The organism is Nitrospira sp. Ecomares 2.1, from assembly GCF_965152585.1.
In genome coordinates, this window is the sequence record NZ_OZ224219.1 from 690375 (window position 1) to 921060 (window position 230686).

Annotated in this window: 188 protein-coding genes, 4 tRNA genes, 1 other RNA gene, 1 pseudogene and 1 riboswitch (2 of these 195 only partly in view); of the genes and pseudogenes, 122 read left to right on the top strand and 72 right to left on the bottom strand. The window is 49.5% G+C overall.

Annotation, left to right across the window (positions count from 1 at the left end; genetic code table 11):
• The 18 genes from prmC to ACWHYD_RS03325 form a co-directional block, all read left to right on the top strand.
• Nucleotides 1-322, top strand: the end of a protein-coding gene (gene prmC / locus ACWHYD_RS03240; RefSeq protein WP_447964487.1) for a peptide chain release factor N(5)-glutamine methyltransferase. 557 nt of this gene lie to the left of the window's left edge; only the last 322 of its 879 coding nucleotides appear in the window; the start codon falls outside the window, past its left edge; it ends in the stop codon at nucleotides 320-322.
• Between the two features lie 16 nt (nucleotides 323-338).
• Nucleotides 339-1598: a UDP-N-acetylglucosamine 1-carboxyvinyltransferase gene (gene murA / locus ACWHYD_RS03245; RefSeq protein ID WP_447964488.1), complete on the top strand. Its 1260-nt coding sequence runs from the start codon at nucleotides 339-341 to the stop codon at nucleotides 1596-1598.
• Complete coding sequence (gene hisG, locus ACWHYD_RS03250) at nucleotides 1595-2257, top strand: ATP phosphoribosyltransferase (RefSeq protein ID WP_447964489.1); 663 nt, start codon at nucleotides 1595-1597, stop codon at nucleotides 2255-2257. The genes murA and hisG overlap by 4 nt, the downstream gene beginning before the upstream one ends.
• Nucleotides 2254-3537, top strand: coding sequence for a histidinol dehydrogenase (gene hisD, locus ACWHYD_RS03255; protein ID WP_447964490.1), 1284 nt, complete (start codon nucleotides 2254-2256; stop codon nucleotides 3535-3537). The genes hisG and hisD overlap by 4 nt, the downstream gene beginning before the upstream one ends.
• Nucleotides 3534-4136: an imidazoleglycerol-phosphate dehydratase HisB gene (hisB, locus tag ACWHYD_RS03260; RefSeq protein ID WP_447964491.1), complete on the top strand. Its 603-nt coding sequence runs from the start codon at nucleotides 3534-3536 to the stop codon at nucleotides 4134-4136. Before hisD ends, hisB begins: the two co-directional genes overlap by 4 nt.
• A 44-nt stretch (nucleotides 4137-4180) precedes the next feature.
• Nucleotides 4181-4804, top strand: coding sequence for an imidazole glycerol phosphate synthase subunit HisH (gene hisH / locus ACWHYD_RS03265; RefSeq protein WP_447964492.1), 624 nt, complete (start codon nucleotides 4181-4183; stop codon nucleotides 4802-4804).
• Nucleotides 4801-5607 (top strand): hypothetical protein, encoded by an 807-nt coding sequence (locus ACWHYD_RS03270; protein WP_447964493.1) that lies wholly within the window; start codon nucleotides 4801-4803, stop codon nucleotides 5605-5607. Before hisH ends, ACWHYD_RS03270 begins: the two co-directional genes overlap by 4 nt.
• On the top strand, nucleotides 5607-6353 hold the full coding sequence (gene hisA / locus ACWHYD_RS03275) for a 1-(5-phosphoribosyl)-5-[(5-phosphoribosylamino)methylideneamino]imidazole-4-carboxamide isomerase (protein ID WP_447964494.1): 747 nt from the start codon (nucleotides 5607-5609) through the stop codon (nucleotides 6351-6353). The genes ACWHYD_RS03270 and hisA overlap by 1 nt, the downstream gene beginning before the upstream one ends.
• Nucleotides 6347-7144: an imidazole glycerol phosphate synthase subunit HisF gene (gene hisF, locus ACWHYD_RS03280; RefSeq protein ID WP_447964495.1), complete on the top strand. Its 798-nt coding sequence runs from the start codon at nucleotides 6347-6349 to the stop codon at nucleotides 7142-7144. The genes hisA and hisF overlap by 7 nt, the downstream gene beginning before the upstream one ends.
• Before the next feature lie 24 nt (nucleotides 7145-7168).
• A complete protein-coding gene (gene hisIE, locus ACWHYD_RS03285; protein WP_447964496.1) occupies nucleotides 7169-7846 on the top strand; it encodes a bifunctional phosphoribosyl-AMP cyclohydrolase/phosphoribosyl-ATP diphosphatase HisIE in 678 nt (225 codons plus the stop codon).
• A complete protein-coding gene (locus tag ACWHYD_RS03290; RefSeq protein WP_447964497.1) occupies nucleotides 7839-8183 on the top strand; it encodes a histidine triad nucleotide-binding protein in 345 nt (114 codons plus the stop codon). The genes hisIE and ACWHYD_RS03290 overlap by 8 nt, the downstream gene beginning before the upstream one ends.
• A gap of 99 nt (nucleotides 8184-8282) precedes the next feature.
• Complete coding sequence (dnaG, locus tag ACWHYD_RS03295; RefSeq protein ID WP_447964498.1) at nucleotides 8283-10109, top strand: DNA primase; 1827 nt, start codon at nucleotides 8283-8285, stop codon at nucleotides 10107-10109.
• 90 nt (nucleotides 10110-10199) lie between these two features.
• Nucleotides 10200-10276 (top strand) — tRNA-Ile (locus ACWHYD_RS03300).
• A 62-nt stretch (nucleotides 10277-10338) separates the two neighbouring features.
• A complete protein-coding gene (locus ACWHYD_RS03305; RefSeq protein WP_447964499.1) occupies nucleotides 10339-11067 on the top strand; it encodes a zinc ribbon domain-containing protein in 729 nt (242 codons plus the stop codon).
• 71 nt (nucleotides 11068-11138) lie between these two features.
• An RNA gene (gene rnpB, locus ACWHYD_RS03310) (RNase P RNA component class A) lies at nucleotides 11139-11563 on the top strand.
• A 257-nt stretch (nucleotides 11564-11820) separates the two neighbouring features.
• A tRNA-Glu gene (locus tag ACWHYD_RS03315) sits at nucleotides 11821-11898 on the top strand.
• A gap of 433 nt (nucleotides 11899-12331) precedes the next feature.
• Nucleotides 12332-12901 carry a carbonic anhydrase gene (locus ACWHYD_RS03320; RefSeq protein ID WP_447964500.1) on the top strand — a complete coding sequence of 190 codons (570 nt, stop codon included), beginning with the start codon at nucleotides 12332-12334 and terminating at the stop codon, nucleotides 12899-12901.
• 743 nt (nucleotides 12902-13644) lie between these two features.
• Nucleotides 13645-14499 carry a formylglycine-generating enzyme family protein gene (locus ACWHYD_RS03325; protein ID WP_447964501.1) on the top strand — a complete coding sequence of 285 codons (855 nt, stop codon included), beginning with the start codon at nucleotides 13645-13647 and terminating at the stop codon, nucleotides 14497-14499.
• Between the two features lie 41 nt (nucleotides 14500-14540).
• Here the strand turns inward: ACWHYD_RS03325 and ACWHYD_RS03330 are convergent, their stop codons facing one another.
• The gene (locus ACWHYD_RS03330) at nucleotides 14541-14888 is read right to left on the bottom strand and encodes a cupin domain-containing protein (protein WP_447964502.1); all 348 of its coding nucleotides are present in this window, start codon (nucleotides 14886-14888) and stop codon (nucleotides 14541-14543) included.
• A gap of 620 nt (nucleotides 14889-15508) precedes the next feature.
• Between ACWHYD_RS03330 and ACWHYD_RS03335 the strand changes: the two genes are divergently transcribed.
• On the top strand, nucleotides 15509-16414 hold the full coding sequence (locus ACWHYD_RS03335) for a J domain-containing protein (RefSeq protein ID WP_447964503.1): 906 nt from the start codon (nucleotides 15509-15511) through the stop codon (nucleotides 16412-16414).
• 393 nt (nucleotides 16415-16807) lie between these two features.
• Here the strand turns inward: ACWHYD_RS03335 and ACWHYD_RS03340 are convergent, their stop codons facing one another.
• The gene (locus ACWHYD_RS03340) at nucleotides 16808-20341 is read right to left on the bottom strand and encodes a vitamin B12-dependent ribonucleotide reductase (protein WP_447964504.1); all 3534 of its coding nucleotides are present in this window, start codon (nucleotides 20339-20341) and stop codon (nucleotides 16808-16810) included.
• A gap of 756 nt (nucleotides 20342-21097) precedes the next feature.
• On the opposite strand from ACWHYD_RS03340, the gene ACWHYD_RS03345 reads away from it, so the two are divergent.
• Complete coding sequence (locus tag ACWHYD_RS03345) at nucleotides 21098-21388, top strand: hypothetical protein (protein WP_447964505.1); 291 nt, start codon at nucleotides 21098-21100, stop codon at nucleotides 21386-21388.
• Nucleotides 21389-21394: 6 nt separating this feature from the next.
• Here the strand turns inward: ACWHYD_RS03345 and ACWHYD_RS03350 are convergent, their stop codons facing one another.
• Nucleotides 21395-22774, bottom strand: coding sequence for a TrkH family potassium uptake protein (locus ACWHYD_RS03350; protein WP_447964506.1), 1380 nt, complete (start codon nucleotides 22772-22774; stop codon nucleotides 21395-21397).
• A gap of 291 nt (nucleotides 22775-23065) precedes the next feature.
• On the opposite strand from ACWHYD_RS03350, the gene mtaB reads away from it, so the two are divergent.
• The 3 genes from mtaB (at nucleotide 23066) to ACWHYD_RS03365 (ending at nucleotide 27198) form a co-directional block, all read left to right on the top strand.
• A complete protein-coding gene (gene mtaB / locus ACWHYD_RS03355; RefSeq protein WP_447964507.1) occupies nucleotides 23066-24457 on the top strand; it encodes a tRNA (N(6)-L-threonylcarbamoyladenosine(37)-C(2))-methylthiotransferase MtaB in 1392 nt (463 codons plus the stop codon).
• A gap of 13 nt (nucleotides 24458-24470) precedes the next feature.
• Nucleotides 24471-25844 (top strand): tRNA (N6-isopentenyl adenosine(37)-C2)-methylthiotransferase MiaB, encoded by a 1374-nt coding sequence (gene miaB, locus ACWHYD_RS03360; RefSeq protein ID WP_447964508.1) that lies wholly within the window; start codon nucleotides 24471-24473, stop codon nucleotides 25842-25844.
• A 394-nt stretch (nucleotides 25845-26238) separates the two neighbouring features.
• Nucleotides 26239-27198, top strand: a complete 960-nt coding sequence (locus ACWHYD_RS03365; protein WP_447964509.1) for an HDOD domain-containing protein — start codon at nucleotides 26239-26241, stop codon at nucleotides 27196-27198.
• A gap of 213 nt (nucleotides 27199-27411) precedes the next feature.
• On the opposite strand, the gene ACWHYD_RS03370 is transcribed toward ACWHYD_RS03365, so the two are convergent.
• The 5 genes from ACWHYD_RS03370 to ACWHYD_RS03390 form a co-directional block, all read right to left on the bottom strand.
• The gene (locus ACWHYD_RS03370; RefSeq protein WP_447964510.1) at nucleotides 27412-27924 is read right to left on the bottom strand and encodes a hypothetical protein; all 513 of its coding nucleotides are present in this window, start codon (nucleotides 27922-27924) and stop codon (nucleotides 27412-27414) included.
• 64 nt (nucleotides 27925-27988) lie between these two features.
• Entirely contained in the window at nucleotides 27989-28735 is a 747-nt protein-coding gene (locus ACWHYD_RS03375) for a hypothetical protein (protein ID WP_447964511.1), read from the bottom strand.
• A 943-nt stretch (nucleotides 28736-29678) separates the two neighbouring features.
• Complete coding sequence (locus ACWHYD_RS03380; protein ID WP_447964512.1) at nucleotides 29679-31004, bottom strand: FG-GAP repeat domain-containing protein; 1326 nt, start codon at nucleotides 31002-31004, stop codon at nucleotides 29679-29681.
• 461 nt (nucleotides 31005-31465) lie between these two features.
• The gene (locus tag ACWHYD_RS03385; protein WP_447964513.1) at nucleotides 31466-31852 is read right to left on the bottom strand and encodes a response regulator; all 387 of its coding nucleotides are present in this window, start codon (nucleotides 31850-31852) and stop codon (nucleotides 31466-31468) included.
• Between the two features lie 411 nt (nucleotides 31853-32263).
• Nucleotides 32264-32617 (bottom strand): STAS domain-containing protein, encoded by a 354-nt coding sequence (locus tag ACWHYD_RS03390; RefSeq protein WP_447964514.1) that lies wholly within the window; start codon nucleotides 32615-32617, stop codon nucleotides 32264-32266.
• Between the two features lie 1063 nt (nucleotides 32618-33680).
• Between ACWHYD_RS03390 and ACWHYD_RS03395 the strand changes: the two genes are divergently transcribed.
• The 4 genes from ACWHYD_RS03395 to ACWHYD_RS03410 all read left to right on the top strand — a co-directional run bounded on the left by ACWHYD_RS03395 (nucleotide 33681) and on the right by ACWHYD_RS03410 (nucleotide 35854).
• Nucleotides 33681-33756: transfer RNA gene (locus tag ACWHYD_RS03395), tRNA-Arg, on the top strand.
• Nucleotides 33757-34282: 526 nt separating this feature from the next.
• A complete protein-coding gene (locus ACWHYD_RS03400; protein WP_447964515.1) occupies nucleotides 34283-34957 on the top strand; it encodes a hypothetical protein in 675 nt (224 codons plus the stop codon).
• A gap of 118 nt (nucleotides 34958-35075) precedes the next feature.
• Complete coding sequence (locus ACWHYD_RS03405; protein ID WP_447964516.1) at nucleotides 35076-35441, top strand: STAS domain-containing protein; 366 nt, start codon at nucleotides 35076-35078, stop codon at nucleotides 35439-35441.
• Nucleotides 35442-35443: 2 nt separating this feature from the next.
• Nucleotides 35444-35854: a PilZ domain-containing protein gene (locus ACWHYD_RS03410; protein WP_447964517.1), complete on the top strand. Its 411-nt coding sequence runs from the start codon at nucleotides 35444-35446 to the stop codon at nucleotides 35852-35854.
• A gap of 237 nt (nucleotides 35855-36091) precedes the next feature.
• On the opposite strand, the gene ACWHYD_RS03415 is transcribed toward ACWHYD_RS03410, so the two are convergent.
• The 4 genes from ACWHYD_RS03415 to ACWHYD_RS03430 all read right to left on the bottom strand — a co-directional run bounded on the left by ACWHYD_RS03415 (nucleotide 36092) and on the right by ACWHYD_RS03430 (nucleotide 38673).
• The gene (locus tag ACWHYD_RS03415) at nucleotides 36092-36586 is read right to left on the bottom strand and encodes a RusA family crossover junction endodeoxyribonuclease (RefSeq protein WP_447964518.1); all 495 of its coding nucleotides are present in this window, start codon (nucleotides 36584-36586) and stop codon (nucleotides 36092-36094) included.
• 165 nt (nucleotides 36587-36751) lie between these two features.
• Nucleotides 36752-37192 carry a division/cell wall cluster transcriptional repressor MraZ gene (locus tag ACWHYD_RS03420; protein ID WP_342347227.1) on the bottom strand — a complete coding sequence of 147 codons (441 nt, stop codon included), beginning with the start codon at nucleotides 37190-37192 and terminating at the stop codon, nucleotides 36752-36754.
• A 95-nt stretch (nucleotides 37193-37287) separates the two neighbouring features.
• Nucleotides 37288-37635, bottom strand: a complete 348-nt coding sequence (locus tag ACWHYD_RS03425) for an FmdB family zinc ribbon protein (RefSeq protein ID WP_447964519.1) — start codon at nucleotides 37633-37635, stop codon at nucleotides 37288-37290.
• A gap of 297 nt (nucleotides 37636-37932) precedes the next feature.
• Nucleotides 37933-38673, bottom strand: coding sequence for a double zinc ribbon domain-containing protein (locus ACWHYD_RS03430; RefSeq protein ID WP_447964520.1), 741 nt, complete (start codon nucleotides 38671-38673; stop codon nucleotides 37933-37935).
• 154 nt (nucleotides 38674-38827) lie between these two features.
• On the opposite strand from ACWHYD_RS03430, the gene ACWHYD_RS03435 reads away from it, so the two are divergent.
• Nucleotides 38828-39490, top strand: coding sequence for an ABC transporter ATP-binding protein (locus ACWHYD_RS03435; RefSeq protein WP_447964521.1), 663 nt, complete (start codon nucleotides 38828-38830; stop codon nucleotides 39488-39490).
• A 6-nt stretch (nucleotides 39491-39496) separates the two neighbouring features.
• Complete coding sequence (locus tag ACWHYD_RS03440; RefSeq protein ID WP_447964522.1) at nucleotides 39497-40426, top strand: dihydroorotate oxidase; 930 nt, start codon at nucleotides 39497-39499, stop codon at nucleotides 40424-40426.
• Nucleotides 40427-40529: 103 nt separating this feature from the next.
• Here the strand turns inward: ACWHYD_RS03440 and ACWHYD_RS03445 are convergent, their stop codons facing one another.
• Nucleotides 40530-40820, bottom strand: coding sequence for a response regulator transcription factor (locus tag ACWHYD_RS03445; protein ID WP_447964523.1), 291 nt, complete (start codon nucleotides 40818-40820; stop codon nucleotides 40530-40532).
• 72 nt (nucleotides 40821-40892) lie between these two features.
• Between ACWHYD_RS03445 and ACWHYD_RS03450 the strand changes: the two genes are divergently transcribed.
• Nucleotides 40893-43472, top strand: coding sequence for an FtsX-like permease family protein (locus ACWHYD_RS03450; protein WP_447964524.1), 2580 nt, complete (start codon nucleotides 40893-40895; stop codon nucleotides 43470-43472).
• A 52-nt stretch (nucleotides 43473-43524) separates the two neighbouring features.
• Here the strand turns inward: ACWHYD_RS03450 and bioB are convergent, their stop codons facing one another.
• The 7 genes from bioB to rplU form a co-directional block, all read right to left on the bottom strand.
• Entirely contained in the window at nucleotides 43525-44541 is a 1017-nt protein-coding gene (gene bioB, locus ACWHYD_RS03455; RefSeq protein WP_447964525.1) for a biotin synthase BioB, read from the bottom strand.
• Between the two features lie 74 nt (nucleotides 44542-44615).
• On the bottom strand, nucleotides 44616-45053 hold the full coding sequence (gene rsfS, locus ACWHYD_RS03460) for a ribosome silencing factor (RefSeq protein ID WP_447964526.1): 438 nt from the start codon (nucleotides 45051-45053) through the stop codon (nucleotides 44616-44618).
• Nucleotides 45041-45712 (bottom strand): nicotinate-nucleotide adenylyltransferase, encoded by a 672-nt coding sequence (gene nadD / locus ACWHYD_RS03465; RefSeq protein WP_447964527.1) that lies wholly within the window; start codon nucleotides 45710-45712, stop codon nucleotides 45041-45043. Before nadD ends, rsfS begins: the two co-directional genes overlap by 13 nt.
• Before the next feature lie 95 nt (nucleotides 45713-45807).
• Complete coding sequence (gene proB / locus ACWHYD_RS03470; protein ID WP_447964528.1) at nucleotides 45808-46944, bottom strand: glutamate 5-kinase; 1137 nt, start codon at nucleotides 46942-46944, stop codon at nucleotides 45808-45810.
• A complete protein-coding gene (gene obgE, locus ACWHYD_RS03475) occupies nucleotides 46926-47945 on the bottom strand; it encodes a GTPase ObgE (protein ID WP_447964529.1) in 1020 nt (339 codons plus the stop codon). Before obgE ends, proB begins: the two co-directional genes overlap by 19 nt.
• 80 nt (nucleotides 47946-48025) lie before the next feature.
• Nucleotides 48026-48280, bottom strand: a complete 255-nt coding sequence (gene rpmA, locus ACWHYD_RS03480; RefSeq protein ID WP_447964530.1) for a 50S ribosomal protein L27 — start codon at nucleotides 48278-48280, stop codon at nucleotides 48026-48028.
• A gap of 34 nt (nucleotides 48281-48314) precedes the next feature.
• Nucleotides 48315-48632: a 50S ribosomal protein L21 gene (gene rplU / locus ACWHYD_RS03485; protein ID WP_447964531.1), complete on the bottom strand. Its 318-nt coding sequence runs from the start codon at nucleotides 48630-48632 to the stop codon at nucleotides 48315-48317.
• Between the two features lie 164 nt (nucleotides 48633-48796).
• Between rplU and ACWHYD_RS03490 the strand changes: the two genes are divergently transcribed.
• Complete coding sequence (locus tag ACWHYD_RS03490; RefSeq protein ID WP_447964532.1) at nucleotides 48797-49711, top strand: branched-chain amino acid transaminase; 915 nt, start codon at nucleotides 48797-48799, stop codon at nucleotides 49709-49711.
• 101 nt (nucleotides 49712-49812) lie between these two features.
• Here ACWHYD_RS03490 and secG read toward each other — a convergent pair whose 3' ends face one another.
• The 7 genes from secG to ACWHYD_RS03525 form a co-directional block, all read right to left on the bottom strand.
• A complete protein-coding gene (secG, locus tag ACWHYD_RS03495; protein WP_447964533.1) occupies nucleotides 49813-50184 on the bottom strand; it encodes a preprotein translocase subunit SecG in 372 nt (123 codons plus the stop codon).
• Nucleotides 50185-50215: 31 nt separating this feature from the next.
• The gene (gene tpiA, locus ACWHYD_RS03500; protein ID WP_447964534.1) at nucleotides 50216-50974 is read right to left on the bottom strand and encodes a triose-phosphate isomerase; all 759 of its coding nucleotides are present in this window, start codon (nucleotides 50972-50974) and stop codon (nucleotides 50216-50218) included.
• Between the two features lie 45 nt (nucleotides 50975-51019).
• Nucleotides 51020-52219: a phosphoglycerate kinase gene (locus ACWHYD_RS03505; RefSeq protein ID WP_447964535.1), complete on the bottom strand. Its 1200-nt coding sequence runs from the start codon at nucleotides 52217-52219 to the stop codon at nucleotides 51020-51022.
• A 75-nt stretch (nucleotides 52220-52294) separates the two neighbouring features.
• A complete protein-coding gene (gene gap / locus ACWHYD_RS03510) occupies nucleotides 52295-53296 on the bottom strand; it encodes a type I glyceraldehyde-3-phosphate dehydrogenase (protein WP_447964536.1) in 1002 nt (333 codons plus the stop codon).
• A gap of 205 nt (nucleotides 53297-53501) precedes the next feature.
• A complete protein-coding gene (gene trpS, locus ACWHYD_RS03515) occupies nucleotides 53502-54485 on the bottom strand; it encodes a tryptophan--tRNA ligase (RefSeq protein ID WP_447964537.1) in 984 nt (327 codons plus the stop codon).
• Between the two features lie 20 nt (nucleotides 54486-54505).
• A complete protein-coding gene (locus ACWHYD_RS03520; RefSeq protein ID WP_447964538.1) occupies nucleotides 54506-55189 on the bottom strand; it encodes a site-2 protease family protein in 684 nt (227 codons plus the stop codon).
• A 44-nt stretch (nucleotides 55190-55233) separates the two neighbouring features.
• Nucleotides 55234-57174: a penicillin-binding protein activator gene (locus ACWHYD_RS03525; protein WP_447964539.1), complete on the bottom strand. Its 1941-nt coding sequence runs from the start codon at nucleotides 57172-57174 to the stop codon at nucleotides 55234-55236.
• Between the two features lie 259 nt (nucleotides 57175-57433).
• Between ACWHYD_RS03525 and xerD the strand changes: the two genes are divergently transcribed.
• The 5 genes from xerD to ACWHYD_RS03550 all read left to right on the top strand — a co-directional run bounded on the left by xerD (nucleotide 57434) and on the right by ACWHYD_RS03550 (nucleotide 61156).
• Complete coding sequence (gene xerD / locus ACWHYD_RS03530; RefSeq protein ID WP_447964540.1) at nucleotides 57434-58363, top strand: site-specific tyrosine recombinase XerD; 930 nt, start codon at nucleotides 57434-57436, stop codon at nucleotides 58361-58363.
• 205 nt (nucleotides 58364-58568) lie between these two features.
• Nucleotides 58569-58754, top strand: coding sequence for a hypothetical protein (locus tag ACWHYD_RS03535; protein WP_312744377.1), 186 nt, complete (start codon nucleotides 58569-58571; stop codon nucleotides 58752-58754).
• Between the two features lie 75 nt (nucleotides 58755-58829).
• Nucleotides 58830-59477, top strand: a complete 648-nt coding sequence (locus ACWHYD_RS03540) for a flavodoxin family protein (RefSeq protein WP_447964541.1) — start codon at nucleotides 58830-58832, stop codon at nucleotides 59475-59477.
• Between the two features lie 10 nt (nucleotides 59478-59487).
• Nucleotides 59488-60171 carry a hypothetical protein gene (locus ACWHYD_RS03545; protein WP_447964542.1) on the top strand — a complete coding sequence of 228 codons (684 nt, stop codon included), beginning with the start codon at nucleotides 59488-59490 and terminating at the stop codon, nucleotides 60169-60171.
• Nucleotides 60172-60385: 214 nt separating this feature from the next.
• A complete protein-coding gene (locus tag ACWHYD_RS03550) occupies nucleotides 60386-61156 on the top strand; it encodes a hypothetical protein (protein WP_447964543.1) in 771 nt (256 codons plus the stop codon).
• A 39-nt stretch (nucleotides 61157-61195) separates the two neighbouring features.
• On the opposite strand, the gene ACWHYD_RS03555 is transcribed toward ACWHYD_RS03550, so the two are convergent.
• Nucleotides 61196-61516: a tetratricopeptide repeat protein gene (locus tag ACWHYD_RS03555; RefSeq protein ID WP_447964544.1), complete on the bottom strand. Its 321-nt coding sequence runs from the start codon at nucleotides 61514-61516 to the stop codon at nucleotides 61196-61198.
• A 214-nt stretch (nucleotides 61517-61730) separates the two neighbouring features.
• Between ACWHYD_RS03555 and ACWHYD_RS03560 the strand changes: the two genes are divergently transcribed.
• The 6 genes from ACWHYD_RS03560 to ACWHYD_RS03585 all read left to right on the top strand — a co-directional run bounded on the left by ACWHYD_RS03560 (nucleotide 61731) and on the right by ACWHYD_RS03585 (nucleotide 67111).
• The gene (locus ACWHYD_RS03560; protein ID WP_447964545.1) at nucleotides 61731-62675 is read left to right on the top strand and encodes a histone deacetylase family protein; all 945 of its coding nucleotides are present in this window, start codon (nucleotides 61731-61733) and stop codon (nucleotides 62673-62675) included.
• A gap of 1 nt (nucleotide 62676) precedes the next feature.
• Nucleotides 62677-64002: a hypothetical protein gene (locus ACWHYD_RS03565; RefSeq protein WP_447964546.1), complete on the top strand. Its 1326-nt coding sequence runs from the start codon at nucleotides 62677-62679 to the stop codon at nucleotides 64000-64002.
• A gap of 12 nt (nucleotides 64003-64014) precedes the next feature.
• Nucleotides 64015-64884, top strand: coding sequence for a sulfurtransferase (locus tag ACWHYD_RS03570; protein ID WP_447964547.1), 870 nt, complete (start codon nucleotides 64015-64017; stop codon nucleotides 64882-64884).
• A gap of 75 nt (nucleotides 64885-64959) precedes the next feature.
• The gene (gene smbP / locus ACWHYD_RS03575; protein WP_447964548.1) at nucleotides 64960-65316 is read left to right on the top strand and encodes a small metal-binding protein SmbP; all 357 of its coding nucleotides are present in this window, start codon (nucleotides 64960-64962) and stop codon (nucleotides 65314-65316) included.
• A gap of 69 nt (nucleotides 65317-65385) precedes the next feature.
• Nucleotides 65386-66186 (top strand): nitrilase-related carbon-nitrogen hydrolase, encoded by an 801-nt coding sequence (locus tag ACWHYD_RS03580; RefSeq protein WP_447964549.1) that lies wholly within the window; start codon nucleotides 65386-65388, stop codon nucleotides 66184-66186.
• 166 nt (nucleotides 66187-66352) lie between these two features.
• Nucleotides 66353-67111 (top strand): helix-hairpin-helix domain-containing protein, encoded by a 759-nt coding sequence (locus ACWHYD_RS03585; protein WP_447964550.1) that lies wholly within the window; start codon nucleotides 66353-66355, stop codon nucleotides 67109-67111.
• Between the two features lie 170 nt (nucleotides 67112-67281).
• Here ACWHYD_RS03585 and ACWHYD_RS03590 read toward each other — a convergent pair whose 3' ends face one another.
• The 6 genes from ACWHYD_RS03590 to rpmB all read right to left on the bottom strand — a co-directional run bounded on the left by ACWHYD_RS03590 (nucleotide 67282) and on the right by rpmB (nucleotide 74172).
• A complete protein-coding gene (locus ACWHYD_RS03590) occupies nucleotides 67282-68031 on the bottom strand; it encodes an ABC transporter ATP-binding protein (RefSeq protein WP_447964551.1) in 750 nt (249 codons plus the stop codon).
• Nucleotides 68024-69310, bottom strand: a complete 1287-nt coding sequence (locus tag ACWHYD_RS03595; RefSeq protein WP_447964552.1) for an FtsX-like permease family protein — start codon at nucleotides 69308-69310, stop codon at nucleotides 68024-68026. The genes ACWHYD_RS03590 and ACWHYD_RS03595 overlap by 8 nt, the downstream gene beginning before the upstream one ends.
• Nucleotides 69307-70794: a lysine--tRNA ligase gene (lysS, locus tag ACWHYD_RS03600; protein ID WP_447964553.1), complete on the bottom strand. Its 1488-nt coding sequence runs from the start codon at nucleotides 70792-70794 to the stop codon at nucleotides 69307-69309. Before lysS ends, ACWHYD_RS03595 begins: the two co-directional genes overlap by 4 nt.
• 197 nt (nucleotides 70795-70991) lie before the next feature.
• A protein-coding gene (gene prfB, locus ACWHYD_RS03605; protein WP_447964554.1) for a peptide chain release factor 2 occupies nucleotides 70992-72114 on the bottom strand; the annotation gives its coding sequence in 2 pieces (ribosomal slippage) (nucleotides 70992-72044 and nucleotides 72046-72114; 1122 coding nt in all).
• A 20-nt stretch (nucleotides 72115-72134) separates the two neighbouring features.
• Complete coding sequence (gene lnt, locus ACWHYD_RS03610) at nucleotides 72135-73763, bottom strand: apolipoprotein N-acyltransferase (RefSeq protein ID WP_447964555.1); 1629 nt, start codon at nucleotides 73761-73763, stop codon at nucleotides 72135-72137.
• A gap of 217 nt (nucleotides 73764-73980) precedes the next feature.
• On the bottom strand, nucleotides 73981-74172 hold the full coding sequence (rpmB, locus tag ACWHYD_RS03615) for a 50S ribosomal protein L28 (protein ID WP_312646448.1): 192 nt from the start codon (nucleotides 74170-74172) through the stop codon (nucleotides 73981-73983).
• Between the two features lie 187 nt (nucleotides 74173-74359).
• Here rpmB and ACWHYD_RS03620 point away from each other — a divergent pair, with 187 nt between their 5' ends.
• On the top strand, nucleotides 74360-74710 hold the full coding sequence (locus ACWHYD_RS03620; RefSeq protein ID WP_447964556.1) for a hypothetical protein: 351 nt from the start codon (nucleotides 74360-74362) through the stop codon (nucleotides 74708-74710).
• A 119-nt stretch (nucleotides 74711-74829) separates the two neighbouring features.
• Here the strand turns inward: ACWHYD_RS03620 and ACWHYD_RS03625 are convergent, their stop codons facing one another.
• Entirely contained in the window at nucleotides 74830-76944 is a 2115-nt protein-coding gene (locus ACWHYD_RS03625; protein WP_447964557.1) for an FG-GAP repeat domain-containing protein, read from the bottom strand.
• A 356-nt stretch (nucleotides 76945-77300) separates the two neighbouring features.
• Between ACWHYD_RS03625 and ACWHYD_RS03630 the strand changes: the two genes are divergently transcribed.
• From ACWHYD_RS03630 to ACWHYD_RS03660, 7 genes are all read left to right on the top strand, one after another.
• Nucleotides 77301-77810, top strand: coding sequence for a hypothetical protein (locus ACWHYD_RS03630; RefSeq protein ID WP_447964558.1), 510 nt, complete (start codon nucleotides 77301-77303; stop codon nucleotides 77808-77810).
• Between the two features lie 80 nt (nucleotides 77811-77890).
• Nucleotides 77891-78604, top strand: a complete 714-nt coding sequence (locus ACWHYD_RS03635) for a hypothetical protein (protein WP_447964559.1) — start codon at nucleotides 77891-77893, stop codon at nucleotides 78602-78604.
• 225 nt (nucleotides 78605-78829) lie between these two features.
• The gene (locus ACWHYD_RS03640) at nucleotides 78830-79309 is read left to right on the top strand and encodes a hypothetical protein (protein ID WP_447964560.1); all 480 of its coding nucleotides are present in this window, start codon (nucleotides 78830-78832) and stop codon (nucleotides 79307-79309) included.
• Nucleotides 79310-79853: 544 nt separating this feature from the next.
• Nucleotides 79854-82070, top strand: a complete 2217-nt coding sequence (recG, locus tag ACWHYD_RS03645) for an ATP-dependent DNA helicase RecG (RefSeq protein WP_447964561.1) — start codon at nucleotides 79854-79856, stop codon at nucleotides 82068-82070.
• A 153-nt stretch (nucleotides 82071-82223) separates the two neighbouring features.
• Nucleotides 82224-82310, top strand: a tRNA-Leu gene (locus ACWHYD_RS03650).
• 247 nt (nucleotides 82311-82557) lie between these two features.
• Complete coding sequence (locus ACWHYD_RS03655; protein WP_447964562.1) at nucleotides 82558-83313, top strand: hypothetical protein; 756 nt, start codon at nucleotides 82558-82560, stop codon at nucleotides 83311-83313.
• A gap of 139 nt (nucleotides 83314-83452) precedes the next feature.
• A complete protein-coding gene (locus ACWHYD_RS03660) occupies nucleotides 83453-83677 on the top strand; it encodes a sulfurtransferase TusA family protein (RefSeq protein WP_447965819.1) in 225 nt (74 codons plus the stop codon).
• Here ACWHYD_RS03660 and rsmI read toward each other — a convergent pair.
• Nucleotides 83659-84405, bottom strand: coding sequence for a 16S rRNA (cytidine(1402)-2'-O)-methyltransferase (rsmI, locus tag ACWHYD_RS03665; RefSeq protein WP_447964563.1), 747 nt, complete (start codon nucleotides 84403-84405; stop codon nucleotides 83659-83661). The genes ACWHYD_RS03660 and rsmI overlap by 19 nt on opposite strands.
• A 428-nt stretch (nucleotides 84406-84833) precedes the next feature.
• Between rsmI and ACWHYD_RS03670 the strand changes: the two genes are divergently transcribed.
• From ACWHYD_RS03670 to ACWHYD_RS03740, 15 genes are all read left to right on the top strand, one after another.
• Nucleotides 84834-84965, top strand: a complete 132-nt coding sequence (locus tag ACWHYD_RS03670) for a hypothetical protein (RefSeq protein WP_447964564.1) — start codon at nucleotides 84834-84836, stop codon at nucleotides 84963-84965.
• A 203-nt stretch (nucleotides 84966-85168) separates the two neighbouring features.
• Complete coding sequence (locus tag ACWHYD_RS03675; protein ID WP_447964565.1) at nucleotides 85169-85978, top strand: cytochrome C assembly family protein; 810 nt, start codon at nucleotides 85169-85171, stop codon at nucleotides 85976-85978.
• Nucleotides 85975-87333: a glutamyl-tRNA reductase gene (gene hemA / locus ACWHYD_RS03680; protein WP_447964566.1), complete on the top strand. Its 1359-nt coding sequence runs from the start codon at nucleotides 85975-85977 to the stop codon at nucleotides 87331-87333. Before ACWHYD_RS03675 ends, hemA begins: the two co-directional genes overlap by 4 nt.
• Nucleotides 87330-88280: a hydroxymethylbilane synthase gene (gene hemC / locus ACWHYD_RS03685; RefSeq protein WP_447964567.1), complete on the top strand. Its 951-nt coding sequence runs from the start codon at nucleotides 87330-87332 to the stop codon at nucleotides 88278-88280. Before hemA ends, hemC begins: the two co-directional genes overlap by 4 nt.
• Nucleotides 88277-89848 carry a uroporphyrinogen-III C-methyltransferase gene (gene cobA / locus ACWHYD_RS03690; RefSeq protein ID WP_447964568.1) on the top strand — a complete coding sequence of 524 codons (1572 nt, stop codon included), beginning with the start codon at nucleotides 88277-88279 and terminating at the stop codon, nucleotides 89846-89848. Before hemC ends, cobA begins: the two co-directional genes overlap by 4 nt.
• A gap of 67 nt (nucleotides 89849-89915) precedes the next feature.
• Nucleotides 89916-90308 (top strand): CBS domain-containing protein, encoded by a 393-nt coding sequence (locus ACWHYD_RS03695; protein WP_447964569.1) that lies wholly within the window; start codon nucleotides 89916-89918, stop codon nucleotides 90306-90308.
• A gap of 8 nt (nucleotides 90309-90316) precedes the next feature.
• Nucleotides 90317-91300, top strand: coding sequence for a porphobilinogen synthase (gene hemB / locus ACWHYD_RS03700; RefSeq protein ID WP_447964570.1), 984 nt, complete (start codon nucleotides 90317-90319; stop codon nucleotides 91298-91300).
• Complete coding sequence (locus ACWHYD_RS03705) at nucleotides 91297-92268, top strand: bifunctional riboflavin kinase/FAD synthetase (protein ID WP_447964571.1); 972 nt, start codon at nucleotides 91297-91299, stop codon at nucleotides 92266-92268. Before hemB ends, ACWHYD_RS03705 begins: the two co-directional genes overlap by 4 nt.
• Complete coding sequence (gene tilS / locus ACWHYD_RS03710; RefSeq protein ID WP_447964572.1) at nucleotides 92269-93696, top strand: tRNA lysidine(34) synthetase TilS; 1428 nt, start codon at nucleotides 92269-92271, stop codon at nucleotides 93694-93696. It abuts the gene before it with no gap.
• A 13-nt stretch (nucleotides 93697-93709) separates the two neighbouring features.
• The gene (hpt, locus tag ACWHYD_RS03715) at nucleotides 93710-94261 is read left to right on the top strand and encodes a hypoxanthine phosphoribosyltransferase (protein ID WP_447964573.1); all 552 of its coding nucleotides are present in this window, start codon (nucleotides 93710-93712) and stop codon (nucleotides 94259-94261) included.
• Nucleotides 94262-94369: 108 nt separating this feature from the next.
• Complete coding sequence (gene ftsH, locus ACWHYD_RS03720; protein WP_447964574.1) at nucleotides 94370-96187, top strand: ATP-dependent zinc metalloprotease FtsH; 1818 nt, start codon at nucleotides 94370-94372, stop codon at nucleotides 96185-96187.
• A 439-nt stretch (nucleotides 96188-96626) separates the two neighbouring features.
• Nucleotides 96627-97415 carry a dihydropteroate synthase gene (gene folP / locus ACWHYD_RS03725; protein WP_447964575.1) on the top strand — a complete coding sequence of 263 codons (789 nt, stop codon included), beginning with the start codon at nucleotides 96627-96629 and terminating at the stop codon, nucleotides 97413-97415.
• 254 nt (nucleotides 97416-97669) lie between these two features.
• Nucleotides 97670-99019, top strand: coding sequence for a phosphoglucosamine mutase (gene glmM, locus ACWHYD_RS03730; RefSeq protein ID WP_447964576.1), 1350 nt, complete (start codon nucleotides 97670-97672; stop codon nucleotides 99017-99019).
• A 261-nt stretch (nucleotides 99020-99280) separates the two neighbouring features.
• Nucleotides 99281-101842, top strand: coding sequence for a DNA internalization-related competence protein ComEC/Rec2 (locus ACWHYD_RS03735; RefSeq protein WP_447964577.1), 2562 nt, complete (start codon nucleotides 99281-99283; stop codon nucleotides 101840-101842).
• Between the two features lie 269 nt (nucleotides 101843-102111).
• Nucleotides 102112-102840, top strand: coding sequence for a pentapeptide repeat-containing protein (locus ACWHYD_RS03740; RefSeq protein WP_447964578.1), 729 nt, complete (start codon nucleotides 102112-102114; stop codon nucleotides 102838-102840).
• Between the two features lie 244 nt (nucleotides 102841-103084).
• Here the strand turns inward: ACWHYD_RS03740 and ACWHYD_RS03745 are convergent, their stop codons facing one another.
• The 3 genes from ACWHYD_RS03745 to ACWHYD_RS03755 form a co-directional block, all read right to left on the bottom strand.
• Complete coding sequence (locus tag ACWHYD_RS03745; protein ID WP_447964579.1) at nucleotides 103085-103846, bottom strand: ZIP family metal transporter; 762 nt, start codon at nucleotides 103844-103846, stop codon at nucleotides 103085-103087.
• An 86-nt stretch (nucleotides 103847-103932) separates the two neighbouring features.
• Entirely contained in the window at nucleotides 103933-107649 is a 3717-nt protein-coding gene (locus tag ACWHYD_RS03750; protein ID WP_447964580.1) for an aldo/keto reductase, read from the bottom strand.
• Nucleotides 107650-107731: 82 nt separating this feature from the next.
• Nucleotides 107732-108238: a c-type cytochrome gene (locus ACWHYD_RS03755; protein WP_447964581.1), complete on the bottom strand. Its 507-nt coding sequence runs from the start codon at nucleotides 108236-108238 to the stop codon at nucleotides 107732-107734.
• A 267-nt stretch (nucleotides 108239-108505) separates the two neighbouring features.
• Between ACWHYD_RS03755 and ACWHYD_RS03760 the strand changes: the two genes are divergently transcribed.
• On the top strand, nucleotides 108506-109126 hold the full coding sequence (locus ACWHYD_RS03760) for a J domain-containing protein (protein ID WP_447964582.1): 621 nt from the start codon (nucleotides 108506-108508) through the stop codon (nucleotides 109124-109126).
• A 35-nt stretch (nucleotides 109127-109161) separates the two neighbouring features.
• Here ACWHYD_RS03760 and arsC read toward each other — a convergent pair whose 3' ends face one another.
• Nucleotides 109162-109512 carry an arsenate reductase (glutaredoxin) gene (gene arsC / locus ACWHYD_RS03765; protein ID WP_447964583.1) on the bottom strand — a complete coding sequence of 117 codons (351 nt, stop codon included), beginning with the start codon at nucleotides 109510-109512 and terminating at the stop codon, nucleotides 109162-109164.
• Between the two features lie 137 nt (nucleotides 109513-109649).
• Here arsC and ACWHYD_RS03770 point away from each other — a divergent pair, with 137 nt between their 5' ends.
• Nucleotides 109650-110012, top strand: a complete 363-nt coding sequence (locus ACWHYD_RS03770) for a hypothetical protein (protein ID WP_447964584.1) — start codon at nucleotides 109650-109652, stop codon at nucleotides 110010-110012.
• 102 nt (nucleotides 110013-110114) lie between these two features.
• On the opposite strand, the gene ACWHYD_RS03775 is transcribed toward ACWHYD_RS03770, so the two are convergent.
• A complete protein-coding gene (locus ACWHYD_RS03775; RefSeq protein WP_447964585.1) occupies nucleotides 110115-110969 on the bottom strand; it encodes an NAD(+)/NADH kinase in 855 nt (284 codons plus the stop codon).
• 314 nt (nucleotides 110970-111283) lie between these two features.
• On the opposite strand from ACWHYD_RS03775, the gene ACWHYD_RS03780 reads away from it, so the two are divergent.
• From ACWHYD_RS03780 to coaBC, 8 genes are all read left to right on the top strand, one after another.
• The gene (locus tag ACWHYD_RS03780) at nucleotides 111284-113713 is read left to right on the top strand and encodes an ATP-dependent Clp protease ATP-binding subunit (protein WP_447964586.1); all 2430 of its coding nucleotides are present in this window, start codon (nucleotides 111284-111286) and stop codon (nucleotides 113711-113713) included.
• 108 nt (nucleotides 113714-113821) lie between these two features.
• Nucleotides 113822-114862, top strand: a complete 1041-nt coding sequence (tsaD, locus tag ACWHYD_RS03785) for a tRNA (adenosine(37)-N6)-threonylcarbamoyltransferase complex transferase subunit TsaD (RefSeq protein ID WP_447964587.1) — start codon at nucleotides 113822-113824, stop codon at nucleotides 114860-114862.
• A gap of 84 nt (nucleotides 114863-114946) precedes the next feature.
• A complete protein-coding gene (hflX, locus tag ACWHYD_RS03790) occupies nucleotides 114947-116596 on the top strand; it encodes a GTPase HflX (RefSeq protein ID WP_447964588.1) in 1650 nt (549 codons plus the stop codon).
• 14 nt (nucleotides 116597-116610) lie between these two features.
• The gene (nth, locus tag ACWHYD_RS03795) at nucleotides 116611-117294 is read left to right on the top strand and encodes an endonuclease III (RefSeq protein ID WP_447964589.1); all 684 of its coding nucleotides are present in this window, start codon (nucleotides 116611-116613) and stop codon (nucleotides 117292-117294) included.
• On the top strand, nucleotides 117291-118169 hold the full coding sequence (locus ACWHYD_RS03800) for a YicC/YloC family endoribonuclease (RefSeq protein ID WP_447964590.1): 879 nt from the start codon (nucleotides 117291-117293) through the stop codon (nucleotides 118167-118169). Before nth ends, ACWHYD_RS03800 begins: the two co-directional genes overlap by 4 nt.
• A gap of 54 nt (nucleotides 118170-118223) precedes the next feature.
• Nucleotides 118224-118808, top strand: a complete 585-nt coding sequence (gmk, locus tag ACWHYD_RS03805; protein WP_447964591.1) for a guanylate kinase — start codon at nucleotides 118224-118226, stop codon at nucleotides 118806-118808.
• A 79-nt stretch (nucleotides 118809-118887) separates the two neighbouring features.
• Nucleotides 118888-119259: a DNA-directed RNA polymerase subunit omega gene (gene rpoZ, locus ACWHYD_RS03810; protein WP_447964592.1), complete on the top strand. Its 372-nt coding sequence runs from the start codon at nucleotides 118888-118890 to the stop codon at nucleotides 119257-119259.
• A 27-nt stretch (nucleotides 119260-119286) separates the two neighbouring features.
• Complete coding sequence (gene coaBC, locus ACWHYD_RS03815; protein ID WP_447964593.1) at nucleotides 119287-120528, top strand: bifunctional phosphopantothenoylcysteine decarboxylase/phosphopantothenate--cysteine ligase CoaBC; 1242 nt, start codon at nucleotides 119287-119289, stop codon at nucleotides 120526-120528.
• Nucleotides 120529-120963: 435 nt separating this feature from the next.
• Here the strand turns inward: coaBC and pyk are convergent, their stop codons facing one another.
• Nucleotides 120964-122364 (bottom strand): pyruvate kinase, encoded by a 1401-nt coding sequence (gene pyk, locus ACWHYD_RS03820; RefSeq protein WP_447964594.1) that lies wholly within the window; start codon nucleotides 122362-122364, stop codon nucleotides 120964-120966.
• A 458-nt stretch (nucleotides 122365-122822) separates the two neighbouring features.
• On the opposite strand from pyk, the gene ACWHYD_RS03825 reads away from it, so the two are divergent.
• The 7 genes from ACWHYD_RS03825 to ACWHYD_RS03855 all read left to right on the top strand — a co-directional run bounded on the left by ACWHYD_RS03825 (nucleotide 122823) and on the right by ACWHYD_RS03855 (nucleotide 130645).
• Nucleotides 122823-125138 carry a 6-phosphofructokinase gene (locus tag ACWHYD_RS03825; RefSeq protein ID WP_447964595.1) on the top strand — a complete coding sequence of 772 codons (2316 nt, stop codon included), beginning with the start codon at nucleotides 122823-122825 and terminating at the stop codon, nucleotides 125136-125138.
• A gap of 263 nt (nucleotides 125139-125401) precedes the next feature.
• A complete protein-coding gene (locus tag ACWHYD_RS03830) occupies nucleotides 125402-126481 on the top strand; it encodes a cyclopropane-fatty-acyl-phospholipid synthase (protein WP_447964596.1) in 1080 nt (359 codons plus the stop codon).
• 189 nt (nucleotides 126482-126670) lie between these two features.
• Complete coding sequence (locus ACWHYD_RS03835) at nucleotides 126671-127576, top strand: serine aminopeptidase domain-containing protein (RefSeq protein WP_447964597.1); 906 nt, start codon at nucleotides 126671-126673, stop codon at nucleotides 127574-127576.
• A gap of 49 nt (nucleotides 127577-127625) precedes the next feature.
• Nucleotides 127626-128519, top strand: coding sequence for an alpha/beta hydrolase (locus ACWHYD_RS03840; protein WP_447964598.1), 894 nt, complete (start codon nucleotides 127626-127628; stop codon nucleotides 128517-128519).
• 221 nt (nucleotides 128520-128740) lie between these two features.
• The gene (locus ACWHYD_RS03845; protein ID WP_447964599.1) at nucleotides 128741-129367 is read left to right on the top strand and encodes a hypothetical protein; all 627 of its coding nucleotides are present in this window, start codon (nucleotides 128741-128743) and stop codon (nucleotides 129365-129367) included.
• Nucleotides 129368-129842: 475 nt separating this feature from the next.
• The gene (locus tag ACWHYD_RS03850; RefSeq protein WP_447964600.1) at nucleotides 129843-130217 is read left to right on the top strand and encodes a hypothetical protein; all 375 of its coding nucleotides are present in this window, start codon (nucleotides 129843-129845) and stop codon (nucleotides 130215-130217) included.
• A gap of 44 nt (nucleotides 130218-130261) precedes the next feature.
• Entirely contained in the window at nucleotides 130262-130645 is a 384-nt protein-coding gene (locus ACWHYD_RS03855; protein ID WP_447964601.1) for a hypothetical protein, read from the top strand.
• A 73-nt stretch (nucleotides 130646-130718) separates the two neighbouring features.
• Here ACWHYD_RS03855 and ACWHYD_RS03860 read toward each other — a convergent pair whose 3' ends face one another.
• Complete coding sequence (locus ACWHYD_RS03860) at nucleotides 130719-130865, bottom strand: hypothetical protein (RefSeq protein WP_447964602.1); 147 nt, start codon at nucleotides 130863-130865, stop codon at nucleotides 130719-130721.
• A gap of 214 nt (nucleotides 130866-131079) precedes the next feature.
• Here ACWHYD_RS03860 and ACWHYD_RS03865 point away from each other — a divergent pair, with 214 nt between their 5' ends.
• The 3 genes from ACWHYD_RS03865 (at nucleotide 131080) to ACWHYD_RS03875 (ending at nucleotide 136684) form a co-directional block, all read left to right on the top strand.
• Nucleotides 131080-132828 (top strand): PKD domain-containing protein, encoded by a 1749-nt coding sequence (locus ACWHYD_RS03865; protein ID WP_447964603.1) that lies wholly within the window; start codon nucleotides 131080-131082, stop codon nucleotides 132826-132828.
• A 335-nt stretch (nucleotides 132829-133163) separates the two neighbouring features.
• Nucleotides 133164-134320 (top strand): IS3 family transposase gene (locus tag ACWHYD_RS03870; protein ID WP_447963071.1). Its coding sequence is split into 2 segments (ribosomal slippage): nucleotides 133164-133431 and nucleotides 133431-134320, totalling 1158 coding nucleotides; the frame shifts between segments, so codons are not numbered across the junction.
• A gap of 255 nt (nucleotides 134321-134575) precedes the next feature.
• Complete coding sequence (locus ACWHYD_RS03875) at nucleotides 134576-136684, top strand: FG-GAP-like repeat-containing protein (RefSeq protein WP_447964604.1); 2109 nt, start codon at nucleotides 134576-134578, stop codon at nucleotides 136682-136684.
• Between the two features lie 47 nt (nucleotides 136685-136731).
• On the opposite strand, the gene ACWHYD_RS03880 is transcribed toward ACWHYD_RS03875, so the two are convergent.
• The gene (locus ACWHYD_RS03880) at nucleotides 136732-137283 is read right to left on the bottom strand and encodes an OsmC family protein (RefSeq protein ID WP_447964605.1); all 552 of its coding nucleotides are present in this window, start codon (nucleotides 137281-137283) and stop codon (nucleotides 136732-136734) included.
• Between the two features lie 212 nt (nucleotides 137284-137495).
• Here ACWHYD_RS03880 and ACWHYD_RS03885 point away from each other — a divergent pair, with 212 nt between their 5' ends.
• Nucleotides 137496-137786 (top strand): hypothetical protein, encoded by a 291-nt coding sequence (locus ACWHYD_RS03885; RefSeq protein ID WP_447964606.1) that lies wholly within the window; start codon nucleotides 137496-137498, stop codon nucleotides 137784-137786.
• Between the two features lie 427 nt (nucleotides 137787-138213).
• Here ACWHYD_RS03885 and ACWHYD_RS03890 read toward each other — a convergent pair whose 3' ends face one another.
• Nucleotides 138214-140205 carry a DUF4365 domain-containing protein gene (locus ACWHYD_RS03890; protein ID WP_447964607.1) on the bottom strand — a complete coding sequence of 664 codons (1992 nt, stop codon included), beginning with the start codon at nucleotides 140203-140205 and terminating at the stop codon, nucleotides 138214-138216.
• A gap of 466 nt (nucleotides 140206-140671) precedes the next feature.
• On the opposite strand from ACWHYD_RS03890, the gene ACWHYD_RS03895 reads away from it, so the two are divergent.
• From ACWHYD_RS03895 to ACWHYD_RS03995, 21 genes and pseudogenes are all read left to right on the top strand, one after another.
• Complete coding sequence (locus tag ACWHYD_RS03895; RefSeq protein ID WP_447964608.1) at nucleotides 140672-141991, top strand: sugar ABC transporter substrate-binding protein; 1320 nt, start codon at nucleotides 140672-140674, stop codon at nucleotides 141989-141991.
• Nucleotides 141992-142388: 397 nt separating this feature from the next.
• Nucleotides 142389-142664 (top strand): BrnT family toxin, encoded by a 276-nt coding sequence (locus tag ACWHYD_RS03900; protein ID WP_447964609.1) that lies wholly within the window; start codon nucleotides 142389-142391, stop codon nucleotides 142662-142664.
• Nucleotides 142648-142857: a hypothetical protein gene (locus ACWHYD_RS03905; RefSeq protein ID WP_447964610.1), complete on the top strand. Its 210-nt coding sequence runs from the start codon at nucleotides 142648-142650 to the stop codon at nucleotides 142855-142857. The genes ACWHYD_RS03900 and ACWHYD_RS03905 overlap by 17 nt, the downstream gene beginning before the upstream one ends.
• A 208-nt stretch (nucleotides 142858-143065) precedes the next feature.
• Nucleotides 143066-143212, top strand: coding sequence for a hypothetical protein (locus ACWHYD_RS03910; RefSeq protein ID WP_447964611.1), 147 nt, complete (start codon nucleotides 143066-143068; stop codon nucleotides 143210-143212).
• 20 nt (nucleotides 143213-143232) lie between these two features.
• Nucleotides 143233-144090, top strand: a complete 858-nt coding sequence (locus ACWHYD_RS03915; protein WP_447965820.1) for a carbohydrate ABC transporter permease — start codon at nucleotides 143233-143235, stop codon at nucleotides 144088-144090.
• 382 nt (nucleotides 144091-144472) lie between these two features.
• Nucleotides 144473-145294: a carbohydrate ABC transporter permease gene (locus ACWHYD_RS03920; protein WP_447964612.1), complete on the top strand. Its 822-nt coding sequence runs from the start codon at nucleotides 144473-144475 to the stop codon at nucleotides 145292-145294.
• The gene (locus ACWHYD_RS03925; protein ID WP_447964613.1) at nucleotides 145291-148431 is read left to right on the top strand and encodes a discoidin domain-containing protein; all 3141 of its coding nucleotides are present in this window, start codon (nucleotides 145291-145293) and stop codon (nucleotides 148429-148431) included. Before ACWHYD_RS03920 ends, ACWHYD_RS03925 begins: the two co-directional genes overlap by 4 nt.
• Before the next feature lie 271 nt (nucleotides 148432-148702).
• Entirely contained in the window at nucleotides 148703-150091 is a 1389-nt protein-coding gene (locus ACWHYD_RS03930) for a GH1 family beta-glucosidase (RefSeq protein ID WP_447964614.1), read from the top strand.
• Nucleotides 150084-150263, top strand: a pseudogene (locus ACWHYD_RS03935) (ATP-binding cassette domain-containing protein); the annotation flags it as partial. The gene ACWHYD_RS03930 and the pseudogene ACWHYD_RS03935, both read left to right, overlap by 8 nt.
• Before the next feature lie 416 nt (nucleotides 150264-150679).
• On the top strand, nucleotides 150680-160153 hold the full coding sequence (locus ACWHYD_RS03940; RefSeq protein WP_447964615.1) for a Tc toxin subunit A-related protein: 9474 nt from the start codon (nucleotides 150680-150682) through the stop codon (nucleotides 160151-160153).
• Nucleotides 160154-160213: 60 nt separating this feature from the next.
• A complete protein-coding gene (locus ACWHYD_RS03945; RefSeq protein WP_447964616.1) occupies nucleotides 160214-168364 on the top strand; it encodes a SpvB/TcaC N-terminal domain-containing protein in 8151 nt (2716 codons plus the stop codon).
• A gap of 77 nt (nucleotides 168365-168441) precedes the next feature.
• Nucleotides 168442-169598, top strand: a protein-coding gene (locus ACWHYD_RS03950; protein ID WP_447964617.1) for an IS3 family transposase whose coding sequence is annotated in 2 segments (ribosomal slippage) — nucleotides 168442-168694 and nucleotides 168694-169598 — 1158 coding nt in all. Because the reading frame shifts where the segments join, the coding sequence is not laid out codon by codon here.
• A gap of 331 nt (nucleotides 169599-169929) precedes the next feature.
• A complete protein-coding gene (locus ACWHYD_RS03955; RefSeq protein WP_447964618.1) occupies nucleotides 169930-170781 on the top strand; it encodes a 5'-nucleotidase, lipoprotein e(P4) family in 852 nt (283 codons plus the stop codon).
• Nucleotides 170782-170796: 15 nt separating this feature from the next.
• Nucleotides 170797-171354, top strand: a complete 558-nt coding sequence (locus ACWHYD_RS03960) for a cupin domain-containing protein (protein ID WP_447964619.1) — start codon at nucleotides 170797-170799, stop codon at nucleotides 171352-171354.
• 599 nt (nucleotides 171355-171953) lie between these two features.
• Nucleotides 171954-173072: an alpha/beta hydrolase gene (locus ACWHYD_RS03965; protein ID WP_447964620.1), complete on the top strand. Its 1119-nt coding sequence runs from the start codon at nucleotides 171954-171956 to the stop codon at nucleotides 173070-173072.
• 258 nt (nucleotides 173073-173330) lie between these two features.
• Nucleotides 173331-173522: a family 1 glycosylhydrolase gene (locus ACWHYD_RS03970; RefSeq protein ID WP_447964621.1), complete on the top strand. Its 192-nt coding sequence runs from the start codon at nucleotides 173331-173333 to the stop codon at nucleotides 173520-173522.
• Nucleotides 173515-174639: an ABC transporter ATP-binding protein gene (locus tag ACWHYD_RS03975; protein WP_447964622.1), complete on the top strand. Its 1125-nt coding sequence runs from the start codon at nucleotides 173515-173517 to the stop codon at nucleotides 174637-174639. The genes ACWHYD_RS03970 and ACWHYD_RS03975 overlap by 8 nt, the downstream gene beginning before the upstream one ends.
• Nucleotides 174639-177758, top strand: coding sequence for a discoidin domain-containing protein (locus ACWHYD_RS03980; protein WP_447964623.1), 3120 nt, complete (start codon nucleotides 174639-174641; stop codon nucleotides 177756-177758). The genes ACWHYD_RS03975 and ACWHYD_RS03980 overlap by 1 nt, the downstream gene beginning before the upstream one ends.
• Before the next feature lie 379 nt (nucleotides 177759-178137).
• Nucleotides 178138-180639 (top strand): sialidase family protein, encoded by a 2502-nt coding sequence (locus tag ACWHYD_RS03985; protein WP_447964624.1) that lies wholly within the window; start codon nucleotides 178138-178140, stop codon nucleotides 180637-180639.
• A 641-nt stretch (nucleotides 180640-181280) separates the two neighbouring features.
• Nucleotides 181281-183764, top strand: a complete 2484-nt coding sequence (locus tag ACWHYD_RS03990) for a VIT domain-containing protein (RefSeq protein WP_447964625.1) — start codon at nucleotides 181281-181283, stop codon at nucleotides 183762-183764.
• 817 nt (nucleotides 183765-184581) lie between these two features.
• Nucleotides 184582-184974: a hypothetical protein gene (locus ACWHYD_RS03995; protein WP_447964626.1), complete on the top strand. Its 393-nt coding sequence runs from the start codon at nucleotides 184582-184584 to the stop codon at nucleotides 184972-184974.
• A 57-nt stretch (nucleotides 184975-185031) separates the two neighbouring features.
• Here ACWHYD_RS03995 and ACWHYD_RS04000 read toward each other — a convergent pair whose 3' ends face one another.
• The 10 genes from ACWHYD_RS04000 to ccmA all read right to left on the bottom strand — a co-directional run bounded on the left by ACWHYD_RS04000 (nucleotide 185032) and on the right by ccmA (nucleotide 192572).
• On the bottom strand, nucleotides 185032-185187 hold the full coding sequence (locus ACWHYD_RS04000) for a hypothetical protein (protein WP_447964627.1): 156 nt from the start codon (nucleotides 185185-185187) through the stop codon (nucleotides 185032-185034).
• Nucleotides 185188-185553: 366 nt separating this feature from the next.
• Nucleotides 185554-186477, bottom strand: a complete 924-nt coding sequence (locus tag ACWHYD_RS04005; RefSeq protein WP_447964628.1) for a tetratricopeptide repeat protein — start codon at nucleotides 186475-186477, stop codon at nucleotides 185554-185556.
• Between the two features lie 16 nt (nucleotides 186478-186493).
• Nucleotides 186494-186958, bottom strand: coding sequence for a cytochrome c-type biogenesis protein (locus ACWHYD_RS04010; protein ID WP_447964629.1), 465 nt, complete (start codon nucleotides 186956-186958; stop codon nucleotides 186494-186496).
• A complete protein-coding gene (locus ACWHYD_RS04015; RefSeq protein ID WP_447964630.1) occupies nucleotides 186958-187521 on the bottom strand; it encodes a redoxin domain-containing protein in 564 nt (187 codons plus the stop codon). The genes ACWHYD_RS04010 and ACWHYD_RS04015 overlap by 1 nt, the downstream gene beginning before the upstream one ends.
• Complete coding sequence (locus tag ACWHYD_RS04020; RefSeq protein ID WP_447964631.1) at nucleotides 187518-189467, bottom strand: heme lyase CcmF/NrfE family subunit; 1950 nt, start codon at nucleotides 189465-189467, stop codon at nucleotides 187518-187520. Before ACWHYD_RS04020 ends, ACWHYD_RS04015 begins: the two co-directional genes overlap by 4 nt.
• An 18-nt stretch (nucleotides 189468-189485) precedes the next feature.
• On the bottom strand, nucleotides 189486-189941 hold the full coding sequence (ccmE, locus tag ACWHYD_RS04025) for a cytochrome c maturation protein CcmE (protein ID WP_447964632.1): 456 nt from the start codon (nucleotides 189939-189941) through the stop codon (nucleotides 189486-189488).
• Nucleotides 189925-190437, bottom strand: coding sequence for a cytochrome c maturation protein CcmE domain-containing protein (locus ACWHYD_RS04030; protein ID WP_447964633.1), 513 nt, complete (start codon nucleotides 190435-190437; stop codon nucleotides 189925-189927). The genes ccmE and ACWHYD_RS04030 overlap by 17 nt, the downstream gene beginning before the upstream one ends.
• A complete protein-coding gene (ccmC, locus tag ACWHYD_RS04035) occupies nucleotides 190434-191159 on the bottom strand; it encodes a heme ABC transporter permease CcmC (protein WP_447964634.1) in 726 nt (241 codons plus the stop codon). The genes ACWHYD_RS04030 and ccmC overlap by 4 nt, the downstream gene beginning before the upstream one ends.
• A 74-nt stretch (nucleotides 191160-191233) precedes the next feature.
• Entirely contained in the window at nucleotides 191234-191911 is a 678-nt protein-coding gene (locus ACWHYD_RS04040; RefSeq protein WP_447964635.1) for a heme exporter protein CcmB, read from the bottom strand.
• Complete coding sequence (ccmA, locus tag ACWHYD_RS04045) at nucleotides 191898-192572, bottom strand: heme ABC exporter ATP-binding protein CcmA (protein ID WP_447964636.1); 675 nt, start codon at nucleotides 192570-192572, stop codon at nucleotides 191898-191900. The genes ACWHYD_RS04040 and ccmA overlap by 14 nt, the downstream gene beginning before the upstream one ends.
• Before the next feature lie 425 nt (nucleotides 192573-192997).
• Between ccmA and ACWHYD_RS04050 the strand changes: the two genes are divergently transcribed.
• The 3 genes from ACWHYD_RS04050 to galE all read left to right on the top strand — a co-directional run bounded on the left by ACWHYD_RS04050 (nucleotide 192998) and on the right by galE (nucleotide 195854).
• Entirely contained in the window at nucleotides 192998-193618 is a 621-nt protein-coding gene (locus tag ACWHYD_RS04050; protein WP_447964637.1) for a peroxiredoxin family protein, read from the top strand.
• Between the two features lie 7 nt (nucleotides 193619-193625).
• Nucleotides 193626-194375, top strand: a complete 750-nt coding sequence (locus ACWHYD_RS04055; protein WP_447964638.1) for a cytochrome c biogenesis CcdA family protein — start codon at nucleotides 193626-193628, stop codon at nucleotides 194373-194375.
• Between the two features lie 459 nt (nucleotides 194376-194834).
• Complete coding sequence (galE, locus tag ACWHYD_RS04060; RefSeq protein ID WP_447964639.1) at nucleotides 194835-195854, top strand: UDP-glucose 4-epimerase GalE; 1020 nt, start codon at nucleotides 194835-194837, stop codon at nucleotides 195852-195854.
• Nucleotides 195855-196321: 467 nt separating this feature from the next.
• Here the strand turns inward: galE and ACWHYD_RS04065 are convergent, their stop codons facing one another.
• The gene (locus tag ACWHYD_RS04065) at nucleotides 196322-197374 is read right to left on the bottom strand and encodes an outer membrane protein assembly factor BamD (RefSeq protein WP_447964640.1); all 1053 of its coding nucleotides are present in this window, start codon (nucleotides 197372-197374) and stop codon (nucleotides 196322-196324) included.
• Nucleotides 197375-197609: 235 nt separating this feature from the next.
• On the opposite strand from ACWHYD_RS04065, the gene ACWHYD_RS04070 reads away from it, so the two are divergent.
• From ACWHYD_RS04070 to smc, 3 genes are all read left to right on the top strand, one after another.
• On the top strand, nucleotides 197610-198602 hold the full coding sequence (locus ACWHYD_RS04070; protein WP_447964641.1) for a 3-oxoacyl-ACP synthase III family protein: 993 nt from the start codon (nucleotides 197610-197612) through the stop codon (nucleotides 198600-198602).
• A gap of 157 nt (nucleotides 198603-198759) precedes the next feature.
• Nucleotides 198760-199698, top strand: a complete 939-nt coding sequence (gene ispH / locus ACWHYD_RS04075) for a 4-hydroxy-3-methylbut-2-enyl diphosphate reductase (RefSeq protein WP_447964642.1) — start codon at nucleotides 198760-198762, stop codon at nucleotides 199696-199698.
• Nucleotides 199699-200022: 324 nt separating this feature from the next.
• Complete coding sequence (gene smc / locus ACWHYD_RS04080) at nucleotides 200023-203700, top strand: chromosome segregation protein SMC (RefSeq protein WP_447964643.1); 3678 nt, start codon at nucleotides 200023-200025, stop codon at nucleotides 203698-203700.
• A gap of 103 nt (nucleotides 203701-203803) precedes the next feature.
• On the opposite strand, the gene ACWHYD_RS04085 is transcribed toward smc, so the two are convergent.
• Nucleotides 203804-204151 (bottom strand): YfhL family 4Fe-4S dicluster ferredoxin, encoded by a 348-nt coding sequence (locus ACWHYD_RS04085; RefSeq protein ID WP_447964644.1) that lies wholly within the window; start codon nucleotides 204149-204151, stop codon nucleotides 203804-203806.
• 580 nt (nucleotides 204152-204731) lie between these two features.
• Between ACWHYD_RS04085 and ACWHYD_RS04090 the strand changes: the two genes are divergently transcribed.
• Nucleotides 204732-205628: a DMT family transporter gene (locus ACWHYD_RS04090; protein WP_447964645.1), complete on the top strand. Its 897-nt coding sequence runs from the start codon at nucleotides 204732-204734 to the stop codon at nucleotides 205626-205628.
• 37 nt (nucleotides 205629-205665) lie between these two features.
• On the top strand, nucleotides 205666-206058 hold the full coding sequence (locus ACWHYD_RS04095) for a nuclear transport factor 2 family protein (protein WP_312643846.1): 393 nt from the start codon (nucleotides 205666-205668) through the stop codon (nucleotides 206056-206058).
• A 146-nt stretch (nucleotides 206059-206204) separates the two neighbouring features.
• Here the strand turns inward: ACWHYD_RS04095 and ACWHYD_RS04100 are convergent, their stop codons facing one another.
• On the bottom strand, nucleotides 206205-206426 hold the full coding sequence (locus ACWHYD_RS04100; protein ID WP_447964646.1) for a hypothetical protein: 222 nt from the start codon (nucleotides 206424-206426) through the stop codon (nucleotides 206205-206207).
• Between the two features lie 238 nt (nucleotides 206427-206664).
• Between ACWHYD_RS04100 and ACWHYD_RS04105 the strand changes: the two genes are divergently transcribed.
• Nucleotides 206665-207141 (top strand): hypothetical protein, encoded by a 477-nt coding sequence (locus ACWHYD_RS04105; RefSeq protein WP_447964647.1) that lies wholly within the window; start codon nucleotides 206665-206667, stop codon nucleotides 207139-207141.
• A gap of 47 nt (nucleotides 207142-207188) precedes the next feature.
• On the opposite strand, the gene ygfZ is transcribed toward ACWHYD_RS04105, so the two are convergent.
• The 10 genes from ygfZ to rffA form a co-directional block, all read right to left on the bottom strand.
• Nucleotides 207189-208283 (bottom strand): CAF17-like 4Fe-4S cluster assembly/insertion protein YgfZ, encoded by a 1095-nt coding sequence (ygfZ, locus tag ACWHYD_RS04110; protein WP_447964648.1) that lies wholly within the window; start codon nucleotides 208281-208283, stop codon nucleotides 207189-207191.
• Nucleotides 208280-208663, bottom strand: coding sequence for a response regulator (locus tag ACWHYD_RS04115; RefSeq protein ID WP_447964649.1), 384 nt, complete (start codon nucleotides 208661-208663; stop codon nucleotides 208280-208282). The genes ygfZ and ACWHYD_RS04115 overlap by 4 nt, the downstream gene beginning before the upstream one ends.
• Before the next feature lie 21 nt (nucleotides 208664-208684).
• Nucleotides 208685-209200 carry a tetratricopeptide repeat protein gene (locus tag ACWHYD_RS04120; protein ID WP_447964650.1) on the bottom strand — a complete coding sequence of 172 codons (516 nt, stop codon included), beginning with the start codon at nucleotides 209198-209200 and terminating at the stop codon, nucleotides 208685-208687.
• A 52-nt stretch (nucleotides 209201-209252) separates the two neighbouring features.
• On the bottom strand, nucleotides 209253-210053 hold the full coding sequence (locus tag ACWHYD_RS04125; protein WP_447964651.1) for a sulfide-dependent adenosine diphosphate thiazole synthase: 801 nt from the start codon (nucleotides 210051-210053) through the stop codon (nucleotides 209253-209255).
• A 119-nt stretch (nucleotides 210054-210172) separates the two neighbouring features.
• Entirely contained in the window at nucleotides 210173-212107 is a 1935-nt protein-coding gene (thiC, locus tag ACWHYD_RS04130) for a phosphomethylpyrimidine synthase ThiC (RefSeq protein ID WP_447964652.1), read from the bottom strand.
• 102 nt (nucleotides 212108-212209) lie between these two features.
• Nucleotides 212210-212312: riboswitch (TPP riboswitch) on the bottom strand.
• Between the two features lie 70 nt (nucleotides 212313-212382).
• On the bottom strand, nucleotides 212383-213705 hold the full coding sequence (locus ACWHYD_RS04135; RefSeq protein ID WP_447964653.1) for a glycosyltransferase family 4 protein: 1323 nt from the start codon (nucleotides 213703-213705) through the stop codon (nucleotides 212383-212385).
• A gap of 130 nt (nucleotides 213706-213835) precedes the next feature.
• The gene (locus tag ACWHYD_RS04140) at nucleotides 213836-214225 is read right to left on the bottom strand and encodes a hypothetical protein (RefSeq protein ID WP_447964654.1); all 390 of its coding nucleotides are present in this window, start codon (nucleotides 214223-214225) and stop codon (nucleotides 213836-213838) included.
• A gap of 38 nt (nucleotides 214226-214263) precedes the next feature.
• Nucleotides 214264-214977, bottom strand: coding sequence for a hypothetical protein (locus tag ACWHYD_RS04145; protein WP_447964655.1), 714 nt, complete (start codon nucleotides 214975-214977; stop codon nucleotides 214264-214266).
• A gap of 267 nt (nucleotides 214978-215244) precedes the next feature.
• Nucleotides 215245-215982: a GNAT family N-acetyltransferase gene (locus tag ACWHYD_RS04150; protein WP_447964656.1), complete on the bottom strand. Its 738-nt coding sequence runs from the start codon at nucleotides 215980-215982 to the stop codon at nucleotides 215245-215247.
• Between the two features lie 79 nt (nucleotides 215983-216061).
• Nucleotides 216062-217258: a dTDP-4-amino-4,6-dideoxygalactose transaminase gene (gene rffA / locus ACWHYD_RS04155; RefSeq protein ID WP_447964657.1), complete on the bottom strand. Its 1197-nt coding sequence runs from the start codon at nucleotides 217256-217258 to the stop codon at nucleotides 216062-216064.
• Between the two features lie 1695 nt (nucleotides 217259-218953).
• On the opposite strand from rffA, the gene nadA reads away from it, so the two are divergent.
• The 4 genes from nadA (at nucleotide 218954) to ACWHYD_RS04175 (ending at nucleotide 224195) form a co-directional block, all read left to right on the top strand.
• Nucleotides 218954-220051, top strand: coding sequence for a quinolinate synthase NadA (nadA, locus tag ACWHYD_RS04160; protein WP_447964658.1), 1098 nt, complete (start codon nucleotides 218954-218956; stop codon nucleotides 220049-220051).
• A gap of 176 nt (nucleotides 220052-220227) precedes the next feature.
• A complete protein-coding gene (ileS, locus tag ACWHYD_RS04165; RefSeq protein ID WP_447964659.1) occupies nucleotides 220228-223086 on the top strand; it encodes an isoleucine--tRNA ligase in 2859 nt (952 codons plus the stop codon).
• The gene (gene lspA / locus ACWHYD_RS04170; RefSeq protein ID WP_447964660.1) at nucleotides 223083-223601 is read left to right on the top strand and encodes a signal peptidase II; all 519 of its coding nucleotides are present in this window, start codon (nucleotides 223083-223085) and stop codon (nucleotides 223599-223601) included. Before ileS ends, lspA begins: the two co-directional genes overlap by 4 nt.
• Before the next feature lie 93 nt (nucleotides 223602-223694).
• Entirely contained in the window at nucleotides 223695-224195 is a 501-nt protein-coding gene (locus ACWHYD_RS04175; RefSeq protein ID WP_447964661.1) for a DUF2141 domain-containing protein, read from the top strand.
• Nucleotides 224196-224609: 414 nt separating this feature from the next.
• On the opposite strand, the gene ACWHYD_RS04180 is transcribed toward ACWHYD_RS04175, so the two are convergent.
• Both ACWHYD_RS04180 and ACWHYD_RS04185 read right to left on the bottom strand, forming a co-directional pair.
• Complete coding sequence (locus tag ACWHYD_RS04180) at nucleotides 224610-225875, bottom strand: glycosyltransferase (protein WP_447964662.1); 1266 nt, start codon at nucleotides 225873-225875, stop codon at nucleotides 224610-224612.
• Nucleotides 225876-225921: 46 nt separating this feature from the next.
• Complete coding sequence (locus ACWHYD_RS04185; protein WP_447964663.1) at nucleotides 225922-226926, bottom strand: glycosyltransferase family 2 protein; 1005 nt, start codon at nucleotides 226924-226926, stop codon at nucleotides 225922-225924.
• A 362-nt stretch (nucleotides 226927-227288) separates the two neighbouring features.
• Here ACWHYD_RS04185 and ACWHYD_RS04190 point away from each other — a divergent pair, with 362 nt between their 5' ends.
• The gene (locus tag ACWHYD_RS04190; RefSeq protein ID WP_447964664.1) at nucleotides 227289-228017 is read left to right on the top strand and encodes a hypothetical protein; all 729 of its coding nucleotides are present in this window, start codon (nucleotides 227289-227291) and stop codon (nucleotides 228015-228017) included.
• Nucleotides 228018-228055: 38 nt separating this feature from the next.
• Here the strand turns inward: ACWHYD_RS04190 and ACWHYD_RS04195 are convergent, their stop codons facing one another.
• The gene (locus ACWHYD_RS04195; RefSeq protein ID WP_447964665.1) at nucleotides 228056-228769 is read right to left on the bottom strand and encodes a 2OG-Fe(II) oxygenase; all 714 of its coding nucleotides are present in this window, start codon (nucleotides 228767-228769) and stop codon (nucleotides 228056-228058) included.
• A gap of 23 nt (nucleotides 228770-228792) precedes the next feature.
• Nucleotides 228793-229536 carry a 2,3-bisphosphoglycerate-dependent phosphoglycerate mutase gene (locus tag ACWHYD_RS04200; protein WP_447964666.1) on the bottom strand — a complete coding sequence of 248 codons (744 nt, stop codon included), beginning with the start codon at nucleotides 229534-229536 and terminating at the stop codon, nucleotides 228793-228795.
• 329 nt (nucleotides 229537-229865) lie between these two features.
• Between ACWHYD_RS04200 and ACWHYD_RS04205 the strand changes: the two genes are divergently transcribed.
• Nucleotides 229866-230686: the 5' portion of a hypothetical protein gene (locus ACWHYD_RS04205; protein WP_447964667.1), read on the top strand. Its footprint extends 118 nt past the window's final position; the window shows 821 of its 939 coding nt (coding positions 1-821); the start codon lies at nucleotides 229866-229868; its stop codon lies off the right edge, out of view.

Below are 230686 nucleotides of genomic sequence, written 5' to 3' on the forward strand. Positions count from 1 at the left end.
AGGTAAAGTGACCGCCATTATTGCTAACCTGCCGTATATCTCCCATGCGGAATGGGAACACCTTTCTCCGGATGTCAAAGATTTTGAACCACGGCTGGCGTTGGATGGAGGGCCGGATGGGCTCGATGTGTACCGGCGGCTATTGGATGAATCGCCGGGACTTGTCTCCTCAAAGGGGTTTATCCTCATGGAAGTGGGAGTCGGCCAGGCTGACCTTCTGTGCCGGGATCCTTCACTCACGAATGCGTTTAAGACGGTAAAGGTCCGGCCGGATTCCCAAGGCATTCCACGAGTGGTGTGCGTGCAACAGCGTCTTGTGTAGACACGGAATATTGTAAATGGATCAAATTCGAATCACGGGAGGATTGCCATTAAAGGGGGCCGTCGAAATCGGCGGAGCCAAGAATGCCGCCTTGCCCATTTTAGCAGCGACGTTGTTAGGGGGTGGGGAATGCGTGATCGACCATGTTCCACGCGTTCGTGATGTGATGACGATGGGGAAATTACTGGCCTTGTTGGGAGTGACGGTTCAAGAGGAAGGCGCCAGGATCAGACTGGATGCGGCTCAGGTGCAATCGATTGAAGCGCCGTATGATTTGGTCAAAACGATGCGAGCCTCGATTTTAGCCCTAGGCCCTTTACTCGCGCGGCTGGGAGAAGCCAAGGTTTCTCTGCCTGGCGGATGTGCGATCGGCACCAGACCGGTCAATCTTCACCTTAAAGGATTAGAGATGATGGGGGCTGAAATTCAGGTGGAGCATGGATATATCCATGCGAAAGCCTGTCGTCTCAAAGGGGCAAGAATTGACCTGGATTTCCCGACTGTCACGGGCACGGAAAACCTGATCATGGCGGCTTGTCTGGCGGAAGGGACCACGAGTTTGCATAATGTCGCGCGGGAACCGGAAATCACGGATCTCTGCGCATTCCTTACCAAGCGGGGCGCCAAAATTCATGGGACGGGCACGGACACCATTACGATTGAAGGGGTAAAAGAACTTCATGGGGCAGGGCATTGGGTGATCCCCGATCGAGTTGAAGCCGGCACCTATTTGATGGCCGGAGCCATTACCGGAGGTAATGTCATGGTGAAGGGGTGTATGACGGATCACTTAGGCAGCGTCCTGAAAAAAATACAGGAAATGGGTGCTGAATTAACCGAATGCCATGACGGCGTACGAATCTGCCGTTCCGGTCCGCTCAAAGCGGTGGAGATGAAAACTCTCCCCTATCCCGGCTTCCCGACCGATCTCCAGGCCCAAATGATGGCGCTGATGTCGGTGGCAGAGGGAGTGAGCGTAATTTCTGAAACCATTTTTGAAGGGCGATTTCTGCATGTCCCGGAACTTCACCGGATGGGCGCGTCGATTGAGATTGATGGGCCACATGCCGTGGTTAAAGGTGTGCCGTTGCTCACCGGTGCACCCGTCATGGCCTCGGATTTGCGCGCCAGCGCAGGTTTGGTGTTGGCTGGATTGGCCGCTGATGGCGAAACGACTGTGTCTCGAGTCTATCATTTAGACCGTGGCTATGAGCGGCTGGAAGAAAAATTTCAGGCCCTGGGTGCGAAGATTGAGCGGGTTCGCGAGGTGGCATGAGTGACGTGATTACCATTGCCCTTTCCAAGGGTAAACTTCTTGATCCGACTCTTGAATTGTTCCGGCAGGCAGGCTATACGGGATATCATGTGCGAGCGGATGACCGTCGATTAATTTTGGAATTCTCTGAGCACGGGCACCGGGTCTTAATTGTTCGCCCCAGCGATGTGCCGACTTATGTTGAATATGGCGCCGCCGATTTAGGAGTGGTTGGAAAAGATGTCTTGTTGGAGCAGAGCCCGGATGTCTATGAACCGGTTGACTTGAACTTGGGTGTCTGTCGGCTGGTGGTCGCCAGGCCGAACGGGCCACAGCTTGGACAACGGATGTCTTCCAAGCTTCGGGTAGCCACAAAATATCCCACGATCACCGAACGTTATTTTAACCAACAAGGGTTGCCTGTGGAATTGATTAAGCTCTATGGGTCGATCGAGTTGGCCCCATTGGTCGGGTTGGCTGATCGGATTGTGGACCTTGTGGAGACCGGAAGCACCTTGAAAGCCAATAATCTGGTAGAGGAAGAGGTCATCGCCTGGTCATCCGCCCGATTGATTGTGAACCGGGCGAGCTTGAAAATGAAACATGCCGTGATTACAGAACTGATTGCTCGGGTGAAGAAAATTCTTTCCCGTTCTCGCTCCAAAAAGGTCCACGTATGAAAATTGTTTCCCACAAGGACCAAGGGTTTTCGCAGGCGGTGGATCGCGTATGTCAGCGGGGAGCTCAACAAAATACCAAAGTTGAAAAAGTCGTCAGGACAATTTTGGAGGCTGTTCGGCAAGAGGGCGACCAGGCCCTCCAGCGATTGACCTACAAATTCGATCACGTCCGAATTAGTCCTGACGGTCTTCGTGTGACGCCGAAAGACGTCGAACGTGCGTATGCCGAACTTCCGTCTTCAGATACTAAAGCCTTGAAATATGCTGCGAATCGTATTCGGACCTTTCATCGTCGACAACGAAGGGCATCCTGGGTCTATCGTAAAGAGGGAATTCAACTAGGGCAACGGATCACGTCGTTAGATGCCGTCGGTGTGTATGTTCCAGGCGGAAAAGCACTGTATCCATCATCGGTGCTGATGAATGCCATTCCCGCCAAAGTGGCTGGTGTGAAGCGAGTCGTCATGTGTACGCCGACCCCGACCGGCATTATCCATCCCGCCTTATTGGTGGCGGCGGATGTGGCAGGAGTGGATGAAATCTATCGGGTCGGTGGAGCCCAAGCCATTGGGGCCTTGGCCTTTGGTACCTCGACAATCCGGCCCGTGGATAAAATTGTGGGTCCAGGGAATTTGTATGTGGCCACGGCAAAACGTCTAGTCTATGGCCAAGTCGACATTGATATGATTGCGGGGCCGAGTGAGTTGCTGGTCATTGCCGATTCCGCCAGTAATCCGCTTCATGTTGCGGCCGATCTTCTTTGTGAGGCTGAGCATGATGAGGAAGCCTGTGTCTATCTGGTGACGACTTCTCTGACTCTGGCCAGACGGGTTGTGACGGAAGTGACCAGCCAACTCGCACAGTTGGGACGCCAGGCGATTGCGACCCGATCAATTCAAAACCATGCCCTGGCTTTTGTTGTGCGAACATTTGATGATGCCTTTGAATTAGCTAACCGGATTGCGCCTGAGCATTTATCATTAAATGTGGATCGGGCGGGAGACTATGTGTCCCGTATTCGTCATGCGGGTGCCATTTTTGTTGGGCGCTATACCCCTCCTGCAGTGGCGGATTATGTGGCAGGGCCAAATCATGTCCTTCCAACCGGGGGCAGTGCCAGATTTTTTTCGTGTTTGGGTGTGGATGAGTACATGAAAACCAGTAACGTGGTGACCTATTCGCAAGCCGCGTTGCGCAAAGCCAATGCTTCAGTGATGCGGCTGTCTAAGCTGGAAGGCCTGGATGCACATGGGCGATCAATGGAGAGTCGATGGACATGAACCAACATCTTGTTCCCAGAACGGCTTCTCAGGAACGAAAAACCGCAGAAACGGCTATTCGAGTCCAATGGGGCCTCGACGGAAGTGGCAATAATCAGATTAAGACCTCAATTCCCTTTTTAGATCACATGTTGAATTTATTCGGTAAACATGGATTTTTTGATCTGATGGTGGAAGCGAAAGGGGATATCGAGATTGATGACCATCACACGATTGAAGATGTGGGCATTGTCATGGGGCAAGTCCTCACCAAGGCTCTTGGCACGAAAGAGGGTATTGCAAGGTTCGGGTGGGCAGCGGTGCCGTTGGATGAAACGTTGGCTCAGGTGACGGTCGATCTGAGTGGCCGGCCGTACCTTGTGTACAATGTGGCGCTTCCTGCGAGGTATATTAAGACGTTTGATTTGGGGCTGTTTGAAGATTTTTTTCAGGCTTTTGTGAGTCAGGGAGGGTTAAATCTTCATGTGAATGTCCCTTACGGAAGAAATCCTCATCACATAATGGAGGCAATTTTTAAAGCCTTTGCCAAAGCCTTGGACCAGGCCGTAAAACGAGAAGAAAGGCTCCAGGGAGTCCTCTCCACTAAAGGATCGTTATAAATGGCGACAATGAGTGGATCGGCAGAGAAGGAAGCGACCGAAAGATGATTGCCATTATTGATTATGGGATGGGAAACCTCCGGAGCGTGCAGAAAGGGTTTGAATGTGTGGGGCATGAAGCGGTCGTAACTCGAGACCCTCGCGTAATTGATCAGGCCAGTCATGTGGTGTTACCGGGTGTGGGCGCGTTTGGGGATTGCATGGACAACCTGGTTCGCTTTGAACTGACGGACGTCATTCATCGTTCTATTTCCTCGGGAAAACCATTTCTCGGCATTTGTTTAGGCTATCAATTATTGTTTTCGGAAAGTGAAGAATTTGGGTGTCATAAAGGACTTGGGATCCTTGCAGGAAAGGTGAAAGCGATTCCCCGTCCGTCCGATGGTGAGGAAGTGTCGTTCAAGATTCCTCATATGGGCTGGAATACGGTTCAGGTCAACAGGGCCGCTCCGCCCTTACGTGGCATTCCCTCGGACTCCTATGTGTACTTTGTGCATTCCTACTATGTTGAACCGGCTGATGGTGCCCTCGTCAGTACCGAAACCGAATATGGAATTCCCTTTGCAAGTAGTGTCTGGAAAGACAATATCTTTGCGACCCAATGGCATCCCGAAAAAAGTCAGGCCGTTGGACTGCAGGTTCTGAAGAATTTCGGGGATTGGCAATGAGGGGAGTGTGTCTTGCGATCAATGGACGGTCAACACCGTTGCCTGCCAGGTTTCTAGTCATCAGCCTGATCGGGTGGTGGTGTTTCGGTGTGGGCTGTGTTCCCTCAAAAGTTCAGGTTCAGGCTTCTCCTGAATTTGATCCCTCCCGTATAACCAGTCTCGCCATCCTTCCTTTTCAGACGATCAAAACGCCTCAATTGGGGAGTAGCTCGATACGTGGAGGCGTGAGGGATCCGGAAGAAATCCGTACACAATTTCGGTTGCCGGGAACTGATCAAGGGAATGGAGCAGATTCCAGAAAAGTTCGTTTTGTGGTGCCTGCCACGGCTGCACATCGAATTACGACACAGGTAGTTTCTGTGTTGGCCAACCGGCCTTCTTTACGGGTGATTGGCCCAGAGGAGTCCTCCGCCGTGTTAGGCAGGGGAAGCCAGGAAGGTGAGCGGTCATTTTCGGTCATGGCCCAGGAGGTTGGGACGCAATTAAAGGTTGATGGAGTCCTGACGGGGCTCGTTAGCACATACCGGGAACGCGAAGGGAGTAGCCTTGGGGCTAACCCTGCGGCGGTGGGCTTTGAAGTGTATCTCGTGAGGCCTTCGGATGGAACCATCTTGTGGACAGGGGAATATTTTGAAGAACAAAAACCTCTTAACCAGGATGTGGTAGGGTTTTTTGAAAAAGGTGGAGGGTTTGTGACTGCCGAGAAACTTTCCGAATTGGGGGTACAAAAAGTGATGAAGGCCTTTCCGGTCGGTTTGGCCGATCCTGGCCCTGCTCGGTCTTTGAGAGAGGGCTCTGACTAATGCTACTGATTCCTGCAATTGATCTGAAGGACGGGAAATGTGTCCGGTTGCGACAGGGCGAGATGGATCAGGTGACCAGGTATTCCGATGACCCCGTGGCGATGGCGGAACATTGGCAGAGTCTTGGTGCCCGCTACCTTCATGTGGTGGATTTAGACGGGGCGGTGACCGGAACACCTCAGCATCTGTCTCACATCGAAGCCATCACCAAACGGTTGGCGATCCCCCTGCAGGTCGGTGGGGGCATCAGAAACACGTCAACGATTCGTGCCTACTTGTCCTGTGGGGTTGACCGGGTGGTGATTGGAACAGCGGCCTTACAGGATGCTGAGTTCTTGGCGGCAGCCGCGAAAGAGTTTCCTTCTAAAGTGTTAATCGGGATTGACGTCAAGCAGGGTTTAGTCGCGGTGCATGGATGGAAAACCGTGTCCAGCCTGACCCCACAACAGGTCTTTGAGTCGGTAAAGGATTTACCTTTGGGAGGCATGGTCTTTACGGATATTTCTCGGGACGGCATGTTGGCAGGGCCAAATATTTCAGCTCTACGGGATGCAGTGGCTATCTCGCCGTTTCCTGTTATTGCCTCTGGTGGAGTGACGGTACTGAAGGATGTACAGACCATTCAGGACCTTGGAAGCAAGATTTCCGGAATCATTATTGGAAAGGCCTTGTATGAAGGGACCTTGGATTTGAAAGCGGCTCTTGAAATGGTGGCCTCTGCAGAAGCGTCTCGAACATCATGCTGACGAAGAGAATTATTCCCTGCCTGGATGTCAAAGACGGGCGAGTCGTGAAAGGGGTCTCGTTTGTGAATTTGCGTGATGCGGGAGATCCGGTTCACGTGGCGCAGGTGTATGATCGTGAAGGTGCGGACGAGCTGTGTTTTTTGGATATTACCGCTTCACATGAAAAGCGGGATACGATTTTAGATGTGGTGATTCGGACGGCGGAGCAGGTGTTTATGCCTCTCACGGTTGGGGGAGGGATCCGGACAATTGAGGATATTCGCCGATTATTAGAGGCGGGTGCGGACAAAGTCAGCATTAATACGGCTGCTGTGGAGCACCCGGAATTCGTGAAAGCTGCTGCCAATCGTTTTGGATCGCAATGTATCGTCGTGGCGATTGATGCGAAACGGGCGACCACGTGTGAAGGAGGTGAACCCGGTTGGGAAGTCTTTACCCACGGAGGGCGGAACTCGACCGGCCTGGATGTCATTGAGTGGGGGAAGCGGATGAGGGACTATGGAGCCGGGGAAATTCTTCTGACCAGCATGGATCGGGATGGACAACAGGACGGCTATGATTTAGCTTTAACTGAGGCTATTTCCGAGTCCGTCTCCATTCCCGTCATTGCTTCTGGAGGGGCTGGCACCCTTCAGCACCTGTATGAGGCGTTCCATGTGGGGAAGGCCGATGCGGTGCTGGCGGCATCGATTTTTCATTATCAAACGTATTCAATCGGGCAAGCCAAATCCTATTTGGCTCAACAGGGTATCCCTGTTCGCTTGGGAACCGTCCCTGTTTCAATTTTATAACCACCCATGAGCGAAGTCTCTTCGATGAGCCCATTGCAGTTTGATGAACAAGGATTGCTCCCCTGTGTGGTGCAGGACTGGTTGGATGGGACGGTGTTGATGGTGGGGTTCATGAACCAACAAGCATGGGAAGCGACGTGTGGATCCCAACGAGTTCATTTCTGGAGTCGATCCCGAAAACGGTTATGGAAAAAAGGCGAGACGTCCGGCCATGAGTTACTCGTGAAGGAAATGTTTGTGGATTGTGATCGGGATACGATCTTGGTGAAAGCCCAACCCCTTGGACCGACGTGTCATACCGGAAACCGTTCATGTTTTTTTTCTCCCATGCCTTCTTCGACTTCTGAAGAGAAAGCCGCCATCCTGTCCGGGACGGCCTGGGGCGGAATTACCCGACGCCTGTATGAAATGGTCGACGATCGGAAAACCAACCCGAGTCCTGATTCCTATGTGTCGAAATTAATGGGAGGAGGCCTCGATCGTATTTTGAAAAAGGTGGTGGAAGAAGCCGGCGAAGTCCTGCTGGCCGGAAAAAATGGCGATCGGGAAGAAATTATATATGAAATGGCTGATTTGTGGTTTCATACCCTCATCATGCTCGGGCATTTTTCCATTCCTCCTGAAGAGATTTATCAAGAGCTTGGCAAGCGATTTGGCAAATCAGGAATTCGACAGCCAGAAGGAGACCCTACTCATGGGTGATTGTCTTTTTTGTCAAATCGTGAAGGGGGCCATTCCCGCTGACACCCTGTATGAGGATGAGCACACGTTCGTGTTTAACGATATCAATCCTCAAGCGCAGGTGCATATGTTGGTGATTCCCAAGCGGCACGTCGTGTCTTTGGATGATACGAAAGAGACGGATGCTGCCTTATTGGGCCAATTAATGGTCGTCTGTGCCAAGATGGCCAGACAGCGGGAAATTTCCGGTAGCGGATATCGGGTCGTTGCGAATACCGGACCTGGAGCCGGGCAGAGTGTCTTTCATTTGCACTTTCACGTCATGGGTGGGCGGACATTTTCGTGGCCTCCGGGTTAATGCCGGCTTGCCGGGGAAAAAGCGCTTCGATAATATTTGGTATCCCAAGGGAATGAAATTCGTGATGTGTCCCTAACACAGTTTGTGGTGAGAAGTGAGATGACTGGCGAAAAACGAGGGGTCCCTTCAGAGATTCTTCAGCAAATTCGAGATCGCATTGATATTATTGATCTCATTTCCACCTACGTGAGTCTTTCCAAGGCGGGGCAAAACTTTAAAGGGCTGTGCCCCTTTCATTCAGAAAAAACCCCCTCATTTTCGGTCAACCCCGTTCGACAAATGTTTTATTGTTTTGGCTGCAGTGTCGGAGGAGATGCCTTTACCTTTTTGATGAAACAAGAAGGCATGGATTTCATGGAGGCTCTGCGTGAGTTAAGCCAACGGACAGGAGTGGCTCTGCCTGAGCGTCGGGAAACAGGGGCGAAGCCCTCTTCAGGCTTATCTCGTGAGCGGTATTTTCATGTGTATCAATTGGCAGCATCCTGGTATCACCGCAATCTTCTGGAAACTCCTGAAGGGAAGGTGGCTCGAGATTATTTGGATCGACGGGGGATTGCCAGGGAAACCTGGAGCACATTCCAGTTGGGATTCGTTCCGGAAGGATGGAATGGCCTTTCCAAATGGCTGGAACAGCAATCCGTTAAGCCTGAAGAACTGGTTCAGGCTGGATTGCTGGCGCGGAAAGAGTCTGAGGACGGCACCAGGGTATCCACGTATGATCGATTTCGTGGCCGGGTGATGTTTCCCATTACTGATCCGCGTGGACAAGTATTGGGATTTGGTGGGCGGATCCTGGAAGATGGGGCCTCTCCCAAGTATCTGAATTCACCCGAAACCGACTTGTTCTTTAAGGGGCGATCCCTCTATGGAATGGACAAGGCCAGACAATCAGCCACCGCTTCCGGAAGGTTTTATTTGGTAGAAGGGTATTTTGATGTCATCGTTCTTCACCAAAACGGGATTGAAAATGCCGTGGCACCATTAGGGACGGCGTTAACCGCTGATCATGTCCAGATTTTACGCCGCTTGGCCCCGTCGGTCATGCTTGTTTTTGATGGAGATGCCGCAGGCATGGGCGCGGCGTTACGGACGCTTGATTTGTTCATGAATTCCGGCATTGAAGTCCGGGTGCTGCTGCTTCCGGCTGGCGAAGACCCTGACACATTTATTCGGAAAAACGGGGTGTCGGCGTTTCGTGAGTTGGAGGGGAAGGCCGCAACGTTGTTGGATTTTGCCATCATGTCGGTCTTGAACAAAGCCAAAATGCATTCCATTCAAGATCGAGTCAAGCGGGCGGATGAAATTCTTGCGATTCTTCAAAAGACCAAAAATCCCATAGAAAAAGAAGAATATCTGAAAGTGGTCTCGGAACGATTGGGTATTCGACCGGACTTACTCAGTAAACGCCTTCCGACGCTTTCCCGGCCGATGAATGCCGCCCCGTCTGTTAAGCGCCAGGAACAAGCTGTCACGAATCTGGCCATTCCTCAAGGCAAGCCGGAGGAACGGGATCTTATTGTGTTATTACTTCAAGGAAGACTGGAATCGAATCAGATTCGTCAACTCGATGAGGATGCGTTTACTGTCCCACTGTATCGCCATATTCTTCACAAGGCTTTTCAGCATACGGATGAAGAAGGGAATGTAAACCTTGATGCACTGCATGCGGAATTCAGTGGGGATCCGGCTTATGAGCCGGTCATTTCCCGGTTGAGTGTGGCGGAATATTATTGTGAGGAAGTGTTTGTTCATGTCGTCGGATGTCTCCGTGTTTTAAAGGAAAAACAGATCCAACGTCTAATGGATGAGGTGATTAGTCAACTCAAGGTTGCGCAACGGGAAGGACGCCAGGACTTGGTCGATGCTTTGGTCGCGGAGTCCAATGTACTTCGCCAGAAAAAGTCCCTATTAACAGCTTCTCCATGAATTTGGACCCTCTCATGGAATAAAATTCGTAGGGGTAGTTTTTCCTGAGCACCATTTATGGTAAAAGAGTGTGTGCGGCTTTATGATCTCGGGCCCATAGCTCAGTTGGTTAGAGCGGCTGACTCATAATCAGTTGGTCCCAGGTTCAAGTCCTGGTGGGCCCACCATGAGCGAGGGCCGGACTTGAATGACCGGGTGGGTAAACGTGATTTAGGATATTGAGGACTCTGTGAATTTGCAGTTGCAATACCTGATTAATCTTCAAAAATTTGATCTTCGAATTTTTCAGATTCAAGACCAATTGCGGAAGGCACCAGAGCTTCTCAAGTTCGCTGAATCTCCGCTTCAAGATATTCTCACTCGACTGCAAGTCCTTAAAAATACCGGTGAATCTCTCGTCAAACAACGACGAAGTTCGGAACGGGAACTCGCTACTCAAGAAGAGCAACTTCAGAAAATCAGAAATCGGCTTTCTGAATTAAAAACGAACAAAGAATACCAGGCGCATCTCTTCGAAATAGAGTTAGCTCGAAAGAAAAAAGATTCGATTGAGGAGAATGTGCTGGAAATGATGGAGCGGGTGGAACAGAACGAGCAGGCCATCAAGGAGCTTGAAGAGCAAAGCACCGAAGCCCAGAAAGTTTTTGATACCGAAAAGGCCAGACTGGAAACGCATTTTGCCAATTTGGAGAATGAGTTAACCGATTTAAACCGTCAGCAAACAACACTCTCCGTACTGGTGGACAAGCCACTGCTGGTTCGATACAACCGATTAAAAACATTGAGAAAAGGGTATGCTGTTGCCCAGCTTCGTGAAGGAGCCTGTGGGGGGTGTCAGCTTCAGCTTCCTCCTCAACTGGTCGCGGAGGTGAAGCGTGGTGATGAACTCATGGATTGTTCCTATTGCCACCGCATTCTCTATCTGGCTCGGCATCTTGATGAAGAAACGACTGAATAGCTATTTCTATATGCGCCACGTCTCTTGCTTTCATCCTTTTCTCAACCTACGATAACTAGCTATAGATGGTGCGAGTGGGCCGGGTGGCCGCTCACGGAATTTTCCGTGAGAGGAAAGTCCGGACTCCAAAGGGCAAGGTGCTGGGTAACGCCCAGGCGGAGCGATCCGACACCAGCGCCACAGAAAATATACCGCCAATGGCAAATTCTTCGGTTTTTGCCAGGTAAGGGTGAAATGGTGGGGTAAGAGCCCACCGCGCCTGTGGTGACACAGGTGGCAGGGTAAGCGTCACCTGGAGCAAAACCAAATAGGGGGACGATTCCCGGTTTGCCGAAGGAAGCGATTCCTTCCCGGATCGGGAGAGAGACTGGCCCGGTCGAGGTTCTCGGGTAGGTTGCTTGAAGCCTAGGGTAACCTAGGTTCCAGAGAAATGGTCACCATTGGATGAAACTCGTTTCATCCAGTACAGAATCCGGCTTACAGGCCCACTCCCTCACCATCTTTACGGTTTAAGTGGTTGTCAAATATTGTGGTGGTTTTTTTTACCGATTGATGAGCCATGGTCTGAAAGGTTTCACGAATGCGAGGAGACAATAGTACCGACTAAGCCACGTATTGTTCTGTTAGCTGATGGCATCTAAATGGTTGAGAATAACTTCTTGGTTTGACTCGTGTTTTCCTCATTGATAGAATGCCGGGTCCATCGCTTCAGTATTGTTCATAAAAGGCCAAATACCTATCCTGAAATATTGCGTCCCCATCGTCTAGCCTGGCCTAGGACGCCGGCCTTTCAAGCCGGCAACACGGGTTCGAATCCCGTTGGGGACGCCACTTCCTATTTTTTCAGTAGTTAGTCCCACGAGGATGTTGGCAGGATTCAGATTTTGCTAAATCGTCTGGTTTCTTTCGTATTTCAAGCATATTAAGCTCATACTTGTGTTGAGGCCTTCGTTCTTAAGGCTTTAAAGACCGTGACGACGATTGGCACGGTACGTAGCAAGTCCCCTCATGTATTTTCCGCTCTTTGCCCTGACCTTTTAGAAACGCGTCACCCGTTTTCAGAAATTAATGTGGTATCTTCCCAATTCGTTCATAGGACGCTTCTCCTATGGATAATCATTTATAGGCTCTTAGGAATCGAAAATTCTAAGTATGGGGTATGTCGTGTGTGCATGGAGAATGTTGTTCTGAGTCGAATCGTCACAGATATTCTGTTCTACACAATACCTCACCAATATCCGTTTCGCCCTATCCATATGTAAATTTGAGGAAGGCATCAAGAAATGCCAGATCATTCCGGTGCTCACTCCGATCAGGCCCGAGACAATTTCTTCAAAGGGTTATTTCACGTGCTGTCGTTGGGGTTGCGGCGCAAGCTGGAATCAATTTCGTTTCTCCTCAAGATCTTCGCGCCCAGACCAATCTTAATCCCGATGGAGCTTTACAGAAATTACTCGCAGGCAATCGGCGGTTCGCTGCAGATCAACTCACATCGATTGAGCCCGATCTGGCCATCTTGAAAGCGCATACCGTTGATAAACAAGAGCCATTTGCGGCCATACTTGCCTGTGCCGATTCTCGCATACCTGTGGAACTCGTCTTTGACCAGACGATCGGTCACATCTTCGTCACACGTGTTGCCGGGAATGTGGTGACACCGGAGATTATCGCCAGCCTGGAATATGGAGTGGCTGTCCTAGGGGTCAAAGTTCTCCTTGTGGTCGGTCATAGTGGCTGCGGGGCAGTAAGAGCTGCGATGAAACCCGACACGGTACCAGAACAAATCAGCGTGTTGTATCAATATCTTCTGCCAAATGGGACAGTCTGGCGATAATCTCGATAAAGCCATCGAGGCCAATGCAAGGTTTCAGGCCGAATTGCTACGCACGTCCTCTACAGTCATACGGGATGCTGCTAAGGCCGGAAAACGGTTGAAGCTGGAGTTTATGATCTTGCCACAGGCATAGTCGGTTTGAGCTAACCGCCTCAACCCTGATATTTTCAACTGAATCGGATTTTTGCAGATTGGGGTGATGGGAATCCGTGTGGTTACGAAAATCGAACTCGCTATTTCTTTGGGAGTCACTTTAAAAGGATAGTTTTTTGGTCTCTCTTGTCTGGCTCTCCTAGGATCACCGATACTTCAGTAGGGAATTGTAATGGTGAGTACTCGGAATGTCATGATTCTGTGCCAAGTCATGTATGGAATATTGATTCCTGAGCCTACCACTCCCAATTTTTCCACATTCTGAACAGGCCGCTTTATGGCTAGCATAAGTAATCGTCAAGATATTTGGAAAATACCGCTCCTCATTGAATCCCGTTGGGGACGCAAGGTTCAACCCGTTGAAGATTTGTTGAGAGGTATGGGTTTGTTATGCGGTATATTAGGTTTCCTAAGAATGTGGGTTTGCCCCCTTCACTCAGCCACTCAAGTTCGATATGGTAAAACACAAGACCAGAGCTTAATTCTTAAGTGAGTATGCCACTAATGGTGCGAAATTCTTTCTGTCCTGGCGGATGGTCCCTGACAGATTCTCGTACTCTTAATCATTCCTAATCTTTGGCGAGGATTGTATGACGCGTACATGGTTTTGGGGAATTGTTGGAATCCTTTTCATCATAAATGGTCTGAGCCAGCCTGCCTGGTCTCAAGAGTCCAAACCAGGAGATGCTCCAGAGCAGGATGATGGCCCGCCGGGTTCAATGGTGCTTATTCCTGAAGGGGATTTTCTCATGGGAGATAATGACGGTTCTCGAAATGAGCGACCGGAACATACGGTTTGGCTGGATGCCTATTTTATCGATCGGTACGAAGTGAGCATGGCGGAATACCAGAAATTATTGGATACCGATTATAGTATTGAACCTCCGCCGCTGTGGGATGATGGCATTGCCACGGGAGAATTTGGGATCAGACCGGCTGTGGGAATATCCTGGAACGATGCCAAACGGTACTGTGAATGGGTGGAAAAACGTTTGCCGACAGAAGCCGAATGGGAAAAAGCGGCCCGTGGCACGGATGGGCGAAGGTATCCATGGGGTCACATGCAGCCCTTTGTGGATATTGCTAACTATAACCAGGGGACGACGGGGTGGGTGAGTTATAAACTGACCCTTTCGCCGGTTACGAGCGGGACCAAGGGCATGAGTATTCGTCACGGCTTAAAACAGGGCGGAAAAAGCGCCTATGGTTTGTATAATATGGCAGGGAATGCTGCCGAATGGGTCAATGATTGGTATGACCGTTTTTATTATGAAGAGAGTCCCAAGAAGAATCCTCAAGGGCCGGAGGAAGGCGATTATAAAGTATTACGCGGGGGCTCGTGGGAGGACCAACCTGTAAACTTACGGGTAACCGCCCGCTCAAAAGGGGAAGTTGATTTTCAGGACCTGACAACCGGATTTCGTTGTGCCAAGGATGCGAAGTGACGGTGCGACTACTCGTAACAGTGGCCGCACCCGGTAAACTTTTACCTTGGGGTTTGGATGAGATCGCGAAGTGACTCAAGCGGTTGAATGGGAGTGGAAGGGCCTCGTTTTTGCCCATAGAGCCAACGAGCGGTTGTTCCTCCAATATTCCGAATGGTATAGGGTGCACCGCCTGGAATATGAATTTCTTCTCCCACGGATGGGTGTACTCGCTCTCCCGCTATCTCCAATTCCAATTCTCCTGACATTGCCATAAAAATTTCTTCCATATCCTGCGTGACGGCTCTCCATTCTCGTCCGGAATGATCAATCCACACCCCACAGGAAAATCCACGAGCATGCCAATTCTTCGAAACGGTTGAGCGATCAATGATGGGGTGGCTTTTCATGATAGGCCTCTTAGAGGATAAAAGACTTATAAAAAATTCCGATGAATAAGCTGGCGATCGCCGCAATGGAGCCATTGATTCCTGCCGAAGAAGAAGGGCGGAGATGGATGCAAGTGACAAGGACATGCGCCAGTCACTTGTATTGAAGGAAATCCATGGAAAAGCACCGGCAGTGCATTCATGGGGGTAGAAAGAAGGGAATGAAAGAGAGTGAAATTTTCTATGAATGCGTCCACTTATATAGAGGGGACATACCCCTGTCAATGTCACAAATTGTGGAAAAGGTGTGAACGATGGTGGATAAATTCACCGTGAAATCACGAACTCCTTTGTGAAAAGGGAATTCACTATGTGGATTATGGGGATAAATATTTTTTTGACGGCTTTGTCCAATAAAAGAGTGCGAAGCCAAATAAAATCCATCATTGATGTATAAGGTTTGTGGTGTCACGGTCCATGGGGCAACACTATTGCGGCATCTAAAGTAATTGGGGAAAATGGCTGATTTCCTATTCTGGGCACTGTCATCTCTGGTGTGGGGCCCTGTCCTTCGCGTATATTTTTACACGAATATGGTCCGTGGTCCGTATCGAACTTTAATCTACCCTTAGAACAAGATCATGATTGACGGATTGAACTATTACCAAATTCTGGGGATTCCTGAAGATGCACTCCTGAAGGAAGTGCAGAGCGCATGGCGGAAATTTGTCAAAGAAAATCATGAGGATGTCGTCCCACAAGCGGAACGACAGGCCGCCAAGGAAAGGATGTTCAGGATCAACGAAGCCTATGCCGTGCTCAGTCACGAAGAAAAGCGGGCTGATTACGATAATGGGTATATGCTGAATGGCGGGTCAAAAAATGAACTCGTGAGAAGTCGGGTCAGAAGAGCCAAAGAGATCCTTCTCAGGGATCGATCGCTCATTACCAGAGAAGAGATGAAACTCATCGAATCTATCATTGATTATCTTGATAAAAACACCCAGGAAGCGTGTTTTGTCTGGATGACCGATATCTTATGTGAACGTCCTGAAATGGCTAGACATGTAGTAACGTCCGCGTTTGATGAGCAACTGTTAGGAGCCAACAGCCAATTACTCAATACGCTTCTAGAAAAAGCGCCGTACGCAATGACCTGGGAAAAGATCTATCTCTATGGGGAAGAAATCCTTGGGGTTGCCGGGAAGGAGAACAAAGAAAGAAATTACAACCAACTCGCGCGCATCTTGTGTCACCGGCTTGATTTAGCCAAACATTTTGTATACCCCTCATTCCAGGAGCAAGCTTCCGGTTGTGAAAGCTGCCTGCTGCCAACCTTATTAAAAGTGGCCCCAAAAGAAATTACCCAGGACCATTTTAATGATTACATTGATACCGTTCACAGCATGCGGTGGATCGTGTACGGCCAGCTCAGAAACTATAACGAGCAGGCGGTTGCCTGGATACTGAAGGCCAGACCGGATCTGGTCAGAAAGCCTGAAGAGAAACCCGCACCGAAAGAGCTGCCACTTCCCTTGCGGTCATGACTTTAGAGATTAAATGCATCTATGGAATTTTTGACCATCCGGCGTCCTTTGAATTCAAAGGACGCCGGATAGAGTTCATCTTTTGACTATGAGTTTGTTTTTTATTTAGGGATTAGGTGTGACTTAAGAGAAATGAACTCACCCTCATGTTTCCCAATAGGTCTTATTTTTCAAGGCTTAATGGATTAAATCCTTGAATATTTAATGAAAGCTTTTTCCTGCACTTAGGGCAATTGGTGCTATCCAAATCATTATTTTTGGAATCCTTAACCAATAAACCAAAAAACGAAGCTGATCTATGATGATCGATAGTAAAATCAAAACCACAAGGGCATTGACATTTTCTTTTGGGCGGCATTTCATTATTTCCTTTAATCATTTTCCCAATGATGACTAGGAACACCCGTTGGTTGATCCGCAGTTATCGCACTTTAAACAGGTCCCGTTCCTCACCATTTTGAATTGTTTACATTCCGGGCATGGATCGCCTTCATAGCCTTTTTGCCGGGCCTCTTGTACTTCCGTGATGGTCAGGGTCTCGCGCTTCATTTCCACTTTTCTGGCGACTTTCCCATGTTCTCCGTTTTTCCCAACTCCGTTGCCCACCGATTTTCGAGAAGGGAATACTTCGGGACTAATTGAAGTCGAACTGAGTGAGCGTGGGTCCACTAAACCCTCTTCGCCTTCATCCGGCATATCCGTTTCTTTTTTGAGGGCATCCACTCGAAGATCTTCGGGAGCCACTTGTTCCAGGTCGTGACGGTCCAGATAGGTGATCGCCAGTTCACGGAAAATGTAGTCGATGATCGAGGTCGACATTTTGATGTGGTCGTTGAGCTTGACCGGCCCGTTTGGCTCAAATCGAGTGAACACAAATGCGTCCACATATTCTTCAAGAGGGACGCCATGTTGGAATCCAAGAGAAATCGCAATAGCGAAACAGTTCATCAAGCTTCGAAAGGCGGCTCCCTCTTTATGCATATCCAGGAAAATTTCGCCCAGGGTGCCGTCTTCATATTCGCCGGTTCGGAGATAGATTTTGTGGCCCCCGACAATGGCCTTTTGGGTATAACCGCCTCGACGGGTTGGGAGGGGACGGCGTTTCGCCAGGTAACGGACCAATACGCGGGAAGCGGCCTGTTTCGCCACGGAGGCAATTTGCTCATTTGAGGCAGATAAATCGCCCCATTCGCTGACGGTATTCAGCGGTTGGCTGAGTTTCGACCCGTCCCGATACAGGGCTACGGCTTTGACCATGGAAGTCCAGGACAGCATATAAGCCTCCTTAACCGATTCCACGGACGCCTCGGCCGGCATATTGATGGTTTTGCTAATGGCCCCGCTGATGAATGGCTGAGCGGCTGCCATCATCCGGATATGGGCCGGTGGAGAAATAAATCGTTGTCCTATGCGCCCGCACCGGTTGGCACAATCAAAAATTGGCAGATGTTCCGGTTTGAGATGTGGAGCGCCTTCAACGGTCATGGTGCCACAGCAAAAGTCCGTTGCCGCAAGAATTTCTTCCTGAGTGAATCCGAGAATTTTGAGAATATTTAATTGAGGACTCTGAAGTTGAGATTCAGTCAGACCTAATTTTTCACGACAGAATTCCTCGGTGAGGGTCCATTTGTTAAACGCGAAGTGAATATCAAAGGCTCCGTCCAGCGTGGCCTCCATGCGTTCCAGCACCTCGCGGTCGAATCCCTTGGCCAGCAACGTGTCATGGTTGATAAATGGAGCTTGTTTAAGAGTTCGGGTCCCCGTCGCATAGGTGATGATATCTTGAATCTGGCTTGAGCTGTATCCCAGATGCCGTAAAGCCGGAGGAAGGCTTTGATTGATGATTTTAAAGTAGCCACCCCCGGCCAGTTTCTTGAATTTGACCAGGGCGAAATCGGGTTCGATTCCGGTGGTATCGCAATCCATGACTAAGCCAATTGTGCCGGTTGGCGCGATGACGGTGGCTTGTGCGTTTCGATACCCGTACTGTTCACCCAGTTCCAATGCCCGGTCCCAGGATGTTTGCGCGGCTTGTAAGAGGGGTTGGGGACATTGGTCCGGTTGAATGCCCATTGGGGGAATTGTGAGCTCTTCATATTCATCCGCCGAGGCATTGTAGGTCGCTCGGCGATGATTTCTCATCACTCGAAGCATGGCTTCGGCATTACGTGGATAGGCGTTAAAGTGACCTAATTCTTTAGCCATTTCTGCGGATGTGGCATAGGATTCCCCGGTCATCAGTGACGTAATGGCCCCGCTCCAGGCTAAGGCCTGTGGCGAATCGTAGGGAATCCCAATTTTCATCAGAATGGAACCCAAGTTGGCATAGCCAAGGCCGAGCGTTCTATAGGCAAAGCTTTTTTCAGCAATTGCGCGGCCCGGGAATCCTGCCATCAGCACGCTAATTTCCAGGACAATTGTCCACAACCGGACGGCATGTCGAAATCCGTCTATGTCAAACTGTCCTTCCGATGTCAGAAATCGCCCTAAATTGATGGAGGCCAGATTGCACGCGGTATCATCCAAAAACATGTATTCGCTGCAAGGATTCGAGGCATTAATCCGACCATCCTGGGGACAGGTGTGCCATTCGTTAATGGTTGTGTCGTATTGCACGCCGGGATCGGCGCAGATCCAGGCTGCCCAGGCGATTCGATCCCATAATTCTTTTGCCGGCATGGTCTTGCAGACCGCACCGTCGGTGCGTCTGGTCAACTTCCAATCCCCGCCTGCCTGAAGGGTCTCAAAAAATTCATTCGGAATTCGGATGCTATTATTCGAGTTTTGCCCGGAGACCGTCTGATAGGCTTTGCTATCCCAATTGGTGTCATATTCATGGAACACAAAATGAGTAAACCCTTCCTGGGCATAGCTGAACATCCGGTGAATATAGGGTTCCGGCACGGCGGCTTCCCGTGCGGCTTGGATTGCCTCACGTAAGGAATGGTTATCCCGGGGATTGGTATCGACTTGCGTGGTCCCGTCCTGACGTGGGACGTGACAGGCCTTTAAAATGGCATTCAAATGACGTGCGCAGACTTTCGATCCGGTGACCATGGCCGCGACTTTTTGTTCTTCTATGACTTTCCAGTCAATAAATTCTTCAATGTCGGGATGATCCAAATCCAGGCACACCATTTTCGCGGCGCGGCGAGTGGTGCCTCCCGATTTAATGGCACCGGCGGCCCGATCGCCGATTTTGAGAAAGGACATGAGTCCTGACGAGCGACCGCCTCCTGATAAGGATTCTCCATCGGCCCGTAACTTGGAGAAATTGGTACCGGTTCCAGACCCGTATTTGAACAGGCGAGCTTCCCGAACCCACAGATCCATAATCCCGCCTTCATTGACCAAATCGTCAGAAATCGATTGGATGAAGCAGGCATGGACTTGAGGGCGCTCATACGCGTTGCGGGCCTGTTTGACCCGGTGGGTATTCGGGTCAACATAGAAATGTCCTTGTGAAGGTCCAGACAGGCCGTAGGCAAAGTGGAGTCCGGTGTTAAACCATTGGGGAGAGTTGGGCGCGGCCATTTGCCAGGCCAACATGTAACTCAGTTCGTCTTTAAAGGTTTCGGCATCTTCCGGGGTATCAAAGTAGTGATGAGTTTTGCCCCATTCCGTCCAACAACCGGCGAGTCGATGGAACACTTGCCTGGCATCACGTTCCCCTCCCAGCAGTGGGCCGCCTTTCTCATTGAGGAGTGGATGTCCCTGGTCGTCAAATTGGGGAACCCCGGCTTTACGAAAATATTTTTGGGCCAAAATGTCCACTGCCAGTTGGGACCAATGTTCCGGGGCCAGAATATTGTCTTGATGGAACACGGCTGAGCCATCCGGGTTTCGGATTTCTGAGGATCGGGTTGAGAATGGGATGGCCTGATAAGGGCTTTCACCCGTTTTTGTGAATCGACGGTCAATTTTCATGTAGGACTCCTTTGGAAGAGACTGCAAACCTGAGGGGTAATTCTTCGGTCATTTTTTCCGCCTCATCTGGCATTCCTGTCTTCCAAAGAGGGCGCACTAGAATTGTGCCTCTTTACTGCCAAGTATGGTCTCACGGAACGTGAAGTTCATACAATAAGCAGTGCAACCAGAAGCCATCAATGCAGTATATCGGCGAATGACTGGCCTCTAGCAGGGAAGAATTGGCTTATGCCAAATGCCTGCACACATCAAGGAAAATAGGAAAAATAAAACCGGAAGAAATAATTGGTATAAACCAATGCCCCACAATCTATAGCGGATAGAATAAAATGTCAATACTAAATGTTGTGACTGGTGCCTACTTGATGGGGATTTCTGTGCAGAACATGTGAGTTCAAAAAACCTAATATTTCGTGCGGAGTTCCGAATGAATTTTCATGGTTATCAACAGCCTGAAATTCTAGCCCAACAAGTTATGCACACGAAGATTATTCAAGACGAAAAAGATTAATAAAAATTTTCAGATGGCCTTTTATGGTTCTCACGACCATTCGTAAAACATGAATAATCAGGAAAGTGATAGAGGAAAAAATGTGTTCAGATTGAAAGCAGTCACGACGGGATCGGCAGTAAGTCTCTGTGCGAACATTTTGATTTGCTGCGGTATCCTATGTCACCTTATGGGTTTGTGGCAGGTGGATCAGATATGGTCCATGGGAGATTGGGAGGCCTATTTTTTGAAGAAGGAGCCGAATCATGTATGTGTGGAGTAAACCCTTGGTTCTTGGGTTGGTGTTGGCGTTGGTCTTGTTGGAGGGAATGTTTTTCCTCATGATCGGGGAGGGAGGGGAAAGCCAGTTGCATGTTCGAACCACTCAGTGGATTACGGCCAACTATGTCTTATTAATGATTTGGATCTTTGTCTGGATGTATGATCAAGCAAGGGTGAGGGGAAAAAATGTGTGGTTGTGGATCTTGCCCTTTGCTTTGTTCCCACTGCCGACACTGGCCTTTTTTATTTTCAGGCTTCAGCGGCGGATTGCCTGAGCAGATTTACCCGATAATCACTCGGGCCTTAGCATATCGATAGGGCTTACTGACGATGGTCTTGATGGCAAATAATCCGATCATCAATGGGCCGAACCGGCCCAAGAGCATGGATAGCATAATCATGACTTTCCCAAAATCGGTAAAGAGTGCCGATAAGCTGAGTGCTTCGCCGTTTCCTAAAGACATGCCCACAATGCCCATGGCCGAGGTGACCTCAAACATCAGGAATAAAAACGGTTGCGACTCGGTAGAATCCAGCAGAAGGGTCATGCCAGTAATCATGACAAAAGCAAGGATGGTGAAGCAAAGAGCCCGAGTAATGAGATCCTGGGGGATTCGCCGGTTAAAGATTTCGACGTCTTTATCTCGACGCAGCATGCTTAAGATGGTCAGAAAGACGATGGCGGCAGTGGTTGTTTTGAGGCCTCCTGCCATACTGCCGGGTGATCCTCCGATGGCCATCAGTAATAACAGAAAATAGAGGGTGGCATCCCGCATGTCGATGATGTCCATCGATGTAAATCCTGCAGTACGGGAAACTGAGTGAAAGTAGGAAATCGTCAGCTTTTTTCCGATGGAGGCGGATTGGAATGTGGAGGGATTGTTCCACTCCAATATGGTAATGCCTATTGTTCCACCCACGATAAGCAGGGCGGTGGTTACCAATACCAATTTGGTGTGTGTCTGTAAACGAAAACGTTGCCCACGAATATTGCCGAGAATATCTTCAAAGACAAAAAACCCGATGCTTCCAAAGATCACCAAAATGGTGATGATTCCATTGATGGTCCAGTCTGTTTGAAACGTTTTAAAGCTATCAGAAAAAAGGGCAAACCCTGCATTGTTAAATGCCGAAATGGCATGGAATATTCCGTAATAGGCGGCTGTCCACCACGGAAAGTCGACGGCAAAGCGAAGCGTGAGCAACACCGCACCTAGGCTCTCCAATCCAAAGGTAATAATGGCTACCAGTTTCACGAACCGGACTAATCCCTGTAAATCCATGGTATTCATCGATTCGCTGAGCATCATCCTGTCTCGTAACCCAAGGCGACGCCCCAATATGAGTAAAATCATTGTGGCCATCAACGCGTACCCTAATCCTCCAATCTGAATCAACCCGAGAATTACTCCTTGCCCGAACAGGGTGAAATCCTGTGGGGTATCCATGACGATGAGACCCGTGACGCAGACGGCGGAGGTTGCGGTAAAGAGCGCATCAAGGAAGGAGATGTGAACTCCTGGATGAGTGGCGATAGGAAGCATGAGCAGGCAGGCACCGAAGAGAATGAGTCCGAGGGCAGCAGATGCCACAATCTGGCCAGGTAGTAACCGAAAGCCGACACAACGGGCTATCAGGAGTTTTCCGAAACCGTCACTCATTGGGTAAAGGAAGGGGGTTCGTTTGAATGTGAATCAGGATGGGCGGATAGGGGCATCTGGTTCGAACCATCAGGAATGCCAGGCTTGGTTCATGTCCAAGCGCAGCCCTTTTGTTAGAAACAATAGGAATGAGGTGGGAGACAAAATTGAAAGACGATAGATGACTCTCGGGTAATCCCCGACTGGGCCAGACTGCATGATGATAATCGAAAAATACTAGCATGTTCGCCCGGCAATGGAAACCTGGGTTCCTGTTGTCTTGTTGTGCGGAAAGGCCTTCTTTATAATGGCATGCCTATGAATTCTGAGGATTTCCAACAACCCCAACCACGTGTGACGTTCTATACGTTAGGGTGTCGACTCAATCAGGCTGAAACGGCTGTCCTTAAGGACGGGTTTCAGCACAGCGGGTATCTCCCGGTTGAATTTGGTCAGGAAACGGATGTTTTTGTGATCAATACCTGCACCGTCACGGAAGGGGCCGAGGTCGATTGCCGACGAATCGTTCGCCAGGTCCTCCGTCATTCGCCCCACGCCTTTGTGGCGGTCACCGGGTGTTATGCTCAGACCGGACTTGAAGTGCTCCGCCGCATGGCCGATATTGACCTCATTATCGGCAATCAATTCAAAATGCAGCTGCCTGAGATCATTCCACCATTTTCTCAGCTTAAAAAACAGCCTGTGCCACTGGTGCATCATGGGCGGATTGATCCTGAGAATTTTTTGATAGAAGGCGTAGGAGCCTATACCACGACTCGCGCAAATGTGAAAATCCAGGACGGGTGTCAATTTATGTGTTCGTTTTGCCTGATTCCCTTTGCCAGAGGCCGGGAGCGGAGTCGGTTTCTGGAGGATGCGGTTCGTGAGGCCGAGGAATTGGTGGAAAGAGGGCATCGTGAGTTAGTGCTGACGGGAGTGAACATCGGACAATATCGGGATGGAGCTGCCGACCTCTTGGTGCTCCTTCATCGATTTGAGGCCATTAAAGGCCTGGAGCGGATCCGTATTTCCTCAATTGAACCCACGACAGTTCCTGAGAGTCTTCTGGACTATATGAGCAGTTCCACCAAGCTGTGCCGGTATTTGCATGTGCCCTTACAGAGCGGAGATGATCGTATACTGGAGGCCATGAATCGGCGATATTCGGTGCGAGAGTATTCGGAAGCAATGGAATCTGCTCTGAAGCGGATTCCAGATCTGTGCTTTGGAACGGATGTGCTGGTGGGGTTTCCTGGGGAGGGCTCACGAGAATTTTCGAATACGGAAGCGGTGATCCGGGATCTTCCTTTTGCGTATTTGCATGTGTTTAGCTACTCGCCCAGGCCAGGGACCGCCTCGACCAAGTTGCCACATGCCGTGTCTCCAATAACGACAAAAGAGCGGAGTCGGAGATTGCGGGAATTATCCGATCACAAGCGAATGGCTTTCCAACAGCGGTTTATAGGGCGACGAGTCTCGGTGTTATTTGAAGCAGCCGAAGCCGAGGGCTATTGGCCGGGGCTGACGGATAATTATATTCGAGTGGCCGTTCGTTCTCCACATCCGCTACGTAATACCATTCAACCGGTTGTCGTAACCGGCATCATGTCGGGTACGACGTTGGGATTGCTGGAGCCATCCTCTGAGGCCTCTCCCACGGCAAAGGATCTGTATTCTGTTTCTTCACTCGTGAGCGTTTCATAGAAAGGCGATGGTTGTGAGCGGACCCTCTTTACTGATCCCTACCAGCTTGAAGGCTCGGACCCATTTGCCTGATAAAGGGCGCTATCAGGTGTATATGGAGACCTTCGGGTGTCAGATGAATGAATATGATTCGGAAATCGTTCGTTCTCTGTTAAAAACCCGGGGATTTCAATTTACTCCGTATGATGATGAAGCCGATGTTATTTTGTTTAACACCTGTGCCATTCGAGAGAATGCCCATAATCGCGTGTATGGCCATTTGGCCCGGTATACCAATAAAAAACAGGAACGAGGCTTAGTTATCGGGGTATTAGGCTGTATGGCTCAGAATCTGAAACAAGAGCTGATGGATACGCGCTCATTCATTGATGTGCTCGTCGGGCCAGATGGATACCGGCGACTGCCCGATCTTCTCATGGATGCGTTGGAGCATCGCAAAAGAGGGTTGGCCGTTGATCTGTCTGAATACGAAACGTATGCCCATATCGTTCCGGATCGGCCGGTTGGAATTAATGGGTGGATTGCGGTCATGCGGGGCTGTGATAATTTTTGCTCTTTTTGCGTGGTGCCGTATACGCGAGGACGAGAACGTTCCCGAGATCCGGAGGGGATTATTCAGGAAGCCCATCAATTGGTCAGTCAGGGAGTTCGGCAAATCACCTTATTGGGACAAAATGTCAATTCCTACCGGTCAGGAGAGTGGGATTTTGCCCGATTGTTAATAGCGGTTGGGGATGTTCCTGGGATTCAGCGGGTGCGGTTTATGTCTCCCCATCCCAAAGATTTTCCGCCAGCCCTGCTTGAAGCCGTTGCGGAACATCCCGCCATCTGTAAAACAATCCATTTGCCCCTGCAATCGGCCAATGATCGAATTCTGGAACGCATGGGTCGGGGATACACTCAAAGAGAGTACCGTAAGCTGGTTGAGGCCATACGAAAGAAAGGCCCTCTTGTTTTGACCACCGATCTCATTTGTGGATTTTGTGGAGAAACCGATGAGGAGTTTCAGGAGACCTATCGTCTTATCCAAGAGGTGGGATATCAGGCGGCATTCGTATTTAAATATTCTGAACGAAAGCACACGATTGCGGCCAGAAAATTTGTGGATGATGTCCCTGAGCAGGTGAAGGGGGCTCGGACGAATCAGATCGTCGAATTGCAAAAAGAAATTTCCCTTTCAAAAAACAAAGCACTCATCGGCACCACGGTAGAGGTCATGTTGGAAGGGCATTCCAAAAAATCCGATTTGCAATGGATGGGGCATAGCGACCACAATGTGACGGTGGTCTGGCCCAAGGATAACGAAGTCCGTCAACCAGGAGATCTGGTGCCTGTTTTGGTCAGTGATGCTTCGCCTTCCACCCTTTATGGACATGTCCAATCCTGATGGATTTTGTGTGTTTCTGGTAACCCAAGATTCTTTATCCCATCCTCATTCCCTAAATCGCTGATTTTTCTGCGATTCCTTTTGTGTGAATCCTCCCAAACAGAAATTTTACTGAGTTTGCCGTCGTGTTTAGTTGGGAGAATCCGGCCCAATCGTACGCTGGTTTCTACCTCAAGTCAGTTGCTCATTGTCCGATAAAACCTTTGATTACTTGTAGATTTCCGGTCGCATGGCGGAACGGAATGTCTTTCAACTTCCTGGTGCTCATTTAAAAAAACTCCCCATACAAACGAGCTATGGAGGCCAGCCTATATCGTGTTACGTCTGGATGATTGGCTTTCGAAGGAATGTTGTTGTGATGGATGGCGATAAAAGGCCTGAGGTGTAGCGAACAATGGATGCCCAGATTCTGCAGCGTATAAAAAATTGCAAGACCCTTCCGGCGATTCCCGCGCTGCCTCTGCAAGTACTTCAACTGTGTCGGGATGAGAGGACTACCGCTCAACGTATTGGTGACGTCATTAGTAAAGATCCATCCTTTGTCGCCAAACTGTTGAATGTGGCAAATTCCAGTTTTTACGGGGGCAGTCGCCATAAAGTGACGACGGTCACCCATGCGGTGACGTTATTGGGCATGAATTCTATTGCCACGTTAGCCTTTTGTTTTTCGTTATATCGGGATTTACGAAAAAAAGGTGGCGGAGCGTTTGATCATACCCATTTTTGGCATCGATGTATTTTGGCGAGTTTGGCCTCGAAAGTATTGGCCAAGCGCGTCCGGGTGACGAACGAAGAAGAAATTTTCCTTGCCGGATTATTGCAGGACTTGGGCGTGTTGGTGATGAGCGAGGCTTTAGGCATGGAGTATGGGTTGATATATAAAAAAGCTGCTCAGGATCATCAGGTATTGGAGACGTTAGAACAGGATCGATGGAAAACGGATCATTGCGAGATCGGGGCATGGTTGGCTGAGACCTGGGAATTGCCAGAATTATTGCGAGAATCCGTCAAAGGGAGTCATGATCCCTCCTTGGCATCCAGTAGCGATGAAGTTTCCCGGTTAACTATCCAATGTGTAGCCCTTTCGGGGCGTTTAGCTGATATGTGGTGCCACCAACAGCCGGAGATGGCTATTCAAGCAGCTATCCAATCATCAAAGGAACTTTTGGATATTGAACCTGAGGGACTTGTGGAAGTCGCCAAACAAATTGCTGATGGAATTCCTGATATGTCCAGCTTTTTCCAAATCAGCTTGGGGAACTCCGATGACATTCAAAAAGTGTTGGATAATCTTGAGCAAATCGTCACGGGTATCTCTCCATCCGAAATGTCAGAACCAATCCCTGCCTTATAAGGCCGGGATTCCTCCAAGGTTTCTCCGCAGTCTACCTCAGCATTCAATCAGTTTAGCTCCAGTTTTATGCGAATGTATTTGCCCGTGACTTCCAATGTCAGGTGGATGGCGGGATAAGTCCGTCGAATTACCAGGAAATGCCGAAGACCTGACCTAGGAGGTCTTGAGACATAAGGCGACATTTACTCGGGATCGTGTAGAGGGAAAGAGAATTTATCCGCTCAAGGGGACTGTCAGAATTGAGGTCCAGTCAACGGGATGTTCGCTTTTGGAGCGGATAAGATGGATCATGTCGGATGTAAAGTTGATGCGCAAATTTTGAGATAAAGTTGACGTGATTCTATCTTTCAGTTCAAGGGAATAATGACCATACAACAGGCTGAGATGGGGCATATAGGGGCTGGGATCCTTGACGAACGTTTTTCTTGCCAGTTCATGCGCATTCATGAGTGCTGTTGTTTCCTGGGTCTTTAAGAACACACATTGAAAATACTGATCAGCAAGGCCTGGTTCGGTCAGAAGAATATCGATAGGTGAAAGCGATTCACCAAGTTCCAAGCACCGAACGGATATATCCTCTACTGTGCTTGGAAGAGAACCCAAGAGCGTCACATGCGGCTCGAAGACTGGAGCGTGATACGCTCTGCTCAAATCGGTAATGGCCTCCATGAGAATGTCGTAGGCCGGACCAGTAGGTGCCAACCAGAGGTGATAGGTGTTTGCCACATACACCTTTCAGATTTGTTGAGAAGCGTCGGAATAACGCATTTTTATGGCCCAAAGGAGTATTTTAAGTAGGGATTTTTTCTTTTGGTTTTGAAGGTTTAATTCCGGTCCAGATGAGCAGGCCTCCACTCATGATCAATGCCAATGGAACGAGCATCAATACAAAGAGGTTCCCCTTGGCTTGCCAGGCTGCTGTGCCCATTGTCCCGCCGACAAAAGCCAACGCGGTGCCGAGTAAGATCAGGATAATCCTTAGGATGAAGAATGCGAACTGCTTGAACTTGCTTCGATACGCTTTTGGAGGTTCTGCCTCTCTACCGAACAAAAGTATTGGTCTCGTGGCCTGGGTGTTCCGTCGGTCCCCCTTTTTGCCCGGTCCACTAAGTGTTTTCTCGTCACCGGTTGTGTTCCTGATGGGCCCAAGGATTTGAAACCGGATGGCAATGAACCCTTGATTTGCGACAGAGATGTAATCCAGCCTGAGTTGCAAAAATGGCCAGATCCCCCCAGTCACAATCTGTTTGGCTACATCACCCGGAACATACCCCAACATATCCCGTTTTGTAGAAAAGATTTGCTCCGATACCCCAAATATTTTGATGGCATGAGGGTCCTGGGGATTGCTGGGTTCTTGTTCCCAGTCCAACAGATGATTGGAACCTTGGATAAACTGCCAGACAATGGTCTGCCGATCTTGAATTCCCTGAATCTCAAGGTTTTCATAGTAGACTTCATACCCGACTGGGATTGGTGGCAAGAAAGAAATGCCATCAGGCATGACGATGTTCTGCCGGTCTTTTCGTTCCGACATGCTTCAGTCGTACCTTTTTCGTTGATTTAAGGGGGAGAAATGGTGACTTCTCTCTCGAAACAATGTCCTTTGGTCTATTTCTTTCAACAGGGTCCTCTCTTGGGTGTGCTGCATAGAGCTTGAACCAACTCCGATCAAGCAACGGTCCATACACCATACAAAAATTCGAGGGTAAAGGAAATGCATGGAAAGATTTGTAGCTAATTGACATGTTGTCTTGGTGCGGTGTTGTTGCTTGCCCCAACAGAAGAGCGGGGGATGACCTCCAAAATATTGGTCAACTAGGAGATGTAGAGGTGATCAAACAGGAGGTCTCTTTCCTATTCCGTTTCATAAGGAAAAGGAGAAGGGTGCCATGTTGAATTTGAAAGGAGAGCTATGAATATGAGGAGAGACTATTGAGTCAAAGAGGAAAGAATTGGTTGTAGGTCCGATCTTTTTACTTTCATTATTGGGATTGGAAAAGAGTTGCTCACATGAAAAAGACTCATCATGTAAAAATGAAGGTAAACTATGAAGCCTTTAGCAATACGCCGGGAGTTTAATGGCGTCAAGAAAGATAGGATTTTCATTGACCGTGAGGATTATTTTACAATCCACACAAGAATCGCGGCAAAGAGAATGAGCCACCACCGAACACTCAACGAGAACTTTTCTCCCTCGCTTTGGTAGTAAAATCGTCTGTTCATCTCACATCTCCTCAGTTGATGATTTTCAAAATACAGGGGTATGTTGATGCTGACCATTACACATCTGACCTACATTCGAGGCCGGGTCTGTTGGGGGATGGGCCTTTCCCAATGAGCAATTGGGTCAAACAAAAAAGAGCCTGCCCGATGCGGGGCAGGCTCTGGGAAAAGTACCTGAAGTTAACTTTGTTTTTTTTGCCTGAGATTTCTTCTCTTATCCTTCCTCAATGTTTCAGTGAAGGGTTTTCACCACTTTAGGGTTGAATGTCCCAGTCGGTGGAGACTGTGTCAGGGGAGCTGATTCCAATCAGGGTTACCCCATTCATCAGCCAGACTTTCACCTCCCCTGTCGTTGTATTCTTCAAGACCACGTCCGCTTTCCCATCTCCACTCATATCCCCCACCTGCTCAATCTCCCACGCCGAGGCGATGCCGCCTAAAACTTTAGACGACGCAATAGAGGTCCCATTCATCAGCCAGATGGACACGATGTCGCTTGTGTCATTCTTCCAGATAAGGTCGGCCTTCCCATCGCCATTGAAATCGCCCATACCGGCAATCTTCCAATCCGTGGAGGTGCTGCCGGGAAAGCCCGTGTTGGTCACTATGGTTCCATTCATCACCCACACTGCCACGGCTCCATTGCTGCCGTTACGCCATATGACATCGGCCTTGCCATCCCCAGTCACATCTCCGACCCACTTGATTTGCCAGTTGAGCGGCACCCCGCCCGGGAAGCCGACGGCGGTCCGGAGAGTCCCATTCATCAGCCAGATGGCCGTGTTACCGTCACTGCTGTTACGCCATATCAAATCGGCTTTGCCATCGCCGTTGACGTCCCCGACGGCCTGAATGACCCAGGTGGTCGGCGCACTGCCGGGAAAACCCGTGGACGTGACGGTCGCGCCGTTCATCAGCCAGATCGCCACCGTGCCGTTGGTGCTATTGCGCCAGATGACATCGGCCTTGCCATCCCCTGTTACATCGCCGATTCCCGCGATCTGCCAGTTGAGCGGCACCCCACCCGGGAAGCCGACCGAGGTCCGGACGGTCCCATTCATCAGCCAGATGGCCGTGCTCCCGGTAATCGCGTTACGCCATAATAAATCGGCTTTCCCGTCCCCATTGAGATCATATGGGGAATTCGTGGGCAACATGATTGGAGGAGGGACTGGTCCACTCCTGGTATCTGTTCCCGTCTGAGTCCACTGACAGGTATCACCAACGAGATCCCGACCAGCAAACGAGTAGGTCAAGGTATTGCCCGCAAGGGAACCCGTTAAAGTGGATGTGCCGCTAAACCAAAACCCGCCGTTGAGGGTAACCACATAGGGGCATGAGGCGCTCACCGTCCCATCAGGTGAAACGGAGCCTGAGCAGGTCACTGTTTGTACAGCTGAAAATCCGTTATCAACCACGGTATCCACCTGTGTGAGGCTCCAATTGGCGCCAGTTTGATTGGTAATAGTGTAAGTATCCCCTCCAGGATCGTTGTCGGGACCGTTATCATCTGGATCCTGACATCCCGTTGTTGAGCTGCTACTGGGGCCATCTGTCCAGGTGCCTCGAATATCCGGCACTGTCCCCGCATGCAGGCTCTCTATGGCCAAAGGCAGAAAAAGTAATCATTTGCTAAACCCAGGATCACCTGTAAATATGTCCAATTTTTGCGCTTCATGTGAAATGCCTCCTGTTGAATCCCTGACAGTTGCTTTCCACCGTTGAGTCTGAAATAAGCAAAAAATAAACCTTTTGTAGGACACAATTCTCATGGGCGTTAATCTCTTGTAGAAATGCACCCTTGTAGAATGGGGCGCATGAAAAGACCACCTGTGGCACAGGGAGCCTTTGTAGAAAAAATGTCCAAACCATCATGCCACTTTGTCCAACTACTGCCCCCTATCTGCTACGACAGTTGGCGTTAACATCTTCCTGGTTGAATACGGTCCATTAATTTCTTGCTATCCCCATTAAGAGGGTCGTACTCGATTTTTCTGTCATGATCATTAAGGCAAACAACAAAATCATTCCTACCTGGGTTTTATCCGGTATGAAAGGGTTGAAGGAAAGAACCGGACATTCCATCATTTTTGAAAATCTGATGACAGGATTGTTTGAGGGATTGCAGATTACACGGCTTAAGAAAGAAGCCCTGAGCTCCTTCCGATAGAAGCTGACGAAGGGCTGGGAGATCTAACGCATCGGACATTGCCAGCACAGGAATTTGGTACTCTAACCATCGTAATTCATCTAGCATGGTTCGCCCGTTCATCACGGGCATATGCATATCCAACAAAATTCCATCGACCCTATAATTCACCACCACGTCCAGGCCTTCCCGTCCATTTCCTGCCACATACACGTGATATTCCGAATCTTCAAGGACAGTTTTTAGTAACCCTGCCACTGAAGGATCATCTTCAACCACCAAAATATACGGCTGGTTTTAGGTGATATTTAAGGTGCAATGTGCTGGGTCTGGTGTCTCAAGTTCTGGAATTTCCCATACATCCGTCCAATGGGAAGAGGAATGCAGGTGCATCATGAATGTCCTTTCTTTCCGATTGATCATACCTATTGAAATCGAGAATTCTATTAGCGGGTTTTAAACCTTTTCCCTGGAATATCTGTAACAAAGCCGTTCAGTGAATTTGTCCGGGGGGTCGCTGGATAACAACCGGGAAAGTGGATGGCTCACTTCTGCTGGCCGCATGAAATGTCCTCAAGTTTCTTGATCAGTAAAATCAAGTGGAGGGGAAATACCTATACCAAAAAAGTGGGGCGCGTAACTCAAGGGAAGTTCCGCCCCCCCTTTCTGAGAGCCTGAATATGGTGTTGTTCATGTAAGAGAAGTCTGCGGTTGGGCCTCCACGGCTTCTTTTTCAGATTGATAGATAGGAACAATCTCTGAGAGGTGGGTCGATTCTAAGAGATATTTGACCGTCGGTTGCGGGCTAACGATGCTGAGGTTAACGTGATTGGGCCTCATCTTGTGATACCAAAGGAACAATTGTCCTAATCCCATCGAATCAATCCAGGTAATCTCAGCAAAATTCAGGATGATATGTTGACAGCCCATTTCTTTTGCTCCGAGGATGGCGACTTCAAGGCCTAACTTGGAACTGGCATCAAAACTTCCTGAGAGGTCCAGTATTTTTGTGTTCTGCTGACAATGCTCTCTAACGGCAAGCATGGGTTCCTCCTCCCTCTTTTTCGATTCCCTTAGGTCTAGCGAAAATTAGTTGACCGATTTTGCTGATTTCTAGGCTGCTGATGGTGAAGAGATCTTGATTACCTTTTCTTGAACAGTTGACGCTCCGGGGAGAGGGGCATCAATCCCCCAGACAGGTTAAAGTGAAATACGTATATGTCATGGGAAGCTTCTGCAATGAAAAGCTATGGAATTCGGCTAAGTTTAAAAATGGCATTCCGTCCGCTCGCTAAACTACATGGGAATTTTCCTGTCTCCCTAATCTGGTTAGAGATGGAAGGACTAACCCATGTGCCAATTTAATGGGAAATTGCCCGTTTGTTAGGTTGGAGCTCAGCGTCCTGGTTGAAAAGACCCGTCACAACGCAAAATCTCCCGTTGAACGAAGCATCCGGAAAGCTGGTTTTTCGTAGAGGTTCCGGTTGCCCCTTAGGGGATTTGGCAGATAACCTGAGGCCATCAGATGGTAAGAAGGGACTCATTATGTGCGGCGAGTCTAAATTTTTTGAGCAGGATTTTTGCGTTTCCAGCCTCGAGGCATGAAGGTCAGGCGGTGGCGGCGGGGGATGAGGCGGATTAACCGCGAAACAAGCGAAGAATCATCTCAGGCGAAAAATTAATCATTCACACCATAATGAACCTCCAGACAAGAAGATCCGACAACCTTCATTTATTAAATTGTGGCCCCTCACACAAGAATTCTCCTATCCGAGCCTTCTTGCTATTCACGACCATCTTAATACCAACCGGATGTTTAAAGCATAAGAGTTTACAAGGGACGGTTGGTCTTATTCCTACCCACCGAATTGACGCGTTTAGGAAAGAACCGGTATAAGGCTGGTTGTTACAGGATGGAAAGAGATTGCCCACCTAACGGATTTAAAAATTATCGCACCAAAATTTAAGACATGAAAAGATAATAAATGGTAAAGTGCATTTCATTAAGACCATGAGCGTGATAGTTTTGCTGGGGTAGCATTTATTTCATGCCAGGCAGATGGTACTGCTTGACGAACCCACCTAACTCATTGAAAATACAGTAAAAGCGCCCGTAGCTCAATGGATAGAGCACTTGACTACGGATCAAGAGGTTGCCGGTTCGACTCCTGCCGGGCGCACCATCTTCGGTTGTTCATTTTTAGAACCCCTCACATATTTTTCCAAATCCCCCATGTGCAGATTTGCTGGGGGGCCAGTTTGAGAGACTGGCTCCGCTTTTTCACTTTAGACTTGAGTCATATGGATATTTTTATCCGTATTAGCTTCCGATAAGTCTCTCTTAATCCCGAGACCTTTCGTAATCAACCTCACGAGTTGCCTGATTCCGGGTTGGTCAATTGGGAATATTATTAAAATCCCTATTCGTCCCCTCAGATAGAAAATTCTACAGACTATTTGCCAAAGACGAACAGAGGTGTGAACAAGGTGCTCGTATTGTACGGCCTTTGATATTCGGGTGACTCAAAAAATGAAATGTGTCGGGCACGAATCCATTCTTCTCGTGAAATCATCGCAAGGACCGAAGCAAAAGGGTTCTAAGTGGGGAATTTGTGGTCTGGAGAGAGACTCATACGAAGAATCCTGGGATTGACTAACCATTTTTCATTTTCACCTATACTGGACAGGCATTCGAGTCTGAAAAAAAATATGGAAGATGAAAAGGGGCAGATCATGGAAGAAAATATTGCGGTATTCTCAAAAATGGAATGGTGGTTACACTGTGCTCAACGATGGGGTTTCGCTTTTCTCATTGGCATGTTGTCGATTGGAAATTACCCTGTTTCGGCCGAAGTCCTTTTGGCCACGGATTTTGAATCTGGGAACCTTTCTGGCTGGACCGTGTTTTCTACCTCCAATGGAACTTTAGGGGGAAAGGGATTTCCTACGGTCGACTTGTGTAATCATGGGACCCGGGTCTCTCCGTCTTATTGTCTTCAGATCCAAGTGGGACAGCTCCATTACGATCCTACCGGTGAGTTGCAGCAAGGTGGAGGGATTGGGCTCACCACAATGACTAATTCCGGCCTCATGCAGCTCTCAGCCCATGTGGGGGTGACCTACCATTCTCCAGATTATAAAAGGAATCTGAACGGGGGATTGTTTGAATGGGTTGTTGATGATCAAGTCATAGCGGATCTCGATGTCGGTCCGGTGGATGATGGTGACACGGCTCAGCAGCTATTCAGTGGAAAAGTCCCTGTGGCGGCAGGTCGTCATTCCATCCAGCTTCGCGTGACCCGCCCCTTTCAGAGCGGTGCCGGCAAGCCGGCGCCGGTTCAGTTTGTCGATGATGTCATGGTGGAACTCCTTCCCCAACCATAAGGGGTCCTTTGATTTTTTGAAAAAAAGGATTTCCATTGTCTGCCTCCCGGGTTAAGAGTGGAGCGAGGAAAACCGATAAAAGAAGACACTAACGGATATCATACCGAAAGAGTCTTCTATGGTTATTTCCGAACGTAGTCTCAATCACGATACCCTCGTGGAAACTTTTGCAGGTCGGTTTGATCAACATGCCAGACAGGATTTTAAATGGCGGATTGATCATGCCATTCTGCAAGGTTATCGGTTTGTCATGTTAAATATGGTGGCCGTGTCATTTATTGACAGTGCCGCACTCGGGTGGTTGGTTCTTGCTCAACGGCGTTTTCAGCGAATTGGGGGCAAGCTTGCCATCATTTCTCCGATAGGATTTGTTCGCGATGTCCTGGAGATCACTGAAATTGGGGAATGGATCCCTATCTTTCCCAGCGAAGATGAAGCCTTGAAGACCTTTGAATCTAGTAAAGAGCATTCATCGGAGCCGTGACGATGGGAACATCGACCGCACTAAAACAAGATGTCTGTCGGCCGTTATCAATCCCCCAAAAAAATCGACGATCATTTCGACGGATGTTCGTCAAACCCTACCAGGTGCTACCGGTAGCTATTCGTTGTGGACCAGACACGGTGTGTCAGGGTCGTGTGCTCAATCTCAGTCATCAAGGCATGCTCGTTGAATTTCCCGACGATCAAATTCCTCCAGTGCTGAGAGGGACCCAGGTGTCCGTCAAGTTGCATTACCTCGGTGACAGTATTTGGTTGCCTGGGCTTGTCCGGCATTGCAAGGGCCAAAAGATTGGATTTTTGTTCCCCGCCCTGACCAATCATCCAACAAGAGGGGCCAAGCACCCACTCACCATAGTTCTACATTCTCTCTCCCGCGCAGTCACCTCTCGATAACATCCTTTTCTTTCCACTTCAGCCATATTCCTAATCGTGCGCGAGTATTCATCTGAATACCGAGCAGAACGACAAAATGAGTCTTACTTGTCCACCATGCCATCCCTAAGGCACCTAACCTTAGGTCCTTGAGGAGGCGAGGTCGTAGAAAAGGAAGGATGAAGAGAAACTGCTTATGGAATCCCCGAGGATAGAGAATACCAGCATGGCTCGCTTTGGGCGTATGTTGCGGTCTGCTTAGGATTGAGGGGAATTGCGGTGACTTGTCTTGGGCACCATCGAGAGAGATCTAGAAGCACGCGTGGAACGGGTAATGGGTTCCTGAATGGCTAAGAGACATTCCAGGCGTGGCCGAACCGCATCGAGGTCCTTGTGCAGATGAATTTCGGTAATGCGGTTGTCATTTAAATCGATGGATTGGCAAATGGCATCCTGCGCAATTTTGAGACCGCCATCGAGATCCCGCCGCAGAGCCGTTTTGAAGTAGAACCGGAGAGAAAGGCTGAGGGCGTGACTCTCCAATTTCGATAAAAATTCGGTTCGATGAGAAGATTGCCGCAACACCGTGAGTAAGTGGCTAGCCACGGCCTTTTTGTAAAGTCGACCGGTGGAGGCCAGAACTCTTCGCCCGTTGACGGTGGCATATTGATGATTAACGCTGGGTGGCAGGGGTAAGACAACCAAGAGTTCGCAAGGTAACAGAGTATCGCCCCCAAGATATTCCCAATGCATTTGGGATCCTGCGGTCTTAGCTTTTCGTTTACTATGGCCGGAGAGGAGTACAAGGCCACCCCTCACTTCTGACTGCAAAAGCTTGGGAAGGGAAGGGATACGAATAGTTCTCAATGGGACTCTAAGGGGGTGTGGGGTTGGTCCTGGAACGAGTAGGATGGCCAGTTAAAGGAGGCTCTGAATTTTGCTCATGCTGTGTTCAAATGTGTCTTCGTTTATATGAACAAAACGTCGCCATTCTGATGGATTCCACACTTCAAGGCGATGAAACATGCCGACTAACACCACTTCCTGATCCTCATCGACTGGGACCAGTTTGCGAAATCGGCCTGGGATTAAGATGCGACCGGCTTTATCCATTTCTGAAGCTGAGGCTTCCGAGACCATGTGATACATGAAAAGGCGTCGCTGGTCTTCATCGAGAGATTGTTTGGCGTTTTCCAGGATCTTGGCCCATTCCGGGTTGGTATAAGCGGAAACTGGCATATCCTGCCCCTTGAGGAACATCAGGCTATTCCCGTGAGTTTCGATTTCTTCACGAATAGGACTCGGGACAACAAATCGTCCTTTTTCGTCAATTTTACAGTAATATTGCCCAGCAAACATGCAATATGTTCCTTGGATCTCTTGAACATTTTATCTGTGAGTGTAGCTTAACGAATGTTTAAGAAAAGTCAAGTAGTTTTGCTTGAGTAGTCGAGCTAGTCGTCTTCGGTGGCAGGTATCCCCATATTCATATCGTCGGTATCCATCCCCTCCATGGCCTCGTCCATGTCATCTCCCAGGTCTTCCCCCATCTCCTTTCCCATTTTTTTCATGAAGCGGGCCATGCTTTGTGGATCGTTTTCGTCCAGGTCCCCGAAGTTACTGGGATCGGCCAAGGCTTCCATTCTGGCTTCTTCCGATTTGGGTGCAGCAAAGCGGGACATGATGCGTTCCAGATTGGCACTCAGGCAATACTTGCAGGATGGGACTGGAGCATTTGAGGTGAGGATTAAAAAGGAATTACGTTTCCGGCAATCCTGACAACGGTATTCATAAATGGGCATCGAGTCGTTCTCCTTCTGATCGCAATGTACGGGCTGTATATATCGCAAACCCGGCCATTTGGGAAGAGAGGGGTTTTGGTTTTTGAGAATTGAAAGATCTCATATGATTTTATAGAGCGAATCCCTCTCCCTCATTCTGGGAAGTCTCACGATAAGAAGATGGTCAAAAGGGCTGTTCAGAAAGGTCAGGGAAAGGGAGAAGAAAAGGGTCTGCAGATTTATTTAGATAAAACAACCAGCAGAAGAACCTTACTGGAAATCTCTTCGCCTTGATGCAGGTATTGGCAATTAATTCCCCTACACCATTCTAGCGAGTGTCAGCCCATACACCGGGCCTGATCCGGCACGCCGAAGCGTCTTCGCGCATTCATGCAAGGTTGTGCCGGTGGTAAAGACATCGTCCACCAATAAAATTCGTTTGCCTTGAATGTGGGCAGGCTTGGCCACGGAAAAGGCTCGACGCAGATTCGTGAGTCGCTCTTTTCTTGATAATGAAGTTTGGGGGACCGTGGGTCGGATCCTGAGCAGGCATCCCAGTAACAGAGGAATCCCAGTGGCGTGATGGAGTTCGTTGGCTAGCAGCAGGGATTGATTGTACTCACGTTCCCGTAATCGTTGCGGATGAAGGGGGACGGAGATGATGGCATCTAAGGGTGGTAAAGCTGGCAGCGCCTCAATCATGGCTTGGGCGAGTGGGTGAATCAACGACAGTTTTCCACGGTATTTGAATAGGGTAATGGCTTCTTTGAGTGGGGATTGGTAGGGAAAGAGACTCCAGACTTGCGTGAGGGCCAATGGTCGTGCGCGGCAGGCTCCGCACTGGTGGGCGGGGCTATGAAGGAGGGCAATGGAAGAAGCAAAAGGGCGTCCACATCGCGGGCAAACGGGGTCTGGAATAGGTTTGAGCCCATCCCAACACCGACGGCAAAAAAATGGAACGGGATCTTCCCACAAGGGATTCTGACAGCCGGCACAGGCGGTGGGAAAAATGACATGAAGGAGCGATCGGAGAAGGCGAGTCGAGAAAAGCGGAGTCATGGAGGCGAACTTTCAGAGCTGAGGTCGACAGGGATGTAAACCTAATATTCGTGGGGCGCCTTGGTCCATTTACCTTCGGTATGATATAGGAGGGATAGCAAATAAACCATGATTCAAGTGCGTTTCTGACTGCCGCATTTCCGGATGGGTGCCCGTGATTCAGTTTCAACATGTCTATAAGGAATACCGGCGCGGATCCACTCCGGTCGTAGCGTTGCGGGATGTCTGTGTGGACATTCAGCAAGGAGAGTTTTGTGCGCTCATGGGACCCAGCGGGAGCGGAAAAAGCACGCTATTGCATTTGGTGGCGGGGCTGGACTGGGTGACATCCGGCGACATCCTGCTTGACGGGCGATCCTGCCTGGCGTTTGGTGATCAGGAATGGACCCGATGGCGTCGGGAACAGGTTGGGGTCGTGTTTCAGGCATTTCATCTGATCCCGGGATTGACGATTGAAGAAAATGTAGCGCTTCCCTTGCGTTTACGAGGTGAGGTATCCGGGTCGGTGCGAACCCGGACAGCCGACATATTGGAGAGGGTGGGGATGAGTCATCGGCTGGGTCACCGGTCGCATGAATTATCAGGAGGAGAGCAGCAGCGGGTGGCGCTTGCCCGTGCCTTTGTGCATCGCCCTCGACTGATCGTGGCCGATGAACCCACCGGCAATTTAGATGGTGAAACCGGGGCGAGCATTGTGTCGTTGCTGCGTCAATGTGCGAAGGAATTCGGCCAGACGGTGCTCTTGGCCACCCATTCATTACACGCCGCTCAGGCGGCGGATCGGATCGTCGCGATTCGAGACGGACAATTGGAGTAAAACGCAATGGATCTTTCAACAGAAATTGCCGGTGTATCGTTTCCATGTGGAGTAATGAACGCGTCAGGGGCCTTGTGCGTGACGCCGGAAGAGCTGGAGGCACTTGGCAGGTCACATGCCGGCGCGATTGTGACCAAATCCATGACACCTCATGCCCGTGAGGGCAATCCCCAACCACGGTATGTGGCGTTTGATGGTGGCTCGATCAACTCGATGGGCCTTCCCAATTTAGGATTTCCCGTTTATGCGAAACTGATTCCAGAGTTGAAGCGGTTTGGGAAACCCGTCATCGCCAGTCTGGCCGGCCTTCATCCTGACGATTTTCTCGAAGGCGCGAAGGCCTTGGAGACCGCTCAACCGGATTTGGTGGAGGTGAATTTATCGTGTCCCAACATTCCCGGTAAGCCACAAATCGGGTATGACTTTGAGGAAACGGAACGGTTATTGACTGAGATCCGTGCGCTGCTGACCGTGCCGTTCGGCGTGAAACTCCCGCCCTACTTTGATCCGATCCATCATCAGAAAATTGCCGAGGTGCTTCAGCGAAGTGGCGTGGCCTTTGTGACGGTCATTAATTCAGTGGGGAATACCCTGGTCGTTGATCCGGAACGGGAAATGGTGGTGATTAAGCCCAAAGGGGGATTTGGCGGATTGGGTGGTAGGATGATTAAGCCCGTAGCCTTGGCCAATGTTCGCGCGTTTTGGAAGATCTGGGGTGATCGGATTCCTATTATTGGTACAGGGGGGGTGGAGAATGGAGTGGATGTGTTCGAGCATGTGTTGTGTGGGGCCTCAGCAGTTCAGATAGGCACGGTGCTGGTTGAGGAAGGCTGCGAGGTGTTTGCAAGGCTCGAACGGGAAATTGCTGACTGCTTGCAACGGAAATGCTATCCGTCGTTAATGGCATGTCGAGGGAAATTACGGGAGATGGATTGAAAAAGTACGAATTTTGATCTGCCTGAATAGGTAAAGTCAAAATGAGCTACAGCTACTGCGCTCTTGACATTTTTATGGCAGGCTAGGTCGAGAGAGACGTCATCTAGACCGTTGTGGTCGGGGTTGGTGGGCCTTTGGGAATGATTCGAAGCGCAATGGCTTGACGGAGTAACTGAGCTACGTTTCTGACCCGTAGACGCCGCATCAAGTTGAAGCGGTGGACTTCGACTGTTCGCACGCTAATGTCTAGCTGTTCGCCAATTTCACGATTAGTAAAGCCTTGAGCCACCAGGCTCAGGATTTCCTTTTGTCGGGCGGTGAGAGATTGGCCCTCGGAATTGGGTTCCAAGAGTTCTTCTGTTGATTCGGATTCAGTCACTTTCCCTTTTGGCATATTGAGTCACAACCCCACGCATATTTTTCTAGTAAATTTAACATACGCCCCTTACTTCCGACAACCGCTCTCATGATACGAATCCTTCTCCTATTGGTCCTTGACCATGTTCGCCATCGGCCTTTTCGAGCCTTTCTCACGGTGGTCGGGGTAGCAATTGGTGTCTCGGCCTGGTTGGCCATTCGTCTGGCCAATGGCGAAGTCTATCAATCCTTTGAACAGTCGGTGGACTCCGTCGTGGGAAAGGCGTCTATCACCCTGTCCCGAGGCACAGAAGGGATGGATGAAGCAATCATCGAGCTGATTCAACGTCATCCTGGGGTCAAATCGGCTCATCCTATTCTTAAAATTGAGGTCACAATCCAACAAGAAGGCCTCTCCACGGGTCAGACGCTTGTGATTTGGGGGGTAGATCTTCTGAATTATGAGGAAGTCAGGCCATCAGAGGATTCGACCCCATCGATTCCGGATAATCGGTGGAAACAGCTGTTTTCTCCGCAGACGGTCTTTTTAGGGAAAGAATTTGCCAAAGAATTAGGGCTGAGTGAAGGGAAGACGCTGACCGTGACGGGTCAGGGCGTCTCCCATGATCTGGTCGTGGGAGGCCTGTTGGGATCGTCTGATGATCTTCTGCAAGGAACCGAACGACAGGCGATCATGGATATTGCTGCAGCCCAATGGTTGTTCAGTCGGTTGGGACGTCTGCATTCTATTGCCGTAGTTCCTGAACCTGCAGTGGCGGGGGCCAGGCTCATCCAAGCGCTGCAAGCCTGGGTGCCTCCGGATATTCGAATCAGTCAGTCCTCGCGACGGACGGGGCAAGTGGAATCGATGTTGAAAGCCTTCCAGTTTAATCTCACCATGCTTAGTGGAATAGCGCTATTAGTGGGGGTGTTTCTGGTCTATAACACGATGGCATTTTCGGTGGCACATCATCGTCGGGAGATTGGGATTCTCCGGTCACTCGGCATGGAACGGCGAGCCATCACGGGCCTGTTTCTCTTGGAGGCGGGTCTGCTCGGTCTTGTGGGCGGGGTCATGGGCTGTTGGTTCGGGGTCTTCCTGGCTGGCGGATTGACGACGCTCATCGGGCAGAGTGTCGGCGAGTTATATGGGGTGACATCTTTGGCGGTGTCGGAGGTTCATCCCTGGCTTTTGGTGGAAGCGGTAGTGATTGGGTCTGGGGTTTCCCTCCTCGGAGCGCTCCGCCCTTCCTGGGATGCCAGCACGATAGCTCCGGTTCAAGCCTTAACGGTAGGTCAATCCGAAGATGAAGAAACTGGTTCGTACAGGACGTCAGGGTGGATTGCGATGATCGCATTTGGTGGAAGCGCTTTCCTGAGTACCCTTGCTCCTGTAGATGGTATTCCGGTCGGAGGGTATGCCGCGGCGTTTTGTCTTCTGGTGGGCGGAACCGCACTGGGGCCTGTGCTCTGCGGGTTGATTCATGAGTGGAGGAGAACATGGCAAAGCGGTCGATGGGGCCTCTTGCCGTCCCTTGCGGCAGAACAGATCAGCCGCAATCCCGGTCGGACCAGTGTGACCATGGCAGCGATTGTCGTCGGGCTGGCCATCATGGTTGGAGTAGGCATCATGATCCAGAGTTTCCGGCATACGGTAGACATCTGGATTGAGCAAACGATGCTGGCGGATATCATCGTGGCTCCGGTGTCATGGTTGGGGGAACAAGAGGTCGAGAATGATAAGCCGGATCTGCCATTGACTCTAGTAAAGACGGTTATGTTGGTCCCAGGGGTCGAGGCGGTTGATCCATATCTGGAAACGGTGGGGGAGGTTTCAGGGCAAACGGTGTCGCTGGTCGCACGCGACATGGCCCTTCATGCCGGGCGTAGCCGATATCTGTTTGTGACAGGTGATTCCACTCTCATTTTACAAGAAACGATCGAAGGTGAAGGCGTGATTGTGTCTGAGGTGTTAGCCGGGCGGCTGGGATTGGCGGTAGGAAACCACATAAATGTGAAGACGCCTTCAGGAAACCACGCCTTTCCCGTGAAGGGCATTTTTTATGATTATGCCACCGATGGGGGAAAAGTGGTCATGGACGACCACCTCTTTCGTCGGCATTGGGGAGAGACCGACGCGACCATCTTTGCGGTGTATCTCAAGGCCGGTCAGGCCCTCCCGGTTGTGCGACGTGAAATCGAACAGGTGTTAAAAAATGGCATCCCCATCGTCACAATCAGTAACGGAGAACTGAAAACTGAGATTCTGGAAATTTTTGATCGGACGTTTCGCGTCACTTATGTACTGGAGTTGATTGCTCTAAGCGTGGCCGTGCTGGGGATTATCAATACCCTCATGACCGCCATCACGGAACGCAGGCGGGAGCTGGCTACGCTACGAGCGTTGGGTGTGAGTCGCCCACAGATCCAAGGACTCATCTTCTGGGAATCCTGCTATGTGGCCGGACTGGGTGCCGGCTTGGGCATCCTGGTGGGATTGGCGCTGTCAGTGTTGTTGATCAACGTGATTAATAAGCAATCATTTGGATGGACCATTCAATTCGTCTTGCCATGGGAAACCTTGGGGATGGCTGTGCTCGTGGCGTTGTTGGCGGCGTTTCTAGGCGCGTGGGGGCCAGCCAGATGGGCCAGCCGTCAATCGATCGCCGAGGATTTACGGTATGAATGAAATGTGTGAATGGTCGTGCTGAAAAAAGTCTTAAGACAATGTGACAAGAGGTTCAGTGTGAGCAGATTTCGGCTTTTTCCGTTTCGGCTCCTTCGTATTTCACTTCCACCGTAAAGCCCAGGTCTTCAATCATCTTCCAGACTTCCTGGTGGGCAAGGCCTGGTGTCGTCAAGTAGCCATCAACGAAGAGTGAATCCGCGACGTAGAGCGCCAAGGGTTGGAGCGAACGAAGATTTCTTTCTCGTCCTCCGGCCGCCCGGATTTCCGTTTTGGGGTGGAAGAACCGGAAGAGACAGAGAATCTTTAAACAGCGTGCAGGTGTAAGATTGTTCATTTTGTCAAAGGGCGTACCTTCGACCGGGTACAACATATTTAAGGGGATAGAATCAGGTTGAACGTCCTGTAACGCCAAGGCCAGATCTACCAGATCTTCATTCCCTTCCCCCATTCCGACAATCCCGCCGCTGCAGAGTTCCAATCCCGCCGCGCGGGCATGTTTTAATGTATCGATTCGATCTTTATAGGTGTGGGTGGTACAAATAGAGGGGTGATAGGCTTCACTGGTATTGAGGTTATGGTTAATGCGATCAACCCCTGATTCTTTTAGAAGGCTGGCTTGTTCGCTGTTTAATAAGCCGAGTGAACAACATATTTGAATTGGCAGCTCTTTTTTAATCTGTTTGACGGCGCTGGTGATGTGTGTGAGTTCTGATTGTAATGGGGAGCGGCCGCTGATCACGATGCAATACCGCTGCGCTTTGGCTTGTGCGGCGCGTCTGGCACCTTCCAGCATTTTTTCGGGAGAGAGGAGAGAGTACCGCTCGATGGGGGCGGTGGAAATGGTTGATTGGGAGCAATAGTGACAATCCTCCTGGCAGGCCCCACTTTTGGCATTCAGCAACATTTGCAGGCGGACGGTGTTGCCAAAATATCGTGACCGAATCCGATAGGCCGCATTCACCAGATCGAGAAGCTCGTCCTGCGGGGTGTCCAGAATGGCTAAGCCTTCCTGTCGACTTGGGATGGCTCCCTCCAGCACTCGGTCTGCCATTTCATAATATGGGGTCATGGGTTGTTCTCCCTTACTTTTTCTTAATATTTTCGATTACGAACCTGGGGTCCAGGGGTGAAATTCTATATAACTTAGGAAAGCCTGGCGACTTTGGCGGGTGCTTTTGGCGCTCGTGCTACCTGCGGAAAGGGTGTGCGGCTTTCAGGAATAGAAATTTGTGGAGCGTCCGACCACATGCTTTCCAAGGCATAATACTTCCGGATATCTGACTTAAATATATGGACGATGATGTCTCCATAGTCGAGTAATATCCAATTGGCCGTTTCTTTTCCCTCGATCTCGGGGCTTATTTCATAGCGTGTGGACATGACCTTTTCAATAAACGAGGTAATTCCACGTACTTGAGGTACTGAATCGCCAGATGCAAAGACGAAATAGTCTGCTATTGACGTCATCGATCCCACGTCAAGCACCAACACCTCTCCTGCTTGCTTTTCTTGAGCCGCTTGAGCGATGAAGACCGCTTGTTCGAGGGTAGGAGATGATTTCGGTGGTGTTAGACGGGCCATTGGTACAATCGTTGCTGAATTATATAGGACTCCACGGTGGGCGGCAACCAATGGCTTACGGAAGAGCCAAGGGCCAGGTGCTCCCTAATCGTCGAGGCCGATATCTCACATGGCGGGATGGATAGGAGATAAATGGTCTTGCCGGAAGGAAGAATGATGTCCAGACGCGTTGTGTCCTGTTCATCAAGGTTTTGAAATGCTTGAGGCTTTGTCGCAGGAATGAACGGCAGGGATTGAAGTTGTGTGAAGGAAACCCCTGGTCTTGAGCAGACGATAAAATGACAGAGGGTGAGCAAATGGTCCACGTTCCTCCAACTGCAGAAATCGAGAAAAGCATCCAGCCCCAGAATAAACCCCAATTCCGTTCCTTCCGGGAATTCTTTTTTGAAATGTGTGACGGTGTCGACACTGTAGGACACTGCCGTTGATTGGATTTCGTGATCGGATACCGTGCAGTAGGGAAACGGGGCAATCGCCTGCTTCACCATTTCTAATCGATGTTGGGCTGGCGCAAGTGAGTCTGATGGTTTGTGTGGAGGATCCCCTGTCGGGACGAAAATGATCCGATCAAGGTGGATCTTGTTGTGGACATATTGGGCAATATGCAAATGCCCATTATGGATGGGATTGAATGAGCCGCCTAAGAGGCCGATAAACATCAGTCTAGAATGTTCTCATGTGTCATTTTAGAAAGAAAAACTGCGATCTATCCCTATACCAGGGAAGATTTTTGTATAGCTGAGAGTCATGTCGCTTATGAAGCCTGCGGCTCAGTCAGGACCAGATTGTCCCGGTGAATGACTTCCTCATACTCCAATGTGCCCAGGAGTTGCCTGATGTCTGATGTTTTTTTCCCCTTGATGCGGTGGAGGGTTTCGGCAGAATAATTTGTGAGTCCCTGCGCGAAGGTCATTCCCTCCCGGGTAGCGCATGTGATGGGGTCTCCTGTCAGAAAGATGCCTGTGATGTCCAGAATGCCTGAGGGTAATAAACTTTTTCCTCGAAGGGTGAGTGCGGCCACGGCCCCTTCGTCCAAACGGAGTTCCCCTTTTGGTCGAAGCGTATAGGCAATCCACTGCTTTCGACTGGTCAGGGGTGATTGGTCTGACGCAAAAAACGTTCCTCCAGGCTTTCCGTTCAAGGCCTCTCCTAGGGCATTGGGAGTTTCTCCATTTAATAGGAGGGTAGGGACCCCAAACCGTCCTGCCTGCTTGGCGGCTTTAATCTTGGTGACCATGCCTCCACGGCTGGCTTGTGTTCGAGAAGATCCCGCAAGGTCTTCAATGTCCTTGGTGACGTTGGCAACCAGAGGGATTAATTCCGCCGAAGGATTGAGGTGAGGATCCTGGCTATAGAGCCCATCAACATCGGATAGAATCACCAGGAGATCTGCGTCGACTAGGTGGGCCACTTCTCCAGCGAGTGTATCGTTGTCCCCAAATCTGATTTCGTCGATCGCCACAGTGTCATTTTCATTGATAATCGGAATGACTCCTAGCTGAATAAGGGTATTCAAGGTATGACGCGCATTCAAAAATCGTCGACGGTTGGATAAATCCTGGTGAGTTAAGAGAACCTGGGCAATCTTGTTTTTCGTGTCTTCAAACGCCATCTCATAGGCTTGCATGAGGCGGCTTTGTCCGACGGCAGCGGCGGCCTGCTGAAGGGGTAATTCAGTGGGATAAGAAGAAATGCCGAGGTGTGCGATGCCGGCAACGATGGCCCCGGAGGAAACCACGACAATCTGTCGATTCTGAGTCTGCAGGGTGCCCAATTCCTGGGTTAAACGGTTTATACGGTCGAGACGTAAACCGCCCTGCGAAGAAGCCACCAGGCTGCTTCCAACTTTGACGACGATCTTCTTACACGCCGCTAGCACTTGCTCGCGCATGAAGTCTTTGCTTCCAGAACGGCGCTCCCTAAATAGGTCACAAGTGATGGGAGGCCTTCCCTGGTCACGGCCGAAATGGGAAAGAATGGATAGTGGTGTGTGGCACAATACTCCCGTAGAGCTTCCAAGTGCTGCCCGTTTCCCTGTGAATCAATTTTTGTGGCCACGATGGCAAACGGTCGTTCAAGGAGTTCGGGGTCAAAGGCCTGGAGTTCTCTTTGTAGCGTTTCCACGATCACAATGGGATCTTCTGAAATCCATTCGGTGATATCGACCAGATATAACAAAAAGGCGGTTCGCTGGATATGTCGCAGGAATTTAATTCCTAACCCTTTCCCCTCATGAGCGCCTTCAATCAATCCTGGAATGTCGGCGACGACAAATGACGAATGCTCCATCCATTCCACCACTCCCAAATGAGGTCGAAGGGTCGTGAACGGGTAACTGGCAATTTCTGGATGGGCAGAAGAGATCGCTGAAATCAAAGTGGATTTGCCGGCGTTTGGAAAGCCCACCAAACCGACATCGGCCAACAGTTTTAACTCCAGATTCACCCATCGCTCTTCGCCCGGGGTCCCTGGTTCGAATTGACGTGGCGCTCGATTTGTTGACGTGGCAAAACGTGCATTGCCCTTTCCGCCTTTGCCTCCTTTGGCCACAATGGCGGTTTGTCCTTCTTCAATAAGATCGGCAATGATGTCGCCGTCCTCGGTTTTCACGAGAGTCCCGACAGGAAGGGCAATCAGGATATCTGAGCCATTGGCTCCGTGGCAGTTCGTCTTGAGGCCTCTGACGCCGGACGTGGCCTCGTAGTGTTTTTGATATCGCAAGTCGAGCAAGGTTGAGACTCTATTGGAGGCCACAAACACCACGTCTCCTCCATCACCACCATCGCCACCATTGGGACCACCAAATTCAGCAAATTTTTCTCGTCGAAAGCTGCAGTGTCCGGTGCCACCGTCACCCGCTTTGATGAATATCCGTGCTTGATCAATAAACATACTGATCCTTAAATCCTAGCGGACTTACAAGAGACAAATGAAGAAGATGAATTGAAAAAAGCAGGAAACGGGAAGGGAAGCTAGACGGGAGGATACACGCTCACCTTGCGGCGGGCGATTCCTCCTTCAAACTTAACGATCCCGTCTACTTTGGCAAAGAGTGTGTAGTCGCTTCCAAGTCCGACATTTGTCCCAGGAAAGAATTTCGTTCCGCGTTGACGAACGATAATACTTCCGCCAGTTACCTTTTCACCGGCATAAGCTTTGACGCCTAAATATTGTGGATTGCTATCGCGACCGTTGCGGGATGATCCGCCGCCTTTTTTATGTGCCATGAGTCAAACCTCCAAAGAATTTCAAAGACCAATGTTAAGCAGATGCCACAATTTCAGTGATTCGAACCTGCGTGAATCCCTGACGATGGCCCTTGGTCCTTCGATAGTTCTTACGCCGTTTCTTTTTGAAAATGGTAATGGACCGGGTTCGCGCATGTCGGATAATCTCCCCTTTGACCACTGCATCTGAAATCATGGGAGAGCCGACAATCGGTGCCTGGTCCGTTTGGACAAATCGCACTGAGTCAAATTGGATGATAGATCCAACATCCCCTTCAAGGGACTCGATTTGTAGTATACCGTTCGGTTCAGCCCGGTATTGTTTTCCACCTGTTTCGATAATTGCATACATATGTTTAGCTCCTTAACAAACACGCATTTTGCCAGTATGTTTACATTTATGTCAAGATTTTAGTATATCATCACGCGTTCTTGGTGTCTGGAAAAAAATCCGTGATGCCCTTGGCACCCACGCCTTGTTTTTTTAAAGCTTATGTCAATCGGAGAAGTATTTCTATGGGGACTGTGTCAAAAAAAATCTGGATGGATGGAGCTCTTGTCGACTGGGATGAGGCCTCGGTCCATGTTCTTACTCATTCTCTCCATTATGGTCTCGCAGCATTTGAGGGGATCCGTTGTTATGAAGGCGTGACCGGATCAAGCATCTTTCGGTTAGAGGAGCATGTCGACCGGCTGTTTGAGTCTGCCCATATCACCATGATGCCCATGCCTTTTACCAAAAAAGAAGTGTCGGATGCTATTGTTGAGACGGTTCGAGTTAATCAATTAGTTTCGTGCTATATCCGCCCCATCGCGTATGTGGGCTATGGCGCGATGGGAGTGTACCCTGGTGACAACCCGATTCGTTTGGCTATTGCGGCTTGGCCATGGGGGTCGTATTTAGGGGAGGATGCGCTGGCGCAAGGCATCAGGGCAAAAATTTCATCCTTCACCCGGCATCATGTGAATGTATCCATGACTCGGGCAAAAATATCCGGATATTACGTTAATTCGATTTTAGCCAAATGGGAAGCAAAGAAGTCTGGATATGCCGAATGTATTCTCCTTGATCCTGATGGTTATGTCGCTGAGGGGACAGGAGAAAACGTGTTTATTGTGAAAAGGGGGGTCTTAAAAACGACTCCCTTGACCTCTATCCTTGACGGGATTACCCGGAATTCGATTCTTGAATTGGCGAGAGCCCAAAAAATCCCGGTGATTGAGGAACGGTTTACCAGGGATGCGATGTACGTAGCAGACGAAATATTTCTCACCGGAACAGCTGCCGAGGTTACACCCGTTCGCGAATTGGATGATCGAAAAATCGGCGAAGGTAAGCCAGGGCCTCTCACAAAATCGCTGCAGGATGATTTCTTTAGAATTGTGCGTGGCGAAAATGCGGCTTATGCCAATTGGCTGACTCCTATTTAGGAGTTTCGCTTCTAACAGGTGGCCTCATGCCTCATGACCATGGGCCATTCCACCAGTTTTCCAGCTGTTAAAGTAGTTGCCGACTCACCAAAGGAAATAGTTTATGGCGTTGTCTGGGGGGCAGTCGTCTCTGCTGCTGGATCAACTGCGTCGGTTTCCGTTGGAGGAGTTGCCGCAGGAGTCGACGGAGAAGACGATTCATGATGGGAGGTTGGGTGAAGATCTATCACTGTGGACGAAGTGTTGGCCTGTTTAGAAAGTAGAGCCAGGCTTAGGGATGTCAGCATAAACACAATAGCCGCTCCCACGGTGATTTTACTCAAAAACGTACCGGGGCCTCGACTTCCAAACACCGTTTGAGAAGATCCCCCAAACGATGCGCCGATCTCAGCGCCTTTTCCTGCTTGGAGCAAGATTGCGGCAATCATGAGAAAACAAACTATGATATGAAGAATGACAGTCAAAGTATACATAATGTGTGCGCGTTTATTGCCGTGTTTATGATTAATTGTCAGTAGCTAATTCGGCTATCTTAACAAAGGATTCTGAATCCAAACAAGCTTTTCCCACGAGAGCCCCATTTATTTGTGGAGATTGAAAGAGGCTTTTGGCATTTTCCTTGGTCACGCTCCCCCCGTAAATGATTCTGGTTTGATCGGGTTTGATGCCCCATTGCGTGGCAAGAAAGGACCTGATTTCTCCATGGACTTCGGTCGCCTGGTCGACAGTAGCCGCCTGGCCGGTTCCAATGGCCCAGACCGGTTCGTAGGCGATGGTGATCTCTGCTAGATCGTTTGATTCGAGACCCTTGAGGCCGTTTTGTAATTGATGTTGAATGACTGCCTGCGTTTTATTGGATTGGCGTTCTTCCAGACGTTCCCCGACACATAATATTGGTAACAGGGCATGGTGGAGGACGGCGTGGACTTTTTTGTTAATATCCTGGTCGGTTTCTCCGAAAATATGGCGTCGTTCGGAATGCCCAATAATGACATAGTGACAACCGACGTCCCGTAACATGGGTGGCGAAATTTCTCCGGTAAAGGCGCCTTCGTCATTTGCACAGGTATTTTGTGCGGCCAATTTGATTGGTGTGGAATTCAGCAGGCGTGAAGCTGCTGGCAACGAAATGAATGGGGGAGCGATTGCCAATTCTACCGAGGCCTGTGGTTGATGCATCCGGAGAATATCCTTCACCAGCGACTCGGCCTGGGAAATGGTCTTGTGCATTTTCCAATTGCCGACAATGAATCGACGCAACATGGAGACCTCTTAATTTTTGGAAGTAAAAAAAACGTGTCGCTGAGATCAAAAACGATCGGGTAAGGCTGCAAGCCCCGGCATATGCTTGCCTTCCAAAAGTTGGAGTGCGGCACCACCACCGGTGGAAATGAAGGACATACTTTCCGATTCTCCTGCTCGATACACGGCGAGAGCCGTATCCCCTCCTCCTACTATCGTCTTGGCATAGGCATTGGCCACAGAATGGGCCATTGCATAGGTCCCGCGGGAAAATGCATCCCGCTCAAAGACTCCCATGGGGCCATTCCACAAAATCGTTTTGGCGTTTTCGACCGCTTCGCTGAAAAGGCGTACTGAGGCCGGCCCGATGTCCATGCCATACCAGCCAGCGGGGATTTCCTGTACCGGGACAATTTTTGTTTCCGCTTCAGGATCGAGGCTTGCGGCCACGACACAATCCACGGGGAGATAAAATTTAATTTTTTGAGCCATCGCCTGTTCGTGAATGCGTTTGGCAAAATCCAGCATATCTTTTTCGACGAGAGATTGGCCGATCTCCAATCCCATGGCCTTGATAAAGGTAAAGGCCATGCCGCCACCGATGATGACTTTATCAACCACCTTGCCAAGATTTTCAATGACCCCGATTTTCCCAGAAACTTTTGCTCCTCCCAAAATGGCTACAAACGGACGAACGGGGTTCTCCACCGTGCCTTCCAAGGCTTCGACTTCCCGTTTCATCAGAAATCCTGCTGCGGATACTTTGACATATTTGGTGATGCCAACGGTTGAGGCATGAGACCGGTGGGCGGTTCCAAATGCGTCATTGATGTACACATCTGCCAATGAGGCCAATTGTGCTGAGAATTGGTCGTCGTTTTTTTCTTCTTCCGGATGAAAGCGCAGGTTTTCTAATACAACCACATCGCCGGGTTTGGCTTTATTGACGACCGCCTCAACTGCCGGCCCGATGCAATCGCCAACAAATTCGACCGGTTTATTCAACAGTCGCTGGAGCCGCTTGGCGACGGGAGCCAGGCTGAGCGACTGGTCGATGGTTCCCTTTGGGCGTCCTAAATGAGAGCAAAGAATGACGACAGCGTTTTCATCCACTGCACGGTTGATGGTTGGAAGGGCCGCCCGAATCCTGGAATCGTCAGTGATTTGGCAGGCTTCATCAAGTGGAACATTAAAATCCACGCGTATGAGTACGCGTTTGTTCCGAAGGTCAACCTGATCAATCGTTTGTTTTTTAAGGTGCTTCATGCCTTCCTTTCCCTTCCGGTGTTGATGGCTGCTTGTCGGGGGAAAGCCGGATGTTCCTTAATGAATGCGAATGTATCAATGTTGAGCAAGAACCTTGATCAGGTCGTGCAAGCGGCATGAATACCCCCATTCATTGTCATACCAGGCAAACACTTTGACGAGCCGTTTATCAATGACTGAAGTGAGAGGTGTGTCCACGGTGGCTGAGTATGAACACCCATTGAGATCACTTGAAACAATGGGAGCTTCAGAGACCTGCAAGTACCCTTTTAGCGAACTCTGAGCAGCTTGTTGAAAGGCCGCGTTCACCGTTTCCGCATCACAATCTCGTTCGACTTCAACAGAAAGATCAATGAGCGACACATTTGGAGTTGGCACTCGAATGGCTACGCCGTCAATTTTCCCTTTTAATTCCGGGATGACCAGGTACAAAGCTTTTGCCGCTCCGGTGGATGTGGGAATCATGGATAAATTGGCGGCCCGGGCTCGTCGTAAATCCTTATGAGGCAAATCAAGCAATTGTTGATCGTTGGTATAAGAATGGATGGTGGTCATGAACCCATGCCGGATGCCGAATTCCTGCAAAAGAACCTTCGAAACAGGAGCAAGACAATTCGTTGTACAAGAGGCGTTGGATATGATGGTATGTTGCTGAGAGTTGTAGTTGGAGTCATTCACTCCTAATACAATTGTGATATCCGGGTCTTTGGCGGGTGCTGAGATAATGACCCGTTTAGCTCCGGCGGATATGTGCAGTCCCGCTCCCTTTCGGTCGGTAAATCGACCGGTGGATTCAATGACGAAATCAATCTGGTGTTCTTTCCATGGCAAGGCCTGAGGGTCTTTGATGGCCAGGATCTGAATCTGTTTCCCATTGACTGTCAGAAAGTCCGGTCCACATTGGACATCGGCTTGAAATTTTCCATGAATCGAGTCATAGGTCAAAAGATGGGCCAAGGTTTTTGAGTCAGTCAGGTCATTGATGGCCACAATTTCGATGGCAGGATCATTGAAACAGGTCCGGAAAAAATTTCTTCCGATGCGACCAAACCCATTAATGGCAACGCGGATACTCATATTTTGATACACCTAACTAAATGAAAATAAGGGAATCTTCCATAGGCATAGGATCGTAATTTCACAATAGCATGAAGTCAAGAAAATATCACAAGGCTGGCTCAAGAAAATTCCCCGTTTTCCCTGGTTGTGAGGGCCATTATCCTTTGTGTAGTAGAGGAATTTTTCTTCGGAAGGTGCTCGCGGATTGGGCGATTTGAGATTGCTAGAGAATTTTCATGGCGGTTTTCACTTCCTGCATCGTCTCGTGCGCCACGTGAGAGGCGCGTTTTCGTCCTTCTTCGACCATTTCCTGCGTCTGTTCAGGATGTTGAAGGATGGTGGCCCGTTTGTCCCACATAGGTCCGTAGCGTTCCACCATGGCGTCGGCAACTTGTTGCTTACAATCGATGCATCCAATGGCGGCGGTGCGGCAATCCCGGTCAACCTGTTTGATGACGTCGGCAGATGAATAAATTTTGTGGAAGTCGAATACCGGACAGACATCGGGATTGCCCTTGTCGGTCCGGCGAACGCGTGCCGGATCCGTCACCATGGTTTTGAGCTTTTTTCGAACGACCGGCTCGGTATCGGAAAGATTGATCGTATTGCCGTAACTTTTGCTCATTTTTCGTCCGTCAGTACCCATGACTTTGGGAAACTGTGTGAGATGTTCCTTGGGTTCGGGAAACACGGGTGAATAGAGATTGTTGAATCGGCGTCCTATTTCCCGCGTGAGTTCTAAATGGGGAAGCTGATCCTTCCCGACCGGGACGATATCGGGTTTGTATAACAAAATGTCTGCGGCCTGTAGCACGGGATAGCCTAAAAACCCATAGGTGGAGAGATCTTTTTCTTTAATTTCGTCCTGTTTTTCCTTATAGGTAGGATTTCGCTCCAACCAGGGAACTGGCACAATCATAGAGAAAAGCAAGTGGAGAATAGCATGTTCGGGAATGCCGGATTGGACAAACACCGTCGCCCGATCCGGATCAATACCGGCTGCCAGCCAATCAATCAGTAATTCCTGTGTGAATTCTTTAATCCGGCTGGTGTCGGCATAATTCGTCGACATAGCATGCCAATCGGCCACAAAAAAATAACATTCGTATTGGGTTTGTAGGGATTTCCAATTTTCCAGCGCCCCAAGAAGATTGCCTAAATGCATGAGCCCGCTTGGTTGCATGCCGCTGAGCACTCGTGTGGTCATAGTCAGTATTCCGGTTCGAGTTAAGTGATAAATGTAGGTAAAAAGAGTCGCTGAAATATCTGAAACACCATTCCGATAAAGCTGCTTATTATGGGGATATACGAATTCAGCATCAGGAGCCCCAAAATAAGAAACATCCCATAGGGTTCCAAGTGGTTTAAGACTTCCGCAGATTTGACCGGGAGAAGACTTCGGAGAACCCGGCTCCCATCCAAGGGGGGAACCGGCAGAAGATTGAAGGAAAATAACACGATATTAATAATCATGGAAGACAAGGCCATGGCCGTGAGGGGCACCAGGATCATTCCGAGAAGATCCCTTCGTGGTTCAACTCCTGGCTGGGGAGGCCAATTGGCCTGGATCGTAGGGTCCAGATAGAGGAACAGGGAGAGCAGCAGGCTGCTGACAATGGCCAAGAATAAATTCATGAGTGGTCCGGCAGCGGCCACAAACGCCATGTCCCGTCTGGGGTTATGGAGTTGTGCGGGATTGACCGGAACGGGTTTGGCCCAACCAAAGACGAACCCTCCCGGAATCAGGGATAACATCAGTGGCACAATGATGCTTCCATAGAGGTCGATGTGCGGTAGGGGGTTGACGGTGAGTCGTCCCAGGTTTTTGGCAGTCTGGTCTCCAAAGAAATTTGCGACCCACCCATGGGCGCATTCGTGTAAGACCACCGCGGCCATGAGTGGTACCAGCATGAAAGAGAGGTTATAGAGAAAAGAGGAAAGGGAATCCATGTCGCTTAGTTGAGTTGGGTAAACGCCTTATTGTTGACCTGGAGTAGATAGAGCCTCCGGTTCAGAATACCAGCCGAACTAAAAGAGGCAAATCCGCTCAACGCCGGCAAGTCAGAGCGTCGCACAAGTTGGTCCCAGATCCCCTGTCCGGATTGAGCGCCATGGCGGATCGTTTCCATAATCATGGTTGCCGCATCATAGGCTTGAAAGGCAAAGAGGGATGGTTCTTTTTGGAACTGACTGCGATACCGCTGAACAAACATCTGAATGTTGGGATCAGGGCTGTTTGGGAAAAACCCATCGACAAAAATATGGCCGTCCAGGTCATGTTTGGCCCACCGAAACAACTCAGGATTATGCCAGCTATTTCCGCCTAAAATCGGCACATTCATGTCATAGAAAGCCAGTTGTGCGGCAATAAGGGCTAAGTGCACGGGCTGTCCTGGGACAAAGACGGCGTCAAAACCTGGGACATAGACTGCCCGATCCTCCCCGGTTCGGGTTTTTTCATTTTCCGTCGTGCCGTATGTGGCCAGATCTTTTTCCTTCAAGTGGCGTAATTGTTCACCAATATCGGTCTGGTCGTCGGCATACCCTTCAGAGGCAATAATTTCCCCGCCGGAGTGCAACACTTCCTTAGCGAACATATCAGCCATTTCACGTCCATACGCTGTTTTGGGATAAATAATGCCAAAGCGATGATATCCAAGCTTGAGAATGGCATATTCTACCAGGCGTTTGGCTTGGACGGATGAGGTCATGGCGGTACTAAACCAAAATGATCCAAACTGACGCACGTTCAAGAGTGTGGAAGAAGGGGTGACAAATGGGATGGCATTTTCATCAGGGAGTCGGCCGAGTTCCTGTATCTCACGGGATAACAAGGGGCCCACAACGGCAACCGGCTGAAATTCTTCAAGCATTTGTTGTATCTCGACGCGTAACGGGGCGGTGAGGGTCGTGGTGTCTTTGACGACCAGTCCAACCGAGGTCAGGCCCCATTGTTCCTTGGCGATTTCGAGGGCGAGACGAATGCCGTTTAACGAATCTGTGCCATAGTTTTTCATTGGACCGGAAAAAGGCAAGGCGGCGGCTACAATATGAGAGTGGAATTTGATTTTGCTGATAAATGATTGCAGGAGGGCCATCGCAGTTTGAGCATACGGGTGGGTGGGAAAGCGTTTGAGAAATCCCCGGATATCCCGTTCGGCCAGGACCTCATCTCCGTGGGCGGTATGCAGCTCAATCAATCTGATGGTCGCGATATCACCTGGATAGCGGGAGGCATAACTTTCTACCAGTTCCTGGAGGGCGGGTTCATCTAACTGTTGCAAAATCAGGGATTGAGCGAGGCCTTCTAATTCGAGCCGTTCTGTTTGATCGGCCAGACTCATTTCATTTAATAAAGCTTTTACGGCGCCCAGCGGATTGTGATTGGCTAACTCGGTTTGACGGATCAATTGAAATATTGACCGGCGTAGGTCGAGCTCAGTGGCATAGTCCAGTGCCTGATACAATTGATCCAGGGCAGGGCGATAGTCTTCTAACTCAATATAGAGCTCGGCCATCAAAACACGAGCGGGGTTCGTGGAACGCGAAAAGGGAAATTCTTCCAGAAGTTGCTTTAAAACTGTAAGGGCATCAGTCGGCTGATGATCATGTTTCAGTGCGGTTGCTTGTAAAAGATAGGCCTCTTCCAGGATTTCTGGAGGAGGGAAGGAATCAATCAGCTGTTCGAGAGTCGTGATGGCGGCTGCAGGATTATCTGCTTCCAGCTCCAATCTTGCCTGATCCAGAAGAGGGGAAATGGATGCTTGTTGGGCAAATGCCAGGTTGGTGCCTCCGCCCATGAAGGGCCACCATCCCTGGTCTAACAAGGATCCCAAGCTCCCCAGTACGAGAGACAATAGGATTCGTGGCAGATATTTGAATAAGACAGTCGTCAAAGGGAATTTACCTAAACGTTTTGGCAATGGACGGGAATGTCCGTATGGAAACAGGCCTGCACCCGGATAAATTTGTGAGTGGATTATTCAAGAGCAGAATACGGTGACGACAACACTTTTCTTGTTTAGTATATCAGGAAATTCTCTTACCAAAATAGAAGAACATGAGAAAATCTCCCGACCGGGACCAGGACCGGCGAGATCATCAAAAAATTTGAAGTTCTTCCATAATCATAGATGAGGGTGACATCAAGGGCTGATGAGGGAATTCGTCGATCGCTATCTCACCATGTTGCAAGTAGAGCAGGGCTATGCCGTGAATACGGTTGAGAGTTATCGACGGGACCTCAGAAAGCTGGAGGGTTTTTTTCGAACACACGATATTGCCGATCCTACACATCTTTCCAAGCCGTTGTGGTTTCAATTCTTAAGCAGTTTGAAAGGCGAAGGCCTCTCCTCCTCCTCAATTGCCAGGTGCCTGGCTTCTGTCCGGGGATTTTATAAATCAATTGAGCGGGGAAAGGACGATCCGACTTTTGACGGCATGTTGAAAGGGACCCCAAAGCAATGGAGTCAATTGCCGAAATTGTTGTCCGAGGCGGAGGTGACCAGATTGCTCAATTTGCCTATCATGGCTACCAGGGAGGATTCTCGTGATGCCGCCATGGTGGAATTATTGTATGCCACGGGTCTTCGGGTGTCTGAACTCATCAATCTGGAAATGGCGCATCTCAATCTGGATGTCGGATTTTTACAGGCGACCGGCAAGCGGGACAAACAGCGAATCGTTCCGATCGGAGATAAGGCACGCCAATTGGTCTCGGCCTATTTGCAGTCTTCCCGCCCTGCCTTTGTCAAAAAGCGAACATCTTCGGCGTTATTTCTCACCAGGCTGGGTCGGGCCATGAGCCGGCAATGTTTTTGGAAAATCCTCAAGGATCGCACGGCTCGCGCAGGCATCACCAAGCCCATTTCGCCTCATATGCTCCGTCACTCGTTTGCCACGCATTTATTGGATCATGGGGCCGATCTTCGTTCGGTCCAAATGATGCTCGGCCATGCCAGCATTGCCACGACCCAAATCTATACCCATGTTGAGCAGGCCCGTCTCAAAAAGGTTCACGACCAATATTTTCCCCGAAAACAACGTACCAGGGTCATTGATGCTCCCAACGGCTCTGAGTCTTGAGCAGGGTTAACCTCCATGCAGTTTTTTCGTTATTATGCCAAGGCACGTAAGCTTTCCTCTATCCAAAAAGAATAGAGGGAACCTTTGAGTTTGTATTCCATAGGTTGGCATATAGATGGATCGTAGGTATCCAAATTTGCAATTGGAAAAAGGCCTGTGGCAGGCTAGCATCGAGTTTAATTTATAAAATTTGGAGGGGTTGGTTATGAAGTATCGGAAGCAGGTGCATTATGTGAAAGGGGTATTTGCCTGCCCCAAATGTCATCAACATTTTGTGCAAGAGAAGTGGTTGGAGGAGTTTCGGGTGCGGTGTCATAAGTGTGATTATCGAGGGGCATTAACCCATGTATCGGTGGAAGAGCAAATAGACGAGGAAATTGAACGACGATAGACAAGATTGAATTCCTGGTAGATAGGTTCTTTAGGTGAATATAGTCGGTGCCATTCTTGCCATTCAATGCTCCTCATGAAGGTGTTTCGGGAAAATATCCTTTGGGTGTCTGTGTTTGCCGTTGTTTGGTGGTGTGGGTGTGTGCAAGTTTTCGCTCAACCTTCATCTCCCCATACACCTCCGCAAGCTAGCCATGGGCTTCAGGTTTTAGTGACCTATCATTCCCTTTCCGGTCATACAGCCGAGATGGCCAAGGCCGTGAAAAAAGGTGCTGAATCGGTTAAGGGAACCACCGTACTCCTGAAAACCGTAGGACAGGTAACAGCCGATGAATTGTTTGGCAGCGATGCGGTCATAGTAGGTTCGCCTGTCTATTGGTCCAACATGTCGGGTGAAGTCAAATCTTTTTTTGACCGGTGGCAGTTTGAATTTGGCGTGTTTCCTGAATGGAAAATGCGCGATAAAGTGGGAGCGGCGTTTGCCACGGGTGGACAGGTATCCAGCGGGAAAGAGGTGACGATGTTGACCATCCTGGCAGCCATGCTCGGGAACAAAATGATTGTGGTGAGCGACGGAGGAGCGTTTGGCGCTTCAGCGACGACGGAAGGCGACAGCCCTGGGATTAATGATGTGGAGCGGGCCGATGCCTGGGCCTTGGGGAAGCGTGTGGCTGAAGTGGCGGGGATGATCAAGCGAGGACAGTCGCTTCCAGGTCAACCATGAAAGACATTCAATGAGTACGTTGCCGGGAAGCACAGATGAAAAATGGGTCATTTATTGGGAGCGGGAGTATTCCACCGCCTTTGCCCCTGAACGACTTAAGCTTGATTTTCATCCCCATCGTCCGTTGATGACCAACATGCCCTTGTCTGAGCAGCGGGAGGTTGCGGCCAGCGGATATAAGGTCATCCCGGATGATTGTGGGCCGGTTCGCTTCGCAGGGCAATATGGGTGGTTGATTCGTTCGCCGACGGATTGTCGTATTCGAAAAAAAGGGAGTGGATTTGAATGGCAGTCTCCGCCTATTCGACCGGAGGAGCAGCTTTTGGGCTACAAATCGTTTTCAGGAATGTATATTGATACGATTTTGAATAGTGGATTCCCCAAGCTCTATTGCGGGATTCGTTTTTATTACCCCATGGAACTTGGCATGATGATGAAGGATCTTCCTAATCATTTTTATTATTTCCCAAAGCGAACCTTTTCCATCTGGGAAGGGATTAAAACGCAGGAATATAAAGTGACACCGGATGATTTTCTTCCTGGCTACGCAGCCTTTGTCACGAATTTTCTGATCCAATTGGATTCATCTACCGAGGAGCCTACCACGATATTGCGTGGGGATCCCATTGGTCTTGTCGTACCGGTTTTGCTCCCCAAGCATTTTACCTTACAAGAGTTGAAGCGCACCCCCTGATAGAACCTCAACGCTTAATGCACGCCCAATCTCCGGTCTGAGAACACCACTTTCCTTGTCCAGAAGATAGCCTAAATTCGAATAAAGATGTGGCGTGAATCATCTTGTATTCCGGTTTCAATTCTGTGCCGGGAACCCGCTTTGAGTGAAAGACACATGGGAGTCGTAATGTGGGAGATTGCAGAAGCCTGTCCACCGTTAATGAAATAATAGGATGGATGTGAACCTTGGTCACCCTCAGAAGGATTTGATTATTCGCCAATGGCAGGAACTTGCTCAAGCCTGTCCAGATGGAGAAAGTCAGGCTCGCCTGGCGATGCTGTGGGACCACATCAGTCGATTCCCGGTCAGGCAGGCGGCGTCCGCCTATGCCGAGATTGAGACAGCATATTTTCTCGCACAAGCGGGTTTTTCAGTGGCATTTTTAGAGGCGTCTGGTGGGCGAACGGCGGACTTGGAGTGTTATGAAGGCACACATCGTTTTTTTGTGGAAGTCACGGTCATTCAATCGACCCAAGGGGCCACTCGGAAATCACCTGCCGTGCGTCTACAGCCTCATCAGATTTTAGAATCTTCTGATGAGTTTTTTGAACAGGCTTTAGTCAAGCGGTTGTTGTCGCGTATGGCCGAAAAAGCCAGACAATTAGAACGGTATTGTGCCCCGGTGTTGCTAGCAGTCAGTGTGCCCGATTTACCATGGGGGAAAGGGCGTCCCCAGGACATCCCTCCCTTGGATCTTCAGCGATTAGCCGCGATGTTAGTTGGCGTGGTCGTGGATGTCCCTCAGTTCAGTGCTATCCTCCTGACCTTATGGAAGGCACCGGCGCAGGAATTACGCAATCCCATTCGTATTCGCCAGGTCACGTGGGTCACCCGACCACCAGGGAATCCACGCGATCCTCGAATTCGATTGTTGGCCGTGAACCCGGTTGCTCGATATCGCCTTAGTGCTCGAGAACTGAAGAGTATTCAGGAAGAGATGTGAACCCGAGTTGGGTAAAAGGATTGGGACAGGTGGGAGCGGTTAGGATGAAGGGAGTGACGCTTTGAGTGCTTCGAGGTTTTTAATGACGAGGAGATCGCCATTCTTGGTTGCCACGGTGATGCCTTCGGTGCATATGGTCTGGCACTTCTCAAATTCGCGTGTCTGGTGAAGTGATTGAGCCAGCGCATAATAGGCAGCTGAATACTCGGGTTTCACCAGTATACATTGCTCCAGGGCGGGAATGGCCTCTTTCCAATTTTCGTCGCTCATGTAGGCTTTCCCCAGGCCGAACCACATGGTTTCGTCCTTCGGGTCCATTTGGAGTACTTTCTTAAATTGTTCGATCTTAGGATTGGCCATGGCGTAAATTCCAAGGAGATAAGATAATGACAGACAGTGAACGAAAACCAGCCTATCATGCGGGTGTATTCGTTGTCTAAGCCATTCCCCTATGCTAGGATCTTTTTTGTTTTTCCCTCCTGCCTGTCACTAGGCGCAGGGTTTATTGCCGGTATCGGCAATCAAGTTTTTCCCCTTTGCATGATTTCCTTTTCACGTTTGGGAGTTCTGTAGCATGGGACGTGTTGGATACGTTTCTCATCCGGCCTATGAGCTCCATGAAATGGGCAGAAGCCATCCGGAGTCCCCTGAGCGGCTTCGTGCGATACGCGCGCAATTAGAGCATTCGGGAACGTGGTCCCGGCTGCATCAGGTCGCACCACGACAGGCGGAGCGGAAATGGATTGAACTCGTCCATGATTCGTACTATGTGGAGAGTCTTGAACGACGTTCTCCCTCAGATGGCTATGCCTCCCTAGATCCTGATACGTCGATGTGTCCGGGTACGATGGAGGCTGCCTATCTGGCAGTTGGCGCGGGGTTGGCGGCGGTGGATGCGATTATGAATGACGACATTGACCAGGCGTTTTGCGCCGTGCGGCCTCCTGGGCATCATGCCGAGGCGGATCGAGCGATGGGGTTTTGTTTCCTGAATACCATCGCGATTACCGCCCGTTATCTTCAGCAACAGTATGGCCTACAGAAGATCATGATTGTGGATTGGGATGTGCATCATGGCAACGGCACCCAACAGGCCTTCTATGATGATCCTACCGTCCTGTTTTTTAGTACGCACCAGTCCCCGTTTTATCCCGGAACGGGTCAGGCGACGGAAACGGGAGAAGGTCAAGGAAAAGGTCTGACCATCAATGTTCCCCTCTCAGGAGGCCAGGGAGATGAGGAGTATCGGGAAATATTCCAGGAAATCCTGATTCCAGCCGCTGACCACTTTCAACCTGAATGCATTCTGATTTCTGCGGGGTTTGACGCTCATCGTGATGATCCGTTGGCGAGTATGAGCGTAACGGAGCAAGGCTATGCCGACATGACCACGATTGTCTCGAAGATTGCTAGGAAATTTGCCGGTGGACGAATCGTGGCATGTTTAGAGGGCGGTTATCAGCTCAAGGCATTGGCGCAATCGGTAGACCGCCATCTTCAATCTCTGTTGGATAATTGACGTGCTGAAATCAAAACGATCATGGAAAGCAAAAGCCTGGCTGTTGCTCCTGTTGGTGCTGGGGGCAGGGATCTATATCTTTTATACGGAAATTCGTCCCGTCGTTATTTTCGGATTACGGGAGGATTACGCGAAACCCATTCCCTATCAGCAGATTCCAGTGGGATTGCAGAGCTTAAAGGCGGAGGAATGTGGAAGTTGTCATGTCGAAATCTACGAAGAGTGGAAATCCAGTATTCATGCCCAAGCCTTTCATGATCCGTTTTTTCAAGCCTATTGGAAAAAAGATGACAATGTTTGGGTCTGTTTGAATTGCCATACGCCATTGGAGAATCAGCAACCGACTCTTATTCAAGACCTGCCCCGTGAACGAGTCGAAAAAGCCGTGCAAATTCCGAATTACCGGTACGATGCGGAATATCAACAAGAAGGTGTGACGTGCGCGGCCTGCCATGTTCGGGATGGGATGATTCTCGGGCCGTATGACGATTCGGCGGCGCCTCATCCCACAAAATTTGATCCATCCTTCAGAACGACCCAAGTCTGCTATCGCTGCCATAATGTCGTTTCGGGTCCCATGCAATTTTACAATGCGGGGCCTTGTGGCACCTATCCCGAGTATGAAGGCAAGTTTTTTATGAAGGAAAAGGGACTGATTTGTCAGAGTTGTCATATGCCTGAAGTCGAGCGGCCGGTTGCCAAGGATAGCCCTATTCGTTTCGGTCGCCGGCATCTCTGGCGAGGAGGCCATGATCCGGACATGGTCAAGCGAGCGGTCGCTGTCCAAGTTCAGGCAGAACCTCCCACCCCCCGACCTGGTGACGATGTCAAATTGACGCTGACGCTCATTAATGCAGGAGCTGGACACAAAATCCCGACCGGGGACCCTGATCGGTTCTTTACTGTTGAATTTACCGTGCGTGATCCGAACGGCACGGTGGTGCATGAGCAATCTGATACCATGGGCCGTTGGATCCTCTGGCAGCCGGTGATTGTGGAAGTCTTAGATAACCGACTATTACCGCTGGCCAGCCGGGATTATTCCTTTGAATATGAAATCCCGGAAAATGAAAAAGGGTGGATGGTTCAGGCGCGGATTCGGTATCATATTCAGACCGATAGTCAGAATCAGATGTTGAGAAATAAATATGGGCTGACGGGTGAAGATCCATATGTTTTTACGATCTATGAACGGGAGTTCCCATTGGATGCGACCCTGTCTGCGGCTTTACAGGATCAAGAACCCGATCCTCAGGTAGGGTGCATGGCACCATCCGATAGCCTTGTTCCTCATCATCCGGCAAATACCTCTTCACTTCATTCATAAAGGGAAAGCACTGTGGCTGAAAATTTTTTCATTGATACCGAATCATTAGCACAAAACCTGGGGCGTGAAGGCTTAGTCATTATTGATGTGCGTGGACGCGGAGCGTATACCTCTCATATCCCCGGTGCGGTTCATAGCACCTGGCATGAGTACAGCGATCCATCGGCCGTGGCAAAGGGGGTCTTAGATCCCGACCTAGGGAGGATTGAACAGCGCCTTCGATCGCTGGGTATCAACCAGTCCAGCGACGTGGTCATTTATTGTAACCCCTTTGATAATTGGGGTGATGAGGGGCGCATGTTTTGGATGTTGACCTATTTGGGACATGCCAGCGTTCGAATTCTGGACGGTGGGTGGGTTAAGTGGACGGCAGAGCAGCGTCCCATTGACCATGAAGCGGTTAGACCAACGCTTGGTGATTTTACTGTCACTGCCAATCCGGAACTCATTGTGAATAAAGATGGGTTAAAAAAACTGCTCAAAACACCTCACCCGGATACCATAATTCTTGATGCCAGAAGCGTCGAGGAATATGCGGGGAAGGAAATCGATGGGTTGCCTCGGGCCGGTCATATTCCTTCTGCCATCAATATCCCGTGGAATCGGTTTTTACAGCCGGATGCCACGGTGAAACCTCCCGAGCAGGTCAGGGAAATATTTGAAGATCACGGGCTACGGGACAATCAGGAAATCATGACGTATTGCCTGGGTGGCGTTCGGGCGGCTTGGGTGTTTTGTTTGCTTCGATACGTCGGGTTTCCACGGGTGAAAGTCTATCCAGGATCGTGGTGGGAATGGTCCCGGGATTTCGCGGCACCGGCGGAAAAAGACGTGAAGTTATTATTTCGGGTCACCAATCAGGATCAAATGAAATCATCTTGATCTTGTGTATGAGGAATGAGAGGATAACTTAATCTCTCAGTTCAATTTCTATTTACTTTTTCAAGGAGGTCAGGGATGAGAAAGCAAGTGGTTAAGAAGGCAATTGGCATCATCGCCATACTCGGGATTCTGGTTGCAGGGGCGTGGGGGTCTGTCGCGCTTGCAGGAGCCAACCCACATGTAGCTGAAGCGATTGCTCATGCCGAGGGTGCCGTGAAACATGGCGAGCAGGGACATGCTGATGCGTTGGTTGAGCATGCTCAAGAAGCTTTGACCCACGCCCAGGGTGCTCAAAAAGACGTGAAGAATCCTCATTTAGATGAAGGTGTTCACGAACTCATGGAAGCGGTGGAGCATGGCAAAGCTGGACATGCCGATGTCGGGACCAAGCATGCGAAAAGTGCAGTGATGCATTTGAAAGAGGTTAAGTAATCATAAAGGCTTAATCTGATAAAAAAGCGGGTAGAGTCCACCTCTGCCCGCTTTTTTTGTGGGGTGGTGATGTCAACGATCAGTGGAGGGTTTTTCCAATTTTCTCCTGTGTTTGCAGAAGTGCAACGCAATTTGGAGACAATCCTGAATGCCATCCATACCTTTGAGGGACAGCTTCTTGTGTTTCCCGAACTTGCCCTCTCGGGATATCAATTCATTTCCAAGGACGAAGTCCGGGAGCTGTCAGAAGATATTCCTTCTGGTCCCTCCATCAAAGCCTTGGAAGAGGCCATTCGAGGACGAGATCTGCATGTGGTGGTCGGATTGGCTGAACGAGACCATGACCGGTTATTTAATTCGGCAGTACTGATTGGGCCCAAGGGGTATATCGGGACCTATCGGAAAACCCATTTGTTTTTTGAGGAAACTCTCTGGTTTGCTCCTGGAGATACGGGATTTCTTGTCTGGGATATTGGAAGGGCCAAGGTTGGTCTTCTCGTCTGTTTTGATTGGTTTTTTCCAGAAGCCGCAAGAAGTCTGGCCATCAAGGGCGCCGATATTCTTTGCCACCCCAGCAATTTGGTGTTGCCCTATTGCCCGGATGCCATGGTGACAAGATGTTTAGAAAACAGGGTGTTTGCCATAACAGCCAATCGAGTCGGCAGGGAACAGCGTGGGGAAAAACCGGCATTGCCATTTATTGGCATGAGTGAGATTGTGGCCCCCAATGGAAGAATTTTATGTCGATCTTCCCAAAAGAACGAGGAGCTTGGTCTGTATGAGATGGATGTGGCGGAAGCTCGGGACAAACGAATCAATCCCTATAATGATTTGCTCAAAGACCGACGTCCTGAATGGTATGTCTTATAAGCCGCAAGTTGCGGAATTTAAAGGCCAGGGCGGTGGCCTGGCTTGACATAACCGCGAGGATGACATAAATCCTGAAATAGGGGTGTAAACCCAAGAACCAGATTATGGTCAGGAAGAGCTTTAATCAAGAATGAATCGTTCTATTGGTAGGGATGAGGAGGATATTATGAACAGGTGGGTGGTCATTTCGATTGTGCTTCTGATGGGATTGTCCGGGTGTATGGTTTCGAAGTCGAAATATGAGGCTTCGGTGGCAGATATGGAGTCGGCCAAAGCGGAGTTGGAAAAAAGCCGGATGCATCAGGAAGCCCTTGAAGAACAAATACGCAATTTAAAGGGATTGAACGAGAAAGTTTCTACGGATTTAGAGACCATGACCACCGAGGTGCAACGGATTAAAGAAGGGCGAAAGAATGAGCACACCTTATTGGAAACACGTGAACGGGAGTTAGATCAGGAGAAAGAGCAACTCACCTCAAAATTGCGGGTGGTCGTGGACCAATATCAAAAAGTGAAAGCGCAAAATAAAGCTCTCAAAGAGACTGTGTTGCGCTATCAGAAGGAATTAAAAGATACCCGTGAGTCTTCCATCGGGATGGCTGCTGGCGCGATGAAGCCCTCGGAAAACCCAGATATGTCCAAAAGCGGAATTTCCCCGTCAGGGGCTAGTCCGATCGTTTCGTCCAAGCCACCCTCGGCCAAAATTGTGTCTTCTCCAACACTTCCCAAAATGGGAGGGGATTTAGTCAATATTAATAAGGCTCCCGTGAGTGACCTGGTGTTGACGCTAGGGTTAACCCGTGAAGTAGCCGAGGAAGTAGTTTCAAACCGGCCTTATCGGCTTCGTGGCGAACTTGTGGCGAAAAATATTATTCCCAAGGCCACATTTGACGGAATCAAGGACCGTATCACGGCTTCTCCGTAATAGGCCCAATTGGCGTGGTTGGTAAGCTCATAAACCCCACAAGATTGGCTTCAAGCTACGATGGGAGGGATTGTGGAATAAGTAGATACTGACTGGAGTCAGCATAGCATTCCTCAACAAGGGGAACTTCATCAACAGAGATGGAGTTCCCCATTTTTATGTGCCTGGTCTTATGACATTTTCGCAGTAGTGGAGCCATCCGTCAGGCAGCGATCTTCGATGATCTGGCCATCCTGCAGTTGAATCAGCCGGTCAGTTTGAAGGGAGAGTTTTTCGTTGTGGGTCACAATCACGAAGGCAGTCCCATGCGTGTGATTGAGTTTTCGTAAAAGCGCAAATAACTCATCACCGGTATGTGTATCGAGATTGCCTGTCGGTTCATCAGCCAACACCAGGTCAGGGTGCCGGATCAAGGCTCTAGCTACAGCGACACGTTGCTGCTCTCCTCCGGATAATTCCCCTGGTTTATGATGCAGGCGGTGAGAGAGTCCCACTTCAGATAGGAGAGATTTTGCCGCGTCCATGGCCTGCTGTTTGGGAATTTTTTGAATGAGCGCTGGAAGGTAGGTGTTTTCCAACGCGGTAAATTCCGGCAGAAGGTGATGAAATTGAAAGACAAATCCTATGGATCGATTCCGGAATCCCGCTAACGCCGTTTCGCTGACCCGGAACATATTCTTGCCTTCAAACAGGACCTCTCCGCTGGTCGGGCGATCCAATGTCCCCATAATATGGAGCAACGTACTTTTCCCTGCTCCTGATGCTCCGACAATCGACACCATTTCCTTTCGCGCTAAGGTCATGGTAATGCCGTTGAGGACATGCACCGTTTGCTTGCCCATCTGAAATGAGCGACAAAGATTGTCAATGGAGACCAATGGCACTTGGGGAGTGAACTCTGGGGCGATGGGGTTATTCATAACGTAGTGCGCTGACTGGATCTAGCTTCGCCGCTTGCCATGAGGGATAGAACGTGGCGGCAAAACTGATGAGGATGGCCGAAGTGGCGACCAACAGCACATCCAAGGGCAGGATATGAACGGGAATTCGGGATATGTAATAGACGGAAGCGTCGAAGGTCCAATAATTCTGAATGAGCCACAAAAAGGTATAGCCGAGAGGGACCCCGATGCCTGTTCCCACGATACCGATCACCAAGCCGTTTAGCATGAAAATCCGCATGATGGCTCCTGGCGTGGCGCCCATGGCTTTGAGGATGGCAATTTCACGTTGTTTCTCGTTGACGATCATCGTCAAGGTTCCCACGATATTGAACGACGCGACCAGGGTGATTAAGACGAGCAGAAGAAACATCATGGTCTTTTCGAGTTTCAATGCCGAAAACAAATTGCGATTTAATTGCATCCAATCACGGGCAATGAAGGTGGAACCGAGTGTGGCTTCCAGGCGTTGGGCAATCTGCTGCGCCAAAAATACATCGTTGACTTTGACTTGAATCCCTGTCACCGTTTCACCGAGATTGAAAAATTTCTGGGCTTCTTCCAGGCTGATATACGATAACGACGAATCATATTCGAACATGCCGGATTCGAACACACCGACAACGGCATAGGGTCGAATCTTCGGTGTCATGGTTAACGAAGTCATGGGGCCGACAGGGGACACGACGTTGATGGTATCGCCGATAAACACGCCAAGCCGAAAGGCCAGCTCCTTGCCCAAAATAATTCCGGGAGGATTGGAGGGCGCAGGAGTGGGATTGTCCTGGTCAGAATTGGGAGATGTCGATGTGAGTGGAGTAACTGGGCGAGTCAGGTCAGCCAAATCCCCGAATTTCATGTTCGTTTGTAAATCGGTCACGAGTGTTTCCTGCGAGGGCTGAATGCCTCGAAGGATGATCCCCTGCACGGCTGTTTTGGAGGTGACGAGCACTTGTTTGAAAATAAACGGGGCAGCCGCTACTACATCGGGGACAGCTTCAATCTGACCGACCAGGTCCGCATAGCCTTTCATGTCATTGCTGCCACGTTCCTGGACGATCACATGCGCGGTCGTGCCAAGAATTTTCGATTGGAGATCCTCCTTAAAGCCGGTCATGATGCCAAGCGTGCCAATGAGTGCTGCGACACCAAGAGTGATCCCGGTGATGGAGATAAACGTGTTCAGCGAAATCGTTCGTTGCCGACGCTTGGCCCGAAGATACCGCAGCCCGACTAATATCTCATACGGGAGAGTCACAAAGGCCGATCCGGTCGAAGTTGCGGAAAGAGAATGACATCGCGGATCGAGGCCTGATTGGTGAGGAGCATGACGAGTCGATCAATCCCGATACCTTCCCCTGCGGTGGGAGGCATGCCATATTCGAGGGCCCGAATAAAATCCTCATCCAGATAATGGGCTTCGTCGTCTCCCGCATCCCGCAAGGCCACCTGGGCTTCAAAGCGTTGTCGCTGGTCTAACGGATCGTTTAACTCCGAAAATCCATTCGCTAATTCCCGTCCACCGATAAAGAGTTCAAAGCGGTCTGTCAGGGCCGGGTTGGATTCCTTTTTTCTGGCCAAGGGGGAAATTTCGATAGGGAAATCGGTAATGAATGTTGGTTGAATCAATGTTGGCTCGACAGTGGCTTCAAAGAGGTTGACGAGAATGTCGACGTGGCTGGCTTGCGGAGCACAATCAACACCTAACCGTTTTGCCGCGTCCACGGCTTTCTTGTGGTCGGACAAGACCTCAAGGTCTAACTGGTTGACCTCTACGATCGAGTCCAAATAGGGGAGGCGACGCCAGGGGGGCGCCAGGTAAATGCTTTGCCCCTGGTAATCTACCGTCGGACCTCCGCATACTTCCAGACTCAAGGTGTGAAACAACTGTTCGGTCAGGTCCATCAGATCATGATAATCCGCATAGGCCTGATAAAATTCCAACATGGTAAATTCCGGATTGTGTATGGTGGAAATGCCTTCATTGCGGAAATTTCGGTTAATTTCAAAGACGCGCCGGAATCCCCCGACAATGAGGCGCTTGAGGTATAACTCGGGTGCCACACGCAAATATAAGTCCACGTCGAGGGTATTATGATGAGTCACAAACGGGCGTGCTGTGGCTCCGCCAGGGATGGAATGCATCATCGGCGTTTCCACCTCGAGGTATTCTCGTTCCGTGAGAAACGAACGAATGGTATTGATGATTCGACTGCGCGTGCGGAATACCTGGTGCACCGATGGATTGGCAATCAAATCCACATAGCGTTGCCGATACCGGGTTTCGATGTCGGTGAGTCCATGCCATTTTTCCGGAAGGGGCCGCAGTCCTTTCGTGAGAAAGGTGAGAGTATGGACTTCCACCGTGAGTTCGTCGGTTTTGGTGCGGAATAACTTGCCTTCCACTCCGATCCAATCCCCTAAATCAAACGACTGGGAAAGTTCGTAGGACTGATCCCCAAGCAGATCTTTCTTAAGATAGACCTGGAGACGATGGCCTTCTTCCTGTAAGGCCGCGAAGGCGGCTTTGCCAAAACGGCGCATGGCCACAATGCGTCCGGCCACTGTGCACGAAATCGGGGTGCCTTCGAGCTCTTCTTTGGTCGAGTTCGTATAGGATTGAAGAATGGTTTCAAGCGTGTGGGTGGTGGGAAAACGTGTACCAAAGGGACGGAGGCCACCATCCTGAAGCGCGTGGAGTTTTTCCAGCCGTTGTTGTCGTTGTTCGTTTAATTCTTCCATAACTTACATGGCTCTACTGATTCATGAAGGTGAACATTCTCTTATATTCCTCTGGTGAGGTTCGACCACTCATATGTTGAGGAAAGGCCAAATGATTGAAATATTTAACAACCCCTCGATGGTTGTCTAGCCAGCCTATGGAGCGCGAATATGTTCGGTGGTGAATCATGAAGGCGGAGTATCGGATGTGGATGCTGTTAATTGGCCGGCATGTGTGAAGCTTTCGAGGCCTTCATCGTTAAGTACGCTTCAATGAAAGAGTCCAGCGCTCCATCCATGACCGCAGCGACATTTCCTGACTCATGGTTGGTCCGGTGGTCCTTAACCATTTGATACGGTTGGAACACATAGGAGCGAATTTGGCTACCCCAGGCAATATCTTTCTTTTCCCCGACAATATTTTGAAATTCAGCGTCCTTCTTTTGTTGTTCCAGCTCATACAGCTTGGCTTTTAACACCCGCATGGCGCCGATCCGGTTTTGCAATTGCGACCGTTCATTTTGGCATTGCACCACGGTTCCTGTGGGAAGATGGGTCATGCGAATAGCCGTTTCCACCTTGTTCACATTTTGCCCGCCGGCGCCGCCCGCGCGGAAGGTATCGATTTTCAGATCCTTATCGTCAATTTCAATTTCAATATCGTCGTCCAATTCCGGAAAAACCCCCACTGCGGCGAATGAGGTATGTCGACGCTTGTTGGCGTCAAAGGGGGAGATCCGAACCAGCCGGTGCACTCCAGCCTCTGAATGCAGATATCCATAGGCCAATGGACCGCCAATGGCCAAGGTTACGCTTTTGATCCCGGCTTCATCGCCTGGTTGCAGATCGATGGTTTCCACTTTGTATCCGCGTTCCTGTGCCCATCGAAGATACATGCGCATGAGCATCTGTGCCCAGTCCTGGGATTCGGTTCCCCCTGCTCCGGGATTAATGCTGAGAATGGCATTATTCTGGTCATGTTCGTCCGATAACAGTTGTTCCAAGCGCCAGGCTTCCAGCGTGGCCTCAATGTCCTTCATGCCCTTGCTCCACTCGACTTCCAGTTCCGGATCGCCCTGTTGGCCAATCAGATCAAGAATGGCGAGAAGGTCATCCCGTTGCTGGTCGAGTTGGTGAAGGCGTGCGAGTTGGCGTTCGATCTCGGATTGACGTCGTCCGGCCTTGGCGGCCTGACGGGGGTTGTTCCAAAAATCCGGTTGGGAGGTCTCCCGCTCGAGTTCTTCCAGTTCAGTTATTAGCCGGGGAACGTCAAAGATACCTCCGGAATTCCAGAATGGTGTCGTTGATTTTTTCCATTCGAATGCGAATATCTTCAAGCATGGGCAGCACTCCTCTCGTGGTTATATCGGTGAAGACCGTGGTTTGCGCGTGGAAAGCGGTGTGGTAAACCGACACCAAGTAAACAAAATACCAGCCATTATAACACAACCCCAACTAAAGACATCCCCAAATTGCGTATAAAAGGTGGGTGATGAGGAACGGAGTGGCACTAATCCCATCACCGCCTGTTCTGAGAAAATTGATGTCTGGGAAAGGATGAGTCCGTCCGGGGCAATGAAGCCGGAAATGCCGGTATTGGCTGATCTGGCAAAGGCCAAATGATTTTCCACGGCACGAAAGACGACCATGCCGAAATGTTGATACGGCGCAGCAGAATCCCCGAACCAGGCATCATTGGTAATCGTGACGAGGAAATTGGCACCCTCCTGGGCCATCCGGCGAACCAGATCAGGAAAAATCACCTCGAAACAAATAGCCACTCCGAATCTCGGACCACTATCGGGGGGCACCGTTGGGACTTGCATGGTCATGACTCCCTGGCCGGATTTGAAGTCGCCGATCCCCACCACGAGTTTATCCAGAAAAAAGAGAATTGACCGCAAGGGAATGTATTCCCCAAAGGGCACCAGATGCCGCTTATCATACCGGTCTGAGACCCGACCTTCAGCCGTCACCAGAAAGGCACTGTTATACAAATACGGCCGGCCGTCTTGTTGAAATCGAAGCGTGGGGCTGCCAAATAGCAATGAGCTGTGCGTATCTTTTGCAATATCAAGGACCTGGCTCTGATAGGCGGGTTCCCGCTCGAAGAGAAACGGTGTGGCCGCTTCCGGCCAAATGAGCAGATCGGTATTCTTTCCGGCTTGTTGGCTGAGTAAGGTGTAGCGTCGGAGTGTCTCATCCCGGTAGGCCTCGTTCCATTTGACGGCTTGATCAATATTGGCTTGGACCAACCCAATCGACAGCGTGCGTGCCGAGGCGTCAAGGTTGGCTTGTTCCTGCATCCGCCAGGCTCCATAGGCCAAAACGAGACTCAGCGCGCAGCCAAAGCCTGCTACGGACACCCATGGTCCGGGAAGGGGCAAGCCACGTGTTTTGGCGTAAATCCACAAGAGGAGGGAGGTTAGCGCAACATTTCCCATGACGAGTAAAAATGACACGCCATAGACTCCCGTCACGTCGGCAAATTGAATAACCGCAAGCCATTGGTATTGGGAATAGCCCAAGAGCGCCCAGGGAAACCCGCTTAACGCATAGGTTCGCACAAATTCCAAGGCGACCCACAAGGCGGGGGCTCCCAGCCACAAGAGGTTGGGACACGTGCGTTGGAACTTGGCATATCCCCAGCCATAGATGCCCATGTATAGGCCAAGATAAGCAGCCAAAAGGAGCATCAACAGGGCACTTACGATGAACGGCACTTGACCAAATTGATGCATGGCCGTGATGACCCATGTCACGGTTCCCGCAAAGGCGATGGTTCCCGCCAGCCATCCGTAAAACAACGCCCGTCTTGGCGGGAGGTCATGAATGATCATGTGGAGGGGAATCAACACCAACCAGGCCAGCCAACCGAGATCAAAGGGCGGGAAGCTCAGAGGATGAAGGATACCGATGAAGGCGAGAGCGAAAAAAAGGGCCCCTGCCCTGCGAGACGGAAAGGAAAAAGGTGGAATGGTCTGCCCCACGTCAAAAGGAACCCACGGTGGTTTTCAGGGGCGAGCCCTGCTGTCGTATCAGGTGCGGGCGTATGGTCAATCCGGAATGGTACCCAGGAATCAGTTGAGATTTCGGTTGGAAAGGAAAGAAGTAATGATGACAGTCGAATTGGTGAATACGAGTCAGGGCTACAAGAACACCAAATGGGACATACCGTTCACCTCGCATGAACGGCCCTAGGACCGACTAGACGGCTTTTTGGACCAATCCGGACCGCAGGCAACGGGTACAGACTTTGATTCGTTGGGCGGCACCTTTCACCAGCGCACGTACCGTTCGAAGATTTGGGCGAAAAATTCGTTTTGTGCGATTATTCGCGTGGCTGACATTGTTTCCCACTAAGCGGTTTTTTCCGCACACGTCACATGAAAAAGCCATGGTCTTCTCCCTGGATATTTAAAATGACCGAATTGTCGATTAGAGTCTGTTTGTTACCACAGGTGCCATTGTACACACAAGTACCCGAATATCAAAAACAGTTCTGTAGATGCAGACCAGATTACCTTTCACGATCTTTTTTGCAGAAACCAATAATATTTGACACCCATGCCTTTAGGTGACTTGAGTGAAGCCAATACAAATTCCCGTGATTTTCCACTCACCATCTATCGCCTATTCGGAGAGGAAAAAGGTTACCAAATTCCGTATAGACTCCGCTGTTGCTGGTCATCGGGATCGGGCACTTGGCGACGACCATTGGAATCGCCATGGCAAGCCCCACACATTCGCCAAAAATGTTCATCTAGCCTGCATAAGGGTTCAATCCCTGTGCCAGGCAGTAGGCATGGGTGGGAGCCACGCAGAGCATGTTGCGGCGATGGATACTCCCTCAAGTGCCGAAAAAGTTGGTATGACGATCCTGTCTTTTGTGTGCTTACCGATCGGTGTCGCCTTGGCGTTCAGCTTGCGGGGCTAACGGCCTGATCAAAACTTCAGTGTGCTGCTGCGGTCTTTTAAAAAAAGTACGCTCCTTTTCTTAGACCGCCGCGCAACTCCCCCGTCGTATCAACGGCACCGGAACGAGTAGGCAACCTACTACTGACATACCGCTGAGTCCGGTATGTTCCACCCATTACAGACTTCCTTCATGGATAAGCCCATAGAACAAGAGCCATCAAATTTCGTCAGGCAGTTGCTGGGAGTTGGCTGGAACAGAAGATCCAGTTGCTCCTTCGGGACGCATTCCAGTTCTGCGTTTAGAACCAGACCCGTACCATTGTATGTATAGCCGTGACAGCCAAACCCTCTCCATTGCCATGCGACCGGAGTTAAAGTCCTCCACAGAAACACTGAGTATTGCTTGCTAGCAGCTGCAAAAGCTGGCTTGTAAGTTGAAGACCCCTCCTTGGGAAAGTGCCATTTCCCTGACTCAAAAAGCTGGCCGAGAGTTACGAGTAACCCGTAGTTCGTAGCGATGGTCGTCTGATTGTTGCCGTTCCCATTTACGGCATCTTGGAAGTTACCCTGAAGGTCCCCGGCGAGTTTGACATAATCTTCTGACAGGCTCCCATCCATGCCCAATTCTGTACCCGCATCTATCGCCGATGCCAAAAACTTGGTAATGATTTCAGCGGCAGCCCTTTCGGTGCCAATACCTATAGCATCGACAACCGCGGAAAACATGTCGGAAAAAACAGCCGTGATCTTATCCGAACTATCCTGGTCAATTTCCAACTGTGTTGCGACACTCCCTAAAGTGATGGCGTTGTTTGTAAATGCATTATTCAGGAACGTGTCGATATTACTGAAATTCACGGCGACCCACCCCGCCAATCTTAGCTCTTTCACGATTTGTCTTGTGACCGCCCTCCAGGCATGCTTCTTCACGCCTTTGGGTCGATTCTTCGGTTTTTGGAGATGATCAGCATAATCGTCGAGACTTTCCTGCGAATATCGGCTGTAGAAGTACCTGATTGGGTGTGCCAGTGGTGTAGCCCAGGCCTCGGGGATTTTATTGTAGGCCGTCAGTTCATCACCCGTGAACTGCGGAAATGGCGCAACGGTTGGTGCCCACTTCCCGGCAGTATACTTATACGTATCAATACCTCTTACACCACGTCCGATCAGGACTGCCTGGTCGTTCCCAATCGCATTCCCTGTGTGGATAGTGGCGTAATATTCGGCCGCGTCCCAGCCATTACTATTAGCCCAAGACGGCCCGTCGGGTAACCGACTCCACATCTCCACCGGCCAGCCATTATAGCTATAGGCGACCAAGCCCTCCGCGCCCCGGGCGAGTAGTTCCGCTTTACCATCACCATCCAGATCTCCCGTTTGGATGGTCAGGTAAGAGGATGCCGCATCCCAGCCATTACTGTTCGTCCAAGACGGCCCGTCGAGTAACCGACTCCACGTCTCCGCCAGCCCGCCACTATAGCTATAGGCGACCATGCCCTCCGCGCCCCGGGCGAGCAGTTCCACTCTACCATCACCATCCAGGTCTCCCGTTTGGATGGTCAGGTAAGAGGATGCCGCATCCCAGCCATTACTGTTCGTCCAAGACGGCCCGTCAGGTAACCGACTCCACGTCCCCGCCGGCCCGCCACTATAGCTATAGGCGACCATGCCCTCCACGCCCCGGGCGAGCAGTTCCGCCTTGCCATCACCATCCAGATCTCCCGTTTGGATGGTCAGGTAAGAGGATGCCGCATCCCAGCCATTACTGTTCGTCCAAGACGGCCCGTCGGGTAACCGACTCCACGTCCCCGCCGGCCCGCCACTATAGCTATAGGCGACCATGCCCTCCGCGCCCCGGGCGAGCAGTTCCGCCTTGCCATCACCATCCAGGTCTCCCGTTTGGATGGTCAGGTAAGAGGATGCCGCGTCCCAGCCATTACTGTTCGTCCAAGACGGCCCGTCGGGTAACGGACTCCATACACCTAAGTCCTTGCTGAACGCATACGCCACGATCCCTGATGAACATCGGCCCAGCAGCTCGGCCTGGCCATCGCCGTCAAGGTCTGCCATTTGAATCGTGGAATAGCATGACGGGTCATCCCAGCCCAGGGTGTTCGACCACACCGGCAACGTAAATGCCGCCTTGCTTTCACCAGCTGCTAGAGATATCACCCCAATAATTATTCCGCTAACCAACCACCTGGGTAGGAACTCCAACCTTGATCCCTTAAATTTTCCACAGGGAGATTTCATGGTTCCTTCTCCTTCATTACATATATGATAAATACACCATGCGGATCTCTTGAGTATTCTCATCAAATGATTACCGATGAATCCACGCCCGATCCGCCTGGATGGCATTCTGATCCATTAAAATTGTCGGGGGACCTTAGGCTATCCCTAAAACAAAAAAGATTCAAGTCATTTCTCACGAGGACATTTTTGGGTTTCATCTTCGGCATGGGATCGCTGGGGAGCGGACGAGATTGGGAGGATCGACTTATACTGCTTGAACGTCGTGGGACACATCCTTATTTACTTGATTCTGTTTCAACCTCAGCCTATCCTAGGTTTTTCTAGTTTTTGATTTCTAATACGTGAGGTGGATCATGAACAGGCTCGCACGAGTTTTATCCTTGTTCTTTCTTTTTGCCTATACCCCTTTGGCTTTTGGCGGTGACGATGACGAAGTCTTATTTTATGTGCACAATAAAACCTCAACTCCAGTGTATGCGACGCTTTGGGAAGAAACGGGCATACATGTGAATGACCAGGAAATTCAGCCTGGTGCAGAGCCGAAAGTTTTTACTCACAAACAAGTGGTGCCGCCTTTCGGCAGAGATACCAAGGATTTTCATTTATTGATAACCCTGCGAAAAGGGCAAACCATGCCGGATAGTCACAATGCGTGCTTTGGCCATGTCGATGTGATCACCGAAGTCGCCGCGTTCGGATCTGAAAAGCATAATTTAACCGCGAAGGTTGAGTCTGTGAAAAATTGTTTCAAGACGGTGTCTAACACCTGTTCGGTCATCACGGAATACTACGATGATTACGATGTGTCGCATGTGGTGACGATCATTGAACCCGGCGAGTCAAAATTGGAATGCCCCAAATGACATGTCTGTGGAGAGGGAACGGTTGATGGCTCATTCATCCTTACTGATCATGATCCATACGTAATCCGGAGGGCCGTCCCATGATCTTGCATTCACCGACCATCTACTATCCGAAGAAGAGCGCGATCACACGTACTTTACGAAATCTGACTGGTGGGTTCGTCATTCTCGTATCCGTCATTCTTGTGTGCCTAATTATGACTGATGGCAATGCGAGGGCAGATCTCACTGAATACATCTATTTTAGAGAATTCAGTTTCGGAGGGGATCTCGGTATGGTGACCACGACCCTCACGTTCTTTGCCGACCCAGACAAGGAGACATCCCCTATCCCGGATTTCACCGACAGTCGTTTGAATTTTTCCTGGAACATTCGTCGGAATCAAGCCATGCCGGGAATTGATATCACGCCTGCTCCATGTTCATCGGGCTGTCAGTTCGATCTCACCGACCCCACATCGGATGCTAATTTAAATTTCAGCCTTGGCTCCGGTACTATCTACACGATAGGCGCGCAAAAAATAATCCTTACGGAACTAAGAATAGGTCCAACAGAAGGGAATAGGCCGCTCCTGTTTCTGGGGAATCCTGACCTGCGCCCACCTCTACAGACCTCAGCCCTCGGTACCAAAGGGCGTTGGACAGCGATACCTGCTGGTTCGTTGCCAGGATCAAGTTCGCAGCCCATTCCTGAACCTGATACGGCGTGGTTGATGCTCACGGGACTCTTTGGCTTTGGAACCTATGTCTACTGGAGCCGATCTATCCGTCGCCTTTTCAAGAAAACATGGTGAAAAACCTGCAAGTTACTTAGAAGTTCTAGCTGGTTCCGGGACTTTCATCTTTAAAAGAAATGCAGAATGCCTTCATTTTTGCATCCGCTTTTTGCGGAAGTCGTTCGCTTCGATTGAGGAAGAACCCTTCATTCATCTCTGTCGTGGTTGCCATCCAACGTGCCTCAACTCATAATGTTGATCTTCGAACGTATGCTTCTAACCTATCTTGACAAAGGAGGATTCATGATGAATCTGAAATTTCCTGCAAGGGGTCGACGTTATTCGTTTATGATGGGCCTTGCGTTGGTCAGCATGCTGACCATGCTCTTCGGATGTCAGCAGCAGCACAGAGTCGATTCGGTTGTCATTAAACCCAATACCTGCCCGCTTCCGGAAGACTTGTCGACAGAGGATCAACATAAGGTCAAGAAATTTGGTGCGGAAATATCAGGTCTCATGTCTAGCTTGGCTGGAGGCAAGCTTGATACTGATTTACAAAGCGCCCTCCAAAAAAATTATCCGGACGCCGGAGATGTAAATCGTATTTATGCCATGAGTTATGCCGCGTGTGTCTCTTGCCGGGTCGACCCGAATGATGTGAAGGGGTGTGCGCAACGTTTCGATGACATTATTGATAATTTCACGGCGAAAGACACAGCTCCGACCCATCCGGCGAAGGGGTATCGTTCCAAACTCCTGGAGCCTTTGCGAGGCACGAAGTAGTCTCTTCCCATCCATAGGATTGGGTCTTCCGAAATCTTTTCTTTGATGTCCTCACCACTTTTTTCAGAAGGTGGGGCATCCAGTATTTTCTTGATGTGAAAACTACCGGGTATGCAATGTGTCCATTGCATCAAGGTACGGATATTCTTGAACTGACTTGCGAATAGTGATTTGAAGAGGACAAGCTCACCAATTCCTTGCAAGTTTGGCTGTTGCCGGTCACCGGAATCGGGTTCCGGAATAAGACCAGCGGAATCGCAAAGACAATCCACACACAAGACGGCTATTTTAAATTGTCGGCTAACTCGCCTGTATCGCGGGACTACACGGCTGGCAAAAAATGACGCATGTCAATCTTCTCTTGACACCAATCCATTCTCTTCGTACGTTTCACAGGCAATCTGTGATATCTGGATTAATCGTTTTCCACCCTCAAATTTCTCATAAGCCCTTTTATGGAGATTGGGCTGGTTCGAGCACATTCCCGCAGGGTCGTTCGGTCTAAGACTTCCGGTTCTGGTGCAATAGGCTTTTTGTAATCATCATGCCGACTCCATCCTCCCTCTCTGAGATTCCCATTCAATTTGCCAAAGGGGTGGGGCCCAGAAGGGCTCGCTTGCTGGAAAAATTGGGAGTACTGACATTAGAGGATGCTTTCTGGTTTTTACCCTGGCGATACGAAAACCGCTTGGAAGTGTTGCCCATCGGGAACCTTCTCCCAGGCATGAAGGCCACCATTAAAGGCAGAGTACAGAAAGTGTTGGTGAAAACCACCTCTCGAAGAGGTCTGGTCGTCGTCACAGTTACGGTGAGGGATGAGACGGGTCTTATCGAATGCGTGTTTTTTAACCAGCCCTACCTGGAGAAAACTTTTGCGCCAGGTGTCTCCTTGCTATTGACCGGTTCAGTCTTGCCCAATTCTTCCGGAAGCCTACCGATGACGATGCGCGGGCCGGAGTATGAATTGTTGGATGAGGACGAATTGCCGGACATGTCGGGGGGACGGATTGTTCCGGTCTATCATGAGACGAATGGGTTGAGCTCCAAGCAGATTCGACGAATTATTCGATTAATTTTTGACCATTATGCCGACCAGCTGCAAGAGATGTTGCCGACGGCGATGCGCATGCAACTGGGGGTCCCAACCCTTCCAGAGGCGTTACCTGTCTTACATTTTCCCAATCAGGAGCGTTCTGTGGAGGCCCTGAATCAACAGGCAACTCCCGAGCATAGGCGGTTGGCGTTTGAAGAAATGTTTCTCCTGCAATTAGCACTCGCCATGCGGCGCCAGGGGCAGACTCAGGACATTGAAGGCATCGCCTTTGCTGTTCGCAATCCGTTGGTCGAACAGCTGAAAACTGTGTTGCCTTTCTCGCTCACTTCCGCACAGGAGCGTGTGATCCAGGAAATTAGCCAGGATATGGGACGGCCAACCTGTATGAATCGCCTCCTGCAAGGAGATGTCGGGTGTGGGAAAACGGTGGTGGCTCTTCATGCCATCGTGATGGCCTGTGGGTCTGGGTATCAAGCCGCGCTGATGGCACCGACAGAAGTGTTGAGTGAGCAGCATTATTTATCGTTGTTTCCGTTGTTTGAGGCCCTAGGTATCCGTTGTCTCCTGTTGAAAGGCGGGCAAACAGGCCGCGAGCGAGGCAAAATTCTCGCAGGAATCCAGTCAGGTCATGTGCAGGTGGTGGTGGGTACACATGCGTTATTACAGCCTGATGTGAATTTTGCCAAGCTTGGGTTGGTGATTGTGGATGAGCAACACAAATTCGGCGTGCTGCAGCGCGCACAGCTTCGTGGAAAAGCGGCCTGGCATCCCGATGTGTTGGTGATGACCGCCACGCCTATTCCCAGGACCTTAGCGATGACGCTTTATGGCGATTTGGACGTGTCGGTGATTGATCAGTTTCCTCCAGGGAAAAAACCTGTAAAGACGATGTTGTTCCCGACCGGTCAACGGAAAGAAGCACATCGTGTGATGCGAAAGGAATTAGAAGCGGGGCGGCAGGCCTATGTGGTGTATCCGCTCGTTGAACCATCAGAAAAAATAGATTTGCAAGCAGCCGTTGAGGCTGCCGATCAATTACGCGAAGAATTTTCTCCCTTTCGTCTCGGTTTGTTGCATGGTCGCTTGCCTTCCCGCGAAAAGCAGATGGTCATGGCCCAATTTAAAAAGAAAGAGATTGATGTGTTGGTGGCCACCACTGTGGTCGAGGTGGGTTTGGACGTTCATAATGCGACGGTCATGCTTATTGAGCATGCGGAACGTTTCGGGCTGGCGCAACTTCACCAATTGCGTGGTCGGGTCGGGCGAGGTCTTCATCAAGGATATTGCCTTCTGATTCATGCCTTGGGAAAAATTCCGCCCTACTCTCAGCAAATGCCCATGAAACTTGAGGCGGGTCAAAAGTTTGCCAATGAGATCCTCGATAGCTCGGAAGCGAAAGCGTTCTCTCGATCAACGGCCCGTCGACGACTCGGCGTATTTGCGCAATGTGAAGATGGGTTTGCCTTGGCGGAAGAAGATTTGAAAATTCGGGGGCCTGGGCATGTTCTTGGAGTAAAGCAATGGGGAGATATCGATTTTCGTGTGGCAGATTTGGCTCGAGATACCGGGTTATTAATAAAAGCCAAGCAGATGGCAGTGGAATTATTGGAACGTGATCCTGCGTTGATCCTTCCTGAACATCACACCCTCAAGGAAACCCTTTGTCGCAAGTGGAGTGAAAAGTTGGCGTTGGGGGCTATTGGGTAAAACGAAGAGGCATGATTATTTCTGCAGTAATCCAATGAAATGAGATGAGATGAGATGATAGTGAAAGGGTTAATCCTACGTAGAAGATAGGAATCCTATCTGGATTGACCTGTCAGGAGGTTCATGGTAGATATCTCATGCCAAACTATCATTGCCCGGATGGCGGAACTGGCAGACGCGCCGGACTCAAAATCCGGTTCTTTCACGAGAGTGGGAGTTCGACCCTCCCTCCGGGCACCAGCATAACTTCTGTAAGATATTTTTGTGACATGGATAAAGTAAAATTCATCATAGGTTACATATCGGATTCGGGTGATATTCATCAGGGGTAATTCGAGTATGGAGACCGGAGAATTGGTGTCAAATATTGACTTGACAGGGGCTACCGCCTTGACTATAGTTGGTGCCCTTGATCCTGAAATAAAATCGTATATTTGTATTAGTTCGTTTTTTTGATTATTAACTCACACTTCCAAGGAGGAGCCACATGCGGAAGGTAGGGTATTTTGGATTAGCAATGATTTTTGCAGGCTCGGTCAGCGTGGCGGTGGCGCAAGAGCGTCAACCACAGCATGTAGGGTATGGTACAGGTGTCGGGGAATCCCAGGGTGTAGGTGACAGGTCACGGGTGATGGACCAAGACGATATGTTACGGTATCTCTCGGCGAATGAGACCATTCAGGGAGAAGTTATGGCCATTGATCTGTCAAGCCACAAGTTGTACCTCATTAAAGGAGGGAGTTCGCAGGATGAACGGCAGACCCTCAGAGGGTCTTTGAACATCATGACCCTGTATTTAGACGACAAGACGAATTATGAGAATTTGAAGGCAATTGGTAAGGGCGACTATGTAACCGTTCAAGCGGAGAACGAGACAACAGAGACCCAAAAATATGGAACGGGTCGAAAGTTAGTTCGTGATGTGTATGTATTAGACGGGAGTCAATTGCTAGGAGGGATCGACAACCCCAACTTTAAGGGCGGGTTTGGTCAAGGGCCTGATCCTAACATGGCACAGGGTCAAAATATTATGAATGACAGCATGACTGGTGTTCCTGCTGGGGCCGTTCAGCCAGGATCAGTAGCTTCTGGCATCGTGAGTGAGCTTGGTGTGATGACCGGTGCTGCTCCTTGCTGGCAATGTGCCCCTCAACCTACAACTGTCAATGAAAAGACGGACAAAACCGTTGCGACGGACTACGGAGATGATCGCAAGAACTATAACAAGGGGACTGTTCAATAGGTTCCTGGTTATAAAATTGTTTTGTGCTTGAAAAGAGCGTGCCGGGCAATATCCGGCACGCTCTTTTATTATTTAGGTAATCATTCGAAGAAAGTACGATTCTGTTAATAAGCTGACGGCGGGAGAAGATTGAGTGAACATGGAAGAATTGGATCTTCGAGGTGTGATTTGTCCGTACAATTTCGTGAAGACGAAGCTTAAGCTGGAATCTTTAGAAGTCGGGTCCCAATTGAGAGTGTTGTTGGATGAAGGCGAACCAATTCGAAATGTCCCTCAAAGTATTACCAATGAGGGTCACCAGATCCTTAAACAGGAAAAAGTTGAACACTATTACCTTGTGGTTATTCAGAAGGTAGGTGTGTGATGGGCGCTCGAGCTAGTACTTTCGGGTTCTGGTTCAAATTGCCTTTTACTTCGTTGAGGTACCCCTTGAATTAAAAGCGTTATTTCTCCTTTTATTGATTTTGCTTTTAACTGTTGAGTCACTTCTTCTATTTCCCCTCGCAGTATTTCTTCGTTGATTTTTGTCAGTTCTCGTGTCAATACGATGTTTCTGTTTCCCATGACAGTAGTGATGACCTGTAATGTTTTAAGAATCCGATGCTGGGTTTCAAAGACAATAATGGTTCCTTTCTCTTCTTTAAGATTTTGAAAAAATTTTTCCCTTGCCCCTGGTTTTCTTGGAACAAATCCCTCAAAGATAAATCGATCCGTTGGTAGGCCTGACACACATAATGCCGTAAGAACAGAGGAAGGTCCTGGAATTGGAATAAGTGGAATGTTTGCCTTGATGGCCTGACGAACCAGATAAAAACCTGGATCAGAAATAAGAGGAGTTCCGGCATCGCACACCAATGCAACCGAACTTCCTTCCTGGAGACGATGGAGGAGAATTTCGGTTTTCTCCTCCTTATTGAAATCGTGGTAACTGGTGAGTGGTGTGCCGATATGATAATAGGTGCAGAGTTTTTGTGTACGCCGAGTGTCCTCAGCTGCAATAATGGCCACTTCTTTTAGAATGCGGATAGCCCGAAAGGTCATATCTTCCAGATTACCGATAGGAGTGCTGACAATATAGAGTGTTCCGGTCATGGTGTAGGGAATATGATGTAAGGCAAGGTTGAGATGGTACTGGGTGAGTCTGCCATTGTCCAGAAAGGTTCAGTCCTACTTGCCTCGTCCCTTTGTTTCAATATGAAATGGCATGAATGGATGGATAACTGACGACCATAGATTGCAGGACAGGTAGCTTTGGGTTCGGGATGTGGATGATTTGAAATATCAGGATATTCTTCGGGTGATTTCAACCTCCTTATTATCAAATTTCGTTGTTACCCATATGCTCATTCACGACCATGGACTATCGTCATTGAATCATCGGTCTTTGGGCGGCTTGGTGTCACAGATTATTGGCGTATTGTATCCCCAAACATGGCTTTTTAGGGTTTAAGTCCTGGCGTTAGAAGTCGCCTCCTTAACATTACGATGAACGCTAATTGCCACCGTGATAGGGTATCTTCATGGTCAGGCAGGGAATCGAAGAAGCTGCCGCCAGCCTTTTGGTTTTCCCTAATGAATTTCGTGAAATCGTGATTAGTGCGATTCCTATAAATAGAATGGCGGAAGACGAGAATATTGCAGCGTTGTCATAAATTTTTGATAGGAGGCTAGTGTGATCGGGCAAGCTTAAAACCTTTGTGGTGGATCTTCCCCCAGCACTGCATAAGTTATGTTGGGGGAATTCTGGTTTTCCTTATATAGATGAATGGTAACTCGTTGATTTTCTTGACCTTCTATAGAGCCAGATCTATACTCGACATGGGTTTCTCTGCATGCTTCTTTACTAGGATATTCAATGCCTGAATTGCTGCCATTTCTCACCATGGGCTTTTATTTTGGAGGCACGCTCCTTTTCCTTTTATATCTCTGGCATCGTTCTGATGTCATCGCCAAAATTTCACTTGTGGCCACGGGATTAGGGTTTTTCTCTCATACTTCGGCGCTTATTATGGCTCTGGTATCGACGGGGCATATCCCTATTATGACCTTTAAGGATGCGATGTCATTTTTTGCCTGGGGGTTAGTGCTGGTTTTTTTGGTGGTTGGCCTAAAAAGGGGTTTAGCGGTGTTGGGCGCATTTATCCTTCCCTTGGCATTTCTGTCTCTCGTTTCGGCAACTCTTGCGCCTCAGTCATCTGGCACTCTTGCCCCGGTTTTTCAGACGGTCTGGGTGCATGTGACCCTGAGTATTTTGGGTACCATCGGATTTGCTGTGGCCTTCGTGGCTGGGTTGATGTATGTGATGCAGGAGCGCCTTTTGAAGTCCAAGCAATTTAATGTGTTATCTTTCAAGCTCCCGCCGCTGGATTTTTTGGATTCATTAAATCAACGATCTATCCTTTTTGGGTTTCCCCTATTAACCTTGGGAATCCTGACAGGGGCAGTTTCCGCTCAATTGACGATTGGTTCATATTTAAGTTGGAACTCTGAGCAAATTTGGGCGCTTATTACCTGGTTTTTTTATTTCGCGGTCTTGATGGGAAGAGTGACGGCCGGATGGAGGGCGAAAAAGGCCGCCTATCTAACCATTGTGGGATTTGCCGGAGTAATTTTAACTTTTGTTGGCATCCTTATCAAAAGTCCGCAACCGATGTCACCGCTATGAATATTATCGTGTTAGGCCTCAATCATCGGACGGCTTCTGTTGAACTTCGTGAACTTTTGGCTATCCAGGATAGCCGGATGGGAGAGGCGTTAGGACGGCTCATGGCTTATTCAGGTATTAAAGAAGCCATGTATCTGGGGACCTGTAACCGGGTTGAAGTGTATGCCGTCGTGGAAAATGGTGAATGGGGCTTTCGTCAATTAGAAGATTTTTTGGTCTCAACCCATTTCTCCTTATCCTCCGAGGATTTACTCCCTCACCTGTATCGATACAGTGAGGATGAAGCTATCGCGCATTTGTTTCGTGTGTCGGCGAGTTTAGATTCCATGGTCGTGGGAGAACCCCAGGTTCTAGGGCAGGTCAAGGAAGCCTATGAGTTGGCTTTGACTCATCGTTCCTCCGGAGTCATTCTTAATAAGGTCGTCAAGAAGGCGATTTCGGTTGGCAAAAGTGTTCGGACGAATACGCGGATTGGGGAATATGCGGTTTCCGTCAGCTATGCCGCTGTGGAATTAGCCAAAAAAGTTTTTTCGAATCTGAAGCAACGAGTCGTATTATTAGTGGGGGCAGGGGAGATGGGAAAATTGGCGGCCCAACACCTGGTGAATCAGGGTGTGAAGGAGGTCCTCATTACGAATCGGAATCATCATCGTGCTTTTGCACTGGCCGAACGCTTCCATGGACAGGCGGTTCCGTATGAACAGCTTCGAAGCACGCTTCCCAAAGTGGATATTGTGATTTGCGCCACCGGTGCTCCCCACTATGTCATTACCAAAGATGATATCGAGATGGCAGTGTATCATCGAATGAACCGACCAATGTTTTTGATTGATATCACCGTTCCTCGAAATATTGATCCGGCGGTCAAGGATGTTGATAACGCCTATGTGTTTGACATTGATGATCTCAAGGCCCATGTGGGGCATAATCAGGAAGAACGACTGAAAGAAGCTGAAACCGCCGAGTCCATGGTGAGAGAAGAAGTCGGCAGCATGGTGGCCTGGGTTCGCGGACTGGAGGCAACCCCCACTATAGTGGCCCTGAGAAAAAAAGCGGAAGAGATCAAGCGGGGGGAGTTGGAGAAAGTCTTCGGTCGTTTGGGGGAATTGTCGCCGAAGGAGCGGGCTGCCATTGAAGGGCTGGCCTCCGCAATTGTGAATAAATTACTGCATGGTCCGGTCGTGACCTTAAAAACCGAAGCGCAATCTCAAAATGGATTTGCGTTTATTGAAGCCGCTCGCCGGTTTTTTGAACTGCGGGAACGGGAGATTCACTCTGAAGAGGTCCAGCTTCTAGAAGATGAGACGGGTGATGGCGTCAGTGGGGAGCCCCTGCCGCAAAAGGATGGCATGTGAATCAGACGGATAGTCGAGCACGATCGACGCTCATCGTGGGAACACGAGGAAGCCAATTAGCCATATGGCAAGCTGAATGGGTGCAACGCCAGCTCAAAGCCCTTGCTCCGGATATTTCTGTCATTCTGAAGCGCATCCAAACCAGTGGGGATAAAATTCAAGATGTACCTTTGGCCAAAATTGGAGGAAAGGGGCTGTTTGTTAAAGAAATAGAAGAAGCTTTGCTGAGACAAGATATTGATCTAGCGGTGCATAGCATGAAAGACGTGCCTTCAGAGTTACCTGAAGGACTGGAGATTGTTTGTGTTCCCGAGCGAGAGGATCCCAGGGATGCGTTGATTGCGCATGAAGGCCATATTTTAGCCACATTGCCGGTTGGTGCACGAGTCGGAACCAGTAGTTTGCGAAGACAGGCGCAGTTGTTACATGCGCGTCCGGATCTTGAGATTGCGATGTTGCGTGGGAATGTTGATACCCGACTTCGCAAGGTTCGCGAAGGTCATTATGATGCCATTATTCTTGCCGCCTCAGGCCTCAAGCGCTTGGGTTGGGATCAAGAGGTGACGGAGTATTTGTCCGTGGATGTGAGTGTGCCGGCAATTGGGCAAGGTTCGTTAGGTCTGGAAGGACGAAAAGATGATATCTGGGTTCGAGATCTGGTTGGGCAGTTTGAACATCGGTCCACCAGGATTGCGGTTACTGCTGAACGAGCATTGCTTGCAGGTCTTGAAGGCGGATGTCAGGTTCCAATTGCAGGTTATGCGACTATCCACGGGGACACGTTGACTCTTGTGGGGTTGGTTGCCAGTCTTGATGGGAAACGATATATCCGTCAGGTGCTATCGGGGCCAAATGGGGAGGCTGCTTCAATTGGCACGAGGGTGGCTGAACAACTGTTGGATGGGGGGGCGAAGCCCATTCTCCAGGAAATTTATGGGATGGCATGACCAAATCAGTTCCAAATCATGGTCGGGTTTTTTTAGTAGGAGCTGGGCCCGGAGATGCCAAGTTGCTGACCTTACGGGGGAGGGAATGTTTAGAGCAGGCGGATGTGGTGCTCTACGATCACCTGGCTAATCCGGAGTTGTTGAAATTTGCCCCTTCTCATGCCGAGTGTATTTATGTCGGGCGAAAAGGGCGTGGGGTTTACCGAGATCAGGCAGAGATTCATGTCTTGTTGGTGAGGAAGGCTCAAGAAGGTAAGTGTGTTGTGCGACTCAAGGGTGGGGATCCTTTTGTGTTTGGCCGTGGAGGTGAAGAAGCCGAAGTGGTTGCTGACGCAGGGATCCCATTCGAAGTTGTGCCTGGAGTGACCGCTGCCGTGGCTGTGCCGGCTTATGCTGGTATTCCCGTGACGCACCGGACTCTCGCCTCGACGGTCGCATTTGTGACCGGCCATGAAGATCCGACGAAACCATCGAGTGCGATGGAATGGCCGCGTCTCGCTTCGGCTGAAGGGACCCTGGTATTTTTAATGGGCATGAAAAATCTTCCGCAGATTGTGGCCCGGCTCATTCAAGAAGGCAAGCCTGCGACGACTCCCGTGGCGGTGATCAGGTGGGGGACCTATGCTCGTCAACGAACAGTGGTGGGTACCTTATCCGACATTGTGGGATTAGCCTCTCGGGCAGATATGAGTCCGCCATCCGTGATTGTTGTGGGTGAAGTCGTTCGGTTGCGTGAACGACTGAACTGGCATGAATCAAGGCCTCTGTTTGGACAAGGTGTCTTAGTGACCAGACCTCGTGCCCAGGCCCCGGCTCTTTCAAACTTGTTGGCGGGGCAGGGGGCGGAACCGGTGGAATGTCCAACGTTGGAGATTCATCCTCCTGATAGTTGGTCTCCTGTGGATGAGGCGATTGCTGCCATTTCGACATACGATTGGGTGATCTTTACGAGTGTGAATGGTGTGCAATCATTTATAAAACGTCTCTGGTTTCATCATAAAGATGTAAGGAGTTTGGCTGGAATCCGTGTGTGTTGTATTGGTCCTCGGACGCGGGAAGAGGCTGCTCGTTGGGGGATTGCATCGGATCTGGTTCCTCAGGATTTTCAGGCAGAAGGAATTTTGCAGGCGCTCGGCGGGTTGGGGGTCTCCGGTCAACGGGTTTTGATTCCTCGAGCCAAAGTGGCACGCGAGATTCTCCCTGACCAGTTGGAAGCCATGGGTGCCACGGTTCATGTGGTTCATGCCTATCAAGCGCTCCCTCCTTCGGTCGATATTGGCCTTCTTCGCGATCGCCTTCGCAATAGGGAAATTCAATATGTGACCTTTACCAGTTCTTCCACGGTGAGGAATTTTTGTCAGTTGTTTGAGAATCGCCAAGAATTGCAGGAATTAACCCGGCATTTGATCGTGGCGGTCATTGGCCCGATCACAGCTCAAACCGTTCAGGAAGAAGGGTTGTCGGTGGATGTCATGGCGTTGGAGAGTACGGTTCCGGCGTTGGTCGATGCCATAATCATTCATGCCCAGCAAGCTCCGAAGGATACGCGATTGGTCTCGTCTTCATAATTATTCTATGGTGGAGGAAGTTTCAGACACCACGTTTTGTTAACCGATTGATGGGAGGAGTAGCGTCATGGTTCCTGTAAAATCTTGTATGGTCCCTGTAGATAAAATTGTCAAAGTTGACCGGGACATTTTGGTCAAGACCGCTGCAGAAATGATGCGGGATAATGGAATCGGGAGTGTGATTGTGACCAGTGGAGAGGAAATCATCGGCATTTTAACCGATACGGATTTGGTTCGACGTGTGGTTGCTGCGGGTGCGGACCCGATGCGGACGACGGTTGAAAAAATTATGTCTGCTCCGATTGTCAGTATCGAGGGAGATCGAACCCTGTTGGATGCAAATGATCTCATGGCTAAAGAACATATTCGGCACCTGGGAGTGACCCAGGCTGGGAATATGGTGGGGATGATCTCCGTGCGGGATCTCGTGGTCTTTTTAACGAATCTTCCTCGAAAGTAAGGACGAGTATGGGATTTCCCGTTCATCGTTTACGTCGTTTGCGGCAACATGAATCTCTTCGCCGAATGGTCCGTGAGACCCAGCTGAGTCCCGCAGATTTCATCTATCCTTTGTTTGTGACCTTTGGCGAGAATAAGCAAGAACCGATCGTCTCGATGCCTGGTCAATGGCGGTGGTCTGTGGATCAGGTAATTCAGGAAGCCAAGGATGCCTGGGAATTAGGGATTCCTGCCGTTATCCTGTTTGGAATTCCTGAACACAAAGACGAGCGTGGATCTTCCGCCTATGAGAAGGAAGGGGTTGTTCAACGTGCGGTACGGGCGATTAAAGATCATGTCCCCGATTTAATGGTGATCACCGATGTGTGCATTGATGAATATACTTCCCATGGCCATTGCGGAATTGTTCGAGACGGCCGGATTCTGAATGATGAAACGCTAGAATGTCTTCAGGCAATGGCACTGAGTCATGCGGAGGCGGGAGTGGATATGGTTGCTCCTTCCGATATGATGGATGGCCGGGTCGCCGCGATTCGACAGGCATTGGACCAACAGGGACTCTCTGAGATGCCCATCATGGCCTATTCGGCTAAGTATGCTTCCGCGTTATATGCCCCGTTTCGCGATGCGGCCTTCTCTAGCCCATCTTTTGGTGACCGACGGTCCTACCAAATGGATGCAGCCAATGCGAGAGAAGCGTTGCGTGAGGTGGAACTGGACATCCAAGAGGGTGCCGATATCGTGATGGTGAAGCCAGCCTTATTTTATTTGGATATTATTCGACGGGTTCGTGAACTTGTGGCCGCTCCCGTGGCGGCGTATCAAGTAAGTGGCGAATACAGCATGATTAAGGCTGGGGCACAACTAGGCTGGATAAATGAAGCTTCGGTGATGATGGAAAGTTTACTCGCGATTAAACGCGCAGGGGCGGACCTGATTCTCACGTATTTTGCCAAAGAGGCTGCATGTCTCATGAACCGTGATGGTTTATGAAGATTACTCGAGGATTACCTACGGTTCGTCCCGCCTCCTGCCCTGTTCTGACCATTGGCAATTTTGATGGGCAGCATTTGGGACACCGTGCTCTTGTCCAGGCTGTTGTGAATTGCGCTCGGCAGGTCAACGGATTTCCTGTGGTGTTGTCCTTTGCTCCCCATCCTGTCGAGGTGTTGCGTCCAGGATCCGTCCATAAATTTTTATCTGAGGATTATGAAAAAATAGCATTCTTTGAACGTCTGGGAGTCGGGGAACTGGTGATTCTCCCTTTTACGATGGAGTTGGCCAGTCTGGGGCCGGATGAGTTTGTCCAGCAGGTTCTTCGTGACGGGCTTGGGATCCGAAAGCTATTCGTGGGAGAAAATTTTGTATTCGGTAGGGGACGAAGTGGTGGAGTGAAGGATCTGATTGAACTGGGGGCCACAGCAGGTTTTTCTGTTGAGCCGATTGCTCCCTTGATTGTGGGGCAGGAGGTGGTAAGTTCGACACGCATTCGCAAATGCCTGACAGCTGGAGATGTGGGTCAAGGTGCCCAATGTTTGGGGCGCCCCTATATGTTAGAGGGGATTGTGATTCCCGGTGAGAAACGTGGGAAACAGTTTGGATGGCCGACGGCCAATCTTCGACTTCCAGTGCACCGAGTTCTTCCTGCGGATGGTGTGTATGCCACGCTGACAGTGTTTAAGGGGGAATGTCTGGATTCCATTGCCTATATTGGCACGCGGCCGACGTTTTCTGAAGAGGAACGTTTATTGGAAGTACATATATTTGATAAGACTCTTCAGCTATATGGAGAAGATATTTCAGTGCATTTTATTGAAAGTGTGCGAGGGGATATGGTGTTTGCCAATCCCCGGGACCTCGTGAGTCAAATGGACCACGATGGTCAGCGAGCCAGGGAGATTTTGCGGAACTATTCAGGGCGACCCCGAATCCCTGCGGTTGTTCAGGGGGGAAGTGGATAGATGAATCGTTTAGTCCCCCTTCTTGGAATGGAATACAAAATTGACCAGGCCATTCGGGCAAAGGGCTTATTGGCGTCTGGAGATCGGATCGTGGTAGCGGTTTCTGGCGGTCCGGATTCTGTGGCCCTTTTTAGGTGCTTAGTGGAGCTGCGAACTCGGTGGCATTGGGACATCTGTATCGGTCATGTGGACCATGGATTTCGGGGACCTGAAAGTGAGGGGGATGCGAAGTTCGTGGAGGCTTTAGGCGAGAGATTTGGAGTGACCGTTATGGTGCGCCGGCTTTATCTGAATAAATACGATGCAAAATTGAAGAAGAAATCACTTCAGGAATATGCCAGAACTGCGAGATATCAGGCATTAGAACAAATGGTTCTTGACCGAAGGGCGACAAAGTTGGCGCTCGGGCATACGGCAGATGATCAAGCAGAGACGGTTCTGATGTGGATGCTGCGCGGGTCTGGAACCGGTGGATTGGGAGGGATTCCTCCAAAACGAGGAATGCATGTCGTTCGTCCCTTACTTGATATTCATCGGAGTGAAATTGTGGCGTATCTGGAGGAGAAGCAGGAGGATTCCAGAGTGGATTCCTCTAATATTCAACCTGTGTACCGCCGGAATCGCATTCGTCAGCACCTGATTCCTCAATTGAAACAGTATTCGCCGGGGATTGTGAATGTGTTGACCCGGCAGGCACATATACTTCGTGATGAGCATGCATATCTGGAGACATTAGCGGATGAAGCCTTTCAGCGCACATGTGTGTCAAATCGCATGGGAGAACGTCATTTTGACCGTATGGCGCTCTTAACCGTACCTTTACCTCTTCGTCGAAGAGTGGTCCGCCAGAGCCTTCAGATCCTTGCAGGACACCATCGGGGTCCGAGATTCGATCTTGTAGAAAGGGTATTAGACCGTATAGAGCATGGTCAGTCAGGTTGGACGATTACATGTCATGGAGTGCGGATTGCTCAGGAGTATGACCGTTTGGTGATGGCCTCCTGTGAGGAAGTGAATCAACCTGGAACGGATTATTCCAGCATGATGGTGACGCCTTTATCCATCCCTGGTGAGGTGGTTTGGCCTCTCACAGGAGAGCGTTTTTCGATTTCAAGAATATCCTCTCCCGTAACGGATGGCCATGCGAACCAATCAGAAGTTTATCTTGACCCTGCGAGATTTACTCCTGATTTGATGTTACGAAGGTGGGCGCCTGGGGATACTTTTTGCCCCAAGGGGCTTGGTGGGAAACAAAAAAAGCTGCAGGATTTTTTTTCGGATCTTAAAGTACCCCGTTCAAAACGGACCAAGGTGCCTTTATTGGTTGCGCCTGAGGGAATTGTCTGGATTGGTGGGTTACGAGCAGATGAACGGTTCAAGGTTTCATCATCCACAACTTCGGTCATTATGGCCAAGATGATCATGTAAGATGGAAGTCTCTATGAATCAAATATTTGGGAAACCCCTCGTGACGCAAGAAGCCATGAGAGCTCGCATTAAGGAATTGGGAAAGCAAATTTCTCTGGATTATCAAGGCAAGGACCTCCTCGTTGTTGGGGTCCTCAAGGGAGCCTATGTGTTTTTTGCCGACCTGGTTCGGGTTATTCGATTGCCGATTCAGATTGATTTTCTAATTGCCAAAAGTCACAAAGCAATAGGGAGTTCGGCAAAAAATGTGAAAGTGTGGTCAGAGTTGACCGAAAAGATCAATAACCGCCATGTGTTGCTGGTAGAAGATATCGTTGATTCTGGAGTCACCGCTCAGTTTTTAGTCAAAAATTTAATGAAGAAGAAACCAGCCTCCGTGGCTGTCTGCGCGTTGATTAGTAAGCCTGCCAATCGTAAGGTGGAGGTTGATTTGCGGTATGTGGGGTTTGAAGTGCCTCCGACCTATCTTGTGGGATATGGGCTAGATTTTAAGCAAAAATATCGAAATCTTCCCTACCTGGCTAAACTCGATCCGAATTTGGTTCAAGAAGACCCGCAGTCTTGATGCGGTTGTCAGCTATAAAAAGTGCGTGATAGAATCAATTGGTTAAGCTATTGTTTCGATAGTGTGGCTCATTATGACATTTGAATTGCTAAGGGGGTTACCCTCGGTATGAATTCTCGGGTGAAAAACTTACTGTTTTGGGTCTTTGTGTGTTTATTCATGATTTTGTTATTCAACCTCTTTACGGTGCCAAATCAGCACCCGGAAGATCCGGTGATCTTTAGTGATTTTATGGCTCACCTGGAAAAAGGGGATGTTGAACGAGTCATCATCAAGAACAATAATATCAGCGCGATTTTGAAAGATGGTACCAGGATCCAAACGTATTCTGTCGAGTATCCAGATTTAGTTAAGGTCTTACAGGAAAAATCCGTACAAATTGAAGCCAAACCACCTGAAGATAATCCATGGTATATCACCTTCCTGCTCTCTTGGGGGCCATTTGTTCTATTTTTGGGCTTGTGGTTTTTCCTGATGCGTCAAATGCAGATGGGCGGTAATCGGGCTCTGTCATTTGGAAAAAGCCGTGCGCGCCTCCTGACAGAAGAGAAGAAAAAAATCACATTTGCAGATGTGGCGGGGGTAGATGAAGCTAAAGAAGAAGTCGTGGAAATCATTGATTTCCTGAAGGATCCCGCAAAATTCCAAAAATTAGGCGGGCGTATTCCTAAGGGCGTTCTGATTGTGGGACCTCCAGGGACCGGAAAAACCTTGTTGGCCAAAGCGATTGCCGGTGAGGCAGGGGTGCCATTTTTCAGTATCAGTGGATCGGACTTTGTAGAAATGTTTGTCGGGGTTGGGGCTTCCCGGGTTCGAGATCTCTTTGAACAGGGGAAAAAACATGCGCCCTGTATCATCTTTATTGATGAAATTGACGCGGTAGGACGACTACGGGGCGCAGGTCTTGGCGGAGGTCATGATGAACGGGAACAAACACTGAATCAATTGTTAGTGGAAATGGATGGGTTTGACACGACGGAAGGTGTGATCCTGATTGCGGCCACCAACAGACCGGATGTGCTCGATCCTGCCTTGTTGCGACCAGGCCGGTTTGATCGGCAAGTTGTGGTGAATCGTCCTGATGTTCGTGGGAGAGGGGAAATTCTCAAGGTTCATACTAAAAAAGTTCCTGTCTCCTCAGATGTGGATCTGGAACAAATTGCCAGAGGGACTCCAGGGTTTTCAGGGGCTGACTTGGAAAATCTGGTCAACGAGGCGGCTCTGTGGGCAGCTCGCCTTGACAAAAAGTCTGTTGACCAGATTGATTTTGAAAACGCCAAAGATAAGGTGTTAATGGGTGTAGAACGTAAGAGCATGGTTCTGACTGAGGAAGAAAAGCGTACGACAGCGTTTCATGAGGCTGGCCACGCATTGATGGCGAAACTCTTGCCAGGAACGGATCCTGTTCATAAGGTCACCATTATTCCTCGTGGACGGGCTCTTGGCATGACGATGCAATTACCCATCGATGATCGACATAGTTACTCGAAGGACTTTTTGTACAATACGCTCTCCATTTTATTTGGTGGGCGCGTTGCAGAAGAATTGATCTTTAAAAGTGTGACGACTGGGGCGGGGAACGATATTGAGCGGGCCACTGAATTGGCCAGGAAAATGGTCTGCGAATGGGGTATGAGTGACAAATTAGGTCCATTGACATTTGGAAAAAAAGACGAAGAAGTTTTCTTGGGTCGTGATTTTGGTTCACGCCGAGATTTTAGTGATCAAGTTGCGTTAGAAATCGACAAAGAAGTCAAACGCCTGGTGATTGAATCTTATGAGCGAACGACCAGGATGCTGACCGAGCACATTCATACATTACGGGCCATTGCAGAAGCGTTGTTGGAGAAAGAGGTGTTAGACGGTATAGAAATTGAAAAAATCGTTCAACAGTCATCTTCCCTTGAGCAGGCTGCCGCAGTATAACGGATTTTCTGATGTGCTTTTCATTCAGAATAGCGATGTAATTCTATTTCAAAACTGAGCAGATTTGTTTTTCTGCTCGTTCCCCTTTTTTATGAATAATAGGTTGAAACGCCTGCTTCCATTCAGATCAAACTTCCCTATCCCTCGTGGATGAAGAGCATTTTAACACGGGCCCCACCAGCATTGTGGTGGATTTGCCTAGCGAACTTAACCGCCAAACTTTATCCCCCACGTATTTTTGTTGAATTTCTCGATTTCCTAGCCATTCAAATCATTGTGCTTTATAAGATGGAGAGCCTTATATGATTATTAGAGCCAATCATGGAAATGATTTTGTCAGCAGCCAGGGGCTTTGAAGCCCATGTCTGTTCCAAAGTCCATATTTCCTGAAATTCGCTGTCGGGAGAAAAGAATGCCCATTGGGTCAAAGGTGTTAATAATGGGTATATTGAACGTGACCCCAGATTCATTTTCTGAGGATGGGCGGAACCTCAAAATTGGGGCAGCCATTGAGCGGGCACAACAGATGATTGCCGAGGGGGTGGATTTGATTGATATCGGTGGGGAATCGACGAGGCCTGGAGCGTCATATGTGGACGAGGATGTGGAAATAAAAAGAATCTTTCCCATTCTGACGGTTTTGAGGAAACTTACCAATATCCCACTTTCTATTGATACACGGAAAGCTGCCGTGGCTCGGAAGGCGTTGGATCTCGGGGCCGATATCATCAATGATGTGAGCGCTCTTCAGGATGATCCTCGGATGGCTCAATTAATTCAAGAATACGGAGCGGGGGTTGTCCTCATGCATCGGCAGGGCCATAGCGTAAATATGCAGCATGCACCACAATATAATGATGTCGTGGGTGAGATAAAGAACTTTTTATCTGAACGGGTCTCCATGGCCCAATCGATGGGGATTCCGGCAGATCATATTTTAGTTGATCCGGGAATCGGGTTTGGGAAAACCCTCAGTCATAATTTAGAAATTCTCCGTAACATTGGGGAGTTGCTTCCATTGGGACAACCTATTTTAATTGGGGTGTCACGGAAGGCATTCCTTGGCACGTTAACTGGAAGGCCGGTTGGTGAACGAGAATTCGGGAATGCTGTTGCGGTGGCCGCTGCTGTTTGGCAGGGAGCACATATGGTACGAGTCCATGAGGTGGGAGCCATGCATGATGCCATTTTGGTGGCTCAAGCTTTACAAAATTCGTGCGACAAGTAGTATAGGAGTATATTCTCCAAGCGGCGTTTCCACCCGTTTGTTCTGCTTATAACCGTCGTGATGAGCCATATGCCCAATATTGGTCGCCCCCTGGGCGATGCCGCAAAGAATGACTGTCCTTGATTAAAGTGGAAATTTTTGAATTTTCTTTCCAATCCCTTGATTTGCTAATGGGTGGAGAGACAGAGAAAATACTCCACTACTCAAATTGTTTTTTGGCCTGCGAAAATTACTAGGAAAGAAAAGGGAGCCACATGGGGAAACTATTCGGTACGGATGGGGTGCGTGGGGTCGCGAACCTGGATCCGATGACCAGCGAAATGGCGATGAAATTAGGACGGGCGGCGGCCCATGTTTTCCGAAAACGAGATGGACGACATAAAATCATCATTGGTAAAGATACTCGTGTGTCCGGGTATATGTTGGAGTCGGCCTTAACTGCCGGCCTGTGCTCCATGGGTGTGGATGTCTTATTAGTCGGACCCTTACCGACCCCAGCAATCGCGTTCATGACCCGTAGCCTGAGAGCTGATGCCGGGGTGATGATTTCTGCTTCTCACAATCCCTATCAGGATAATGGCATCAAATTCTTTTCGAATGACGGGATGAAGCTGCCGGATGAACTGGAACATCGAATGGAAGACCTTATTCTTTCGAATGAAATTGAGCATATTCGACCGACGGCCGAGGCCATTGGGAAAGCTTATCGCATTGATGATGCCGAAGGACGATATATTGAGTTCGTCAAGCGCTCGCTTCCGCGTGAAATGGATTTTCAGAATATGCGAATCGTCTTGGATTGTGCCCATGGAGCGGCTTATCACGTTTTTCCAAAGGTCATTCGTGAACTGGGAGCGAAGGTTTGGGTGATGGGTAATGATCCTGATGGTCTCAATATTAACGACGGGTGCGGTGCAGTGCACCCGGAAAGATTGCAGCAAATGGTTCGAGACAGGAAGGCCGACCTCGGTATTGCCCTGGACGGAGATGCGGATCGGGCGTTGTTTGTCTGTGAGCAAGGACAGGTGGTCGATGGAGATCATGCTCTCGCGGCTTTTGCTCTTGACCTCAAAAGACTAGGCCGATTACGACACAATACGGTGGTGGGAACCGTGATGAGTAATTTTGGGTTTGAGGTCTGCATGCGAGAAGCTGGTATCAATCTGATACGAACAGCAGTGGGGGACCGATACATTTTAGAGCGGATGGTGGCTGAAGATTATAATCTGGGTGGAGAACAATCCGGCCATATGATCTTTTTGGATTATCATACGAGCGGTGATGGGATGATCTCCGGCTTGCAAATGCTGAAGCTGATGCAGCGGGCTCAAAAGCCACTGTCGGAAATTGCCACGTGTATGCATTCCACGCCTCAGGTGTTGGTGGGGGTCACCGTTCCCCGTAAACCGGACCTGCAGACCCTTCCACAGTTACAGCAGGCGATTCAAGACAAAGAGCGCCTGCTGAATGGAACCGGACGGATCCTTGTACGCTATTCCGGTACGGAACCGTTGCTGCGAGTGATGGTCGAAGGGCAGGATAGCATGGTTATCAAGGAGATTGCGGAAGATTTAATCACGGTGGTGAAGTCCTGCATTCAGTAAGGATTAGAGGGTCTCTCGCCATTATTTCAGTCGTTTGCTCCAATGAAAGATTTGGCATTTAGGAAGAAATAGACGCAATAATCCATATGGCCTGCTTTCCTCCAGCCTCAACCATTTGAGTTAAGTCCCTTGCTTCTTTTATGGGCATGGTCTCCTGGAGACGGTGGAAGGCCATACTCTGCGCTTAATTATGGGGTCTTTGAGTAAGGAAACCTTAGTAGGCCTTGAGATGAGCTTCATTAACCATATGCGCTGTCCTATGTGATACTTCTTGGAGTGGTGTCCTACCTCACCGGGCTTTGGCTTGGTCCGTTTCTTACCTTGTTTCCCCTGTCACTTCTAGGGGCTCTTCTTAGTTTTGGGTGTATCCTTACCTGGTTTGAACAACAGAAACGTGTAACACGACAGACAGGATTTATCCTATTTGCGCTTGTGGTAGGAGGAATCGGTCATGCGCATTGGGCATCGATTGCTCAGTTGGATTCGAATCTAGTTGCTGTGGTCGAGGAGCAGTCAATTTTTCTTGAAGGAAGGATTGTGGCCCCCGTCCGGCAAACTCCAGATGGGCTCATTTTGCTGGTGGAGGCGACTCGATTGGTGAGGCAGGGAAAGGAGCAGGTGGCTCAGGGCCGAATCCGTCTCACCTGGCGGGACCCCGGTGAGTATTCATTGGTCTATGGGGATCACGTTGACTTTATGGCCCGAGTACGCGAACCCTATGGCACAATGAACCCTGGCGGGTTTCATTTTGGGCAATACCTTAAACGGCAGGGGATCCATGCTGTCGCGACTGTGCAAGGCCCGGAAGCCATCAGGGTTCAGGATGCCCAAAAGCGGACTACCCGTGAGTTGATCTTAGGTGTTGTGGATCGTTGGCGCCAAACGATTCATCACGCGGCAGTGTCCAGTCTCAGAAATCCTGCTTTGGGATTATTCCTGGGGATGGTATTAGGAGAACAGAGTTATATTGATTCGGACATTCGAGACGCATTTATGGCCAGCGGAACCGTGCATATCCTCTCGATCTCTGGATCTCATTTAGGCCTATTGGCTTTGTTGATTTTTGCCGGGGCACGATGGACCTTCCGCCATTTACCAATATTCTGGCTTGAGCGACTATCCTTACGACTTACCGCCACCCGCTTTGCGGTCCTCATCACATTGCCCGCCGTTTCCTTTTATACCTTGCTGGCTGGTGCGGAAATGGCGACGGTCCGTTCCTGGATCATGATCGTGGTGTGTTGTGTCGGCATATGGTTGGGAAGGGAGCGCAATTTGGTGACAGCCTTAGCCGTCGCCGCCCTCCTGATGGTATTGCCGCATCCGGAGGCCATTCAGGATATTTCATTCCAGTTATCATATCTCTCAGTTGCGGCGATTGCCCTCGTGGTTCTGGTGCGAAAACAGAAGGAATCCAACCTATCGGGATTAGATGAAGCCTTCCCACCGGCACAACCGACCTGGGTCGTGGGTCTCTGGCATAAGGTTGTGCTAGCCTGGCTGATCACTCTCGCAGTCAGTTTGGCCACCTTGCCTTTGGTTGCCCATGACTTTCATCAAATACCCTGGCTGGGGTTATTTGCCAATATGGTGATTGTGCCCTTGGTTGGCGCGTTGATGATTCCTCTAGGTCTGTTGTCAGGAATGCTCGTCTTAATGGGGGGGGGAGGCACTCTTCCCTTGGCTAGTGTCAATCAATGGGTCTTTGACTGGCTCGCGCAGGTCGTATTGATGCTCTCACATATTCCGGGAGCGACTTGGTATGTCGCATCGCCGAGCCTGAGTTCGATAATCGTCTTCTGGGGAATGCTGGCTGGGGTTGTGGCCCTGTGGCATCGGCATCTGTTCCGATGGGGGTGTGGGACAATCCTGCTCGCGATTCTGCTGTGGTGGGGATGGTCGCCACGCACCGGGTGGGATCCGGGAACCGTACGAGTTACGTTCCTGGATGTGGGGCAGGGTGATGCCACCCTCATTGAATTACCCGACGGTCAAACCGTGTTGATCGATGGCGGACCATCCTATCGACGATTGGATATGGGACGTGCGGTCATCGGGCCGTATCTCTGGAATCAGGGTATCCGGCGGCTGGATCATGTGATCGCGACGCATCCGCAATGGGATCATGTCGGCGGATTACCATGGGTGTTGGACACCTTTAAAGTAGGACAGTATTGGGATAATGGCGTCTCTCGGCCGGAACAATTTTTTTCTCGGCTCCACTTGGCGGTAAAATCCGCCGGGCTTCGGGAACAGATACTTTCGGCAGGAACTGTCATTGTCAGCTCAGGACCTTGTACTCTGATTGTGCTGAGTCCTTCCCGCAGCGAACGGGCGGAGAGGTATAGTTCCTGGACAGTGTCTAGTGGAAAGGATCTCAATAATCGATCGCTCGTTACCAGACTCGAGTGCGGGAACCATTCCTTTTTGCTCACGGCCGATGTGGAACAGCAATCTCTTGATGATTTGCTGCACGTTTCCAATGGTTTTTCTGCTCGCATCGTGAAAGTGCCGCATCATGGAGCGAAAAGTTCTCTGAACCGTGAGTGGGTGAATCGACTTCAAGCTGAAGCGATGGTTGTTTCGGTTGGAGCCCACAACCGGTATGGCCATCCGGCTCCCGAGGTTTTGGATGCGTATAAAAAGCGAGGCCTTCCTTTATACCGGACTGATCGGGATGGGGCAGTCTGGTTCACCGCGACTCCCGGTTTGGACGACATGACGGTGAGAACAGCAATGGAGGAAAGCCTGCTCCAGGTTCAAGCTGGTCCGGGTATGTGGAGAGAGGAATGGGCCAATTGGACTCGGATAAGAAACCGATAAACAGGGTTTTCCCATAACACCCTATGTGGGCTTCAGGGTCATTTTCATGCTTGACCTTCTACCCACTTTTGATTCCATCTGGGATGTTTTACGATAGAATTCTCGAATCCGTCAATTGCTGAGGGGTTGGATCTTTTCCCGCATATTGGGAAGAGACGTGTGTTGAATTTGTATTAATTGTTTTAAGCCACCATAGAATAGAGGATATACGGTTAAGCCTCGGATACAATATTGTATCAAGACGGGTTGTCGGCATTAAAAGGAGTCTCATGGCAAATCAAGAGCAATTGAAGCTCATCAAGGTGGGTGTGGACCCCTGGAATGCCTGGAGAAAGGCGAATCCTTCCAATCGCGTAGATTTGAGTGGTGGGAATTTTTCCAAAATGGAATTGTCCGGTGTCGATTTGGCGGGTGCCAACTTGCAAGATGTCAATTTCAATCACGCGGATCTTTCAGGTGCCATATTGTCCGGGGCTAATTTGACTGAGTCCAGCTTGTTGGAAACGAATTTAACCGGCGCGAACTTGGAAAATGCGAATGTGAGTGACGCGGACCTTCTCCGGGCCATACTCATACAGGCGAATCTTGAGCGGGCACATCTCGCCAAGACGGATTTAACAGGGGCAAATCTGACTAAAGCGAATCTGACTGAAGCGAATCTTCACCTGGCCAATTTGCAGGGTGCAAAACTCACCGAGGCTAATTTGGAAGGATGTAAACTTCGAGAGGCAAATCTGGACCAGGCAGATCTCGCCGGTGCCAATCTTGGTCGTGCTGATCTGGCGCAGGCCAATCTCAAGCAAGCCAATCTACTGGGTGCGAATGTTGAAAAGGCTTCAGTAATTCAAGTGGATTTTCAGGAGGCTAATCTTCAGACTCTTGCCAACATGACGCTCCTCCAATTGTCAAAAGCCAAATCGTTGCGGCAGGCTCAACTTGACCCGCTCATCTATGAACAGTTGGTAAGGGAGTATCCCCATATAGGTGAACAGGATTAGGTAAGAGGCATTGGTAGGTATCAAGAAATTTCTACAAGTGAGGGAAAAATATGATGGGGTCTCGAAAGGTCATGCCAACGTTGGATAATGTGAGTTTTGATGGGGACCTCGCTAATCTGAGAGGAAAAGACTGACCATTTTTTATGGTGTAAGTAGAACGAGGGTGGTCGTTCAGAAGGTCCGCAATGAACAACAGGTTGGCTGCGGAATTTCAAGGAGTGCTGGGTTTGAGCTAGTCGCCTTCTTACGTGCGGATGCCGCTGACTATCTGCAGAACCATGGCGGTGAGGAACATGAGACTGATACCGGTGAAGACCCCATAGGCCGATTGGACCCGGCGTGTGGCAGTGTAGAAAATCGTGGTTAATGAAAAGATGACGTATAACAGTGAACCTGCAGCTAAGGCAAAAAACATGATAGTAAAATAGTAGGATACTGCGAATCCGCTGATCAAAGTCCCAAGACACGTTGGTAGGCCTGCTATCAATCCCATCAAAATGATATCTTTGAAACTTGGTCTTGATTTTCCAGCCGAGCCAATAATGGCAAATCCTTCTGTCCCATTGTGTAAAGCAAAACCCATGATGAGGACACCACTTAAGACCCATTCACCTTGCATATAGGCGGCGCCGATCGCTAGGCCTTCGCCCAGGTTATGGAGGCCCATTCCTAAGGCGATCATATAGGGTAAGAACAGCTTTGATGGCTCCGTTCTGTTCCGACCCTGTTGGCGTTGCTCAATGAGCACCAGACCAACAAACCCGATCAATAAACTTCCGAGAAAGGCAACCCAGGATAGCGGATCCGTCGCGCCGGTGAATTCTACGGCTTCGTGCATGAGGTCAAAAAAGAGATAGACAAGCACACCGGTGGCGATTCCGGTTAAATAGCCTTCCCAGGCTCTGCTCATGGCCTTTGCGATGACCAAGGCCAGGATGATGCCAAGGTAAATCGGGAAAAGTCCCGCAATTGCGCCAAGCCCGATTAATGGTCCAATTGTTTCCATGAAACAAACCTATCAAATATTAGAGTTTGTTGGCAATAATGAAACTTGGTTTCATTTTCATATTATAAATAACATGGGATCAAGGATCAGGGAATCTCGGATGTATGAATGGCTTCAAATAGTGCTCGGGTTTGAGAGAGCGGTTCCCATTTCATGATGCCCAGCGAGTCATCGACATAGACAGGATGTCGCATGCCATTGAGCACAGAGGTTACACCTGGGGTACTGGCTACTGCCCAGATGGCTTTACGGGCAAAAGGTTCTTCCCGTTTGGAATCCGGTATGAGGGGGTCTATGAGCTTACGAATTTCAGAGAGTTTCTTCGCACTTTTATGCGCGGCCTCCATGCGCATGACCTTGAGGAGGGATACGAGTTCAGGGACATAGCGATCCCGCCACGATTCCCATATTTGTTCTTCTTCCTGTTTGCCGGCGAAATGTCTGGTGAGTAGTTGGAAGACCTGATTGGCATGAGGGGCAATCGTTTGTGATTCGATTTGGTCCCAGTGCTCAAGATTGTGGATGGACGGACGAATTCGTTTCAGTTCTTCGGCCCAGTTGAAATAGTCCAGTGGAGCAGCTCCTTTTTCCGGTTTGGGGACCTGGGGTGCTAGCACCTGCTTGTAATCGTGTTCCAGCGCGGCGACTTTTGGGTGCTGGGCATCAAAGTTCGTATTGGAAATTTCCGCTTGGGGATCTGCGAGACGTATCATGCCTCCGCCTTTTCCCGGAATGGCATTCAGAGGCCGGTTCACCAGAACAGCAATGTCGGCTTCTTGGGCAAATGCCAGGACCGTTTGCGACTGTTCAGGTCCGGTATTGGGGGTGAGCAGGGCTCCCGATTCAAATATATTCATTGGGAGTTGCAGAACACGAAAATGATGGTGAGGGAGGCCGGCATGTTTCGCGGCAGCCTCAGCGGCCTTGAGCATACGAGAAAGTGATGTGGCTTCGGGATTATCGGGTTTGGCCGTGCAGGTATTGGAGGAGATCCCATAGTATTGCAAACGGCCGGCGGCGATTTGTGTCTCCAGATAGGTAAAAGCTTCTTGCAGACGCCGATAAAACTCCTGCCGGAGATCCTCAAGTCTGAGTGGATCAATTGATAAGTTCCGGTTCTTGGCATCAGACAAAAAATATTCTGGATTGTGCAGGAGACAGACATCCAGGGTTTCCAGCCCCAGTCGGTCAAGAGACAGAATGAGTTGTTCCTCTAGAAATGAAGGATGGAGACAATGCCAGATGCCCTCGCCATATTTGACCATTTCGGGAAACGGTTTCCCGGCCTGTTCCCTGGCCTCGGCGCGTGTAATATTATTTCCCTGCACATAGCCGATTTTTGAGACCACAATGATTTCATCGCGGGAGATCCTCTGCTTAGCAACAAGATCCTTGAGCACCACACCGACCAACCGTTCGCTTCCACCGTCGGCATAATTGGTGGACGTATCGATAAGGTTGCACCCGCCTTGTAAAGATTTTTCAAGAGCCCTTCGGTGGTCTTCCACTCCAACGTCGATCCGGTAACCACCAAAGCCTATGCGAGAAGTCGTCAATCCGGTGGAACCCAAAGACGTATATCCATGAGGAGAAGGGCGAGAATCCTGTGGGCTGGCAAGGATTCTGGCTACGTATTGCCCCGTTCCTTGAGGAGTGGCATGTCCGGAAAGGCCCTGGGTGGTCAGTGCTTGCAGGGGTGGTTCTTTCGTGTGTGAAGTGGTGGTTCCCTGAGGATGGCTCAATGCGTCAACGACCTCTTGAGGATCGGTGATCGGAGCCTGACAGGCAAAGTTTTTACAGACATACAGCGCGGATTTCCCATTCGCCAGATTTTTTCCGGCCAAAAGGGGATGAGTCGGTTCACCATTCAGCTCCTGCTTGTAGGCCAAAATGCGGTAAGGCACAAAACACGCATTCACTGCTGAACGGAGTTGGTCGTATAGCTTATCGCCGGGAATTCCTACAAGGGCCAACTCGATAGGGCCTCGTAATAAGAGGTCTACGACCATGAGACTTTTGGGAAACCCTCTGGGCACCTGCCCGATTTGTTGTCCATAGGCACGAATAGCATTGGTCGCGGCTTTCCGAAAGTCTTCACGATCACCGTGAAATGATAGGCGGGCCAAAGCCGAAGCGGCCACCGCATTTCCACTGGGAGTTGCACCATCGGCGCCTTCCCGTCCCCGGATAATTAAGGCTTCATGATCAGTGGGGGTGGTAAAAAATCCACCGTTGTCCCGATCTTCAAAATCTTCCAGGATACGTTCAGCTAACGAGACCGCCTCATAAAGGTACCGTTCCTGGCCAGAGGCTTCATAGACGTCGATCATGGCTTCGGCCGCATAGGCATAATCTTCCAAACAGGCATTGAGATGGGCATGCCCTGACCGATAGGTGCGCCACAGCCGGCTCTCCGGACGTGAAAGTGTGGTCAGAAGAAAATCGGCGGCACGGATGGCACCATCTAGATAGGGTTGGTGGTTAAATACTCGACCGGCTTCGGCCATTGTCCCGATCATCATGCCATTCCAGGCGGTGATGATTTTATCATCAAGTCCAGGTGGGATTCGTTTCAGACGTGCCTGGTAGACTTCCGGGCGCACACGGCTTATCGTGTCTCGTAGATCCTCGGTGGAACAGCCTAATTCCTCTGCGACCGTTTCTAGTGATTTCGTTGTGCGCGGGATGTTGGTGTGTTCCCAATTGCCTTCCTCGGTGATGTCGTAATAGGCGCAGAAGCGGGTGGCGTCTTGTTCATTTGTTATGAGTTCACGTATCTGTTCCGGCGTCCACACGAAAAACTTCCCTTCTACTCCTTCGCTGTCCGCATCAGTTGCTGAATAAAACCCGCCTTCCGGTGCGGTCATTTCTCGCAAAATGTAATCTAAGGTCTCCGTGGCGACCTGGCGGTATCGATTTTCCCCTGTGACTTGAAAGGCTTCAACGTAGGTCCGGGCGAGGAGGGCATTGTCATACAGCATTTTTTCAAAGTGGGGGGCTAACCATTCATCATCAGTGGAATAGCGCGCAAATCCGCCGCCGATATGATCGTACAGTCCTCCTGCGGCCATGCCATCCAAAGTTTTGGTGACCATGGCGAGTATTTTTTTCTCCAGACTGCAGTGGTACTGACGTAAGAGAAATGAGAGTCCGGTGGCGGGCGGAAACTTGGGCGCTCGTCCAAATCCCCCATAACGTGCATCAAAATCACGGGCAAATTGCTTGACGGCATTTTCAATCTCGGCTGCACCAACGGCAAGCGGAGATGCAGGTTGTAGAGCGGTTCTCAGACGCGTGGTGAATCGACTGGCTTGTTGGGTGATGTTGGATTGATCTTTCTTCCACCCTTCCCCAATGTTTGTCAGAATTGATCCGAATCCCGGACGACCATAGCGGTCCGTAGGAGGGAAATAAGTTCCTGCAAAAATCGGATCCTGATCGGGGGTGAGGAATACGGTCATGGGCCACCCACCGTGACCCTGGTTCATGGCAGTGGTGGCCTGCATATAGATTTCATCCAAATCCGGCCGTTCTTCCCTGTCCACTTTGATATTCACGAAATACCGGTTCATCAGTTCCGCGATGGTCTGATTCTCAAACGATTCCCGCTCCATGACGTGGCACCAATGGCAGGCTGAATAGCCAATGGAGAGCAAAATTGGTTTATTCTCTTTCTTTGCCATATTCAGCGCTTCCTCGCCCCAGGGGAACCAATCTACTGGATTGTAGGCATGCTGAAGGAGGTAAGGGCTGGTTTCGTGACTCAGTCGATTGGGTTTGTGCTCTGTCGTGGATTCAGACATAAAGGTTTTTCACTCAACGTGATCAGGATAATAAAAATTGGAGACGTAGTACTATCTAGCAATACATAATTTAGGAGAAATACTATTTTTGTTGGTTTCCGAGGCTTCGTTCATACAGCAAAACCTTCCAGCCATCCTTTTCCGAAATGAATCCTTTGGGTTGAACAACAGGAAGCATCCCGGTTCCGGGGACCCGGCCGGTCTGTCCCATGCTTCCGTTTTTGAGGACCCACATCATTTCACCAGGTGTTCGATAGGTGTTAAACTTAGGGTTGGTGAAATTTCTCGGTTGAATGGGAAGGTTTTTTGCCGCCGGCCCATCCCCCATTCCTTCCGCCCCATGACAACTAATACAACCCCCACGTCCCAGAAAGATTTCTTTTCCTTCCGCCAGGATTTCCGGAGTGGGCTCAATGGGAGGTTTCGCCGATTTGGCTTTGGCGATCTCATTCGAAGGGACCCGGGAGATTTTGATGTTGAATTCACCGCCTGCGGTACCATACCCAGCAGGGTTGGCAGACCAGGCAGGTGGCGCAAGCATGGTGGCGAGGATAAAGCTACTTCCCAAAATAAGCCGGTAGTGATTCATGCAAATCTCCTTCAATGCAAATTTTGGATAGGCAGAAAGAAATTTAATATTGTGGAAATCACTTGCGTTCTTCACCATGTATGATCTTCTAAGGTTATGCGCTCAAGGGTAAATAGGATACCAATCATCAAGGTGAGGGGCAAACCCCGCCTTTAATCACTTGTTTTAATTAAGTCGGCATTCTCTCTTTTCGAGTAATAACAGTTCTCTTGCTTAGTGGACAGTTGTGTTACAATTGGCCAAAAATTTTCCTTGAGCTTTGGCATTATGGCATTAAACGAGCACAATCGACGGAAATTTGTGGCTGGCATGAGTCGGCGGATTTCGAAGCTACGCGACCAATCTGAGCAAAGCTTGGACTTTGCTATTGAAACAATGTTTCAAGAGCGAACTGAGGCCTATCTGCATGTTGAGCAGGGGTTGATGGAGGTTGATCGGATGTTGGGGCTGGTTGAGGGGGAGTTGGAGGATATTACCGAACTGACTACCGCCCAGCGCTTGGAATCCCGGTTAGAATTTATTGAAGACCGTTTTGAAGAGTTTGAGAGCGAAATAAGGCAGCGTCCCCGCCGTCGACGGCACAAGATCAATCTCTTTAATTTCTTTAAGGCTGCCGGAGGTGGAGGAGGGGAGGGAGAGCCCACTTCTGTTCGTGGAGAAATTCGTTCGTCCGTCCACGCCTATGAAGTGCTAGGGGTTGAGTTTGGAAGTCCTTTGCCAGTGGTAACTCGAGCCTTTCGTGAGCGGGCGAAGAAGATACATCCTGATATCCGACAAGGCGACCGCAGTTCCGAGCCGGAACTGCGGCGAATTATCGAAGCCTACCAATTCCTCAAAACCGACTATTTCGGCGGTACGGCATCAGATTCTGTCCAGCGGCCATTCTGACTGTTGGCCAGGCTTTTTCCCCCGCGAGGATTTCGTTAAAGAATTTTGCTGACTGTTTCCGGAGGGCGGGCGAGGATTGCCTGGTCCCCTTTTTGAACCAGAGGACGCTGGATGAGATCCGGGTGTTTGATAAGAATGTCTAATAATTCATCATCAGTGAATTGTGAGTCTTGTAAGTTCAGATTTTTGTAAATCGCTTCCTTTTTTCGAATAATTTCTGACGATTTGATCCCCGCCTTTTTGAGTAGCCCTTTGAGTGTGGATTTGGAAAATGTTTTTTCGTAGTAGTTAATGGTCGTAAAGGGTTGTCCGCTTTCCTCCACTAATTTGATAACCTGTCGGCAAGTGGAGCAAGTGGGTTTGTGATAAATGAGGATGTCAGCCATGGATACGCCTCCTTTGTAAATGGTGTGTCAATTCTTTCACCGCCTTGACCTCCTTTTGAGGCCATGCTACAAGCTGGTCCAGCTGTAGGCGGAAGGAACAGTCTGATGAATTTAAACGACCGAGGGATTTTGCCAGTATGAGCGACCTAAACCCAGCTCAAGATTTTTTTTGTGCATCTGAGACGGAGCGAACCTTAAAGGATCTTCGGCTTAAACGTAAAGGCCAGCCCGTGTATGTGATGGGTCATGAAGATCGGTATAAAGGCAAGGAAGGGGTATTTGAATTTTTTAACGTTCGCCTTGCCGTGGTAAAGTTCCCCGATGAAAAAACGCTAGGATTTGATCCCATAGATTTATTATTACCTTGTGAGATCAACGAGGACGGCGTACCTTTTTTTGAAATTCGCTATTGCGAAACGTGCGATCAAGTTTTTCCTCTCACTTCATCGGAGTTTCATGCTCCGGTTGAGCGGAAAGAATGTCCTGAGTGCGCCCCATAAGTCCCTTTTGAAACAGGGACTTTCCGGCAGGTTGCCAGGCTGGCAAATGGGATAGACATGAATGTGGTTGTGTCGGTTTTAGGGGAATCTTGAAGGCAGGATTTACCCATCCCCCCACTTTAATTTTGTGCGTAACACTTCAAAGTAGCTTCGCTCTGGAAAACGAATGAGGTGTGTACGGTGGTCTGATGCTCGAACCTGCACAAGATCACCCGTCAGGATTTCCATTCCCACTTGGCCATCAATGGTGGCCATGGCTGGTTCCTGACTTGTCAGTTCAATGGTGATTGGCACATCGCCAGGGGCGAGGAAGGGGCGGTGGGAAAAGGTATGCGGGCAAATTGGGTTTATTAGTAATACTTCCAGCTGTGGATCTAAAATCGGACCCTTTGCCGAAAGGGAATAAGCTGTCGATCCCGTCGGGGTAGCGACGATCAGTCCATCCCCACGCAAGTTTGTCATAAATGCATGATTCACCCATATTTTGGTGGAGATCATTCTCGCTAAATGTCCTTTACTTATTACCACGTCGTTTAAGGCTGAATAGGTGTAGAGGATTTGGTCACCCCGTTGTAGCTGGACTTTTAGCATCAAGCGTTTATCCAGTTGACATTCTCCTGCGAACACTTTTTCTAAGGCTGTGGGGAGATCATCAAAGTTGATTTCAGTGAGGAAACCCAGACCTCCCATATTGACTCCCAGTATGGGAATTCCTCGTTGTTCAACGAGCCGTGCTCCGCTTAACATTGTGCCATCGCCACCCAATACAATGAGAAGGTCGGCTTCCTTGGCAATCTGAATACGGGTGGGATTATCAGAAGTAGGGAACCCTTGAGTGGAATCAAGAATGACAGTTTTGTGATGTGAAACCAACCAATCACGGAGATGGGAGATTTCCTGCAGAATGTTAGGGGCGTTAGGCTTGGTGATGATTCCGATAGTCTGGAAGGTAGACATGAGCTTCGATAAGAAATGGTGTTGCCAGGCGTCAGGATGGTAGTGTCTTCATTGAACTGATAGCAAGCGCGGATTTTTTGGAAATGGTATAGGCAATAATATCCGTGTGTGGCAGGAGGCTTTTCTTAGCGTATTTTGATTGGTAGAGTAAATCATCATTACCGTTGCTGGGTCCTCTCAATCCGGCTTCTGACTTGACAGTTTTGAGGGATCACGGATAGACTGAAATTGTGAATTTTTATCGAATTTATGTGTGGATATTAGACGAATGTGTGAGCGAAAAGTTTCGCGAATAATCGGCTAGAGGAGGTCCAATGTTCGAACGATTCACGGATCGTGGTAGAAAAATTATAATCCTTGCCAGAGAAGAAGCGGAACGGCACCAAAACGATTATCTGGGGACCGAGCATTTGGTGCTCGCCATTCTTCGAGAGTCGGACGGCATAGCCTTGATGATCATCAAAAAGATGGGTCTCTCGCCGGAACAAATCCGTCTTGAAATCGAACGGAATCTGCCAGGGGGTGGAACAACCGTGACATTCGGCGAAATCCCATTTAGCCCCAGAGTGAAAAAAGTGATTGAATATGGTGTTGAGGAAGCCAGGCTTCTTGGCCACAACCATATAGGCAGTGAACATCTGCTCCTTGGCCTTCTTCGTGAGGAAGAAGGAATAGGGGGGAAGGTGCTTCGTAGTTTAGGAGCCAATCTTTTAACGGCTCGCCAATTAACCGTCACGTTCCTTAGGAAATCAGGAACCAGGGAGCGAGATAAAAAGAGTAGCACACCTGCATTAGATGAATTTGGTAGGGACTTGACGCAGTTGGCTCAGGAAGGAACGCTAGACCCTGTTATCGGACGTTCAGATGAAATTCAAAGGGTTCTTCAAATTCTCAGCAGGCGAACGAAAAATAACCCGGCGTTAATTGGTGAATCCGGAGTGGGGAAAACAGCTATTGTGGAAGGGCTGGCCCAGCGAATCATTGGTCTGGATGTTCCGGACAATTTATTGAATCGAAGGGTTATTGCTTTGGATCTAGGTTCCTTAGTAGCAGGGACCAAATATCGAGGGCAATTTGAAGAGCGTCTTAAGGTGGTGATGAAAGAAATTTCCCAAGCGGGGAATATCATTCTCTTTATTGATGAACTTCACACCTTAGTCGGTGCAGGCGCTGCTGAAGGGTCAATTGACGCCGCAAACATGTTAAAGCCGGCTTTATCTCGTGGTGAAATTCAATGTATTGGCGCCACGACCCTGGATGAATATAGAAAGCATATTGAAAAAGATGGGGCACTCAAGCGGCGGTTTCAGCCTATTTATGTTCAGCCCCCTTCCGTAGAAGAAACCGTGCAGATCATTCAAGGGCTACGTGATCGATACGAGGAACACCATGGTGTTGAAATTACGGATGAGGCGGTTGAAGAGGCTGTGAAATTGAGTGAACGGTATATCACCGACCGGTTTTTGCCGGACAAAGCCATTGATCTTATTGATGAGACCGGTTCGCGAGCAAAATTGCTAACGTATGCCCTTCCTCCTGAGTTGAAATCCCTTGAACAGGAACTCAAAAGGGTCGCTCGTGAAAAGGAAGTGGCAATCGGGCTTCAGAATTTTGAAGAAGCCGTAAAATTTCGCGAAGAGGAAGAGCGGTTCAGAAAATTGTTAGATGATTCAAAGCGTGACTGGAAGAAAAAACAAGAAAAGAATAAACCGGTTATTTCCGGTGAGGACGTAGCCTACGTCATTTCGAAAATGACGGGGATTCCTCTCTTTAAACTTGAAGAAGAAGAAACTGAAAAGCTGCTGCATATGGAAGATTATCTTCACAAGCGTATCATAGGGCAGGAAGAGGCTATTTCTGCGGTTTGTCGGTCTATTCGTCGATCGCGAGCTGGATTAAAAGATGCCAAAAAACCCATTGGGTCGTTTATTTTCCTTGGACCGACCGGTGTAGGGAAGACGGAGTTGGCTCGCGCATTAGCAGAATTCTTGTTCAATACTGATGATGCGTTAATTCGGGTAGACATGTCGGAATACCAGGAGAAATTTACCAGTTCACGCCTGTTTGGCGCCCCTCCGGGGTATGTAGGCTATGAGGAAGGTGGACAATTAACGGAGAAAGTAAGACGTCGACCCTATTCAGTTGTGTTATTTGATGAAATTGAAAAAGCCCATCCGGATATATTTAATGTGTTGCTGCAGGTCCTTGATGATGGGGTATTGACGGACAGTTTAGGCCGAAAGGTGGACTTCAAGAATACCATTCTGGTGATGACGTCAAACTTGGGTACCCGATTCATTCAAAAAGGTGTATCGCTCGGGTTCCAGCGTGATGTTGAAGAAGAGCATACTTCACGTATGCGAGGTGAAGTCCTGGCGGAGTTGAAGCGTCATTTCAGTCCTGAATTCTTAAATCGTATTGATGAATTAGTGGTCTTCCACCAACTCACGAAGGAACATTTGGTGAGTATCGTTGACATTCTCATTGGGGAACTCAATGCCCGTCTTGTGGAAAGAGGAGTATATTTAGATGTCACCGACGAGGTGAAGCAGTGGTTGATTGAGGAAGGCTTTGAACAACAATATGGTGCACGTCCTCTACGCCGAACTATTCAACGCCGCCTGGGAGATCCTCTATCTGAAGAACTGATTAAGGGGCGGTTTAAAGATGCCAAAAAGATTAAGGTTGTCCTGACCGACCAAACTCCAAATTTCATTGAAGAAGAGGTGTTAGCGAGTGTTTGATTGGAAATAGGGATGGTCAAATCCTAGATGAAACCCTCAGGACCATCAGTCCTGAGGGTTTTGTTGTTTTTTACCCAATGAATCTTGGTGCTGAAAAGGACTCTATCCGTGATTTTAGGAATTGAAACATCGTGTGATGAGACGGCTGTGGCCGTGTTGGATGGGGATGGTCACATCCTCTCAAATATATTGGATTCGCAGGTTGAGGTGCATGCCCGTTACGGGGGAGTGGTCCCGGAATTGGCTTCGCGTCGTCATATGGAATGCCTGGAACTTTTGACAAGGGAAGCATTGGATCTGGCCAAGGTTTCTCTTTCCCAATTAACGGGAATAGCGGTCACCAATCGTCCTGGATTGGTAGGGGCCTTACTTGTTGGAGTAAATTTTGCCAAAGCTCTGGCCTATGCCACCAATATACCCTGGGTGACGGTTAATCATTTGGAGGGGCATTTGGCGTCGGCATGGTTGTCCGATCCGAATCTGCCCACCCCAACCATGGTTTTGATTGCGTCTGGTGGGCACACCCATTTGGCATTGGTGCCTCATCGTGGAGAATATCAGTTCATTGGATGGACGATGGATGATGCTGCGGGTGAGGCGTTCGATAAAGGCGCCAAAATGCTTGGGCTTCCTTATCCTGGTGGTCCGGCAATTGACCGGCTTGCCAAACAGGGGAATGCTCAATATGTATCCTTCCCTCGCCCAACACTCCGAAGCCAAAATTTCAATTTTAGTTTCAGTGGGCTGAAAACCGCGCTTCGATATTTTGTGCGGGATGAACAACAAAAGGGGAGCTCTCCCTTGCCCGTAGCGGATATAGCGGCCAGTTACCAGGAAGCGATTGTGGATGTATTGGTGGAAAAACTTTGCCGCGCCGCTCGTCAATATGATGTGAAAGGGGTCTCAGTTGTGGGAGGAGTAGCGGCAAACTCCTGCCTTCGTCTGAGGCTTGAAGAGCGTGCTCGCACATTAGGGCTGCATGTAACTCTACCTCACCGTGCGCTCTGCACGGACAATGGTGCCATGATTGCGGCTGCGGGGCTTGAAAAACTCAAGCGCAAGGAGAGGGCAGCATGGGATGTGGATGCGATTTCTACGTTGCAATGTAAATATGATGAATCCGCAATGGCTGGAGTCCTGTCTCAATGACTCCGATGATACGGCAAAAGGAGAAGAGTTATTCCTGTTGTCCTAGGTAATCTACATGGGTTAAAGGCTAATCATATTAGCCGAATGGAGCGTCTTTACCGTCGACGAATCCCTCCAGAAAAAGTCGTAACTCCAGAGGTGGCTCGGGAATGTGCTGAACTGACCTATGAGACGAGACGGCAAATCGGGCTTTTGGTCAATCGACAAGGCCAAGTTGAATCGGTCTTAATCGGTGACCACCACGAATTGGTCATCCCTCACCTTTCGAGGAGCCGTTCGGGCCTTCGATTATTACGAGGGGTTCGGTTAGTCCATACACACCTCAATAATCAACCGCTGACCCAGGATGATCTGACCGACCTCGCTCTTCTTCGGCTGGATTTAATCATGGCTCTTGGTGTGGGAAAAGATGGCAGCCTTCGTGATGCCTATGTGGCGCACATTCTTTCGAATCCCATCCAGGGGCGAACTACGTTGGAATTACCGCCTTGTGCCTTTCACTCGTTTCAATTGGATTGCCAGCAATTTATTCAATCATTGGAGCAAGAAATTGTTCGGTCGAACCCGGGCTTACGAGAAGGTGTTCGGGAGGGGAGAGCCCTCCTGGTCAGTGTCAGCACAGGGAATGCCGCTTCTGAAGAAGGGCGCCTCCAGGAATTACAAGAATTGGTGCGTGCCCAGGACGTTGAGGTCTTAGGGTGTATCACTCAACGGTTGGGAGCGATTCATCCAAAGTTTGTGGTTGGTTCGGGGAAGATGAAAGAATTGGCGATTCGTGCGCTGCAATCCGGTGCCGATACCTTGATATTTGATCAGGATTTGACTCCAGCCCAGGTTCGGGGTATTTCGGAAATCACGGATCTGCGGGTCTTGGACCGATCACAAGTCATTCTCGATATTTTCGCACAACGGGCGCATTCCTCCATTGGGAAAATTCAAGTTGAGCTGGCACAATTGCGGTATCTGCTCCCACGACTTGCCCAATCCAGTACGGCTCTTTCCCGGTTAGCGGGAGGAATTGGGACCCGAGGACCTGGAGAAACCAAGCTGGAGACGGATCGCCGTCGAGCCCGTGAGCGAATTCAGCGCTTGGAGCGGGATTTGGAGTCTATGGCGCATGGTCGTCAGGAACAACGGAAAATGCGTATGAAGCGAGGGCTTCCCATCATTTCCATCATTGGCTATACCAATGTGGGGAAGTCGACTCTATTAAATGCGTTGACGAAAAGCCAAGTCTCTGTAAAAGATCGCGTCTTTGAAACCCTTGATACGGTCAATCGGCGATGGTATCTACCTGGATTAGGCGACGTCATTCTGACGGATACCGTAGGATTCATCCGAGATTTGCCAAAAGACCTTATGGCGGCATTTCAGACCACCTTGCTGGAATTGCAGGAAGCCGATGTGTTACTCCACGTGATAGATGCCCATGTGCCGGATCCTGGGCAGCATATCATCGCAGTTGACAATGTGTTGAAGGAATTGGGCCTTGAAAACATTCCCAGCCTGCGTTTTTTTAATAAGGCGGATCTGATGGTCGAAGAAGACGTCCAACTCCTTTGTCAGCGATATGGCGGAATGGGGGGATCGGCGTTACAAGACGCGTCATTGCTCATGATTCAGCAGGAACTCACGACTCTTCTTCGTGGCCTTCAGGCGGAAGGTGGCAGGAAGGGAAATTCTCATGAAATGCCTCTCTATCCTCTTCCGGCTACGGCCGAGACCTTTCCATGAGGGGTCTTGCTTCGATGAGCCGGCTCAGAACAGCACGACATCCGATTGAATCGCCGGTGGAGGCGAAAAAGCGGGTAGGCCGGATTCTTGCGGCATTGGCTAAATCCGTTCCCGACGTCAGGGTAGAGTTAGATTCATCCAACCGGCTTGAGCTGTTAGTGGCCACGATTCTTTCGGCGCAATGTACAGACCAGAGAGTCAACCAGGTCACGCCGAACCTCTTTGCCCGCTATCGCACGGCACAGGATTATGCCAATGCGGATCCAGCGGAATTAGAAGCTCTCATTCGGACAACGGGGTTTTATAAAAATAAGGGGCGTCATCTTATTGGGTGTGGCCAGGCACTGGTGCAACGTTTTCACGGAATGGTGCCAGGGACGATGGAGGACTTGACTACCCTGCCTGGCGTTGGGCGAAAAACGGCCAATGTTATTTTAGGGAGTTCGGTGGGAGAGCCTGCCATTGTGGTAGATACCCATGTGAAACGGGTAGCCAATCGGCTCGGCTTGACGAAAAGCCAGGATCCGACAAAAATTGAAGAGGATCTTCAACGGCTTTTGCCAAAAGCGCAATGGACGGTTGGAGCCCAGCGCCTCCTGCTTCACGGGCGGTATGTGTGTCTGGCCAGAACGCCCAAGTGTGCTCATTGTGTGATCGCTTCAGACTGTGGATGGGAAGGAAAACAAAAGCTATTATGAAAAGTATGACCGGTTTTGGAAAACGAGAATCCCTCTGTCAGGGAACCATGGTTGGGGTTGAAGTTCGATCCGTCAATCATCGGTTTTGCGAGATGATGGTGCGTCTGCCTAAGTCTCTTTCTCATATGGAGTTGGAACTCAAGGAGCAAGTCAAACGTTCGTGTGAGCGGGGTCGAATTGAATTGACCGTGACCATGAATGGGGGAGGGTCTGGAGCCAATAAAACTGTTCAACTGGATCGCTCCATGGCGAGGCGGTATGTTCAAGGGTTGCGCGAACTACAACGGGAATTCAAGCTGGGTGGAACGGTGGATGTAAATGTGGTGGCAGGGTTTCGGGACCTTTTTTCCACCAGTGAGGAGCCCACGGTGATCAAGGATGTGCCGAAGGTTGTTGAAGGACTAGTCCAGCGTGCCTTGACCGATTTGGAAAAAATGCGCAAGAAAGAAGGCACTGCCTTACAAAAAGATCTCTTACAGCGAGTCCAGATAGTCGAGGAACGGCTTCATGTAGTTCAGCAACGCATTCCTTCTGCCCTGCAGGTGGCCGCTGATCGTCTGAAAGCCAGAGTCGCCAAGTTACTAGAAGGCGAACGGGTGAATGACGATCGAATTGCTCAAGAAATAGCCATGTTGGCGGAACGGTCAGACGTGACGGAAGAATTAACACGGTTGGAGAGTCATGTGGCACAATTTCGCTCCACACTCAAATCCAAGGGTGCCGTTGGAAAACGGCTTGATTTTCTCCTCCAGGAAATGGGGAGGGAAGTGAATACCATAGGATCAAAGGCCAGCGATTCCGAAATTTCCGGACAAGTTGTGGATTTGAAGAGTGAATTAGAAAAAATTCGGGAACAGGTTCAAAATATTGAATAATCGGTCCAGCCATGTCATAACGTGGGAGAAACGTTGTCAATAAAGGGGAAGAAATTGTTATTTGTCGTATCAGGTCCTTCCGGGGTAGGGAAGTCGACGCTTTGCCGGCATATATTGAAGACCATTCCCGACATTCGCCTTTCGGTGTCGTATACCACGCGGAAGCCACGGTCCGGCGAAACGGATGGCAAGGAGTACAGGTTTATTTCGGAAACTGAGTTTCACGCAAAAATTTCCGAGCACGCGTTTGCTGAATATGCGGAAGTCTATGGACGATTATACGGAACACCATGGAAGGAGTTGGAGCAGGAGTCCGGTTCGAACACGGATATCTTGTTGGACATCGATGTGCAGGGCGCGCGGCAGGTCATGGAAAATCTTCAAAAAGCTGTAACCGTATTCATTCTGCCTCCTTCTTTGGAGGTCCTTCGAACCCGTCTGGTTGAACGGGCGACGGATACATCGGACGAGCAGGAGCGTCGGTTTCAGAAATCCCAAGAGGAGATGCGGAGTTACTCGGAATACCAATATACAATTCGCAATGAAACTCTGGAGCAGGCCATCGAGGAACTTCAAGCCGTCATTATGGCTGAACGCGTTCGAACCACCCATGTCGATGCCACACATGTGTTCCGATAAATGCTGCATTGATGGGATTGATTTGTGTAGACTATTCATCTGATCAGGTGTTTTTCACAGAAAGGAAAGAGGATATCCAATGGATGCATTATCGTTATTACCCGAACATCACCAAAAAGAATTTGATTCACGGTATCGGATCGTATTGATTGCTGCCCAGCGGGCCAAGCAATTGGTTCGGGGTGGAGAGCCCTACGGAGCCAGCAAATTTTCAAAAGACACTTCGAGGGCTTTGGAAGAAGTACTGAACAAACAGGTCCCGTATTTAATAGGCCAGGAAGCCAAAGAAGCCATTAAAAATGCCAAACGAGCAAATGAACGTCCCATTGATCCGGCTCTCTATGCACAGCCGGATGAAAATGCCCAAGAAATCAAAAAAGAATTAAGTGTGTATATCGATGACACGGCTCAACATCTTGGCACCGTGGTTGAACCTGAAGAACAGAGCTGAATTGACTTGGCGGGAGATTCCATCAAGATGAGCCCCGGATTAATAGGGAAGCGGATTGTCCTTGGAGTCACGGGAAGTATTGCTGCCTATAAGGCAGTGGGGCTTGTACGGTTGTTGACGCAAGCCGGTGCCGGAGTTCATGTGGTCATGACGGATTCAGCGACCCGGTTCATCGCCCCCCTGACGTTTGAAGTGTTGTCAGGAAATCCGGTGGCGAGTGATGTCTTTGCCGGCCATCAGGACATGAAGCACTTGTCCTTAACGGAACATGCCGATTTGTTGGTCGTGGCTCCCTGCACCGCGAACACGTTAGCCAAAATGGCCCTCGGGTTAGCCGACAATTTACTCGGAACCATTTCGCTCACCGTTCAATGTCCGGTGATGATCTGTCCGGCGATGGATGGTGAAATGTGGGCCCATCCGGCGGTCCAAGCCCATGCACAGACCCTGCGCCATCGAGGGGTGGTCCTGGTCGAGCCGGAAGTTGGGGCGTTGGCCTCCGGAGAATGGGGACAGGGGCGTTTGGCTGCCGAGGAAGTCATCATGTCGACGGTGGTTGACCTCCTGCATCGCCGAACAGATTGGCAAGAGGAGCGTGTCCTGATATCGGCGGGTCCCACGCAGGAACCCATTGATCCTGTGCGATTTATCAGTAACGGGTCCTCAGGTAAAATGGGATTTGCCTTGGCCGAGGCCGCCGCCGCACGCGGGGCCGAGGTCGTCTTGGTCACGGGTCCCACGCAGTTAAAAGCTCCGAAGAATGTGACGGTGATCCCGGTGGTCACCGCAGAAGACATGTTGCAGGCGCTCACGGCACGATTTGAATGGGCGACCACGCTCTGCATGACGGCTGCGGTAGGAGATTTTCGCCCCAAACAGGCGCATGCGCAGAAAATCAAAAAAGACCAATGGCATGGCGAAGGGTTGGATTTGGAACGGACGCCGGATATATTAATGGCACTCTCCGCCCAGCGGACACACCAACGCCTGATTGGCTTTGCGGCTGAAACTGACCATCTTATTGAGCATGGACAGGCCAAGCTCGCCAGCAAACATCTGGATATGCTGATTGTGAATCACATCGGCGGAGAGCAGTCTGCCTTTGGAAATGATACCAATGAGGTGTATGTTCTTACGCCGGGTGCTGCCCCGCATCACATCCCACGCATGCCGAAACGACAGCTTGCCGATATGCTCTTAGAGCGTATTGTGTCCCTTCCAGTTCAGCCTTCCAGGCAGCAGAAGACCCTGTCTTCACCGACGCCGTAATTTGTGCTCACCTGATGGGGGTGTCTTCCCATCCTTTTCCATTCTGAATGAACGAAATCGCCAAAGCCGGGGGCATTGGTTGTGTGGTGAATGGCCAAGGGTCGTCATGGATTGTGCGGCAGGATATCGATAACGAGTGAAAAATGAAGCAAGAATCTCAAAGAACAAGAAAAAACTTAACTTTAGGAACTCATAGGCCGATAAGAATAGTATGGAAGGATTTTTCATTAATATTGTCTTTTTTGCCTGGCTCATTTCCATGGTTCTTCTGGCTATCCGAAGAATCTAACTGCTCTCCCCCATCCCCGTTCAATAGAAGGACTTGGTTCTTCTTTGAAGCCTTCAGAACAGGGACGTGTCAGGGAATGGGGCCACAAGACCGATTGCTGTCCAGGGTTCGGAGGCGTGTGGACCAAATGGTCTGTCCAGGGAATCTTAGGGAATGGCTCGGATTTGAATTCCATCGACCCGCTCTTGAGCCAACACGTCTGAGATAATCACGACCTTATCTCCAGTTTGGAAATGTTCCCGGGCTTTTAAAATTCGAAATGCGGTTTGGAGTGTTTTCTCCGGGTCTGAACTAAAGTCGATCCGAAAAGGATAGACGCCTCGATTCAGCGTCATCGTTCGACGGGATTGACTCCCGTTCGTGAAAGCATAAATGTTTGTGGAAAATGGCCGACAATTTGAGACCAAGTCCGCCATGATGCCTCGACGGGTGATCACGACAATCCCTTTCGCGTGCAATCCTTCCGCGAGCTGGACGGCGGCAGTGGCCAATTGCTGTTTGTCTGTCGTCAGCTTTAACTGTTTCGCAAACTGCAATCCTGGAATGGCTTCGGTTTTAATGGAGATTTTTCGCAGATACTCGATGCATTTCAGCGGATATTTTCCGACCGTGGTTTCCCCGGATAACATTACCCCATCGACTTCCTCATAGATGGCATTGGCCACGTCAGTGACTTCAGCGCGCGTGGGGATGGGATTATGGATCATCGATTCCAGGAGATGGGTGGCCACGATCACGCGTTTGCCGGATTCCGCACAGAGCCGCACGATTCTGCGCTGCACATTCGGCAAATCCTCCAGGTTGATTTCTGCTCCCAAATCTCCGCGAGCCACCATAATGCCATCCGATTCCTGAATAATCTCTTCCAGATTCCGGACGCCTTCCTGATCTTCAATCTTGGCAATAATTTTCACTCTCCCCACTTTGTGGCCCATAAGCTGTCGTAATTGTCGGATATCTTTTGCTTCTCGAACAAAGGAAAGAGCAATGAAATCCACATCGGCGGCTAAACCAAAGGCAATGTCTTTTTCGTCCTTTTGGGTAATGGCAGGGAGATTGACGCGGATTCCAGGTAAATTGACATGGCGTTTACTTTTCAATACCCCCCCATCAAGGACCCGGCACTGCATGAGACGATCCTGTTTTTCCAGAACCTCAAAATTAATCAACCCGTTATCCACGGTAATCTTATCGCCGACATTCACAGATTCCATTAAATCGGCGTAGTTGATGTGAATAGAGCTTTCTTCCACATCCATCGGACCACGCGCAGAAATAGAAACGATCGTGCCTTCCTGAAGATTGAGGTCAATCGATAAATCCCCTGTCCGGATTTCAGGGCCTTGGGTATCTAAAAGAATCGGAATAGGAAATGGGACCTTGGTATTGAGCGTCTTAATATGTTTGATCACTTTGGCATGGGATTCGTGGGTTCCATGGGACATGTTCAACCGCACGATGTTCATGCCGGCATCATACATTTTGCGCAACATTTCATAAGATTCGGTGACTGGTCCGATCGTGCAGATGATTTTTGTCTTTTGCATGAATGGGTCCCTATCAGTTTTTCATGATCGTGAATGGTGGAAACGATCTCATCATCCTAAACACGGGTGTCAAAAAGGGATTGGGTGCCCCAGTTTCCGGTTGAGGTTCATCGGATTGTCGGTATTCGTGTCGCTGGAGTGCTGCTTGGCGTGGAAGATATCCCACCTCCCTGTGGGTACTTATGAAGTGTAGCCCACTACAGCGTTAAACTCTAGCATGGTGGATCACCGGTCCGGACTCCATTGTGTTGGCGTGGTATCACCCACCGGGTGAGTGAAAGAAGGGCGTCTTTTCCACAAGCCGGGAGAACCGGGTGCACAGGATAATTGTATCGACAGGAGATGACTTAAATGTTTATGGAGGAGGATGTGCGTTGTCGATAAGGTCGAATCATATTATGATGATGCAAGATGAGTATGAAACCAATAATAGCTGAAGGATTTGGTGAGGTGAATAGATGAAAGCAGAAGCAGAAAATCTGGAATTTGTCACGATTAACGGGCTGTTAACCTATGGGGAGGCTATTGCCAGACGTCCGCCCGTAGAGGGTGCGGAGCCTCATTCCCCTTTAACTTCATTGGAAGATCGTCCGCAACGGACATTGGAGGCCATGGCCGCCATACGACTGTTTGTGCAGGAGGCTCAAAAAGGGTTTGCCAATGCCGCAGCTTACAGAGAGGCAAGGCAGGCGTTGATCCGGCAAGCCTGCGGAGGAGATGAGTTGGTGTTTTTCGCTGCCTGGAATCAGCTTCTCGCTCAGGGCGAGCTTGCTCCCTTGTTTCGAGCACCAATCGGGGCCACGAATAAACCTATACGACGTCGACCCGTGGCGATCGTTCCGCGCGAGCATATGACGCCCAATCTGGCGGAGGGTCGGATCGTCCTGGATATTGGCGATGACCGCTTCTGGTTGATGCCAAGGGATTTAAGTGCCCGCACGCTGTTTTTCACCATGCGGCACGGTGTCTCCCGGATGGATAGTAAGAAGTTTCGGGTGGGGCGCCGGTTGAGAAACGTCCTGGATGCCGAGCGGGGAATTCCTAAGGCTGACGCCATCGGAACCGCCCTTGTCCGGACCTTAGGCTTGGTGGGAAAACAACTGGACTACCTTCAGTTGGATAACTACCTGGATTCGAAATCCTTTGTGCATATGGTGAGTCAGAGTCCCAATACCCGGCAGCTTTTTGAACGGGTCGTCTCTATCCTGTCTCCCGAGACAGCCGAGGCCACTCAGCCCATCACGGAATGGGCGTTAGAATCGCAAGACTTCGGATGGGCCACCGGTATTGAGAAAACAATTGAGATCGAAGAAGCCGCCAGGGCCTTTGGGGTCGATACGAAGACGGCGCAACGTCTGATTAAACACCCCCTGTACAGTTATCCCGGCGGTCACTCTTTCTTTGAACTCTATGTGGAATTGGTTGACGGGTTCCATCAGTTGGGTCAAAGCCACCAGGGAAAAGTGTTGTGTTTATATACGCACAGCTCAACCTTGCGTGCGCTCTTAATTTTTCTGGATCCTCGTCCATTCAGTGAAGCCTTCTCAGAATTTGGCGCCTATAAGGAAGGACAGGACAACGTCGTTCTCCTCACCTATGAACATGGGCAATTGTCAGGCTATTCCACAGCCGTGGGCCTTTCAGAGCGGGAACGTGCCGTCCGCGAGGCCTTGATGACTGCGGAGCAAGGCCGTCGGGGAAAGGTCATCTTGAAACCACGTCAGATTCGGCGGATCGTGGCCCTGGTCTCCGGTGGGGATTTTGCGGGAGCCGGAGCGGCATTGAAGGAGCTCCGCGTGACGGGGAACCGGTTAGGCCTCGAAGTCTATTTCGTGCAACACGGATTTCTGGGGTTGGCCAATAATTGGATTGAGTTGGTGACGGAACAGGACACACGTGGCATGAGCAATCATGCCAGCAGCCCGATTGGCAGTAGCCGTTTTGAAGATTTCAAGGATGAGGAGGCTCAACTGGCCGCCATTCAGCATCTCAAACCGTACCTGGAGGATGGGGCGCTCATTGTGATGGGCGGTGACGGCAGTATGCGTGGGGCCCGTGCCATTTATGAACGGTTCGGCATTCAGGTTGTGGGGATTCCCGGTTCGATCGACGACAATATCGCCGGAACCACCTCACTCGGGCTCCAATCGGCGGTCGCCCTGGCTAATCAATCCATCGAGTCGCTGAAGGCAACCAGTGCCGCCATGGGCAGTGTGTTTTTTGTGGAGGTCATGGGGGCAGGATCCGGGCATCTGGCGCTTATGTGTGCCTACCAGGCACGAGCCGAGGGACTGTTAGTGAATGAACATCCGGATCCGGATGCCTACATTGAGGAAGTCATTCTGGGGACATTGAAACAAACGTTGGGGGTCCGGAATAAAAGCCATATAATAATTGTGGCCGAACGCACGCCTCACCAACATCATCCGGAGGGCGGGGTCCATGGCTTGGTGGATTATGTCGGCAGTCGGATTTCCCAGTGGACCCACCTGCAACCGCGATCCGGACATTACCCTCTGTCTGTGGCAACCAAGGCCACCATTCTTGGCCATACCCTCCGAGGCGCCTTCCCCACCCCGGTGGACAAAACCATGGCGCAACTCTTTGCCTACGAAGCCATCCGGCGGTTGATCGAACAACCGGAACAGATCATCGGCTGCATGTTAGCCTACCGTGATCCTGGAACCATTCAGCCCATTCCTCTGCATGCCGTGGCACCAAAACCCTTTGATTGGGAACTCTTCGCGCGCATGCACGGAACCGAGTTGGTTTAGCAAAAAAAGGGTTTGTCTTTTTGCTACGTGACAGGCTTGAATTTTTGAGTGTGTCACACACAGGAGGTCGGATGAGTGTGTTGACCACACGGGATTGATTCCTCAACAAGGTCTTTGGTAGTTTCCGGTCCAGGCAAACTGGCCTTTTACCATTCGTATTGCTCTGCGCAAACAGGGCTTTTAAAGCGATCATCAGCGCCCGAGTATTGATGTCACGACATGAGATCCGCCGCCTCCCACGCGACGGGCCTGGAGATCTAAACATGGCGAGTACGACCGGTATGAGAGGGGGAGGCTTCTACGATGCGCATTCCTCCGGGCAGCGCGCCGCGATGGACGAGTTTCTTCCCTGGATGGTAGAGGCCATGGCCGATTTGCCCTTGCCGGCGCGCGGCTCGCCGATCGCGCTGCTCGACCTCGGTTCGTCCGAAGGCGCTAACGCGATTCATGCCGTGGGCGCGATCATCAAGGCACTGCGCGAACGCACATCGGCCGACATCTGGACCTTCTTCGATGATCTGCCCACGAACGACTTCAATCAACTCTTCGCCAACCTCTTTCCCGACCAGACACCGACAAGTCGCACAGCCGGTATCTATCCCGCTGCCGTCGGCGGGTCACTCTTCGAGCGTGTTGCTCCGGCTTCGAGCCTTGACATCGCGACGACCTTCAATGCGGTGGGCTGGATGTCTGCGTTGCCCGCGACGCCCCTTCGGCAGTTCATCTCGCCCTCGCCGCCAGCGCAGCGGGCCTTTCGCGAGGGCGTCTCGGTGACCCCGGAAGAAAGAGCCGCCTTCACCCAGCACGCCCGTGAAGACATCCTGAGTTTCTACCGGTCCCGTGCCGCCGAGCTGAAGCCCGGCGGGAAGCTGCTCGTTCAAGTCTTCGGACGAAACGACGAGCACAACACCGCAAACGGAATAATCGACGGGCTGAGCGATGCGATGCTGGACATGGTGGAGGACGGCCGCCTGACGCGCGACGTCTACGAGAATTTCGTCTTCCCCGTTTTCTATCGTTCGCTTCCGGAATTGTTGCCCCCGTCCGGAGAGAGCGGGGAGCCCACGGCTTTCCGCGTTGACAAGGCGGAGGCCCGCGAATGCCGGGTACCCTTCAACGAAGAGTTTGCCCGGAGTGGGGACTCGCGCGCCTGGGCCGGGAGCTACGCCGGATTCATCCGCGCGTTCTCAGAACCTGTCTTTACGTCCGGCCTGCCGAACACCCCCGATCGGCCACAGCTGATCGACGAGCTGTACGCCCGGATGGCAAATCGATTCGAGGCCGATCCTGAGCGCTACGAGTTCCATTTTATTTCGTTGGGTGCATTACTGACGCGTGTGTGAGTGGGGTTGCCTGCCGGCCTGTGCACTATGACGTTCATCGAGTCCGTATTGTCACACAACTCATCCAGCCTCTTGGGCATTCCCTGAAAAGTCCCATTCGTTTTTTGATGGGAGTCATGGACGGGGCCTTCAGATTTTGATCACGTGAAATAACATAGACACGGCCATCGCGGTATTAAAGGGTGCAATATGAAGGTTGATAGTTGGTCTGGAACCATCATTTCCATTCCTTTTCAAAATCACCAAATTGATGGGCTGTTTTATCATCTTGTCACAGACGTTGAGCATCTCCGGAACAAACCTGTCTTATTGAGGCTCCATGGACTCTTAGGGAATCTCCTGGATGAAACCGAGCATGACCTTCCGTACATTCTGGCGAAGCATGGGTATTCCTCCATGACCATCAATACGATCATGGCCAACCTGGGCCTATTTTTTGGATTTGGTATTTTCGACGAGGCGATGCCTCAAATCCATGCGGCTTGTATGTATCTTCGACAGATGGGTTTTCAGAAAATTATTCTTGTAGGACATGGTTTGGGAGGAGCCATGGCGATTCGTTATGGCGCGTTGCAACAGCAACAATTCCCATCTCCTGCCATTCAAGGAATTATTGCCATTGCCACAGCGTATTCTTTGCCCGACACGATCCGGAAACGATGGACACGATTTGGCAGTCAACCTTCCTACCAGGAAGTCTATGAAAAGGCCAAAACACTGTATCCTTCAAAGCCCGGGCATGATCTGCCGGATGATGAAACCATTGTCGTCAAACGGGCGCATGGTCCAACCGTCCGACCGGAGCATTCGGAAATCTATACGTTAAAAACCTGGTGGGCCTTAGCAGGACCTGAAGCCGATGGTCCCAAAGCCTATCAACATATAGGCGGTATCAAGGTGCCGGTCCTGTTAGTTCACGGACAATATGATGAGATGATCGATCCACAGGAGTGTGCCGCACTGGGAAATGTGGCCACAACGGCAGGCAACCCCGATGTGACCCTGCTTCATCTTGAAGCCGGGCACGATCTTTCTGGAAAGCACGAAGAACTCGGACAAGAGGTAGTGAAATGGATTCAGGAACGATTTGAATAATGACGGTCTTTTACGGAACTGTCCAAAAATCTCTCCACCAAAGATTCCGATGATCCACCCCCACCAACAACTGTTCCGGCTTCGAACACGCGATGGTGTGATGATGAATGGGCATCTGGTCATCAAAGAAAATGATCTTGATACGAACATCCTCAAGACACCAATTGTCATAGAGGTGCATGGTCTGTTAGGGAACTTCCTGGCACGGGGAACTCCTCGCCTTCTTCCTCAGGCGCTCCGGGAGCGAAATATTTCGTCGTTTTCCATTAACACCAGACTGGCATTCGCCGGGCAAATAAACGGAAGAGGAATTTTCGATGAGACGATCCATGATATAGACGCAGCCGTGCATTTCCTGACTCAAGAGGGATTTTCTAATATTTTCATCTTAGGCTATAGCCTCGGTGCCAGTATGGTCTTGCACTGGGCCGGGCATCGCCAGGTTCCCACTGTCAAAGGGCTCATTCTTGAAGGGACGCATTATGCCATCCCCGATACACAGAGAAAGCGATTGGCCAAATGGGAAAGTACTCCGAGCTATGAGGAATTGTATGCCCAGGCTAAGTCTATTCTCGGCGAGAATCCCTCTCAGAGTGATCATGACGAAATGGTGGTGATCTACCAAGCCCGAGGACCAAGCCGGAGCCCATTGCACGATGAAATCTTTACCTATAAAACGTGGTGGCACATGATGGGACCGGAGGCATACTCTGCCATGGCCTATAAACAGATAAGCCGGGTCACATTGCCCATGCTGCTGATGCGGGGAGAAAATGACCCGCTTATCGGGGCATGGGAAGCCGAAGCTTTACAACGCATTGCACAAAAGGCAGGGAATCCCTTCGTGTCTATCAAGGACATTCCTCGCGCGGGTCATGATTGCATGGAAAACCCGGAGGCGATGCTCCAAGAAATCCTTAACTTGCTCAGACCCTTCCGTTGACTGACCTCCTTCCCGTATGGGCAAGTGACGTGCATCTTCACAAATAGTCAGCCATACAAGATTCAGCACTCCTGCTTCTTCAACTGTTCGTGAGCATCTCACACACGATTGCTCTCCTTGGCGGGGTAGTTGATTTTTAAGACGGAAGGAGTAGAGTAGCGAAATCTCCCGTTCCGAAAACGGGAGGCGAATGGACTTCACCCACCACAAAGAGAGTCATCATGACAACAAAAAAACCATCCAAGAGACCTGCAAAGCCGACCGAGCCTGAACCAATCAACAAGCGCAAGGTGAATCCCGCCAAATTTCCATCAGACCTGCCATTAAAGGATCTCAAAGAAATGTTCGAACCGGTCAGCGGCTGGCGTAATGTCGGCTTTTTTGTTTTTTCGATAGAGACCTTGAGCCCCGCCAAGACCGTCGGTCGTGGCCGAACAAATCTGACTCTCATCAGGCCGACCATTGTTCAGGTGGATGTGAATACTTCGAGTGGAGCCAAGCCGTATGCCGGATTCGATCGTCGGGAGTCGCCCACCCGAAACCCTGCCGTTTCCATGCACTTTGAGCCGAAAGCCTACGGGATTACAGCCGTTTCGACTTACGTCATGGTGTTCGCGATCGAGGTTTTTGAACGGGCATCGACGTTCGACCTATCCGGGTACGCCGGAGGCGGCACGGTGGCAAACAGCGGCCCGCGGACGCTCAGTGGCCAGACGACGGTGTCGCTGGTGCTCAGGAACGTGCCGCCATCGGCAGAGGTCTGGGGAGCCATCACGCAGACGGCGGGTGGACCATGGAACTGGTACACCGTGCAGGCTCGCTATCCCGCACTGGTCGTGAAGGCGTAGACACTCGCTGTACCGGGATCAAGTATAGGCTTGACGAGTTGAGTGCGGCGCTCAACGGAATTTCCTGGGCCGTATGGCTGAAGGGATGGGTATTGCCTGGCTGTGAAATGAATCAGCATGCCGGGGGTCTGTCAATCACCATGAGGCGGTGAGGATGACGAGCCATGTGTTGAAATGACCGTTTGGGCTGATGCTGCGTCAGACACTCCTCGCAACCCGGATAAATCCGGACCTCTTTCTCTCCCCCCAATTGCCTGCCCGCTCGGCATTCGACTCAGGGTCGTTAATTGATTTTTGGGTTCTTGAAGAAAAGATCTATAATGGGTAGGTGCCATTCCATAATGCCAGGTAGTCGTCCTACCGGTTCTACTAGCCACTGCTACTAGCGATCTCCTTTCTACTCAGTGATTGTCCTCGCCGGCCAAAGGAGTGATAATATAAGGCTTCTTCGAGTTGTCCTTAACCGGAACTGAAGATGAAACATTTTTCTTCTCTCGCCATCCTCGGCCTTGCGGTTGTGTTTACTACTCCGACATTCGCCGAATCCTCTTCTCCATCCTGTGAGATCATGTTAGAAAAGATTGATACGGCTAGGAAGGCGCTTGTTCCATTCCGTCGTACCATGGAAATGTTAAGAGCCCATCAATCCGGCGCATATGGCGAAGCGGAGGCCTGTGTTGCCGGCAGCCGTGGTAGTGGGAATCAAACGGTCATTTGTTCCAAGTCGCAATGGCACAGCCCAAAACCCGACAAGTTTGCTTTGGCTGAAATAGACCAATACCGGCAGGAAAGGCGAGCGTTTGAAGAAATGTTTCAACAGGCAAAGCAGATCTGTCTACTTGAGCCTTAACCAGGCGCGATGATTGTAAACGTTCTATTCGGTATCAATCGGTGATGATCAAAATTTTACCTGGTATAGCTCTCCCTCTTCTGCTTCTCGTGGCCTGGGCTTGGCCTGCCGGCAGCGAACCGTATGCTCCCTCCTGTGGCATCGCAGTAGAAAAGGTGATCAAAGCTCGGAAAAATCTAACCGGGTATCAACAAACGTTACAATCGTCCAGGAACCGGGAGCGTATAGCATATGCGGACCTAAAGGTGTTGTGTGCACGAGGCGGAGTCTTTAACCTAGGAAAAGCCGTAGCCTGCAACCAGGCCTCGTGGAAAGCCCCAACCCGAACAAAGGAAGTGATTGAAGCAGAAGAAGACTATCGACATGCAAGAAATGAATTCGAGAAGTCTTTTGAATATGCCGGGCAGTCTTGCCTCTTGACCCCCTAATTCCTCCCCGTTCTCTCATCCAAAATTTGTCCTGACTTTCCTAATGGTTGGGATTGAAGTGTGAAATCCCGACTTACAGTGATTGGTTTTGTTCACACGTACTCCGGGGATATTTGATGTGAAGCTTGCATTCACCCAGGTTGGGATCACTTCCCACGTATTTCACCAGCTCGTCCACGGCTCCAACATTGACACCATTAAGGATTTTCGCGTCGTCCATGGCCATTCACTTCCATGAATGGGATCGTTCCAGAACCCCCTCCTTTGTAAGGAGGCATCCTACCTACATTCGTTATTCCCCCAAAGTCAGTGGGTCTCCACCCTCCACCCAGTAAGAGTTGCCAATAAGGCGGAATAGAGTACATTAAAGATACACTTCCTTGGTCAAAAAACGGTGAGAGTTGTTTTTACACAGAAAGGTAAAAGCAATAAACATGAACAGAACCGTTGTACCCATTTTAGTAGTGTTTGGTCTTACCATTGTTGGCAGTGTGCTCAATTCGGCAGAGATAACGGAAGCCCGGATCGCTCACCTTGATCCTTCCAATCAGGCTCCTGTGGTGGATGCCGGACCCAATCAAACCATTGGCGTATTTCACAGCACGGCCCCTTTAGATGGGACCGTGACCGATGACGGGCTGCCAGGTGGAACAGTGACTAGCACTTGGATCAAAGTGAGCGGGCCGGGCACCGTGACGTTTGGCAATGCTGCGGCCGTGGATACCACAGCCAGTTTCAGTCTCGGGGGAACATATGTCTTACGTCTCACGGCTGACGATGGCGCCCTCAGCACGAATGCCCAAGTTACCATCACGTATAATGATATATCTTTAGTCCGAGTCCCCGATTCACGAGGGACCTGGACCGGGTTGCTCACCCGAACTCTATCAAACTGTCCCAATCCTGCGAACAATAGATCGAAATCTGGCAGCGTTCCAATTATCTTAGCCATGCAAACCCAGGAGGGAGCAGCCTTTACGAGTGAGGGGGCTTTCCAATTAGATCTGGTGGAGGGGGCTTTTGTGGTTAACCTGTTGCTTCGAAATTCCGTGAATGCGGATGGCATGTTTGCAGGCAGAGGGATTTTTGAACTTAAACGAATCAGCGATAATGCTGCTGGTGGAAGTGGAATGGTTAATTTGACGGGCACCCTGTCCGGGAATCATCTCACGTTCACCCGGTTTGAAGGACCTATTGGGGGAGATGGCTGTCGTTTCACCGCCACCGCTACTTTAAACCGCAGCAGGGCGGCTATTCCTTACCCCATTGGCCTTACCATCCCCAATCCTCAGGATTTTGATAGAGATAGCAAAGCAGACCTTCTTTGGCAAAACCTATTGACTGGGACTGTGGTCATCTGGGCGATGAATGACAGCGCGGTTAAAGATTTTGGATACCCAGGGAAGGTCCCAGCGCCATGGAAAATTATGGGCATTGGGGATGTGAATGGGGATGGCAAAGCGGATGTGGTATGGCAAAATCAGAATTCCCAAACTGTGGCTATTTGGTTTATGGAAGGGGTTATGCTCATGTCTGTGGGATTTCCTGGTTCGGTATCACCTGAATGGAAATTGAAGGCTGTCGGGGATCTCAATGGTGATACCAAAGCGGATCTGATTTGGGTGAATACGAATACCGGTCAAGTAGGCATCTGGTTAATGAATGGTCAGGCCATTTCCGATTCGCGCGTACTGAACCCAGTAGCCGGAGACTGGACAAGTTGGCAGTTGAAGGGTGTTGGAGATGTGGATGCCAATGGGAAGGGAGATGTGATCTGGCACAATTCGAGCACGGGCCAAGTCGCCGTTTGGCTAATGGATGGCACCACCATCGTCTCAATGGGATTGTCTGGAGTTGCTCCTACGGATTGGGAGATAGCCGGTTTCGGGGATTTCGATGGGCATGGGACCACAGACATAGTTTGGCGCAATATCGTCAATGGAGCGGTGGCGGTCTGGTTCATGAATGGCAGCACCATTGGTTCAGTTGGCTCTCTGGGCGGAGTGCCGTTAGCGTGGCACATTGCTCAGGTGTCTGATGAAAATGCTGACGAGAAAGTCGATGTGGTCTGGCAGCATGACAATGGGACGGTTGCCGTTTGGCTGATGAATGGCACAGTAATCGAATCCGTCGGATTTCCTGGCGGGGTGGGGTCAGGATGGAAGATTCAACCTCACAATTGAAGCTCACGCATTTACCCTGTGCGAGCATCAGTCCGGTAAGTGGCACAATGAACCTGACTTCCCTCATCTCATTGTATATGGAATGGAGTCTTTTCCAGTCGAAGGAATTGAAGCCGAGGAAGACTATCTAAAGGCATGAAATGAATCCGAAAGGTCCTTTTTATACGCTGGGCAATCCCGCCTTTTGTCCCCGTAATTCCTCCCGGTTCTCCCCCCATGTTTCTCCCCCCGCCGGTTTCACCGTTCCGCGCTTTTCTCCACCAGAATGGATGTGATCTTCCCCCGGTTTTGTGGACACGTCCATAAGTATGGATAATGTTCTGAAGGAGGTGTCGATGGGACGATCACGGAGGAGTTTTACCAAAGAGTTCAAAGTTGAAGCCGTTCGGCTTCTGACGGAGGGTGGAAGGAGCCTGGCTCAAGTGGCTCGGGATCTGGGCATCCGGGATACCGTGTTAGGCCGGTGGAAACAGGAGTTAGTCGAAAGCCCGGAGGGCGCGTTTCCCGGCCATGGACCAGGCAGCCCGGAAGCCGAGGAACTCCGGCGGCTGCGGCGCGAGAATGCACGATTACAGATGGAACGAGATATCTTAAAAAAAGCAGCAGCCATCTTCTCGAAGGATTCGCTATGAGATATGCGTTTATCCGAAATTATCGAGAAGTCTTTCCAGTCGGCCTGATGTGTCAAGTACTGGGAGTGGGCAGAAGCGGGTTCTATGCATGGCTGCAACGTGCTGAAAGCCCACGAAGCCGAGCGAACCGCCGTTTACTGGTGGAGATCAAAGCCATCCATCAACGCAGTCGGCAGACCTACGGCAGTCCCCGTATTCATGCGGATTTGCAAGCCACTGGTCAGGCCTGCGGAAAACACCGGGTTGCCCAGTTGATGCGCACGCACGGGATTGTCTCCCGGCACAAACGGAAGTTCAAGGCCACGACAAATTCTTGTCATACCCATCCGGTCGCGGAAAACGTATTGGCACGGCAGTTTGCGGTGGCCACGCCCAACTGCTGGTGGGTGTCCGACATCACGTATATCCCCACTCGCGAAGGATGGTTGTATCTGGCGATCACGCTCGATCTCTACCATCGGAAAGTGGTCGGCTGGGCCATGGATCGGTGGATGACTCAACAATTAGTGATTGACGCGCTCACGATGGCGCTTAAGAATGGGAAGCCGGGGCCTGGCCTCAGCCACCATTCTGATCAGGGCGTGCAGTATGCCAGCAATGCGTTTCAGGCTGTCTTAACAGCCTCGAGGATTCAGTGCAGTATGAGTCGGAAGGGGAATTGTTGGGATAACGCGGTCGCGGAAAGTTTCTTCCACACACTGAAGGTGGAACTCATTCATGCTCGACAGTATCACACACGTCAGGAGGCCAGAGCGGAGATTTTTAACTATATCGAAGTCTTTTACAACCGGCAGCGACGCCATTCTGTTCTTGGCTATCGGACGCCAGCTGAGTTTGAAGAAATGGCTCTCGCGGCTTAACTAGGTGTCCACGAAACTAGGGGAAGATCAATGTGACCCCATTGAAACAGATCCCCCATGTGTAAGCCCCAAAGTTTAATTGCCATCTAACGCATGGTTTAGAGGCCCTTTTCCGTCTTCCTTAAACCTGGACTTAACAATCCGACGCTGATGAATTCGCGTTATACCGGGGCTGGTCTCTCTGCTTCAGTATCATCAAGGAATACCAGGATTTTACCGATATTCGGATGGCAACCTCTGAGGCTTCTAACCATAATGCACCTTTTCTTTGGAACAATATTTATTGTTCTTCTCGCCTTTCCTCAATCTGCAATGGGAGCCACTGCCTATTTACCCGGTTCCGGTTGGCAATCGCTCACATGGACGCATCCTTTCGGAAATAATAGATTTAACAATGAGGATGGCTTCACATTTTCAGTCACCGAGGGTCAAAAGTTATACCTGATTGTTACAGATGCAGGTTGGAATGGGGGATTTATAGATGTCTTTAATCAGGGGGTCTTTACCGGACTTTACACGCCTTTTGTGAGCCCCGGTTGTGCGGCCTGGACCGACCAATTCGATGACGCAGCTTTGTCCAATTTCTGGGGCACTGGAGCACTAGAACTCGCTCCAGGTAACTATGACCTCACTTTTCAATTGAAGGGTTGGTGTAGCACGGCGGATATTCAACCCGATACTTGGATAGCGGCTTTTAAAGTGGGACCAAATGTCGCCCCTACGGTCAATGCCGGTTCGCCCCAAACCGTTATCCTTCCTGGTGCCGCAGCTCTTGATGGGACTGTGACGGATGATGGCGCCCCTTACAACTTCACGTGGTCACAATGGTCAACAATCAGTGGCCCCGGCACCGTGACCTTTTTGAATGAGTTCGAAGTTAATACCACCGCCAGATTCAGTGCTCCGGGAACATATGTCCTACGACTGACCGCAACTGATGGAGAGCTGGCGAATAGCGCAGACCTGACTATCACCGTCCATCCCACTCCGTCCCATCTCGATTCCGAGCACCTCTTTGAATATGAGTTGTGGATACAGGCACAAACCCGTCTGACGGCTGGACCGGTCGCCATTAAAGGGCGAATCGTAAATACTGGCACTCTTGCCTTAAACTTTCCTCCCCAAAATACTGTTCTAAATTTATCCGGAATTTTTCTGGATAAATCGTTTGACGGTCTTTGGGGTAACGGTCTGCTAGAACCGGGGGCAGCTCTGTCTTTTAATTGGTTAACAGGGACTATTCCGGAAAATTGGAATCCCGGGTCCGATGAGATATTTCCGTCCTACCTGACGTTGCTTCCTGCGGATTCAGCTTTGAGATGGAACATTTCTCATGCTTACCCGGAGGACCTGGAAGATTTATACATGCAGCACAAATGGGTGGCCGGCCCCACGGATACCAGTCTTCCGTATAACAAGAAAAAATACAACCGGGACAACTATGGACACTACATAAATTTTCCACCCCAACAGGAGGTCGATTTCAATGATAATGAAAACGCCGATCTTCTCTGGCGAAATTCTCAGACTGGAAACGTCGCTCTCTGGCTCATGAATTGGCACAGTGTGGTCTCGATGGGCTTACTTGGACGGGTGCCAGCTGAGTGGGAGATTAAGGGTATTGGCGATGTGAATAATGATGGCAAAGCGGATGTCATCTGGCGGCATACGAGTACGGGCACCGTCGCCGTCTGGCTAATGAATGGCCTGAATATCACCAGTGTAGGCTTCCCCGGGAGCACCTCCCTGTCTTGGAACATTGAAAAAGTGGGGGATGTGAGTGGTGATGGGAAAGCAGATCTGGTATGGCGAAATAAAAAAACGGGCCAGGTCGCGGTGTGGTTGATGAATGGAGGTACTATTGTCAATTCGGCATTTTTATCCAACGTTTCATTGAAATGGGAGATTGCGGGCTTGGGCGATCTGAATGGGGATGACAAATCAGATATTATTTGGCGCAATGACACCAGCGGGGTGGTCGCGGTGTGGTTGATGAATGGCCTTGGGGTTAGTTCTATTGAATTTCCTGGTGCGACCTCTGTGAATTGGAAAATTCAGGGAGTGGGTGATTTTGATGGCGATGGCAAAGCTGACCTCTTGTGGAAAAATGAAACCAATCATCTCGTTACAATCTGGCGGATGAACGGTGGTTCTGTGATCTCAACTGGAAATCTTGGTTTCGTTTCACCGGAGTGGAAGGTGAAACAAGTGGCTGATGCCGATGGCAGTCCTGAGGCTGACGTGATCTGGCAGCATACCAATGGTGCTGTGGCGGTGTGGATGATGAACGGTGCGATTGTTTCATCGGTTGGATTTCCCGGTGGGGTATCTCCAGAGTGGAAGATTCAACCGTCGCAACCTTAAACTCTCACCCATTAGCTCGCCAGCCCACCTGTTTCAATTTATTTTCCCTACTTTCTCTCGATATCCACCTGAACATTGGTGCCATGGGAGGTCATATCAAACAACGGTGAGAGTGTACTCAACGTCTTGAGTTTCTCGATGTTCTCCGCATCGGTTTTGATTTTACAGTTGACCCGAATATTCTCGAACCCGCTCCTGACCTTATTCGAGAGGCCAAGGAATCCCCTGCTATCCAGGTCGCCCTCGAGTTCCGATTCCAATGCCTCAATTTTAATGCCCCGCACGGCAGTATGGTACACCAAGGTGGTCGTCAGGCAGCTCGCCAACGCATGTAACAGGTGCTCCACGGGATTCGCCCCGGTATCATGCCCGGCCAGAATGGCGGGTTCATCAGCATTCAGGGTGAATGGATCGTCGTGAGGGATTTCCTGCTTTGCCGCATAAAAGCTTGAGACCTTCGATTGGTTTTGCCCACACGTACTCCAGGTGTTTTCGATGTGAAACCTGCATTCACCCAGTTTGGGATCACTCTCGACGTTTTTCACCAGCTCGTTCACCGCTGCGACATCGACACCATTGATGACTTGCGCGTCAGCCATGCCCATTCACCTCCATGAATTAATTAACTCTATGATGAATAATTGAAATATGTGACACCTTTAGAGAGCCCCCCCACATGCCGGGATATCTTCTCTCAATATTGTTCGGGGGATTCTATTCTTTCCTATTTAAAAAGGGTATGGCCCAATAAAAACCTTCCCACCCGTTTCTGGGCAAGGAGGTTTCGGTAGAGGAGTAAAGGTTTGCAGAGTTGGGCCAAGCGAATCACAGCCGTGCCGATAGAGCCCACAAGGCGTCAGCATTACAACTCCGCACCGTGAAGAAAACATCATGGATCATTTCCCTAAAAAAAGTCTTTCGAAGGAGTAACCCACAAAAGACTTTTCAGGTCGGCATTCACATTCAAATGCCGATGTCTGGATTGGTAGTGAATTTCGGGAGAGACGATACCCCTCAGAAAAAGAAGTCAAGCAGTACTTCATCGGTTGCCGGGCAGGGCGAAGAAAATGGTTACGGTTTCGGTCACCTCGGGAAATTTTAAGGTAAGTATCTTCCCCACTGGTTTGGTTCGCAGGTTAGACGTTGCTTGAATGTCTCGGCTCTTGTGTATGGAATACCCCGATAAGATCTATCCTGTCATGAACGGTGGTTTGGCTTGTCAGGCTAGCATTCACCCTCCCACTGATTATGAAAAATTTTACAAGTGTTTGGACTAAATTAAAAAATATTTAACCCCTATAATGTTCCCCAGCTCTGTTATTGTATCTTGCAGCCAACGGCGGCTATTTTGGGTTAATCGGTTACGGCATGGTTCGCTCGCCTGGCGCCAAAATTCGACTAAAGCGGGAGGGGGAAGTCTTTGCGGAGTAAACTTGAGCGAATGGAAAATCAAATTTTGCAACAACAGACTTGCCCCCTAATCCACTTGAAATCACACTATGGAAAAGCCCACATGATTGATTTCATTTTCATTGAAATAACATACGGGACTGGGAACCTGATATTGGGATTTTCAATTCCTCCAAGCGGGAATTTTTAAAGCAAAAGACAATAGGATTATTTCCTTCAAAAAAGCACCGAAATTCGTTCACGTGATTTCTTTCGAGGAGATCGCTCACCGCTATGTAGGCGTCTCCAACGAATTTATCTAGAGGAAAGTTACTGTCAAGTTTCAATATTTCAATAAGGGCTTGAAAGAAATCTTCACCGTGTGTCTGGTATGCTACTCGTATGGCATCTGTTAGAAATGATTTGCTTTTTGAACCCAGTGCCGCTGAAATATAAAACACCCATGATGATAAATGATGCTTGTTTATTACGGCAGATATAAGCCACGCTAAAGAAGCACCTTCCAAATCTCCAGCCGCCAGTTTCTGATCCCCTAGGATACGCCATGCAGCCGGACAAAGCCCATCTAATGATAGGGCCTCTAGACATTTTTCAAGATTTTTTTCAAGAGAATGTGATTTAGATCCTTGAATTGCGTTTATGGCGCCTGCAGTTTCGCGTTTTTGCTGATCCATTCCCAGGGTAGGGCGAAGTCCATCCAACAGCCATTTTTTTAATTTCCATTCACTTTTTGGTTCGGGGGTCTGTGCTAAATAGATTTCGAGAGATTCTTGAGCGTCTTTATATTGACCCGCAAATAACAGTGCGTCGGCGAATAGTGCGTGACATTCGGCCTCTTCGCCTAACTTTACAGCCTCTCCATAAAATCTTGCAGCAAGACGATAGCGTCCAGCTCCGAACAGAATCCCACCCATCTCACTTAAATAATAACTTCGTCCACAATAAAGAGGGTCATGCCGGGCAGCTTCCCTATAATGAAAAAGGGCAAGACGTGGTTTGATATATCGAAGATAGTTACCGAGATTGTAATGAGCTACTGCGATATTCTGAGCATTTTGATGTTTCTTGGCCTTCTCCACGCGACGCTCCAAAAAGTTTCGATAAAATTCACCTTCCTTGGATGAAAGAGAATTTTTTCTAAGAATTGTCGGTATCATGAGAATTTGTCCCATGTCTTGGGTCTCTTCCTTATCGAAAATCCATTCTGCTATCTGAAGAGCTTCTGCTACTCGATTGGCGACAAGCAAACAGCGCGTAATAACGCCTAGAGTTTGGGGAAAATCAATGATTGAACTTCGGGTTGCATATTCCTCAATCAAGCGTGCTGCCACATTGGAATGTCCGGCTTCATTTATGGCGATTCCTGCGCCTAGAAGCACATCAAAAGGAAATTTCTTGAGAGCTGTTTCAGGCGATATGCCTTCATTAGTATGGAACGAGAAGAATATTTTTCCCGCCAGCTTTATAACTGTTTCTTCATTGCTTATTCGTATAAATGTATGAACCTGTTTATATTGAATTGGATTTATTTCTATAAAGTCAGGAAGTCTGGCAATTAATTTTCGAATTTCAGAAGTTAGGAGGCTTGCTTGAATTCCATGAATAGTTTGCCCCTCAATAATTAATGCGAAGGAAAATGGAAGGTTTGGTTGTGGGGAAGATAAATTCCTTATCGCTTTTAATTCTTCTACCAGTCGCTCTGGTGTTTCTGAAATCCATTCATCTTCCGAAGAAAACGGAAATGAAATAGTCTTGGAATCCCTCTTTTCGAAATATGAGTCATATGTATGCGCCCACTTCGCGTGAAACTTGTTGGTGTGTGAGTGATAATGAACAATCAAAACGGGTATCTTAAATTCGAGGAAATATTGCAAAGTTTCACGCTTGAAGGTAAGAGCGAAATTCTTCTTTAAATTGAGTTTGTCCGTGGCTTTGAGCTGGACTTTAAATATTAGACCGGTGCTTGAATCCATTTCGAAAATCTCAACCTCCCCATCAATTCCATAATCTGGGGTGGTATCACGGAAAATCCATCCTAAAGGCAGGAGCTTTCTACGGAACTCCGACCTGGATTCCTCCTCTAACTTATGTGGACGTGGATGTTTGGGCATAATTAAACTTTTTTTAATTTGTGTATTTTATCCTCAAAGCCATGGAAGGTATAGAATTTCCCCAGCATTATTATTATGCTCTTCAATTACATCATTTGTTTCTTCGGTTTGTGAACTCGGGGGTCTTTGGCTCCAAAGGCATCTAGAGCGAGTTCCTTTGTCCTGGAGGATATATTTTTCGGTCTGAATTGTGCTTCTGTATAGGTTCTTTCGCTTGCCATCTGTAGGTAGAGGTGCTTTTGATGAAGTTGGTCGTGGCAGCGAGTACGAAGACTGTTGGAAAAGATATAGTCTACCCCACAGTCTTTTCGGAATAAAGAATTTTGAAGCCTTGGATGCTCAAAAAATCTAGAATTTTGTTGAAGGCGGACCTAAGACTAACATGGCTTTAAATTGAATGGGAGGTTAGAGGTTTTAGAAAAATCAACTGCGATTGCAATCATCAAGAAGTATCGGGGCTTTCAGAATGACAACAGTCCGGGAAAAAAGATGGAGAGAAACGACATCGGGCATATTTGCCGTTGTCGTACTTGTGTTGGCTGCCATGTTGGCTGCATGCACAAGCGGGAGCGGACAGGATGACGTTCTGGAAATTAAGTTCTGGGCGATGGGCCGAGAGGGGGAGATTGTTCCTGAGGTGCTCAAAGAGTTTGAACGCGAGAATCCTGGAGTTCGTGTCATTGTCCAGCAGATTCCCTGGACCTCGGCCCATGAAAAACTGTTGACGGCCTTTGCCGGAGATGCCTTGCCTGATGTCGCTCAGATGGGCAATACCTGGATAGCGGAGTTTGCGGCGCTGGATGCCGTTGCCGGGCTGGACGAGATGGCAGGTGCTTCTTCCGTGATTATGGAAGAGGATTATTTCCCGGGGATCTGGGCGACGAATGTTGTTGGCGATACCTTGTACGGGGTGCCCTGGTATGTGGATACGCGGTTGCTCTTTTACCGTCAGGATATTCTGAAGGCTTCCGGAATTGTTCGCCCTCCTCGTGACTGGACTGAGTGGATGCAGGCTGCCACGGCCGTGAAACAACATGTCGGAAAGGACAATTTTGCCTTTTACGTGCCGCTGAATGAATATGAGATGCAGGTGTCCCTTGCTCTTCAGCAAGGAGTGCCGTTGCTCCGGGACGGTGATCGGTACGGCAATTTTTCCCGTCCTGAGCTGGTGGCTGCCCTTGATTTTTATCTCGACTTTTTCCGGAAGGGACTGGCACCGCCTTCCAGTGAAACCGACATTGCCAATGTGTGGGATGAGTTTGCACGCGGCCACTTTACGTTTTATCTGACAGGGCCCTGGAATATTGGCGAATTTCGCCGTCGGTTGCCTGCCGATCTGCAGGATGACTGGATGACGTCCATCCTGCCGGGGCCTTCAGGTCCGGGTGCCTCGACAGCGGGCGGTTCCAGTCTGGTGGTGTTTAAACATTCGGAACATAAAGATGCAGCATTCCGACTTGTGGAATTCCTGTCCCGTCCCGAAATTCAGCAACAGTTTTATGAAATCAGTGGGAATCTGCCGCCGCGTCGGTCAAGCTGGCGCGGAGACCGGCTTGAATCGGATCCGTATCTCGTGGCTTTCAGGGAGCAGCTTGAGCGTGCGTTACCGGCACCGAAAATTCCAGAATGGGAACGCATCGTGCAGGAATTGCGCATGGTGACCGAGCGGGCGGTGCATGAGCAATGGACGGCTGAAGAAGTGGCGCGTGAACTGGATAGCAGGATCGATCGTATTCTGGAGAAACGTCGCTGGATGCTGGCGCGGGATGGAGGAGGGGAGTCGTGAGATCGTCTGTGGGAAATCCCTCTTGTTTTTTCTCATCAAAAAAGCGCTGGCTGGTGACCGAATCGTAATGATTTCCCCGCTCTGGTATTCACATGTTTTTCTGTGTTGCCGGGTTTCACCCCGGCAGGCGAGCCACTTTTGTTTCGGCAAAAGTAGCCAAAACCATGGACGCCCCGTCTGGCCTTATAGGAGGGGATGGACGCAATTCGGAGGGCGGCCCAACTCGCCGGGCTCAAACAAGGACCGCCATGAGAGCGTCCCTCCCTTGGGCCAGCCGGCAGGTGTCACGAAAAAAACCATCAGTCATTCTGTTGCGTCAACTTGGTTATTCTGGACTCTACCGTGTTGTTCATCTGGCCATCCGGATATCCGTGTGATATGGTTTTAATCGGCCATTATGATATTTGAGTGGGACTCCTCCAAAGCTCAGTTCAATTTCTCTAAACACGGAATTTCTTTCGAGGAAGCCACAACAATTTTTGGAGACCCCTTATCCATCACAAGCCCCGATCCAGATCACTCACAAGAAGAACCGCGATGGATAACGATAGGAGTGTCGACCAATTTAAAAACTATAGTGGTTGTGCATACGGACCGGTTAGAGACTATAAGAATAATAAGCGCCCGACTTGCCACAAAACGAGAAAGGGAATGTTATGAGCACGGAATCTGAAAACGTTGAGATGAGAAAGGAATATGATTTTTCACTGGGTGTGAGGGGGAAATATGCAAAAGCCTACCATCAAGGATCGAACGTGGTCGTTTTAGCCCCTGATGTAGCCGAACGATTTCCTAATTCCGAATCGGTGAACCAGGCGCTTCGTAGCCTTGCAAATCTCATGGATGGCAAACATCAGCCCCAGTAAATCAACGGGCGGTACGTGCGACCCCCCCATAGGGTCAACCATATTTATCAGGCACCTACGTCGTCCCGGCCCCGCCTGAACCTGTGTCAATGCCCAGCTCACGGCGCTATAGTTCTCCACTCCAGAGTGCACCGCTGTTTCCTGAAACCCCAAATCATACGGTCACTTGATCAGATACATCGCCACATCGCAGAAATTGTGATACGTGATGAAGGTTTGCGTGATTCCCAAGACTCGACATGATTTTAGAAAGAGGGAACGTCCCGTGCAAGAATTGCGCATGGTGACCGAGCCGGCAGTCCATGAGCAACGGACGGCTGAAGAAGTGGTGTGTGATGGAGGAGGCTGGGCGTGAAATCGTCTGTGGCTGGCTGGATGTTTGCCGGGCCGGCGCTGGCGATCATTACCGTCTTTTTCTTTCTGCCGGTGCTGGCCGCCTTGGCCCTCAGTCTGACGGACTTTGATATCTATGCCCTGGCCGATCTGTCCAACCTCAGATTTGTGGGTTTTCGAAATTATATTGAGCTGTTGCAACGACCGTTGTTCTGGCAGGCACTGGGTAATACGCTGTATTTCGTGCTGGTCGGTGCGCCCCTTTCCGTGTTTGTTTCACTGGCTGGGGCACTGCTGCTGAATGGGCAGATGGTACGGTTCAAGGGGTTTTTCAGGACCGCACTATTTGCGCCGGTCGTAACGACGATTGTGGCGGTGGCGGTAATTTGGCGATATCTCCTGCATACCCGTTATGGCTTGATTAATTATTCCCTCGATTGGTTGGGCCTGCCTGTTGTGGACTGGCTGGGTGATCCGCATTTTTCCATGCCGTCCATCATTCTTTTCGCGGTCTGGAAAAACTTTGGTTACAATATGATTATTCTCCTGGCGGGTCTCCAGGCGATACCCGGCGATTTGTATGAGGCTGCACGGATTGAAGGGGCCAATGCCCTTCAGCGTTTTTTTAATGTTACCCTGCCTTCCCTTATTCCCTCACTGTTTCTCGTTGGGGTGCTGACCATGGCCGGGTATTTCCAGTTGTTTGCCGAACCCTATGTGATGACACAGGGCGGACCCGTTCAGAGTACGCTCAGCATTATTTATCTGATGTATGAAGAAGGTTTTAAATGGTGGAGCCTGGGCTCGGCATCCGCCGTGGCGTTTATTCTCTTTGTTTTTATGATTGTGGCGGCAATTGGGCAGCTTGTGGTGATGCGACGGTATGGGAGTGGAGTGTAGGTTTGTTGCCGGGTTTCGGCCCGGCAGCCGAGCCACTTTTGTTTCGGCAAAAGTAGCCAAAACCATGGACGCCCCGTCTGGCTTCAAAGGAGGGGCGGGACGCAAATTTGCGGAGGGCGGCCCAACTCGCCGGGCTCAAACAAGGTCCGCCATGAGAGCGTCCCTCCCTTGGGCCAGCCGGAAGGCGTCATTGCAAGGGCGAGGAGGGCAAACGGATAAAGAAGCCTTTGGGAATTCACTGGAATTATTATAGGAAAACGTGGTGTGAGGAGAGCGCCCCTTCCTTGGGCCAGCCGCGAGGCGTCGGAATGTGGGAGAGATATTTTTTGGATATGCCACATGAAGAGCGGGGAGCTATAAATTGGGTATGATTGGTAAGCCTATGAGACAACTATGGAGAGGATCCGGCGTGAATATCGGCCTGTCGTTTCTTTCCATGTTTGCCCTGTTCCCTTTGTTGTGGATGCTGAGTGTGTCCTTTATGGTTCCGGGAGAGGCCAGCAATTTTCCGCCGCCGCTGTTACCGGAGCATCCGACGCTCGCCAATTATATCAAGCTTTTTGAATATTCCAGTATGGGAAGGAACTTTTTGAATTCCCTGTTTGTCGCGACGGCGGCTACCCTGTTGTCACTCACGTTTAATGTGGCTGCCGGATATGCGTTTGCCAAACTTGAGTTCAAAGGTCGGCACCTGTTGTTCCGCGGGCTGTTGAGTGCCCTGGTTATTCCGGCCCAGGTGTCCATGATTCCGCTGTTTTTGATGTTGAAAGGGATGGGGTTGGTGAATAGCTGGATCGGTGTGCTGATCCCCTTTGTGGCCAGCATATTTGGTATATTCCTGGTACGGCAGTATGCCTTGTCCATTCCGACGGAACTGATCGAGTCCGCCCGGATTGAAGGGGCCAGTGAACTCTGCATTTTCCGGTCGGTCGTGGTGCCGTTGTTGACACCTATTCTGATTACACTGGGGCTGTTTACCTTTATGGCTGCATGGAATGATTTTTTATGGCCGCTGATCGTCCTGACCGACAGTGATAAATATACCCTTCCGATTGCGCTGGCCTCTTTGTCGCGTGAGCATGTGCAGGATGTCGAACTGATGATGGCCGGGGCGGTGATCACTGTGACACCGGTCCTGATTCTTTTTCTGATGCTTCAGCGTTTTTATATGAGCGGAAATCTTGCGGGAAGTGTCAAAGGATGAGAGGTCCATGTCGGACATCATGCTGCCTGTTTGTCGGCATGGCCTGGTTGTTATTGCCGGTGTGGGCATTGGGAGAGAATCCCGCCGCCAATGAGTTTCGGTTGCTTGATGGTTTTGAGAAGGTCGGGGAATGGAACACCATCGCGACGGAATACAGCGAGGCTTCGCTCAGGATGGCAGAAGGCGTGAAGGGCAATGCGCTTCAACTGTCCTATGAACTTCGAACTGCCGGGGCCGCCAATGCACATCGGGCCATTCAGCTTGATCTGTCGAACAATTTCGAGATCGCATTTACACTCAGGGGCCATGCGCCACAATCTACTTTTGAGATTCGGCTGGTTGATGACAGTGGCGCGAATGTCTGGTGGAAGCAGTTTCAGGATTACGAGTTTCCTGATGACTGGACAACCGTTCGTATCCGGCGAAGCGATATCCACTTTGCCTGGGGGCCTATCCAGGACCAACATCTGAACACCATCGCCAAATTTGAATTTGTGATTCTTGGCGAAACCGGTGACGAGGGTACGGTCGAGTTCGATACTCTCCAGATTCGTCCACTTCCTGAGCCGCCCGCCTTGATTCCGCCGGTCGTGGCCATGGCCGGTGACATCCCTGTCCCTGCCGTCCTTGACGGTAATCCTGAAACCACCTGGACTGCCGACACACCCACGGACCTGATATTTGATCTGGGTTATTTGCGCGATTTTGGCGGACTGACCTTGCGATGGGCCGAGGGCCAGGTTCCGGAGGCGATGGACATGGCCCTTTCCGAAGATGGAACACAATGGACCATGCCGCACTGGGAACGGGGAACCGGGCCTTCCTCCCCAGGAACGATTGGGTATGTGCGAACGGCAGAGGCGTTCGGGCGTTATATTCGTCTTTCACTTACCCCGGCATCGGAAGGCCGGATTGGCTTGCAGGAAGCCCGGATTGAACCACCGGAGTTCGGGCAGAATGACAATCAATTTCTTCTGTCCTTAGCCAGGGAAGCCAAAAAGGGATCGTATCCGCGCAGTTTCTTCGGGGAGCAGATTTACTGGACCGTCGTTGGCCCTCCACAGGGTGGCCGGTCGGCCATGCTGTCTGAAGATGGTGCCATGGAACCGGGCCCCGGCGCATTTTCAATTGAGCCGTTTCTTCTTGAGAAGGGGGCGGTGCTGAGCTGGGCCGATGGCGAACATCATCACAGCCTGCTGGATGGGTATCTGCCCTTGCCACGCGTGCGCCGGACCCATGAGGGCCTATCGTTGGATATCAGTGCACATCGTCCGCCTGTTCCTGCTGGACGGGAAGGGGGAACGGACGGCCATGCCCGTGATGTGGTGACCAGATATCGTGTGGTCAATACCGGCACGATCCCTCGAACGTTCACCCTGGCTCTTGCCATCCGGCCCATGCAGGTCGATCCGCCTACGCAGATTCTGAACCTTGTGGGTGGTGTCAGCAACATTGATCGAATCGGCTGGGATGGTGCCGCGTTTCAGGTGAATGGTGACTGGTCCGTGTATCCTGATCTGAAGCCGGACCATGTTTCGCTCGCCGAATTTGAACGGGCCGGGTTTCCGCATGTGCAGGATGCCGGGGCAAGCACGGTTTCGCAAAGCCTGGTGGCGCCGGGAGGCTTCGGCTCCGGCGTCATGTTTTTTCATGGTGATCTGAAGCCGGGTGAGGTTCGCGAAGTTTCTGTCGTCACGGTGCTCGGTTCCGATAGGGGGCGTGCGCCGGACCTGAACCGCGAGGCCATTGATGCCGGAGAAAAGGCCGCAGCCGAGGAATGGCGGGACATGCTCAATCAGGTGACCATTTCGGGTCCTCCGGAATCCATGCCGATCCTCAATAGTTTGAAAACCGCGTTGGCTCATATGATGATCACGCGCGACGGGCCGGCACTGCGTCCGGGTCCACGCACCTATGCCCGTTCGTGGATACGTGATGGCGCGATGATGAGTGAAAGTTTCCTGCGTCTCGGGCACAACGACCCTGCGGTTGAGTATGCCCGCTGGTACGCACCCCACCAGTTCGCCAGTGGCAAAGTTCCCTGCTGTGTGGACAAGCGTGGCGCGGATCCGGTTGTGGAGAATGACAGCCATGGAGAACTGATTTTTCTGATTGTGGATATTTACCGGTACACCGGGGATCGTGCCTTTGCCGAGATGATGTGGCCTCATGTGGACAAGGCGGCGGCGGCCCTGGATACCTTGAGGCTGTCGGAACGCACGGAGCATAACCGTCAAGATGATCGCAAGGCATTCTATGGTCTGTTACCGGCATCGGTAAGCCATGAAGGGTATCTGGACCGTCCGGCCTATTCATTCTGGGATAATTTCTGGGGTCTGAAAGGATTGAATGATGCGGCGTTTCTTGCTGAAGAACTGGGTCACTCTGACCGGGCAGCCGAGATCAGGGCCGATGCCGCTGAATTTGCCGCAGATATCAGCGCGTCTGTCAGTTTATTGGGCGAAGAACTCGGGCATGTGCCGGGGGCCGCAGACCGAAAAGATTTTGATCCGACATCCACCACGATCGCGCTTTCGCCGACCGGGGCGGCGGCAGCCCTGCCACGAGAGTTGCTGATAGCCACGTTTGAAAAAGCCTGGTCCGAGTTTGTATCCCGGCGTGATGACCAAAAAGCGTGGGAGGTCTATACACCGTATGAATTTCGGCAGGTCAGCGCGTTTGTGCGATTGGGAGAGGTGGAACGTGCCCATGCCCTGCTTGATTTTTATATGCATGACCGTCGTCCGACCGCGTGGAACCAATGGAGCGAGGTGATCGGCCGGCATGAACGGGTACCGCGTTTCATTGGCGATATGCCCCATACCTGGGTGGGATCGGATTTCATCCGGGCCGTGCTTGATCTGTTTGTCTATGCCGATGCAGAAACCGGCTCTCTGGTCATCGGTGCCGGTCTGCCGCGTCATTGGTTACAGGGTGAAGGGATTCGGGTGCGTGGATTGAAAACCCCGTATGGTGAGGTCTCCTATACGGCGCATGATGAGGATGGGCAGGTACTCGTTGATTTGGAAGGATCCTCCCTGCCACCCGGCGGCTTTGTTTTTCCAGCTTCCCTGAAGGGAGACCTCAAGGTAACATTCAATGGAGACCCTGTGAATGTGCATACAACCTCCCCATAAAACCGGTTGTCGCGAATTGGATTGCGTGCCAGCATTTCGGTTGTGAGTCCCTCGCCTTTGTAAGGAGAGGGTAGGTGAGGTAGATTCCGTGGGTTATCAGTCAATCAGCACCGGAGCAACCTCCGCAGAGGCTATCTCCTCTTTGTCTTTGTTCCTCTTCTGAACAAAGCCTTACAACGGAGGAGAATTCCAGGCCGGTGCCTGCCGAACAAGGAGCACGAGAAGGGGATTGACCTGTGAAAAAATCAGATAAAGAAAAGGATAAGGGTGGATGAACAAACAAACGACATTTCCCGAGGGGTTTCTATGGGGTGCGGCCACATCGGCCTACCAGATTGAGGGGGCGCCGCTGGCAGATGGGGCAGGTCCGAGCATCTGGCAGCGATTTTCACATACACCGGGACATACCCTGAACGGCGAGACCGGTGACGTCGCTTGCGACCATTACCATCGCTGGCGAGAGGATATCGCCCTCATGAAGGAACTGGGGTTGCAGGCCTATCGGTTTTCGGTGGCCTGGGGGCGTATTTTTCCGGAAGGCAAGGGGCGGCTGAATGAGAAAGGTCTGGATTTCTACGACAAACTGGTTGATGGCCTTTTGGAAGCAGGGATTGAACCGCTCCTGACATTGTATCACTGGGATCTGCCTGAGGCGTTGGACGATCTCGGCGGATGGTTGAATCCGGACATTGCGCATTGGTTTGCCGACTATGGGGAAGCCATGTATCGACGGCTGGATGGCCGGGTCAAAAAATGGACGACACTCAATGAACCCTGGGTCGTCACGGATGGCGGCTATTTACATGGTGTCCTGGCCCCCGGACATTCCTGTCACTATGAAGCGCCCGTTGCCGCGCATCATCTGATGCGTGCCCATGGTGCCGCGGTTCAGGCCTATCGCGCTGTCGGTGCTCATGAAATCGGCCTCGTGGTGAATATCGAGCCCAAGTATCCCGCTTCAGATGATCCCAAAGATCTCGCAGCCACCAATCGCGCGGATGCGTATATGAACCGGCAGTTTCTTGATCCGGCACTTCTGGGATCCTATCCGGAGGAAATGAAGGAAATATTCGGTGACGCCTGGCCTGAATGGCCGGCCAAGGATTTCGACCTGATTTGTCAGAAGATCGATTTTGTCGGACTGAATTATTACACCCGGGCCGTGACCTGTGATAAGCCGGATGCCTTGCCGGTGAGGGCCGGGACCGTTCCCCAACTCCATAAGACGTATACGGAAACCGGGTGGGAGGTCTATCCCGACGGACTTTCCGATACGTTGGTCTGGCTCAAGAATCGTTATGGTGAGATGCCGCTGTATATCACCGAGAATGGCTCGGCCTTCTTTGATCCGCCGAAAGCGGTGCGTGGGCGGGTCGTTGATCCGGTACGGATGCATTACCTGAATCAACATCTTTGCGCTGTCCGGACTGCGATTGAGCAGGGCGTGGATGTGCGCGGATATATGGCCTGGTCTCTGATGGACAACTATGAATGGGCACTTGGTTATGCCAAGCGATTCGGCATTGTGCATGTCGATTTTGAGACGCTTGAACGAACGCCGAAGGATACCGCCAGGTATTATTCGAAAATTATCGAATCCAATGGAGGAATTCTGGACGAACCCTTTCTTCCGGTTTCTTTGCATCTGCGTCATGGCTAGTCTGTCCCTACGAAATATTCACAAGAGTTTTGGCAAGACCGCCGTGTTGTCGGGCATTGACCTTGATGTTGCCGATGGGGAGTTTACGGTGATTGTCGGCCCTTCGGGTTGCGGCAAGTCAACGCTGTTGCGGATCATTGCGGGCCTTGAGGAGATCAATACCGGAACCGTTGGTCCTACTATTGAATAATTAGCCCACTGATTTTCTTCCTCCTAGTCCTATCGATATTGGTTTTTCCAATTTTCCTCAGACATTTTGTCGAAGTTTTTCCAAAGAAATTTTCTTCCTCATAGAGAAATGCCTCGGATTCCTCAAGGCATTTACAACACACATTTTCTCTGAGTAATTTTTTTTTGGGGGAAACTTCACTGTTCTGTTGAATATGTTGAGTCTTTGGGAAAACCATGGCACTAGATGTTGCGTCTGAATTATTAGAACAGGGCAAAGAATTCGGTCTTAAAAAATCGGGCTTTGATTTTATTCAACATATTTCATAGTCTCAGGGAATTGGAAGTTTTCTTCTGGGTTGAATAGGGACGGTAGGAAATGAAACAGGCCCTTTCGAAAGTTTTCTAAAAAGGTCTTCCATGTCGAAGGTACTCCAGGTTGAGCATTCAAGTAGTAGGCGATTTGGCTATGTTGTTTGGTCATTCCTGCTGTTTGTCATTTTAGGCGGATTCCCCTTTAAAGTGCTCGGGATGGATGAAATGAAAATGGGGAAGGTGGGAAAAGAAAAGCTGTATTGGGAGGCTAAAGGACTGAATCTCAAAACCCCACCCACAGAAAAACTACAAGGGATGCCACTACCAGAAACCCTCAAGGTACAAATTCAAAACAAGGGGAAGCGGTTTAGTCTTGTTCTGCCGGAGGGAGACAAGGAGGCAATTTGGGTCAAAACGATCGATGTTGCCGCACTAGAAATACCCGGCGCAGTGGAAGGTAAACCATTTGCCGTGAAAAGAGGGAATTACAAAGCATATTACAAGGCCGCTCTTGAAAGCGTGCAGGTATCAGCTGCCACAAAAAAAACTATGGCCAACCTTGAAACCATGGCTCAATTCCGCAAGGAGCTAGCCGGCAGAAGATTCCAGGTATTTGAGGATGCAAAAGAGCCAAAAGATCCGGAAAGCAAATCACAAAGGAAAAAACAAGATGAAGCTTTAAGGGAAATAAACCAACTTCGAAAATTCTCCCTTCTCTCTCTTCTGGCACAAGACGATAAGCTAACAACAGAATTGTTGAAAAATGACAAATTGAATGTGCAATCAGTTCGTGATTTAGAGCAAATTCCCCCTGAGACGCTTTTTGAGACCCTTCAGAGTATCTATCCAGACTTAGGGGAGGATGAACAAGAGAAAGTGAAAGAAAAACTTAACCAACAGGTGGGTTTACTTCAAAAGCGTGCCCGTGCTCTACGGTATTTGACGGATTTACAGAAACTTCGGAATCGTCAAAAGATCGGTGTGTATAAACAGGAAGAAGTCAGGGGAATTTTTGGTCAGAAAGATCGATTTAAGTCATTAGGGTTTCGAGGGAAATCCTCCCCAAAAAATGCCGCTGTTGGTGCAGAATCGGCAAGTAAAACCCAAAGTTTGCCGGATTGTTCTGGGATCAATGACTTGTTTAGTCCTAACACCTACCTCCTTTATGTGCTCGATTTTTTTAGTAACTATTTTGATTCGATTCATGGTCAGGAGGTGACCCTGGATGGCCTGTCCAAAGCTTTTCACCAAGATTTGGGTTCAACAATCTGTCATGCGTATTCCGATCCAAATCAGACATGGAGCCATGTCAATCTAACAAATCAAATTCTTGAAAATCTTCTTGCGCGACTGTTGATAACCCAAAAGGATTTTTCTCAGATCTTAAATCCACAATTAGGAGAAGATTGGGAAAGAGATTTTAAGGAGGAAAGCAAAACAAGAAGACAAGTGAAAGAGACGATCTATAACAGATTTTCTCAACAGGATGACTATTTGGATTTTCGTAGAGACAAACTCTATCCTGATCTCAGTCCCCAAGAACGGAAAAAACTTCCTGCTTTTGAAGAGGGTTTACTTGGGGAATGGTTTGATCGCTTGGTGAACGAGTTTGGAGTTTCACGTTCTGATCTTCAGCTAGCAGGTATACATCCTAAAAGAGTAGAAGAATTTCTGAAGAAATATGAGGAGTATGAATGGACAAAAGAAAACCTTCTACTACTGAATCTGAAGAATTCCTCAGTTAGGTATAAGCATATTGGGCGTCTAAAAAATTTCTTATGGCAGCACCTTTTAAAGAAAGCAAAAATATTTCTTGAAAAAGAATGGGTCAATGATCGGGTTGAAATTAGGGGAAGGGAATTTGAAAAGGAGATAAGAGGTAGGCGGAAGAAGGAGCAGGAACTCATTTGGCAAGAGTTAGTTGCCGGGAAACCAGGGCTGTTGTCGGGGGAGCAGATATCCGTCTTACAAGCACTTGTTGAAAGCAAGGCGAAGCCATCAATGGAACAGGTGGCGGTCCTTCAATTGCTGGTGGAAGGGTATATGAAGCCTACCGTTGAGCAGACGGTCGTCCTCCAAACACTGATAAAGGAGCACCGACGGTTGTTTCCTGAGCAGGTGGCGGTTCTTGAATGGCTGCTGAAAGGGAATACCAAGCCAACGGCAGAGCAGGTGACCATTCTCCAAGCATTGGTAGAGGAGCACACGAAGTTGTCTGAAGAACAGCTGGCAGTTCTTGCACAGCTCGTTAAGGGGGAACCCAACCTGTCGGCAGAGCAAGTCGCGGTCCTCGCAGCCTTGGTAGAACAGGTGGCCGTCCGCAAAACGTTTCAAGAAGATCCCACGAAGCTAACCGCGGAAGAGATGGTCGTCCTCCAAACACTGGTGAAGGAGCACCAACGATTGTCTGCAGAACAGGTGGTCGTCCTCCAGTCGCTGCTGAAGGGGGACATGAACCCGACGGCGGAGCAAGTCGTGGTCCTCGCTGCACTGGTGAAGGAACACCAACGGTTGTCTACGGAGCAGGTAGCGGTTCTTGAACAGCTTGTTGAGGGAAAAATCAAGCTGTCGGCTGATCAGGTGATGGTCCTCCGTTCATTGGTAACAGCGCATATGAAGCTATCAGCGGAACAAGTATCCATTTTAGAGTTAATAGTGGGAGGGAAGACAACGTTATCCGTGGATCAGGTGGCGGTTCTTGCCTCACTGTTAAAGGAGGAGCACCAACGGTTGTCTCCAGAGCAGGTGGCGGTCCTTGACGCGCTGGCGAAAGGCCAAACGAATTTATCTACGGAGCAGGTGAAAACCCTTGTAGAGCTAGTAGAGGAGTATACGAAATTATTCAAAGAACAGAAGGCAGTTCTTAATCAGCTGGTCCGGGGAAAAACCAACCTGTCGGCCGATCAGGTCGCGATACTTTCCACACTAGTGAAGGAGGATCAACGGTTGTATGGGGAACAAGTGGCAGTTCTCCAAACATTCATAGAGAGAAATACGAACCCGACTGCGGAGCAAGTCGACGTCCTTGTTGCACTGGTGAAAGAACACAAAAAGGAGTTGTCTGCAAAAGAGGTGGCGGTTCTCGAAATATTTGTGAAGAGGAATGCGAAGCCCTCGGCGAAACAAGTCGAGGTCCTCGCTGAATTGGTGAAGGAGCATAAACGGTTGACCGCCGACCAAGTGACCGTCCTCCAAAAAGTGGTGGAGGGGAAAAAGAAGCTGACCGTGGTGCAAGTCGCGACCCTCGCTGCATTGGTGAAGGAGCATCAACGGTTGACCCCTGCCCAAGTGACCGTCCTCCAAACAGTGGTAGAGGGGAAAAAGAAGCTGACCGTGGAGCAAGTCGCCGTCCTCGCTGAATTGGTGAAGGACCACCAACGGTTGACCGGAGAACAAGCGGCAGTTCTTGCCCAGCTCGTTGAGGGGAAACCTCAGCTGTCAGAGGCTCAGGTCGCGGTCCTCGTTGCATTGGTGAAGGAGCATCAACGGTTGACCGCCGACCAAGTGACCGTCCTCCAAACAGTGGTGGAGGGGAAAAAGAAGCCGACGGAGGAGGAAGTGGCCGTCCTCGCTCCACTACTGCAGGCATACACATTATCCGCAGAACAGAGGGCGGTTCTTGCCCAGCTCGTTAAGGGGAAACCTCAGCTGTCAGAGGCTCAGGTCGCGGTCCTCGCCGCACTGGTCAAGGAGCATCAACGGTTGACCGCCGACCAAGTGACCGTCCTCCAAACAGTGGTGGAGGGGAAAAAGAAGCCGACGGCGGAGCAAGTCGCCGTCCTCAGGGGACTACTCGGGGATTACACAAAGTTATCCGCAGAACAGAGGGCGGTTCTTGCCCAGCTCGTTAAGGGAAACACCCAGCTATCGGAGGAGCAGGTCGCGGTCCTCGCCGCATTGGTCAAAGAACACCATGAGAAAACGTTGTCTGAAGAGCAGGTGACAGTTCTTGAACAGCTCGTTGAAGGAAACCAGCTATCGGAGGCTCAGGTCGCGATCCTCGCCGCACTGGTGAAGGAGAACCAATGGTTGACCGCCGAACAAGTGGACGTCCTCCAGGCAATGGTGGCGAGGAATGCGAAGCCCACCGCGGAGCAAGTCGCGGTCCTCGCCGCATTGGTCAAAGAACACCATGAAAACACGTTTCCTGCAGAGCAGGTGGCGGTTCTAAAACAGCTCGTTGAAGGAAAAACCCAGCTAACGGAGGAACAGGTTGGGGTCCTCTCTGGATTAGTTGAAAATCATCAGCGGTTGTCTGCAGACCAACTGGACGTCCTCCAAGCATTAGTAAGTGTACGTATCAAAATACCTTCGGAGCACATCACCGTCCTACAAGCACTTATTGAAAGTCAGACAAAACCTTCAGAAGAGCAAAGGGCGGTATTAAAGGAACTGATTGAATGGGGAACGGAATTGTCGGAAGATGAGTTGCAGGCGTTACGTGGAAAAGCACGAAATTGCTTAAAGGGTGGGACCGAAGATGAACCCAATCAGGATTGTTGGCTGGAAGGGCAGGAGCAAGCCGGTGAAGTTGGCAGCAAATTTGAAAAGAATCCCTATCCCAAAATGGAAGCCTTGTTTCGTTTTTACTACAACATTCTTGCTTCCGATGAACAAGGGAACCAACAAAAAGTAGATGATTGGATTAAAGAAGAAATAAGGAAGATTAGAGATAAAAAATGGGAGGACTTCCTAAAAGAAATTGATGCGGAGGCCCAGGATGCAGAGGATAAAGGCGTCGAATTTAATCGTGCAGAATCAGAAGCAGAAGCCAAAGACCGTATAGAACAGTATCTGAAATCTGACGAAGGGGCGGAACAGGAATTACAGAGGTTGGCTCAACGGGAATTTGCCAAATTATACGCTCCTGAATCCGAAATGAGAAAAGAGTTTGATAATTTGGTGAAGGAAAAGGCCAAGGTTGATTGGCATCAGTCTGTGGGAAGAGCCGAATCGGGTCTACTGGAGCGAATACGAAATAATCTTTTAATTATGGCTGTTGAAGAAATATTGAAATTTCAAGAGAACAATAAGGATAGTTCTGCCTACCCTCTTTCGTTGGAGACGATGAAAGGCCAAGAGAAGGCTGGAGAACTTTTACAAGAGAATATCGCCAATTTGGGAAAATACCTCTTTTTAGATTTGACAATTTTCGAATCCAAGAAAGTCCCACCCTTGTCCTTTACGATTGATCGAGTTCATTCGTTTTACCAAATGGTGGAGCTGGAAGAAGATAAAGACAAACAAGAAGATGGGAAAGATAGACTTTATGTATTCTCCGAACCTGACCAAATAGGAGATAGGCAAAAGACTTGGGCATGGCTCAAGAGTTACGGTATTTGGCATGCGGCTATGATGGTAACAATGCACCCGAATCACTTTTTATTTACCGAATTGCGTCCTACCTCAACGCCACAATTTCACGATTTTTTGAAAGACTTGGATGACGGGGTGAATACCCAGGAAGCGTTTGAGAATTTAACATCCAGAATGGAATCCTTTACTTCGAGAGAATTGCAATTTATTACTCTAGTTGAACCACCGGCACGATTTCATCCTGAGTTAGAGGGACAACAATTTATTTTTGTTTGGGATCAAGGTAGGAATCTATGCTTCTATAGTGTACTTACCCCAACTCGATGGATTCCCTGGCGGAAAGTTCCAATAAATTTTAATTGGAAAGATGGCAAACTAAGGCACCCTTATCAAGATATTCCTTTTCAGATTGTTTTTACGGAATCCCTCACTCGGGAAGATACTCTGGGGCACATTCATTTTATAGGTATTGGGGAAAAAAGAGAATTTGATCATGAGCAATTCCCAAAAAGGAATTCAACATTTTCCCTTTTACATGCGAGTTTATCAATTAGTGGTCACTTATTAGGATTAACTCAAGGATTGGATGAAAAGGATGCAGAAGCTACAACAGAAGCAAGTTGGTCTGAAATTGAGGGCCTTGAGGCCATAGAAGTTCAAAAGGAGGAGACAAATTTTTCTAGTTTGCGAAGTTTTGCCTTAAAATCTCATGGCCAGAGTATTGCTGCAGGAAAACATTTAACCGCATTTTTAATGTTTTCATCCTCGCATACCATTGCATCTGGACTTCCGAAAAATCTGTTCATAACTCGAAACTTTTTGCTTAAAGGAAATGGGGAAATTCAAGGAATCCAGCCGGTATTGAATCAGGAGAACTTAGAATTCATCATTCCAAATTCCGAACATTTTGGGAAGGAAATTGATGCGTTCGGTTCTCAATTCATCGACATGAAGAGTGGATATCTACATAGCCGTGGTAACACTTCTGCTCTCCTTTGGAAACAGAAGAATGAACAGTGGTTTAGTGCGCATTTCATCTGGAGCACCGAGGTTCAGCTTTTTCCAACTAAACTCGTAACTCGAGTAAGGTTGGATGAGGGGAACTGCAAGGAAAATGGTGCGTTTGAAAGTTTTAAAAATACTAAGAAAACCGTATTCTATTGTGCTCCAAGGAAGAACCTGATGCCATTGGGGAGTACTTTATCCCACAACTATGGGGTTTTTGATTTATTTGAACAAGACGACGGAAGGGAAGATCCGTATAAGGTCGTATTAAGTTTAACCAGAGATATTTTAAAAGAACGATTTCAAAATAAACCATTATGGTATACCTCAAATGGGGGAATATTGTTTGACAACTTGAGCTATCGATATCCTGCCGGAAGTAGAGCTCAATTAATCCCTAGAGGTTCAGTGTCCACATTGGATCCAGCCATGGTGTATCTGGATGAATTGGGTCTCCATGCTCCATTGGCGATCGCCCAGGTTTTAAGGCAAGAAGAGAAATACAAAGAGGCGATAAAATGGTTGGGTGATGCACTAAAGTATATGGAATCAAAAGAGTTTCAATCCGATGAAATTTCGCGCCGAGCGGTCGGGCTGTGGTTGGAGAAACCCTTTAATCCTTATGCCCTCGCTGAATTGAGTCGGGATGTTTACCTCATTCATGTTCAGCAGGAGTTGGCTGCCACCTTAACGGATTGGGCGGACCACCTCTTTACTTTGGATACGGCTGAATCTGTGAATCGAGCACGAAAGCTCTATGACGAAGCAGGGCAGTTCTTAAGAAAGCTGGAAGCCCCTGTCCCTTCAAGCCCATCCGAAACGGAGAATAGGTACGTGCTGTATAAAGGTAGGCAGAGTTACGAGATTAATCGGGATGGGAAAGAAGAATGGCCTGTTATCCAATCTGGGCACTCCATTCTCGGTGAGGGGTCTACGACGAATACGGAGACCTCAGGGGGATATTGGAGAGATCCAGTGGCTGCAGAGAACGAAGAGGATGGGGTCTTGAGCGAGTTTGAAGAGGAAGATCCCTTCTTTGGTTTGGAGGTGGTGGATCTTATTGGGCCGCTTCCTGATCTGTTGGATGGTCCGGCATTACAGGAAAGCCCTATGATCGCCTTGTTGCGATGGCGGGTGAATTCAGGCCTGGAAAAAATTCGAAGTCATTTAAATTTCGCAGGGTTTCCGCGCCAACTCCAACCGTACGCTACCCCCGTGGATCCTGAGAAATTGGTCAGAGCCGCTGCGGCTGGGGATTTAGAATTCGAGCAATTTATTCCCAACGCTCCTCCCCCTATCTATCGGTTTTCTTTTCTCCTCGATCATGCCAAATATTTAGTGTCAGTGGCCCAACAATTCCAGGGTTCCATGCTCGCTGCATTGGAAAAATTCGATGCGGAATCCTACACCCTGCTCAGGGCAAGGCAGGACAGTCAATTGGCCAAGGCGCAAATGGTCTTACAGTCTTTGAGGATGACCGAGGCCCGTCATGGAGTCAAACAAGCCGCAGTGCAGTTAGAGCGCATGGAATTTCAGCGAGACCATTACGATGATCTGCTTGATGGAGGCATTTCTGATACTGAATGGGCCGCTCTTGGCCTAAGCGCTGCAGCACAAGTATCGTTTGCAGCAGGAGCGATTGAGAGTTTCTCCACTCTTGATGCGGGCAAAGGTTTCACCGCGTTAGGTCACGGGTTACAAGGCGCAGCAGCAGCAACCGCAAGTTTTGCGGCCTGGAAACGAAGAGAAGGTGAATGGAAATTTCAACGTGATTTATCCAATTTCGATATAGAAGTGGCAAATTTTGGGATAAATTTAGCTGAGGCTCGTTCGGATATTGTGGGCCAGGAAAAAGAGATTGCCCAGGTCTCATTGGAAAATACTAAGGACACGATTGAATTCTTGGGGGAGAAATTTTTCAATACGGATTTATACAACTGGATGGGGAAGCAGTTGAGAAAGTTATATCGTCATCAATTGAATATGGCGATTGCCACCGCCAATGGCGCGCAGCAGGCGCTCGAGTTTGAGCGACAAACTTCTCTGGACTTCATTGGGCAGGACTATTGGGATGATTCGAGAAAAGGACTACTAGGGTCTGAGCATCTCCTAGCTGATTTAGACAAAATGGAAGAATTCCGCCTACAAACCGCCGTGCGAAAACGGGAAATAGAAAAAACCATTTCTCTTGCGGCCAAGGCTCCCCTAGCTTTTCAACGGTTTAAGGAAACAGGTGTGTTGGAATTTGCCACTTTACCCAGTTGGTTTGAATCAGATTTTCCCGGACATTACCTTCGCTTGATTCGAGATGTTCGGGTCTCCATGCTAGCGTTGGTGCCACCCGTGGAGGGTATTCACGCCACCCTCTCCCATGATGGAGTGTCTTGGGTGATGGCTGGCCCACCCTTTGACGAGCCCTCTCCGATTTTGCGCCAGCCTGAAGCCATTTCGTTGGATCGTGCCAATCAAGCCACGGGTCTGTTTGACCTGCAACCCACAGATCCCATGTTGTTGCCTTTTGAGGGAAGTGGGGTAGCGGGAACCTGGCGCTTGGAATTGCCCAAGGGAGCCAATCGATTTGATTTTAATTCTATCGCCGACGTGCAATTTACTCTTCGCTATACGGCTCTGGAGGATCGAATCTACCGCAAAAAAATTCTTGAAGAGAAGTTAGGACAGGATGAAGAAGGCTATGTATCTGCAGCCAATGTTCGGGTGCTCAGCATACGGACGGAGTTTCCTGATCAGTGGTACCGATTTACCCATGGCAAGCCAGGTACTCAGAGCGCAGATGTAACGTTTCCTCATAAATTTCAATGTGGAAAATTTGATGGAAAAGAAGCGGAACTTCCCCCTCACACTATGGTTCTTCCATTAACTACGCATGATTTCATTCCCCATGAACTGAGAAGGCGGATTACTGGAGTAACCGCCATGATGCAACTTAAAGAGGCGGCTCCTGGAGAAGCACCATTCCTTCCTGTCGCGCTAACCCTTGTTCCTAATGAGCCCTGTGTGTTTGGGGAACGTCGAGAAACTCTGAAATTATCTCCTGCGGACGATACTGAAAAAATGGACTTTATGCCGCCTTATGGCAATTGGGTACTTCAGCTCAATCTGAAGGATACGGGAAATCCTCTGGTTTACCCAACACCTCCTGCTGGGGGGAAAGTTGATCTAGATGCCATCGATCTATCCAATCTGCAGGATATTGTATTGGGGATTGAGTATAAGGCGAAAGTTCATTATCCCCAATAGGGTGTTTTTGCCTCGGGAATGTTTTGAATTACGCATTCTCAAACTTTTAAAGAAGATCCTATGTCCCAATTGACTCGACGGGAGTTGTTGAAGACGGCCGGTACGGTGGCGGCTGGGGCGGCGTTGGGAGTTGGGCTAGGGGATACGCCGTCGGAGAGCCAGGCTCAAGCTACGGGTGGGGGCGGAAAACAGAGTGCGGGGAGTGTGTTGTCGTTGCCAAAAGGTGGTGGGGCGATCAAAGGCATTGGTGAAACGTTTTCTCCCAACCCGTTTACTGGAACAGCTAATTTCACGGTTCCTATCGCCACGTCGCCTGGCCGTGCGGGTTTTGGTCCTGAACTTTCCCTTCAATATAGCTCAGGTCAGGGCAATGGTCCGTTTGGGTTAGGCTGGGCGCTTTCCGTACCACAGGTTAGTCTCAAAACCGAAAAAGGGATTCCACAGTATCAGGGGAAGGATACTTTTTTGCTTTCCGGAGCAGAAGATTTGGTTCTGCATAAAAATTACCCGCCTGTAGAGCCTGAATCTCTAGGCTTTCGTATCACCACCTATCGTCCGCGTGTGGAGGGTTTGTTTGCCCGTATTCAATATTGGCAACGCACGACGGCTACACAAACAGCTGGGCTTAGTGATGACTTCTGGCGGATCACGACGAAAGACAACATTACAAATCTGTATGGGCGTACACCGCAGGCTCAGCTTCGCCATCCCGATTATTCTGAACGCATTTTTCAGTGGTTTCTCCAAATCACTTACGATGCCAAAGGCAACTATATTCATTATGAGTATCTGGATGATACGGCCACGGACCTGTCCAATGTTCCTTATGAAGAGCATCGTCAAAAGAATCAAGCTAGTAGGGGAGAGAATCCCCGAGTGTGGCAGGTCTATCTCAAGCGTATTCGTTATGGGAACCTTGCTCCCTTGCAGAAACATGATCGAGAAACGGTTGATGCCAAATTATTCGACATTGAATTGAAGGCCAAGGAACCTCATAAGAATTTCCAAGAACATTTTTTTGAGGTGGTTTTCGACTATGGGGAACACGGGAAAGTTGATGAGAATCGGAATCAGGTCGTTATTCCTGACCCCGATCCAAATAATCCTAAGAAACCGAAGGAAGATTCGTTTCACCCCTATGAAATTAGCCAATCGTGGGCCTATCGTCCTGACCCCTTTTCGTCCTATCGTGCGGGCTTTGAAATTCGTACATACCGTCGTTGCCAGCGTGTCCTAATGTTTCACAATGCCATTCCTGATGTAACAGGACCGGTCTTGGTTAAATCGACTGACTTTCAATATCAAGAAGACCAACACACAAGAGTTTCCTGTTTAAAATCAGTTACTCAACGGGGATATCGTGGAGACGATGTACTCGACTTACAGGACGATACCCAGTGGTATGAATCAGAAGAACTCTCCCTTGGGCAGCCAGGGGTGAAAAGCAAACGGTATCGCATTGGGTCATTTCCACCCGTCGAATTTGAGTACACGTCATTCAAACCGAACAACCAGAAGTTTCAACCCTTTGAAGCCGTCGGTGGAGATCTGCCTCCCCGGAGCTTAGCCGATCACAACTTTGCTCTGGTGGATATCTTTGGAACGGGACTTCCAGATGTTATCCAAACCTTCCCCAATAACTATTCCGTGTGGCGTAACTTAGGCAATGGCCAATTCGATATGCGTCGCCCGCTCAAAGATCAACCCGCCGGAATAACCCTCGATCAAGAGGGTGTTGGCTTTGGCGATATGGCAGGGGATGGCAGAGCGGATTTACTCGTGCACCGAGGTTCGCATTGGCACTTCTATGAGGCCACTCATCAAGGCGGATGGAAAAAGGCACATTTCTATAAAAGACAACCCAGCTTTTCTTTGAGCGACCCCAACGTCAAATTGGTCGATCTCACCGGGGATGGCAAAGCCGACATCCTGAGAAGCGATGATCGACACTTTACGTGGTTTCCCTGCCTAGGCGAAGAAGGCTTTGGAAATTTTGTCATCAAGTCACGAAAGTATGACCTCGAAGAATTTCCACACGTATTCTTTAGCGATCCCCGTGTGAGGCTAGTCGATCTTTCCGGGGATGGACTCACAGATATTGCCCTCATTCATTCAGGCCGAATCGACTATTGGCCGAATCTTGGGTACGGAAACTTTGGGCCTCGTGTCACTATGCAGAACACCCCACATTTCGGAGCAAACTTCGATCCGCGTCGACTACTCTTTGGGGACATTGATGGGAGCGGGCCGGCAGATATGGTCTATGTGGAATCCGGCCAGGTGAAGTTCTGGCTCAACCAATCCGGCAATGCGTGGAGTGAAGAACAAGTGATTCATGGGACTCCACAGGTGACCGATTTGGACTCTCTAGAAATAGCCGATATGTTCGGCACAGGCACCAGTGGCATTCTCTATAGCACCGATTATCGAGGCCTGGGGCGGAGTAACTACTGGTATCTCGATCTCACCGGGGGAATCAAACCGTACGTCTTGAAAGAGATGACCAATAATCTCGGAGCGACCACACGGGCCGAATACTCGACGTCTACCCAAGAGTATCTCAGAGATCTGCAGGACAATCGCCCCTGGATCACCACGTTGCCTTTCCCAGTCAAAGTGCTCAAAAAAGTTGAAGTCATCGATCACATCGGCCAATCAAAATTGGTCACAACGTATCGCTACCATCACGGCTACTACGATGGACGTGAACGCGAGTTTCGCGGATTTGGCCGGGTTGACCAACAAGATTCCGAAATCTTTGATGACTTTTCCGGTTCGACCCTTCAAGAGCATCCCCCAGAATTAGCGAACGTCAACAAAGCCTTTCACGTTCCGCCCATTCTCACTAAAACGTGGTTTCATACCGGGGTTTTCTATGAAGACGACATCACGACCCCCTTGGGAAACACCTTTAACGCCGAACACCTCTTGGAATATTACAGGGAAGAGTATTACAACAAAGACCCCTGGGCGTTTCATCTGGATGGAACAGCTTTAGAATCTAGCGGGGGATTAAATGTATCAGGTTTGCATATGGCCTATCGGGCTTTACGAGGCTCAGTCTTGCGCACGGAGGTTTATGCGCTCGATGGGACGGATAAGGAAGAACATCCCTATACTGTCACCGAAAGTCGCTATCAAATTCGAAAACTGCATCCCAAACCACTTGACGACCGACGTCTTCAGGATGGAGTCTTCTTTCCCTTCAAAAAAGAAACCCTCACTTACCATTATGAGCGTAATCCGTTGGATCCACGCATCGCCCATGATGTGTCCTTATATTTAGATGACTATGGAAATGTGACCCACGCCGCCTCATGGGTGTACCCCCGCCGCCCGGAATTGAAGGGAAATGGAAAAATAAATCAAGGACTCTTTGAGCGGGACCCTGCACTCCAGGACTATCATGAGCAATCCCGGTTCTTAGGAACCTTGACTCGAAAACAGGTGATTAATCCCCCTGACGTTCCACCCAACCTGCAAGCACCCCAAACTGACTCAGAGTGGGCCGAGGTGAGAAAGCGAGTCCTGACCGACCCATGGTTTGTTGGGGTGTTTTATGAGACCCAAACCTTCGAAATCCACAAAATTATCTGGGATTGGACCTGTTATGCCAAGGGGCTCACCAACCAAATTGGTGATACCTGTCACGAGATGTTCCGAAAACCCTTTTCCGAATGGGCAATTTCCCACCTAATCAGAAATGACAAGGGGGAAATACGAAACGAGCTGACGTTTAAACCTTATACAAAAGATATGACAGATCGTACACTGCCTAATCAGCCCACACTTCGTCTCATCGATTGGTCACAAATCTATTTCAAAAAAGACGATCGAGCGGAAATCCTTGAAGATGAAGGACGTCTGGGGCTAGGGACCATCGAATCTCTTGCCCTCCCTTTTGAAACCTATCAAGCCGTGTATCCGAAAACAGATTTTCTAGGGATGTATGGCAACAGCCTCAACCTTGAGTCTGTGAAAACACTCGGAGGGTATGTGGAATTACCATCTCAGAATGGAGCAAGAATTCCGTATTGGTGGATTCCATCTGGGCGACAAGCATTTGATTCAGGAAAGTTTTACCAACCAATCAGGACCCAAGATCCCTTCAGCAAACAAACCACGCTGACCTATGATGAGGCTGCCAAGGGAACGATCGCGTCTGGTCAATCCCAACCCTTCTGGTTATTAGTCAAATCGACCACCGATCCCGTCCAAAATTTGATCATGGCAGAGAATGATTATGTTGTGCTGCAACCAGAGAGTATCACCGATCCCAATGGCAACCAATCAAAAGTGAAATTCGATCCACTCGGTTTGGTCGTGGGCACAGCAGTCATGGGCAAAGGTCCAAACCCAAGTGAAGGAGATTCGTTAGACGAATTTTCACCGTATATTACGCAAAAGGAATTGGAGGAATGGGTTGAGTCAGACAATCCGAACAAGCTGGCCTGTGAATGGTTAAAAAAGGCGAGCACCAGACTCATCTATGATCTTTGGCGGCCAAAGCGAACCATCCCAGATGACGACAATGGAGCGATAACAGAGGTACAACCGGCGGTCGTGGCCACCATATCTCGGGAGCGCCATGCTTCGGACCCACCGGCAACAACCTGTTCGGACGAAAACGATCTGCCTATACAACTCAGTTTCACCTATTCAGATGGCTTCGGGCGAGAAATCCAAACCAAAGCCAACGTAGAGCCTGGCCCATTGGATCTGACCGATGCGAATGCTTCGATTGTTGAGCAACGATGGCTAGCTAGTGGTTGGACTATCTTTAATAATAAAGGCAAACCCATCCAACAGTATGAACCATTCTTTGATAAAAACCACACATATACGTATGCCAGAACGCATGGCGTCAGCTCCACGCTCCTCTACGATCCGCTAGAACGGGTAATCGCCACTCTGCATCCCAACCATACCTACGAGAAAGTGGTCTTCGATCCTTGGCGGCAGGAAACCTGGGATGCCAATGACACCCTCCTTTGTGGTCTGAGCAAAGAGAAAATGAAGGAGTTGGAGGCCTCTAGCACTGGAACGAGCGGAAAACCCAAACAATACGATCCCGCACAAGATCCACACATTGGAACATGGTTAGCCAAGTTGGATGCCACGCTCTCTTCGCCGACCTGGTATCATTCCAGGATAGATGAATCCTTAGCCAAGGAGCACTGCTCTAATGCGAAGATCAGAAATGCTGAACACTGTGCGGCGCGACAGACAGAAGACCACGCTGCCACCCCCACAATCACGCATTTGGACACCTTTGGCCGAGCCTTTCTAACGGTTGCAGACAATGGGAGAAAACCAGAATCAGAGAATAACGAATTCTTCCAGACGTACACCACATTCGATATCCAAGGGAATGATCTGAAAATTCGAGATCCCCGCGGCATCGAAGCCTTTAAGCATATTGTGGATATGACCGGGAGGAAGTTAAAGGTGGAGAGTGTGGACGCGGGCACGAAAGTATTGTTGCCGGATGTCGCTGGGAATGCAATATGGTCCAAAGACGCCAACGAAAACGAAGTCGTGATCCATTATGATGCTGTGCGACGGCCAACCCAGACGCACGTCAAACGCGCACTTCCTGGCACAAACGCAAGTGAACAATATCTGGCGGAAGTCAGATTCTATGGGGAGAGCCCACAAGCGTTGAAGTCTACGGGGAATAATCCAGAATCAGCTAATCTCAAAGGCCAATTGTGGCAAGGGTATGACGGGGCAGGGCTCGTGCAAAATGTCGGCTACGACTTTAAAGGCAATCTCAACACCACCGAGCGCATCCTTCTCGCTGATCCGATTACACAGGTCCGTTGGGAATCCGTCGCCGATATTTTCATCCCACTGGATTTGTCCGCCTTTGATGCAACAGCCAAATTAGAGAATGAGCCAGGGCCTCCCTCACAAAAGCGCAACGCGTATCGATTGACAACGAAATTCGATGCCCTCAATCGTGTGGTCGAACGCCAGGAACCTGATGGAAAAACAACCAAAACCCCAGCCTATAATAAACGGAATCTGTTGCAGTCGTTAAAGGTTGTTCCGACAGAAAGCCAAGAGACCTTTGTCCAACAGGTCACATACAACGAAAAAGGCCAACGGGACTCCATTGCCTATGGCAATGAGGTGGAAACGAAATATGAATATGACCCCAAGACCTTTCGCTTGATTACCCATACGACAAACCGTGGTGTTAATGCAAATGGGAAAAAACGTTTGCAACATCTCCACTATATCTATGATCCAGTTGGTAATATTGTCACGATCCATGATGATGCCCATCAAGATGTCTTTAATCATAATACTCTCATTGAGCCCCAGAGCACCTATATCTACGATCCCACATATCGGTTGATCCAAGCGACTGGCAGAGAGCATGAGGGAATGACCGCTTGCCACAATCAACAGTCATGCTCCAAGCACACAGAGCACATCCCACTAACCGATCAACCCGTGTCGAACGGTCAAGCCTTGGGAAACTATAAAGAAGCCTATGAATATGATCAGTCTGGGAATATCAAAAAGATCGAACACGCAAATGTTACGACTGGCAAAAAATGGGTTCGCACCCAGCAATACGATACGAATAGCAATCGCTTGGCCTCGAGTAACGCGGAATGTGACAAACATGCTGTTTTAGATTTATTAGAGGCACATGATCCCAATGGCAATGTCACGAGGTTGCCTCATTTGCAGAGACTTCAGTGGGACTATAAGAATCAGCTCATTAACGTTGAACTAAACGCATCAGAACACTGTCCAGACCAAGCTTACTATCAATACGATACTGCTGGACAGCGCGTCAGGAAATTCCTCAAAAAAAGAGGATGTATAGAAGAACGGGTGTATCTGGGAGAGTTTGAAGTCTACACGAAAAAACAATGCGGCCATCCAGATATCATCCGCCACACCGTTCATGTGATGGATGATCAAAGTCGCGTGGTCCTGATTGAACGGAAACAAGATCATGCGAATCCGACAAAGATGTCTTCAGAGCGAATCCGCTACCAACTCAATAATCATTTAGGGTCGAGTGGGGGGGAGGTTGATGCCACGAATGATGCGGGCTGGATCTCCTACGAAGAATACTTCCCGTATGGCGGAACGGCCTATCTTGCAGAAAAGGATCGTGACAAAGAATTTGCATTTGACCTCAAACGGTATCGCTATAGTGGCAAAGAGCGCGATGATGAGACGGGTTTGTATTACTATGGAGCACGGTATTATGTGCCGTGGATGGGAAGGTGGGTTAATCCAGATCCAATTGGACCAGAAGATTCTAATAATTTGTATCTTTTCACTCAAGCAAATCCATTAAATCACATAGATCATAGAGGGAAGCAATCTAGTAGTGCAGATGAGAGTTTGGTTGTAGGAACTTATAAGGAAGTTAAGGGTGATCATGTGCATCAAGTTGCTTCAGGAACTGATGCCCCGGGGGCGAAAAGAAAAACATCTCCAAATTTTAAAGAAGGTTTGGCTGTTAGTACCCGTGAAGGGGGATTAACTCCAGATATGGATAAAATCGGGCAAAAATATGAACGAAAATTTAACCAAGCTGCATGGGGAGAGGATCTAAAAGATTGGAAGCCAGAAGGTGGGAAAGCCACACTTTCTTCTACGGGTCCATCTCCATCAGCTTCCGGTCGATCTGCAGTACCCTCGCCTTATTTTGAAGATATTAAGTCTTATGGAAAGTATGTTGGTGCAGGCGTGGATCCCGAAGTGGCAGCCGAACTGGTTCTACAATCATCTACAGAACTTGATGTTCAAGATGTTTTTCCTAAACGTGTACCAAATGCTCCACGAAACACACCTCGGAGTCTTAAGTTGGGTCAGAGGTTAGGTAAGATTGGGAATGCATCAAAGAAATACCTAGGCCCAGCAGCAGTTGCCCTTTCCATTATATCTTTTACAAGTGACGCGTATGCACATGGGGCAGGTGAAGCCATTAGCAATGCATTGTTTGATCTTAATCCCCTTAGTGGGGGGAGTTTAAATGCAAACGAGGACACAATGTTGCTTCGGTCCAGGATAACAGATGCTTTGGTAGCAATGTACGAAGGTGATATAGCTACTCCTCAAGAAGACAGAGCTCAATCTAGTTTGTCCGAGCAACAAAGAAAAGCAGAAATAGAGGCATTATCAATGAGACTTTTGGGCAATACGTATTATCTGAACGGAGCACGTATTGTGGATTGAAAAAAGATTAATAGGTGATCTTCCCCTGATTTTGCGGACACATCTAAAAAGAGCCACAATAGGCCAGGAGGTGTGTCATGGCACAACAGCGGAGGAGATTTTCCAAAGAATTTAAACGGGAGGCGGTGCAGATGGCGCGAGGGGCCGATCTGTCCATCAGGCAAGTCGCGAAGGACTTAGGGCTTCATACGAATGTGTTAAGTCGGTGGTGCCGAGAGCAGGAACGGGATGGGGCGAAGGCGTTTCGAGGACAAGGTGTTCCACGGGATGAAGAAGTGGCTCGGCTCAAACGGGAGTTGGCTCGTGTGAAGCGAGAACGGGATTTTTTAAAAGACGCGGCGGTCTTCTTTGCCAGGGATACGCCGCAAGGTATGCCATGATGGCACGTTGGGGCAAGGTCTTTCCGATCCGAATGATGTGTCGGCTGCTCGAAGTCTCCCCCAGTGGGTACTATGCCAGCCAGCATCGGCCCCTGAGTCGCCGGGCGCGGGAGAATGTCCAGCTGATCCAGGAGATTCAACGTATCCATGCAGAAAGTGACGGAGTCTATGGGAGCCCTAAACTCTGGCAGGAATTACACGGGCGGGGGTATAGCTGTGGCAAACATCGTGTGGCTCGACTCATGAAGCAGGAAGGGCTTCAGGGGATTCCATCGAGAAAACGCTGGCGGCGGGGTCGATCTGGCACACGTCCTCAAGAGGTGACGAATCAATTGGCCCGAGACTTTGGAGCAGCAATGCCTAATACCAAATGGGTGACGGACATCACCTATATCCGCACCGCAGAGGGCTGGTTGTATCTGGCCGTCGTGCTCGATTTGTTTACCCGACAGGTCATTGGCTGGTCCATGCAACCCCAGCTAGGCCGTGAGGTCGTCCTTCAAGCCGTCCTCATGGCGGTATGGCAACGAACGACTTCAGAAGCCGTGATTCTGCACTCCGATCGAGGAACACAATATACGGCCCAGGAGTTTCAAGGGTTCCTGAAAACACATGGCATCGTGAGTAGTATGAGTGGCGTGGGCAATTGTTATGACAATGCCGTCGCGGAGAGTTTCTTCGGGTTACTGAAACGAGAACGAGTCTACCGGCGGGACTATCGGACTCGGGCGGAAGCGCGAACCGATATCTTTAATTATATTGAACAGTTTTATAATCGTCAGCGTCGGCATTCCTACTCCAAAGGATTAGCGCCGGGGGTCTATGCCGAACAAATTTCAGAAACTCTTAACTAACCCGTCCACGAAATTGGGGGAAAACCAAGGGTCGAAAACTAAATCAGGGTGTACACAATTTTGTTGAACTTTTGGGTGGAGACTTTTCTTGTTTGTTTCTTATGGTCAGGCGTAAAAACTGATCGACTCCCGAAAATTATGTTTAGGGAATTCCTATTTCTACCTTGCGATTAAAGTTCTTCTAGTGATTGCTGGAAAATAAAATCCCAGGCTATGGCACTTTTTCTTTCTTGCTCTTGTTGATAGGAGAAGTCATTGACGGTTCGGCTATGGTGAAAATTTTAGGGTAGGGAGTTGGGAATTTAAATTAACGTTTCTAGAGGTGACACTCATGCTTCAACAAAACGTTTTACGCTTTTTTCTTCTATTAAGCTGCCTCTATTTTGTTGGCGGCTGTTCGACTGCTCCTTCTGGTGCAGGGGTGATGGTCCGCGATTCACATGAACGTCTGAATGGGGTTTTGTGGATCCAAACCTCGGCGGAATACGAAGTCATGGCCCAAACTCTTTATGTCCAGGCAAAATTGGCACTTGATCGTTCTTTGGCTGATACTTCCCTGTCCGCACTCGAACAGGCCGGTAACTATCAGTCGTTACCACCAGCGATCGTCGTGGATATTGACGAAACCATTTTCGATAATTCTCCCTTTAGTGGACGATTGATTAAGGAACGAAGTGGATATGACCATGGCATTTGGACCGAATGGGCGAAACAAGGTGCAGCTGCCCCAATTCCAGGTGCAGTAGACTTTCTTCGGTATGCACATCGGAAAGGGGTGACGGTTCTCTATGTGACGAATAGAGAATATGATGTTGAACTTGCAACACGGAAAAATCTTCAAAATCTGGGATTTCCTCTTACCACCACCACAGATACTGTCCTAACGAAAAACGAACCTCCGCATAATTGGCCGAGTGATAAAACCACTCGCCGATCTGAACTAGCAAAAGACTACCGAATACTTCTCCTCATTGGAGATGATTTAGGAGACTTCGTGTCTGGGGCCAAAAGTGATCCCGCCACTCGCCGTCAGCTCGCGCAGAAACATAAAAAGCGATGGGGCGACTCGTGGTTTCTCTTGCCTAATCCTCTATATGGTTCTTGGGAAACCTCCCTGTACGACAAATCACTGCGTGATCAGCAAGTCCTGCAAAAAAAGATTGAACGTGTCAAGGGATTTTAAGAAGGAGGCTAACTTATGAATCGAATCTTTAAAAAAACGAATTTTATTCCCCCGGAGGAAACAGATGGCACTAAGATTTTCCCATTTCTCAATCCCAAAGATAATCAGAGCGGATTACCCTTTGATTTGTTTGACGGCTTCAGCATCGCAGCCGGGGAGATAGAATATGGAAAACCTTCCAAGGTTCATTTTCACCCGTTCCTGACTCAAGTGACGTTAGTGACGGATGGGAGGCTAGTTGTTCGGATGAAAGAAACATCTAAGGATACCCTCCTTTTCACTTCTCCTCCTTATGAATTAACAGTTGATAAAGAACAGGCCATTTTGACTCCTCCGAAAACCTTTCTGCAGCTGACCAATCCCCAAAAAGGTCCATGTAAGGTCTTATACATTACTGGACCAGAGTATTTATTTCTTATGGAAGGAAAGAAAATTATCTATGATGATGCCATTATCTTGGATGAAACGTGGGAACAATTGGCGGCGATGAAATGGAAGCCAGATGCTGTGACCAAGCCGAAATTTTCTGAGGTCGATCGAAAGAACGCCTACAAACGTCTCTCTCGTCGTTAACTCAATTTGCCACTGCCACTCAATTATATAGAAGACCGCCAAATTATGATAAGCATTTTCGATTAGCGAAGTTAACCGTGCCTTCTTTAGGCGAAAAAAAGTTAGGATTTTTTGGCGACTGGTGGTTCCGGCTTCATCGTTATACAGAGTAGATAACCAAAACTCTTAACCAAAAAATCCTCTAAGCCAGCTGAGACTATTGCCTTTATGAATGGATCAAAATAGAAAAACCACGCAATGGCTACCATGAGGTGACATTATGCAACGATCCCTAAAGGTTCAGCGCATTGAAGAGCTCTTGCTGAAAGACATTCACCTTTACGGAAAAGGGGATATACAAAAGTTATAGGCCTCGATCGGCGAAATGCCGATGCGCATGCATTCCGTGCCGAGGCACTAAAAGCGCTCAAAAGAGATCGAGAGGCTTTCATAAGTTTTGAAATGGCTTATAAATTGTATACTGCCAGAGCTAAGGACGGTATCCAAACAGGTCGTTCTTCCGGAGAGGTAAAAAAAAAGAGAGCAGAATTAAACTTCAACAGCTTGAGGCGACGGTTCCTGGACTTAAAACGAAGGTGATTTTAAAAAGAAAAGCGGGTGTGAGGTTACCGAAAAAACCTGCTCCAGGAATGAGAAAAAAGAAAGGCGGTGGAGGCGGGGGGTGGGCAGCGAGATATCGTAGATGTTTCAGAAAGGAGACAGTAGTTGTAACCAATGTTAAAGCGAAACCATCATATGGAGTTGTCAAGATTTTTTACTGCACCGACCGTCATCCTTCCAAAAAAAGTTCTGTTAATCAGGAATATGGATCAGAACGAGGGGAACTGGCTTATGGAAGCTGTGAGGTGAGCATTCCCCGTGATCATCGGCTCGGCCAACTTGAAAGGCCTTCGATTTTTCGATTTGAACTTAGAGAAAATCCTTCAAAACATGTCGTTTTGCGATCTGTTTCTAGCCAACCAATTGATAAATTCTTCTCCGACGTAAGCGGTCGTTTAAAAAAGTCATTAAATCGGGAGGCACTTATTTTTATTCACGGCTACTGTGTGAAATTCGATGAAGCTGCACGTAGGACTGCACAGTTGGCCTATGACTTAGGGTTTGACGGAGCCCCGATACTGTATAGTTGGCCATCTAAAGGGACCTTGCGAAGTTATCCGCATGACGAAAGTAATATTATATGGACAGTCCCGCATCTCAAAGCATTTCTCACAGATATTATCTCCAAAAGCAATGCTAAAACCATTCACCTCATTGCGCATAGCATGGGCAATAGAGCACTGACGGATTCCCTCCGAGAACTCGTCTTAGAAGGTTTCCAGAGAAAACTTGTACAAAAAATTAATCAAATCGTTCTCACTGCGCCCGATATTGATTCGGGAGTATTTATGAACATCGCACAACAAGTGGGAGAGGCCGGAAAACGCCTGACGCTCTATGCATCCTCTAATGATAAGGCCTTGAAAGTTTCAAAACAGTTCCATGGTTTTCGTAGGGCGGGTGATGCGGGAAGATCCATGCTTGTAATCCCTTCCCTTGATTCGATAGATGCTACTCGGGTAGATACAAGCTTTGTGGGGCACAGCTATTATGGTCATAACAAATCAGTGCTATCCGATTTATTTTATCTTTTGAGGGAGGGAAAGCCGCCAAGTGAAAGGTTCGGCCTACAGTCGCGGAAAATTAAGAAAGGTATTTACTGGGAGTTTTGCCCGTAAATTGAAGTCTCCCCCTTGCTATTGTTGAACCCCCCCAACACTCCGAATGGTTGTAGATATTAACCCATCGCGTTTCCGCTGAATTGATAAATTGATATGATGTTTGATCGCTGGTTTTTCTTGACGAATTTTGGTTACTCTTTCCCTCCAAATCACCTGGCTCTTTCAATTTAAGAACCTTTCTTCTAATTGTCAGGGTATACCCGATCCTTACCAATTGCCTTAAGACCCAAGCGATGGCAACCTAATAAGTTTGATATGAAAATAAGATGGAATTTGCTTGATATACTTGGTTATGCCAAGCGATTCGGCATTGTGCATGTCGATTTTGAGACGCTCGAACGAACGCCGAAGGATACCGCCAGGTATTATTCGAAAATTATCGAGTCCAATGGAGGAATTCTGGACGAACCCTTTCTTCCGGTTTCTTTGCATCTGCGTCATGGCTAGTCTGTCCCTACGAAATATTCACAAGAGTTTTGGCAAGACCGCCGTGTTGTCGGGCATTGACCTTGATGTTGCCGATGGGGAGTTTACGGTGATTGTCGGCCCTTCGGGTTGCGGCAAGTCAACCCTGTTGCGTACCGTCGCGGGGCTTGAGGAGATCGATAAAGGAACCATAAAGATCGGTGAGATCGATGTCTCGAGGCTTCCGCCTTCCGAGCGCGGTATTGCAATGGTGTTCCAGTCCTATGCGCTGTATCCGCATATGACCGTCTATGCCAATATGAGCTTCGGGATGAAAATTGCCGGAGCGTCTCCGGAAGAAATCGACCAGGCGGTGCGCGCGGCTGCCGAAACGCTCGGTCTGACGGCGCTGCTTGAGCGGAAACCGAAAGAACTTTCAGGTGGACAGCGTCAGCGCACGGCTATTGGCCGGGCGATCGTCAGGCGTCCGAGAATCTTCCTCTTTGATGAACCGCTTTCCAATCTGGATGCATCCCTTCGTGTGAAGATGCGTCATGAGATTGCCCGACTGCACGAGACGCTTGAAACCACCATGATCTATGTCACGCATGACCAGGTCGAGGCCATGACATTGGCGGATCGCATCGTGGTGCTCAGGGAAGGATGTATTGAACAGACGGGTTCCCCGCATGAATTGTATAAGTATCCTGTTAACCGCTTTGTGGCAGGCTTTATCGGATCGCCTGCCATGAATTTTCTGTCCGGGTTCGTGGTAGAAAGCCGCCCGGATATCACCACGGTCCGACTTGAAAGCGGAGCGATGATTCAGGTGAATGGCGTTGCCGGAGCATTACCCCCTGATACTCCGGTCACGCTGGGCATTCGTCCGGAGCATCTGACGCCGGGGGGTGATCACAACCTCATCGAGACGCAGATCAAGCTGGTGGAGCCACTCGGCAGCCATTCCTATGTCTATCTGGACACGCCGGATGCCGAGGACCAGCTGATATTCCGCGCATCCGGCGATTTTAGTTTTGCGAAGGGAGATAGGCTGACGGTGTGTATTGCGGCAGACCAATGCCATCTTTTCGGAAAAGACGGTAGGGAACTTCGGCAAAAACCTTCCGGAAACCTCACGACAAGTCAGGGAGATCACTGATGACGTTTTTCAAAAGAAGTCTGTTGACGTGTGTGTCTATTCTGGTCCTGCTGGTATTGCCCCTGAGAGCGGCGCTGGCAACATCGAATATACCGCCAAAGAACACCTGGCGGGTGACTGCTTCTTCGATTCAGAGCGATGAATTCCTTCCGGGGTATTTGGCAGATGGTGACATGGCGACCCGCTGGTCCAGTCAGGCTAAGGATGAGGAATGGGCTCTCATTGATCTTGGAGAGGTCGTGGAGATCACAGGCTTTACCCTGCATTGGGAGAACGGATTTTCGAGCAAATATAACCTTCTGATTTCGACCGATGCCAAGGTATGGACGACGGTCTATGAAAATAACGACAGTGACGGGCAGATGGATGATATTTATATCCAACCCATTTCCGGGAGATATGTCCGGCTGGATACCAGGGAGAGAGCAACCGCTTGGGGGAATTCTCTCTGGGAATTTGATATTAAGGGGATGGATGACCTTGTAGATATATCCGTGGTTGCCGGAGGCGGGGGTGATGTCAGGGTCATGATGGATGGTCGCAAGGATACCGTCTGGAAAAGCGACGCGGTCGACCGGGCTGAATTGCTCTTGGACCTGCGCAAGTCTAGAAGTATTACCGGGTTGCGCATTGACTGGGGCGAGCTCTATGCCGGTTCGGTGGACATGGCGATTTCCCTGGATGGGAAGGCATGGAATCAAGTCTCCTCCATCTCTGTTTCCGAGGGTTCACAGGGGCAATCCACTTTTGTGCCGCATCATGTCACCGAGGTCCGCTATATCAGGCTTGTGCTGGCTGATCCAATTAAAGCCGGGGGCGGTTTCGGGGTTGGGGATATTTCTTTGCGTGGTCCCAAGGAAGCCTTCACCCCTTTTATACAGTATCAATTTGATGCCCGAAGGGCTCCCTTCGGGGATTATCCCCCCCATCTCAGGGGATATCAGACCTACTGGACCCTGGTTGGTCTTCCAGTCGATACCGAGGAAAGTCTGTTTGATGAGTATGGCAATCTGGAATTCCAGGCCGATGCTCCCATGCTGATGCCCTTTATTCGAGAGGGTGAAAATCTGTATTCGGCTGCCGGAGCTAAAAAAATAACCCAACATTTGCAGGACGGGTACCTCCCGGTTCCCATCGTGCAATGGGAGACGGGAAACGGACTTCATTTCAGATCCGAGGCTATTACGAGCGGCCCTGTCGATGCCAGCATCACCTATGTGCGACATACCCTTGAAAATCGCTCCGATACTGAACGGAAGGGGGAAATCATCGTCACGGTCAGGCCAGCCCAGATTAATCCCGAGTGGCAACATGGCGGACTGTCGCCGATTAATTCGATCCGGTACAAGCACGAAACCGGGAAACCGGTGATTATCAACGGCAAGGACAGCTACCTCTCCCTCTCGCCTGCCGACAGTTTCCTCGCCCCGCAATATGCTCACGGAGATATTGGGAACGCTCTGCGAGGCAGGGTCGTCCTGGACGCAAGGGCAGATAAGCCAGGCGATACCATCTCTATTGGTGACGAGACCAGAACCGGTCTCCTCTCGGCAGCCTGGACGTATGCGTTTGATTTGAAACCCGGCGAAACCAAGGAGGTGGTGCTTGCGGCCCCCCTGCATGACACTCTTGAACATATGAAAACGGCCGCTGACTTCGGAAAGTTGCGCGAGGAGTATGTGACTTTCTGGACCGACAAGCTTGACCGTGTGGGATTTTCGCTTGCGGCGGAATCGGTCGTGAATACGGTGAAGTCGCAGGTAGCCTATATCCTGTTGAACAATGATGGCGTGGTCATTCAGCCCGGTGCCCGCAGCTATAACCGGACCTGGATGCGGGATGGCGCTATTATTTCCTCCACCCTCATGCGACTTGGTTTTTTCGAGGAAGTCAGGGGTTTTCTGAACTGGTATGCCGAACGTGTGGAACCTGATGGCCTCGTGCCTCCCATTCTCTTCACCAGCGGTGAGGTGTATGACGGCTGGGGCAGAAATATCGAATGGGACAGTCAGGGGCAATTCATCTATGCGATCATGGAGTATTATCGCTTTACGGGTGACAGGGATTTTCTGGAAAAGCATTTTGAAGCTGTTCACCGGGCGATGAAGTACATGGTCATCTTGCGGGAGCGTACGCTTGATCCGAAACATTATGAACATCTTGAGGCCGGTGAACGTCTGAAAGGCATTCTCCCCCCGTCCATCAGCCATGAAGGTTTCATTACCCCGATGCACAGTTATTGGGATGATTTTTGGGCTATACGCGGTTGGGCGGACGGTATTGAAATGGCGGAGATTCTGGGCCGGAAATTTTTAGCCGACTGGGCGAAGGAGGAGGCGAAAAATTTCAGTACAAGTGTCAGGGAGTCCATTGAAAAGACCATTGCCTGGAAGTCTCTCGACTATATCCCTGTGGATGCGGACAAAGGCACTCCTGATCCGACCTCCATTGCCATTGCCATGTTTCCCACTGAAGCCTGGCAGGTTCTGCCTGCCGATATCCTGGACAGGACATTCCGGGAATATTATCAAATGGTGAAAAAACGGGATGCCAGTTCTCTCCCCTATTCGTATACGCCATACGAGGTGCGCAATATTCTGGCTCTCGCAACTCTTGGGTATCGCAAGGAAGCTTTCCACTTGCATGAAATTCTCTTTAAGGGCAGGCGTCCGGCCAATTGGAATGAGTTTGCCGAGGTCGTCCTCTCCGACAGTCGGAAGGGTGTGTATATTGGTGATATGCCACATACGTGGGTCGGAGCGGGATATGTCAATTCTGTTCGTGGACTCATCGTGATGGAGGAGGACAACAGTAAAACCTTGAACCTGCTGTTTGGGACGCCACGTGAATGGCTGGTGGGCAATGGGATTACTCTTTCGAATTTTCCCACACATTTCGGAAACCTGATGATGCAGGCAAAGTGGGACGACAACGATCAGAAGCTGAGTCTGGATGTGGATATGCAAAAAGACATCGCCAGGAAGATTTATGTTCGCTGGCCAATCCATAAAGAGGGTAAGCCTGAGCAGGTGACCGTTGAGGGCGATGACAACTACCGCATTGATGATCACGGTATCTGGTTGTCAGGCAATAAATTCAAGTTGGTGGCCAAATGGTAAATGGCCGGTTTGATAAGGAGTAAAGAGTAAGGGTCAGGGGTGGGATGAATGACTGTAGCCTATGCCCCTGTCATGAAGGTATTCACCTGATTTTTTGCGGAGTCTTTGCCATGGCTTAGGATCTCCTTTTTCAGGACCCTCCTTTGTCGGTTGTCGTTCACCCGCTACCGGGGTTCATGTTCCTGGACGTGTCATAAATTTTGGAAGAACCGTGCCGCCGCATGCCTATGGGGAGTGTTGAATAATCCTAACTTCGATGGGCATATTGACTCACAGGCACGCTGCATATCAACAACCTCGGGTAAGCAATGCACCCGTCTGTCGAAACCCGGGCAACATGACAATTCACCAATCTACTGAAACGTAAGGAGATCGCTTGATGGGTATGGGTTGGCGTATAGGGAAGACAAAGAATCTGGCGATCATCGTGATGCTGTGTGTGATGGTGGTGGGCTTGCAAAGCCCCAATGTTGCGGGTGAGACCATTGGGCGGCACGCCAAGAATATGAGTTTTCCGTCGCAGTGCGCGGAAGAAGACAATGTGAATATTCCGGTCTATGGCGGCTATGTGTCCGACTATCAAATCACCGCGACCTTTCCTACCTACTATCCACTCAAACGTGGTCAGAAGGATCTCTGTATTGGGGATCTGACGAACTGTGAACAGGCGTGGGACATGAGGCCGACGGCGCAAATCGCCTACTACGATGCGGCGCAACAAAAGCTGAAATTTGTCTGGCAGTCGCCTGGCTTCTATTGGTATCCGATTGAAACCCCGGACGCGGTGAATGCGGAAGTGGGTCAATATGTGTCCCTGGCGTATCCGCCGACAGATCGCTATTGGGTAGGCTTAGGCTCGCCACCGGCCATGGCGTATTATGACGCGTTCAAACAAAATCTCATGTACATTGTCCGGGATGAAAATGGGAAGTGGCGGGAGCCTGAGATTGTCGATTCCACCGGCGATGTGGGGCAGTTTGTCTCGCTACGCATTAGCCGGGATAGGCGGCATCATGTGGTGTATTACGATGCGGATCACGGGGATTTAAAATATACCTACAAGAGCAATCCGGATGCGGTGGGCGGATGGGCACCCCCGACAATCCTGGATGCCACCGGCAATGTCGGGCAGCATGCCGCCATGGCGATCAGTCCATCGGGCCACCTGCATGTGGTGTACTACGATGCGGACAAGAAGGATTTGAAATACGTCACCAACGATGATACGCATGGATGGACGGCCCCCGTGGTCCTGGATGCCGTCGGGGATGTTGGAACCTACGCCTCAATGAGCGTGTATTATGAGGGTTGGACGGAGAAAATGAACGGAGCATATGAAGGTCATTATCCGCATGTTACGTATTACGATGCGAGCAACGGGAATTTAAAATATATCTATCAGGATAAACAGGGGTGGTCGACCCCGCTGGTGTTAGATGCGGCGGGAGATGTCGGTCAGTATTCGTCGACGGCGTTTGGTCCGGATGGGGCTTTGCATGTGGCCTATTATGATGCCACGAATAAGGATCTAAAATACCTTCATAAAGAATCTCCCTCGGCACAATGGCCGGTGGGGATCGTTCTTGATGCGGCGGGGGATGTCGGCCGGTATGCCTCGATTGGGGTTACGGCAAGAGGGAATCCGAATATTGCCTATTACGATGCCGACAAGCAGAGTTTGAAATTTCTGGCGAAAACGAAAACGACCGCACCGCAGTGGGACAATCCTCAGGTCATCGCATCAGGTTCCGCCGGTCAGTATGCGAGTTTAGTGACTTCGGGTTTTGTGGACATTGCCGATCTCGACGGTAAGGACATTTACAATGACGGCGATGTGGCGGTTCGAGTGATGGATGTATCCGGGTGGCCCTATGAATCGGGTATGGCTGTTAATATCGTGGGAGGGGCATCGGAGCCGGACCACGATTTCATCCAGTTCCTCAAACGAACGGACGATGATCATGCTCCCCCGCAAATATTTGTGCTCTATGCCAATGGATACGCACGGATTATCACGCAACCCCCGGTGGGACGGGAGGAGCGGGTCTGTTTCGGATCGTCGATGATCATTGGGCCGGCGGCAGAGGATCCCCTGTTTCCGTTCATTCCGATCGAAAAGTTGGATATCGATCCCCACACGATGACCATCAAGGTGCGGTATAAAAACGGATCGTCTGCGGTGCTGCAGCTTCAGGCCGAACCGGGCAAGACGACGGTACGGGTGACGGATGTGACGTACGATACCCTCACCGCGCCGTTTGTCACGATGCGGTCCATGTGGGTGGCCAATGATAATAGCGATATCTCCCGCATCCAAGCTGAATCATCGTCCGGTGTCGTGCAGACGTATACGATCGATCCGACGCATGAGGAATGGACCACTATCCCGGGAGATTCCTGGAGTTTTGACCGGCCTACCTATTCGCGGCATAATACCTCCTGCCCGGATTTCAAGATCGATGTGCTGGAACCAACGGGCTATTTCGTGACCCGGCAGGCGGAGGACTATCGCTCGGGGACCTTGAAGAAAACGTCCCGCAAGACGGCATCCGGGGGGCAAACGGTACAAGGGATGGGGGAAGCGACCTATGTGTTGAACCTGACCGAGGAGATTGCGAATCCGAGCATTCGTTTGCGATATCCCAAGGGCAAAGGCGCTGGTGATGTAGTCAATATCTCTGTTGATGGCCGAATCCAGTCGAAGATCGAAATGATTGATGAGGGTGCCATCGGTGAATATATGGTGACGCCAGAGATGCGATTATCACATCCACTTCCTGCCGGTTCCCATACGATACAATTGGAAGTGCAATCGAATACCGGAGCATTGGAATTGGACTATTTTGTCATCCACAGCCAGACCGAACATCCTGGTCAATAGCAGTCAGATGCTTCAAGATATTTCCTCCACCGCTGTTTGTGCCTCGGTACCGGTGTGCATCGGTGAAGATTGACCTTGCCCATGACGCGATGCCATTTCCTATGACCAGTCAACCTGAATGTATTTTGTGTGTTGGCAGTTGGTGGAACTTTAAGGAGCTGGTGCGGAAATTTATATTTTTTATATTTTCTCCACGCGATTTGTCCGATGAAAGTTGGATCATACCGAAATTGTAGCTCAAACCCTTCGACGTTACTTTCAGGCCAAGCTCTAGAAGGCTCCGTGCCTCTGCTTGTCATCCTCACCCGTTTATGGACCCCATCAGAATTCATTTGTTCAGAATGATGAGCGTTGTTGGGGGCATGTCAGGACGGTTGCATATTGCAGTCGGTTTGAATAGGCCAACCGCCTTCACTCCTGATCGTTTTGTCTCCACTGATTATTATCGTTTCTAGAATTCCGGCCCGCCCCACAAAGATGCCACGTGACTGTAGGCCGATATGCCGGCGGCATATTATTATTCAACATTTTTTATTCTATTCTGTTTTATTCTTTTAGGGATTTCTCTGAAAGGATTCTCAAAGTCCTGCCATACCCTCCTGTGAAGCGGCATGGGGTCGCTGAAAATAAGGAGGGAACACATGAAAGCGGTAATTGACAGAAAACGATGGTGGACGTTGGCGATGGGAAGTGGAGTGGCCGGGCTTCTGGCTTTTGCTGGAGCGGGTTTTTTGGGTGCAGGAGTCACCATTCCTGTCCCGGTAGCCTATGCTGAGGCAAATATCAATGATGGATGGGGCAATGGAGATCAATCCGGAAGCCTGATAGGGCTGGATCCGGAAGGAAAATTCACCCAAGCCTTTCCCCTTAAACACACGGATGTTTCTATTCAGGTCAGCGGCCCCCTGGCGCGGGCTCAGCTAACCCAGCAATTCGAAAATCCTTATCCCGACAAGATTGAAGCCGTCTATACCTTTCCCCTTCCACAATCGGCGGCGGTGGATGCGATGACGCTTACGGTTGGAGACCGGGTGGTGAAAGGGACGCTTAAAAAGCGAGAAGAGGCGAGAGCTATTTATGAAGCAGCGAAACGGCGAGGCCAAGTGGCGGGGCTCTTGGATCAAGAACGGCCGAATATTTTCACACAATCGGTCGCGAATATTCTTCCGGGGGAGAAGATTACGGTGACGATTAGTTACGTAGAGACGCTGTCCTATGACGATGGAGTCTATTCGGTGATGTTTCCGATGGTGGTGGGGCCGCGTTATATCCCGGGAAAACCCATAGCCCAAGTCCCAGCGCTCGGCGAGGGCTGGGCCTATGACACGGATCAGGTCCCGGATGCCTCCCATATTACGCCGCCTGTGTTGAAGCCGGGCACGCGATCAGGACATGACCTGTCGTTGTCCGTCAAGATCGATGCCGGAGTCTCGATTCAACATGTCCAATCTGCAACCCATGATATTGATGTGAGCAATTCACAAGCTTCTCAGGCGGAAGTCCACCTCAAACGGGAAGCGACTATTCCCAATAAAGATTTTATCCTGACCTATGCTGTGGCGGGGAATGATATTCACGATGCGGTCCTGACGCACCGAAATGGGGAAAATGGTTTTTTCACATTGCTGCTCCAGCCACCTGATCGGGTAAAGACTGATGAAGTCACACCCAAGGAATTGGTCTTCGTGTTGGATACCTCCGGGTCCATGTCGGGTTTTCCCATCGAAAAAGCAAAGGAAGCCATGCGCCTGGCCATCGACGGATTGAACCCCCGCGATAGGTTTAATCTCATCACGTTTGCGGGTGATACCCATATTCTGTTTCCCGAACCGGTTCCCGCAACACCGGCGAATATCCTGAAGGCCCAGAAGTTTCTGGTCTCACGGTCCGGTGGGGGTGGAACGGAAATGATGAAGGCCATTCGTGCGGCACTAGAACCCTCCGATTCGCAAGAACATGTTCGTATCGTGTGTTTCATGACGGATGGGTATATCGGCAACGATATGGCCATTCTGGGCGAAGTGCAGAAACATCCTTACGCCCGAATTTTTTCGTTCGGGATTGGTAGCAGCGTCAACCGGTTTTTATTGGACAGGATGGCCGAAAAAGGCCATGGAGAGGTGGAATATGTGGGTTTGAATGATGACGGCTCGGCAGCAGCCCGGCGCTTTCATGAACGGGTTCAACATCCGTTGCTCACGGATCTGTCCGTGGACTGGGAAGGGCTGGATGTGGCGGAGGTCTATCCAAAGCGACTCCCTGATTTGTTTAGCGCGAAACCGTTGGTGTTGACCGGTCGGTATACGACACCAGGCAAGGGCACGATACGGTTGCGCGGCAAGGTGGCAGGGCGTTCAGTGGTGCGGAATATTCCCGTCGATCTACCCGGTTTTGCTCCAGAGCATGATGTCCTGGCTTCTTTGTGGGCGCGAACAAAAATTGCGGAGCTGATGGCGCAGGACTTCGATGGTGTTCAGCAAGGAAACCCCCGGAAGGATGTACGGGAAGCCATCACGCAGTTGGGCTTGGATTTTCGGCTGATGACCCAGTTCACCTCATTTGTCGCGGTGGAAGAGTTGATTATCACGGAAGGTGGACAACCACGACGTGTAGAAGTGCCGGTGGAACTGCCGGAAGGGGTGAGCTACGAAGGCATTTTTGGAAGCGGTGACGAACAGGCAGGAATTTTTCGGCACCACCTGATGCAATCGCCAGCGACAATGAGTCGATCTTTTCTGAGAGGAAAGGTTGCCGGGGAATCCGTGGCCTCCAGCCCACCGGCTATGATGGATCGTGTTGAGCGTGAAAGGGATGATTCTCGTCGGAGGGACTCCTCCGACAAGATGGATTCCACACTCCAATCGTTGGTGGAACATGTGGAGAAAAAGTTCACGTTAGCCCAGGATGTGGCGCAACATGTCACCGATGGGAAGATATTACTTCAAGTCTGGTTGACGGATACCAATCCTGAGACCTTGGAGAAGTTGAAAGAACTGGACTTTGAAGTGGTAGCTCAGCCCAAGACGGGCACGCTTGTGATCGGGAGGCTGTCTGTTGAAAAATTAGATGCCTTCTCAAAATTGTCCGTAGTGCAGTATATCACGTTGCAACGTGCAGGAACGTAAAACCGAGGTGGTTAGAATCAGGCGGCTCGGGTATTTCATCCGAGCCGCTTTTTTTTTGCGTTATTCCTGGATGCCTTTAGCAGGAATCCATCTTTTCTACCCTGCTGAGTGAGTAAAATGGACGCCCGCCACAAAAGGCGATAGGCCTGAAAGACGATGTTCTTAAAGTTTCCTGAAAATTTCACAACCGGCTTGGATCAAAGCGCATTCTCATTGTGGGCATTACGTCATTTTTCTACTCAATAAAGGCGGTTGATGTCCCCAGGTCTGAGTGCGAAGGACACTTTGCCGATAAGTGAAAGCATAATAGTGAGCGTTTGAGTGCGTTTTTCGTGTGATAGCTATGACCCAATTATCTCAGAGCATTCCTCTGAAAAAACTTCCGGTTCTGGCGACGATTCGAGAAACCCTCATGGTTTCATGGCAGCATCGGATTAGATTGTTCCGCTGGATTATTGGATGCACCCTTATCGCCGGGACCCTTTGTTATCTCCAAGAGTACCTTGTCGTAAAGTACGTTTGGGCCAATAAGGACTGGAATCCTTTATCAGGTAGAATTTTCCTTTTTATTTTATCTGCATTTCCCACCCTAATGATTTCTGCAATGTTTTCGGTTTTTTGCCATCGTTTAGTTTTAGCAAACGGGGAGGGGAACTCCTTGAGTCGGATTGAATTTGGTAAACGCGAGTGGCGATTATTCTGTTGGAATTTAAATCTATGTTTGGCCGCAATTTTCATTGGCCTTCTTGCAATAATAGTCCGTTACCTTTCTCTGGAAATGTTGGAGAATTTAAAAGGGAATTATGGGGGCCTGGTGTTGATAAAAACATTCTTGGATAACTATTCATTGGATATTTTGTTCTATGGAGGATTTTCCTATCTTCTTGCACCCTATTGTCTGGTTCTTCCAGCAACTGCAGGTGATCTTAAGCCATCTTTGGCATGGTCATCCGAACAAACTAATGGGAATGAATTGAGGCTGGCACTATTATTTGGAGGCCTGCCGTTTGTTTTCGGGTTTTTGTACTGCCCTCCCTCGCTATTGACTTGGTTGGAAAGTGATCAAATGTTGATTGTGAAGCATGTGTTCAGGCCATTTCTTGTGTATTTGGTTACTCCGATCATCGTAATCGTGTTATCCATCGCGTTTCGTGAACTTACCAATTGGACTCCATCTTACTCCCATTCCGAAAAAGCCTCTTTAGCTTAAAGCCCCTTTGCGCAATTTTTTGTCCTGTTGCCAGTAACACATTGGTTTCAAAGGCATCTACCAGGCGGTTCGGACGGCATATTGGGTAATGAGTGGATCGGGGGTCAGGATGGTCAGTTCATGTTGGATGGCCTGGCAAATGAGCATACGGTCAAACGGGTCTTTATGAAGTGTAGGGAGTTTGGACAGGTGTCCGGTTGCGGCTTCTTCCAACCTGAGTGGGCTGATGCCATGCCGCTCACTGTTGAAGAATGAATTGATCCAACGGTGTGAGTAGGGGAATCTTACCCAGAGATTATTTCACGAAAATTTTCAAGACGGAATTCGGTCTCAGGAAAATTTCATGTGAGGGGGGTGAAAAATCTCTCCCGTCTCAACTGTGAAAGCGCCTTGTCGTCAGAAATGATCCACAGAAATGTGCAGGTATCCAGCAGAACCTTCACTCGGATTGTCTGGAAAACGCTTTGAGCAGTTCGTTGGGTAGGGGATTGAAAAAGCTAGTTGAACTCTTTGTGATGTGAAAAAAGGCAATTTTAAAATCGTTTTTACTTAAATAACGGCTATTTAAATCAGAAATAGCTAAAACGGAACTTCACCGGCGCGGAGTTTGATTAGAGCGTCTTTGACGAACTCCATGTCTTTGCTGCCGGGCTCCATGTTTTGTGCGGCGAGCGTCCAGGCGGCGTCGGTTTCCTGGCGGCGATTCAAATACCACAAGGCTAACCCTCGATACCAGTTGACGGCAGGTTGATTGGGAAGATCCGCCAGGACAATGTCGAAATGAGTGAGAGCCTGTTTGAAAATTTCCGGATCGTCAATTTGACGCGTTTCGATTTGGATAACGCCTAAATTGTAGTGGGCTTCATGCTGCTTCGGGTCCAGCTCCAAGACTTTTTCCCAGGCCTTCCTCGCCTCAGGGATACGATTCAAGGCCTGATAGGATCGCCCGGCCATGATTTGGCCTTGCAAGTCATCAGGATTCTCTTTGAGGCGTTTCTCCAGTTGGGCGACCATCTCCATGGGATTCGGGCCTCCTCCCATTTCCGCTTCAATAGCCATGAGTTTTTGTGCGGCTTTGAACTGAAGCGCCCCGTAAATGCCGACGGAGGCCAATAAGACCACCAGGCCTGAGGCGATGGTCGGAATCCAGTTTATTCGTTTCGAGGCGGCGGAATGCTGTTCGCTGGTTTCGTCGTGAACGACGTCCTTGAAGGTGTCCAGCCGGTCTAATAGATTGAGTAGACGGCGTTCGTCGGTGGCTTTCAACCGTTCGTAGTCAGTCGGGTCCATCCTTCCCTGTGATAGTTCCATTTCGAGGTCCTGTAGAGAGCGGACCACCGTTTCCCGTTCGATTTGAAGGTCAAGGAGTTCCTGAGCCCGGTCATCGTCCAGGCCAAAGGAGACCGGTGAAGGATCCCGCCGCCAAAATGGAAGAGTAAGGGAGGCAAGCACAATCCCCAGGATAACCACAAACGGAATCACGAAAATGGCGAGAGTCGACATACGGGATTGAGACTATTCAGGACTCAAGTTCACGCTCGATACGTTTTCGAGCCTGATCGTCCAATGGCGGTTCAGGTTGGCTGGGTGGAGTGGGCGTATCACGGACCCAATGAGTGACTTCCTTGTAAAGAAAGAATCCCCCGACGACGAGCAGGAGAAACGGCGCCAGCCAGATGAGCCAATTGACGCCATGTTTTGGGGGTTCCATGAGGATATAGTCCCCGTAGCGGCTGAGGAAATAGGCGCGAATCTCTTCCGTATTGTGTCCCAGGGCGATGCGATCACGAATCACTCCACGCATCTGTTGGGCCAGCGGTGCGCCGGATTCCCAAATATTTTCCGTTTGGCAGACGGTGCAGCGGAGGGTTTTGGCAATTTCCCTGACCTGAATGTCGACGTCCGTTTCGTCCTGCACGGCAGCGAATAACGGAAGAGGAATGGTCAATAGCGCCACAAGGCACCAGGTAAGTCGAATGGGCATTAGGACGTCGTCGTTGTGGTGGGTTGAGCTTTGAGCAACGGGGCAATGACTTTTTGTGTGATGTTGGTATAGACCTCACCGGTGATCGGGCCGACCCATTTATGGCGGATTTTCCCCTGTTGATCAATCACAAATGTTTCGGGTACCCCATAGACCCCGTAATCAATGGCCAATTGTCCTTTGAGGTCACGGACATGGGAAAACGTTGAGCCGTATTCCTTTAAATATTTTTGGGCATCCGGTAATTCGTCCTGATAATTCACCCCCAGCATCACGAATTCGGGATTATCTTTAAAGAGTTGATGCAGCTGTAAGATGCTTTCGTGCTCCACCTTGCATTCATAACACCATGACGCCCAGAAATTAAGCAGGACCACTTTCCCCTTGAATTGTTCCAAAGAGATCGTTTGTCCCGTTTCCACATCCGGTCCTTCAAAGTTGGGAGCATCGGTTTCAATCAGGACAGTGGGAATGTGTCGTGGATCTCCCCAGAGCCCCTGGTAAAACAAGGCGAACAGTCCTAACAGGCAGAGGATCAGTGTCAATTGCCAGCCTTTACTCATTCTTCCTTCTTTCGGGGCCGGAGGATATTCAAAATCACGCCGAGCCCCATGATGACACCGCCCCCCCATACCCACAGAACCAGTGGATTGAGCACTCCACGCGCGACAGCCACGCCGTCTTCGGATACCTCGGGCATGGTCAGAAAGACGTGCCCCATGTTCGTCGCATAAATGGCCGATTCCGTGGTAGGCGTTTGAGTGGCCGAATAGATTCGCTTTTGGGGCCGGAGCTCCGTAATCAAATCCTCTCCCTTAAATACTTGAAAGACGCCTTCCTGGGCATTCCAATTCCCGCCGGCCACTTCGTGAATTTTCGCCAGTTTCATCCGATAGTCCCCGATCGCGAATTCGTCTCCCACGCGCATCGAGACGACTTTTTCCGTTTGATACACGGTGGAGGCAATGATGCCGACGACTAGGACGAGGACCCCGATATGGGTGAGCATGCTGGCATATCGTCGTTGGTTGGCGGTAAAGGCCGCTAGACCGCCCTGGAAGATATTACTCCCGTTCCGCTGCGCATACAGTTGCGAAATTTTTCCAAAGTCCAGGACGATTGCCATGCCGGCGAAGGTCACCACATACCCTCCTGCCAGGGCATAAAGGTTATGAATGCCGGTCACAAATAGCAGGACGACAATTACCGCTCCTGCGAGAAGGGGTGTGGAGAAACTTTTTTTCAGGCTGGCCACCGACGCTTTGCGCCAGGGGATATAGGGACCGATTCCCATGAGAAATAACAATCCCAGGGCAATGGGCATAAACACCGCATTGTAATAGGGGGGACCCACGGTCACCTTGGCGTCCTGCAGTGTTTCGAGGATTAATGGATAGAGGGTGCCCAGAAAGACCGTGGCGGCAGCCACCAGAAAGAATAGATTATTGAAGAGGAAGATCGATTCACGGGAAACCAACGAATCCATCTCGACTTGTGATTTCAATTTATTGGATCTCAGGATTAATGCGCCGAAGGCGATCCCGATGACGGTGCCGACGAAGATGAGAATATACAGACCGCGCTCAGGATCCGTGGCAAAGGAATGGACCGAAGTGAGCACGCCGCTCCGCACAAGAAAGGTCCCGATCAGAGACAAAGAAAAGGTGACGATGATGAGGAAGAGATTCCAGACTTTGAACATCTTCCGCTTTTCCTGCACCAGAACGGAATGCAGGTAGGCGGTACCCACCAGCCAGGGCATAAACGACGCGTTTTCGACCGGATCCCAGCCCCAATAGCCGCCCCAACCCAGTTCGTAATAGGCCCAATAGCCGCCGAGCAGGATGCCGGTTGTCAGGCACATCCAGGCAAACATGCTCCATCGCTGTGTTACCTTGATCCATTCTTCTCCTAACCGTCCGGAAAATAATGCGGCCATGGCAAAGGAAAAGGGAATGGAAAATCCCACATAGCCCATGTAGAGCATGGGTGGGTGCATGACCATCGCGGGGTCTTGCAGTAACGGATTCAGGTCTTTGCCATCGAGAGGAACAGGTAGAAGCCGTTCAAAAGGACTGGAGAGAAAAACAATTAAACATAAAAAACCGAAGATGATGGCCGATTCCACGGCAATCAAATACGGCATAATGGTGGGCTGAGTGCGCCAATGCAGCCAGACGGCCAAGGTGCTGAAGACGGAAAGTATGAAGACCCAGAGCAGGAGCGAGCCTTCATGTCCGCCCCACACCGCCGCGACCGTATAGAAAAACGGGAGTTTCGAATTTGAATTGTTGGCGACATAGAGAACCGAGAAGTCCCGGATGATAAAGGCATAGACCAATGAGAGCATACCCACACCCAGCAAGACAAAGATGAGGGTGATAGCCATGCGCCCGGAACGGGCCCAATCGGGATTGCGTGTTTTGAGGGCCAGCGCGGCGCTGGCCATGCCAAAGACTGACAGCACCAGGGCAACAATGGTCGAAAAATGTCCAATTTCAATAATCATAGAGAATGGCGAACAGGGTTAGGGAGAGAGGGTTTTCATGAAATCTTTTTTGGGAAGTTCCACACCTGCTTGTTTGAGTTCCATGGGCATGTAGTCCTCGGAATGCTTGGCCATGATCATCGTGGAATGAAACGTCCGGCCGTCCCGCCATTGGCCTTCCACCACCGCCCCTTGTCCCTCCTTAAACAAATCCGGGGGAATACCCTGAAATGCCACAGGAATAGTCGAGGCACCATCTGTGAGCTCAAAGGTTAGCCCTACCGGCTCGGGTTGGGTTTTGAGACTGCCTTTGACCACCATGCCACCCACACGAACTTTTTTGCTGTAGGCTTCGGCGGTAAAGGCTTTTACCTCAGAGGGAGTCACGAAGTACACAATATTTTCCCCGAAATTCCCAAACGCGAGATAGCCGAGCGAACCGGCAACCAGGAGTATGCTGACAATAATGGCGATTTTTTTATTCTTTGTACCCAAGGGAGTCTGCCTCTGGTTCGTAAAGTTTGGATTCTTTGATCTCTTTAAATAAAACCATGACTCTTTGGCTCATGGCAAATACCATCCACCCCAAGGCCAGGACGGAAATCAGGTAGGCCGCGGCCACAAATCCAAAATTATTAATTAACGCGGTGTCCTGCGCGCGAAAAATCTGTGCCTGGCTGTCCCAGCGCCCGATGAGAACCAGGGTTTTCAATTCGCGAATGTTTTCCAGGGGAGGACCTTGGTATTCCACTGCAAGACTGGTATCCCCATCCACAAATTCAAATGTGGCCTGCCCATGTTCTACGTCACCCTGCAAGGTACCACTTTTGACCATCCCTTGTATCCTGACCGGTTGGGTAACCGGAGGACTGCTCAAAAGCGTTTCCATGGACAATGTGGATAAGTGTTGCTGGTAGTGCTGATAGGTCAGGATGGCGAGTAGGAGGGTTGCCCCCAGAATCAACGCCCAGCGTGTGTATAACCCGGTCATGGAGTCGTCTGAGAAAAATGGGTCTGACTGAGAAAGCGACCTTTTTTGGCAAGCAATAAGTCAGTCAAGTACAAAATTTGAGTGCGGACCATTACCATATAGGCAAACAATAACCAACAGCCAATGCTCATTAACGTCAGGGGGACCAGAATGTCTTCTGAAATGCTGACTCCTCTGGTGGAGAACGACATGGGTTGGTGGAGTGTTCTCCACCATTCCACCGAAAATTTTATGATGGGCAGATCGATGCCTCCGACAATAGCCAGAATTGCGGCATAGCGGCCGCCCTGAACCCGGTCATCCACGAGGCGCCGAAGCATGATGTACCCCCCTAAAATCAGGAGAAGCACCGTAAACGAGACGAGGCGTGGGTCCCAGGTCCACCAGGTGTTCCATGTGGGCTTGGCCCAGATCGAACCGGTGACGAGGGCCAGTGAGGTGAAGAGGGCACAAATGCTCGCCGAGGCCTGGCACATATTATCCACAAGCGGATCCCGCTTCCACAAATACCAGATACTCCCGAAAAATAATACGGAATAGGCCAGCGTGCTTGTGTGAGCCAGGGGCACATGGACATACATGATCCGGACCAGTTCCCCTTGATAATAATCAGGCGGTGAGGCGAGCAGGCCGATATACAAGCCTAAAAAAATGCAGAGAGCAGCCCCTCCGCCAAACCACCCTTTATAGCGTTGAATCTGACGAATTATGCGATTGATCATGTGCTGTATTGTAAAGAGAGATTCCTCAGGGGGAAAGGTCCGTAGGAACTAGACTTTTAAGCCGTTTTCAACATTTACGAGTCGAGGATGAATTCAAATAGCCAGAATGAGACGACGGTGAAAATAATGTCAAAGATGATCAGAAGTTGGATCCATTGCGAGTAAAAGGAAAATGGATCTCCACTTAACGCCCCTCGCGTGGCTTCCACGGCCGCGATCATGACTGGAACTGCCAGGGGAAGGAGCAGGACGGGGAGCATGACTTCCCGGGCTCGAATCTGAACGGTTAAGGCTGAAAAGAGTGTTCCGACGGCGGATAACCCCAAGGTGGCCAGGAAAAATATTATCAAAAGGGTTCCTACGGCTTCAATGACATCCAGATTAAAGAATAAGACGAACAAGGGAAATAAGAGGATTTCGACTGAGAGCATGAAGAGGAAATTGGCCGCGACTTTTCCGAGATAAATGGCGCCCTTGGGAGCGGGGCACATTTGCAGGGACTCCAGACAATCGTTTTGCAATTCCGAGGTGAAGGATTTCCCTAAGCCGATAATGCCCGTAAAGGTAAAGGCAACCCAGATGATTCCCGCAATCAGTTGGCGTGCCGCATCCTGGTCCATGGAAAAGCTGAAGCTAAACACCAGAATGACAATGAGGGCGAAGAATAGCATCGACGACATGGTTTCCCGTGTCCGCCATTCACTGATCAGGTCCTTCCAGATGACCCAGCGAATTGTGTTAAAAAATGGCATCGGTGGTGAGTTGCTCAGGGGAGAGAAGTTGAAGGTGTCCGCCTTTGAGAATCCCGCCACGTGTAGCGATTTGGGTGGCCTTGTCACGGTCATGCGTGGTCATGAACACGGTGCCGGCACGGTCCAGCGTTTCCTGGATGAGCTGGTTGGTGATCGCCACCCCGTCATGATCCAGGGCGTTGTAGGGCTCATCGAGTAGCAGCAGTTGTGGCTGAGCGAGAATGGTTTTGGCGAAATCCAATCGTTTTTTCATCCCGGCCGAATATTGACGTATTTTGAGGTCCGCAAAGGCCCCGATTCCTGTTCGATCCAGTGCCCGTTTGATCTGAGGCGGGGAAGGGGTTTGACCACGCATGCCCAGGGCAAATTGGAGATTTTCGGTGGCACTGAGTTCATCATATAAATGGGACCCATGGGCGATGAGCATGATGATTTCTCGAACGGTATCCTTCTGTGCCACGCCATCCTGTCCAAAAATGGTAAACTGACCATGAGACGGCGCTTGGAGGGTGGCTAAAATACGGAGTAACGTCGTTTTCCCTGCCCCGTTGGGGCCAAATAAGGCAAAGCACTCTCCCGGATGAATGTCAAAAGACAGATCCTCAAAAATACGATAGAAACCGTAAGCTTTGGAGAGGTTGCTGACCTGGATGGCGATCATGTCATGGTATGAGACTTGGAAAAGTTAGCCTTGCAGTCTACGAAATGTATTGGAGGTTGTCTAGGAATGTAACAAGATGTTGGAAACAGTCGCTAGCGATGGGCTTTCAATATTCATAGATTTCCAGGTCTCGCAGGTTATGGGGTTTCGTTGCGGGATGCGGCCTTGTCGGGTAAATTGAAAGACATCTTTGGCAATCCGATTTTCGTCGAGACCATGTCATATTTCAGGGCCTCCTCAAAAATAGGTAATTGGCAGACAACAAATACCATAAAACTCAAATAATCCTGGTGGGTTGCCTTATATAGAGTGAGCATCGCGTTGACGATGAAATTTATCGGGTCTTATGATGACGGTTGGTTGAAGGAGATTTCCGGTATCGTGAATCGGGGATTGCTTGAATTTTACCGTGGGGAGGCAGTGAGTTGAAATCAATCCTTGGGTTGAGGGCCACCTACCATTATCTCTCGAAATCCTGGCCTTTTTTGGGGGGGATAGGAATCTTTTGCGCTCTTCTAGGCTGCGATTCCGGCTATTCTGAAAGTACCTATGCCGATGCACCATCTACCCATACTGTAGCTTCCCGTCCTTCAAAGGGATCTCCCGCGCCGGATTTCCGTCTGATGGATATGCATGGAAAGGCTGTCTCGCTTTCCGATTTTCAGGGAAAAGTGGTGTTGCTGAATTTTTGGGCGACCTGGTGTGGACCGTGCCGGGTTGAAATGCCCGCCATGGAAGCCTTGTACCGCAGTATGCAATCAAAAGGGTTGGAAATTGTCGCGGTCTCCGTTGACCAACAGGGCACAGCCGTGACAAGGCCTTTTCAGGAAGCGATGGGGTTGAGTTTTCCTATTTTGCATGATCAGGATTATGAGGTGGGGCTGACCTATGGCGCACGTACGCTCCCCATGACCTTTGCGATCGACCGTCAAGGCATTATCCGGCAGGTGGTCTTCGGATCCCGGGATTGGAACAGCCCTGAAGCTCGCAGGGGAATTGCCGAGGTCCTTCAAGAGCCGGTTCCAGAGTCTTCCCAACGGATGTAATACAGTTATGATCGATTCGATTAGCCAGGTGTCTTTGCTTGCCGCATTTAGTGCCGGACTTTTGTCTTTTGTTTCTCCGTGCGTCCTTCCGCTCGTTCCTTCTTATCTCTCCTATATCACCGGGCTCTCAGTGGAAAATCTCGCGAAAGTTGAAGAGCGAGAGCGTTTTAAGTCTGCGATTATTCTCAATGCCCTGTTGTTTATTGCCGGGTTTTCTACGGTCTTCATCGCGTTTGGGGCATCGGCCAGCCTGATGGGGCAATGGTTGTATGACTATCAAGATGTGATCCGGAAAGTCGGGGGTGTCCTGATTATTATTTTCGGACTATATTTGCTTGGAATTTTGAAATTAAACTTTTTTATGACCGAACGACGTTTGATGCATTTTGAGACGCGTCCTGTCGGCTACCTGGGTTCATTTCTCATCGGTACGGCGTTTGCCGCCGGCTGGACGCCTTGCGTCGGACCGGTGTTGGGGGCCATTCTGGCCTATGCCAGTACGACGGAATCGATGTCCAGCGGGGTGATGCTCCTGTCGGCCTATTCGTTGGGTTTGGGTCTCCCGTTTTTTCTGACGGCATTTGGGATGGATACATTTTTGAGCTACTTCAAGAACTTTCGGTCCTATTTAGGCGGGGTATCGTTTGTTAGCGGCGGGCTGTTGGTCGCGGTGGGCGTCATGATTTATGCGGATTCTTTGACCCTCATCACCAGCTTTCTTGAACGCAACGGTATTGGATGGTACATCGGCCAATAAACCGGCTTGCACGACCTGGCCTATCCACCTCTTTTTTCTTTCCTTGTCTTTCCACTCGCTTGTATAGTTTCTGCAATGATGGTGGGCTTAAGAGATGTAGGGGTATATTGGAGCAACCAATATTCATGGAGGAGCGACGGTCTTCTCTTGGTTATGGAGTGGTAGGGGCCACGGGAAAAACTGGACAGAGGATTCATGAACGGCTCTTGTTTCTTTGAGCCACCGGCTCTCATTCATATGTACTGATGGTCCTCAATTCACTTCTATTCCTTACCGATCTATTTCTTGACGCACCTTTCTTCTCAGTGTAGGGTCCCACCACATTTTTTGAGACTCTATATTATGGAATCGTTGGCTTGTCAGCATTGATGTGTCCCTGCAACCTTCAAGTCATGTAAAAAGGGTCAACATGAAAAGAAAAGGCAGCGGGCTATCTCAATTTCAACGGGAGCGTTCTCATTGATTCTCGTAACAGGCGGTGCCGGCTATATCGGGTCACATACTTGCGTTGAACTCATCCGTGCCGGCTGTGATGTGACGGTCTTTGACAACTTCTCCAATAGCCACGCTGAGTCCCTGGCACGGGTGCAGCGTATTACGGGGAAGTCCCTTCGCCTGATACGCGGTGATTGCCGTGATCGAGCTGCGGTGGTGACGGCTCTGCGCGAGAGCAGGGCGACCGCAGTTATTCACTTTGCTGGCCTCAAGGCGGTGGGAGAATCAGTCCAACAACCCTTGGCCTACTATGACAATAATGTGGTCGGATCCCTTTGCCTGTTGGAAGCCATGGGCGAGTGCGGCGTAAAACAACTGGTCTTCAGCTCTTCTGCCACGGTGTATGGCGATCCCCAGCGTCTTCCGCTCACGGAGGACCACCCGCTATCTGCGACCAACCCTTATGGTCGAACGAAACTGATGGTGGAGGAGATCTTGCGTGACGTACATCGTAGCGATTCCTCCTGGCGGATCGGCATCCTGCGGTATTTTAATCCGGTTGGTGCACATGACAGTGGTCTGATCGGGGAAGATCCCCAGGGTATGCCGAATAATCTCCTGCCCTTCGTTGCGCAGGTTGCAGTGGGACGGCGGGAATACTTGAACGTGTGGGGTGACGATTATGCGACTCCTGATGGGACCGGAGTGCGGGATTATATCCATGTGGTTGATTTAGCATTGGGGCACCTCAAAGCGCTGGAAGCGCTGGCTCGATTGGATGTCCCGAAAGAGTGCTTAACGGTTAATCTTGGTACGGGCAACGGGTACAGCGTATTGGAGATCGTGCGGGAATTTGAAGCCGCGAGTGGCAAGCCGATTCCCTACAAGGTTGCCCCACGTCGTTCCGGTGACATTGCCTCTTGCTATGCTGATCCGAATCAAGCTTTCACCCTTCTGGGTTGGCGTGCGGAACGCGGGCTCAGTGAGATGTGCGCGGATGCCTGGCGATGGCAACGTGACAACCCCCAGGGATACGCAGGCTGACTTTTTTTCCTTGGATATCTGGGCACCTCTGTGGGGGGAGCCGTTGACGGCCTGGTGCCAGGGAATTCCGGTGGATGCTTGCTTCATTGCCGTGAAACACTCTCTCGGTGCGGTCATGTGGTCGGAATCCTCGCGTGGTCATTTAGGGCCTCACTGGAGGCGGCAGTCCCACCATGGTTCCTCAACTTAACCACATTCCACGTTCAATCTAAAAAAAACGGGTCCGTGAATTTCGCGGTAGTTCTCGCGGGGTTCGTCTTTCTGAGAAAGCATCCCGAAAGTGGTCAGGAGCCTGCTCATGGAACGTTTTTGAAAGGTGATGGTCTTCGGTCAATCGATTGTAAGGATTAGGCCACCCAGGGCAGGTACTTTTGGATGGCAAATTGGTGTTGGTCAGAGAATGTGGCCAACGGAGTCAATTGGCCTCTATAAGATTACGCGAAAACAAGGTTCAGGAAGGTCGTGGGTTAACACCATTCGCCGGTTTTGCAGGATTTGACGTTACTCGATAATTGGGTAGGTGGGGTCGTGATCGTGGAGGATGGTGAGTCACACCAGGTCCCAATTGTGCAGGCTCCGTCGGAGACAGGCGGCTTTGATGCTATTGAGTCGCTCAGCGTGGTCGGTGTCAACGCAGGTGAAGGGGTGCCGACTGAGGATAACAATGGGGATTCCGGGCTATGGGATACCGTCCGTACGAGGGTTTGATTCTCAGGTTTTTGCTCTATGGTTAAAGGTTTTGGGTCGGTTTGTTCATCCATCGCGGGATCGTGGGGAAGGGAAGCTAGAAAAGTCGGATTCTTTTTTTGTAGCTTTGCCAAGAGTTTTTGGCCGTCTGAGTGATAGGAGTTGTTAGGATGTTCATTGACCAGGGCAAGTAACCATTCCTGTGACCATTCTTCGATACCCAGGTCCTGGTAGGTTTTCGCCAGATGGAACATGGCATCCCCGGCAGTTTCTAATTCAGGAAACTCCTTGATAATTTTTTCAAATCGATGGGCAGCAGCGAGATATGAATCCCGGTTGAGGTAGAATTGCCCAACCATCAAATGTCGTTGGGCTAATTGTTCTTTGCAAATCAGAATGGTTTGCTTGGCTTCGGTTTCATAGCGGCTTGCCGGAAATTCTTGAAGAAGTTTGTCGAAGTTCTGAATGGCTAGATCCAGGGGCTCAGGGTCACGATCGACTGTCCGGTATTGTTTGAAATGGCTGACCCCAATTTTGTATTGGGCATAAGGTGCCAATACATGATTTCGGTGGAGGTCGAGGAAATGTTTGTATTCCACGATGGATTCCGCATAGGATTCCTTGTCAAAAAATGATTCGGCCCGTTTCATGATCACGTTCGGATCGTAATTCATTTCTACGGAATCACCGACGAAAATTTGTTCGTCCGTTGAGGACACTGCTTGTTTCGATGTGGTGTCGGTTGGTTTGGGTGTGGAGGAACATCCAGCGATCATGACAAGAGCAGCGAGGAAGGTGGTCGAAAGAATCCGAAAATTGACAGGAAATGTCACAGGTAAGTCACTCCGGGCAGTAGATGATCATGGGCTGAGGTGAATGTCGATACAGAGAGTATGAAATAGCCTGTAATCTATACAAGATTCGGACCAATAAAAGAAAGTCTTTAATATTGCGATTAGGTTAAATCTTTTACCGAAAATCGTCTCTTTTTTGCCACATTATTGAGTAGGCATAAAATAAATGCGACAGTCGGTATTATTGTGAATTTAACGAATAGGCCACGAGTACATGAATGGCAAACTCTCTAGAATTGTGGGAACCGGATCCTTTCTCCCCAGTCGTCGGGTAGATAACCAGGAGGTAGCAGATCTGCTAGGGATTGAGCCTTCGTATATTTTTCGAGTTTCAGGTATCCGGACCAGGTTTTGGGCCGGTCCACAGGAGGAATGCTCTTTCTTGGCAGAGCAGGCTACTCGAAGGGCATTGGATCAGGCCGGGTTGGTCCCGGAGAATCTTGACGCCATTCTTGTCTCCTCCACCTCTCCAGAGATGATTTTCCCCTCCACGGCCTGCTTGCTTCAGGCTCGATTGGGTATCAAAGGCATCCCGGCCTTTGATCTCTCTGCCTCCTGCTCGGGATTTCTCTATGGCCTTTCCATGGCGGATTGTTTTATTCGGGCCGGACAGTTTCGAAGATGTCTCGTCGTGGCTTCGGAAATCAAATCCCGGTCTTTGGATGTCAAAGATTTGAGTACAACCATTTTATTCGGTGACGGGGCCGGTGCCGCCATTGTCGAAAAATCATCAAATGCTGACATGGGCGTCGTCAGTATTCGACTTCACGCCGACGGGGCATATCATGATCTGGTCAAAATTGCCGGGGGGGGGTCCCGTCAGCCTTTGACTCAATCTGTCCTTGGTTCCAATGAGCATACCATGCGAATACGGGGTTCCAGGCTGTTTCGCATTGCAATCAAGCGCTTAGGTCAAGCGGTCCGCAACCATTTGGAGCAGGAGAAATGGGATGTCTCGGAACTCGACCAAGTCATTTTCCATCAAGCCAATGGACGGATGCTTGCCCAGTTTTGTGAAAATATCGGGATCCCTCATGAGCGATGCCTCACGATGATCGAGCAAGTTGGAAATACCTCCTCGGCTTCATTGCCGATGGCTTTAGACCATGCGAATCGGGGGCAGAGACTGAAGAAGGGCGATCAGGTCATGTTGGGGGCCTTTGGTGGAGGGCTGACGTGGGGCACGGCTTTGGTTCGGTGGGGATAAAATTGCCCTTTGGGCGTAGGTCCACTTACCGGAGAAACCTGGTTGGGCATTGTGTTGTATTGACGATCTCTTGCTATTTGGCCTATCGTGCGCAAGCAATAGGCATGAGTGGGATAGAGGTAGCTAATTAAGAATAGATAAAATAAGGAGGGGTGCGTTGAAAATCTTCCTGGCCAATCCCAGAGGGTTCTGTGCGGGAGTGGATCGAGCGATTGAAATCGTCGATTTGTCCTTAAAGACCTACGGGGCACCAATTTTTGTTCGGCATGAAATTGTCCATAGCCGTCATGTGGTTGAGTCCCTTCGTGGAAAGGGCGCTATTTTTGTGGAAGAACTGAATGAGGTGCCTGATGGCGCCATTGTCATTTTCAGTGCACATGGTGTGGCAAAAGAGGTGTGGGAAGAATCCACCCGACGAAATTTGAAAGTCATTGATGCCACATGTCCCCTGGTCATCAAGGTCCATAACGAAGTCAATCGGGATTACTCCAACGAATATGAGTTGATTCTGATTGGGCACGCGGGTCATCCTGAGGTGGTGGGAACCCTGGGGCAGGTGCCTGATAAATTTCATTTAGTTTCCTCGGTTGAGGATGTTGACTCCTTAGAAGTGGAAAATCCTCTGCATTTGTCGTATGTCACCCAAACGACATTGAGTGTGGATGAGTGCAGAGATATTGTTGCCGCATTACATCGTCGATTTCCCGGTATTAAGGGGCCACACCAGGAAGATATTTGTTATGCCACGCAAAATCGGCAAAATGCGGTCAAAGAGCTGTCACGTTTTGTTGACGTCATTCTGGTCATCGGGTCTCCTAATAGCTCCAATTCCAACCGATTGAGAGAATTGGGCGAGCGGTGTGGAATCCCTTCATATCTCATTGATTCTTATCAGGATATTCAAACTCAATGGCTGGAAGGTGTGAACGCAATTGGCATTGCGGCGGGGGCCTCGGCTCCAGAAGTGTTGGTAGCTCAGGTTATTAAGTTTTTGAAAGAGCAAGGAGCGACATCGGTAGAGGAGTTGACGGTGGTGGAAGAGAATGTTGAATTTCTTCTTCCCAAAGAATTACTGATGGCAAAAGTGCCGCGATAAGTTCCTCTGGATTTCCGCTTTCCAGGTGGAGGGCGAGCGTATCTTTTCCGAATTTATCCTTCCTCATTATCTTTCCCAATATACTGAAGCCGGTGGATCTGTTTGATTGGGGACTCCTCATGGCAATAGAGAAACCTCCGTAAAAGGTTTCATGGTTTTATCCTGTTGACAGGAACCTTGGTTTTGGCAATATGTCAAGATATTGAATAGGCTGCTAGTCAGCCATACCGTATTTTGTGGAAAATTTTGATTTTTCTTTCTTCTTTATGGTACTGATTTGAGCCAAATTACTGCCCTGTCATCCACTCCATTCTGGGAGGGAATATGTATCTTCGTACTCTAGTCGTCAGTGGGTTTAAATCCTTTGCTGAGGCAAAAATAGATTTTCCGAATGGGATAACCGCTGTTGTCGGTCCCAACGGGACAGGTAAGAGTAATATCGTGGATGCCATTCTGTGGGCGATGGGTGAGCAAAGCGTGAAGAGTTTACGAAGTGAGCGCATGGAAGACGTGATTTTTAATGGGACTGAACAACGTAAACCCATGGGAATGGTCGAAGCCTCACTCATTTTTTCCGAGGTGACGCCTCGGGAGTTGGAGCCTGTCTCTGCCCTTCTGGAAGGGCTTGACCAGGCAACGGATGTCATGATTACCCGCCGGCTTTACCGCGAGGGAGACAGTGAATATTACTTTAATAAGATTCCCTGCCGACTCAAGGATATTCGAGGATTTCTCTGGAATGCCCGGGCAGGAGCTCGAGGGCAGTCTGTCATTGAACAGGGCAATATTGAACAGTTGCTCAGTGCTTCCCCACAGGAACGGCGTGAGTTTATTGAGGGCACGGCAGGTATTATTCGATATAAAAAGCAAAAGGCGGAGGCGTTACGGAAATTACAAAGTACAGAAAATAATCTTTTGCGGGTTCGGGATATTCTAGGAGAAGTTCGAAGCCAGCTTCGGACACTCAATCGTCAGGCGAAACAGGCAGAGGAGTATCAGACGTTCCTCCGTGAAGCTCGGGAGCTTGAGGTGCGGTTGTTGACCCATGACTTTCGCCGGTTTTTTCAAGACCAGTGTCAGTTTGAAAACGAGTTACACGAATCTGAAAATCAGGAGCTTTCCTGCGTGGCTGAAGAGGCCAGGCTTGTGGCCGAGCACCAAGAGGTGCAATTGGAGTTGACGTCTTCTAGCGAAATTCTCAAGGAAGCGCAGGACCGATTTCGAGAGATTGAGCAACAAATGTCCAATGCATATACGGCGATTCAGATTGAACGCAACCGGCTTGATCAGTATGAACAGCAACATGAGCAGGTCATGGAGGAGCGGGCTCGACTGAATGGGGAGGGGCAGGATGCCACGGGTTCCTTGGAAGCTCTGAGAGAGCGGCTGGCCCAAATTCGGTGTGAGATGGAAATTCTCTCTGTCACGGTGAAAGACGGAGAGGGGGCCATAGCGGATCTCGCCGTTCGCCGTCGGGAAACTGCGGAGAAGGTCGACAAGGGGCGAGAAACCATTCTGGCTTTAGCGGTAGATAAAACAAATCAGGAAAACCGCTTGAGAAGTATTGGTGAAGGGCAGAGTTCGATGGCCAGGCGGATTGAACGATTGGCTGTGGAATATGCTCAATCGCAAACCGATCAAACCACACTTCAATCGGAAAGCGAAGCACTTCGACGGGAATGCTCATCTCTCGAAAGTCAGCTTGATGAACTTCGAAACAATCAGGATCGCTTAGAGGTCAACCTCCAAAGTCAGCGAGAAACCAGGGAAGAGCTTGATGGAAAAATTCTCGACTTCCAAACCCAAACAGCTGGTGCTGAATCTGAATTACGGGCCATTCAAAGCGTCTTTCGGGAAGAAATAGGGTATGGCCATCATGGTGAGGGTGATGAAGCCTCAATTCGCGTCGCGTGTTCGTGCATTCAGGAGGCGTTGGCCGAACGGATGGGAGTGCCAGAGGATGTTGAAAAAGCCATGGAAGCAGTTCTGGGTGAGCGGTTGCAGGCGTGGATTGTCCAATCGCCCCAAGAGGCAGAAATGTCCATTGCGCAATTCAAGCAACATGAATGGGGAAAAGGCAGCTTTATTCCCTTGAATATTCCGCGACAGGGTCGAGGGGGGCCAGCCGATTGGTGGAGCATCGTTCAGCACGACACGGAGGTGCTGGGCTTGGCTGTGGATTTTGTTCAGGTTCCTGACGAGTTGAAGCCTGTGGTTGAGGCCTTGTTGGGGAATACGGTCATTGTCAAATCATTGGCTGGAGCGTTGAATCTCATGACCAGGCATTCCTGGTTCCAAGGGAACGGTCCGCTTTTAGTGGCTTTGGATGGGGAGCTTGTGTCTCCATCCGGGGTTATCAGTGGTGGGTCTGGTGGAGAGGCAGGTGGATTATTACGTCGTCGTAGAGAAATTCTCGCATTGGAAGAAAGGTTGAATACTCTCTCTGTGGGATTGGAGGAAGCCAAAGCCAACCGGAAATTGCTTCTACAGGAAATTGAGGACCTGTCGCAACAACTTGAAGAAGCCACGTTGTCTATTCGCGAGATGGAATTTCAGATGTTGACCATTCAAAAAGAGGCTTCTTCCAAAGAGAAGGCTCTTCCCGATCTCGTTCGTCGGTTAGATGCACTTCAGCAGGATCGATTAGCGGAAGAGGAGGAATGGGGCCAGCTCCAGGTTGAAGAGGTAGAGGTTCGAACCCGGCTTGAGCGTCTTAATCAGACACGGGCTCAGGAAGATGAGGCTCTTCGTCAACTGTTGGACTCTCTCAATGCATTAGACCAAGAGCGACAAGACATGTTGGAAAGCGTCAATGATACTCGAATGAATTTTCAGTCTCTGAAGTCCCAATGGGACCATGAACAAGCTAATGTTGAACGGATTGAACGGGAAGAAGAGCATCGGAACAGCCGTATTCGACAGATTGATGGACAATTGGAACACCTCTTTCTCCAAAGTCGAAAAAGCCAGGAGGAACGACTCACCAACGAAGATTTGGTCGAAGAATTAAGCATTCAAAAGGAGGCTATTGCCGGAACATTATTGGAGCTGGGGAACCGGCATGCAGAATGTATGGAGGGAGTGAAACGATTGGATGGTCTGATTGCCAAGGCTCGTGAAACATTGAGCCATATCTTCAAATCCCGAGTGCCAATTGAGGGGCGTTTAGCAGAGGTTCGGGCGAAGTTCCATGCTGTGCAAGAAACGCTGACCATGACGTATGAAATTTCGACGGATGACCTCAAATATTCCCAGGATGCGGAGCAGACTCCTGAAGTGCTGGAAGGGACTGAACAGGCATCTGACGAGGAGAAAACCGGGCAGTGGAGAGAGCAGTTGCAGGGTATCAGAAAAAAATTAGAGCGGATCGGTCCGATTAACCTGGCCGCTATTGAGGAGCATGCTCAATTAGAAGAACGCTTTCAATTTTTATTAGCGCAAGAAGAAGATTTAGCGGGTTCAATCCAATCCCTTCAAGAAATTATTCAGCGATTAAATCAGACAACCAATAAGCTATTTGTGGATACCTTTAAAGAGCTGCAGGTGAAATTTAGTGAAGTCTTTTCAGCCTTGTTCGCTGGAGGACGTGCTGAGTTGATTCTCGTGGAAGAAACTCAGGAAGGGCAGGAATCTGAAGCGCCAGCTCTTGAGCCAGGTGTGGAAATTGTCGCCCAACCACCAGGGAAGCGCTTGAAAAACCTCAATATGCTCTCTGGGGGGGAAAAGACGATGACCGTGATGGCTCTTCTATTTGCGAGCTTTCTGATTCGTCCTTCTCCATTTTGTGTATTGGATGAGGTGGATGCGCCATTAGATGAAACGAATGTGGTCCGGTTTGGTCAATTTTTGAGACAAATGGCGGACCGGTCTCAATTTATTGTGATCACACACAATAAACGCACCATGGAGACTGCCAACTCTCTGTTTGGTGTGACGATGGAGGATCCTGGTGTTTCGAAGTTGATAGCTGTTCGGCTCCATGAATTAGAAGAGGTGAGCTGAGCATTTACAGTGAGTCCCATCATTTTTGGGAAGTCTCAAATAAAAAGCCCCTTCCGTAGAATGTCGGAAGGGGCTTTTTTGCCGAACCAGGTTTTGTATTTGGTTAGTTTCGAACGCCGGCCCAAACTTTCTCTGGGTCAATTTCTTTGTCAGGATTCAGCTCTTTGGCCTTATCCAGTAGCGTATCAGTTGTCTCAGGGATTTCTGGATCAGGTATACAGCAATCATCCACAGGACAGACTGCCGCACATTGAGGCTCATCAAAATGACCGACGCACTCTGTGCAGCGCTCATAGGTAATCACGTATACCGTGTCTCCATCACCCTGACCTTCACCGACCTTATGGCCCTTTTCTTCTGCGGCGCTACGTGTCTCAAAAATTGCTTCGTTGGGACATTCGGGGAGACAGGCACCACAATTAATGCACTCTTCTGTGATTAGCAACGACATAATTCCTCCTTAGGGGACAGGTAAACCGTCATGTCAATTGTAGGAAGCCAACGCCTACGATTTTTAATGAAAATTCCCTTGGCATGAGGGCTCGCACGGTATCAACTCTTTGGCGATTTTAACGGTGTAAATTTATTTGCGTCAACCGGACAGAAGACCTATCTGATAAGCCATTCGGGCCTGCGGTAAAATTAGGTGGACTCAAAAACCATTTTAAGAAATTGTTGGGGCCAATAACCATACAAATTATGGACACATGTCAATATTTTGAGGAAAGGCAGTAATTTGGTCTGACCTTGACGAACCTTTGGACGATTGTTATAGCACCGATACGTCATTCATAACGGACGAGAGAGGTTCCGTCGCATTTTGAGAGTCGCGTTTGAGGTTTGAGGGTGTTTGAGTAATATGAAGCGAAGGATTATGTCTGTGTGGATGAACCCTTGGTAGGCTCATCTCAGGGTATTTTCGTGATCGGGGTTGTTTTTCCTGGTAGTCCAATCGGGGTTAGACACCTTCCGTATTTTTCTTCCCTTTTCTTGCCTGCTTTCCTGTGAAAACAAATAGCTCAGGATCCTCAGTGTTTTCCGCCTATGTTGCCCTCACGACGGCGGCGATGGTCTGGGGAGGATCGGTGGTTGCGCAAAAAGTCGCTTTAGGTCCATTCTCGCCTGTAGAGGCGTCTGTTTTCAGAGGATTAGGAGCCTTACTGATCCTTATTCCTCTTTGGCTGTGGAAGGAAGGAATTGTTTCTTTTTCCCGAAGAGATTGGCGGAATTTTTTTCTGTTGGGATTGGGAGTCCTGGGAAATCACCTGTTCGTGCTATTTGGCCTGCAATTTATTGGGGCAGGGGCAGCGGGTATTATTATAGGTGCGAGTCCGGCAATTACCGCCTTTCTGTCCTCGTTAATCCTGAAGGATGTACCTCTCCGGGTAATTTGGTTTGGTTGCCTGGTTTCGTTTTTTGGAGTATTGAGTATTTCCGGGCGCGAGGCGGTGGAGGGATTAGGTACCAACCCCTGGCTCGGAGGGAGTCTGGTGGTGTGCGCCTTAGTCAGTTGGGCCCTCTATACGATTGGCTGTCGCAAAACCATGGAACGGTTCTCTCCGCTGACCGTGACGTGGACCACTCTTCTGATTTCTTTGATCTTTGAAATCCCGTTGTTGGCCATGAATCACAAAGTATTGGGTGCGGGGTTGGCGACGGTTCCCGTGTCTGGTTGGCTGGCACTCCTGTATGTCATGGTATTTGCCACGGCGTTGGGTCAACAGGCCTGGTTGTATGGCGTCAAGGGCATTGGCCCTTCCAGAGCAGGAATTTTTGGCAATCTTATTCCGGTGTCCGCCTTGTTTTTTTCCCTAGTGATTTTGGGAGAGCCGGTTGGCATGAGGGAAATAAGTGGGATAGGATTGATCTTGCTCGGGGTCTGGTTGGTTGATCGACAATCCTGTGCCGTATTAGTGAAAGTTACATGATCTGGAAATAGGCGGAAACGAAGAAAGAGAGCGCACTATGCTGAAGGAACGGATTGAGGAAGTCACACAGATGAATGAGTTGTTTTATCGTGGGTTTGAACAGCTGGATGTTGCGCTGATGGATTCTATCTGGGCTCATCAGGAGTATGTGACCTGTATTCATCCAGGGTGGAGTATCCGAGTGGGGTGGCCCGCGGTTAGGGATTCCTGGGTGGTCATTTTCAATAATACATTTTCGATGAAATTTGAATTGACTGAAGTCCAGGTCCAAGTTGCGGCTGATGTTGCCTGGGTTATTTGTACAGAAAACATCACCAGCCGGGTGGGAGAGAACGAACAGAATAGCCAGGTAGTGTCAACCAATTTATTTGAGCGGATTGGAGACGAATGGAAGATTATCCATCATCACGGATCACCGCTCATGGAATAAGATCTGAGTGTGCCTTGGCGGTGGGTTACTTCTGAGGCATTCAATTCACTATTTATTTGTAAATTTCTTACATTTTGTGGTCAATCGGGAAGGTGCAAGGCCAGGATAATGGCCAAACAGGTGTGGCTTGGAAAATGGAGTTTTGATCAGGAGGAAGAGCTACTGAACGTTGACTTGGCCCATTCTTCAACAATCACATCTCGTTCTTCCATGTTCAGGGCGCAATATTTTTTAAACATACCCAGTCCGCCTTTTTTTCTGCGCCACGTGACGAAATGTAAAAAGTGGTCCTTGCATAACGATTGGGTTCCGGCAGGGGCGTAGAGGGGTTCGGTGCATCCCCCAATCAGACACGTATCAGCATTCATATCCTGGTCCTCCTTTTAAGTTCGCCTGGCAGTGTTCAACAGTCGAAGTATGCCCAACCGCGAGGGGAGAAGGCAATCAATTCACGCCAGGACGATTAAGAATTTTACGTGAATGCCATTATAGAGGAGATGGGGGTGTTCCCTTGCTTTCTCTGTTTAATGGCGGGTATCGTAGGCACCCAGTAAGCGAACCATTTGACATATATTGACAGTGTTGTTGAAGAAAGGAGCGTGTTCTGTGTTGACTGCTACAGATGTATTTGAACAAACAAGAGAGATGGCCTTGCGCGCCACGAGTCAGGAAGAACGGGCTCTTCAAATCGATTATCCGGCGTTGGGAAAGAAGATTGAGCAGGCGTTGACAGGCCGAAAAATTAACCTTTTGTATGTGAATGAATTTTTGCCGGAAGGGTATGAAGATCAAGGGCGTTTTAACGTTATGGTCATGACCGCTGGCAATGTTCTCTTTGATATGGTTATCGGGGATTCGTATTTTCGATACGACATTTTTTCTTGCTGTGATTTAGATAAGATCCAATTGATCGACGGGACATGGGATAACAAAGAAAAACGCACGGAAGAATCATTTCTGAGTCTACGGTTAATGCATGGAGATGAGGCCCATATTCTTCTCGCGCTCAAGGATGATCAACGTCCGGCCGTATTGTCTTTTGCCGAAAAAATCTCTCATGGCCGACATCCAGAAAAAGTCTGATGGATTTTTCTGAGGTCTGAATAATCGTTCTTGAATCTCGTAACCGCTTAAAGGGCGGTAAATGGCAAGGCACAGACAGAGGCCGGAAAGCGTTGGTCTCGGATCTCGATTTCCAGTTTTGTCTGGGGTTGGGTGAAATCTCGTAGGGGAAATCCCAGTGCAATCGGTCTTTTGATACGAGGGGAGTGGGTTGAGCTTGATACCCATCCCACTTCCCGCGTTCCACTAAAAAGTTTCGCCCCCGCTTCCGGTAGTTGTGGGGGTTTTACTTCAAGAACTAACCCCACCATTCGCCGTTTGACCGATCCGTAGGTATCCATTCTGGCTACAACTTCCTGCCCGGGATAGCATCCCTTCGATAAGCTAAAGGCGATACCCTCCAAATTCGCTTCCGGCGGAACGATTTTTTCATTCAAGTCTGGCCCAAGGCGAGGCAATCCCCCTTCAATCCTGGCGGTCTCGAGTGCCTCCCTTCCGACCGGCTGAAGGCCGGCCTCTTTCCCTATCGTTAAGAGATGAGACCACAGCGCGGGAAGACCTTCGGCCTGGACAAATAATTCAAAGTCCTGCCCACCCGTTTCTTCCGTTCGAGCGATTACCCCTTGCATGTCACCAAATGTGAATGAAATGGTATCTAAAACCTGGAGGGAATTCACTTCTACACCGAGGGCTTGTTTGAGAATATCCGGACCATTCGGCCCGGTAACCAGGAGGAGTCCCCAACTTTCTAGGCCATTGTGGAGTTTGGCTTTTGTCCCATAGAGCAGAAATTTTCGGAGGGCTTGAAAGGTCAGGTCATCCACCTCTCCGACATCCTCAATGATCAACGTCTCCGGTTGCAGAAATACTCGAAAATAGGAAAGCATTTTTCCTTTATGATTCATGAAGGCCGAGTACCGACCCTGACCAGGCTTAAGAGGAAGAATATCGTTGCTGATGATGCTTTGGAGCCATGAGACTCGGTCATCACCCGTGACCATGATTTTTCCTCGTAATGATAGATCGGCGAGGCCGCCTCTCTGATGAATGGACTCATACTCTAACAGAGGGTTGCCGTAATGAAGGGGCACTTCCCATTCGCCACAAGGTTGAAACCTGGCGCCTAGGGCTTCATGCTGTTTATGAAGGGCAAGGGTCTTCATGATGTCGCTGCCGTCGTGATTTCCTCAAATAGCGCGAGTGTCCGCGCAGAAAACTCATTGCGCGAGACAATTTTTTGAATTCCAAGGTCTTTCGCCAGTTTCCATGTTTGAACTTCTTCATGATTGGCAAAGGCCAGGATGGGTAATGCCTGTGTTTGAGGAAGTGTGCGTAGCGATTTCACAATATCGGATGCATTGAGCCGATCATCATTCATGTTGACGATAATGCCCATCGGCTGGCTGGCAAGAGCTTTCGTTTGCCAGTCATCTCCAGTGCGGATACGTTCCAGTTTATAGCCTTGCGGTAAAAAGGCGTCGCGTATTTTGGTGTAGAAGAAGATATCACTAACCGCCACAAGAATCGTTTTGGTGTCCGACATTTGGTAAGGCCTTTATTCGTTCTAGTTCATAAGAGTCAGAATGCGCATGAGCGCTTGTTTTGCTGTCTTGTATTCAGGGTTAAGAGCCAGGGATTTTTTGTAGGAATCGACTGCCTGGTCCCATTCCCCTTGTCGTTCATACACACGGCCGAGATTCATGTGAGGAAAAGAAGGGTTTTCATATCGTTTGGCTTTCATCGCTTTTTCAAGCCAGGGAATAGCCTCGTCCAGCTGGTTGAGCTCAATAAGGTAAGCCCCGATATCGTTATAGGGATTTCCGAATTCAGGGTCCTGACGAATAGCCACTTGGCATTCCTCAATGGCTTCCTGCAATTGTCCCATGAAACTATAGGCCCATCCTAAAAACGTATGTGCTTCTGCAGTTGGGAAAATGTCGATGGATTGTTTATAGAGATCCACGGCCTCTTCCAGTTGCCCTTTCATTTGGAGTTCATAGGCCTGCTGAAAAAGGTTCCAGGCCGTCACCTTATCTTCTTCGTGGCCCTCGCCCTGGTCGAGAAAATCTTGAATATCCATAGGAAATTGTGTTGTGAACAGTCCTTTTTGTGTCTCTTAGGAAAAAAGGTGATTATTCGCCTTTGAGTTTACTCTGAACCAACTCAGCTGCACGTCGGCCGGAAAGTAACATCGACCCAAACGCCGGTCCCATACGTGGACTGCCATCAACTGCAGCAACGGCCAAGCCAGCGACAAAGCAATTTGGATAGATTTCACGGGTATTTTCTACCACTAATACTTCGGAACGCGCCACCCACATAGCCCCGTTTCCAGGCACCTTCTGATATAAGTTACGTTGGTGGAGGAGATTAACCACGACGGCATCATGACCGGTGGCATCAACCACAATTTGACTTTCAAGGGCAATGGGATCTACGTGAATGGTACCATGCCCCGCCATTTCCACGGTGGAATTATTGACCACCACACCTTCGATTCGCTGATCTTGCCGAAGAATGAGATCGACGACTTTGGTAAGATTCATAATCTTGACCCCGGCTTCGTAGGCAGAGGAGATGAGCCGGCTGGTCACATGAGGCGGATCAACCATGGTCATTCCCGGGCAGTCTTTAATCGGTTTAAAGGGAATGCCCAATTCTTCAAGAATCCGATCCGCTGGTTCGCAAATCGTGGCCTTATTCATGAGAAAACCACCAGACCAAAAGCCGCCACCAAGAGCTAGTGATTGTTCGATGAGCAGTGTCCGGAAACCGGTCGCGGCAAGGTCTCTGGCGCAGAGGAGTCCGGACGGACCTCCTCCGACGATGATGATATCGCTTTCAATCAGTGAGTCGAATTCTTTGTAGTACTCCCTGGCAATGTGACGGGTGATATCCCGTTCTCGTAAAGGAGCGATGTTGATAGGATTCATAGGGGAGCTCCAGATAATATTTCGTTTTTATGGAACATCAAGTACAATCACGTTTTGTTTTTGCCTGTTACCAAAACTCTGTTGATCACCTGCTTGTTCCACCATGGACTTTTACCGCTTTACAGATATAAGTCTCCACCGGTTTTCCGGAACTCTTCGGATTTTTCCTGCATGCCTTGTTTCAGTGCGGCCTCATCTGCCAATTGTTTTTCCGCAGCATAATCTCGCACGTCCTGGGTAATTTTCATGGAACAAAAATGCGGGCCACACATGGAGCAAAAATGGGCTAGCTTCGCTCCTTGCGCGGGGAGTGTAGCATCATGGAAATCCTTCGCCGTTTCCGGGTCAAGGGATAAATTGAATTGGTCCTGCCATCGAAATTCAAAGCGCGCCTGAGATAGGGCATTGTCCCTGTGTTGGGCTCCGGGATGGCCTTTGGCCAAATCTGCCGCATGTGCGGCGATTTTGTAAGCCATGACTCCGGCCTTCACGTCTTCTTTGTCCGGTAGGCCCAAATGTTCCTTGGGCGTGACGTAACACAGCATAGCGCATCCATACCAGCCGATCATCGCCGCGCCGATCGCCGAGGTGATGTGGTCGTAGCCTGGAGCGATATCCGTGGTGAGGGGGCCCAGGGTATAAAAGGGGGCTTCGTCACAGACGGAAAGCTGCTTGTCCATGTTTTCTTTAATGAGTTGCATGGGAACGTGTCCCGGACCTTCAATCATGACCTGCACATCATGCTTCCATGCAATATGGGTGAGTTCTCCCAAGGTTTCCAGTTCGGCGAATTGAGCCGCGTCGTTGGCGTCTGCCAGAGAACCAGGGCGCAGTCCGTCGCCTAAACTGAAGGATACATCATAGCTTTTCATAATCTCGCAGATTTCTTCAAAATGCGTATAGGCGAAGTTTTCCTGATGGTGAGCGAGGCACCATTTGGCATGGATAGATCCGCCTCGTGAGACGATGCCGGTCATGCGAGAGGCGGTCAGTGGGACGTAGGCCAGGCGAACACCGGCGTGAATGGTGAAGTAGTCCACGCCTTGTTCGGCTTGTTCCACGAGAGTATCTCGAAAGATTTCCCAGGTAAGTTCCTCAGGTTTTCCTCCAACTTTTTCTAATGCTTGGTAGATGGGAACGGTCCCTATAGGTACTGGAGAATTTCGAATAATCCACTCACGAGTTTCGTGGATATTTTTCCCTGTGGAGAGGTCCATGACGGTGTCGCCACCCCATCGGATAGACCAAATCAATTTTTCAACTTCCTCTTCAATGGAAGAGGACACGGCAGAATTGCCGATGTTGGCGTTTATTTTAACTAAAAAATTGCGCCCGATGATCATAGGCTCAATTTCCGGATGATTAATATTGGCAGGAATAATGGCCCGTCCCCGGGCAATTTCATCACGAACAAACTCCGGGGTGATATAGGAAGGAGTGGACGCGCCCCAATTCTGGCCAGGATGTTGAGTCACCCCAAAGGTTTGTCCGGTCCCTTGTTGGGCGGATTGGTGTTCCTCTCGTGCCTGGTTCTCCCGTATGGCAATAAATTCCATTTCCGGTGTGACGATTCCCTTCCGAGCATAATGCAATTGGGTGACATTTCGACCTGATTTTGCCCGAAGGGGTGGGCGTTGCAAATGGAATCGGATGGCCTGTAAGGCGGGATCGTTGGCCCGGGTTCGTCCATACTGTGAACTGACCTCTTTTAAAGGTTCTACGTCTTGCCGTTCCGCAATCCAATCCTTTCTGAGGGGATGGAGACCTTTGCGCACATCAATGTGGAGAGCAGGATCCGTATAGGGTCCTGAGGTATCATAGACGATGACAGAAGGGTTCTGAACTTCAGTGTGGTCTTGAGGACTATGACTTGGGGTTTGATGGATCTCGCGCATAGGGACTCGTACATCTGGCCTCGAGCCGGTTCGATATATTTTTTGTGAGCCCGGAAATGGTTGAATCGATAAGGAGGAAAGAGGAATACGGGGCTCCTCAGAAACGACGCGCAATGCGGGTGTTGGTGGGCTAGTGGTTGTGGCTTGGGGTGGTGTCATGCAAACCCTCTCTTTCTGGGGTTAGGAATTGATCCAGGGAGCTGACTCCAAAATACAAAAGCCGCCCCTTTTTTTGCTAAAGAGTGCGGCTGCTCGTGCGGGCTTTCGTGTCTCCTGCTTCCCTACGCTGGTATTATCCAGGTCAGGTCGTGAGGGTCGTCCCCGCTTTTGGGACTCTCAGCTTGTCGCACCCCTAGCAAACTCATGGTAAGTCTCGTTCTGTTTGTTTGTCAAACAGTGCCAGTCCCCTATTCCCTCAAAGAGAAGTGTAAATGTCAACCTCCATCTCTAAGTTTCTTGTACACTGCGGTTATATCCTCGATTCCCAATCGAATGTCCAAATTGGCCTGACAAAACTCTATGCCACGACCACCAAGTTCTCTTCCATGGTCAGGCAGTGTCAGGATCTGTGCTACTGCCGCAGATAAACCAGCAACACTTTTATTGGGTACTAAAATCCCGTGACCAACCGTTTTTAAAAGCTCGGTTTCACAGCCCGTATCAAACCCTATGATGGGTAAGCCCATAGCCATGGCTTTATAGGTTGAAAGATTGGTCTCCTCAAAAATCATGGTACGAAGAAACATTGTGGCGGCTGCGTAATAAGGTAGGAGGTCATCCTGATAGCCAACGAGATGCATATGGGTATAAGTGCCTAAATCTTTTGCACGGTTTTCTAGTTCTGCACGTTGCTTCCCATCGCCAACCAAAAGCCAATAGAGCTTAGGAAACTGTTGTACAAGGCTGGAAAGAGCTTCCAAGGCATATATGTGCCCTTTAGAGGAGTCCAGGCGACCGACAGAAAGTGCAATAAAAGCATCTGAAGGCAAATGATAATTTTCTCTGATTGTCTTATGGAATTGTTCCCGTTTATGTCGAATCTTGTTGATTTCTTCAAGGTCAAGAATCCCGCGAAGAGGAGCAATTTTGGAATTGGGAATGCCTACTGCATGCAGTTCATCCTGACAGCGGGAGGCAGCAGTGAAGAAACAATCGAATAAGCCATGAAAACGGGCATACAGTCTTGGAACCCAGGGTTTTCCTTCATCCACCATTTGGGAAAAGAGTGACGGAACCAGATGAACCATTGGGCGCCGCAACAGGACTTTTAATGGCACGCCAATGGTTAAGGCATAAGTTGTATGTACATTAATAATGTCCGGGCGAAACCAGATTAAGGCTTTACAGACATGCCATATTGTTGAAATGTACCGGCCAAGAAACCAAGTCAGGGACCAACGATCTAAAAGTTTTAAGATACGGCGTTTAGGAACTTGGCCATAGGCACCCTTCTCTCGCAGAAGATCTGCCGTTATCCATTTTCCTTTATCAGGCGAAAAGCTAATGACTAAGTGTTTGACCTTATCCGGTGGGGTCAAGCGCACAATATCCCAGAGCAATCTTGTTGTGCCATAGCCGGTTATTCTATCAATCAGATGGAGCACTCGGACCGGCGTATCATCCTTGATCTTTTTGTTCACTTTTCCATCCCCGTCTGCTTCCGAAGAGGTCTCGTTGAAATAGGGCACTAAATTACTGCCTTCGTTTTTTAATGCATGCTTATTCGCCTGATATGGAAATTTGTTAGATCGGTCCATGAAATTAGGGTTAGACCAAATTGGTACATTAAAATTGGTACATTAAGACCCCAAGCAAAGTACGAGATTCCAAGAGACTCTGTAATTGGGTAAAACCGACGGCTTAGACTCTCGCTGTATTTCAATCATGTTAAATTTCTTTTTTGGAAAATTTAACCATCTGCAAAGTAATCATTTCAGCAATTATTTTATGGGCGAGTTCATTTGGGTGTGTATCAACGAGAGTCGGGGGTTCACCACGCCAATGGTTGTAGTGTCGTTGGAAACTTTTTTCATCGATGGTTGGCAGCCGGTTTAGTAACTCACTGTGCGCATCTATTACTACCGCATTCCTCGGGAAAAGATCTTTTGAAATTGGGACAGGAAGATGATTTTCTCCCAGTATTACTATGATCATCCTGGCGTTATTTTGTTCTGCCATGTTGGCGATTTCTTTATATGCGTCTTGTATGACCGCCGAGCGATTTTTTGTGGGACCATTTGTCAATCTCAAAAATTTTGCGAGAGTGTATTTTGTCATATTGAAATCATCGTGAAGTAGGAGAGGAAAGCCGATATTCACCGAAAAAAGAAAAAATCAGAAACTCCTTTTTGGGTATTTCGATAGTTGTCGATAGGTAAGTCAAATACCTTGGTTTGAAAGACGGCGGGTGCTATCCCTAGGGCGCTTTCTCCAAAATAGTAGGGGTTAGGGAGCTTTCCGTAATACGAAGGCGCAAAGGGTTGGATTGCTCGTTTCACAAGCCAGGGCGAATATTGAACAATGACATAGTCAGGCTTATGGCGAGGAATCAATAGTTTCGCAATTAACACCATTTGTGAAAGGCCGTAACTACAAACACCAGCATTCTTTGTCGATACGCCGAAATCGGCGCCAATCAGGTAGGGAAAGGTATTTTCAGCATGAGTGGCAGCTCCATACGTGAAGGAGCATCCTAAGGTGAGCGCAAATGGATGGTTGTTTGTGGTCTTTAACTTTTCATCCACTGGAATTCTAAATCCGTCCTTGTCATATGGTACCGGAATGTCAGGGCCTAAAGGCAATATTTCCCAGCCATGGGAATTGGGAATAGGTGCATATCCAAGTTCTTTATGAGCTTGATGGACTTGTCCGCTCCAACCACGCTGATCGGATTTAACGTAGTTATAGAATTGGACTGTTCTAAACGTTGTGTACGCAAGATAGGTTAATACGAGGGTAGTGATCGGGATAAGCAATAGAACTATATGAAAAAATATACTTTTCTTCGTGGAAGGTTTCTGCTTGGACATCAGCAATACCCCAGCTTCAAGAGGCAATCTCCATGGATCTCACTAACTTTCGGTAACTGGTAAACGGACACCGCTTTTTGGCAATTGATCAATGGTAGTTTTTCCAAATGTGGATTCCGCTCCCCAATGTTTGAGTACCTTTAAACTGTAATTCCTTCGGTTCCCCATGCCCCCCGCTCGCCAAGTATTGGGTTTTTTAGATTTATCCCTCAAGGCAGAGGTAGACCACACCTACAATTGAACCCAGAACTACAATTGAACCCAGAACTACAATTGAACCCAGAAATGGTAATAATGCTGAAGCGATTCCAGTTTGTACCCAAACCTTTCATAAAATTTACAGGCTCGTATATTGTTTTTCTGGGTAACCACTTCTGAAGTATGTATACCATTTGATATCAGCCATTCATGTAGAGTCTTCATCAACAATGAGCCGATTCCTTGACCTTGAACTTTTTTTTGAACCCCCATCAAGCCAACTTTTCCAATGCCATTTTTGACAGACCCGGTCACCATTCCGAGACAATCTTCCATATTTGCGGAATTCTTCACGATAAACACCACATCGGCAATTTCATGTAAAGTGCTTCGGTTAATCCAAATATGGTACATGCCTGCAAATTTTTCCTTCGAAATACATGGATCGTCGTGAAATCTAGAATGGGCACCTGCGATCAACGCAAGAGTTTTTAACTGCTGATTGGCCTGCGATCGAGGGAATTCAATTACTTCAAACGAATGACTTGGGTTCTTAATCTCGCCGAAGGTGAATTCGGTACTCAGCTTCCGTTGATAGGTAACTTTTCTGTCTACCAGGGAACCTGAAAAACTTTGAAGAAGAGGCAAAGGGATCATTCTGTCCGGGCAAGTGGCCCAATAAATCAAGTGGTAGCCCTGTTCTTTTGCATAAGACAGAATGTTCTCAAGTTCAGAGTTTGTTAATGCTGGAGAAATAATCTGCCCAACGGAAATCTCAAAATGTTGAGAGTCCCAGGGTAGTGGCACAAGAACCGTTAAAAGATTATTCTTAATTTATCTCTTCTCTCTTTGTGCAAGTGTTCTACTAGGTAGAACCTCCTCGCCACTATTGGACAAATCTGAGCGCTGGAGGTTTCTCTCGGTTTAGCTTTATTTTCCCTTTCACGGTTTCCAGACCTTCGGTTATACATTTTATGATGTATTCCTGCTCTTTTTCAGTCATTTCGTAATAGAATGGCAAACGAAGCAGTCGACCGCTCAATTGTTCTGTGATTGGGAAATCGCCCTCGATATATCCAAACTTTTTCCCCATTGGCGAACTGTGCAGTGGAACAAAATGAAAAACCGCCAAAATGTTCTGTTGCCTTAAGTACCCCATGAGGGCATCTCTTGTTTCTATATCTGGAAGAAGAATGTAAAACATATGAAAATTACTCTTGCAATCTCCTGGTATGGTAGGGAGACTCAATAGACCTTGAATTTCAAGGGGTCGCAGGAGCATCCGGTACCGTTTAAAAATTCCCCTTCTGCGCTCTGCAATCGAGTCCAACATCTCCAATTGGGCATAAAGGAATGCACAGACGATTTCACTGGGCACATATGACGATCCAATGTCGACCCATGTGTACTTATCAACTTCCCCGCGAAAAAATTCGCTCCGGTTGGTTCCCTTGTCTCGAATGATTTCTGCCCGCCTTATCATTCCGGGATCGTTGATGCAAAGTGCGCCCCCCTCACCACAGATATAATTTTTAGTCTCATGGAAACTATAGGTTCCGAGATGCCCAATAGTTCCGAGTGCCCGGTTTTTATAATACGCCCCCACTCCTTGCGCCGCATCTTCTATGACCAAGAGTGCATGTTTCTTTGCAATCGCCATAATGTGGTCCATTTCACATGCGATTCCGGCATAATGAACTGGCAAAATGGCTTTTGTTTTTGGAGTAATCGCTTCTTCTATTCGATTTTCATCCAGATTCAGTGTGTCAGGCCTGATATCGACAAATACCGGTTTCGCGCCCAACCGAACAATCGCATTGGCGGTCGAGACGAAAGTATAGGAGGGGAGAATGACCTCATCACCGGGTCCAAGGTTACAAAGCATTGCGGCCATTTCCAGGGCTGCCGTGCAGGAAGGTGTCATAAGCACTTTGTGAACGCCGAACTGTTTTTCAAACAGTTCAGAACATTTTTTAGTGAAATACCCATCACCAGCCAAATTTCCAAACGTCACTGCCTGCGCAATATAATAAAGCTCCTTTCCCGCAATGAACGGTTTATTGAAGGGGATGATCTTTTCCATCTTTCTTTCTCCATTTGTTGGAAAATACCTTTCTATGCGTCAACGGCAGAGGTCTCTTGCCTGAAGTTAGAATTTCGTGCCTCACACCGTTCTGAAAATACTTGGCGTAATCACCCTTGGAGGGTGTTACTCCCAATGAGTCGTTGCCCCAAACCTTTTTGCCGGTTCACCTCTTCGAAACACCTACGGTACATACCCTGCTTGAGTTGCATGATTTCGAAAAAGTTTGGTTACCTTTACGGAGAATTTTTGGCACCTCTATCAAGCCAGGCAAGCCCACAACCAAGCATTTCTATGTAGGGTTGTTGCCGATCTAAGTCGTTGGCTCACAGCAGGGATATCTCATCTCCTTACGGCTGAAGGCTTTAGCTATCGGGAATTCTGGCTACCGGATTACCCAAAGGGTATAAATCTGGGAATCTGGGAATGTGTAATGAGAGCGGGGCGGTGACGGCTTTCTTCCGGGAAAAATTTTCATCCCAGGGCATTAGATTTTAACATCCATTCTGGAATCTAACGGTGCCATGGTCCCCCCTCGAACAACTCGGTCCAACTTTTTCTGAAGACCCTACAAATTACCCGTTGTCCTCAAAAAAACAGAATAAGTTCTTAATCGTTGTCAAAAAAATCGGCCACCACTGAGGAAGGAGCATGCTTTTTTCTTGAAGTTTACCTGAAAGGCACACTAATGGGAATTCCCAATTTTTCTTCATCCCCTGGCAATACCAATACCTCAAGGATTTCATTGGGAGATTCGATATACCCGGTATATTGTTGATTTCGGCCTGTATCAGCCTCGACAGAGGCAATTAGCTTATTGTCCGATCCAAGGTTGCAGGGTTTTTCCCTCAACAATAGACAAATTCTTTCGGGTTTCCAAATCCAGGGATAACGCCAAGCCTAAATATGAGGCAATGCCATGAAGATACAGAGCGCTGGAAGTGTAAGTGGTAGGCGCACGGGACATTTTTTAGCCGTGGAGTAAATGGTGTTTCAGAACTTATTAACGGGACCTTGTTAATAAAAATGACGGAAATCTTAGGCTGTAGAAGTAAGGCTGGTGGAAACATACCCGATATAAGAAAAGGCCTATTGGTTGAACTTGGATTGGACATCATCCTTATGCCGAGATTGTACAGGTGGGGGAATGTAATGAACGTTTTGTCAGTCGGCTATTCCGGCAATTTATGCTAATAGAAGATAACAGATTCTCCTGGACTGCTCCTTCATCAACAGGCCCATGCGGATTTTGAACTCAGTTGTTCTGTATTGATTCCAGTGCAGGCTCTTTTTGTTCACCATTGCTCGGATAGCGAAGAGTGGGATTGATATGTCTCGGTGGCAAAACCGATTCCCCAGGGAAAAGGCAGAGAGGTATCTGTGTGTATAGCACCAAAGGGAAAACGCATTTAGAAAAAGATTAACAGACCGTCTTTTTGATTTATCGGGCTTAATAAAACACTGGAGGTCGAGCCTTCTGTAGTCCCCCGCTGGCACGGGAGTCGATTGTCGGCAGGTGGATTGTTGTGGAGCAGCTCATATTAGTAGCTATTTAAGGAGAATTCCTTTCATAGGTGCCTACAGATTTGGTAAGCTTAATTTCTGTTCCTTGATTTCGTTAAATTGGTAGTTAGTATCAGAAAATACAGCCATCTTTGAACAAAAAACTCGAAAACGTCCTTGGAAATAATAATTATGCCCACTATTACAGAATTCCCTATTACTGACTACCAAACTCTTCCGGATCAGGAATTGTTTGATCGAATTGTCGACGCAAAAGCCATATTAGGTCGGAAAGTATTGCTATTGGGACACAACTATCAACGGGATGATGTAATCATCCATGCCGATTTTCGAGGCGATTCTCTTCTCTTGGCCAAGTATGCGGCTGAGCACCCTGAATTTCCTCATGTGGTGTTTTGTGGGGTGCATTTCATGGCTGAAACAGCCGACATTCTCAGTCGTTCCAATCAAACGGTCATTCTGCCCGATATGGCTGCTGGCTGCTCAATGGCGGATATGGCTTCCATGGAACAGGTGGATGATTGTTGGGAGCGGCTCGCTCGGGTGTTGCCTGTTGAGGAGACCGTGACCCCCATCGTGTATGTGAATTCAGCTGCTTCTCTCAAAGCCTTTTGCGGAGAACATGGTGGGGTGACCTGCACTTCCTCAAACGCCAAAGCCATTATGAACTGGGCCTGGGAGAGACGGGAGAAAATTCTTTTTTTCCCGGATGAGCATTTAGGGCGGAACACCGCGAATGCGATGGGATTTCCCCCTGAGGAGATGATCGTCTGGGATCCTTTTCAACCCAATGGCGGGCATACTCGCGAAACCATACACAAGGCTCGTCTGATTCTCTGGAAGGGGCATTGTAGTGTGCATCAGATGTTCCAACCGGCACACGTTAGCTATTTTCGAAAGCAGTATCCTAATGTTCAGGTTATTGTGCATCCTGAATGTCATGAGGATGTGGTCAATCAGGCAGACCTGGTGGGATCGACGGAATTTATTATTCGGACAGTGACTCAGGCCGATCCAGGAACAATTTGGGCGGTGGGAACCGAGCTGAATCTGGTGAATCGGTTGAAACAAGATCAAGCCGATAAGCAAGTCTTTTTCCTTTCCCCAATGGTGTGTCGCTGTTCGACGATGTATAGAATTGATGGGCCTCATTTATGTTGGGCCATGGAAAATCTCGTGCAGGGTCATGTGGTTAATCACATCCAAGTTCCTGACGAGGAGAAAGTGTTTGCCAAGTTGGCTTTGGACCGCATGATGGATTTGAGCTGAATACCTTTCTTCTGTGGTTCCCCCCCTTCCCTTATTTGTTGCGCTTTCATATCAATAACACGGTTGTTTTCCATTGATGTGTTGTCGCGATATGACTGAAGGGTTATGTTTGACGGGTTTGGGAGGCATGGCTAGAATGGCCTTGAGTTTATCCCACTATTCTTGAGAATTTCCCCATGGACTACAAAGCGACATTGAACCTTCCCCGGACTGAGTTTCCGATGAAGGCCAATCTGCCACAAAAGGAACCGGAGCGATTAGCCTGGTGGGAGCGGGAGCGGGTGTACGACCGTATTCAGGAGGCCAGAAATGGCAGCCCCCGTTATATCCTTCATGATGGCCCTCCCTATGCCAATGGGCATATTCATATCGGGCATGGGCTGAATAAAATTCTCAAAGACATCATTATTAAATCGAAAACCATGGCGGGGTTCCAGGCTCCCTATATCCCTGGATGGGATTGTCACGGGTTGCCGATTGAGCATCAGGTGACCAAGCAGCTCGGTCCCAAGAAAAAAGATCTGAGTGCGGTGGAACTCCGGAAGCTCTGTCGCGAGTATGCGGAGAAATTTGTTGAGATCCAACGAGACGAGTTTCGCCGGTTAGGGGTATTCGGGGATTGGGAGCATCCGTATCTGACGATGGATCATGCCTATGAGGCCGCGATTGTTCGAGAGTTTGGAAAGTTTGTGGAAAAGGGTCGCGTCTATAAGGGATTGAAGCCGGTGTTGTGGTGTACCGTGGATCAAACGGCGCTGGCTGAAGCCGAAGTGGAATATGAGAATCATCTCTCACCGTCGGTATATGTGAAATTTCCCTTTACGGTCCTGCCGGCTGAAATGGGTTCCGACCAACGATTGGGTCTGCCAACCGTCAAAAAGTTGAAAGCCGTTTCGGCCGTCATTTGGACAACGACCCCTTGGACCCTTCCCGCGAACCAAGCCATTTGCCTCCATCCGGATTTTGACTATGCCGTTCTTCAAGCTGGAGAAGAGGCTTTTATCGTGGCTCTTGGATTGGTGGACGCATTTGCCAAGGCCTGTAAGATTGAGAAATTTGAGGTATTAGGAAAAAAGAAAGGAAAAGAATTCGAAGGATGGACGTGTCATCCTCCATTTGCCAAGAAGGAGATCCCTATCCTCAATGGAGATTTTGTCACCTTGGAGCAAGGGACCGGGTGTGTGCATATTGCTCCTGGACATGGGATGGACGACTATCTTTTAGTTCTGAAATATAACAAACCCCCTTATGTCGAAATGCTTCCTGATCGGAAGCCATTGGAAATCCTGGTGCCGGTCAACAATGCAGGACGGTTTACGGATGATTTTCCTGAGTTTGCAGGACAACCCGTTTTGGAGGCGAATCCCGGGATTGTGGAAGTCTTGAATGCTAGGAAGTTGTTAGTTGGTGAAAAAAGGCTTGAACATACTTATCCTCATTGTTGGCGCTGTAAGCAACCGGTCATCTTTCGGGCTACACGCCAATGGTTTGTGTCCATGGAGGAAGCCGATCTTCGCCAAAAAGCCCTGAAAGAAATTGATAAAGTCCAATGGATTCCAGAGCGGGGACGAGATCGTATTTACGGGATGATTTTGAACCGTCCGGATTGGTGCTTATCTCGTCAGCGAATGTGGGGGACGCCCATTCCTGTGTTTTCTTGCCAAGGCTGTTCCACCCCATTAACTGATTCCAAAGTGATCGAGCATATCAGTGTTCAAATGCAGGAGAGTGGGGCCGACATTTGGTTTAGTCGATCCGCCCAGGAATTACTTCCCCAGGGAACCACATGTGTGCAATGCGGCCATGGGTCGTTTAAGAAAGAACATGATATTTTAGATGTCTGGTTTGAATCGGGGGTGAGTCATGCGGCGGTGTTGAGGCCTCAAGGTGAAGGGTGGTATCCCGCAGACTTATACCTTGAAGGTTCCGATCAACATAGGGGATGGTTCCACAGTTCCCTTTTGACATCGGTGACGACGGATGAGCAAGCACCCTATCGGGCCGTCTTGACGCATGGGTTTGTTTTGGATGGGGAAGGCAAAAAAATGTCGAAATCGGCAGGCAATGTCGTGACCCCACAGGAAATTATCAAAGAGTCTGGTGCGGAAATTCTGCGACTATGGGTGGCCTCGCAGGATTATCAGGAAGATCTGCGTATCTCAAAAGAGATTTTAAAACAATTGACGGATGCGTATCGTAAGGTGCGCAACACCTGCCGGTTCCTCCTGAGTAATCTGTATGATTTTGAGCCGGGCGTTCATTCCGTGCCCCATGCCGATTTGCCGGAACTGGATCAATGGGCCCTCTGGCGGCTAGGGCAACTGATCGACAACGTGAAAAAGGGATATGCCCAATTTCAGTTTCGCCAGGTCGTGCACGAATTGGATTATTTTTGTTCTACGGATATGAGCGCGACCTATTTGGATATCTTGAAGGACCGTTTATATACCTTTCCGGCAAATTCGCTACTTCGGCGTGGTTCTCAGACGGTTTTGTTTGAAATCGTGTCCTCCTTAGCAACGCTCATGGCTCCGATCCTAAGTTTTACTGCTGAAGAAATCTGGCAGGTTCTACCAGAATCCACGGTAGAAGGATCTAAGCCGATGAGTGTGCATTTGGCCGACTTCCCGAGATCCCCCACAGTCTTTCAAAACCCACAGCTCCATACGACGTGGGCCTACTTGTTCCAAGTCCGGAGTAAGGTGCAATTCGCTTTAGAAAAATCAAGACGAGACAAGGTGATTGGTTCTTCCCTGGATGCCACCGTAATCTTGCATGCGACTCAACCAAATTCTGCGTTGCTCGAAGGGTATCTCACCGATCTGCCGGCATTATTTATTGTCTCGTGTGTGAAGGTGGAAGCGGTTGGGTCACTGCCTGGAGGGGAATTGGTGGATGCGAGCCTGGGTTTAACGATAGAAATCGTCAAAGCTGAAGGTACCAAATGTGATCGATGTTGGAATATCCTCCAGGATGTGGGTTCACAGACTCAACATCCGACGCTTTGCGGTCGATGCGTGGAGGCGCTGGTGTGAACGGCATTCATCGATTTGTGTTGTTAGGGCTCCTGGTGGCATCCATCGTGAGCCTCGATCAGGTCACCAAGTATTACATTGCCACTTCAATGTACCTCCACGAGTCCATCCCCATCATTCCAGGATATTTTTCCTTGACCTACATCAGAAACCCTGGTGCCGCCTTTGGGATAATGGGCACGACCAGTAGTGGGTTTAGGCTCATTTTCTTTTTCCTGACATCCCTCTTTGCCATGGGATTATTAATTACCATCTTCTTACGGCTGGAACCCCACGATTGGTGGGGGCAGATGACCATTGCATCGATTTTTGGTGGCGCGATCGGGAATTTTATCGATCGCTTGCAATATGGGGAAGTCATTGATTTTTTAGATTTCTATATCAATGGCTACCATTGGCCCGCTTTCAATGTGGCCGATTCGGCGATTAGCGTGGGGGTGTGCTCTCTTCTCCTCCTGTTTGCCTTTGAAAAACGGAAACCCAACTTGACCCCTCAGGAAAATCCTCCTCTCTAATCTTCCGAATTGTTTTTCAGCTGCGAGGCACGTTTGTGCCCACTTATTTTGCTCTCATCATATGATGTTCATGTGTGAGTATGGAGGATGAAGATGTTTTGGAGCACAGCCTATTCGCGACCAAAGGGGGTTGGTCTGTATATTTTTTGTATAGTGTTGTTGCTCAGTGTTTCAGTAAGTTTCGGTGCAGAGTTTCAGTTACCGGTTAATACCTGCCCTTCTGAGGGGAAGCCCATTCACGTTCATGTGCATGGAATCAAAAACGCTGCAGGATCCCTAAAGGCAGTCCTGTATGGACCAGATCCAGAGAGTTTTTTAGTCAAGGGAGCCAAGGCTGATAAGGAACGGGAACCTGCTCAAAAAGGTTCTATGACCCTGTGTTTGGCCGCACCGTTGGAAGGAAAATACGCTGTAGTTGTCTATCATGATGAAAACGATAATCATAAATTTGACCGTAATTTGATTGGCTTACCTACCGAAGGGTTTGGCGTGTCGAAAAATCCCTCGTTATTTTTAGCCGCTCCGAATTTTGAGGAATCCGCTTTCGAGGTGAATGGGGAAGTGACCCATTTAGATGTGGACATGAAATATTAGTGCCATATCAACCCCGATTCCTGGGCATGTAAACGCCTACAGCCACATGGAGTTTTGCTATATTGTCGCTATAGATATATGCAGGTGAAATGGAGATGTGGACACAGGATCTTCCACGTCATTTGATTATCTGCCAGTTGGCTATTTTGCATAATTGCTGAAAGCTTCAAAGAGATAAACTTCCTGGCCATGATAATGCTCTCCCACCGCATAGAATCGTCGTGAGATAGGTTTCCGGCAACCATATTGATTGGCTATGAGGAGAGGGCTCGCTATGACGGTTTGCCTTACTCCTCATCCCCCATTTATTAATCGGGGGATCCAAGACCGTTACAACCATAGTCTCTATCGAAAATCGTTCCGCACGTATTCCTATTAATATCAGGCCTCTTTTAAGGGCCATTTGAGGGGATATTAGGTTGCGGACATAAGCTGGAGATATTCTTCAGCGATCCTGCCCACCTCGAACTCCGTTGCGCGGGCACGCAACTGCTCCTGGCCGAGTGGACGGTCAAGTACCTCAAGAATAGCTTCGGCCAGCGCTTTGTCATTGCCTACCGGTACCAATGGTCCAAAAGCCCCCTTTTGGAGAATCTCGGTAGGACCGCTCGGGCAGTCAGTGCTGACAATTGGACATCCACACGCTAACGCTTCGATCAGCACATTCGGACAACCTTCCCATGCTGACGAGAGCACAAATACCGAAGCTCCGGCCATAAAGGCGAAGGGATTGTCGACAAATCCCGGCATGGAAATATCTTGGGAAAGGGCCAAGGTTTCAGCCAGCTCTTCAAGCTCATTCCGCATCCTTCCCTCCCCGAGGATCACCAGCCGGGCGGGGCGTACAGAACGAACTCGCCCAAAGGCCTTTATGAGACAAGCAAAGTCCTTTTGTGGCACATGTCTCCCTACACCTAAGATGACCGGCAGAGTGTCTGCCGGAAACCACGGATGGTCAACCTGGGTGCGTGCTTTTTCTTGTACCTGGGTGAGGGCCACCGGATTGTAAATCGTCGTAATACGGTTACGATGGATTCCCGTCAACGAGGACACATCTTCGGCGACGCCATCCGACACGGTCACGATTTCATCCGCCCGTGGGTACACGCGCTGCAAGAGAGGAGCAAGGAAACGCCAACGCCACTTTTTGGATGTCTTAATGATGGGAGACAAGCTGGTTTGTTCGTTGATGACAATGCGAGTTTTGCCACCTGCAAGGCGTGCGGCTAACAAAGCGATGAGGTTCGCAGGAGTTTTCGCCGTGAGCATCGTATCTGGTTTCTCACGTCGTAAATATTCAACCAAATCAGGGAGATACCCGATAGTTTTGGGAGGATGTGACGATAGAAGGATGGGAAGGAGCATTGACCATAACGCCCCAAAATCAGATGACACGGCATGGAAGCATCCCCGCCATTTTGTCCCCCCCTTGAGCCCGATGACCGTAACCTTCGGGGAAATGCTGTCCAGGTATGGCCCCGATACCTGACATAAGATCAGGTCTACTCTGTGGTTGCGATCGGCAAAGGCCTCTGAGAGATAGACCATAGCCCTTGCGACGCCGCCTCCGGCTAGTGATGGTAAAAATATCGCCAGATGTTTACGGCCTGGGGGTTCCCCTTTTATTTTTTCCGATTGACTCGGGAGTGGGGCGAAATCCGAGGAATTCGTCGTCATCATATGAATAAAGGTCGCTTGAGACTTAATTGAAAAGATACGGGGCTGATCAGGTGAGAACGCGTTCTCGTATCGTATTGCCGAGGCTTTTGCGCAGGGGGGAGTGAAAATAATATTTCAGGGCTTTCCACCCCATGCCGTTCCAGGCCGCCCAACAGGTCCGTATCCATTTTTCGCGGACCGCTTGTGCAATTGCACGCTGCGAATACCGGTGTGTCTGCAAATTGGCTTCTTGAAGGTTCAATAACCAATTTTCCGCCCATTGAAGATAATCATAATCCGGTGTGAACTGGGATTTTCGCATGCGAGACAACGTCAGATGCGGACCGAGATCCTCTTCTGTGAAAGGCACCCCCAAGACGTTGAGTTGATGGCGGATGATTGCCCGCTTTTTTTCGTCACCTAGCTCCACTGTTTGACTGGTGATTTGATCGGCGTGTATGCGGCCGTAGACCAGGCATTCAGGGAGGTTGCCGAGTTTATATTTTTGGGCCAGTCTCACGTGGAGGTCATAATCCTGACAGCGTGGGTAGTCGTTTCGATACCCATATTCCCGCAAAATTTTTGTCCGAGCCATAATCGATCGGTTACTCAGGGAGCATCGAAACAACAGTTGAATGTCGACGTCCTCAGGATAAATGGGCTGACGCTTGATCCGTTTTAATGGCCGACCCTGTTCGTCCATCATGCGGCACCAGCTTCCTATTTGGGCAAAATCATGATGGGCATCCAGAAAGTTGACCTGTTTCTCCAGTCGTGTGGGAAACGCCCGATCGTCGCTATCTAACATGGCGATAAATTCACCACGAGCCTGTTCAATGCCTTTGTTGCGGGTTTTGGGAATCCCGAGATTGTGTTCATTCCTGATGATGCGCACACGAGAATCCTGATAAGAACGCATGATTTCGATTGTACGATCTTTGGAACCATCATCTATGAGGAGTATTTCGAAATTGGTAAACGTTTGTGCCAAAATACTTTCAATGGCGTCTCCAATATATTTTTCGCGGTTATAAGCCGGGATAAATACGGTAACTTTTGGGTTGTCAAGCATTTTCGTCTAACCGGAATGTTTCAGGGATACCAGAGGAGTTCTCAATTCCTGCGCTATTGGAGCTAAAATCGCATAAGAAGTTGACTCTTTTTTAAAAAAAGTTCATAACACATCTCCTGAAAGTTCACGTGCCGATATGGTAATCGGAGCTCCTCAGGCAGGCGGTAGTAACGCATTCTTCTCTAGGGGTATCAAATCATATCCGATGTATCCCCCGTTTTCCAAATTTTTGGTTTTTTGACACCACCAATTTAACCCAAACACTCTTCAACACGATGTCTTTTCAATTACAGGTCAAACAACGATCGCCATTTTTCTTGAAGCGAGCCCGATATTTTTTATCTCGGCTTTTTGGAGTACGCTTGCAAAAGGACAAAAGCCTACATTTTGTGACAGTCAATGGGCAGCAATTTAAGCGATTGGTTTTTTGCGATTCTTTCGTGGCTGTTGAACTTGAGCGTAATCTCGAGTGCTTCCGGCGGGACGGGATCTTCCCGAATATTGTGATTCGTTATGAGCGGGAAATCTGGGTGGAGTTTGTTCAAGGGCGTCTCATCAAAGAGGTTGATGACTCACTCGTTGAAAAAGTGGCCATTTTTTATAGTCGTTTATACTCTGAAGCACCTCGGTTGGTGGAAACGAATACGACCATGTTTCCCGATCGCCTGGATCGGGATCTGCATTTTCTCAATCAGATTGGAATTCTTTCGAATGGATTGTTGGGGGAGATCAGAAAATCCGTGGATGTTCTGCAGCCCACGCATTGTTGGATCGGGTTTGATTATACCGATCCCGTTAAGAAAAATTTTGTCCTTCATCCCCAGACTCATTTGCTTTGTGCCGTCGATGTGGAAGGCCTCGTCTGCGAGCATCTCATAGGAATGGGTGCTGCCAAAGCCTTGGTGCGGTGGCTGAATCCATTCAAGAACGAGTTTTTCCGATTGTTGGCGACTAAGGGCGTGCCGGATATTCAAGCCTATTATGGATTTATCGAATTGTGTTTTCTCGCCCAGTGGACGAAACGGGCATTCTTTGAAAGAGATTGGAAAGCCATAAAGCCCGACTATTTCGAAGGGTATCGGAGACTGTAGGGACTATCGGTAATTAGTGCTGGAACGTATTGAGAAAATTAATACCCCTTAGGGCCTTTTCCAAAGACCCGCTGGACTCGGTCAACCAGAGAGAGCCGATTGATGACCACAATGAACACCTTTCGCATGTGTCCTCCCGGGCATTGAACGGGGCGGACCCCGTGCCAGGATTTATCCAATCGTTGAAATAACAGACTGAAATTTCCAATGGCAGTTGAAGCCAACGATTGTGGAAAATCCTCAAATCCGGGAGCACTTTTTCGGCTAAATTTCCCTTGATCGTCGAGAATAACTGTCTCCCCACCCCAGGCGGGGTCCCAATCCTCTTTGGTATTAAAGTAGAAAATATGGGATCCAAGTTTATGTTTGGCATCACAATGTGGAGAAACAGAGCATCCATTGGGGGTATAGTGCCAATGGAAATTCAATTCAAGGGATCTGACCCCAAATAATCGTTTTAAAAAATTCGAATAGGGTTTTCCCTGAAGCTCTGTTAGAAATTGATCCCAATGAGGAGAGAGGGGTAAGCCCGGGCGATACTCTAATGTGTAGCGATCATGGCTTTGTTGCCCATGAGCCCGCTTGACCCCAAAACGTTTTTGAAACATGGAGACATTCGGAAGGGTCTCAACCAGACCTTGATAACCTGTCTCCGTCAGAAGATCCGCAGGATTCATCCACGGATAGGGCTTGGCTTCCTGAAAGGATTGGGCCGAAATAGCTTCTAGCGCAGAAAAGTTTAGATACGTCATAACAATAAGCAAAAAAAGCGAGATTAAGGGAGGCAGTAATTCAACAACTTTTGGGTGCAATCCTTCAATTTAGGTTTCCACCACATATAGGAGTAACTGACAAGATTGCCCTTGGCATCAAATTTACAAATCAACGGCTCACCGGTCTTAATGGTGACTTTTTTGATACCGGCTTCATCGAGATGAAGAAGGAATTGTAGCAAACTTCGGATACTATTGTTGTGTGCCACCAACAAGACCCGTTTACCCTCTTGCAATGCGGGAGCAATTTCTTCCTGCCAGCAGGGAATGAGACGGTGTTGGGTGCATTTGATGCTCTCTGCTAATGGAAGGTCCTGAGAGTCCAAGTCGGAATATAAAGGATCTAATCCGGGAAATCGAGGATCCTGGGAAGAGATTGAGGGGGGTACGGCGGAAAAGTGTCGTTGCCAGATAAGAACCTGTTTTGCCCCAAACTGTGTTGAGGCCTCCCACCAGGTCATTCCTTGGAGCGCGCCGTAATGCCGTTCATTGAGTCGCCAGCTCTTTCGCACGGGGACAGAAGTCAAATTCATGGCTTTCAGCACAATACCGGCGGTTTCATGAGCTCGACGTAAAACCGATGTGAAGCACAAATCAAACGTAACTTTTTTGTTTTTAAGAATTTGAGCAGCCCGCCGGGCTTCTATAACACCTTTTTTGCTTAATTCGATATCTGTCCAGCCTGTAAACCGTTTTTCGCGGTTCCATAGGCTCTGTCCATGTCGTAGAAGAATTAGAGTTCCCATGTAGTTTGTAGGAAAGTTTGCTCCATGAGGAGTGGATTGACAGGTAATCACTTCGCAGGGGTTAAAAAATGACCTAAGTTATAATTTCGTCGGACGCAATCTAAAGAATACCATAGGTTTTCTCGAGAATGAATAATGATTGTCAGAGTGGGGCATTTTCGCTTACGGAGAGATTCTGTGAATGATTGACAGAAAGCCAATTTTGAGGAATCATGAAAATGTTTTCTTCGATGCTCGGGTTCAGGAGTCTTTCATTAGCATCCATGGAAGATCAATGAAGAGTGAACCGCACGGCCAAATTCTCCCTTTTCCCCCGCGGGATGGTTCAAATGTCTCTATCCGCTGAAAATTCCGAAATGGTCCAGCAGCCGATTCGCCAGAATCGGCTCTATAAGGTCCTGCATAAGAATCTGAGACTTCCCCCGTGGGTGGTTCGACCATTTTCTCGCGCTCTGAAAATCACCGGTAGCCCTACTCAATATCGTTTGCGAAAACGATTGGCCAGAGAAATTATTGCCATCACTAAGCCCCTGATAACCATTCCAGACAGAGCCGGATACCGGCTTTTTGGGCCTAACGATATTGAAGGAACTGCTCGCATTGTCAGGTATTGTGAAACAGTGTATCAGCAATCACGCGAGGCTTTCCCCCCGGATTATTTTCAAAAACATCCTCAAAAGAAATTTCTGCTTCCTATTCTTGAAGGTGTCGAATTCTGCCGCCATCCGGATTTGCTCGGGCTTATGGTGTCCAGGCCTATTCTTGATGCCGCAGCGGCTTATCTGGGAACGGTACCCAAGTTAACCGGAGCCAGGCTCTGTTGGTCGCCTGAAAATGAAACGGCTCGATCCAGCCAGCTTTTCCATTTCGATTATGAAGATCTCAGACAAGTTAAAGTATTTATTAATATCTTTGAGACGAAGGCGGACCAGGGGCCGCTGACGTTTCTTCCCGCCGATATATCCCATCAGGTGCAGAGAGCAATCGGGCGTGTGATTGGTCGTGTGCAAGATGAGCGAGTTTACGAGGGAGGTGGAAAAAACCATGAGGTGAAGTTGATCGGACCGCCAGGCTCAGGGGCGTTTCTGGACACGTCCCGCTGTCTTCACTATGGAAGCCGGTTTAACCGAAGTGATCGCGTGGTCCTGAT

Excerpts from the sequence above, each read along its gene's own strand:
- murA (WP_447964488.1), top strand. The coding sequence starts at position 339 with ATGGATCAAATTCGAATCACGGGAGGATTGCCATTAAAGGGGGCCGTC.
- hisG (WP_447964489.1), top strand. The coding sequence starts at position 1,595 with ATGAGTGACGTGATTACCATTGCCCTTTCCAAGGGTAAACTTCTTGAT.
- hisD (WP_447964490.1), top strand. The coding sequence starts at position 2,254 with ATGAAAATTGTTTCCCACAAGGACCAAGGGTTTTCGCAGGCGGTGGAT.
- hisB (WP_447964491.1), top strand. The coding sequence starts at position 3,534 with ATGAACCAACATCTTGTTCCCAGAACGGCTTCTCAGGAACGAAAAACC.
- hisH (WP_447964492.1), top strand. The coding sequence starts at position 4,181 with ATGATTGCCATTATTGATTATGGGATGGGAAACCTCCGGAGCGTGCAG.
- ACWHYD_RS03270 (WP_447964493.1), top strand. The coding sequence starts at position 4,801 with ATGAGGGGAGTGTGTCTTGCGATCAATGGACGGTCAACACCGTTGCCT.
- hisA (WP_447964494.1), top strand. The coding sequence starts at position 5,607 with ATGCTACTGATTCCTGCAATTGATCTGAAGGACGGGAAATGTGTCCGG.
- hisF (WP_447964495.1), top strand. The coding sequence starts at position 6,347 with ATGCTGACGAAGAGAATTATTCCCTGCCTGGATGTCAAAGACGGGCGA.
- hisIE (WP_447964496.1), top strand. The coding sequence starts at position 7,169 with ATGAGCCCATTGCAGTTTGATGAACAAGGATTGCTCCCCTGTGTGGTG.
- ACWHYD_RS03290 (WP_447964497.1), top strand. The coding sequence starts at position 7,839 with ATGGGTGATTGTCTTTTTTGTCAAATCGTGAAGGGGGCCATTCCCGCT.
- dnaG (WP_447964498.1), top strand. The coding sequence starts at position 8,283 with ATGACTGGCGAAAAACGAGGGGTCCCTTCAGAGATTCTTCAGCAAATT.
- ACWHYD_RS03325 (WP_447964501.1), top strand. The coding sequence starts at position 13,645 with ATGACGCGTACATGGTTTTGGGGAATTGTTGGAATCCTTTTCATCATA.
- ACWHYD_RS03330 (WP_447964502.1), bottom strand. The coding sequence starts at position 14,888 with ATGAAAAGCCACCCCATCATTGATCGCTCAACCGTTTCGAAGAATTGG.
- ACWHYD_RS03335 (WP_447964503.1), top strand. The coding sequence starts at position 15,509 with ATGATTGACGGATTGAACTATTACCAAATTCTGGGGATTCCTGAAGAT.
- ACWHYD_RS03340 (WP_447964504.1), bottom strand. The coding sequence starts at position 20,341 with ATGAAAATTGACCGTCGATTCACAAAAACGGGTGAAAGCCCTTATCAG.
- ACWHYD_RS03345 (WP_447964505.1), top strand. The coding sequence starts at position 21,098 with ATGTATGTGTGGAGTAAACCCTTGGTTCTTGGGTTGGTGTTGGCGTTG.
- ACWHYD_RS03350 (WP_447964506.1), bottom strand. The coding sequence starts at position 22,774 with ATGAGTGACGGTTTCGGAAAACTCCTGATAGCCCGTTGTGTCGGCTTT.
- mtaB (WP_447964507.1), top strand. The coding sequence starts at position 23,066 with ATGCCTATGAATTCTGAGGATTTCCAACAACCCCAACCACGTGTGACG.
- ACWHYD_RS03365 (WP_447964509.1), top strand. The coding sequence starts at position 26,239 with ATGGATGCCCAGATTCTGCAGCGTATAAAAAATTGCAAGACCCTTCCG.
- ACWHYD_RS03375 (WP_447964511.1), bottom strand. The coding sequence starts at position 28,735 with ATGTCGGAACGAAAAGACCGGCAGAACATCGTCATGCCTGATGGCATT.
- ACWHYD_RS03390 (WP_447964514.1), bottom strand. The coding sequence starts at position 32,617 with ATGCTTGCCGTTAGAGAGCATTGTCAGCAGAACACAAAAATACTGGAC.
- ACWHYD_RS03400 (WP_447964515.1), top strand. The coding sequence starts at position 34,283 with ATGGAAGATGAAAAGGGGCAGATCATGGAAGAAAATATTGCGGTATTC.
- ACWHYD_RS03405 (WP_447964516.1), top strand. The coding sequence starts at position 35,076 with ATGGTTATTTCCGAACGTAGTCTCAATCACGATACCCTCGTGGAAACT.
- ACWHYD_RS03410 (WP_447964517.1), top strand. The coding sequence starts at position 35,444 with ATGGGAACATCGACCGCACTAAAACAAGATGTCTGTCGGCCGTTATCA.
- ACWHYD_RS03415 (WP_447964518.1), bottom strand. The coding sequence starts at position 36,586 with ATGCATTGGGAATATCTTGGGGGCGATACTCTGTTACCTTGCGAACTC.
- ACWHYD_RS03420 (WP_342347227.1), bottom strand. The coding sequence starts at position 37,192 with ATGTTTGCTGGGCAATATTACTGTAAAATTGACGAAAAAGGACGATTT.
- ACWHYD_RS03425 (WP_447964519.1), bottom strand. The coding sequence starts at position 37,635 with ATGCCCATTTATGAATACCGTTGTCAGGATTGCCGGAAACGTAATTCC.
- ACWHYD_RS03430 (WP_447964520.1), bottom strand. The coding sequence starts at position 38,673 with ATGACTCCGCTTTTCTCGACTCGCCTTCTCCGATCGCTCCTTCATGTC.
- ACWHYD_RS03440 (WP_447964522.1), top strand. The coding sequence starts at position 39,497 with ATGGATCTTTCAACAGAAATTGCCGGTGTATCGTTTCCATGTGGAGTA.
- ACWHYD_RS03445 (WP_447964523.1), bottom strand. The coding sequence starts at position 40,820 with ATGCCAAAAGGGAAAGTGACTGAATCCGAATCAACAGAAGAACTCTTG.
- ACWHYD_RS03450 (WP_447964524.1), top strand. The coding sequence starts at position 40,893 with ATGATACGAATCCTTCTCCTATTGGTCCTTGACCATGTTCGCCATCGG.
- bioB (WP_447964525.1), bottom strand. The coding sequence starts at position 44,541 with ATGACCCCATATTATGAAATGGCAGACCGAGTGCTGGAGGGAGCCATC.
- rsfS (WP_447964526.1), bottom strand. The coding sequence starts at position 45,053 with ATGGCCCGTCTAACACCACCGAAATCATCTCCTACCCTCGAACAAGCG.
- nadD (WP_447964527.1), bottom strand. The coding sequence starts at position 45,712 with ATGTTTATCGGCCTCTTAGGCGGCTCATTCAATCCCATCCATAATGGG.
- proB (WP_447964528.1), bottom strand. The coding sequence starts at position 46,944 with ATGCGCGAGCAAGTGCTAGCGGCGTGTAAGAAGATCGTCGTCAAAGTT.
- obgE (WP_447964529.1), bottom strand. The coding sequence starts at position 47,945 with ATGTTTATTGATCAAGCACGGATATTCATCAAAGCGGGTGACGGTGGC.
- rpmA (WP_447964530.1), bottom strand. The coding sequence starts at position 48,280 with ATGGCACATAAAAAAGGCGGCGGATCATCCCGCAACGGTCGCGATAGC.
- rplU (WP_447964531.1), bottom strand. The coding sequence starts at position 48,632 with ATGTATGCAATTATCGAAACAGGTGGAAAACAATACCGGGCTGAACCG.
- ACWHYD_RS03490 (WP_447964532.1), top strand. The coding sequence starts at position 48,797 with ATGGGGACTGTGTCAAAAAAAATCTGGATGGATGGAGCTCTTGTCGAC.
- secG (WP_447964533.1), bottom strand. The coding sequence starts at position 50,184 with ATGTATACTTTGACTGTCATTCTTCATATCATAGTTTGTTTTCTCATG.
- tpiA (WP_447964534.1), bottom strand. The coding sequence starts at position 50,974 with ATGTTGCGTCGATTCATTGTCGGCAATTGGAAAATGCACAAGACCATT.
- ACWHYD_RS03505 (WP_447964535.1), bottom strand. The coding sequence starts at position 52,219 with ATGAAGCACCTTAAAAAACAAACGATTGATCAGGTTGACCTTCGGAAC.
- gap (WP_447964536.1), bottom strand. The coding sequence starts at position 53,296 with ATGAGTATCCGCGTTGCCATTAATGGGTTTGGTCGCATCGGAAGAAAT.
- trpS (WP_447964537.1), bottom strand. The coding sequence starts at position 54,485 with ATGACCACACGAGTGCTCAGCGGCATGCAACCAAGCGGGCTCATGCAT.
- ACWHYD_RS03520 (WP_447964538.1), bottom strand. The coding sequence starts at position 55,189 with ATGCTGGTACCACTCATGGCCGCGGTGGTCTTACACGAATGCGCCCAT.
- xerD (WP_447964540.1), top strand. The coding sequence starts at position 57,434 with ATGAGGGAATTCGTCGATCGCTATCTCACCATGTTGCAAGTAGAGCAG.
- ACWHYD_RS03535 (WP_312744377.1), top strand. The coding sequence starts at position 58,569 with ATGAAGTATCGGAAGCAGGTGCATTATGTGAAAGGGGTATTTGCCTGC.
- ACWHYD_RS03540 (WP_447964541.1), top strand. The coding sequence starts at position 58,830 with ATGAAGGTGTTTCGGGAAAATATCCTTTGGGTGTCTGTGTTTGCCGTT.
- ACWHYD_RS03545 (WP_447964542.1), top strand. The coding sequence starts at position 59,488 with ATGAGTACGTTGCCGGGAAGCACAGATGAAAAATGGGTCATTTATTGG.
- ACWHYD_RS03550 (WP_447964543.1), top strand. The coding sequence starts at position 60,386 with ATGGATGTGAACCTTGGTCACCCTCAGAAGGATTTGATTATTCGCCAA.
- ACWHYD_RS03555 (WP_447964544.1), bottom strand. The coding sequence starts at position 61,516 with ATGGCCAATCCTAAGATCGAACAATTTAAGAAAGTACTCCAAATGGAC.
- ACWHYD_RS03560 (WP_447964545.1), top strand. The coding sequence starts at position 61,731 with ATGGGACGTGTTGGATACGTTTCTCATCCGGCCTATGAGCTCCATGAA.
- smbP (WP_447964548.1), top strand. The coding sequence starts at position 64,960 with ATGAGAAAGCAAGTGGTTAAGAAGGCAATTGGCATCATCGCCATACTC.
- ACWHYD_RS03580 (WP_447964549.1), top strand. The coding sequence starts at position 65,386 with ATGTCAACGATCAGTGGAGGGTTTTTCCAATTTTCTCCTGTGTTTGCA.
- ACWHYD_RS03585 (WP_447964550.1), top strand. The coding sequence starts at position 66,353 with ATGAACAGGTGGGTGGTCATTTCGATTGTGCTTCTGATGGGATTGTCC.
- ACWHYD_RS03590 (WP_447964551.1), bottom strand. The coding sequence starts at position 68,031 with ATGAATAACCCCATCGCCCCAGAGTTCACTCCCCAAGTGCCATTGGTC.
- lysS (WP_447964553.1), bottom strand. The coding sequence starts at position 70,794 with ATGGAAGAATTAAACGAACAACGACAACAACGGCTGGAAAAACTCCAC.
- rpmB (WP_312646448.1), bottom strand. The coding sequence starts at position 74,172 with ATGGCTTTTTCATGTGACGTGTGCGGAAAAAACCGCTTAGTGGGAAAC.
- ACWHYD_RS03625 (WP_447964557.1), bottom strand. The coding sequence starts at position 76,944 with ATGAAATCTCCCTGTGGAAAATTTAAGGGATCAAGGTTGGAGTTCCTA.
- ACWHYD_RS03630 (WP_447964558.1), top strand. The coding sequence starts at position 77,301 with ATGAACAGGCTCGCACGAGTTTTATCCTTGTTCTTTCTTTTTGCCTAT.
- ACWHYD_RS03635 (WP_447964559.1), top strand. The coding sequence starts at position 77,891 with ATGATCTTGCATTCACCGACCATCTACTATCCGAAGAAGAGCGCGATC.
- ACWHYD_RS03640 (WP_447964560.1), top strand. The coding sequence starts at position 78,830 with ATGATGAATCTGAAATTTCCTGCAAGGGGTCGACGTTATTCGTTTATG.
- recG (WP_447964561.1), top strand. The coding sequence starts at position 79,854 with ATGCCGACTCCATCCTCCCTCTCTGAGATTCCCATTCAATTTGCCAAA.
- ACWHYD_RS03655 (WP_447964562.1), top strand. The coding sequence starts at position 82,558 with ATGCGGAAGGTAGGGTATTTTGGATTAGCAATGATTTTTGCAGGCTCG.
- ACWHYD_RS03660 (WP_447965819.1), top strand. The coding sequence starts at position 83,453 with ATGGAAGAATTGGATCTTCGAGGTGTGATTTGTCCGTACAATTTCGTG.
- rsmI (WP_447964563.1), bottom strand. The coding sequence starts at position 84,405 with ATGACCGGAACACTCTATATTGTCAGCACTCCTATCGGTAATCTGGAA.
- ACWHYD_RS03670 (WP_447964564.1), top strand. The coding sequence starts at position 84,834 with ATGGTCAGGCAGGGAATCGAAGAAGCTGCCGCCAGCCTTTTGGTTTTC.
- ACWHYD_RS03675 (WP_447964565.1), top strand. The coding sequence starts at position 85,169 with ATGCCTGAATTGCTGCCATTTCTCACCATGGGCTTTTATTTTGGAGGC.
- hemA (WP_447964566.1), top strand. The coding sequence starts at position 85,975 with ATGAATATTATCGTGTTAGGCCTCAATCATCGGACGGCTTCTGTTGAA.
- cobA (WP_447964568.1), top strand. The coding sequence starts at position 88,277 with ATGACCAAATCAGTTCCAAATCATGGTCGGGTTTTTTTAGTAGGAGCT.
- ACWHYD_RS03695 (WP_447964569.1), top strand. The coding sequence starts at position 89,916 with ATGGTTCCTGTAAAATCTTGTATGGTCCCTGTAGATAAAATTGTCAAA.
- hemB (WP_447964570.1), top strand. The coding sequence starts at position 90,317 with ATGGGATTTCCCGTTCATCGTTTACGTCGTTTGCGGCAACATGAATCT.
- ACWHYD_RS03705 (WP_447964571.1), top strand. The coding sequence starts at position 91,297 with ATGAAGATTACTCGAGGATTACCTACGGTTCGTCCCGCCTCCTGCCCT.
- tilS (WP_447964572.1), top strand. The coding sequence starts at position 92,269 with ATGAATCGTTTAGTCCCCCTTCTTGGAATGGAATACAAAATTGACCAG.
- hpt (WP_447964573.1), top strand. The coding sequence starts at position 93,710 with ATGAATCAAATATTTGGGAAACCCCTCGTGACGCAAGAAGCCATGAGA.
- ftsH (WP_447964574.1), top strand. The coding sequence starts at position 94,370 with ATGAATTCTCGGGTGAAAAACTTACTGTTTTGGGTCTTTGTGTGTTTA.
- folP (WP_447964575.1), top strand. The coding sequence starts at position 96,627 with ATGGGTATATTGAACGTGACCCCAGATTCATTTTCTGAGGATGGGCGG.
- glmM (WP_447964576.1), top strand. The coding sequence starts at position 97,670 with ATGGGGAAACTATTCGGTACGGATGGGGTGCGTGGGGTCGCGAACCTG.
- ACWHYD_RS03740 (WP_447964578.1), top strand. The coding sequence starts at position 102,112 with ATGGCAAATCAAGAGCAATTGAAGCTCATCAAGGTGGGTGTGGACCCC.
- ACWHYD_RS03745 (WP_447964579.1), bottom strand. The coding sequence starts at position 103,846 with ATGGAAACAATTGGACCATTAATCGGGCTTGGCGCAATTGCGGGACTT.
- ACWHYD_RS03750 (WP_447964580.1), bottom strand. The coding sequence starts at position 107,649 with ATGTCTGAATCCACGACAGAGCACAAACCCAATCGACTGAGTCACGAA.
- ACWHYD_RS03755 (WP_447964581.1), bottom strand. The coding sequence starts at position 108,238 with ATGAATCACTACCGGCTTATTTTGGGAAGTAGCTTTATCCTCGCCACC.
- ACWHYD_RS03760 (WP_447964582.1), top strand. The coding sequence starts at position 108,506 with ATGGCATTAAACGAGCACAATCGACGGAAATTTGTGGCTGGCATGAGT.
- arsC (WP_447964583.1), bottom strand. The coding sequence starts at position 109,512 with ATGGCTGACATCCTCATTTATCACAAACCCACTTGCTCCACTTGCCGA.
- ACWHYD_RS03770 (WP_447964584.1), top strand. The coding sequence starts at position 109,650 with ATGAGCGACCTAAACCCAGCTCAAGATTTTTTTTGTGCATCTGAGACG.
- ACWHYD_RS03775 (WP_447964585.1), bottom strand. The coding sequence starts at position 110,969 with ATGTCTACCTTCCAGACTATCGGAATCATCACCAAGCCTAACGCCCCT.
- ACWHYD_RS03780 (WP_447964586.1), top strand. The coding sequence starts at position 111,284 with ATGTTCGAACGATTCACGGATCGTGGTAGAAAAATTATAATCCTTGCC.
- hflX (WP_447964588.1), top strand. The coding sequence starts at position 114,947 with ATGGAGCGTCTTTACCGTCGACGAATCCCTCCAGAAAAAGTCGTAACT.
- nth (WP_447964589.1), top strand. The coding sequence starts at position 116,611 with ATGAGCCGGCTCAGAACAGCACGACATCCGATTGAATCGCCGGTGGAG.
- ACWHYD_RS03800 (WP_447964590.1), top strand. The coding sequence starts at position 117,291 with ATGAAAAGTATGACCGGTTTTGGAAAACGAGAATCCCTCTGTCAGGGA.
- rpoZ (WP_447964592.1), top strand. The coding sequence starts at position 118,888 with ATGGATGCATTATCGTTATTACCCGAACATCACCAAAAAGAATTTGAT.
- coaBC (WP_447964593.1), top strand. The coding sequence starts at position 119,287 with ATGAGCCCCGGATTAATAGGGAAGCGGATTGTCCTTGGAGTCACGGGA.
- pyk (WP_447964594.1), bottom strand. The coding sequence starts at position 122,364 with ATGCAAAAGACAAAAATCATCTGCACGATCGGACCAGTCACCGAATCT.
- ACWHYD_RS03825 (WP_447964595.1), top strand. The coding sequence starts at position 122,823 with ATGAAAGCAGAAGCAGAAAATCTGGAATTTGTCACGATTAACGGGCTG.
- ACWHYD_RS03830 (WP_447964596.1), top strand. The coding sequence starts at position 125,402 with ATGGCGAGTACGACCGGTATGAGAGGGGGAGGCTTCTACGATGCGCAT.
- ACWHYD_RS03835 (WP_447964597.1), top strand. The coding sequence starts at position 126,671 with ATGAAGGTTGATAGTTGGTCTGGAACCATCATTTCCATTCCTTTTCAA.
- ACWHYD_RS03840 (WP_447964598.1), top strand. The coding sequence starts at position 127,626 with ATGATCCACCCCCACCAACAACTGTTCCGGCTTCGAACACGCGATGGT.
- ACWHYD_RS03845 (WP_447964599.1), top strand. The coding sequence starts at position 128,741 with ATGACAACAAAAAAACCATCCAAGAGACCTGCAAAGCCGACCGAGCCT.
- ACWHYD_RS03850 (WP_447964600.1), top strand. The coding sequence starts at position 129,843 with ATGAAACATTTTTCTTCTCTCGCCATCCTCGGCCTTGCGGTTGTGTTT.
- ACWHYD_RS03855 (WP_447964601.1), top strand. The coding sequence starts at position 130,262 with ATGATCAAAATTTTACCTGGTATAGCTCTCCCTCTTCTGCTTCTCGTG.
- ACWHYD_RS03860 (WP_447964602.1), bottom strand. The coding sequence starts at position 130,865 with ATGGACGACGCGAAAATCCTTAATGGTGTCAATGTTGGAGCCGTGGAC.
- ACWHYD_RS03865 (WP_447964603.1), top strand. The coding sequence starts at position 131,080 with ATGAACAGAACCGTTGTACCCATTTTAGTAGTGTTTGGTCTTACCATT.
- ACWHYD_RS03875 (WP_447964604.1), top strand. The coding sequence starts at position 134,576 with ATGCACCTTTTCTTTGGAACAATATTTATTGTTCTTCTCGCCTTTCCT.
- ACWHYD_RS03880 (WP_447964605.1), bottom strand. The coding sequence starts at position 137,283 with ATGGCTGACGCGCAAGTCATCAATGGTGTCGATGTCGCAGCGGTGAAC.
- ACWHYD_RS03890 (WP_447964607.1), bottom strand. The coding sequence starts at position 140,205 with ATGCCCAAACATCCACGTCCACATAAGTTAGAGGAGGAATCCAGGTCG.
- ACWHYD_RS03895 (WP_447964608.1), top strand. The coding sequence starts at position 140,672 with ATGACAACAGTCCGGGAAAAAAGATGGAGAGAAACGACATCGGGCATA.
- ACWHYD_RS03900 (WP_447964609.1), top strand. The coding sequence starts at position 142,389 with ATGATATTTGAGTGGGACTCCTCCAAAGCTCAGTTCAATTTCTCTAAA.
- ACWHYD_RS03905 (WP_447964610.1), top strand. The coding sequence starts at position 142,648 with ATGAGCACGGAATCTGAAAACGTTGAGATGAGAAAGGAATATGATTTT.
- ACWHYD_RS03910 (WP_447964611.1), top strand. The coding sequence starts at position 143,066 with ATGAAGGTTTGCGTGATTCCCAAGACTCGACATGATTTTAGAAAGAGG.
- ACWHYD_RS03915 (WP_447965820.1), top strand. The coding sequence starts at position 143,233 with ATGTTTGCCGGGCCGGCGCTGGCGATCATTACCGTCTTTTTCTTTCTG.
- ACWHYD_RS03920 (WP_447964612.1), top strand. The coding sequence starts at position 144,473 with ATGAGACAACTATGGAGAGGATCCGGCGTGAATATCGGCCTGTCGTTT.
- ACWHYD_RS03925 (WP_447964613.1), top strand. The coding sequence starts at position 145,291 with ATGAGAGGTCCATGTCGGACATCATGCTGCCTGTTTGTCGGCATGGCC.
- ACWHYD_RS03930 (WP_447964614.1), top strand. The coding sequence starts at position 148,703 with ATGAACAAACAAACGACATTTCCCGAGGGGTTTCTATGGGGTGCGGCC.
- ACWHYD_RS03940 (WP_447964615.1), top strand. The coding sequence starts at position 150,680 with ATGTCGAAGGTACTCCAGGTTGAGCATTCAAGTAGTAGGCGATTTGGC.
- ACWHYD_RS03945 (WP_447964616.1), top strand. The coding sequence starts at position 160,214 with ATGTCCCAATTGACTCGACGGGAGTTGTTGAAGACGGCCGGTACGGTG.
- ACWHYD_RS03955 (WP_447964618.1), top strand. The coding sequence starts at position 169,930 with ATGCTTCAACAAAACGTTTTACGCTTTTTTCTTCTATTAAGCTGCCTC.
- ACWHYD_RS03960 (WP_447964619.1), top strand. The coding sequence starts at position 170,797 with ATGAATCGAATCTTTAAAAAAACGAATTTTATTCCCCCGGAGGAAACA.
- ACWHYD_RS03970 (WP_447964621.1), top strand. The coding sequence starts at position 173,331 with ATGAAAATAAGATGGAATTTGCTTGATATACTTGGTTATGCCAAGCGA.
- ACWHYD_RS03975 (WP_447964622.1), top strand. The coding sequence starts at position 173,515 with ATGGCTAGTCTGTCCCTACGAAATATTCACAAGAGTTTTGGCAAGACC.
- ACWHYD_RS03980 (WP_447964623.1), top strand. The coding sequence starts at position 174,639 with ATGACGTTTTTCAAAAGAAGTCTGTTGACGTGTGTGTCTATTCTGGTC.
- ACWHYD_RS03985 (WP_447964624.1), top strand. The coding sequence starts at position 178,138 with ATGGGTATGGGTTGGCGTATAGGGAAGACAAAGAATCTGGCGATCATC.
- ACWHYD_RS03990 (WP_447964625.1), top strand. The coding sequence starts at position 181,281 with ATGAAAGCGGTAATTGACAGAAAACGATGGTGGACGTTGGCGATGGGA.
- ACWHYD_RS04005 (WP_447964628.1), bottom strand. The coding sequence starts at position 186,477 with ATGTCGACTCTCGCCATTTTCGTGATTCCGTTTGTGGTTATCCTGGGG.
- ACWHYD_RS04010 (WP_447964629.1), bottom strand. The coding sequence starts at position 186,958 with ATGCCCATTCGACTTACCTGGTGCCTTGTGGCGCTATTGACCATTCCT.
- ACWHYD_RS04015 (WP_447964630.1), bottom strand. The coding sequence starts at position 187,521 with ATGAGTAAAGGCTGGCAATTGACACTGATCCTCTGCCTGTTAGGACTG.
- ACWHYD_RS04020 (WP_447964631.1), bottom strand. The coding sequence starts at position 189,467 with ATGATTATTGAAATTGGACATTTTTCGACCATTGTTGCCCTGGTGCTG.
- ACWHYD_RS04030 (WP_447964633.1), bottom strand. The coding sequence starts at position 190,437 with ATGACCGGGTTATACACACGCTGGGCGTTGATTCTGGGGGCAACCCTC.
- ccmC (WP_447964634.1), bottom strand. The coding sequence starts at position 191,159 with ATGATCAATCGCATAATTCGTCAGATTCAACGCTATAAAGGGTGGTTT.
- ACWHYD_RS04040 (WP_447964635.1), bottom strand. The coding sequence starts at position 191,911 with ATGCCATTTTTTAACACAATTCGCTGGGTCATCTGGAAGGACCTGATC.
- ccmA (WP_447964636.1), bottom strand. The coding sequence starts at position 192,572 with ATGATCGCCATCCAGGTCAGCAACCTCTCCAAAGCTTACGGTTTCTAT.
- ACWHYD_RS04055 (WP_447964638.1), top strand. The coding sequence starts at position 193,626 with ATGATCGATTCGATTAGCCAGGTGTCTTTGCTTGCCGCATTTAGTGCC.
- ACWHYD_RS04070 (WP_447964641.1), top strand. The coding sequence starts at position 197,610 with ATGAATGGCAAACTCTCTAGAATTGTGGGAACCGGATCCTTTCTCCCC.
- smc (WP_447964643.1), top strand. The coding sequence starts at position 200,023 with ATGTATCTTCGTACTCTAGTCGTCAGTGGGTTTAAATCCTTTGCTGAG.
- ACWHYD_RS04085 (WP_447964644.1), bottom strand. The coding sequence starts at position 204,151 with ATGTCGTTGCTAATCACAGAAGAGTGCATTAATTGTGGTGCCTGTCTC.
- ACWHYD_RS04095 (WP_312643846.1), top strand. The coding sequence starts at position 205,666 with ATGCTGAAGGAACGGATTGAGGAAGTCACACAGATGAATGAGTTGTTT.
- ACWHYD_RS04100 (WP_447964646.1), bottom strand. The coding sequence starts at position 206,426 with ATGAATGCTGATACGTGTCTGATTGGGGGATGCACCGAACCCCTCTAC.
- ygfZ (WP_447964648.1), bottom strand. The coding sequence starts at position 208,283 with ATGAAGACCCTTGCCCTTCATAAACAGCATGAAGCCCTAGGCGCCAGG.
- ACWHYD_RS04115 (WP_447964649.1), bottom strand. The coding sequence starts at position 208,663 with ATGTCGGACACCAAAACGATTCTTGTGGCGGTTAGTGATATCTTCTTC.
- ACWHYD_RS04120 (WP_447964650.1), bottom strand. The coding sequence starts at position 209,200 with ATGGATATTCAAGATTTTCTCGACCAGGGCGAGGGCCACGAAGAAGAT.
- ACWHYD_RS04125 (WP_447964651.1), bottom strand. The coding sequence starts at position 210,053 with ATGAATCCTATCAACATCGCTCCTTTACGAGAACGGGATATCACCCGT.
- thiC (WP_447964652.1), bottom strand. The coding sequence starts at position 212,107 with ATGACACCACCCCAAGCCACAACCACTAGCCCACCAACACCCGCATTG.
- ACWHYD_RS04135 (WP_447964653.1), bottom strand. The coding sequence starts at position 213,705 with ATGGACCGATCTAACAAATTTCCATATCAGGCGAATAAGCATGCATTA.
- ACWHYD_RS04140 (WP_447964654.1), bottom strand. The coding sequence starts at position 214,225 with ATGACAAAATACACTCTCGCAAAATTTTTGAGATTGACAAATGGTCCC.
- ACWHYD_RS04145 (WP_447964655.1), bottom strand. The coding sequence starts at position 214,977 with ATGTCCAAGCAGAAACCTTCCACGAAGAAAAGTATATTTTTTCATATA.
- rffA (WP_447964657.1), bottom strand. The coding sequence starts at position 217,258 with ATGGAAAAGATCATCCCCTTCAATAAACCGTTCATTGCGGGAAAGGAG.
- nadA (WP_447964658.1), top strand. The coding sequence starts at position 218,954 with ATGCCCACTATTACAGAATTCCCTATTACTGACTACCAAACTCTTCCG.
- ileS (WP_447964659.1), top strand. The coding sequence starts at position 220,228 with ATGGACTACAAAGCGACATTGAACCTTCCCCGGACTGAGTTTCCGATG.
- ACWHYD_RS04175 (WP_447964661.1), top strand. The coding sequence starts at position 223,695 with ATGTTTTGGAGCACAGCCTATTCGCGACCAAAGGGGGTTGGTCTGTAT.
- ACWHYD_RS04180 (WP_447964662.1), bottom strand. The coding sequence starts at position 225,875 with ATGATGACGACGAATTCCTCGGATTTCGCCCCACTCCCGAGTCAATCG.
- ACWHYD_RS04185 (WP_447964663.1), bottom strand. The coding sequence starts at position 226,926 with ATGCTTGACAACCCAAAAGTTACCGTATTTATCCCGGCTTATAACCGC.
- ACWHYD_RS04195 (WP_447964665.1), bottom strand. The coding sequence starts at position 228,769 with ATGACGTATCTAAACTTTTCTGCGCTAGAAGCTATTTCGGCCCAATCC.
- ACWHYD_RS04200 (WP_447964666.1), bottom strand. The coding sequence starts at position 229,536 with ATGGGAACTCTAATTCTTCTACGACATGGACAGAGCCTATGGAACCGC.